172 protein-coding genes and 4 pseudogenes are annotated in these 183,602 nt (G+C 71.2%); 84 read left to right on the forward strand and 92 right to left on the reverse strand.

Annotated features, from left to right (window positions below):
- Positions 1-94: 94 nt before the first annotated feature.
- Together CG740_RS17505 and CG740_RS17510 are read right to left on the reverse strand one after the other, a co-directional pair.
- Positions 95-2,158, reverse strand: a complete 2,064-nt coding sequence (locus CG740_RS17505) for a SpoIIE family protein phosphatase (protein ID WP_100576099.1) — start codon at positions 2,156-2,158, stop codon at positions 95-97.
- Positions 2,159-2,329: 171 nt separating this feature from the next.
- Positions 2,330-3,106: an isocitrate lyase/PEP mutase family protein gene (locus tag CG740_RS17510; protein ID WP_100576100.1), complete on the reverse strand. Its 777-nt coding sequence runs from the start codon at positions 3,104-3,106 to the stop codon at positions 2,330-2,332.
- Between the two features lie 267 nt (positions 3,107-3,373).
- Between CG740_RS17510 and CG740_RS17515 the strand changes: the two genes are divergently transcribed.
- Positions 3,374-4,627 carry a serine hydrolase domain-containing protein gene (locus CG740_RS17515; RefSeq protein WP_100576101.1) on the forward strand — a complete coding sequence of 418 codons (1,254 nt, stop codon included), beginning with the start codon at positions 3,374-3,376 and terminating at the stop codon, positions 4,625-4,627.
- Between the two features lie 74 nt (positions 4,628-4,701).
- Here the strand turns inward: CG740_RS17515 and CG740_RS17520 are convergent, their stop codons facing one another.
- A complete protein-coding gene (locus CG740_RS17520; RefSeq protein WP_159030316.1) occupies positions 4,702-5,211 on the reverse strand; it encodes a hypothetical protein in 510 nt (169 codons plus the stop codon).
- 231 nt (positions 5,212-5,442) lie between these two features.
- Between CG740_RS17520 and CG740_RS17525 the strand changes: the two genes are divergently transcribed.
- From CG740_RS17525 to CG740_RS17560, 8 genes are all read left to right on the forward strand, one after another.
- Positions 5,443-6,381 carry a ribosome-inactivating family protein gene (locus CG740_RS17525; RefSeq protein ID WP_159030317.1) on the forward strand — a complete coding sequence of 313 codons (939 nt, stop codon included), beginning with the start codon at positions 5,443-5,445 and terminating at the stop codon, positions 6,379-6,381.
- A gap of 100 nt (positions 6,382-6,481) precedes the next feature.
- Positions 6,482-7,183, forward strand: a complete 702-nt coding sequence (locus tag CG740_RS17530; RefSeq protein ID WP_100576104.1) for an alpha/beta fold hydrolase — start codon at positions 6,482-6,484, stop codon at positions 7,181-7,183.
- A 333-nt stretch (positions 7,184-7,516) separates the two neighbouring features.
- The gene (locus CG740_RS17535) at positions 7,517-8,491 is read left to right on the forward strand and encodes an RNA polymerase sigma factor (RefSeq protein WP_100576105.1); all 975 of its coding nucleotides are present in this window, start codon (positions 7,517-7,519) and stop codon (positions 8,489-8,491) included.
- A 233-nt stretch (positions 8,492-8,724) separates the two neighbouring features.
- On the forward strand, positions 8,725-10,017 hold the full coding sequence (locus CG740_RS17540) for a serine hydrolase domain-containing protein (protein ID WP_100576106.1): 1,293 nt from the start codon (positions 8,725-8,727) through the stop codon (positions 10,015-10,017).
- A 6-nt stretch (positions 10,018-10,023) separates the two neighbouring features.
- Entirely contained in the window at positions 10,024-10,251 is a 228-nt protein-coding gene (locus CG740_RS17545) for a hypothetical protein (RefSeq protein ID WP_100576107.1), read from the forward strand.
- A gap of 140 nt (positions 10,252-10,391) precedes the next feature.
- The gene (locus CG740_RS17550; RefSeq protein WP_100576108.1) at positions 10,392-10,859 is read left to right on the forward strand and encodes a GNAT family N-acetyltransferase; all 468 of its coding nucleotides are present in this window, start codon (positions 10,392-10,394) and stop codon (positions 10,857-10,859) included.
- 299 nt (positions 10,860-11,158) lie between these two features.
- Positions 11,159-12,634, forward strand: a complete 1,476-nt coding sequence (locus CG740_RS17555) for a radical SAM protein (protein ID WP_100576109.1) — start codon at positions 11,159-11,161, stop codon at positions 12,632-12,634.
- Positions 12,635-12,796: 162 nt separating this feature from the next.
- A complete protein-coding gene (locus CG740_RS17560) occupies positions 12,797-13,510 on the forward strand; it encodes a glycoside hydrolase family 16 protein (protein ID WP_234376322.1) in 714 nt (237 codons plus the stop codon).
- 18 nt (positions 13,511-13,528) lie between these two features.
- On the opposite strand, the gene CG740_RS17565 is transcribed toward CG740_RS17560, so the two are convergent.
- Both CG740_RS17565 and CG740_RS17570 read right to left on the reverse strand, forming a co-directional pair.
- On the reverse strand, positions 13,529-14,965 hold the full coding sequence (locus CG740_RS17565; protein WP_100576111.1) for a carboxylesterase/lipase family protein: 1,437 nt from the start codon (positions 14,963-14,965) through the stop codon (positions 13,529-13,531).
- 145 nt (positions 14,966-15,110) lie between these two features.
- A complete protein-coding gene (locus CG740_RS17570; RefSeq protein WP_100576112.1) occupies positions 15,111-16,013 on the reverse strand; it encodes an MBL fold metallo-hydrolase in 903 nt (300 codons plus the stop codon).
- A 190-nt stretch (positions 16,014-16,203) separates the two neighbouring features.
- Between CG740_RS17570 and CG740_RS17575 the strand changes: the two genes are divergently transcribed.
- Together CG740_RS17575 and CG740_RS17580 are read left to right on the forward strand one after the other, a co-directional pair.
- Complete coding sequence (locus CG740_RS17575) at positions 16,204-17,049, forward strand: helix-turn-helix transcriptional regulator (RefSeq protein ID WP_100576113.1); 846 nt, start codon at positions 16,204-16,206, stop codon at positions 17,047-17,049.
- 281 nt (positions 17,050-17,330) lie between these two features.
- Positions 17,331-18,320 carry a phospholipase gene (locus CG740_RS17580; RefSeq protein ID WP_100576114.1) on the forward strand — a complete coding sequence of 330 codons (990 nt, stop codon included), beginning with the start codon at positions 17,331-17,333 and terminating at the stop codon, positions 18,318-18,320.
- Positions 18,321-18,426: 106 nt separating this feature from the next.
- On the opposite strand, the gene CG740_RS39685 is transcribed toward CG740_RS17580, so the two are convergent.
- A complete protein-coding gene (locus CG740_RS39685) occupies positions 18,427-18,618 on the reverse strand; it encodes a thiomuracin/GE37468 family thiazolyl RiPP peptide (RefSeq protein ID WP_159030318.1) in 192 nt (63 codons plus the stop codon).
- 262 nt (positions 18,619-18,880) lie between these two features.
- Here CG740_RS39685 and CG740_RS17590 point away from each other — a divergent pair, with 262 nt between their 5' ends.
- The 10 genes from CG740_RS17590 to CG740_RS17635 all read left to right on the forward strand — a co-directional run bounded on the left by CG740_RS17590 (position 18,881) and on the right by CG740_RS17635 (position 33,338).
- A complete protein-coding gene (locus CG740_RS17590; protein WP_100576116.1) occupies positions 18,881-19,909 on the forward strand; it encodes a hypothetical protein in 1,029 nt (342 codons plus the stop codon).
- Positions 19,906-21,294 carry a hypothetical protein gene (locus CG740_RS17595; RefSeq protein WP_100576117.1) on the forward strand — a complete coding sequence of 463 codons (1,389 nt, stop codon included), beginning with the start codon at positions 19,906-19,908 and terminating at the stop codon, positions 21,292-21,294. Before CG740_RS17590 ends, CG740_RS17595 begins: the two co-directional genes overlap by 4 nt.
- Positions 21,294-23,981 carry a lantibiotic dehydratase gene (locus CG740_RS17600; protein ID WP_100576118.1) on the forward strand — a complete coding sequence of 896 codons (2,688 nt, stop codon included), beginning with the start codon at positions 21,294-21,296 and terminating at the stop codon, positions 23,979-23,981. The genes CG740_RS17595 and CG740_RS17600 overlap by 1 nt, the downstream gene beginning before the upstream one ends.
- Before the next feature lie 17 nt (positions 23,982-23,998).
- Entirely contained in the window at positions 23,999-24,976 is a 978-nt protein-coding gene (locus CG740_RS17605) for a lantibiotic dehydratase C-terminal domain-containing protein (protein ID WP_159030319.1), read from the forward strand.
- Positions 24,973-26,355 (forward strand): thiopeptide maturation pyridine synthase, encoded by a 1,383-nt coding sequence (locus CG740_RS17610; protein ID WP_159030320.1) that lies wholly within the window; start codon positions 24,973-24,975, stop codon positions 26,353-26,355. The genes CG740_RS17605 and CG740_RS17610 overlap by 4 nt, the downstream gene beginning before the upstream one ends.
- Positions 26,352-27,665 carry a nitroreductase family protein gene (locus tag CG740_RS17615; protein WP_107488368.1) on the forward strand — a complete coding sequence of 438 codons (1,314 nt, stop codon included), beginning with the start codon at positions 26,352-26,354 and terminating at the stop codon, positions 27,663-27,665. The genes CG740_RS17610 and CG740_RS17615 overlap by 4 nt, the downstream gene beginning before the upstream one ends.
- Before the next feature lie 49 nt (positions 27,666-27,714).
- Positions 27,715-29,136, forward strand: a complete 1,422-nt coding sequence (locus CG740_RS17620; RefSeq protein ID WP_100576122.1) for a hypothetical protein — start codon at positions 27,715-27,717, stop codon at positions 29,134-29,136.
- Positions 29,129-31,108 (forward strand): TOMM precursor leader peptide-binding protein, encoded by a 1,980-nt coding sequence (locus tag CG740_RS17625; protein WP_100576123.1) that lies wholly within the window; start codon positions 29,129-29,131, stop codon positions 31,106-31,108. The genes CG740_RS17620 and CG740_RS17625 overlap by 8 nt, the downstream gene beginning before the upstream one ends.
- Positions 31,109-31,260: 152 nt before the next feature.
- Positions 31,261-31,632 (forward strand): WhiB family transcriptional regulator, encoded by a 372-nt coding sequence (locus CG740_RS41740; RefSeq protein WP_100576124.1) that lies wholly within the window; start codon positions 31,261-31,263, stop codon positions 31,630-31,632.
- A gap of 119 nt (positions 31,633-31,751) precedes the next feature.
- A complete protein-coding gene (locus CG740_RS17635; protein WP_100576125.1) occupies positions 31,752-33,338 on the forward strand; it encodes a purple acid phosphatase family protein in 1,587 nt (528 codons plus the stop codon).
- Positions 33,339-33,365: 27 nt separating this feature from the next.
- Here CG740_RS17635 and CG740_RS17640 read toward each other — a convergent pair.
- Positions 33,366-34,027, reverse strand: a pseudogene (locus tag CG740_RS17640) (response regulator transcription factor).
- 118 nt (positions 34,028-34,145) lie between these two features.
- Here CG740_RS17640 and CG740_RS17645 point away from each other — a divergent pair.
- Together CG740_RS17645 and CG740_RS17650 are read left to right on the forward strand one after the other, a co-directional pair.
- Positions 34,146-34,682, forward strand: coding sequence for a MarR family winged helix-turn-helix transcriptional regulator (locus tag CG740_RS17645; RefSeq protein WP_234376323.1), 537 nt, complete (start codon positions 34,146-34,148; stop codon positions 34,680-34,682).
- Positions 34,673-35,938, forward strand: a complete 1,266-nt coding sequence (locus tag CG740_RS17650; protein WP_100576126.1) for an MFS transporter — start codon at positions 34,673-34,675, stop codon at positions 35,936-35,938. Before CG740_RS17645 ends, CG740_RS17650 begins: the two co-directional genes overlap by 10 nt.
- 84 nt (positions 35,939-36,022) lie before the next feature.
- On the opposite strand, the gene CG740_RS17655 is transcribed toward CG740_RS17650, so the two are convergent.
- The 16 genes from CG740_RS17655 to CG740_RS17730 all read right to left on the reverse strand — a co-directional run bounded on the left by CG740_RS17655 (position 36,023) and on the right by CG740_RS17730 (position 50,124).
- Positions 36,023-36,421 (reverse strand): peptidase inhibitor family I36 protein, encoded by a 399-nt coding sequence (locus tag CG740_RS17655; RefSeq protein WP_234376324.1) that lies wholly within the window; start codon positions 36,419-36,421, stop codon positions 36,023-36,025.
- Between the two features lie 285 nt (positions 36,422-36,706).
- Entirely contained in the window at positions 36,707-36,976 is a 270-nt protein-coding gene (locus tag CG740_RS17660; protein ID WP_100576128.1) for a hypothetical protein, read from the reverse strand.
- A 184-nt stretch (positions 36,977-37,160) separates the two neighbouring features.
- Positions 37,161-38,765: a fused response regulator/phosphatase gene (locus CG740_RS17665; protein WP_100576129.1), complete on the reverse strand. Its 1,605-nt coding sequence runs from the start codon at positions 38,763-38,765 to the stop codon at positions 37,161-37,163.
- A complete protein-coding gene (locus CG740_RS17670; protein WP_100576130.1) occupies positions 38,762-40,150 on the reverse strand; it encodes a sensor histidine kinase in 1,389 nt (462 codons plus the stop codon). The genes CG740_RS17665 and CG740_RS17670 overlap by 4 nt, the downstream gene beginning before the upstream one ends.
- Positions 40,151-40,228: 78 nt before the next feature.
- On the reverse strand, positions 40,229-41,293 hold the full coding sequence (locus CG740_RS17675) for an ATP-binding protein (RefSeq protein WP_100576131.1): 1,065 nt from the start codon (positions 41,291-41,293) through the stop codon (positions 40,229-40,231).
- Positions 41,281-41,703: an anti-sigma regulatory factor gene (locus CG740_RS17680; RefSeq protein ID WP_199846490.1), complete on the reverse strand. Its 423-nt coding sequence runs from the start codon at positions 41,701-41,703 to the stop codon at positions 41,281-41,283. Before CG740_RS17680 ends, CG740_RS17675 begins: the two co-directional genes overlap by 13 nt.
- The gene (locus tag CG740_RS17685; protein ID WP_100576132.1) at positions 41,700-42,071 is read right to left on the reverse strand and encodes an STAS domain-containing protein; all 372 of its coding nucleotides are present in this window, start codon (positions 42,069-42,071) and stop codon (positions 41,700-41,702) included. Before CG740_RS17685 ends, CG740_RS17680 begins: the two co-directional genes overlap by 4 nt.
- Entirely contained in the window at positions 42,068-42,919 is an 852-nt protein-coding gene (locus CG740_RS17690) for an STAS domain-containing protein (protein WP_100576133.1), read from the reverse strand. Before CG740_RS17690 ends, CG740_RS17685 begins: the two co-directional genes overlap by 4 nt.
- A gap of 167 nt (positions 42,920-43,086) precedes the next feature.
- Positions 43,087-43,560 (reverse strand): ATP-binding protein, encoded by a 474-nt coding sequence (locus tag CG740_RS17695; protein WP_100576385.1) that lies wholly within the window; start codon positions 43,558-43,560, stop codon positions 43,087-43,089.
- A 146-nt stretch (positions 43,561-43,706) separates the two neighbouring features.
- Positions 43,707-45,095 carry a class-II fumarase/aspartase family protein gene (locus CG740_RS17700; RefSeq protein WP_234376325.1) on the reverse strand — a complete coding sequence of 463 codons (1,389 nt, stop codon included), beginning with the start codon at positions 45,093-45,095 and terminating at the stop codon, positions 43,707-43,709.
- Positions 45,096-45,369: 274 nt separating this feature from the next.
- Positions 45,370-46,860, reverse strand: a complete 1,491-nt coding sequence (locus CG740_RS17705) for a UDP-N-acetylmuramoyl-L-alanyl-D-glutamate--2,6-diaminopimelate ligase (protein ID WP_100576135.1) — start codon at positions 46,858-46,860, stop codon at positions 45,370-45,372.
- Between the two features lie 568 nt (positions 46,861-47,428).
- Positions 47,429-48,622, reverse strand: a complete 1,194-nt coding sequence (locus CG740_RS17710) for a DSD1 family PLP-dependent enzyme (protein ID WP_100576136.1) — start codon at positions 48,620-48,622, stop codon at positions 47,429-47,431.
- Positions 48,619-48,753 carry a hypothetical protein gene (locus CG740_RS41525; protein WP_267895408.1) on the reverse strand — a complete coding sequence of 45 codons (135 nt, stop codon included), beginning with the start codon at positions 48,751-48,753 and terminating at the stop codon, positions 48,619-48,621. Before CG740_RS41525 ends, CG740_RS17710 begins: the two co-directional genes overlap by 4 nt.
- Positions 48,750-49,382, reverse strand: a complete 633-nt coding sequence (locus CG740_RS17720) for a helix-turn-helix transcriptional regulator (RefSeq protein WP_100576386.1) — start codon at positions 49,380-49,382, stop codon at positions 48,750-48,752. Before CG740_RS17720 ends, CG740_RS41525 begins: the two co-directional genes overlap by 4 nt.
- A 149-nt stretch (positions 49,383-49,531) precedes the next feature.
- A complete protein-coding gene (locus tag CG740_RS17725; RefSeq protein WP_100576137.1) occupies positions 49,532-49,726 on the reverse strand; it encodes a hypothetical protein in 195 nt (64 codons plus the stop codon).
- A gap of 224 nt (positions 49,727-49,950) precedes the next feature.
- On the reverse strand, positions 49,951-50,124 hold the full coding sequence (locus tag CG740_RS17730; RefSeq protein ID WP_100576138.1) for a CsbD family protein: 174 nt from the start codon (positions 50,122-50,124) through the stop codon (positions 49,951-49,953).
- Between the two features lie 252 nt (positions 50,125-50,376).
- Between CG740_RS17730 and CG740_RS17735 the strand changes: the two genes are divergently transcribed.
- The 3 genes from CG740_RS17735 (at position 50,377) to CG740_RS17745 (ending at position 51,782) form a co-directional block, all read left to right on the forward strand.
- Positions 50,377-50,538 (forward strand): hydrophobic protein, encoded by a 162-nt coding sequence (locus tag CG740_RS17735; RefSeq protein WP_100575597.1) that lies wholly within the window; start codon positions 50,377-50,379, stop codon positions 50,536-50,538.
- A 313-nt stretch (positions 50,539-50,851) separates the two neighbouring features.
- Positions 50,852-51,199, forward strand: a complete 348-nt coding sequence (locus tag CG740_RS17740; protein WP_234376326.1) for an STAS domain-containing protein — start codon at positions 50,852-50,854, stop codon at positions 51,197-51,199.
- 133 nt (positions 51,200-51,332) lie between these two features.
- Positions 51,333-51,782: an ATP-binding protein gene (locus CG740_RS17745; protein WP_100576139.1), complete on the forward strand. Its 450-nt coding sequence runs from the start codon at positions 51,333-51,335 to the stop codon at positions 51,780-51,782.
- A gap of 116 nt (positions 51,783-51,898) precedes the next feature.
- On the opposite strand, the gene CG740_RS17750 is transcribed toward CG740_RS17745, so the two are convergent.
- The 4 genes from CG740_RS17750 to CG740_RS17765 all read right to left on the reverse strand — a co-directional run bounded on the left by CG740_RS17750 (position 51,899) and on the right by CG740_RS17765 (position 55,227).
- A complete protein-coding gene (locus CG740_RS17750) occupies positions 51,899-52,768 on the reverse strand; it encodes an RNA polymerase sigma factor SigF (protein ID WP_100576140.1) in 870 nt (289 codons plus the stop codon).
- 147 nt (positions 52,769-52,915) lie between these two features.
- Positions 52,916-53,740, reverse strand: a complete 825-nt coding sequence (locus tag CG740_RS17755; RefSeq protein WP_100576141.1) for a MerR family transcriptional regulator — start codon at positions 53,738-53,740, stop codon at positions 52,916-52,918.
- Positions 53,741-53,815: 75 nt separating this feature from the next.
- The gene (locus CG740_RS17760; RefSeq protein ID WP_385022240.1) at positions 53,816-54,706 is read right to left on the reverse strand and encodes a YihY/virulence factor BrkB family protein; all 891 of its coding nucleotides are present in this window, start codon (positions 54,704-54,706) and stop codon (positions 53,816-53,818) included.
- A gap of 80 nt (positions 54,707-54,786) precedes the next feature.
- On the reverse strand, positions 54,787-55,227 hold the full coding sequence (locus tag CG740_RS17765) for a MarR family winged helix-turn-helix transcriptional regulator (RefSeq protein ID WP_100576143.1): 441 nt from the start codon (positions 55,225-55,227) through the stop codon (positions 54,787-54,789).
- A gap of 179 nt (positions 55,228-55,406) precedes the next feature.
- On the opposite strand from CG740_RS17765, the gene CG740_RS17770 reads away from it, so the two are divergent.
- Positions 55,407-55,964: a quercetin 2,3-dioxygenase gene (locus tag CG740_RS17770; protein WP_100576144.1), complete on the forward strand. Its 558-nt coding sequence runs from the start codon at positions 55,407-55,409 to the stop codon at positions 55,962-55,964.
- Positions 55,965-55,988: 24 nt separating this feature from the next.
- Here the strand turns inward: CG740_RS17770 and CG740_RS17775 are convergent, their stop codons facing one another.
- Entirely contained in the window at positions 55,989-56,789 is an 801-nt protein-coding gene (locus tag CG740_RS17775; RefSeq protein ID WP_100576145.1) for an inositol monophosphatase family protein, read from the reverse strand.
- A 172-nt stretch (positions 56,790-56,961) separates the two neighbouring features.
- Between CG740_RS17775 and CG740_RS17780 the strand changes: the two genes are divergently transcribed.
- Together CG740_RS17780 and CG740_RS17785 are read left to right on the forward strand one after the other, a co-directional pair.
- Positions 56,962-57,633: a DUF998 domain-containing protein gene (locus tag CG740_RS17780; RefSeq protein ID WP_100576146.1), complete on the forward strand. Its 672-nt coding sequence runs from the start codon at positions 56,962-56,964 to the stop codon at positions 57,631-57,633.
- Positions 57,630-58,319 carry a TetR/AcrR family transcriptional regulator gene (locus CG740_RS17785; RefSeq protein ID WP_234376327.1) on the forward strand — a complete coding sequence of 230 codons (690 nt, stop codon included), beginning with the start codon at positions 57,630-57,632 and terminating at the stop codon, positions 58,317-58,319. Before CG740_RS17780 ends, CG740_RS17785 begins: the two co-directional genes overlap by 4 nt.
- 189 nt (positions 58,320-58,508) lie before the next feature.
- Here CG740_RS17785 and CG740_RS17790 read toward each other — a convergent pair whose 3' ends face one another.
- Both CG740_RS17790 and CG740_RS17795 read right to left on the reverse strand, forming a co-directional pair.
- Positions 58,509-59,513: a M56 family metallopeptidase gene (locus CG740_RS17790; protein WP_100576148.1), complete on the reverse strand. Its 1,005-nt coding sequence runs from the start codon at positions 59,511-59,513 to the stop codon at positions 58,509-58,511.
- A 4-nt stretch (positions 59,514-59,517) separates the two neighbouring features.
- Positions 59,518-59,952, reverse strand: coding sequence for a BlaI/MecI/CopY family transcriptional regulator (locus tag CG740_RS17795; protein WP_100576388.1), 435 nt, complete (start codon positions 59,950-59,952; stop codon positions 59,518-59,520).
- 176 nt (positions 59,953-60,128) lie between these two features.
- Here CG740_RS17795 and CG740_RS17800 point away from each other — a divergent pair, with 176 nt between their 5' ends.
- The 3 genes from CG740_RS17800 to CG740_RS17810 are packed head-to-tail and all read left to right on the forward strand — an operon-like array spanning position 60,129 to position 62,812.
- Positions 60,129-61,523: a glycosyltransferase gene (locus CG740_RS17800; protein ID WP_100576149.1), complete on the forward strand. Its 1,395-nt coding sequence runs from the start codon at positions 60,129-60,131 to the stop codon at positions 61,521-61,523.
- Positions 61,524-61,543: 20 nt separating this feature from the next.
- Positions 61,544-62,281 (forward strand): polysaccharide deacetylase family protein, encoded by a 738-nt coding sequence (locus CG740_RS17805; protein ID WP_100576389.1) that lies wholly within the window; start codon positions 61,544-61,546, stop codon positions 62,279-62,281.
- 60 nt (positions 62,282-62,341) lie between these two features.
- Positions 62,342-62,812: a hypothetical protein gene (locus CG740_RS17810; RefSeq protein WP_234376329.1), complete on the forward strand. Its 471-nt coding sequence runs from the start codon at positions 62,342-62,344 to the stop codon at positions 62,810-62,812.
- 203 nt (positions 62,813-63,015) lie between these two features.
- Here CG740_RS17810 and CG740_RS17815 read toward each other — a convergent pair whose 3' ends face one another.
- Entirely contained in the window at positions 63,016-63,906 is an 891-nt protein-coding gene (locus CG740_RS17815; RefSeq protein ID WP_376211753.1) for a SigB/SigF/SigG family RNA polymerase sigma factor, read from the reverse strand.
- Positions 63,907-64,195: 289 nt separating this feature from the next.
- Between CG740_RS17815 and CG740_RS17820 the strand changes: the two genes are divergently transcribed.
- Positions 64,196-64,609 carry a hypothetical protein gene (locus CG740_RS17820; protein ID WP_100576151.1) on the forward strand — a complete coding sequence of 138 codons (414 nt, stop codon included), beginning with the start codon at positions 64,196-64,198 and terminating at the stop codon, positions 64,607-64,609.
- 80 nt (positions 64,610-64,689) lie between these two features.
- Here CG740_RS17820 and CG740_RS17825 read toward each other — a convergent pair whose 3' ends face one another.
- Positions 64,690-65,376 (reverse strand): DUF5701 family protein, encoded by a 687-nt coding sequence (locus CG740_RS17825; RefSeq protein WP_100576152.1) that lies wholly within the window; start codon positions 65,374-65,376, stop codon positions 64,690-64,692.
- A gap of 210 nt (positions 65,377-65,586) precedes the next feature.
- On the opposite strand from CG740_RS17825, the gene CG740_RS17830 reads away from it, so the two are divergent.
- On the forward strand, positions 65,587-65,994 hold the full coding sequence (locus CG740_RS17830) for a hypothetical protein (protein WP_159030321.1): 408 nt from the start codon (positions 65,587-65,589) through the stop codon (positions 65,992-65,994).
- A gap of 56 nt (positions 65,995-66,050) precedes the next feature.
- Here CG740_RS17830 and CG740_RS17835 read toward each other — a convergent pair whose 3' ends face one another.
- Positions 66,051-66,392: a cyclic-phosphate processing receiver domain-containing protein gene (locus tag CG740_RS17835; protein ID WP_100576154.1), complete on the reverse strand. Its 342-nt coding sequence runs from the start codon at positions 66,390-66,392 to the stop codon at positions 66,051-66,053.
- A gap of 250 nt (positions 66,393-66,642) precedes the next feature.
- Here CG740_RS17835 and CG740_RS17840 point away from each other — a divergent pair, with 250 nt between their 5' ends.
- The gene (locus CG740_RS17840; protein WP_100576391.1) at positions 66,643-67,389 is read left to right on the forward strand and encodes an endonuclease/exonuclease/phosphatase family protein; all 747 of its coding nucleotides are present in this window, start codon (positions 66,643-66,645) and stop codon (positions 67,387-67,389) included.
- A gap of 92 nt (positions 67,390-67,481) precedes the next feature.
- On the opposite strand, the gene CG740_RS17845 is transcribed toward CG740_RS17840, so the two are convergent.
- On the reverse strand, positions 67,482-68,255 hold the full coding sequence (locus CG740_RS17845) for a response regulator (protein ID WP_199846491.1): 774 nt from the start codon (positions 68,253-68,255) through the stop codon (positions 67,482-67,484).
- Positions 68,256-68,368: 113 nt separating this feature from the next.
- Here CG740_RS17845 and CG740_RS17850 point away from each other — a divergent pair, with 113 nt between their 5' ends.
- The 5 genes from CG740_RS17850 to CG740_RS17870 all read left to right on the forward strand — a co-directional run bounded on the left by CG740_RS17850 (position 68,369) and on the right by CG740_RS17870 (position 75,018).
- Complete coding sequence (locus tag CG740_RS17850; RefSeq protein WP_100576155.1) at positions 68,369-69,976, forward strand: sensor histidine kinase; 1,608 nt, start codon at positions 68,369-68,371, stop codon at positions 69,974-69,976.
- Positions 69,973-71,208, forward strand: a complete 1,236-nt coding sequence (locus tag CG740_RS17855; protein WP_100576156.1) for a PP2C family protein-serine/threonine phosphatase — start codon at positions 69,973-69,975, stop codon at positions 71,206-71,208. Before CG740_RS17850 ends, CG740_RS17855 begins: the two co-directional genes overlap by 4 nt.
- A gap of 95 nt (positions 71,209-71,303) precedes the next feature.
- On the forward strand, positions 71,304-71,741 hold the full coding sequence (locus tag CG740_RS17860) for an ATP-binding protein (protein ID WP_100576157.1): 438 nt from the start codon (positions 71,304-71,306) through the stop codon (positions 71,739-71,741).
- Positions 71,742-71,931: 190 nt separating this feature from the next.
- The gene (locus CG740_RS17865; protein WP_100576158.1) at positions 71,932-74,586 is read left to right on the forward strand and encodes a hypothetical protein; all 2,655 of its coding nucleotides are present in this window, start codon (positions 71,932-71,934) and stop codon (positions 74,584-74,586) included.
- A 192-nt stretch (positions 74,587-74,778) separates the two neighbouring features.
- Entirely contained in the window at positions 74,779-75,018 is a 240-nt protein-coding gene (locus CG740_RS17870) for a hypothetical protein (RefSeq protein ID WP_159030322.1), read from the forward strand.
- Between the two features lie 73 nt (positions 75,019-75,091).
- Here CG740_RS17870 and CG740_RS17875 read toward each other — a convergent pair whose 3' ends face one another.
- Positions 75,092-75,613, reverse strand: a complete 522-nt coding sequence (locus tag CG740_RS17875; RefSeq protein WP_100576160.1) for a GNAT family N-acetyltransferase — start codon at positions 75,611-75,613, stop codon at positions 75,092-75,094.
- A gap of 315 nt (positions 75,614-75,928) precedes the next feature.
- Between CG740_RS17875 and CG740_RS17885 the strand changes: the two genes are divergently transcribed.
- A complete protein-coding gene (locus CG740_RS17885; RefSeq protein WP_100576162.1) occupies positions 75,929-77,161 on the forward strand; it encodes an aromatic acid exporter family protein in 1,233 nt (410 codons plus the stop codon).
- A gap of 35 nt (positions 77,162-77,196) precedes the next feature.
- Here the strand turns inward: CG740_RS17885 and CG740_RS17890 are convergent, their stop codons facing one another.
- Positions 77,197-79,935, reverse strand: a complete 2,739-nt coding sequence (locus tag CG740_RS17890) for a type 2 lanthipeptide synthetase LanM family protein (protein ID WP_199846492.1) — start codon at positions 79,933-79,935, stop codon at positions 77,197-77,199.
- Positions 79,936-80,179: 244 nt separating this feature from the next.
- Entirely contained in the window at positions 80,180-80,380 is a 201-nt protein-coding gene (locus CG740_RS17895; RefSeq protein ID WP_100576164.1) for a DUF6229 family protein, read from the reverse strand.
- 329 nt (positions 80,381-80,709) lie between these two features.
- Here CG740_RS17895 and CG740_RS17900 point away from each other — a divergent pair, with 329 nt between their 5' ends.
- The 3 genes from CG740_RS17900 to CG740_RS17910 all read left to right on the forward strand — a co-directional run bounded on the left by CG740_RS17900 (position 80,710) and on the right by CG740_RS17910 (position 83,503).
- Positions 80,710-82,011, forward strand: a complete 1,302-nt coding sequence (locus CG740_RS17900) for a phosphatase PAP2 family protein (RefSeq protein ID WP_234376364.1) — start codon at positions 80,710-80,712, stop codon at positions 82,009-82,011.
- Between the two features lie 368 nt (positions 82,012-82,379).
- The gene (locus CG740_RS17905; protein ID WP_100576166.1) at positions 82,380-82,937 is read left to right on the forward strand and encodes a hypothetical protein; all 558 of its coding nucleotides are present in this window, start codon (positions 82,380-82,382) and stop codon (positions 82,935-82,937) included.
- 80 nt (positions 82,938-83,017) lie between these two features.
- A complete protein-coding gene (locus tag CG740_RS17910) occupies positions 83,018-83,503 on the forward strand; it encodes a hypothetical protein (protein WP_100576167.1) in 486 nt (161 codons plus the stop codon).
- A 15-nt stretch (positions 83,504-83,518) separates the two neighbouring features.
- Here the strand turns inward: CG740_RS17910 and CG740_RS17915 are convergent, their stop codons facing one another.
- From CG740_RS17915 to CG740_RS17935, 5 genes are all read right to left on the reverse strand, one after another.
- The gene (locus CG740_RS17915; RefSeq protein ID WP_100576168.1) at positions 83,519-84,016 is read right to left on the reverse strand and encodes a hypothetical protein; all 498 of its coding nucleotides are present in this window, start codon (positions 84,014-84,016) and stop codon (positions 83,519-83,521) included.
- 19 nt (positions 84,017-84,035) lie between these two features.
- Complete coding sequence (locus CG740_RS17920; protein WP_100576169.1) at positions 84,036-85,226, reverse strand: molybdopterin-dependent oxidoreductase; 1,191 nt, start codon at positions 85,224-85,226, stop codon at positions 84,036-84,038.
- Between the two features lie 636 nt (positions 85,227-85,862).
- The gene (locus CG740_RS17925) at positions 85,863-86,690 is read right to left on the reverse strand and encodes an aldo/keto reductase (protein ID WP_100576170.1); all 828 of its coding nucleotides are present in this window, start codon (positions 86,688-86,690) and stop codon (positions 85,863-85,865) included.
- Positions 86,691-86,873: 183 nt separating this feature from the next.
- The gene (locus tag CG740_RS17930) at positions 86,874-88,289 is read right to left on the reverse strand and encodes an NAD-dependent succinate-semialdehyde dehydrogenase (protein ID WP_100576171.1); all 1,416 of its coding nucleotides are present in this window, start codon (positions 88,287-88,289) and stop codon (positions 86,874-86,876) included.
- Between the two features lie 237 nt (positions 88,290-88,526).
- Entirely contained in the window at positions 88,527-88,763 is a 237-nt protein-coding gene (locus CG740_RS17935) for a chaplin (RefSeq protein WP_376211688.1), read from the reverse strand.
- 177 nt (positions 88,764-88,940) lie between these two features.
- Here CG740_RS17935 and CG740_RS17940 point away from each other — a divergent pair, with 177 nt between their 5' ends.
- The 5 genes from CG740_RS17940 (at position 88,941) to CG740_RS17960 (ending at position 92,672) form a co-directional block, all read left to right on the forward strand.
- Complete coding sequence (locus CG740_RS17940) at positions 88,941-89,558, forward strand: DNA polymerase ligase N-terminal domain-containing protein (protein ID WP_100576173.1); 618 nt, start codon at positions 88,941-88,943, stop codon at positions 89,556-89,558.
- 232 nt (positions 89,559-89,790) lie between these two features.
- The gene (locus CG740_RS17945; RefSeq protein WP_100576174.1) at positions 89,791-90,318 is read left to right on the forward strand and encodes a hypothetical protein; all 528 of its coding nucleotides are present in this window, start codon (positions 89,791-89,793) and stop codon (positions 90,316-90,318) included.
- Positions 90,319-90,320: 2 nt separating this feature from the next.
- Positions 90,321-91,532, forward strand: coding sequence for a histidine kinase (locus tag CG740_RS17950; RefSeq protein ID WP_100576175.1), 1,212 nt, complete (start codon positions 90,321-90,323; stop codon positions 91,530-91,532).
- Positions 91,529-92,206 (forward strand): response regulator transcription factor, encoded by a 678-nt coding sequence (locus tag CG740_RS17955; protein ID WP_100576176.1) that lies wholly within the window; start codon positions 91,529-91,531, stop codon positions 92,204-92,206. The genes CG740_RS17950 and CG740_RS17955 overlap by 4 nt, the downstream gene beginning before the upstream one ends.
- A 109-nt stretch (positions 92,207-92,315) precedes the next feature.
- Positions 92,316-92,672, forward strand: a complete 357-nt coding sequence (locus tag CG740_RS17960) for a hypothetical protein (protein ID WP_100576177.1) — start codon at positions 92,316-92,318, stop codon at positions 92,670-92,672.
- Between the two features lie 143 nt (positions 92,673-92,815).
- Here the strand turns inward: CG740_RS17960 and CG740_RS17965 are convergent, their stop codons facing one another.
- The 4 genes from CG740_RS17965 to CG740_RS17980 form a co-directional block, all read right to left on the reverse strand.
- The gene (locus CG740_RS17965; RefSeq protein ID WP_100576178.1) at positions 92,816-93,271 is read right to left on the reverse strand and encodes a PRC-barrel domain-containing protein; all 456 of its coding nucleotides are present in this window, start codon (positions 93,269-93,271) and stop codon (positions 92,816-92,818) included.
- Positions 93,271-93,855: a PRC-barrel domain-containing protein gene (locus tag CG740_RS17970; protein ID WP_100576179.1), complete on the reverse strand. Its 585-nt coding sequence runs from the start codon at positions 93,853-93,855 to the stop codon at positions 93,271-93,273. The genes CG740_RS17965 and CG740_RS17970 overlap by 1 nt, the downstream gene beginning before the upstream one ends.
- 299 nt (positions 93,856-94,154) lie before the next feature.
- Positions 94,155-94,871 (reverse strand): restriction endonuclease, encoded by a 717-nt coding sequence (locus tag CG740_RS17975; protein WP_100576180.1) that lies wholly within the window; start codon positions 94,869-94,871, stop codon positions 94,155-94,157.
- Between the two features lie 154 nt (positions 94,872-95,025).
- Positions 95,026-96,276 carry an MFS transporter gene (locus CG740_RS17980; RefSeq protein WP_100576393.1) on the reverse strand — a complete coding sequence of 417 codons (1,251 nt, stop codon included), beginning with the start codon at positions 96,274-96,276 and terminating at the stop codon, positions 95,026-95,028.
- A gap of 237 nt (positions 96,277-96,513) precedes the next feature.
- Between CG740_RS17980 and CG740_RS17985 the strand changes: the two genes are divergently transcribed.
- The 4 genes and pseudogenes from CG740_RS17985 to CG740_RS18000 form a co-directional block, all read left to right on the forward strand.
- On the forward strand, positions 96,514-97,524 hold the full coding sequence (locus tag CG740_RS17985; RefSeq protein WP_100576181.1) for a Rieske (2Fe-2S) protein: 1,011 nt from the start codon (positions 96,514-96,516) through the stop codon (positions 97,522-97,524).
- A 168-nt stretch (positions 97,525-97,692) separates the two neighbouring features.
- A pseudogene (locus tag CG740_RS17990) lies at positions 97,693-97,977 on the forward strand (TM2 domain-containing protein); the annotation flags it as partial.
- Positions 97,970-98,410 (forward strand): DUF2752 domain-containing protein, encoded by a 441-nt coding sequence (locus CG740_RS17995; RefSeq protein WP_234376330.1) that lies wholly within the window; start codon positions 97,970-97,972, stop codon positions 98,408-98,410. The pseudogene CG740_RS17990 and the gene CG740_RS17995, both read left to right, overlap by 8 nt.
- A 66-nt stretch (positions 98,411-98,476) precedes the next feature.
- Positions 98,477-98,671, forward strand: a pseudogene (locus CG740_RS18000) (SAM-dependent methyltransferase); the annotation flags it as partial.
- Between the two features lie 257 nt (positions 98,672-98,928).
- Here CG740_RS18000 and CG740_RS18005 read toward each other — a convergent pair.
- On the reverse strand, positions 98,929-99,438 hold the full coding sequence (locus tag CG740_RS18005) for a mycothiol transferase (protein ID WP_100576183.1): 510 nt from the start codon (positions 99,436-99,438) through the stop codon (positions 98,929-98,931).
- A gap of 150 nt (positions 99,439-99,588) precedes the next feature.
- Here CG740_RS18005 and CG740_RS18010 point away from each other — a divergent pair, with 150 nt between their 5' ends.
- The gene (locus CG740_RS18010; protein ID WP_100576184.1) at positions 99,589-100,824 is read left to right on the forward strand and encodes a glycosyltransferase; all 1,236 of its coding nucleotides are present in this window, start codon (positions 99,589-99,591) and stop codon (positions 100,822-100,824) included.
- Here CG740_RS18010 and CG740_RS18015 read toward each other — a convergent pair.
- Both CG740_RS18015 and CG740_RS18020 read right to left on the reverse strand, forming a co-directional pair.
- Positions 100,802-101,020: a WD40 repeat domain-containing protein gene (locus tag CG740_RS18015; protein ID WP_100576185.1), complete on the reverse strand. Its 219-nt coding sequence runs from the start codon at positions 101,018-101,020 to the stop codon at positions 100,802-100,804. The genes CG740_RS18010 and CG740_RS18015 overlap by 23 nt on opposite strands.
- Positions 101,021-101,219: 199 nt before the next feature.
- A complete protein-coding gene (locus tag CG740_RS18020; protein ID WP_100576395.1) occupies positions 101,220-102,074 on the reverse strand; it encodes an NAD-dependent epimerase/dehydratase family protein in 855 nt (284 codons plus the stop codon).
- Between the two features lie 127 nt (positions 102,075-102,201).
- Here CG740_RS18020 and CG740_RS18025 point away from each other — a divergent pair, with 127 nt between their 5' ends.
- The 7 genes from CG740_RS18025 to otnC all read left to right on the forward strand — a co-directional run bounded on the left by CG740_RS18025 (position 102,202) and on the right by otnC (position 110,095).
- The gene (locus tag CG740_RS18025; RefSeq protein WP_100576186.1) at positions 102,202-103,032 is read left to right on the forward strand and encodes a helix-turn-helix transcriptional regulator; all 831 of its coding nucleotides are present in this window, start codon (positions 102,202-102,204) and stop codon (positions 103,030-103,032) included.
- Between the two features lie 230 nt (positions 103,033-103,262).
- Positions 103,263-104,255, forward strand: coding sequence for a phosphoglycerate dehydrogenase (locus CG740_RS18030; protein ID WP_234376331.1), 993 nt, complete (start codon positions 103,263-103,265; stop codon positions 104,253-104,255).
- Positions 104,252-105,049, forward strand: coding sequence for a hydroxypyruvate isomerase family protein (locus CG740_RS18035; protein WP_100576188.1), 798 nt, complete (start codon positions 104,252-104,254; stop codon positions 105,047-105,049). Before CG740_RS18030 ends, CG740_RS18035 begins: the two co-directional genes overlap by 4 nt.
- Entirely contained in the window at positions 105,046-105,720 is a 675-nt protein-coding gene (locus CG740_RS18040) for a hypothetical protein (protein WP_100576189.1), read from the forward strand. Before CG740_RS18035 ends, CG740_RS18040 begins: the two co-directional genes overlap by 4 nt.
- Positions 105,721-105,902: 182 nt before the next feature.
- On the forward strand, positions 105,903-107,303 hold the full coding sequence (locus tag CG740_RS18045; RefSeq protein ID WP_100576190.1) for a GntT/GntP/DsdX family permease: 1,401 nt from the start codon (positions 105,903-105,905) through the stop codon (positions 107,301-107,303).
- Positions 107,304-107,363: 60 nt separating this feature from the next.
- Complete coding sequence (otnK, locus tag CG740_RS18050) at positions 107,364-108,641, forward strand: 3-oxo-tetronate kinase (protein WP_100576191.1); 1,278 nt, start codon at positions 107,364-107,366, stop codon at positions 108,639-108,641.
- Positions 108,638-110,095: a 3-oxo-tetronate 4-phosphate decarboxylase gene (gene otnC, locus CG740_RS41745; RefSeq protein WP_324901121.1), complete on the forward strand. Its 1,458-nt coding sequence runs from the start codon at positions 108,638-108,640 to the stop codon at positions 110,093-110,095. Before otnK ends, otnC begins: the two co-directional genes overlap by 4 nt.
- Before the next feature lie 83 nt (positions 110,096-110,178).
- Here the strand turns inward: otnC and CG740_RS18060 are convergent, their stop codons facing one another.
- From CG740_RS18060 to CG740_RS18070, 3 genes are all read right to left on the reverse strand, one after another.
- Complete coding sequence (locus CG740_RS18060) at positions 110,179-110,862, reverse strand: GntR family transcriptional regulator (protein ID WP_234376332.1); 684 nt, start codon at positions 110,860-110,862, stop codon at positions 110,179-110,181.
- Between the two features lie 122 nt (positions 110,863-110,984).
- The gene (locus CG740_RS18065) at positions 110,985-112,694 is read right to left on the reverse strand and encodes an L-lactate permease (protein WP_100576192.1); all 1,710 of its coding nucleotides are present in this window, start codon (positions 112,692-112,694) and stop codon (positions 110,985-110,987) included.
- A 162-nt stretch (positions 112,695-112,856) separates the two neighbouring features.
- Positions 112,857-113,627 (reverse strand): IclR family transcriptional regulator, encoded by a 771-nt coding sequence (locus CG740_RS18070; RefSeq protein ID WP_100576193.1) that lies wholly within the window; start codon positions 113,625-113,627, stop codon positions 112,857-112,859.
- Positions 113,628-113,723: 96 nt separating this feature from the next.
- On the opposite strand from CG740_RS18070, the gene CG740_RS18075 reads away from it, so the two are divergent.
- The 6 genes from CG740_RS18075 (at position 113,724) to CG740_RS18100 (ending at position 121,769) form a co-directional block, all read left to right on the forward strand.
- A complete protein-coding gene (locus CG740_RS18075; protein WP_100576194.1) occupies positions 113,724-114,890 on the forward strand; it encodes a pyridoxal-phosphate-dependent aminotransferase family protein in 1,167 nt (388 codons plus the stop codon).
- Positions 114,891-114,932: 42 nt separating this feature from the next.
- Entirely contained in the window at positions 114,933-117,917 is a 2,985-nt protein-coding gene (locus CG740_RS18080) for an FAD-binding and (Fe-S)-binding domain-containing protein (RefSeq protein ID WP_100576195.1), read from the forward strand.
- 89 nt (positions 117,918-118,006) lie between these two features.
- Positions 118,007-118,627, forward strand: coding sequence for a TetR family transcriptional regulator (locus CG740_RS18085; protein ID WP_100576196.1), 621 nt, complete (start codon positions 118,007-118,009; stop codon positions 118,625-118,627).
- Positions 118,628-118,641: 14 nt separating this feature from the next.
- The gene (locus CG740_RS18090; RefSeq protein ID WP_100576197.1) at positions 118,642-119,427 is read left to right on the forward strand and encodes an SDR family NAD(P)-dependent oxidoreductase; all 786 of its coding nucleotides are present in this window, start codon (positions 118,642-118,644) and stop codon (positions 119,425-119,427) included.
- Between the two features lie 92 nt (positions 119,428-119,519).
- Positions 119,520-120,560 carry an NAD(P)-dependent alcohol dehydrogenase gene (locus CG740_RS18095; protein ID WP_100576198.1) on the forward strand — a complete coding sequence of 347 codons (1,041 nt, stop codon included), beginning with the start codon at positions 119,520-119,522 and terminating at the stop codon, positions 120,558-120,560.
- A gap of 228 nt (positions 120,561-120,788) precedes the next feature.
- Positions 120,789-121,769, forward strand: a complete 981-nt coding sequence (locus CG740_RS18100) for an esterase/lipase family protein (protein ID WP_100576199.1) — start codon at positions 120,789-120,791, stop codon at positions 121,767-121,769.
- A gap of 26 nt (positions 121,770-121,795) precedes the next feature.
- On the opposite strand, the gene CG740_RS18105 is transcribed toward CG740_RS18100, so the two are convergent.
- The 6 genes from CG740_RS18105 to CG740_RS18130 all read right to left on the reverse strand — a co-directional run bounded on the left by CG740_RS18105 (position 121,796) and on the right by CG740_RS18130 (position 129,142).
- The gene (locus tag CG740_RS18105; RefSeq protein ID WP_100576200.1) at positions 121,796-123,370 is read right to left on the reverse strand and encodes a diacylglycerol/lipid kinase family protein; all 1,575 of its coding nucleotides are present in this window, start codon (positions 123,368-123,370) and stop codon (positions 121,796-121,798) included.
- A 58-nt stretch (positions 123,371-123,428) separates the two neighbouring features.
- Positions 123,429-123,902 carry a MarR family transcriptional regulator gene (locus CG740_RS18110; RefSeq protein WP_100576201.1) on the reverse strand — a complete coding sequence of 158 codons (474 nt, stop codon included), beginning with the start codon at positions 123,900-123,902 and terminating at the stop codon, positions 123,429-123,431.
- Positions 123,903-123,968: 66 nt separating this feature from the next.
- Entirely contained in the window at positions 123,969-124,400 is a 432-nt protein-coding gene (locus CG740_RS18115) for an STAS domain-containing protein (protein WP_100576202.1), read from the reverse strand.
- The gene (locus tag CG740_RS18120) at positions 124,397-125,497 is read right to left on the reverse strand and encodes a cobalamin B12-binding domain-containing protein (RefSeq protein ID WP_100576203.1); all 1,101 of its coding nucleotides are present in this window, start codon (positions 125,495-125,497) and stop codon (positions 124,397-124,399) included. The genes CG740_RS18115 and CG740_RS18120 overlap by 4 nt, the downstream gene beginning before the upstream one ends.
- Positions 125,494-127,068: a PP2C family protein-serine/threonine phosphatase gene (locus tag CG740_RS18125; RefSeq protein ID WP_442802833.1), complete on the reverse strand. Its 1,575-nt coding sequence runs from the start codon at positions 127,066-127,068 to the stop codon at positions 125,494-125,496. The genes CG740_RS18120 and CG740_RS18125 overlap by 4 nt, the downstream gene beginning before the upstream one ends.
- Positions 127,069-127,456: 388 nt before the next feature.
- A complete protein-coding gene (locus tag CG740_RS18130; RefSeq protein ID WP_159030323.1) occupies positions 127,457-129,142 on the reverse strand; it encodes a hypothetical protein in 1,686 nt (561 codons plus the stop codon).
- 514 nt (positions 129,143-129,656) lie between these two features.
- On the opposite strand from CG740_RS18130, the gene CG740_RS18135 reads away from it, so the two are divergent.
- Complete coding sequence (locus CG740_RS18135) at positions 129,657-129,932, forward strand: hypothetical protein (RefSeq protein ID WP_159030324.1); 276 nt, start codon at positions 129,657-129,659, stop codon at positions 129,930-129,932.
- A gap of 309 nt (positions 129,933-130,241) precedes the next feature.
- Here the strand turns inward: CG740_RS18135 and CG740_RS18140 are convergent, their stop codons facing one another.
- The gene (locus CG740_RS18140; RefSeq protein WP_100576206.1) at positions 130,242-131,297 is read right to left on the reverse strand and encodes an alpha/beta hydrolase; all 1,056 of its coding nucleotides are present in this window, start codon (positions 131,295-131,297) and stop codon (positions 130,242-130,244) included.
- A 393-nt stretch (positions 131,298-131,690) separates the two neighbouring features.
- Between CG740_RS18140 and CG740_RS18145 the strand changes: the two genes are divergently transcribed.
- Positions 131,691-133,520 carry an RICIN domain-containing protein gene (locus CG740_RS18145; RefSeq protein ID WP_234376333.1) on the forward strand — a complete coding sequence of 610 codons (1,830 nt, stop codon included), beginning with the start codon at positions 131,691-131,693 and terminating at the stop codon, positions 133,518-133,520.
- A gap of 158 nt (positions 133,521-133,678) precedes the next feature.
- On the opposite strand, the gene CG740_RS18150 is transcribed toward CG740_RS18145, so the two are convergent.
- The 9 genes and pseudogenes from CG740_RS18150 to CG740_RS18195 form a co-directional block, all read right to left on the reverse strand.
- Positions 133,679-134,485 carry a VOC family protein gene (locus CG740_RS18150; RefSeq protein WP_100576207.1) on the reverse strand — a complete coding sequence of 269 codons (807 nt, stop codon included), beginning with the start codon at positions 134,483-134,485 and terminating at the stop codon, positions 133,679-133,681.
- 634 nt (positions 134,486-135,119) lie between these two features.
- The gene (locus CG740_RS18155) at positions 135,120-136,439 is read right to left on the reverse strand and encodes an MFS transporter (protein WP_100576208.1); all 1,320 of its coding nucleotides are present in this window, start codon (positions 136,437-136,439) and stop codon (positions 135,120-135,122) included.
- On the reverse strand, positions 136,436-137,398 hold the full coding sequence (locus CG740_RS18160; RefSeq protein WP_234376334.1) for a RimK family alpha-L-glutamate ligase: 963 nt from the start codon (positions 137,396-137,398) through the stop codon (positions 136,436-136,438). The genes CG740_RS18155 and CG740_RS18160 overlap by 4 nt, the downstream gene beginning before the upstream one ends.
- Before the next feature lie 172 nt (positions 137,399-137,570).
- On the reverse strand, positions 137,571-138,020 hold the full coding sequence (locus CG740_RS18165) for an acyl-CoA thioesterase (RefSeq protein ID WP_100576209.1): 450 nt from the start codon (positions 138,018-138,020) through the stop codon (positions 137,571-137,573).
- Between the two features lie 321 nt (positions 138,021-138,341).
- Positions 138,342-138,821 (reverse strand): hemerythrin domain-containing protein, encoded by a 480-nt coding sequence (locus CG740_RS18170; protein WP_100576210.1) that lies wholly within the window; start codon positions 138,819-138,821, stop codon positions 138,342-138,344.
- A 225-nt stretch (positions 138,822-139,046) separates the two neighbouring features.
- On the reverse strand, positions 139,047-139,736 hold the full coding sequence (locus CG740_RS18175; RefSeq protein ID WP_100576211.1) for an alpha/beta hydrolase: 690 nt from the start codon (positions 139,734-139,736) through the stop codon (positions 139,047-139,049).
- 181 nt (positions 139,737-139,917) lie between these two features.
- A complete protein-coding gene (locus tag CG740_RS40995) occupies positions 139,918-141,594 on the reverse strand; it encodes an ABC transporter permease (protein ID WP_159030325.1) in 1,677 nt (558 codons plus the stop codon).
- 16 nt (positions 141,595-141,610) lie between these two features.
- Positions 141,611-141,868, reverse strand: a pseudogene (locus CG740_RS41000) (ATP-binding cassette domain-containing protein); the annotation flags it as partial.
- 370 nt (positions 141,869-142,238) lie between these two features.
- Positions 142,239-142,751, reverse strand: coding sequence for a DUF4232 domain-containing protein (locus CG740_RS18195; RefSeq protein ID WP_199846493.1), 513 nt, complete (start codon positions 142,749-142,751; stop codon positions 142,239-142,241).
- Positions 142,752-143,209: 458 nt separating this feature from the next.
- Between CG740_RS18195 and CG740_RS18200 the strand changes: the two genes are divergently transcribed.
- On the forward strand, positions 143,210-144,706 hold the full coding sequence (locus CG740_RS18200) for an IMP dehydrogenase (protein ID WP_100576214.1): 1,497 nt from the start codon (positions 143,210-143,212) through the stop codon (positions 144,704-144,706).
- A 57-nt stretch (positions 144,707-144,763) separates the two neighbouring features.
- Positions 144,764-145,435: a peptide deformylase gene (gene def, locus CG740_RS18205; RefSeq protein WP_100576215.1), complete on the forward strand. Its 672-nt coding sequence runs from the start codon at positions 144,764-144,766 to the stop codon at positions 145,433-145,435.
- A gap of 3 nt (positions 145,436-145,438) precedes the next feature.
- On the opposite strand, the gene CG740_RS18210 is transcribed toward def, so the two are convergent.
- Both CG740_RS18210 and CG740_RS18215 read right to left on the reverse strand, forming a co-directional pair.
- Positions 145,439-146,320: a class I SAM-dependent methyltransferase gene (locus tag CG740_RS18210; RefSeq protein WP_234376335.1), complete on the reverse strand. Its 882-nt coding sequence runs from the start codon at positions 146,318-146,320 to the stop codon at positions 145,439-145,441.
- Positions 146,321-146,411: 91 nt separating this feature from the next.
- Positions 146,412-147,242, reverse strand: coding sequence for an SDR family oxidoreductase (locus CG740_RS18215; RefSeq protein WP_100576217.1), 831 nt, complete (start codon positions 147,240-147,242; stop codon positions 146,412-146,414).
- A 994-nt stretch (positions 147,243-148,236) separates the two neighbouring features.
- On the opposite strand from CG740_RS18215, the gene CG740_RS18220 reads away from it, so the two are divergent.
- Both CG740_RS18220 and CG740_RS18225 read left to right on the forward strand, forming a co-directional pair.
- Positions 148,237-149,535: a hypothetical protein gene (locus CG740_RS18220; protein WP_100576218.1), complete on the forward strand. Its 1,299-nt coding sequence runs from the start codon at positions 148,237-148,239 to the stop codon at positions 149,533-149,535.
- 150 nt (positions 149,536-149,685) lie between these two features.
- Complete coding sequence (locus CG740_RS18225) at positions 149,686-150,639, forward strand: DUF4232 domain-containing protein (RefSeq protein WP_100576219.1); 954 nt, start codon at positions 149,686-149,688, stop codon at positions 150,637-150,639.
- On the opposite strand, the gene CG740_RS18230 is transcribed toward CG740_RS18225, so the two are convergent.
- Positions 150,636-150,776, reverse strand: a complete 141-nt coding sequence (locus CG740_RS18230; RefSeq protein ID WP_199846494.1) for a hypothetical protein — start codon at positions 150,774-150,776, stop codon at positions 150,636-150,638. The genes CG740_RS18225 and CG740_RS18230 overlap by 4 nt on opposite strands.
- Positions 150,777-150,866: 90 nt before the next feature.
- Here CG740_RS18230 and CG740_RS18235 point away from each other — a divergent pair, with 90 nt between their 5' ends.
- Positions 150,867-151,580 carry a nucleotidyltransferase domain-containing protein gene (locus CG740_RS18235; RefSeq protein WP_100576220.1) on the forward strand — a complete coding sequence of 238 codons (714 nt, stop codon included), beginning with the start codon at positions 150,867-150,869 and terminating at the stop codon, positions 151,578-151,580.
- Positions 151,581-151,776: 196 nt separating this feature from the next.
- Positions 151,777-151,998, forward strand: coding sequence for a hypothetical protein (locus CG740_RS18240; RefSeq protein WP_199846495.1), 222 nt, complete (start codon positions 151,777-151,779; stop codon positions 151,996-151,998).
- Positions 151,999-152,081: 83 nt separating this feature from the next.
- Here the strand turns inward: CG740_RS18240 and CG740_RS18245 are convergent, their stop codons facing one another.
- The 5 genes from CG740_RS18245 to CG740_RS18265 form a co-directional block, all read right to left on the reverse strand.
- Positions 152,082-154,034 carry a glycosyl hydrolase family 32 gene (locus CG740_RS18245; protein WP_199846496.1) on the reverse strand — a complete coding sequence of 651 codons (1,953 nt, stop codon included), beginning with the start codon at positions 154,032-154,034 and terminating at the stop codon, positions 152,082-152,084.
- Positions 154,035-154,163: 129 nt separating this feature from the next.
- The gene (locus CG740_RS41005; RefSeq protein ID WP_234376338.1) at positions 154,164-155,717 is read right to left on the reverse strand and encodes a M23 family peptidase; all 1,554 of its coding nucleotides are present in this window, start codon (positions 155,715-155,717) and stop codon (positions 154,164-154,166) included.
- A gap of 136 nt (positions 155,718-155,853) precedes the next feature.
- On the reverse strand, positions 155,854-156,120 hold the full coding sequence (locus tag CG740_RS18255; protein ID WP_100576221.1) for a DUF4235 domain-containing protein: 267 nt from the start codon (positions 156,118-156,120) through the stop codon (positions 155,854-155,856).
- Positions 156,120-156,494: a DUF3618 domain-containing protein gene (locus CG740_RS18260; protein ID WP_100576222.1), complete on the reverse strand. Its 375-nt coding sequence runs from the start codon at positions 156,492-156,494 to the stop codon at positions 156,120-156,122. Before CG740_RS18260 ends, CG740_RS18255 begins: the two co-directional genes overlap by 1 nt.
- Positions 156,491-156,910 (reverse strand): phage holin family protein, encoded by a 420-nt coding sequence (locus CG740_RS18265; RefSeq protein ID WP_100576223.1) that lies wholly within the window; start codon positions 156,908-156,910, stop codon positions 156,491-156,493. Before CG740_RS18265 ends, CG740_RS18260 begins: the two co-directional genes overlap by 4 nt.
- Positions 156,911-157,085: 175 nt before the next feature.
- Here CG740_RS18265 and CG740_RS18270 point away from each other — a divergent pair, with 175 nt between their 5' ends.
- Positions 157,086-157,544, forward strand: coding sequence for an SRPBCC family protein (locus tag CG740_RS18270; RefSeq protein ID WP_100576224.1), 459 nt, complete (start codon positions 157,086-157,088; stop codon positions 157,542-157,544).
- Positions 157,545-157,636: 92 nt separating this feature from the next.
- Here CG740_RS18270 and CG740_RS18275 read toward each other — a convergent pair whose 3' ends face one another.
- A complete protein-coding gene (locus tag CG740_RS18275) occupies positions 157,637-158,497 on the reverse strand; it encodes an ANTAR domain-containing protein (RefSeq protein WP_100576225.1) in 861 nt (286 codons plus the stop codon).
- Between the two features lie 422 nt (positions 158,498-158,919).
- Here CG740_RS18275 and CG740_RS18280 point away from each other — a divergent pair, with 422 nt between their 5' ends.
- Together CG740_RS18280 and CG740_RS41530 are read left to right on the forward strand one after the other, a co-directional pair.
- Positions 158,920-161,088 carry a M4 family metallopeptidase gene (locus CG740_RS18280; protein WP_100576226.1) on the forward strand — a complete coding sequence of 723 codons (2,169 nt, stop codon included), beginning with the start codon at positions 158,920-158,922 and terminating at the stop codon, positions 161,086-161,088.
- Between the two features lie 247 nt (positions 161,089-161,335).
- Positions 161,336-164,227 (forward strand): AAA family ATPase, encoded by a 2,892-nt coding sequence (locus CG740_RS41530; RefSeq protein WP_267895409.1) that lies wholly within the window; start codon positions 161,336-161,338, stop codon positions 164,225-164,227.
- A 58-nt stretch (positions 164,228-164,285) separates the two neighbouring features.
- On the opposite strand, the gene CG740_RS18290 is transcribed toward CG740_RS41530, so the two are convergent.
- Positions 164,286-165,476 carry an enoyl-[acyl-carrier-protein] reductase FabV gene (locus CG740_RS18290; RefSeq protein WP_100576227.1) on the reverse strand — a complete coding sequence of 397 codons (1,191 nt, stop codon included), beginning with the start codon at positions 165,474-165,476 and terminating at the stop codon, positions 164,286-164,288.
- 284 nt (positions 165,477-165,760) lie between these two features.
- On the opposite strand from CG740_RS18290, the gene CG740_RS18295 reads away from it, so the two are divergent.
- A complete protein-coding gene (locus tag CG740_RS18295; protein WP_199846497.1) occupies positions 165,761-166,855 on the forward strand; it encodes a DUF5954 family protein in 1,095 nt (364 codons plus the stop codon).
- 97 nt (positions 166,856-166,952) lie between these two features.
- Here the strand turns inward: CG740_RS18295 and CG740_RS18300 are convergent, their stop codons facing one another.
- On the reverse strand, positions 166,953-167,669 hold the full coding sequence (locus CG740_RS18300; protein ID WP_234376340.1) for an LmeA family phospholipid-binding protein: 717 nt from the start codon (positions 167,667-167,669) through the stop codon (positions 166,953-166,955).
- A 178-nt stretch (positions 167,670-167,847) separates the two neighbouring features.
- Between CG740_RS18300 and CG740_RS18305 the strand changes: the two genes are divergently transcribed.
- Together CG740_RS18305 and CG740_RS18310 are read left to right on the forward strand one after the other, a co-directional pair.
- Positions 167,848-168,363 (forward strand): hypothetical protein, encoded by a 516-nt coding sequence (locus CG740_RS18305; protein WP_100576229.1) that lies wholly within the window; start codon positions 167,848-167,850, stop codon positions 168,361-168,363.
- A 237-nt stretch (positions 168,364-168,600) separates the two neighbouring features.
- Positions 168,601-169,188, forward strand: a complete 588-nt coding sequence (locus tag CG740_RS18310) for a hypothetical protein (protein ID WP_199846498.1) — start codon at positions 168,601-168,603, stop codon at positions 169,186-169,188.
- 19 nt (positions 169,189-169,207) lie between these two features.
- Here the strand turns inward: CG740_RS18310 and CG740_RS18315 are convergent, their stop codons facing one another.
- From CG740_RS18315 to CG740_RS18355, 9 genes are all read right to left on the reverse strand, one after another.
- Positions 169,208-169,672, reverse strand: a complete 465-nt coding sequence (locus CG740_RS18315) for an SRPBCC domain-containing protein (RefSeq protein WP_100576231.1) — start codon at positions 169,670-169,672, stop codon at positions 169,208-169,210.
- 37 nt (positions 169,673-169,709) lie between these two features.
- A complete protein-coding gene (locus CG740_RS18320) occupies positions 169,710-170,294 on the reverse strand; it encodes a cysteine hydrolase family protein (RefSeq protein WP_100576232.1) in 585 nt (194 codons plus the stop codon).
- Between the two features lie 107 nt (positions 170,295-170,401).
- Positions 170,402-172,006: an MFS transporter gene (locus CG740_RS18325; protein ID WP_100576406.1), complete on the reverse strand. Its 1,605-nt coding sequence runs from the start codon at positions 172,004-172,006 to the stop codon at positions 170,402-170,404.
- A gap of 179 nt (positions 172,007-172,185) precedes the next feature.
- Positions 172,186-172,647 carry a MarR family winged helix-turn-helix transcriptional regulator gene (locus tag CG740_RS18330; protein ID WP_100576233.1) on the reverse strand — a complete coding sequence of 154 codons (462 nt, stop codon included), beginning with the start codon at positions 172,645-172,647 and terminating at the stop codon, positions 172,186-172,188.
- A gap of 154 nt (positions 172,648-172,801) precedes the next feature.
- On the reverse strand, positions 172,802-173,173 hold the full coding sequence (locus CG740_RS18335) for a darcynin family protein (RefSeq protein ID WP_100576234.1): 372 nt from the start codon (positions 173,171-173,173) through the stop codon (positions 172,802-172,804).
- A gap of 86 nt (positions 173,174-173,259) precedes the next feature.
- The gene (locus CG740_RS18340) at positions 173,260-174,153 is read right to left on the reverse strand and encodes an NAD(P)H-binding protein (RefSeq protein ID WP_100576235.1); all 894 of its coding nucleotides are present in this window, start codon (positions 174,151-174,153) and stop codon (positions 173,260-173,262) included.
- Between the two features lie 451 nt (positions 174,154-174,604).
- The gene (locus tag CG740_RS18345) at positions 174,605-174,853 is read right to left on the reverse strand and encodes a hypothetical protein (protein WP_234376341.1); all 249 of its coding nucleotides are present in this window, start codon (positions 174,851-174,853) and stop codon (positions 174,605-174,607) included.
- Positions 174,854-175,142: 289 nt separating this feature from the next.
- Positions 175,143-175,316 carry a hypothetical protein gene (locus CG740_RS18350; RefSeq protein WP_100576237.1) on the reverse strand — a complete coding sequence of 58 codons (174 nt, stop codon included), beginning with the start codon at positions 175,314-175,316 and terminating at the stop codon, positions 175,143-175,145.
- A 98-nt stretch (positions 175,317-175,414) separates the two neighbouring features.
- Positions 175,415-176,194, reverse strand: coding sequence for an SDR family oxidoreductase (locus CG740_RS18355; protein WP_100576238.1), 780 nt, complete (start codon positions 176,192-176,194; stop codon positions 175,415-175,417).
- 410 nt (positions 176,195-176,604) lie between these two features.
- On the opposite strand from CG740_RS18355, the gene CG740_RS18360 reads away from it, so the two are divergent.
- Positions 176,605-177,219 carry a class I SAM-dependent methyltransferase gene (locus CG740_RS18360; RefSeq protein ID WP_100576239.1) on the forward strand — a complete coding sequence of 205 codons (615 nt, stop codon included), beginning with the start codon at positions 176,605-176,607 and terminating at the stop codon, positions 177,217-177,219.
- Between the two features lie 69 nt (positions 177,220-177,288).
- On the opposite strand, the gene CG740_RS18365 is transcribed toward CG740_RS18360, so the two are convergent.
- The gene (locus tag CG740_RS18365; protein ID WP_100576240.1) at positions 177,289-177,714 is read right to left on the reverse strand and encodes a hypothetical protein; all 426 of its coding nucleotides are present in this window, start codon (positions 177,712-177,714) and stop codon (positions 177,289-177,291) included.
- Between the two features lie 134 nt (positions 177,715-177,848).
- On the opposite strand from CG740_RS18365, the gene CG740_RS18370 reads away from it, so the two are divergent.
- A complete protein-coding gene (locus CG740_RS18370; protein ID WP_100576407.1) occupies positions 177,849-178,760 on the forward strand; it encodes an NADP-dependent oxidoreductase in 912 nt (303 codons plus the stop codon).
- A 215-nt stretch (positions 178,761-178,975) separates the two neighbouring features.
- Here CG740_RS18370 and CG740_RS18375 read toward each other — a convergent pair whose 3' ends face one another.
- The 3 genes from CG740_RS18375 to CG740_RS18385 form a co-directional block, all read right to left on the reverse strand.
- Complete coding sequence (locus CG740_RS18375) at positions 178,976-180,256, reverse strand: phosphatase PAP2 family protein (RefSeq protein ID WP_100576241.1); 1,281 nt, start codon at positions 180,254-180,256, stop codon at positions 178,976-178,978.
- 262 nt (positions 180,257-180,518) lie between these two features.
- On the reverse strand, positions 180,519-181,400 hold the full coding sequence (locus CG740_RS18380; protein WP_100576242.1) for an NmrA family NAD(P)-binding protein: 882 nt from the start codon (positions 181,398-181,400) through the stop codon (positions 180,519-180,521).
- Positions 181,401-181,531: 131 nt separating this feature from the next.
- Entirely contained in the window at positions 181,532-182,677 is a 1,146-nt protein-coding gene (locus tag CG740_RS18385) for a winged helix DNA-binding domain-containing protein (protein WP_100576408.1), read from the reverse strand.
- A 263-nt stretch (positions 182,678-182,940) separates the two neighbouring features.
- Here CG740_RS18385 and CG740_RS41020 point away from each other — a divergent pair.
- A partial coding sequence (locus CG740_RS41020) for an MFS transporter (protein ID WP_234376342.1) occupies positions 182,941-183,602 on the forward strand: 662 nt, incomplete at its 3' end.

Consider the following 183,602-nt stretch of genomic DNA (forward strand, 5'->3'; position numbering starts at 1 on the left):
GGACTTCACATCGCGGGCATCTTCCTCTGGTCCGCCCGCTGATCCAAACGAAACCGCCTAGGCGTCCCCTGCCCTCCAGTGCCGCCCTCTGTCCTCAACCAGCCGTCCCAGCAGGGTTGTTGGAGTCCGCCCAGGCATGACGGAGCCCCGGGCCGGCCTCCTCGCGCCGCCCCCGGCGGACCACGAGCACCGCCCTGTCGTCGACGTGTCCGGTCAGCGAATCGCCCTGTGCCATGACGGCGTTCGCGACCTCCGCGAGCGGCGCGGTACGCCGCCGGTCGGTGACCTCACAGATCCCGGCCAGTCCGGCGTCGATCGGCAGCTGGGGCCCCTCCACCAGCCCGTCCGTGACCAGGGCGAGCAGGTCGCCGGGGGCCAGGTCCAGCACATGGACGGGAAAGCTGCTCCCCGCCAGCACCCCCAGCGGCGGACCGCCCGGGTACTCGCGAACCCGGGCCCCGCCCTCGGCCGCATGCACCAGCGGGACGTGTCCGGCCCGCGCCGTCATGACCCGGCCGCCGGGTGTGAGCAGCGCGTACAGACACGTCGCGAAGACGGGCAGCCGCATCTGCAACATGAGGTCGTTGGTGCGCGCCAGCACCCGGTCCGGAGCCGGATCCTGCCAGGCGTACGCGTGCATCGCGGTACGCACCTGCCCCATCAGCGCCGCGGCCTGCACACTGTGCCCCTGTACGTCTCCGATGATGCAGGCGGTGCTGCCGTCGGGCAGGGCGATGACGTCGTACCAGTCCCCGCCGACGTCCAGGCCGTCGTGAGCGGGGCTGTACCGGGCCTCGATCTCGAAGCCCGGGGCGACCGGCAGCAGGGCGGGCAGCAGACCGCGCTGTACGGTGCTGGCCAGTTCGGCCCGGGCGGACTGGAGCCGAATGCGCTCCCACGCCTGGCCCGCGAGATCCGCCATGACCCCGGCGAGCGTCTGCTCGTGGTTGGAGAGGTTGTGCGGCCGGTCGAAGGTCACCACCCAGCCGCCCAGCGGGGACGCGCCCTGACCCCGCAGGGGGATCATGATGAAGGACTCGGCGGCGGTGGCGTCCAGCAGACCGTGGGCGAGCGGCCAGGACCGCCGGTAGTCGTCCCGGGTGGCGATGAACAACGGCGTGCCCGTGCGGATCGCCTCGGTCAGCGGCTTCGGCGCCTCCAGCGGCAGACCGTGCAGCGAGCGGGCGAGTGCGGGATCGATGCCCGCGCCGAACGTCACCCGCAGCCTGCCCTCCTCCACGAAGGCCAGCAGCGTTCCGTTGCCGCCGAAGGCGGGAGCCACCCGGTCCAGGATCGCCGTGGTCAGCTCGTCCTCCGTGGCGGCGGACACGAACGCCGCGGCGAGCTGTTGGACCAGGTCACCGCGCCGCCGGGCATCGGCATGCGCCTTGAGGAGCGACTGGTGGCGCTCTACGGCCGCGGTGGTGTTGATCGTCGTCCCCACGACGCGCCGCTTGCCGTCGAACCCGAACCGGACCAGGCGGGCCAGGGTGCGCAGCCAGTGCGGACGGCCGTGGTCGTCCGCCATCCGGAAGTCGACGTCCACCTGCCGGGCCTCCCCTTTGCGCAGCGCCCAGAACGCCTCCTCGACGTGCCCCACGTCATCGGCGTACACCAGCCCCAGCAGTTCGGCCAGCGGCATCCGGTCGCCAGGGCCCACGCCGTTGTACAGGCGCTCACCGTCGAGCCAGCTGAATTCGTCCGCGTCCTCGTCGTAGACCCACAGGGAGTGGTCCGCCAGTACGGTCATGGAGCGCAGGGCCTCCCAGTGCAGCCACTTCCCCTCTTCCTCCTCCTCGATCTCCACCAGGAGCGCGTGTCCGCCGTCGCACCGGTCGAAGCGACGAGCCGACGTCATGCAGATGACCGCGCCCTCCGCGTGGGCGTATTCGAGCGGCTGACGACAGACGCGGCCACCGCCCGCAAGCGCGTCGAGGAGCAGTTGGCGGGAGATGGCCACGCTGGTCGGGGCGAGTAGATCGGCGAAGCTTCGATGCGGGGTCCCGCCGTCGAGCAGAGCAGCCTGGACCCGGGGGCTGGCCCGGATCAGCTCCCCCGCCCCGGCGGGCTCACGCGCGGGGGCGAGCAGCATCCACATGCCGTCGACGCCGAGCGTCTCGCAACCGGGGCGGGCAGGGGCGCTGGCGTCTACACACATGACATCGACCTCAAAAGCGTAAGGGCGCGGCAAGCCTCCCTGCGGGCGGGTCTTCCATCCCAGCCGACTTCTGCGCAGGTCGCCGCCCGCGAAAGTCATGTCCTGGGGGACGAAGGTCCCCTACGACCCGTCAGCGTTCGGCGGCGCCGCGCCGTGCGGTCGCCCGCCCCCTCACCCCTTCTCCTGGAGCCGCTGGTGACGCAGGAGCCGCTCCTGCATCACGGGGTAGGGCGTAGCGGTGGGAGGGGTGCCGCCGTCGCGGACGTCCGTGGCGGCGCGTACCGCCGCGTCCATCGCGGCGCGGTAGGGCAGCGATCCGGTGCTGATGCGCCGCACGCCGAGCCGGGCCAGCTCCGCCACGGTGAGCGTGGGGTGGACCAGGGTGTTCACGGGTGCCGCGATGTTGTTGACCAGGTCACGCAGCGCGGAGGGATCGGTCGCGCCGGGAACGAAGATGCCGTCGGCGCCCGCGGCCACATAGGCGGTGGCCCGGGTCAGGGTCTCCTCGACGGTGGCCTTCTGGTCGAGCCAGTACGTGTCGATGCGGGCGTTCACGAAGAGTTCGGGCGAGACGTGCTTGATGGCCGCGACCTTGGCGGCGTGCAGCGCGGGGTCGATCAGCCGCTCATCGGTGCTGTCCTCGATGTTGATGCCGTCGACGCCGAGGCCGGCGGCGTACTCCGCCACCCGCTCGGGGTCGTCGTCGTAGCCGTCCTCGATGTCGGCGGACAGGTGGAACGGGGCGTTGCTCAGCTTCCGGGCCAGCACCTGCGTGGCCTGCCTGCTGGCCCGGCCGCCGTCGGGGCTCCCGCCGGCTGCGGCGACGCCGAAGCTCGTGGTGCCGACGGCGGGGAAACCGGCCTCCGCGAAGGCGAGTGCCGAGGCCACGTCCCAGGCGTTGGGCAGCAGCAGCGGGGTGGCTCGGTGGTGCAGGGCTTTGAACGTCATGTCCGTGGCGCCTTTCGGAGGTGGCCGCGCGGGGAGAGCCCCGGGCGCCCTCAGGATCACCCGTCGGCATCGCACTGATCAACGAGGCGGGCCCTCGACGAACTCGGCACGCAGCACCGGATGCCCCAACTCCCCTCGTGTGCGGGAAGGTTGTTCGGGGCGAGCGGTTGGTCCGGGCAGGCGGAGCCCGACGGGGCCGGGCGGGGCGGGCTGCGCTGCGTGGGTCACCTCGGGCCGCCGAGCGTTTCGGCCCGCCGCCGAGAGGTGATGCATGGCGTGCCGGAGCATCCAGAGCAACAGCCCCGCTCCCGCCACCTCATCAATCGGAGGCTCGTAGTGTCACGTCGCTCTCGCCGTTCACCGCTGCCCCGCCGGGGCGGCCGCACGCTGATCGGGTTGCTCGCCGCGTCGCTGGCGCTGGCGGCCCCGGCCGGAGCGTCTCCCCGCGGCAACGGAGACGAGGCGCTCCGAAACCGCCTCCAGGAACTGGTCGACCGTCCGGACGGCCCGCCCGGCGCCATCGCGGTACTCCGGGACGGCGGCCGGGTGCGCGTGGTCCGGGCCGGGGTCGCCGAGGTCGGCACCCGGCGTGCCCCCAGCACCACCGACCACATGCGGTTGGCCAGTGCCTCCAAGGCGTACAGCGGAGCCGTCGCGCTGCGTCTCGTCGACCGCGGGCTGCTCGGCCTGGACGACACCATCGCCCACAGGCTGCCCCAACTGCCGCAATCCTGGGGCCATGTGACCCTACGTCAACTGCTCAACCACACCAGCGGCCTGCCGGACTACAGTGCGGCGCCGGACTTCATCGAACTGATCCAGGCCGAACCGCACCGGGTCTTCGACTCCCGGCGCCTGCTCGACTTCGTCACGGACGACGACCTGGAATTCGCCCCCGGCTCCCGCTACCACTACTCGAACTCCGACAACATCGCCGTTGCCCTGATGACCGAGGCCGCGACCGGACAGCGTTACGAGGACCTGCTGGTCTCGCAGGTCTACCAGCCCCTGGGGCTCACCCGGACCAGTCTCCCCGTCGGCTATCAGCTGCCCAGCCCTCGTCTGCACGGCTACGACGTGGAACCGGGCAGCCGGCCGCAGGATGTCACCACACTGTTCGGCGCCTCCGGGTCCTGGGCCTCGGGCGGCATGGTCGCCACTCCCGCGGACTTCAACACCTTCATGGCCGGGTACGCGGGCGGCAAGCTGATCAGCACCGCGACCCGCGAGCAACAGCGGTCCTTCGTCGAAGGCGCCTCCGAGCCGGCCGGCCCCGGCAGCAACCGGGCCGGGTTGGGGATCTTCGCGTACACCACCCGGTGCGGCGTGGTGTACGGGCACACCGGCAACACCGCGGGCTACACCCAGTTCGGCGCGGGCACAAGGGACGGCCGCCGCAGCCTCACGCTCTCCATCACGTCACAGGTGAACCAGAAGAACACCCCCGACCTGCTGGCGCACCTGCGTGACGTCGAGGAGGACTTCGTCTGCGCCTTGCTCGGCTCGCCCCACAAGCCGTGAACCCGCCCGCTCCGTCTCCGTAGGCCCCAGTCGCAGTCGCAGCCTCCGTCCCACTCGCAAGCGTGGCCGAGGAGCTACTCCAGCCCGGATCGCTGTGCCCACCGGATCAGGTCCCCGCACGTCGGGCCGGACCGGCGGGCACGCCCGGAGAGCGTGATCAGCGAGTGGCGGACCTCGGTCCGGAGACGGGGAAGCCACAGGCCGGTGCGGCCGCCCTGATAGGAGAGCAGGCGAAAGTAGTCGAGGGAGGCCCTCTCCTCCTCGTCCGCGTACTCGGTCGGCATGGCGGCCAGGATTTCGTGGCTCTGCTTGGCGGCGGTCGCCTCGATCACCGCGGTCAGGGGAATGCCGTTCAGCGTCCCGTCGGTCCGCGGGAGGCCGGCGGCGGTGGCATCGACCACGACGGAATGGATCGCCAGGCCCGCGAACGTCGCGATGAGGCTCTCGCCCCGCTTCACGTCGATGCCCCAATCACCCAGTCGCTCCCGCCGTTTGGCCGCCCGCCACGGCTCCTGATCGACCAGGGGCAGCACACTGCGCCCCAGGCGGACGCACTGCCGCCACACGACATCGCGATCCGACACCAAAGCCGCCTCCTGTACCGAGGGAGACCGAGGCGATACCCCCGCCCTTCAGCCTCGGGAAGCAATGTGATGGACGTCACACCCCGTGTTGCGAACTTCGGCGCCGACCGTGCATCCAGTACGAGTCAAGCGACCGCGCGACGGCTTGTCTTCCTCTCGACGTGGCGGACGGGTCGGCGCTGGACTACTGAACAAGTGGCAACATGCTTATCTCGAAAGGAAGTTGGGGTCATGGAGCACCACGGAACCACCGCATCGCGCCCGGGGATCTTACGCCGCGCCGTGCTGGCCATAGCCATGTCCCTGGCCATCGTGCCGGGACTGCTCTCCTCCGCCCAGCCGGCCTCCGCCCACACCGGCGAAGGGTCCATCAACCACGTCTGGCTGGATCTGGGCGACGCGCCCAGCAGCCAGCAGACCATCGCCTACTCCACGTTCCTCGCCAGCCTGCGCGCCGCCGTCTCGGACACCTGGCGCGACGGCACCCAGTACACGCAGGACCCCTCCCAGACCGAGGGGATCGTTCGCGTCTCGCTGTCGGCCAATGACGACAGCGGCCGCAGACGAGCCGTCGACCTGTGGGTCCAGCCCGACAACCTCTACGTCGTCGGCTACTCCCCGCAGGGCAGCGGAGTCTCGTACACCTTCAACGACGCCAGCTTCAACCGTGGCCCCATCGACACCTCGATCACCAACCTGCCGTTCGGAGGCAACTACCAGGCGCTCGTCCAGGCCGCCGGACGTGACCGTTCCAGCATGCCGATCTGGTGGCAGGACATCCGGGCTTCCATCCTCCAGCTCGCCAACCAGACCTCGGCCAACACCAACACCCAGAACACCGCCCGCTCCCTGATGCTCCTCATCCAGATGACATCGGAGGCCGCCCGCTTCAACGACCTGGAGGGAGTCTTCCGCGCCGCGGTCGGCGACTGGAGCTGGGGCCGGACCGGCCTGGAGGGCTGGCAACAGAACCTGGAGAACAACTGGGGCGTGGTCTCCAACTTCTACTGGAACCTCGTGGGAGCCGGGAACACCTCCACCCCCACCGTCCCATACATCCCTGGTCTCGGGACCATCGAGAACACCGACCAGGTCCGCCGCTACCTGCGCGTTCTGCACACCTTCAACGCAGGCTGGAACTACCCCAACCCCGGCCACGACGAACTGTGACCGGCTCGCCCGCCAACTCGCCGCGCACCGTGTGGAGTTCGACCCCCACCGCGTCGCAGGCACCCGCACCTCGTACGTCAAGCAGAGGAGAACTCGCCACATGAGCACCGCACCCCAAGCAAGAAACGTCGTTCTGGTCCACGGCGGATTCGTCGACGGCTCGGGCTGGAAGGGCGTCTACGACCGGCTGCGCGAGGACGGCTATCGCGTCACCGTGGTGCAGAACCCGACGATGTCGCTCGAAGGTGACGCCGCCGCGACCAAGCGGATCCTGGACGCGCAGGACGGCCCGACCGTACTGGTCGGCCACTCGTACGGCGGCGCCGTCATCTCCGAGGCCGGCAACCACGAGACAGTGTCCGCGCTCGTTTACATCGCGGCCTTCGCCCCGGACAAGGGCGAATCCGTGAACACCCTCATCGCCGATCCCCCGCCCGGGGCTCCGGTTCCGCCGATCCTGCCGCCCGTCGACGGCTACCTCCTCCTGGACCGGGAGAAGTTCGCCCACTCCTTCGCCGGAGACCTGCCGCAGGACGAGGCCCGGTTCCTGGCCGACTCCCAAGTGCCGTGGGGCCTCGAAGCCTTGGGCGGCGCCGTGTCGCACCCGGCCTGGCGCAGCAAGCGGAGCTTCTACCTCGTCACGACCGAGGACCGGATGATTCCGCCCCCGGCGCAGCGCACCATGGCCGAGCGGGCCGGTGCGACGGTCGCAGAGACCGGCGGCAGCCATGCCGTGTATGTGTCCAAGCCCGATGTGGTCGCCGAATTCATCAAGAGGGCGGCGAAGGGCGCCGAGGAGTAGGGCCCTTCCCCACACCCCTGACCGACCGCGGCCGCAGTGAGCACCGTCCCGGTTCACTGCGGCCCGCCTGTACCCACGCCGGGCAGACGCCGCCGCATCTTTTGCCGCCCGACACAACGGTGGTGGGGCACACCGCCGGTCGCAGGCGAGACGTCCTACGCTCCCGACCGCACCCATCCGAGGGCGCCCGGCGTATCCGCCCCGGACACCGCCTCACCTCGCACCGGCCTGGCCTAGAATGCCGCACGCACCAAGCGTGGATGCGCCCAGCAATCACAACGGCGTTGCATGGCAAGACCTTTGATGGATCGTCACTAAGGCGGGCGTACGGGCATGGTGGCACTCGACTCGCCCACGGATGCGGAACTCACCCGACGGGCCCAGTCCGGGGACACGGCGGCCCTCGGCCTGCTCCTGGCCCGCCATCAGGCGCCCATGCGCGCGGTGGCGCTGAGTCTCCTCGGCCATGGGCCCGACGCGGAGGACGCGGTGCAGGACGCCGCACTCACCGCGCTGCTCCGCATCGGCGACGTGCGCGACCCCGCCTCCGGGGGAGCCTGGCTGCGGGCCGTCGTACGCAATGCCTGCCGTATGCGGCTGCGGGCGGCCCGCGAGACGCCGGGCCTCGACGCCCTGGCTCCCTGGCTCGTACGCAGCCCGGATCCGTCGTCGCACCCCGAGCGGCTCATCGAGCGGCATGCGATGCGCGACTGGATCTGGGGCGCGGTGGAGGAACTTCCGGAGCAGTACAGGCTGGTGCTGATGTTGCGGCACTTCAGCGGCATTTCCTCCTACCAGGAGATCGCGGCCGCCTGCGAGATTCCCGTCGGCACCGTCCGCAGCCGCCTGCATCAGGCAAGAGCGCGGATGGCCCGGACCCTTACGGCGACCGCCGTGCAGGCGCACGTCGATGCGTCCACTTTTGAAAGGGAAAGCAGACACGAGGGCCTGGCGACTCTGGAGGCATGGGAGCGCGGGGATCTGCCTCCGGACATCTCCGAACTGTGGCCGCCGGAAGCCGAGATGACCGGGCAGCTGGGCCGTCCCGGCGAACACGTCCATCCGGTGCCGGTCATGCGCCGGACGCTGGAGGCCGGCGTACGTCAGCATCTGCGGCACGTGGTGGCCGGCCGCGACCTCGCGATCTGGGAAATGGACGTCACCCATCCCGGCGCCGTTCACGTCTGCCCGCCCAGCCTCGTCTGGCTCATCTCCCGCCGCGACGGGCGAGTCCGGAAACTGCGAGTCGTCTTCCCGCCGGCCACCGCCCTAGACGTCCTGCGGACAGCTGCGCCGGCCCAGTCGTAGGCGAGCCCCCGAGTTCAACTCGGCCTCACTGCACGGCATATAGGACTCCGGGGTCCCGGCGATGTGGCAGGAGGGGGCTGGCGACTCTGCAGCCAGCACCAGTGGAGACACGCCATCCAGCCCCCACCCACAGGGGGGCCGGCACCCGTGGCTTCCGGGGCGGGCGTATGGAGACTTGGCTGCGTCCGCATACGTGGCGGACGACGGACAACACCCGGAAGAGGATCATCGCGATGGCTCCCTGCACCGTTTCTCCGTTCCGCCGGCGCCTCCCGGGGGTCGCGCTGGCGCTGACCCTGGCTGCCACCCTGACCGGGACGGCCGGGGCACCCGCGGGGGCCGCCGCCGCTCCCCCGGCCGCGCCGGCACCAAGTCGAGTCACGGCGGCCGCGCCGGGCTCGGTCCGGTTGGCCGAGTTGGCCGAGCAGGCGGTGGCGGCCGGAGCGCCCGGCGTGGTCGTGCGGGTCGACGACGGGCGCGGGCGCCCGGTCGAGATCGCCCGGCAGGCCCGATGGACCGTGCCCGACGGGGAGTTGACGGCGAGTGACAGGGTTCGCATGGGTTCCAACTCCAAAACAATGGTGGCCACTTTGGTGCTGCAACTGGTCGCCGAACACCGACTCGCGCTGGGCGACCCGGTCGAGAAATGGCTGCCCGGCCTGGTCCCACACGGCCGGTCCCTCACCCTGCGGATGCTCCTCCAGCACACCAGCGGTCTGTTCAACTACCTCGACGATCCAAGCGTTTTGAGGTCGTTCACCGGACAGGACAGCCACCGCTGGACACCGGTCGAGTTGCTCACCGCCGGCGTGCGGCACAGTCCGCTGTTCGCACCAGGTGAACGGTTCTCCTACAGCAACACCAACTACGTCGCGCTCGGCCTCGTCCTGGAGAGGGCGACCGGGAAGCGCCTGGGCGACCTGATCCAGCAGCGGATCGCCCGGCCGCTGGGCCTCTCCCGCACCTACCTCGATGACGGTCGGCGCCCGGAACGCCTCGCCCACGGCTACGAGCCCGACGCGGCGCACCTGGGCCCGCTCCTGCCGCCCGGCATCCCGGCCGGCACGGCGTTCGTGGGACCGGCCCGGGGCGACTGGGTGGACACGACCCACGTCAACACGAGCACGCTGTGGGCCGCGGGCGGCGTGGTCTCCACCGCCTCCGACTGGGCCCGCTTCGATGCGGCGCTGATGTCCGGAAAGCTGCTGCCATCCGCCCAGTTGGAGCAGATGCGCACCACCGTCCCGGAGGATCCGAAGGCCCCGGAGGGCAACGGCTACGGCCTTGGGCTGCGCAAGGTCGTCTTCCCGTGCGGCACGGTGTGGGGTCACGACGGACAGGCCGCCGGATACTCCAGCGAGACCTACACCGACGCCTCGGGGCGGCGTACCCTCTCCGTCCTCACCACGAGCGTCTTCGGGCTCGCCGCACCCGCGTCGGCCGCCGCTCACCAGGCCCTGGTGAACGACGCGGTATGCGCGATGCTCGGCAAGCCGGGTGCCGCCGCGCCGCCTTCGAACGACTGAACTCGCTTGCGTACAAGCCGCGTTCTGCTCCAGGCGGCACGCCGGCACATGCTGAAGATCACCGCGCTCCCGAACGTCCCGCGCTGGACCGCGCTGACCACTCTGACCGCTCTGACCGCTCTGACCGCCCACGCCGTGCTCGCGGCGGTGACGCCCGCACTGGCCGGGGCTGCGGCGCCGCGTACGACTGAGGACGACTCAGGCGGCCGGTCCGCGGACGCCCCCGGCGAGTAGCCCCGTCCGCAGGTCCCGGATACACTCCTCCGCCCGGCGAGCACCCGCGTCACCGCGGAACGCTCCCCGTTCGCTCGATCAGCGACCGACCACGGCCGCTGCCGAGCCCCCTGCCGACGAACCCCAGGAGCCACCGCCAGATGATCTCCCTCCGCGAAATGCGCGACACCGATCTGCCCACGTTGTGGGAGCACCTGTCCGACCCCGCCGCACAGCACGTGGCCGCCGTCACCCGGGACTACCACTACGACCGTGAGGAGTGCGACAGCCACTGGGCGAGGATCCGCGGCAACCCCGACATTCTGATGCGCACCGTGCTCGCCGACGGCGAGGTGGTCGGCCACGTCGCGGCCTACGGCCCGCCGGACGACCGCGAGGTCACGTACTGGATCGACCGGGCACACTGGGGACGCGGAATCGCCACGGAGGCGCTCGCCGCACTCATCGAACTCGACACGGTACGGCCGCTGCACGCCCATGCCGCAGCCGACAACGCGGGCTCGATCCGCGTACTGGAGAAGTGCGGTTTCGTCGTCACCGGGCGTTCGCGAGGCTTCGCGCAGGCTCGCGACGGTGAGATCGACGAGGTGTCTCTCACGCTGAACTGAGCGCGAGGGCAGGGCCGGCAGCCGGCACGCCGCTCCTGTCCCTCCCCCGGCACCGCTCCGTGGCCGCCGTACTTCCCGCGGACCCCGCCGGCACGTCCCGGAGGACAACGCTCCGGCCGAGCCGAACTCCGCTTCCAGTGGCACGAGTTGGCAGGCGCCAAGTGGTCGGCGCAAAGGACAGCCAGGTGGACTGGTGACCCCGGCTCCCTCCTGCCTAACGTCAGCCCTGGTCGACGCCGGGCCGCACATCGTGCCGCGCGGACGTCTGGCCTTCGCCAGGTAACCGGGGGGTATGTCACATGTCTGCGGTCGGCAATTCGGGGCTCTTGGGGAGCCGGTTCGACGCACTCGCGAGCAACACCATCGACTACTGGATGCTGCCGGACGACCCGTCGCTGACCAACCACGGCGTGCTCGACGCCGTATCGGCGGCACCCGTTCTGCCCGACGCTTCCCTACAGCTCTACATCCACGTACCGATCTGCGCGCAGAACTGCACCTTCTGCGCCTTCACCGGCGCGAACAGCATCAGCTACAAGATGGCGGAACGCTATTCCAAGCTGGTGATGTGGCAGCTGACGGACCTCATGGACCGCGTCCAGGTGAAGGGCCGTCACATCAGCTCCGTGCACATCGGCGGAGGCAGTCCGGACCTGCTCGGGTCCCATGTCGGCAGGATCCTGGAAGGCGTCAGAGGGCTGCCGGGCTGCACCGACACCACCGAGTTCTCCGTCGAGATGACGCTGAGCACCACTCGCCCCGAGTTCATCGAGGAACTCGTCCGCCACGACGTGACGAAGGCGTCCTTCGGAATCCAGACACTCGATCCGGACCTGCGGACGCACATGCGCCAGCCGCGCTCGCTCACGCACCTGGCGAAGGTGCTCGACATGATCGGCGGCCGTATTCCCGTCGTCAACGCCGACCTCATCACGTGCCTGCCGGGCCAGTCGCTCACCATGGCCCTCGACGATCTGCAAGCCCTCATCGAGCACCCCTCGATCAACGCGATCAGTTCCTACCTCCTGACGTCGGGTGCCTCGCCGTCCCTGATCGGAGGGCTGCTCTCCGGCGCCCTGCCGCAGCAGGCATCCCCGCACGACCGTGCGCTCATGCGCCTCAACACCTACGGCACGCTGTTGCGCGAGGGGTGGGTGCGGCGCGGTACCAACACGTACATCGACCCCTCCGCCGTGCCCGCGCCCACGCTCGACAAGATCAGTGGCAACGAGTGCCTGGGCCAGAGCCACCATGCGGCGTTCCTGCTGGGCGTCGGCGCCAGCGCGATCTCCAGCATGCCGGGCGTGCGCCTTGAGCAAGTGAGCTCCCTGGGGCAGTGGATGGCCGCCGCGGAGCGCAAGGAGCACCCGCTGCACCTGCCCAAGTGCGCCACCGTCCCGCAGACCGATGCCGCGCTGTGGGTCTTCCCCCTGCGGCACGAGGGACTGCCGCAGCATCGATACGACTGGATGCTGGCGAACGGTGCGCTCGACGACGAACAGGTCCGCACCCTCCGGAGCCTCTGCGACGAGGGCCTCGTGCGGCACACGGCCCTCGGGTACGAACTCACCGTCCTGGGCGAGGTGTTCATGGGCCATCTGGTACGCCTGCTGAAGAAGGAGGCCAACCGCAAGGCCGTCGACGACTACATCAGCGAAGGCCTCGCCCTGGGGAACGCGATCGCGGCCGGCGCGCTTGAGGACCGCCGCAACGTGAACAACCGCCAGGTGGCCGACCTCCATCTGAGCGAGATCCGCGTCGCGTCGACATCCTGACCGTTCACAACCCGCAGCCATCAGTCGCCCATCGACGGGGGTCTTGTCAGGTTTCGAACAAACTCCTACAGTCCGTGGCACGACCGACCATGGAACCGCTCCCACGGTTCTGGTCCTGGTCCCGGTCATCCGAGCAAGGGAGCCGCGATGTTCTCTGCACGTGTGAGATTCCCCCGTTGGGCCGGCGTGGTACTCGCCGCCCTTTCGATGTTCCTGGTGGGGCAGCCGCCCGCGCACGCCTCCTCCTGGGGCACTCCGCAGACGGTCAACTCGTGGAATGTCATCAACGGACGGTGGACCGCCAACCACGAACTGGAGACGTACACGCCGGACTGTGTCTGGTACGAAGGCAGCACCCTGATCATCAAGACGTACAACGCGGGTGGCGGTCAGTACCGCTCCGGGCGCGTGGAGTCCAAGTCGTCCTATGGATACGGCACTTACAGCTTCACCGCGAGCATGCCGAACGGGCAGGGGCTGCTCCCGGCGGTCTGGGGTGCCTATCTCCATCCCTGGCTGCCCGAGATGGACGCGGCCGAAATCGTCGGACAGAACCCCACGGCCGTCTACCAGACCTTCCACGACACCAACAACGGCCAGACCCAGTGGGCCAGGAACAACGCCTCCGCGTGGACGAACAGCTTCCACACCTACTCGTTCTCCTGGTGGCCCGACCACATCGACTTCTGGGTGGACGGCGGCTTCAGCGGCACGAAGTGGTACACCACACCGCCCGGGACCGGAATGCACTTCATCGTCAACACCGCCGTGGGGGGCGACTGGCCCGGCAATCCCAACGCTTCCACCTGGGCCACCGCCGACGGGGCCCGGTACCTGAAGGTTTCCTCGATCACCTACACGCCCTACTACCCCTGACGACGCCGGCTCCATCGGTCATGACGCACCTGCCGCCCCCGTCCCCACCCCGTCGAACCGCCGGACCCTGCCGCCCTCGGTGAACACCGGCCAGCCGGGGTCACCGGTCCGGGCGAAGGCGACCCAGGCGGCGTGCATCTCCTCGGCCAGCGCGGCGGGTGGTTCGGGTTGACCCAGCAACCCTCGCTCGCCACGTAGGGCCGGAAGGCCGAGGCGGTCGAACACGAAGGGCAGTTCCACCGTGTGGGCGGCGCCGAGGGTGCCGCCCACGGCGGGTGACCGCCAGGCGAACTCGTAGACGTGGGCGCGGCCATGGGCCTCGGCCAGTCGTCGGCTGCCGGCACCGAACAGCGCGTCGCCGAGCAGTGCCGAGCGCAGCTCCGCGTGACCCGCGTCCGGATGCCGGTCACGGTGCGCCGCGACGAACGCCTCGGCGGCGCCGTGGGCGGCGGCCGTCGTGCGGACGTCCTCTTCGGTGGAGGTCGCCAGGGCGCCCTGTGGCGCCAGGTAGAGGTTCCCCTCCTCGGCATTGGTGCCGATCAGCAGATCCACCTCCGCCAAGGGGCTGTCGGCCGGCTGTCGCCCCAGTACGAGACTGAAGGGGCTGAGCCCCACGAGGGGGTCCGGCCGGTCGGCAGTGCGCAGGTCGAGGCCACCCAGCTCGGGTACGGCCTGGACGAGACGTTCGTCGGGGACGTCGGCGAAGGCGGCGGCCGTCGGCGCGATGCCCAGAACCGCCGCGGCCCTGCCCGTCACCCGTGACGCCTGCTCGGGAGAGAACGCCCCCAGCCCGCTTCCGCTCTGCACGATCGCCCGCTGCACGAGACCCGCCGCGGCGGGCGTCGCGAGCACGGCACCCACGATCGTGGCCCCCGCGGACTGGCCGAACAGGGTGATGTTGCCAGGATCGCCGCCGAAGGCCGCGATGTTGTCGCGGACCCAGCGCAGCGCCGCGATCACGTCAAGGAGTCCACGGTTGGCGGGCGCGCCGGGAAGGTCCAGGAAGCCCGCGATACCGAGGCGGTAGTTGAGCGTGACCAGCACCACCCCGTCACGGGCGAACGCGGTGCCGTCGTAGAGGTCCGCGCCGGCCGAGCCCGCCACGAAGCCGCCGCCGTGCACGAACACCATCACCGGGCTGCGGTTCGCCGCCCGCGGAGCCCACACGTTGACCGTGAGGTGGTCGTCGCCCCGGATCCAGCCCGGCCCGAAGTACGGCGACATGTCGAGGGCGCCGAACGCGTCCCGGCGCGGCTGCGGGGCGGTGGGCCCGGGGGCCGAGGCGTCACGCACCTCCGTCCAGCGCCGGTGGGGGCGGGGCGGCGCGAAGCGGCCGGCGCCACGCGGTGCGGCGGCATAGGGAATGGCGTGGAAACGCCACACCTCGCTGCCGCCGGAGTCGGTGGTGCCACCTCGTACGCGTCCGGTGGTGGTCGTCACGATCGGTTCGGGCATGGGTCTCCTGCTCTCCTTCACATGGGTCGGGCACGAGGGTTCATATGGGTCGGGCACGGGGAATCGGGTGCGGGCTTCGGGTGTGGTGTCGGGCACGGGGTCCCCGTGCGGCTGATGTGCGATCAGCGCCCGGTGCGAGGAGGTGTCACAGCCGGGCGAAGGGAGCCCACGCCGCGATGTCGAAGGTGTCCCCGTTCCGGGTGACCTCGGCCCCGCCCGATCCGCCCCAATGCGCAGGGAAGACAAGCGAGTTGGTGTCGTCGGCCCGGCCGAGCAGCCGTCGCCGTGTCGCTCTGGTCTCCGCCGGATCCTCACAGAAGCAGCTGTTGACGTCGGGCGCGACGGCCTGCAACGGCGAATGCAGCAGATCGCCGACGAACAGCGCGCGGTCACCGCCCGATTCCAGCGCTAGCACCGAGGAACCCGGTGTGTGACCCGGGGCGAGTTCGAGCCGGAGATTGCCGTCGATGACGTGGGTGCCGTCCCACAGCAGTGCCTGCCCCGCCTCGTGCACCGGCGCCACGCTGTCCTCGAACACGTTCTGGTTTCCGCGCCCGGACTTGGAGGCATGGCCGTTCGCGGGGTTCCAGAAGTCGAAGTCGCGCGCCGGCATCAGATACGTCGCGTTCGGGAAGGTCGGGACCCAACTGCGGCCCTCCAGAGTGGTGTTCCAGCCGACGTGGTCGACGTGCAGATGCGTGTTGACCACCAGATCGACATCTCCCGGATGTACGCCCGCCCTGGCGAGCTCACCGAGGAAATCGCTCTGCCGTCGGCTCCAGATCGGGGCGTAGGGGCGTTCCTTGTCGTTACCGACACCGGTGTCGACCAGGATGGTCTTCCCCTCACTGCGCAGCAGCCAGGTCTGGATCGCGCTGAGGCACTCGCCCGAGGCGAGGTCGACGAAATCCGGCTCCAGCCAGGTCGCGTGTTCACGCCATGCCTGCTCCGGCGCATCGGGGAAGAAGGTGGCCGGGGCCAGCTCGACCGATCCGTAGAACTCGACGACCCGTGTGATCGAAACGTCGCCGAGGACGATTTCCCGCATGACTGGTCCTGTCCGTTGGGGGGAAACTGGGGAGGTGCTGCCAACCTTTCCCCGGAGCGCGCTCGGCACCAGTCCCGGCCCGTGCCTATGCATGGCTAGGCTGGCCCGTGCCTATGCATGGCTAGGCCGGCCCGTGCCTATGCATGGCAGGGGCAGGCTGTCCGCCGGCGACGCGGGCATACTCGGAGCCATGGCGGTTTCCCAGCAGCTCAGCGAGTTCCTACGGGCCCGAAGGGCTCGGGTGCGGCCCTCGGACGTGGGCCTGCCCGAACTGCCGGGCAGGCGGCGGGTGTCGGGGCTGCGACGCGAGGAGCTGTCCCAGCTCGCGGGCGTCAGCGTCTCCTACTACACCCGCCTCGAACAGGGCCAGTCGGTCAACGCCTCCGACGGCGTCCTGAACGCGCTGGCCACCGCCCTGCGGCTGGACGAGCACGAGCGGGCGCATCTACGCGAACTCGCCTCACGGCCGCGCCGGCCCCTCAGGCAGCCTGCGGCGGAAAGCGTGGACCGGCTCACCCGTGACCTGCTGCGTTCGGTGGGAGACACCCCGGCGCTCGTCCTCGGGCGCCGCTCCGACGTGCTGGCCTGGAACCCCCTGGCGCACGCCCTGCTGGCCGGGCACCTCTCCCCCGCCGCGCCCGAGCACCCCGAGGACCGGCCCAATCTCTCCCGCATGCTGTTCCTCGACCCGCACACCAGAGGGCTCTACGTGGACTGGGAACGCAAGGCGCGGGCGGTCGTGGGCAGCCTGCGGCAGGTGGCCGGGCGCCACCCCGACGATGCGCTGCTCGCGTCGCTGATCGGTGAACTGTCCATGGTGTCACCGGACTTCGCCGAGCTGTGGGGGGATCACCGGGTGCGGCCGTGCGAGGCGGACAGCTACCGGCTGCGGCACCCCCTGGTGGGTGAGCTGACCGTCACTCAGCAGATCCTGCTCCCCGCCCGATCGCCCGACCAGTCCCTCGTGGTGGTCACCACTGAGGAGGATTCCGGCTCTCAGGACGCCCTCACGCTTCTGCGCGCGTACGCGTTCTGAGCCGTCGGCTCACCACCGAAGGCCGTTGTGTCACAGCCCCGCAGAGACACGCCCCAGCGCGAGTGCGACCACTCACTTGTGATGGATATGTGAAGGCGCGGGGCGGGGCGCAACGCGTGGGGCGGCCGACTCATCTGGCTGGTCGGCAGCGAGCGTCCACTGAACCCGCGGGGCAGCGCGCGCGCAACGCCCGTCGTCCTGTTCGACGGCAACTTCCGCTCCTGACAGGCGACTTCACATCCCGGCATGACTTGTCATCTCCACATGAAGGAGCAGTCTCCTTGACCACTGACTTACGACGAGGCACTCGCCCTCGCGCTCTACTGGCCGTGCTGGCGGCGCTGTGCGGCATCATCGGCGCCACCACGCTGGGCACGACACCGGCGTCGGCGGCCGACCAACGCCACGCGATCTACGCCATCGCGCACCGCGTCGACACACTGGAGGGCGTGGACGCGGCGCTCAAGCACGGCGCCAACGGCATCGAGATCGACGTCTGCTCCTGGTGGAACCCCAACGAATGGCGGGCGTACCACGACTGCTCATCGGCCGGTGACACCCGGCACGGTCCCAGTTTCGACAGCATGATCGACCGCATCGTCTCCAACGCCGCTGCGGGCCGCCGACTGGCGCTGGTCTGGCTGGACATCAAGGACCCCAACTACTGTGGAGAAGCGCCGAACCGCACGTGCAGCGTCGCCGGACTGCGCGACAAGGCACAGCGGCTGACCGCCGCCGGGATCCAGGTGCTCTACGGGTTCTTCGAGTACCACGGCGGCAGCACCCCCGATGTCGGCGGCCGGGGCTGGCAGAGCCTGGAAGGGAAACTCGGCCCCCTGGAGGGCATCACGACGACCGGGACCCGGGACCAGGTCACGGGTGCCTTCAACCGGTCCGGCTCGGGGTTCCCCAACGGGCGTCGGGCGATGGACTACGGCGACACGGACATCACCAATGGCTTCGGGAACTGCACGGAGGCCACCTGGAACACGTGCGCCGAACTCAAGAAGGGCGCCGCGGACCGCTCCGCCGGGCGACTCGCGGCAACGTTGTCGTGGACGACCACGTACAACGATCCGTGGTACGTGGACAAGCTGCTCGGTGACGCACACGTGGACGGCATCATCGCGGGCTACGGCGCCTTCACCGGCGTTCGCGAGTACGACGACAGCTGGCAGTGCGCCAACGCGATCAACCTCGTCCGCGACTGGGTGAACAAGCACGGTTCCACCCACCGCATGGCCAACAGTTCCGACCGCCTCTTCAGGTAGAGACGGATTCGGCCCGAAGCCGAACCATCCGGTAGCCGTTGGTGACTTGTGGCGGTCGGCCGGATGCGCGTGCCGGGCAGGCGCCTGCCCGGCACGTGCTACCCACTCAGGAACAGCTGCAGTTACAGCAGTTCGGCGGCGGAGCGCAGCAGAAGGAAGCGCTCACCTCCGTCATGCCGTGCCCTGCGGTGAGCGACTGGCTGTGCTCGTCCCCGGCCAGCGAGTCCAGGTCGAGGTCCAGCGCGAGGTCGGCCACCGCCGCAGCGAGCGAGGGTGAGCCATTGCTGTTGTCGTTCATCAAAGCCCTCCTTTCGATCAGAATGGAGCATCAACAGGCTTATTTGGACGCCCAGTTGGGACACTAGCGTGACAATTGTGAACTGTGAAGGGGGTGGACTAGACCATTCGCCTCCGCTAGTGTCGGCCGCCCGGAGGCCGCCAACGCACCCCTGTCCGTCGCTTTCACACCTACCGGCGCGGTCCCAGAGAGCTCCTACGCAAGGCGCGCCGTCGGGCGTTCCGTCGGGGCGATGTCGTCCAGGTATCCCGAGGAGGTGCGGATGAGACCGAGACTGCTTCCCGACACACATCTGCTGCCCTCCGACCGGGGCGTAGTGATCAGTGGGCCGCGCGGAAACTCCGCCTTCGCGTTACCGGGAATCCACCCTTGGCTGGAAAGGCTCCGACCGTTCCTCGACGGGAGCAACAGCCTCGACCAGCTGACCGCCGGCCTCGCACCACAGGCCGCACACCATGTCCGCACCCTGGTCGAGCTGCTTGCCCGGGAGGGTTTCGTGCACGACGCCACGGCGGATCTTCCCCACACGCTGAGCCCGGCCGACCGTACCCGCCATGCCGCGCTGATCGACTTCGTCGCCGCACGCGCCGACTCGCCCGAGTACCGCTTCGAGCGCTACCGCGAATGCGCCCCGTTGGTGATCGGTTCCGGACGCCTGGCCAGTGCGCTGGTCCTCGCCCTGCTCGCCTCGGGAGTGGCACATGTCCGCCTCCGGCTGAGCGGGGCCGAGGGGAGTTCGGGCACCATGACGGATGTGGCCCGGCTCAACGAATGCGTCGAGCTGCTCCACGCCGAGGGTGGCTCGTTCGATTACGAGCAACTGAGCGACGACCCGCTTTCCCAACTGCCCCCGGGCGTAGGCGTGGTGCTCGTCGGCTCGGACCTGGACGATCCCGAGGCCACGGAGCCCGCCCGCGCTCTGGCCTCGGGCGGCGGGCTCCGGTACGGGCAGGTGGTGGGCCGGGGCCGGCACGTGGTGATCAGCGACGTGGCCGCCACGCATGCGTCACAGAGTCCGATTCCCCTTGTCGTCCATGCTGTTGGGGTGGATCGACCAGGGGCGGATGCGGCGAATCCGGCTGCCGTGCACGAGCCGAGCCCCTATCTCGGCGGCCCCGTCGCGGCACTCGCGGCGAACCAGTTGTGCCTGCACCTCCTGCGCCGGGTGGCGGGTCTCGACCAGGCCGACCAGGCCGACGGAGCCGACGGGGCCGCCGAACGGACATCGACGGCCGAGCCCGTGCTGCTCGACCTGGCCACCGGCCGCTTCCTGGGCGCGGAGTCGGGATGACCGGCCGGCGACTTCCCGGTCCGCACCCAGGCGCCGAACCGATCCAGGAGATTCCCCGGAGCGCCGCGGGCGATGTCCCGTTTCCCCCGGAGCTGTGGGCCGAGGCCGTCTACTCACGCCGAGCCATCCCGACCACGCTCGCCGCAGGACATCCGGCCCCGGGGCGGAACGCGGCGGAGGTGGACCCGCTCCCCCAGGGACCGCGCCTGCCGCTGGTGCCACCCCCGCTCCACCTGGCACCCGCCCCCGGGTCTCCGGCCGATCCGTCCGATCCCGCCGTCGTGTCCGCGCTGCTGCACTATTCCTACGGACTGCTCCAGCACGATCTGACCCCCGGCGGCTGGCCCCTTCACCGCGCGGTGGCCTCGGCCCGGTGCCGGTACCCGAGCGAACTCACCCTGATCACACCCACCGGAGCCCTCCGCTTCGATCCGCTGCATCATCAACTCACCTTGCTGTGCGCTGCGGTGACGGGTGCTCAGTACCCCGAGCACGAGTCGACATCCCGTTTCATAGTGATCACCAGCCGCTTCGCCCGCACGGCACGGCTCTACGGCGACTACGCTCCCCGGCTCTGCGCCCAGGAGGCGGGCATGCTGCTGGGGGCGGTGCACCTGGTCGCCTCGGCGCTCGGCCTGCGCACCCGGCCGGGCCAGGACCAGAAGACACTCAACGACCTCTGCGCGCCGTGGCTGCCCAGCGCCGGGGAGCATCCGATGGGCTACCTGGAGCTGGCACGGCCCCCGCGGCCACCGAAAACGGGCTCGCCCGTCGACGCCGGCCCTCAGCGGCCCGGCGATCGGGCCTGGCACCCGCCCGACCTGGCGTCGGTGCTGCGTGTCCGGCACTCCGGCGCGGCGATCTTCGATCCCGAACCAGCCCCGGTCACAAGGGAGTTGATCGACGATCTCGAAGCGGCCCTCGCCACGGCTCCGCTCGGCGACTTCTCCTGCCATCTCCTGGCACGGAGCGTCACGGATCTCGCGCCGGGGCACTACGTCCACGTCGAGGGCCGTCTCCGGCAGGTCAGCGAGGGCGATCCGCTGGCATTGCTCGAACAGATCGGGCAGAGCGAGGGCCGGGTGTCGATGAACTTCCGCTCGACCGCCTGTGTCGCCTACCTCGCCGTCCGGCGCGGCGCCGCGGTCGCACGGTACGGCGACGACGCGTTCCGCAGAGTGCACCTCGGCGCGGGGGCGGCGGCACACCTGGTCTGTGTGGTCGCGGCTCGTCATGGGCTGACCGCCCGTGTCCACAACGGTTATGACGCGGCCACCGCGGAACGGCTGCTCGGGCTGATGCCCGACGAGGAGACGGTGATCTTCCAAGTGGCGATCGGTGCGGCGCGGCCACCGGCGTCCTTCCGACTCCCGGTGGTGTTCTGATGAGCCGGCACACTCCGCATTCGGGCCCGGTCGCCGTTCCCTGGTCCACGTCACCCAGCGGCCCGGTGGGCGTAAGGATCGCCGGTCTTTCCAGCACCGCACTCGACGCCTCGCTGATCCCCCTCAGCACCGAACTCGCGCTGCGCGTCGCCGGGTTGGACCACAAGCTGACCGCCGATGCCGCACGACTGAGCGACGCGTTGTACGCCCTGATCGGCACCGAGCCGGCCCGCCCCTTCAAGGCAAGGCTGGTGGGACTGCGCCGCGCCGTGCACCAGGGCGCTCGCCTCGGCCCGCTCATCGGCACGGCCGCGCCGCCGGACGTGCTCGGGGCCGACCTCATCGAGCATCTCCACCAGCATGTGGCTCTGCGCCGCTCCCGCGCCGGCTTGTTCGCCGAACTGGAGGACGCCCTGCCGGCCGAGACCCGATCGGCGGCGACGGCCCTGGCCGCGCTCATCCAGGATCCGGCCTTCGCGGCGGGGCTCGGCTATGCGAGCCCGGACCTGTACGAGGACCTGCTGCGCTGGAGCAAGGCCGACGTACCCGCACGGAAACCGCTGGACGGGGCGGCCGTCCGGCTGGCCAAGTACGCGAGCCGCGCGATGGCCAAGCCCAGCCCGTTGACCACCTTCGCCGCCAGCGGTTTCGGCCACTGGGTGCCGGGCATCGGCGTCGACGTACGCCTGGAGGATTCGGGCCGGGCCGAGGTGGCCGAGGTGGGTCTGCCGCCCCTGGCCCGGATCGCCGCCGCGCTCGCCCATGCGCCCGAGCTGGCCGCGGCGGTCCAGCTCCGAGTGAACCCGTCGGCCACGGCGCTGTCCTCCCCCGGGGGCGATCGATGGCTGTTCACCGCGCCCGGGCCGTCCGGCGAGGTGCGAACGCTGCCCGCCACACCGGCACTGGCCGCGATCCTGTCGGCGGTCGCCGAGGCGGGCAGCCCGGAGCGGCTGCGCACTCTGCTCGGTGCGACCACTCCCGGAAGCGGCGCCGACGCCGTCCTCGGCCGGCTCGTTCGGCTGGGGCTCCTGGAGGTCCGCCTCGGGCTGCCCGACCAGAGACTCGACGCGGCAACGCTCTGCGACTGGCTCGGCCGGCACCTGCCCTCGCACAGCGAAGCCCTGCACCCCCTGCTCGCCGGCCTCCGCGCCATCCGCGACGAGATCGGCACCGCCCGCGACGCCGCTCCCGGCTCGCACCGGCGCATCGGGAGCAGCCTGCGGCAACGCCTCACGGACGCGTACATACACCTCCAACTGCACACCGATAGTCGCGAGTTGGGCTTCGGCCCGCCGTACTTCCACCACAGTCTCGTCACCGGCTCCGCCGCCTCGCTCGACCCCGCTGTCTGGCGTCCAACCCTGAAGGACCTCGCACTCGTACCGGCGCTGCTCGCACCGTTCGACACCCTCGCATCGGCGCGGGACGGCCTTCGCCGGTGCGCGGTGACCGCTTGTGGCCCGGGATTCCGACGGCCGTTCACCCACTTCCTCCAGGATTTCGGCGGCTGGTGGGCCAATGCCGGGTCAGGTGCTTTCACCGACCGCGACACGCGGCGGCAGGACGAACTGCGGCAGCTGATCGCCGCCACCCGGCCCGCGCGGGACGGCGCCGTCCGCCTCGATCCGTCCGCCGTCCGCGACCTCTGCGGCGGCTGGCCCGGCCCCGAGACCTCCGGCGACAGCCACACCTGTTACGTCCAGACGCTTCCCGATCCGAGCACCGGGCCCAGGCTGGTGCTCAACACGGTCACCGGCGGCCACGGCACCGGCCGGACCCGGATCGCCCGGCTGCTGGACGGCTCGGGCGATGTCGACGCGGCCGGGGACGAGTGGGCCGGCGCCCCGGATCCAGGGCACGGCCCCCTCTACACGGAACTCGACGGCGTCTTCGGGAGCGCCCTCAACCAACGTGCGGCCAGGACCCGTTATGCGATCGACCTGGACGGAGCAACCTCCCACCGACCGCCCGAGCGCCTGATCGGGCCGGCCGAGCTGGACGTGGTGCATGACCCTCGCCTTGAGCGCCTTCAGCTCGTCCACCGTCCAACTGGCCGTGTCGTCCGCCCGGTCCACGCCGGCCTTCTCGCCACACCCCTGCTTCCGCTCCAGGCACGGCTGCTGGTGGGTGCCTTCGGTCAGACCTCGTACGCCTTCTGGTCGGACTGGCCGCAGTTGTGGCAGCTGCTCCCTTCGGAGCGGATCGACCAGTCCCGTGCGGGCCCCGGCACGGGGGCGAGCAGCGGGGGATGGACGAAGCTGCCCCGCCTCGCCCTGGGATCCGTGGTGCTGCGCCGCGCCACCTGGTTCATCGACGCCGGCCGGGCGCCCGCTCGTGACACCGGCGAGTCGGACGCCGCCCACTTGGTCCGGGTGCACACCTGGCGGGTGGCGCTCGGCCTCCCCCGGCGCTGCTTCCTGCGCGTCCTCACCGCACGTCCGGCCGGCGGTTTCACCGGGCCCGCTCTGCATGACAAGGACCGTAAGCCGGTCTTCGTCGACTTCGCCCACGCCCATCTCCTGCGCGTGTTCGAGCGCGCGGCGGCCACGGGCAGACCACTGCTGCTCACCGAGGCGCTCCCCGACCCGTACGACGCACCGGCTCGCCCGGACGGCCACCGCTACGCGACGGAGTTCGTGATCGAGCTTCCGAGCGCCCCGGCAGACCGAGGGCGGCACACATGCTGAGGGGAGCGTCGGCAGGTGTGCCGTCCTCCGAACCGGTGGATCGCTGGGTCAGCGCCCATGTGTTCACCGGCCATCCGTTGGACCTGGTGCTGTGCAGGCTGGTCTCCGCAGCCGTCGCGGAACTGCGCCAACGCGGGCTTGCCGACCGGTACTTCTTTCTCCGCCACTGGCAGGGCGGCCCGCACCTGCGATTGCGGGTCCGCCTCACCACCCCCGCGGCCGAGACGGACGTGCGGTCCGCCCTGAACGCACACGCCGGGGCGCTGTTCCGCGAGCTGCCTGCCTCACCGAGCATGTCGGCCCATCAATACCAGCTCCTGGCAAGGGAGTTGTCCGCTCAGGAACCGGGAAGCGAACCCGGCGTCCTGGCGCCCCATGACAGCCTCGTGTTCCACGACTACCGCCCGGAACACGGCAAGTACGGGTACGGCACCGCCTTGCGCGCCGTCGAGGACGCGTTCGCCACGTGCAGCGAACTGGCCCTCGCCGCGGTGCTTGCCGGGTGGAGTCCGGCCCGGCGGACGGCACACTGCTTCGCCCTGCTCGCCGGCACCCTGGACGCCACCGCGCCGCCGGTACGGCCCACCCCTGACGTACTGATGCAGTACGGGAGCCGGCGTGCCGCCCTGCTCGGCGTTGCCCGTGCGGCACGCCAGGCATCGACGGCGGACCCCCTTACGGATCCCGTGAGCCGGTGGCTCGCGGCTTGCCTCGGCGCCCAGCGACAGGCCGGACTCCCTGCCTCGCCGGTCGGCCATCTGACGCATCTGGCCTGCAACCGGCTCGGCATACGGCTGGGCCAAGAGGCGACCCTGCGCGGGCTGGCCCTTTTGGCCGTACGGGAGTTGGCCGCAGATGAGCGCGGGCGTCAACCCGGTACGGGCGGTGTGGAGAGGGCCGCACCGGGCACTGCGGCGACGCCGGGCCTTCGTGATCCGGACCCCACATCGAGTAGTCCCGACCAGCACAGATCCACCAAGGAGCGATTTCGGTGACAGCCATCCCGCAGCGGGAAGAGCCACAGTGGCGCGCGGCCCACATCGCGTACTTCGGTGACGACACCGACCACCTGATCCTGCACGCCGTACGGCCGGTGATCGAGCGCTGCGCCGGTCAGGTGGAATCGGCCTATGTGCTGCGGCACTGGCGTCGTGGCCCCCATCTGCGCCTGGTGGTCCGGGCGAGCGCCGCCGTCTTCGACGATCTCGTGGTGCCCGCGGTGTCCGAACTCATCGGGGGGCATCTCAAGGAGCGGCCGTCCTCCGCGCCACCGCTGGACGAGGCCGCCCTCCTTCCGCTGCACCGCCGTCTCGCCGCGGCGGAACGGGAGCCCGGGCCGTTGACTCCCTTCTATCCGGACAACTCGATCAGCTGGGAGGAACACGACCGGCGGGTCGACGTCCTGGGCTGTCCTGTCGGCGCCGACGAGCTGGCCCTCTTCTACGAGCGGACCAACGGCCTGCTGTTCGAGCACCTGGAGTCCGTCGCGGCGGGACTGCCGCGCGAGACGCTGGCCCTGCGTCTGATGCTGGCCACCGCCCACACGCTCTGCCGGCACCCGTCGGATCCGTCGATCCGTCGCGGGTTCGTCTCCTTCCGTTCGCACGCCGAGGGCTACTTGAGCACCGTCGGCCCCCAGGTGCGGAGCGCCTTCGAGGCGCGGTACACGGCCAACCGCGCCGTCCTCACCGCTCAGGTGCGCGATGTGGTCGCGGCCTTCGACTCGGCTTCGACGGGGCACGGGCCGGGTCGTGGAGCCAAGGACGCGTCCGGGCCGGACTGGGCCGCCTCGCTCCATGACTGGGTGGCCACGATCGACCCGTTGGGCGGCCGCTGGACCGCTCTGTACGAGGCCGGCGAGATTCCCGAGGCGGAGATCCCGAGCGACGAGGAGAACGGCATCGGCGGACTGGTCACGTCCAGCCCGCTGCACCGGGCGATCAGCGGGAGCGCCACGTACAAGGAGATGATGTACCGGGATCCGCGGTTCCTGCGCTACCGCCTGATGCTCAACTACACCTACCTGCATCTCTCACGTCTCGGCCTGCCGGGCCTGACCCGCTATCTGCTCTGCCATCTCGCGGCCAACGCGGTGGAGGAGGTCTACGGGGTCAGCGCACTCGAACTGGTGCTGGCCACCGCGGCGAACGGGTCCGGTTCGGTGGAAGATGCCTCCGCGGCCAACGGGTCCGGTTCGGTGGAAGATGCCTCCGCGGCCAACGGGTCCGGTTCGGCGGAAGATGCCTCCGCGGCCAACGGCCCCCGTTCGGCGGAAGATGCCACCGCGGCCAACGGCCCCCGTTCGGCGGCCTCATCAGCGAGGGCTGCCCGTGGCCCCGGCGGCCCCACCGCCCCGGCACGGGCGCACTCATGAGGACCACCCCCGCCGTTCCCGTGCCCGACGCCTACCCCCCACCCGTCGAGACCGGAGGGGCGGCCGCGCGGCGCTACCACGCACGGCACGGCAGTGTGCTGCCCGCCATCGACCCGGCCGCCGGCAGTGCCGCGCCCAAACACCATCCGGGCACGCCCGTACTCCCCCTGCCGTTCCCGCCCGCCTTCCCAGCTGCCCCGGGCGACGAGGAGCCGACCGCCGCGGTGGAAGGTCTGGGCGGCCTCCTCGCCCTGCTCAACGGAGTCACCCGGGTCGACTGGACCGGCGCGGCCGTCGCGGCCGGCCGGCCGGTGCCGTCCGGTGGCGGCAGCTACCCGGGCGAGGTGTATCTGGCCACCGCAGCCGGGCTCTGCCACTACCTGCCGTCGGCCCACGCCCTCGAACTCCTCTCCCCTGCCGATCTGCGCGCCGACCTCGTCCGCACGCTGGACCGGCCGCCGCTCGACCATCCCGAATCGATCCTCCTGATCACCAGTCGACTGGACGCGAACCTGGCCCGCTACGGGCCCTTCGGACACCGGCTTCAGGCACTCGACACCGGCGTACTGACCGGGCAGGCGCTCAGCCTCCTGGAGTCGGCCGGTGCCGCGCCGGTCGCGCACGCGCTCTTCCCGGACGAGGAACTGGGCCGCCTGCTCGGCCTGGACCCCGCGGCGGAACGCGTTCACGCGGTGGTCACCGCCCAAACTCCGGGTGCGTTCACGCCCAGCGCTCCCCTGCTGCGCCGCCGCACGGCCCGCTCCGGATTCGAGCCGGTGCCCATGGCCCTGCCCGTCCTGCTCTCCGTCCTGGAGGGGGCCGCCGCACCGATCCCCATGGACCATGCCGCCCCCGTCGACTGCGCCCTGTACGTCGTCGCCCATCGGGTCACCGGACTGGAACCCGGGTGTCACCGGCGCGACGGGCGCACGGGGCAGCTCATACCGGTCACCGGCGATGCCACTCCCCGCGGCCTGTTCCCGCCCAACGGGCCGGGAGAACTGGCCGGGTTCGAGGCCGCTTGCGCGGTCCTGGTGACCGGTGATTACGAGTCCGGCTACCCGGGGCACGGCGACCGCTGGTACCGGAGGCTCAACCTGCGGGCCGGCGTCATCGGCCAGCGGATCGGCCTGGCCGCGGCGGCCGCCGGGCTCGGCGCCGGGCTGCGCTGCGACGTCGACACCCCGGCCGCCGATGCCGTCCTGGGCACGCACCCCCACCGCACCACGCTGCTCGCCGTCCTGCTCGGTCAGGAACGCGGCAGCGGCACACCGTCCTTCCCGCTGCTCGGCGCACCGGGCCCGCCGTGAACCTGTCCGCCAACCCGACCGCACCGCCCCCTCCCCGGCCGAGGACACCGTGATCACCTCCGACTCCGCCCCGCTCCTGCGCCCCGACGTCTTCCTCACTCCCAGCGGCAACGGCACCGTCTATGTACGCTCCAGCCAGGGCACCGACCTGATCGCCGCCCCCGGCATCGCCGGCTGGCTCGACCGGCTCACCCCCTTCCTGGACGGCACCCGAACCGTGGGGCGGCTGGTCGACGGGCTCGACGGAGCCCGACGTGACATGGTGCTACGGGTCCTCCAGCTACTGGACGGACACGGCCTGTTGACGGATCGGGCGGACCCGTCCCCCGGCGCGCGCGCAACCGCCTACCCCCAGCTCAGAGCGCTGACCGTGGGCACCCCGGTCGGCACGACCGCCCTGGCGAACGCCCTGCGCCTGACCGGCCTGGCGGCCGTGACGGCGGTGGCCGACGCCGCGGCGGCCCGGACCGCGATGACGGCCGGCGGCCACGACGCGGTGCTCGTGCTCGCCGGAGGTGACGACGCGGAGTCCGTCGCTCGGCTCGACGACGCCTGCCGCACCCACGGGCTGTGGTTCGCCGCCGCCGTGAGCGATGCGGAGTCCTGGTGGCTGAGTCCCGCATGCGCCCCCGGCCCGGACCGGACCACCGGCGGCTGGCTCGGCGCGTGGCTGCGCGTACACGGCACGGGAGCCAGGCCGGCTCGGCCGCAACTTGCGCCATTCGCGACCGAGTTGGTGGCAAAGCTGCTCGCGCACGGATTTCAGCAGAGCTTCCTGAGCCCGCCCACACCTGCGCCGGGGCAACCTGATCCACTCATCCGCCTGGACGCCTCGACCCTGACCACCACACGTCACTCCTACCGGCCCCACCCGGCCGCACTGGCCGCGGCACCGGAATCCGAGGCGGAGTTCCTCGCCAAGGTCGCCGCCCTCCGCGAGGGACCGGCCATCGGCGCCGAGGCGTTCTCCCGCCGCGCGGCAACCTGCATCGACCAGCGCGCCGGGCTCCTCGCGGAACTGGACGAGGCCGCACTGCCGCAGTTCCCCCGGCACGCCTCCAGGGCCCTGGTCCGCGACCCGTACACGGGTCGGGCAGAGCGCCAAGTACACGCCACCGGACCGGACTTCACCACGGCCCGACTCCGTACCGCGCAACGCGCTCTCGCGCTCTACGCGCTGCTCGCCCTCGACCCCCGCCGGTTCGTCCCGGCGCCCGGCGGACCCGCGCTGTGGGCATGGTCGCCCGCGCGCGGTACCGCACACCTCGTTCCGGCAGCCTCGGTACAGGCGCGGGGTGCGCATGCGCAGAGAGGGCTCGGTTCGGGCGGGACCTTCGACGAGGCGGTGGCAGCGGCGCTCCGCGACCGGCGCGGGCCCGCGCCCGACCACCTCATCGTGCCGCTCGATCACGACCCGGCCGCCGCCGAGATCCTGCCCTACCTGCTGAGAGCGGTGCGCTTCGATGACTGAAGACCTTCTGTCGGCCCCCGTCCGCGTGTACCACGACGGCGGTTTGCTGGGCGAGGCACTCGTCCGCCGCCGCACCGCCCCATCCCGGCTCCCCACCGGGGTCGCGCTGATTGCGGCCGACACACCTGATGCAGCGTCAAAATTGCTGTTGCGCAGCCTTGTTGAGGGCGAGCGGTTTCTGTTGGTGGTCGGCGAGCTGGACCGGGTGGTCATCGGTCCGCTGGTCCGCCCCGGCGAGCCGGGCTGTCACCGCTGTCTCGCAGCCCGCCGAGCCGGAGCCCGAGCCGACGCGGCCGAGGAGGCGGCCCTGCACACCACCTACGGCAGCCGCCTCACCGACACCGTCTCCCCGCTGCTCACCCCGATCGCCGCCGACCTCGCAGCCGTCCTCGCCCTGACCCGGCTGACCACCCGGGACGCCGTCGAGCACGAGGTCACCATGGTCCGCCTCACCGATCTGGCGATCACCCGGCACCGCTTCCTGCCCGACCCGCACTGCCCCGACTGCGGCAGCCGGCCCGACGATTCAGCGGCCCGGGCCACGATCCCGCGCGTCCCCCGGCCCAAGCCGGACTCCGCTGTCCTGCGAGTCCGGGATCTGCGAGCCGAGCGGGCGGAGCTGGAGTCCCTCTACGCGGACGACGAGACCGGAGTGCTCAAGGGTTTGCGCGCCCGCGGACTGCACACACTGCCCTTCGCCGAGGCCAAGGTCGGGCCGCCCGAGTCCGTCGACGGCGGCTACGGCCGCGCCCTGGACTTCCGCAGCGCCAGGGTCACCGCGATCGCCGAAGCCCTGGAACGGCTCGGCGGAGGGCGCCCGGGCGGGCGGCGCACGGTGGTCCACGGCAGTCATGACGAACTCACGGGCCGCCATCCCGGCGCCGTACTGGACCCGGCCCGCACCGGCAGCCACGAGCCCCACCGCTACCAGGATTCCGGTTTCCCCTTCCAGCCGTACCACCCCGGCCTCGTCATGCCCTGGGTGTGGGGTTACTCCCTGACGCGCGAACAGCCGGTCCTGGTTCCCGAAAGCCTGGCGTACTACCGGCTCGGCCGGCACCGGCCGGGGGCTGCCCGCCCGTTCGTCTCCGAGATCTCCAACGGCTGTGCTCTCGGCGGCTGCGTCGAGGAGGCGGCCCTGTACGGCCTCCTCGAACTCGCCGAGCGCGACGCGTTCCTGCTCACCTGGTACGCGCGGCTGCCCGCGCCCGCGATCGACCTGCACACCGCGCGCGACCGGCGGATCGGTCTGCTCGCCGATCGGATCCGGGAGCGCACCGGCTACCGCGTCGAGGTCTTCGACGTGACCGGCGCCGAGGGCATCCCGTGCTTCTGGGCCGCCGCCGTGGACGAAGGCCCGCGTTCCGCTTCCGGTGCCGAGCCTCCCGTTCCCCGACCCCGTGCGCTGTGCGCGGGCGGCTCGGGACTCGACCCCGAACGCGGTGTCTTCGGCGCCCTGCACGAACTGGTCACCGCCATCGAGGCGTACCGGTTGATCTACCCGCAGCGGACGGACGATGCCGTCCGGATGTGCGAGGACCCCGAACAGGTCCGTCTGATGGACGACCACGCACTGCTCTACTGCGACCCGGTCGCCGCCCGCCGACTCGACTTCCTGCTCGCTCCCGGCGGCCGGCCGCCGCGGGAGCGGCGGGACCTGCGGGAGCTCGCCGCCGACTACGCGTGGCCCCGTCATTCGGATCTGCGCGCGGATCTGGACGAGTTGGTGGGCCGTTTCGCCGCGACCGGGCTCGAAGCGATCGTCGTGGACCAGACCACCCCGGTCCACGCCGCCTCCGGGCTCTCCTGCGTCAAGACCATCGTCCCGGGCCTGCTCCCGATGACCTTCGGGCACCAGCTGCGCCGCGTCACCGGCCTGGACCGGGTACTGACAGCCCCTCACGTCCTCGGCCACAGCGCACGCCCCCTCCTCCCCGCGGAGGTCAACCCACATCCCCATCCCTTTCCCTGACCGCCGCGCACTTGACCGTGCGAGATCACCGATCGGGGGTAGGAGTCCGCCCGAAACGGTCCATATGCCGACGACCGCCGCCGAGCACTCCCCCGCACTGCGGGCCGGGTGCGCGGGGCGCCGGCGCTCGGGCGGCGGAGAAGTGGAAGGGCGTGGTGGTCGTGCTGGCTTGGAGTGAGCGGGCTGCGTGTGGGCAAGGTGACGCGGACGCGCTGTTCGCCGAGGGGACGCGGCAGCATGACGCCGCCACCCTCTGCACGAGGTGCCCGGTACGGACGGAGTGCCTGGCCCACGCCTTGGACCAGCGGATCGAATTCGGGGTCTGGGGTGGCATGACGGAGCGGGAGCGGCGCGCCCTGCTGCGGCGGCGGCCCGATGTCGCCTCCTGGCGCCGCCTCCTCGAAACCGCCCGCGCCGAACACACCCACCCCGCGCGGGGCCGTGCACCTCTCCCCCGGCGCGAAGCCGGCCCGCAAGCCGGACCGGCCCACCAGGACATGGGCAGAACGGCGACGTCGGTGTAATTGCCCCGTCCTCCAGGCCCGTTCACCCGCTGTTCGCCGTACGGCCCACCCCCACTGGCCGCTACGTCGGCCCTCGCTGTCAGTCTCCGGACGATTTCCGGGACTTCAGGAGGCCGCACGTGACACATCCCTCGCGCAGGACCGTTCTCAGGAGCACGGCGGCCGCCGGCGCCCTCGCCACGGTGCCCGCATCCGCACTCCTGTGGAGTCAGCCCGCCGTCGCCGGCACCGCGGGCCCCGAGCAGGTTCATCTGCAGTACGGCAACGAGCCCTCGCGCGAGATGACGGTCTCCTGGGCGAGCGGCGCCTCGGTGCGCAGGCCCCGGCTCCGCCTCGGCGCCGCGCACGGCGGATTCGGCCACACCTTCCCGGCGGAGACGCGGACCTACGTGGACGGCCTGAACAAGGTCGAGACGTATACGCACCACACCAGGCTGCACGGCCTGCGCCCCGACACCTCGTACGTCTATGAAATCGTGCACGACGGCGCCGCCCCGGTCCGCGGTTCGTTCCGTACCGCTCCCGGCCGTGAGCGCGCGGCGTTCCGGTTCACCAGCTTCGGCGACCTCGGCACCGGGTCGGCCTCCTGGAGCAAGTCCGCGCTCCATGGAGCGGCCGCGGTGCGCCAGGTCGAGCAGTTCAACCCGCTGTTCCACCTCCTCAACGGCGACCTGGCGTACGCCAACAACAACCAGGACCGGCAGCCGCAGTGCTGGGACGCCTTCATGAACAACATGTCGGTCTCGGCCCGCAACCGGCCCTGGATGCCGGCGCCCGGCAACCACGAAGTCGAGGCGGGGGGTGGGGAGTTGGGCTACGCCTCGTACCACGCGCGGTTCGACCTGCCGGACAACCACACCCGGGACCACTGCGGAAACTGGTACAGCTTCCAGGTCGGTTCGGTGCTGTTCCTCTCGGTCGACGGCAATGACATCGCCATCGAGGACGACGCCAGTGTCGATCCCGCCACCGGCCGGTCCGTCTACATCAGCGGATACAGCGAGGGCGCCCAACTGCGCTGGCTGGAGCGGACTTTGGCGCGCGCTCGGGCGGGCCGGGAGGTGGACTGGATCGTGGTGTCGATGCACCAGTTCGCGATGTCGTCCTCGGCGGCCAGCCACGGCGGCGACATCGGCATCCGCGAACAGCTGCTTCCGCTGTTCGACCGGTACGCGGTCGACCTGGTCCTGTGCGGCCATGACCACGACTACGAGCGGACCCACCCGGTGCGCGGCACCGACCCCGGCAGTCTGCTGCGCCCCAGCGTCGTCGACGACGGGCTCAAGGAGATCGACACCTCCAAGGGCACGGTCCACCTGATCCTCGGCGGCGGCGGAACGGCCTCGCACGACGACACCTACCTGGGCGACTCGGACGGCAGTGGCGTCCCGGACGCCTTCGTGCGCACGAAGCGGCTGCCGTTCAAGGCCGATCCGGACGCCAAGGAGAAGGCCACCTGGTCGGCGGTCCGCGACCCCGACACCGCCCACCCCTACGGCATGGCCGTCTTCGATGTCGACCCCGGCCGGCTCCCCGGGGGCCGTACCAGCATCACCGTCAGCTACTACCACTCCCAGGAAGCGACCACGGCCAACCCGTTCCCCACGCCCGTGCTCTTCGACCGCTTCACCGTCCACCGCAACCGGCGCGACGGGTGGAGCACCCACGGCCACCAGTCGGACACGGGGGTCGCGGCCGTGCGCTGATGCAGGCGCCGGGCCGTGGGGCGGCCCTCATGACAGCCGGTGGCCGACCCCCCGGGCGGTGCTGATCGACAGATCGCTGCCGGCATCGCGCAGCTTGCGCCGCAGCCGGCTCAGGTACTGGTCGAGGGTGTTGTCGCTGACCTGCGCGCCCTGCGGCCAGCCGGCCCGCACGAGCGCGCGCCGCCCCACGATCCCACCGTCCGCGGCCATGAGCGGAGCCAGCAGCCGGAACTCGGTCGGCGTCAGATCGACCTGTAGGCCGTGGACGGTGAAGCTGTGCCGTACCGCGTCGAGCGCCAGGCCCCCGGCGGCCATGCCTTTGTGCGGCGCGGCCCGGTTGAGGACCGCCCGTAACCGGGCCGCGAGTTCCGCGAGGTGGAACGGCTTGGGCAGGTAGTCGTCACCGCCCGCGGAGAATCCGCCCAGGCGGTCGGTGAGCCGGTGGTGCGCGGTGAGGAAGATGACGGTGCGCGGAAGCCGTTGGCCCGCAGGGCCTGGCAGACGTCGCGGCCGTCCGCGTCCGGCAGCCCGACGTCCAGGACGACGGCGTCGACGGCCCCGCCGGCCAGGCGCAACGCCCCCGCGCCGTCCTGTGCGACAAGGGTGTCGAAGCCCTCGGCGCACAGCGCGCGGCGCAGGACATCGCGCAGGGCCTGATCGTCTTCCACGACGAGAATCCGCTGGCGCATCCGTGCCGTCCTTCTTTCCCACCCCGACCGACAGCCTACTGACTACAGCACTGTAGACACACGGTGGCGGGCGAACCGAACCAACAGTACTTATATAAGTACTGTTACGATGCGCCCCATGCCTCACACCAATTCCGCCGGCACGGACCCGCTCGACGACCCGCTCGACTCACCCGACCCGACTCGGCAGAGCGCCTGGCGGCCTCTTCGACTGCTACAGGCGTCCATGGACGCCGACATCGCCCGGATCTACTCCGAGCGGCTGACCGAGGGGCCCAAGTCCAGCTTCGTGATGGAGTTGCTCCGGCTTCACGCCGCGGGACCCATGACCATCGCGGAACTCGCCGAGTCGGTTCAGCGCACGCATTCGGCGCTCAGCCAGAAGGTCGCGGCGATGCGCACGGCGGGCTGGGTCGAGACCGTCGTGGGCGACGACGCGCGCACCAGGCGGGTGACACTCACCGACAAGGCCCGCCGGGTAGTCGAAAGCCTGGCAGCGGAGTGGCGGGCCACCGAGGCGGCCATCGCCGACCTGGAGGCCGAGATCCCCTACCCGCTCTCCCGGGTCGTCAGCGACATCGAGCAGGCCCTGGACCGCAAGAGCTTCCACGACCGGATCGCCGAGAAGCTGGCCGAGGATCCCGCATGGGGCTGAGACGCACGCTCATCGATGTGACTCCCTTACCCGCGTCACCGCCCTTCAGGCGGTTGTGGATCGGCCAGGGGCTGTCCGGTTTCGGCAGCCAGATGACGCTCGTCGCCGTCATGTTCCAGATCTGGCAGCTGACGAGGAGCCCCGCGTGGACGGGCGCGGTCGGGCTGGCCCAGGCGGTCCCGCTCATCACACTCGGTCTCTTCGCCGGATCGGTCGTCGACCGCGTGGACCGCAGGAAGTTCTACCTGCTCACCACCAGCGGGCAAGCGGTGTGTTCCCTTCTCCTCGCCCTCCAGGGCCTCTTCGGACACGTCCCGGCCGTCGGCGTCCTGGGGCTCGTGGCGCTCCAGTCGTGCTTCGTCGCCGGTGGCGGGCCGGCCTCGCGCACCTTCATTCCGCACCTGCTGCCCCGGCAACAGCTTTCTGCGGGGCTGGCGTTGGGGCGTATCGCCTTCCAGGGCGCCATGCTGCTCGGTCCCGCGCTCGGCGGATTGATCGTGGGTGCTCTGGGAGTCGGCGCCTGCTACCTGATCGACGCCTTGACGTTCCTCGCCGCCTTCTACGGCGCGTTCGGACTGCCGAAGATGCAGCCCGGCGACGAGCCCGCACGGCCCGGACTCCGCGGTGTGCTGGACGGCCTCGCCCTCCTTGGCCGCACCCCCGTCATTCGTGGGGCGCTCCTCACCGATCTGGCTGCCACCGTGTTGTCGATGCCCGTCAGCCTGTTCCCCGTGGTCAACGCCGAACGGTTCGGCGGCAACCCTCGCACGCTCGGACTGTTCCTCACGGTCGTCGCCGTGGGTGGGGTCACGGCGTCCCTCTTCTCCGGCACCTTCACCCGGTCACGCCGCCCCGGTCTGCTGATGCTCGCCGGTTCCGCCGCCTGGGGCACGGCTTTGGCGCTGTTCGGCATGTCGTCCAACCGATGGGGCGGTCTGGCCTTCCTCGCCGTGGCCGGGGCCGCGGACACCGTCTCCGTCGTCTCCCGGAGCACCGTCGTGCAGCTGCACACGCCCCCCGGACTCCTCGGCCGGGTCAGTGCGGCGGAACAGATCGTCGGGCAGGCCGGCCCCGACATCGGCAATGTCCGCGGCGGCCTCGTGGCCGGTGCCACCTCGGGAACGGCGGCACTCGTGAGCGGCGGCCTCCTGTGTCTCGGCGCGGTAGCTGTAGTGGGAGCCGCGACAGCAGAATTACGAGGCCCGGTGACGCCACGCCCCGAAGGGCCGGCATCCGGCCTTTCGGTACACCCCTAGTCGCTCAACTCGCCTACCAGGGAGTCCAGTTGGCAACCGGCTCGTCAGCCGGATCGGATCGGCGCGGGTCGGATTGGATCGGGATCAGCAGGAGCTGCGGATGCCCACCGCGTCGATCCTGCGGCCGAAGTTGGTGTCGTACGCCTTGGCGTAGTCACCGATGTTGACCGCACGGAATTCGCGCGGCTTGTAGTCGATGAAACACGCGCGGACGTTGGCGTAGAACGAGTACACGTGGTCGTGGAGGTTGGGCGGCATGTCCCGGTAGCCGTTGGACGGCATCCACCTCCACGGCGTGCCCGAGAAGTTCCGGTCGTGCCAGAAACACACCTCCCCCGCCCCGCACTGCTCGGCCGCACGCTGCACATCAGCGGCGCCGGGGGCCTGGGCGGACGCAGCCGTACTGCTCTGGATCGCCTGGGACGGACTCGCCGCACCGGACAGCGCAAGGCAGACCCCCGCCACGACGGCGGCCAGACTCATGCGAACACGCATACAGAACGTTCCCTTCGATCGGCTCACTTCGACGACCCGGGCGCATCGCGCCCGGCCCGGTTAGTCCACCACCTACACACCCCAACATGCCGGAATCCACCACATAAACACCCCGTACAGGGGGGCGCCGGACCCTCTTGAGGGGCATGCGGGTCTCTTGCGTACGCCCCCGAAGCGCGGGTACGCGCCGGCGCCGGACACGGCTCACGGGATGCTCTTCCCGGAGAGGCGGCCGCCCCCTGGAGGAGGCCGAGCGCTCGCGTGAGTAGACCGCTACCCCGCCTTTTCAGCCGCCTTCCGCACCCGCGCCTCCATCTCCTGCCAGTCCGCCCCCTGGTCCTTCGCGTACGCGGTGATCGCCGCGTGTACGTCCCGGGCCAGATCCCGCCATGCCCGCCACGCCGTCTCGTAGGTCTGGGACTGCTGCCCGGACCAGGGACGGGTGCCCGGGGGCCCGTACTGTTCCCGCAGCTGCTCCGTCTGGGCGCGCGCCGCATCGGCCGTACGCTGCATCGCGACAAGCTCTTCGAAAGTGTGTGCCACGGCCGCCGATCATAGGGCGGCCGGAGTGCGCCCCGGCAGCGACGCGCACGGCTGCCTGACAACTCGCGTACTCAGCCCGGCGGACGCGCCCAACGGACCGGGCAGGCGAATGAGCCGAATGGGCCGGGCAGGTCGGCGTGCCGGACACACCGGGCCGACGGGTGTGGCTCGGAGCCGGGAGGGCTCAGGTGAACAGCGCCGTGATCAGGGCGATGTCGTCGTCCTTGTTCTGACCGAAGCGGGCGAGCAGCACATCGCACATCTCCTCCAGGTCCTCGGGCCCGTTCGCCACCGCGTCACGGAACTCGGCGAGGGTGACGTCGAGGTCGGTGTTGCGTACCTCCACCAGACCGTCGGTCACCATCAGCAGGCGCGTCCCGGGCGTGACCCGTACCTCGGTGGGCGAGGGATGGCTGAGGCCCAGGCCGAGGAGCGGGCCGTGCGGGGTGTGGTAGCGCGGTCCCGTGCGGGGGCCGATCACCAGCGGGGGAATGTGGCCCGCGTTGGCGATGTGCAGGCGGCGTTCGTCGGGGGTGACCAGGACCAGGCACAGGGTCACGGTGATCCCGGGCTGGGAATGGCCGAGCAGTATCTCCAGACGCTCCAGGATGTGGTGCGGGGAGTGGCCCTCGATGGCATAGGCGCGCAGCGCGTGACGTACCTCGCCCATGACGGTCGCGGCGGTCACCGAGTGTCCGACCACGTCGCCGATGGCGAGCAGCAGACCGTTGACGGTCTGGACCGCTTCGTAGAAGTCGCCCCCGATTTCGGCGTGTTCGGAGGCGGGGAGGTAGCGGAAGGCGAGGTCGATGCCCGGAACCGTCGGCAGTTCCTTGGGCAGGAAAGAGCGCTGGAGGGCGAGGCCCAGGGCGTGTTCCTCGTTGTAGGTGCGCAGGGCTTCGAGGGCCAGGGCGCCGGCATTGGCCAGTTGCTGGAAGAGCTGCTCGTCGTCGGCGCTGCGCAGGGCTTCGGCGGGGACGGCGAGACAGATGGGCGGCCGGCCGCGCTTGGTGCGGGACATCGCGAGGGCGACATCACCGGCGAGGTGGTCGCCGGGCAGCAGGGCGCGCCACTGCCCTTGCGGAATCCGGGCGATGGTGACGCCGGTGCCCTGGTGCAGTCCGTGGGCCGACAACTGGTCGAGCAGGTCCGGGTGGGCGGGCTGCACGCGCAGCGGGCTCCCGGGGGCGGCGATCATGCTGTGGACGGCCTGCGCCTGGGGCGAGAGGAAGACCGCACTCGCGGCGCACGACAGGACGGTGGCCGCGCCGCCGGTGGCCGCCGAGGCCAGCGAGTGGAAGCCGACGGCGCTGTAGACGTCCAGGGTGGCCCTGTTGAGCGCGATGAGGCGTTGCGCGAGCAGCTCGGCGCGCTGGCGGGCGCGGGCGTAGCGCAGGGTCGCGGTTACGGTGGCGAGGAGCTCGCCGGGGTCGATGGGCTGGTCGAGATAGGCGTCGGCACCCCTGCGCAGCCCCTCCGCGTGATCGTCGGGGCTGATGGCGGCCGCGGATATCTGGATCACCGGCACATGGGCCGTCAGGGGATCGGTCTTGACGCGTTCGCTGACCTCGAAGCCGCTCATGTCCGGGAGCCGGACGTCGACGATCGCGATGTCGGGGAGCTCGGCGGACGCGGCGTCGAGCAGGGCGAGCCCCTGTTCACCCGTGGCGGCCGTGAGCACGGTGTGGCCGGCGCGCTGCAACCAGCGGCTGAGGATGTAGCGGTTGGTCTCGTTGTCGTCGACGACCAGAACGGTGGCGGGTCGAAGGTCCGGGGCCCTGTCGGTCATTGGCCTGCCCCTTTGTCTTCCGGGTGCGGGGGGTTGGTGCGGCTGAGGTCCGGCAGGCGCAGGCGCACTTCGGTGCCGACGCCGACGGTACTGATGAGTGTGAGGGAGCCGCCGAGCAGTTCGGCGAGGGTGCGGGCATAGGGCAGGCCGAGGCCGGTGCCGGGACGGCCGCTCTGGTGCGGGCCCCTGACTTGGTAGAACGCCTCGAAGACCCGGTCGAGTTCATCGGCGGGGATGCCGACTCCCGTGTCCGTGATCGTGAACAGCACTGAGGGTACGGACGGTTCGGGGTCCTCGGCTATGTCGAGACGCACTTCGCCGCGCTCGGTGAACTTCAGGGCGTTGGTCAGGAGGTTGCGCAGGATCCGGACCAGGAGCGTCTCGTCCGTCACCAGAGCCGGCAGCCGTTCGAGGTCGGGCAGGACGAGCGCGACCTCGTCGTGGCCGTGGCTGCTCAGGATCAGGCTGCTGAGGTGAGCGACGAGCAGCCGCAGGTCCACGGGTTCCGGGTGGATCTCCAGATGGCCGGCCTCGGCCTTCGCCACGTCCAGCAGATCGCTGACGAGCGAGAGCAGGATGTGGCCGCTGGACGCGATGAGTTCGACCTGCTCGTGCTGCTCGCCGGTGAGCGGGGGTGAACTGGGGGCCAGCAACAGCGTCGAGAGGGCCACGACCGAGTTGACGGGGGTGCGCAGTTCGTGGCTGATGTTCGTCCAGAACCGCGTCTTGGCCTCGCTGGCCTCCTGCAACTGGTGGCGTTTGTCCTCCAGTTCCGAATGCAGCGCCAGTACCCCGCTGTTGGTGTCTTCGAGCTCCTGGGTCAGCTCGGAGTAGAGGGCGAGGACACCTCGGTTGGTCTCCTCCAGCTCTTCGTTGAGCCGGTGCAGTTCCTCACGCTGGGCGCGGGTCTCCTCCAGGGTGGCGATCAGGTCCCGGGTCTGGGCACGCAGGTCGTCGGCCTCGGTGGAGCGGACGCCGGTCCGCAGCACCCGGGTCAGACGACTGCGCTGCTCGGCGCCGCTCGCGCCGTCCGCGGGGAGCGGCTGGGTGATGACGATGCGCCTTGGCGCGGCCTCGGCGTCGTGGTCGACGCGTACGAGCTTCCCGGCCAGGGCCAGTGTGTCCTGGCCGGGCGGCGGCCCTTCGACCCAGGTGAACGTGACGACGAGGAAGGCCTGTTGGGCCGACTGGTCCAGTGCGAAGGAGACCCCGAGGTCGGTGCAGGCGAGGCGGTCGCGTCCCAGTTCGCTCAGCGCGGTGGCGAGCCGGACCTGGTCCTGGCCGTCCAACCCCAGTGCCGCCGCGGCCTGTTGAGCGCTGCGGCGCAGGCCGAAGACGTCCTGGGTCGAGGCCAGGGCGAAGGACGCCAACGGCGCCCCGGGCATACCGCCGCCGTGGAGCACTCCGGTGCGACGGCCCTGTTCAAACGCGTCGGCTGCCATGTCCGCCCTGCTTTTCGCCGGTCACCAGGCCCCCTTGACGACTACCACGCCGGCATCGTCGCGCCGTACCGCCGCTTCGCGCAGCAGTTGACCCGCCATGACGAGCGGGGAGTGGTGCAGAAGACCGGGCATCATCGTGGTGTCCCAGCGCTCGGTCAGACCGTCGGAGTGCATGACCAGGGCGCCGCGTGCGGGCAGGCGCTCCTCGAAGGTGCGCAGGCGGCGCATGTGCGCGCCGACGATTCCGGGAGCCGAGATCAGGGCCCTGCGCCCGTCCTCCCCCACGAGGAAGCCGCTCACATTGCCGATGCCGCAGTACAGCAGCCGGCCCGCGTCGGGCTCGATCCGGGCCACGGCGACGGCGCCGCCGCGGCTGCCCTGGAGAGCCCGGTGCACGGCGCCGAGCACGCCTTCCGGGCTGGACGCCGAGGTGGTCTCGAACGCCCGGACCGCGGCCGCGCTCGCACGCGCGGCGAGCGGCCCGTGGCCCAGGCCGTCACAGAGCATGACCAGCAGCACGGGCCGGTGCCCGGCACCCTCGTCGATGCTGCGCACCGCCCAGGCGTCCCCGCACACGCTCTCCCCGCTGATGGGCCGGGTGACGCCGGCGCTGAGGGAGGAACCGGGCGAGGCGACGACCGCCCTGCCGTCCAGTGAGCGCGGCCAGAACTGGGCGGCCATGACCGTGCCGCGCCCCGGGACGGAGTGCAGATCGAAGTGGTCGGCGAGCCGGGAGACCGCGCCCAGGCCGATGCCCAGGGTGCCCGCGCTGGACTCTCCGTCGGCGAGGGCGGCGGGCACGTTCGTCATGCCGGGCCCCGAGTCGACGGTGAGGAACTCGACCCCGGCCTCGCCGGCCTCGCGCACGACCCGCAGCAGCAGCGCGCCGTCCACGGCGTGCCGGTGCACATGGGTGGCCGCCTCGGTGACGGCGAGCGCGACTTCCGCGGCGCGGTGACTGTTCAGCCCGATGCGACGGGCCAGCGCGGCGGCCGCGCCACGTGCGGCGGCGGCGAGGGATTCGCCGTCACGGAACCAGGCCACGTCCTCGGCCGCCAGGAACGTGGTCGTAGTCACCGGACCCACTTGATGATGGTCACGACCGTGCCCTCGCCGGGCGCGGTGTTCAGGTCGAAGTCGTCGACGAGCCGGCGGGCGCCGGACAGACCGAGCCCGAGGCCGCCGCCCGATGTCCAGCCGTCCGTCATGGCCTGCTCGACGTCGGGGATGCCGGGACCGGAGTCCTCGAACATGGCGGCGACGCCGCGCTTGCCACCCTTGTCGACGGTGCCGGCCCTGACCGTGCCCCCGCCGCCGTAGGTGAGGGTGTTGCGTGCGAGCTCGCTCGCCGCGGTGATCATCTTCGTCTGGTCGACGAGGGACAGACGGCACTCCTGGGACAGCGTCCGGATGGCCTGGCGGATGTGTACGAGATCGCCACTGCGCTCGATCGGGTAGACCCGCGGCTCCTCCCCCGCCGTCCAGGGCGCTGTCACTGCAAGCCCGAACTGGCGGTCCGGTTCAGCTTGGCCAGCCCCTTCTCCAGGTCGAGGGCCGTGCTGACCCCACCGAGTGAGAGGCCGAGTTCGACGAGGGTGATGGCCACGGCCGGGCGCATGCCGACGACCACGGTCCGGGCGTCGAGCACCCGCGAGATGGAGGCCATCGTGGCCAGCATCCGGCCCACGAACGAGTCGACGATCTCCAGCGCGCCGATGTCGATGATGACGCCCGTGGCCGACCGCGCGACGATCTGGTCGGCCAGGTCCTCCTGGAGGTTCAGAACCGTCTGGTCCTCCAGGTCGAACTGCACGGACACGATCAGCGTGTCGCCGATCCGGAGGATCGGGATGCGCTCACTCATCGTTGGCCGCCCTGGTGGGCGATCATGTCGACTCCGGACCGGCGCAGGGCCAGCTTCAGGGCGTCCGCCAGGCTGGCCTTCGTCACGATGCCGTCGAACTCGATGCCGAGGGCGACGATGGTCTGCGCGATCTGCGGGCTGATGCCGGACACCGTGCACTCGGCGCCCATCAGACGGGCGGCGACGATGGTCTTGAGGAGGTGCTGGGCGACCTGGGTGTCCACGGCGGGCACACCCGTGATGTCGATGATCGCCTGCTCGGAGCCGGTGTCCACGAGGGCCTGGAGGAGCTTCTCCATGACCACCTGGGTACGCGCCGAGTCCAGCGTGCCGACCAGCGGCACGGCGATGACGCCGTCCCACAGCCGGACCACCGGGGTGGACAGTTCCAGGAGCTGCTCCGCCTGCGCGGAGATCAGCTCGTCACGCGTCTGCGTGTAGGTCTCGATGGTGAACAGGCCCAGGCCGTCCAGAATGCGTCCGAGCTGAAGATAGGCGCGCACCACTTCGGCGCTGCCGTCCTCCAGGAGCGGTTCGAGCACGCGCTTGAGCGCGAAGACGCTGATGGCCGTCTCGCTCGGCGAAAAACCCTGACGCGCTCTGTTGCGCGAGAGTTCCGTCAGCAGTGCGCGGACTTCCGACATCTGCTCGGAGTGAACGTCGGTCGCACCCTGTCGCAATGCCTCCACGAGCGCCTCGTACAGCTCCCGCAGCTCACGGTCGAGCTCGGCCTTGCCCACGCGACTGCCCAGCGTCCCCGACACCTCGCGAATCCACGAGGAGGCCAGGTCCCCGCTCTCTACCGACAGGATTCCCACCAGGTCCACAGCGCTGTCTCGCTTCACCATTCAGGCGCTCCTTCGGTATTCATATATTCGCGTCAGAGCTGACCCATGCAGCGTACGGCACACATGACGCGAGGAGTCACGGTCCGCCTGAGCGCTCCCCCGCAGGAGTTGCGAATTCCGTTCGCCGCCCGGCGGAGCAGATACGGGGGCGGACTTCGCGGCCCGGTTCAGATGAGGCGGTCGGCGCCGGCCGGGTGGCCTCCGGGATCGTCGGACAGGGCGATCCTGGTCGTGACGCGCTTGCCCACGGGCTCGCGGCTGACCTCGAAACTGCGGCATACGCCCATCACGATCTCCAGACCGTGCTGGCCGACCCGGCCCGGGTCGGCCGGGCGGGCCATCGGCAGCGTGGACTCGCTGTCCCAGACGCTGACCTCTACGGTCCCGTCGCTCACCTGGAGGTCGAGCAGACAGGGACCCGGCGCGTACTTGTAGGCGTTCGTCACCAGCTCGCTCACCACCAGCTGGACGGTGCCCATGACACGGGACGACACCGGGATCCCATGGACCGCCTGCACCTCGGCCAGGAAGCGACGTGCCACATCACGGGCCTCCGCGATGGACTCATCGCCACCGAATGTGGCCGCCGACCATATCGGCCGGTCGGCCGTCACGCGCCGGACCGCGTCGTTGCACACCATCTGATCCACACCGCCATCCCCGTTCCACACATACCCAGGTTTGGCCAGCTACCCCGATATATGTCTTCCACACACTCCGAACCCCACCTTCTGTCGGCAGACCCCGCGCTCCCGTCGGCGGGCCCCGCACCCGGGACAGTCGCGGGTCAGGCGTCGACGGCCCGGTCGACGAGCGCGCCCGCCATGCCGGTGTACGCCGTCGGGTCGCAGAGGGCGACGAGTTCCTTCGCCCCGATCAGGCCGGCCAGCTCGGGGGTCTCGGCAAGGACGTCGGCCAGCGGTCGGCCGGTCTGGCCCGCGAGCGCCGAGGCGTCGCCGAGGAGCCGCTTGGCGACCCCCTTGCCGAGCTTGGGGGCGAGTACGGCCACGATGCGCTCCGAGACGATCTGACTGCCCGTCAGCCCGAGGTTGGCCAGCATCCGCTCCGGACGCACCTCAAGCCCCTCGGCCAGCTCGACCGCCGTGTGCGCGGCGCCGCCGGTGAGCCTGAGGCACTCGCGGAGCAGCTGCCATTCCGCGTGCCAGGCCCCGCCCGAGCGCTCGTCCTCCGACAGCATGCACTGCGTCAACGCCGAAGCCATCGCGGGCACTTGGAGCGCGGCCGAGCGGATCAGGGTGGCGAGCACCGGGTTGCGCTTGTGCGGCATCGCCGAGGAGCCGCCGCGACCGGCCACGAACGGCTCGGCCACTTCGGCGACTTCGGTCCTGGCCAGCGACTGCACATCGACCGCGATCTTGCCCAGCGCCCCCGACGTGAACGCCAGCACGGCCGCCAGGTCGGCCATCGGGGTGCGCAGGGTGTGCCAGGGCAGCACGGGCCGGGCCAGACCCGTCTCCGCCGCGAAGGCCTCGACCAGCCGGTCGAGATGGTCTCCGGGGTCGACGGACTCCGCACCGTCGAGCCGGGCGTACTCAAGGTATCCGGCGAGCGTCCCGGCCGCGCCGCCCAGCGAGACGGGCAACCCGGCGTCGAGGACATGGCCGACCCTGCGCTCCGCGTCGAGGACCAGCCGGCGCCAGCCCGCGGCCTTCAGGCCGAAGGTGGTGGGCACGGCCTGGAGCGCGAGGGTGCGCCCGGGCATCACGGTGTCGCGATACCGGACGGCGGCGTCGGCGAGCGCAGCGGCCGTCCGGGCCAGGTCGCCCCGGATGACGCGCAACGCCCGCTGGGCCACCAGCATCGCTCCGGTGTCGAAGATGTCCTGGCTGGTGGAGCCGCGGTGGACGTATTCGGCCGCGGCCGGCTCGTCCGCCGCTACCGCCCGGGTGAGTGCCGCGACCAGGCCGACCACCGGATTGGCCGTCTCCCGCGATGCCAGGGCGATCTCCCGGACGTCGAAGCGCTCGGCCCTGGCGGCGCGGGTGATCGCCTCGGCGGCCGGCCCGGGGAGCGTGCCGATGCGGGCCTGGGCCCGGGCGAGGGCCGCCTCCGCGTCGAGCATGGCCTGGAGCCAGGCGCCGTCCTCCACGGCCGCCTCCACCGGAGTCCCGGCCCGAACCGGGGAGAGCAGTCCGGAGTCGATGTGCGTGGTCATGGGATCACCTCTGTCAGACGGGTCGTCGCCGACCGCTCGGAAGCCGGCGAGTGCCATCGGGTTCGCCCCGGGTCGAGTACCGGCCGCGGTCACCCGGCGCACCGCCTCGGTGGGGACACCGTAGCGAACAGGCCCAACAGTCCTATGCGATCCGTGCCCCCGCCAAGTCCTCGGCCGCGAAGGTGATCAGCATCATGTCGTGGTGGCCGCTGCGGCGGAAAGCGCCCGTGGCCGGCGGCTTCGGCCGCGGTGTCACGCACGCGTACTCCATCAACTAAGCCTGCGCTGAAGCGAGTTCGCGCACCGTCGCCATGTCGCTGAACGGCAGCAGCTCTTCGCCGACGATCTGGTACGGCTCGCTCCCCTTGCCCGCGATCAGGACGATGTCGTCCGGCCCGGCGACGGACAGGGCGAGAGCGATGGCCCGACCCCGGTCGGCGCACCGCTCGAAGCGGGTGCCGCTCGCCACCAGGCCCGGCGTGATCTGGTCCAGAATCGCCTCGGGGTCCTCGTGCCGGGGGTTGTCCGAGGTGAGGACGACCCGGTCGGAGTGGGTGCCGGCGATCCGGCCCATCTGGGCGCGCTTGGTGGTGTCCCGGTCGCCGCCGCAGCCGAAGACGGTGATGACCTGGTGGGTGGCGAATTCCCGGATGGCGGTGAGCACCTTGTCCAGAGAGTCGGGCGAGTGCGCGTAGTCCACGATCACCGACGTGCCGCGCGGAGTCTGGAAGCGCTCGAAGCGTCCCGGCACCGGAGGCATCCGCTCCAGCGCGGCGACAAGACCGGCCAGGTCGTGTCCCAGGAGATGACAAGCCGCCACGGTGGCAAGGGCGTTGGCGACCGAGAAGCGTCCCGGTACGGGAATCGCGGCGGGGTACTTGCGCCCGCCGTGGTGCAGCGTGAAGCGCGTACCGAAGGCGTCCATGGTCAGCTCGGTCGCCCGGAAGTCAGCCTCCGTGTCCAGGGCGTACGTGGTGACCTCACCGGGCATCAACGCCCCGATCCCCGCGCCCACCGCGTCGTCGGCGTTGACCACAGCGCGGCGGCACAGCCCCTGGAACAGGCGCAGTTTCGCGTCCCGGTAGTTCTCCATCGTGCCGTGGTCGTCCAGGTGGTCCTGGGTGAGGTTGGTGAAGATGCCGACATCGATGAAGGCGTGGTCCACACGGTGGTGCAGCAGGCCCATCGAGGTGGCCTCAAGGACCACGGTGCTCACCTCGCGGTCGCGCATCTGGCCCAGCAGGTACTGGAAGTCCGGTGACTCCGGAGTGGTCAGCACCGAACGCGGCATGGGGATCAGCGCGTCGCCGATCCGGTTGCCGGCCGTCCCGATCACCCCCACCCGCGCGCCTTCGGCGAGCCGCAGCACGGACTCGACCATGTACGAGACCGAGGTCTTCCCGTTGGTTCCCGTGACGGCCACCATGTCCATGTCCCGCCCCGGCTCCCCGTAGTAGCGGGAGGTGACGAACGCGGCCGCGGTCCGGGCGTCGGGCACCCGCACGACACACACCGCGGCTTCCGTCGCCCACACCGAGGCCGGCAGGTCCGGGGTCGCGCTGTCGACGAGCACGGCGACGGCACCGCGCGCGAGGGCCGGACCCACCGCTTCGGGGCCGCCCTCGCGGTGTCCCGGCACCGCGATGAACAGCGCCCCCGGCGAGACGCGGTGCGCGTCGAAGCACGTACCGGCGGTGATGTGTGTCTCCGGATCCCCCAGGAGGACCTCGTGGTCGTGCCCGGCCAGCAATTCGGTCAACTTCATGGAGGTCCTCTCGATGGTGCGGGCCGGTCGGACGTCCGGCCGTCACCAACAGCGGTGACGGCACGCGCCGAGGGGCCGCGGAAACGGTGCGGAAGCGTGCGGGAGGTGCGCGACGGACGGCTCGATGGTGTGAGCGACCGGGGAAAGCACGCGAACAACCGGAGAAGGGAAACGCGTACGGGAGCGGGGGCTCGGAAGGGCCGACAGCGCTCTGCGTACGGAAAGGAGGACCGGAATCGGGTCCGTGGGGGAACGGCTGCCGCAAGCTAGCCAAAGCCGTGCAGCGCGCGGCAGCGGATGCGCGGCGCGGTGGGACACAGCGCACGCGGGGCGCCACTCAGGCACTCCCTCACCACGCATGTGCAACCCATGAGTGGAGTGTACGTCCCAGGGGACGGCGCGGCTCCCACCCCTGGAGCCGCGCCGGCGCACCCGGACCGGTGCGGCGCCCGCGCGCGATGGTGCCCCGCGTGCGGCACGGGCCCTCCGCATCGGGCCGGGAACGCATCGTGCCGGGATCGGGAAACGCCCGTGCGCCCTCGGCCGGGGACGCACGGGCGGTCGCGGTTCACCAACCGGTCACGCGCGTCCAGAAGTCCTCGATCTGCGGCGCGGTTTCCGCGGTCCGGGTGCTGTCGACGACGTGGTAGCCGCGGTGCTGGGCGGCGGTGGCGCAGGCGTGATTGGGCAGGATCCGCAGCCGGGTGCCGATGGGCAGCTCGGGCAGGGGTGCGCCGTCGCGGGCGGTGAGGGTGCCGTGCTCCTGGCTGGCGGCCGTCATCACGATGTCCGGGATCAGGTGGCCGTCGAGGTCGGTGACCAGGCCGTAGCCCTGGTCCTGCGGCTGGACCGAGGTGCCGCGGTCGCGGGACATGGCCATCCAGCCGCCGTCGGTGACCAGCCATCCGTATTCGGGGCGGTGGCCGATGACGGTGACGACGACCGACAGGGCGAGGTCGTCGACACGGCAGACGCCGAGCCCGGCCATCACCAGGTCGAAGAAGACGTAGTTGCCCGCGCGCAGTTCGGTGACACCGGTGAGATCGTCGGCCGCGTGTGCGGTCGGAGTGGAGCCCACGCTGACGGTGGCCACGGGCAGACCGGCCGCCCGCAGCCGCTCTGCCGCGCGGACGGCGGTGTCGCGTTCGTTCTTCGCCGCCAGGCGCTGCTCCTCGGGGGTGTAGGCGAAGTACGACTCCCCCGCATGGGTCAACACCCCGTCCAGACAACCCGCTTCGTGCAGAACGTGCCCGATCTCGACCAGTTCGGGCGCGTCGGGCTTCAGGCCACCGCGATGGCCGTCGCAGTCGACCTCGATCTGGGTAGGGACCGCCACGCCGGCCTCGCGCGAGGCCCGGGCCACGGACTCCGCCTGCTCCACACTGTCCAGCAGGATGCGCAGGGTGACTCCGCGGCCCAACAGCGCCAGAACGCGCGGGAGTTTGTGGGGGTCGATGCCTACGGCGTACGTGATGTCGGTATGGCCGCCGTCGGCGAACGCCTCGGCCTCGGCGAGCGTGGAGACGGTGACGGGGCCGGGCTTGCCGTGGTGCAGGAAGGCGGCCACACCGAGGGACTTGGCCGTCTTGACATGAGGGCGCAGGCCAACTCCCAAGCCTTCGGCCCGAGTTGCGAGCCGGTCGATGTTGCGACGCATCTTGTGCACGTCGACGACGGCGAAGGGGGTGTCGGGATCGGCCAGGGTCCTGGCGGCTTCGGGGCCGGCAGCTTCGGAACGGGCCGTGTGCGCGGGGTTGTTCACAGGCAGATGTCCATCTTCTTCAGGAGGGCGGGGCCCACGTACAGGTCCTGGACGCCGATTCCGGAGCTGTCGAAGACCGTGATGCCACTGCCCTCCGAACGTCCCGGGGCGGTCGCGAAGTGCCGCTTCACTTGGCGTAGTTGTAGACGGTCGCCCTGGATACGCCCAGCAGGTCCGCGATGGCCTGCGCGGCATCCCGCGAGTCGAAATAGCCGTCCTGGTGCAGCTGCCGCACCAGCGCCTTCTTGTCCTCGCGCCCCAGCGAACGGGGCGTCGCACCGCGCTCGGCGGCCAGTTCCTCCACCGCCCGGCGCAAGGCGCGGGCGTTGCGGTCCCGCAGGGACTCCAGGGGCTGTTCGCGGTACTGGGTGTCCGTGGCCACGAGGTTCGACAGCGCGAGCGTGACGGGTGACAGCACCGAGACATCGAGATTGAGGCAGAGCGCCGCGATGTACTGCCCGGCGGCGTTCTTGATCCCGATGGACGTGCTCTTGGCCGGGCGGCCGTCGGGAAAGCGGTTGGGGTAGTTCTGGATCACGCTGGGGTAGTCGGGGTCCTCGATACGCGCGAGACCCAGTTCCGTGGCGGAGTCGCCGATCTCGCGGCCCGAGAGGTTGTTCTCGATCACCCGGATCGCGTGCTGCGGATCGCGCAGGTCATGCAGCACCACCTCGCACAGGCCCGGGAACATCCGGCCCAGCGCGACGGCGATCCCCTCCGCCTCGCGGATGAGGTGCTCGTCCTCGCCCGTGGACGGCACCGGGACGGCACTCTCGCGCTCGCCCGACCCCGGGCTCCCGTCCACCCTGCGTGCCACCAGAACTCCGTCCGTCGAATCTACCTTCTAGATTTATACGACAACTCTAGATTATCAGTCCAGCAAGCACCTCGCCCCTCCCTCTGTCGCCCCTAGTCGCCCTCGCCGGACGTTCCCTTCCAGCCCCGGCGGCGGTTCTTCTGCGAGTGGCGTACGAGTTCACCCGCGGCGAGCGTCACCGCCGACACTCCACGCACCCACCGGGGCCCGCCGCGCTCCGCCCACACCACGCAGACGCACCCACCGACGACGAGCACCAGCAGGACGACCAGTACCAGACCGACCATGTTCTCCACCTCATCCGAACTCGTCCGCAGTCTTCACTCACCCGCAGTCTTTCACCGGAGTACAAGCCAACTGCATTTGTCCCGCCGTCCTGTTGCCGTCTCGTCACAACTTGACATGACTCGGTGGCAATCCGCGGAATTGACAGAACATGTATGTGGCCGGGCCGCGTCGATTGACGCGGCCCGGCCACATGCATGTTTTTCGGAGCGGTATCCGTCGGGCGTCAGTCCTTCAGGACGTCCTTGATCTTTTCCTTGGCGCCCCGGGCGTCGCCCTTCACCTGCTCGCCCCGACCTTCGGCTTCCAGGCGCTCGTTGCCGACCGCGCTGCCGGCCTTTTCCTTGACCTTGCCCTTGGCCTGCTCGACCTTGGACTTCGCCTTCTCGTCGCCTGCCACAACAATCAACTCCCTTGAACCACGGTGGGGGGGTTTTCCGCTCAAGGAGCCGGATGTCCCCGATCCGCCGCCGCAAACGGGCCGCATCCCCATCCCTTCGCGGGCGTCCCCGCCACCCCCGCGATCCGCGCCATCAGTCACTCCGCTTGAAGAGGGAAAAGGCGGTTCCAGGCCAGGAACTTTCCGAAAGGCGCGCTGGACCCGCGTGGAGTTGCCGCACCGGGGCATTCGGTGGCTCGGAGGTTGATAACTATGGTTCCCCTGCTTCTCGTTCTTCTACTGGCTCTGATCCTCTTCGGTGCGGGCTTCGCCCTTAAGGCCCTGTGGTGGATCGCGATCATCGTGCTCGTCGTCTGGCTGGTCGGCTTCGTCGCCCGCCCCAAGGGAGGAAGCGGCCGCTGGTACCGCTGGTAGGCGCAAGCCGCCCGGTGCACGAACCCGATACACGGCACATGTGGGCTCCCCGCCCGATCGAAAGGCGGGGAGCCCACATCCATGTCGAGCTCACACCCATGTCGAGCTCACACCCATCTCGGACCCACACCCATGTCGCCCTTCTCCGACCATGTCGAGTCCTCGACGCATCGCGGAGCGATCACATGCGGTCACCCGCAGTCACCTCGCCCCGGAGGAGGAATAGGCCGTCCATTCCCGGGCACTCCGAGGCAGAAACTGGCTGGCGAGAGGGGTTTGGTCCGATGTCTGGCCCTGATGTGAGGATGGCACCATGCATGCGGCCTTCGAGGAGAAAGTGCACGTCGCGCAGCATGGGCAGGTCTGCCTGATCACCGTGCGCGGCGAGATGGACTACGACGACGCGGAGGCGTTCCAGGCCGCCTGGGACGCGGCCGACCGCGCGGCACTGCCCACGACGGCGGTGGATCTGACCCAGGTCACCTTCGGTGACAGCATGCTTCTGGGGGCGCTGCTCAACGCCAGGCGTCGGCACGAGGCGGACGGCCGCGACCTCATCCTGGTCGGCCCGCTCCAGCCTGCCGTCACCCGGCTGCTCGCCGTCACGGGCATGCACGACTACTTCACCATCGCCGACACCGGCCCCGCTCCGATCAGCTAGCACCTCGGCCTCATGGATGGGACGACAGTGGGTAAGCGAACTTGCGCGAAGGACAACCACTAGTGACGACAGCCAGTAGTGAAGTCCCGTAATGGAAGACCGAGGACCGACGACGACCCGTAAGAGGAGCTCTATGGTCACCCCGCTGAGGAATCGCGCATCGGGCACGGAGGACTCCACGGCGTCTCTGCGTTACAGCGCGGCCTGGAAGACGACAGAGCTGTCGATCGCCGACACCCGGGCGGCCGTACGCACCCTGCTGGTCCGGGCGGGGCACGAGCCCGACGGACGGTCGGCACAGGACGCCCAGCTCGTCGTGAGCGAGCTGGTGACGAACGCGCTGCGCCATGCGCCGGGCCCGGGGCAGCTCGTTCTGGAGGTGCTGCCGGACGCCGCTCTGCTGCGCATCACCGTGCGCGACGGCTGTCCCGACCCGCCCGAACCGCGGACTCCGAACCCCCGGCGCATCGGCGGGCACGGCCTCATCCTGGTCACCCGCCTGTGCGAGCGGCTGCACACCGTTCCCCTGGACGACGGCAAGCAGATCATCGCCCACCTCCGCCTCGGCGCGGCTTCCGCCTAACCTCTGCGCCACCTTGGAGTCGGCCGCCCTGTCGAAGCCGTCAACTGGGTCGAAGCCGTCAACTGGCTTGCGCCGCCTGCCCGTTCCGATACCGGGCGGCCGCCGGTTCCGGTTCGTCAGTGCTGGGCGAGCATGCCGTCGCGGAGCCGGGCGAGAGTGCGCGAGAGCAGTCGGGAGACCTGCATCTGCGAGATGCCGAGACGCTCACCGATCTGCCCCTGGGTGAGCTCTTCGACGAACCTCAGGTGGATGATCTGCCGGTCCCGCTCGTCGAGTTCGGCGAGCAGCGGAGCCAGCGAGTGGAAGTCCTCGACCAGTTCCAGCGCCTGGTCGTCGGCTCCGATGAAGTCCCGCAGGACCGCTTCACCGGATTCGCTGCCGCCGATGGTGGCGTCCAACGAGGCGGAGTTGTAGCCGTTGGAGGCGATGCGCGCCTCGCGCACCTCTTCCTCGGGAAGGCTCATCAGGTCCGACAGTTCCTGCACCGTCGGAGTGCGGCCGAGCCTGCTGTGCAGTTCCTCCGTGGCCCGCGCGAGCTGCACACGGGCTTCCTGTAGCCGCCGCGGTACGTGCACGGCCCAGGTGGTGTCGCGGAAGAACCGCTTGATCTCGCCCGTGATGTAGGGAACGGCGATCGAGGTGAACTCGGCCTCGCGGGACAGGTCGAAGCGGTCGATCGCCTTGATCAGGCCGATCATGCCGACCTGAACGATGTCCTCCATGTCCTGGTCGCCGCGGCTGCGGAAACGGCCGGCCGCGAAGCGGACCAGGGACATGTTCATCTCGATCAGCGTGTTCCGCGCGTACTGGTACTCGGGCGTCCCCTCCTCCAGGAGCGCGAGCCGGTCGAAGAACAGCCGGGACATCTCCCGGGCATCCTTCGGCGCCAGGCGGGAGGCGTCGGCCACACGCGGCAGCCCGGCCGACTCGCACGCCCGCGTGTCCGTACCGGATCCTGCCGTCGCCGTCGCGCCGCTGAGCGCCATGACCACCCCTCCCGCCTTACGAAGCCGACTGCCGTCGCCGAGCCTACGCCGCCGTCGACGCGGCCCGATTACCCCCGTATTTTGCATCCATGCCTGCGTTCACTCCAACGAGCGAAGAGATCGCCGTCGGTGCGCGGCGGCGCTGGCTCAATCAGCGGTGATGGGTGCCTGGAGTTCGGTCACCCAGTCGTCGCGGTTGTCCGGGCACTCCAGGTTGACCTCGCGGGGAAGCCCGGTCGCCCGGTATCCGCTGCCGTCGATCCAGCGGGCCAGCGCCTGGGCGGCGGGCAGCACCGTGTCCATGGAGCCGCGGTGCACGATGGTCGCCGCCCGGTCCACGGCCGGCAGGTCGAGCACCCGGAAGGCACCGTCGTCCCGGAGGGGCGCCGAGACGTGGACCGCGGCGTGGACGATGATCCGGCCGTCGCTCTCCGGAGCGTCCTCGTAGTGGGCGACCCCCGGTCCGGCGGGTGCGATGCCGGCGGCGTCCAGGCGTCGGAACAACTCGTCGTAGAGCGGTCCGATCACCGGGCCGATGTCCTCGGGCTCGAAGCTCTCGGCGGTCGCGGTCAGCTCCGCGACCCTCATCGCGGGGATGCTCTTGATGACGACGTCATGGGTGGCCATGCGGCCCTCGCTCTCGATGGACCGGAGCCTCGCCTCGACCTGGACCAGCCGTCCCGTCGCCGCGGCCACCGCCTCCTCCAACTCGGCCCGCCGCAGCCGCAGCATGCCGCGCAGTTCCTCGGTGGTGACCGCCTCCTCCAGGATCGCCCGGACCTGGAGGAGGGTGAAGCCGAGTTCCTTGAGCGCGATGACGCGGTTGAGGCGGGCCAGCTGGTGGGCCGTGTAGTAGCGGTAGCCGGTGGCCGGGTCGACGTGGGCGGGGCGCAGCAGACCGGTCGCGTCGTAGTGACGCAGCATCCGGACCGATACGCGGCCGTGCCGGGCGAAGTCTCCGATGGTGAACATGATGTCTCCGAGTTGAGCGCCTGACACGGTGTGAGGGTCAACAGCCGCCACCCGCAGGCTCGATGCCCGACCGGTTCAGGACGCTGCGCGGCCCACCCGGGGCAGTCGGCTGCGGCTCGCGTTGAACTGGGCGCCGACCAGGAGGGCGAGGTTGGTGAACCAGAGCCAGATGAGGAACACGACCACACCGGCCAGCGAACCGTACAGCCGGGTGTACGAGGCGATGTGGCTCGCGTAGAGGGTGAAGAGCGCGGATGCCGTGTACCAGAGGACCACGGCCAGCACTCCCCCGGGCAGTCCGCGACGAACGCCCCTCGCCTCGGCGGGGCCGGTCCGGAAGAGCATGAGCACCAGGACCGCCACGACGCACAGCAGCACCGGCCAGCGCAGGGCGGACCATGCGCCGTTCCCGTGCACTCCCACCAGCGAGGCGGCCCGGCGGGCGACCGGACCCGAGAGCACGATCACCGCCGAGCCGGTCAGCAGCAGGGCGAGCAGGAGGAGCGCGGTGGCGACGATCGTGTGGGCCCTGCGCAGGGTGGGCCGGGTGTCGGGCATCTGGTGCATCGCGTGCAGCGCCCGGCGGAACACCGCGAGGTAGCTGGAGGCCGACCACAGGGCGCTCACCGCGCCGGTGACCACCAGGACCCACACGGTGGACTGGGTGGCGGTCATCTGCCGGAGCGCGTCGCGCAGCGCGCTTGCCGACTGGGCCGGTGCGTAGGCGGTGAGGTCGTCGATGAGCCGGCCGGTCGCCTGCGGGGCGGCCAGGCCGATCGCCGACACCGTGACCAGGAGCGCGGGCACCAGGGCGAGGAGCGCGTAGTAGGTGAGCGACGCGGCCCAGTCGGACAGGTTGTCGTTCCAGACGGCCACGGCGGTGTCGCGCAGCGCGGTACGCAGCCGCCTGGCCGTGGCGGCGAGGCGAGGGCGACCGAGGGCGGCTGAACGGGACGGTGAAGGCACGTGCCTGTTTCTCTTTTCATGCATGGGAGCGTGGCTCTTCGAGTAGCCCCCACAGTCTGTTCCATGCGCTGTTCGACGCGTCAACGCGCCGAAGCGGGCGGCTCGCCCCAGGGCGCCTCAAGTGCCGCGCGCAGCGCGTCGGCCGCGCCCTTGCCGATCCGCTCGGCGAGTTGGCCTTCGAGCCGGTCGAGGATGGCGGTCGCCTGTCGGTGTGCCCGCTCGCCTTCGGCGGTGCGCCGGATCAGCCGCCGCCGGGCGGAGCTCGGATCGGGCAGCTGGACGAGGAGCCCGGCGTTCACCAGGCCGTGCACGGCCTGGTGTGCGGTCTGGCGGGTCACCCCGGTGCGCCGCGCCAGTTCGGAGACGGTGGTGCCGTGGTCGTCGAGGACGGCGAAGAGTTGCGCCTGGGTCGGCGACACCGGTGTGGCGCCCGTTGCCTCCATGGCGCTGAGCAGTCCGTCCTCGAACCAGCGCCTGGCGTCGGTCAGCAGCTGGGGCAGGCTCCGGCGGGTGGATTCCATGGGGTCCTCACGGTTTCGGCGACACGGGCAGGGCTGAAGGAAGGCCGGGTCGGCTCAGCCGCGGGCCCGCCCGTCCGGGTTCCACACCCAGCCGCCCGACCGCGGTCCCGCTTGCCCGCGCACCCATTCTAATGTCAGGCTGCCTGACATTCCTGTCGGCAGTCGATCGAGGAGACGGCATGACCATCGAGTACGCCACCCGCTACCGGAGCGCATCGCGGATACCCGACGATCCGACCAAGCCGTACTTCATCGAGAAGGGCGAGGGCGACCGGGCCCACCTCTTCGGCGATCTGATCACCGTCTACGCGGGTGGGGAGCAGACCGGGAACGCCTTCAACTTCTTCACCGTCGAAGGCCCCAGGGGTGATCTGATCCCGGCCCATCTGCACCCCGATACGCACGAGGTCTTCTACGTCACGCAGGGCGCGGTCCGGCTGTTCGTCGAGGACACCGAGGGCCATCAGCAGGAGAAGCTGCTCACTCCGGGCGACTTCGGCTTCGTACCGCAGAACTGCGCCCACGCCTACCGCATGGAGCGCCATCACAGCCAGGTCGTCGGTGTCGCGGCGGGACCGGGCGGCACGTTCGAGCGGTTCTTCGAGAACCTCGGCGCCCCGACCACCCAGCACGGCCTCCCGCCGGAGCCGGTCATTCCGGGTCCCGAGAAGTTCGCCACGGTGCCGGAGCGGTACGACGTACGGTTCCTGCCGGACCATCAGTGGCTGACGCACTGACCGGAGCACGTCGGGGCCACCCCGTCAGGTTCGGCCGCGCATCATCGACATCAGCAGCGCGTGGGTTTCCCCGTCGGCAGCGGCCAGCAACCCACGCGCCGACGCGCCGAGCGGCGCGCCGTCGATCCCGGTGACGACGCACCCGGCCGCCCGGCACAGCGCCACCCCGGCCGCGAAGTGCACGCTTCCGGAGAGATCGCCGCCATCGGTCACGTACGCCGCGCGCCTTCCGGCCGCGACCCAGGCGAGCGCCAGGGTCGTGGAGACGACCCGCGGGCGGAAGCGCTCAATGAATGCGGGGTGGGCGAGCAGGTCAACTGCACGGAATCCGGGCGCACTTGGGAACGGCGGATCGAGATTGACGTCCACGAGGCGCGTCGCGGACGAGGGCGTCAAAGGGGTGTCGTCGACTCCGTCCTGACGCATCCACGCGCCCGCCCCGTCGGTGAAGAGGGTCTCGCCGCCGAACGGGTCCGCCACCGCCGCCGCGCCGCCGCGCAGCGCCACGTTGACCGCCACCAGCATGTTGCCCGCGGCGTAGTTGAGCGTGCCGCACAGAGGGTCCACCAACCACTGGCGCACGGCGCCGTCGGCGCCCTGCTGCCCGCCTTCCTCGCCGAGCACCGCGTCACCGGGGCGCGCGGCACGGATGACGGCGAGGATCGCCCGCTCGGCCTCCACGTCGGCGGCGGTGGCGAAGTCTCCCGCGCCCTTGTCGATGCGGTCGAGCCGTCGGCCGTACAGCCCGCGGACCACATCCGCGCCGGCCCGTGCCCCGGCTATCGCGACCGCGGCGTCGTCAGCGTTCCCGTATGTATTGATCACGCCGCGCAGACTACCGAGGCGGCCCGCCCGGGCCCGGGGCCAGTGGATCGCTCGCGGTCCTGCCGCGACGGGGCCCTGCCCGCCGCGAATCCTAAGCGGATGGATCTATCCACTTAGTGCTACAGTCTTCACAGTTCGCCGACCGATCCCCGACGACCCAAGTGGAGCGCCCATGCCGCGCAGAGTCCGGCTTCCCCTGGCAGCGGCCGTCGTTGTGGTGAATGCCGTGCAGTGGGTGGTCAGCGAAGCCGTCGCCGCGGCGGCCTGGAGCCATCCCCCTTACAGCTACGCGGCCAACTACATCAGCGACCTCGGCGTACCCGACTGCGGCACACAGTTCCAGGGCCGCGACATCTGCTCGCCGGACCATGCGCTGATGAACGCGTCCTTCATCGCCGAAGGAATCCTGTTCGCTTTCGGCATCGTCCTGCTCGCCCGGCTGGTCGCCGGGCGCACCCGGCGCGTCGTCGTCGCCCTCGCCCTCGCGCACGGGGTGGGCATGGTGCTGGTCGGGCTGTTCCACGGGTCGCGCGGCGGGGTGAGCGTCGGCCTGGCCATCCACGGTGGAGGCGCCGCGGTCGGCATCCTGTGCGCCAACGCGCTGGCGATCATTGCCGGATCCCTGCGCTCCCTCGGCCTCCCGGTGGCCTACCGCGTCTTCAGCATCGTGGTCGGCGCGTCGGGACTGCTCAGCGAGGCGTTCGTGGGGGCCTCGGCCGGAACGGCCGGGGTGTTCGAGCGCGGCGGTGTCTACTCGTGGCTGCTGTGGAGTTCCGTGACGGGGGTCCTGCTCCTGGCCGGGCAGCTGCGCCGGCCCGGCGTGGTGGAGAATGTCGCGGTGTGACCCCCGAGCCCCACGAGCCGCAGCGCCCGCTACGAGCGGACGCGGAACGAAACCGCCGACTGATCATGCGGACGGCGGAGCGTCTGATCGCGCGACGGGGGTCACTCGTCACCCTCAACGAGATCGCGCGCGAGGCCGGCGTCGGAGTCGGCACGGTGTACCGGCGCTTCCCGGACCTCCAGGCCCTGATCGACGCGCTGTTCACGGAACGGTTCACGACGTTCCTGCGACTCGCGGCGGCGGCCGGGCAGCACGCCGATCCAGGACAGGCACTGCGCCACTACTTGCTGGAAGCGGCCCAATGGCGGGCCGAAGACCGTGCGTTGGAGACCGTCCTCGCGCACGCGGGCACCGACGCGGAGCCGATCGCCCGCATGCGGGACGAGCTCGGCCGGCAGGTGGACGCCCTGGTACGGGACGCGGTCACGGCCGGCGCGGTGCGCGAGGACTTCGCGAGCGCCGATGTGTACGCCTTCCTGTACATGATCGGCGCCGTCGCCGACCGCACCCACGGCATCGCCCCCGACGCCTGGCGGCGCTACGCCGAAGTCCTGCTGCTCGGCTTCGGCCTGCGCCAGGGCCCCGCCGCACACACCTCGGCGATGACCGACGCCCAGATCCGACGGACCTGGCCCGAGCCCACCACCCGGCCGGCGGAGGACACCGGCCGAAGCGGCCGGGCGTAGCCGGCTCGGATCCCCCCGACGGCACCGGGGCCGCGGAGGAGGCGTCACAACGGGCGCCGGGCCGCGGCGGCCGGTCGGCAGCCGGGAACGGCGGATCGCGGCGGCCAGTCGGCAGCCGGGAAGGGCGCGGCGCGGCGGCCGGTCACCAGCCAGGAGCAGTGGGCCGCGGCAGCCGGGAGCGGTGGAGCGCTAGGAGCGGTGTTCGCCGTGGTGGGGGCCGCAGTGGAAGGCGGACGCGGGCCGGGGTGCAGCTGTGGGCTGCGCGGCCGTCGCCCCCAGCAGTTCCGCGCACCGCACCCGCTTCGCGCTGTCGACGAGTTCGTCGCTGTCCGAGGCGGCGTTGGCCAGGCTCGCACAGCACACGGCCAGCAGCAGGGCGCCCGCCGCGAAGGGCAGGCTGCGGCGGGCGGGGGGCGGCGCGAGCAACGCCCTTACCCGCTGCGGCACTTCACCGCCGGTGGCCGCGAGGACTCCGGGGCTCCCCGCACCGGCGGACGCGAGGGCGGCCCGCCCGACGGCTCGGGCCACGACCGCCCGGTCCCCGACCCGTACCGCGGCCTCCTCGTCGGCCCAGCGTTCCAGGGCGAAGGCGCCGGCCTTGGCCAGCGGGCGCAGCAAGGGGTTGAGCGCGGCCGTGAGCTGCCACAGGCCGAGGAAGAGGTAGTGCCTGCCGCGCAGATGTGCCCGCTCGTGTGCCAGCAGGGCCGCGCGTTCCTCATTGCCGAGCCGGCGTAGCATCCCTCGGGACACGACGATCCGGCCGGGCGCGCCGGGCAGGGCGAAGGCCAGCGGGGCGTCGTCGTCGAGCACGCTCAGCTCGGTGTCGCCGGGCAGTTCGGCGCACTCCTTGCGGAACCGTACGATCTGGCGGACCTGGCGGAAGGCGGCCACGCTCAAGTTGCCTACGCCGACTGCCAGAACGAGCGCCCCGGCGACCGCGACGGTGACGTACACGGGATCCTGCGCGCGCACCGCGGCCGCCGACCAGTGGCCCTCGGCCGCGACTTGGGGGATCTGCGCGATGCCGGTGAACGCCAGAAGGGCGAGCGAGCCCGCCCAGCCGGCCGCCGTGACGAGTGCGGCGCAGGCCAGGGCCCATGCGGCGGGCCGCGGGGTGAGCCTGCGCGCCATCCGCGGCGCGAGCACGGTGAGCACGGTCGTGACGACGAACGGTATGTAGACGCTGATCAGCACGGGCTCACCGTCCGCCGTCGAAGCGTTCGCCCCCGGCGTCCCCGACGTCCCCGACGTCGTGCCCGGACAGCAGCTGCTGTAGCAACTCCTCGTCCTGGGCGGAGAGTTCGGACACGAAGCGTGCCAGTACCGCCTCGCGGTCGGAGCCTTCCTCAAGGACGGACCGCATACGGCGGGCGGTGTGCGACGCCTCGTCCCGGACGGGTGCGTAGGCGTAGCCGCGCCCCTCCCGCTGCCGTACGAGCATGGCCTTGTCGTGGAGACGGGACAGGATGGTGAGGACGGTCGTGTAGGCCAGCTCGCCCGGCAGCCGTTCCATCACCTGGCGGGCCGTCAGCGGGCCGTCGGCCGCCCACAGTGCGGCCAGCACATCGCTCTCCAGCGCGCCGCGTGCCCGCCTGCCGGACCCGGCAGGCTCTTCCCTCTTCGGGCCGTTCACCGCCACCGCCTCCCGTCACCCTTCGCCGTCCCTGTCCGATCGCGCGTCTCCGATCGAGCCGTCAGGCTACCCCGAGCATCTCCTACTAGCTGTAGGAGGTATGCTCCGGGCTTCGACCTGCGAACTACTACATCTTGTAGAGTTGGCGCGCTCTCCCGATGGGCGGAGGACCACCCATGCCCCAAGCCGGACGCACTCTCACCCGGCCCGCGCCCGCGGGCCCCCCGCCGCGCCCGCGTGGCGAGGCGGCCCCCTCCGGCCGGATCGCGATCGTCTCCGCGAGCATCGGCGCGGGGCACGACGGAGCGGCCGCCGAGCTGGCCCGCCGCCTCATGGCCGACGGCTTCACCGTCGACCGTTACGACCTCCTGGACCTGCTGCCCGCTCGCTTCGGCCGGGCAGTCCAGGAGGGCTACCACCGTTTGCTCGTCCGGGCGCCGTGGGCCTACCAGCGCATCTACGCCGGCACCGAGCGCGCCGGAGGCGGCGGTCCGGTGGCGCGCGCACTGCTGCGCACCGCGGAGAGCCGCGTGCTGGGCGCTCTCCGCCCCGGCACGGGTGCGGTCGTGTCCACCTATCCCGGAGCCAGCCGAGTGCTCGGCAATCTGCGCCGGTCCGGGCGGCTGACCGTCCCGGTCCTCACCTACCTCACCGACTTCTCGGTGCATCCCCTGTGGGTGGCGGACGGCGTGGACGTCCACCTCGCGGCCCACGCCGTGCCCGCCCGCCAGGCGCGGTCCGCCGGCGCCCTGGACGTGAGGGTGAGCGGCCCCGTCGCCGACCCGCGCTTCCGGCCGTGCGACCGCCGGGAACGCCTTCGGGCGCGGGCCCGTTTCGGACTCCCGCCGCACAGCCCGCTCGCCCTCCTGGTCGCGGGATCCTGGGGCGTCGGCCCGGTCCGGCAGGTGGCGCGGGAGGTGCACGACTGCGGCGCCGCGGTACCGGTCGTGGTCTGCGGCCGGAACGAGACGCTCGCCGCCCAGTTGCGGGCCGACGGCATCGAGCACGTCTACGGCTGGGTGGACGACATGCCCGGCCTGATGCACGCCGCCGACGTCCTCGTCCAGAACGCGGGCGGCCTCACCTCCCTGGAGGCGTTCGCCGCGGGGCTGCCCGTCGCGAGCTACCGCTGCATACCCGGCCACGGACTCACCAACGCCGCGGCCCTGGACGAGGCGGGTGCGGCGGTGTGGATCGAGAATCCCGCCGACCTCAAGTCCGTACTGAACGATCTGATCGACGGGCCGCTCGGGCCCGATCGGCGAGCGGCGGGCCTCGGGCTGTTCGCCCAGTCGGCGGACGAAGGTCCGGCGGCCGAGATAGCCCGCGTGTACCGGGCCGGCCTGCACCAAGCCGCCGTGCCGCCCGCCGCTCCACGCCGCCGGCGCCGCGCGTCCCGTCAGCTCGCCGTGACCGGCGTGGTCGCGTGCGCCGTGTGGGCCGGCGCCGTCGGCACCGCGGTCGCCACCTCGTACGGGGAACCCGTCCTCGCTCGCACCATCGGCCACGGCCTCGATCTGGACGACTTCGCCGGGCACCAGGGTGCCCACCCGGAAGGTGGTCACTCGTGAGCCTCGCCCGCTCCCTGCGTATGGCCGCCCTGGCCACGCTGCCCGCCCTCGCCGCCGTTCACACGGCGCCGGTCATCTCGACGTTCGGGCCACTGCGCAACCGCGTGCTGCCCCGGCTCGCGGGGGTGGGCCGCCCGGACCATGTCGCCCTGACCTTCGACGACGGGCCGGACTTCCTCTCAACTCCCCTGTTCCTCAAGCTACTTGCCCGGCGCGACACACTCGCCACCTTCTTCCTGCTCGGCACCCAGGTGCACCGCTCGCCCGGCCTGGTCAGCGAGATCGCAGCCGCGGGTCACGAGATCGGCATCCACGGCTGGCGGCACCGCCCCCTGCTCCTGCGCGGCCCGCGCGCCACGTACGACGACTTCGCCCGCGCCCGCGACACGGTGGCGACGATCACCGGGCAGCGGCCCAGGCTCTTCCGGCCTCCGTACGGAGTCATGTCCGGTTCGGCTCACCTCGCCGCCCATCGGCTCGGCCTCACACCGGTGCTGTGGACGTGCTGGGGCGAGGACTGGACGGCTCGCGCCACCCCGGAGTCCGTCCACCGCACCGTCACCCGCGACCTGACGGGCGGCGGCACCATCCTCCTCCACGACTCCGACTGCACCTCGGCCCCCGGCGCCTGGCGCTCGGCCCTGGGCGCGCTGCCCCGCATCCTCGACACCTGCCAGGAGCGCGGCTTTCAGGTGGGAAGGCTGAGCGACCACGGCATGCCGGCGGGGGGTACCGCTCCGGCACAGCCGCATCGCTGAACACACCCGCCGACGACGGCGGCCCCGAGTCAGGCTCCGTCCGCTGGGTACCCGGGTTCCATGTCCGGACTACACGCACGTCCTACGAGCGTCCTCCACCGGCCTGCCCCCGTGGTGGAGGAGGCGTCCTCTCAGGCAGGGCGGCACCGGCGCCGCAGGGTGCTGGGCCGGCGATTTCGCCGCAGGCTCTTCGCCTACCGCGACATCGAGTTCCTCTCCACCCATGTCCCGGGCGCCCCGGGCCCCGGTGAGGAACGGCTGCTCCTGGTCCACATTCGCCGGGTCGTCGGCCAGATCCACTACCGCACCTGCGGCCAGTGCGCCGAGGGCATGATCACCGGCATCGACATCGACGAGGCCCTCCACCGCACCGGCCTCGACACCCGCGCACTGTCCCACCTGCGCTCCCGCCACCCCGGCATCACCTGGCGCAGCAGCACCCGGACCCTGCGCAGCCGACGCGACCTCCTGCGACGCATGCGCATCCCGGCCGGCCGTACCGGCCCTGCCTGTACACATGGTGAGCGGTGACGCCGGCGTCCATCCCGCAGCCGCCCTGTTCCTGTTCAGGATCCCGTGCGCGCCGAGGGTGATGGACGACGCGGGCGCGGACGCAAAAACGCGCTGACCGCCATACGGCACGCACGGTGCGTACGTACGGGCGGACAGCGCGAGGACGAAGATCCTGCCGGAGTGGGCCGGCGGACAGCGCATGCCGGGCCAAGCGGCTCGGACTACGCGGTGGCGGGGTCGTCCACCAGGCCCGTGCGGAGCTTCGCAAGGATCTTGCTGAGCAGCCGGGAGACCTGCATCTGGGAGACGCCGAGTTCGGTCCCGATCTGAGCCTGCGTCAGTTCCTGGCCGAACCGCATGCTCACTATGCGGCGTTCGCGGTCGCTGAGTTCCTCCATGAGCGGCCCCAGCGCGTTCAGGTCCTCGACCCGTTCCATGCCAGGATCCTCGGCGCCGATGAAGTCCGAGAGCGTACGGGCCTTGCCGCTCGCCGACTGCCCGCCCTCCTGGCTCTCGGCTGACGTGTCGAGGGAGCCGGCGGTGTATCCGTTGGCCGCGACGATGCCGTCGATGATCTCTTCCTCGTCCCGGCCGAGGTGCACGGCGAGTTCCCGCGGCGTCGGGTCGCGGTCCAGCTCGACGGCCAGGTACTCCTTGGCCTTGGCCAGCTCCGACCGGAGCTCCTGGAGCCGGCGCGGCACATGCACGGACCAGGTCGTGTCGCGGAAGAACCGCTTGATCTCGCCCACGATGTAGGGAATCGCGAACGAGGTGAACTCGACCTCGCGCGCCAGGTCGAAGCGGTCGATCGCCTTGATCAGGCCGACCGTTCCGACCTGCACCACGTCCTCCATCTCGCCACTGCCCCGGTTGCGGAACCGGCCGGCCGCGAACCGTACGAGGGACAGGTTCATCTCAATCAACGTGTTGCGCGCGTACTGGTACTCGCGCGTGCCTTCTTCGAGCACCTGGAGCCGGTCCAGGAAAAGCCTGGAAAGCACTCGGGCGTCCTTGGGAGCGACAGCGGAGCCGTCCTCGATCCACGGCAGTTCATCCTGGCCCCCGGGCGTCCCCCGGCGGGTGGAATCGGTCGCAGCGGTGCTCACGGACAGGGTCACGGTGCCGCCTTTGATGGAAAGCAATGTGTGCACCTCCTGCCCGCTCGGCCGACATCCATGTGCCCGCGGCCCGCTTTCCCCGAGACGGGGACGGGAGACGCGGAGGGGGAATCAGGCGGGTTGAGAGCCCGCCGGCACTGCTGTTACGAGACAGTGACAGAGCGCCGACAACGCATTCGGGCAACGGCCCGTCATTCCTGGTGAGACCGCGCCAAGAGCACTTAGATCGCATAGCTCGCCTTCGGCGCGAAACCGGATGCTCCATGTCGAGAGGGACACAACCATGAACGTCACCAAGCGGCACTCCCTTCGCATCGCCACCGTCGGGGCCCTCAGCGCCGCCTGCGTCGCCCTCGCGGGCACCGCCATGGCGGCCTCCGCTCCCGCCGCGTCCACCCCCGCCGTTCAGCAGGCCGCTGCCGTCAAGGCGGGCATCACCGCCAAGCCGTCGGCCACGTCGGTCGGCGCCTGGCAGCTGTTCCGCGTGACCGGCACCACCACCGGACTGAAGGCGGGCAGCAAGGTGACGCTCCAGCAGAAGCAGAACGGCAAGTGGGTCACGCTGCCCGCGTCCGCGCCCATCGCCCACAACGGCTCCTACTCCCTCGGCGTCAAGCTGGGTCTCAAGGGCAAGAACGAGCTGCGCATCGTCAGTGGCAGCACGGCCTCCGCGGTCTTCAGCGTCACCGTGCGCTGACACGCGGCCGGGAGGGGTGGCCCGGGGCCCTGGTGTTCAGGGCCCCGGGCCGACGTCACAGCAGGGCCCGTCAGCGAGGGCTACTGGCCTCCGCGCCCCACGGCGGACGCGAAGCCCAGCCAGGTGTGGCGGTTGCCCCACCAGCACCAGCCGATCTTCGGGGCATCGCGCCGGTCCCGGCCGTCCCGCCCCGTGCCGTTGCTGATCCAGATCGCCGGCGTGCGGCTGTCCAGGACGCCGTTCGCCTTGCGCAGCCGGGAGCCGATGGTCATGAAGCAGCGGTTCCGCTCCAGCATCTCCGGCTGCTGGAGCAGCCAGTGGATGCCTTCGGAGAGCAGCAGCGGGGTTCGGCCATCGCCGGTGAGGGCGGGCAGCGCCTCCTCGGGGCTCCAATTGGCCAGGCGGTCACCGCGATCGAGGCCGGTGACGAGATAGAGCGGTGAGTCGGGCACCTCGACGCCGCAAGGGGCGAACCGGTCGACGTCGGCCATGTCGACGACCACGAACCCGGGCTTGCCCTCGCGGCGGAGCAGCGGCGCGAGGGCCGAGGCGGGGACGCGGTCCGGGTGGACGGCGAGCAGCACGTCGGAGCTTTCGAGTCCGCCGCCCGCCGAGGATCCGCGAAGAGCGGCTTCGGCGAAGCCCCGAAGGTCGGCGGCGGGAATCCCGGCGAGCTCGTGCACCCCGAGTTCGATCAGACGGTCCGCCTGGGTCGCGAGCGGCGGCAGCGGGGGCGCGGTGACGGCGGTGGGAGAGGTATCGGGCACGGTACTCCTCGGTTCGGGGCAGCGGGCCTGAGGACAAACGAGACGGCCCACCAAAGTGTTCCCGGCAGACGGAGTTCGCGGGTCATGGGGCAGGGCGTACGGGCCGGGCCGTGGACCGGGGGGCGCCCCCCGCTGGCCGGTACCGCTCCCGCTCAGGTGGCTGCGCGTGGCGCGCGCCGCCCGGCCGGGGTCGCCGATATTTTGCGTCCCATGACGTCAGAACCGGAACGCGGCACGGATGAATCGAACGACATCCGCGAGGCACGCCTTGCGATCGCGGAGTACTTGGGGCGTAGGGGAACGACGCCCACACGGCCGGACGGTTCGACGAGTCCCGACAGCGAACTCGGCACCGCGGCGCGCCCGGAAGCCGCGCAGGACAGCGACCGCATCGACGACAGGACGGCGGCGGATGTCGCGCGGGCGGCTTGGGACGCCGTGCAGGACGCCACTCCGCCTCCACCCGACCCCGGGGCGGGCCCGGCCGAGAAGACGGATCAGTCTCCGGAACTCGCGGAACGCCACCGCCGGGCGGTCGCCATCGCGCGCGGACTACAGCAACTCGGCTACCACTTGGACGAGACGCTCCTGCCCGGCCCGGACATGGCCGCGGGATAGCGCTCAGGCCCCCCGGTCACCGTCACCGGCCGTCGGCCGGCGGCCGCCGGCCGGAATCAGGCCGCTGCCCGCCGGACTTGGTAGTTCCAGCGGCTGAGCGAGCGAACGACGGTCTCGGCGCCGATCGGGTTGGCGCTGTGCACGAGGACCGTCCCGATACGGAAGGGCCGGCTGTGGAACGCGGCTTCTTCCAGCACGGTCACCACGGGCAGGATGCTGTCGTCGCCGCCGAGATCGTGGTCGAGCCAGAGTTCGTCGACGAAGCAGTCGCGGTGCTCGTGCAGGAGCTGAACGCCTTCGCGGCTGGTACGGGCGATCCGCGTGGCCCAGGGCAGCGCCCGGAGGTCGTCGATGCCGAGGATGATGGGTGTCCGTCGCTCGGTGGAGTCGTGAGTCACCCGATCATCATCGCAGCGGGGCGGCCGCGAGAACCACGGGTTTCGGCGCTCCGGACCAGCCCTGACGCACGAGCCGGTGCCACGGCACGGGGCGACCGGACCCGCGCAGGTGAGGCCGCCGGGAATCCACTACGGTGCCTTCCGGCGGTGTCCGGCCTGCTTGTTGGGGCTGGGTTCCGCAGAACGCGCCGGGTCGCGTCGTGGCGTCGCGGCGGCAAGGTGAAGCAGGGAGAGGGGCAGCGTGCCGGACTTGCAGGACCTACCCGAATCGACGACGGAAGCCGATGGCTCCGTGATCGTTCGCGTGCTCAGCTACAACATCCGCTCCATGCGTGACGACACCGCGGCGCTCGCCCGGGTGATCGCGGCCTGTCGGCCCGATGTCGTCTGCGTGCAAGAAGCGCCGCGGTTCTTCCGCTGGCGCAAGGCCGCCGCCCGGCTCGCCCGGACGTCCGGGCTCGTCTACGTCGCGGGCGGCGCCACCGCCTCCGGCCCCATGATCCTGTGCTCGCTCCGCGCCCACGTCGAGCGTACCGAGGACGTCCTGCTGCCTCGCACCCCCGGCCTGCACCAACGCGGCTTCGCCACCGCCGTCCTGCGGTTCGGCCGGGCCCGACTCGGCGTGCTCAGCTGCCACTTGAGCGTGGAGGACTGGGAGCGTTACGAGCAGGGGCGGCTGCTCCTCGACCAGTTGTCGGCCATGGACGTGCCGTACGCGGTCGCCGCGGGCGACCTCAACGACCGGCCCGACGGCCGTACCTTCGGCCTGCTCGCGGACGCCCTCCAGGACGGCTGGGCCACCAAGCCCTGGGGGCGCGAGCACACCACTCGGCTCGGCGATCCGCTTCAGCGCATCGACGTGGTCTTCGCGACCGAGGGCGTGGAAGTGCTGGGCTGCGGGGTGCCGATGGGACTCCCCCACGTCGAGGAACGCGACCTCCGCGCGGCCACGGATCACCTGCCCGTGCTGGCCGCACTGCGGGTTCCCGCCCCGTAGGACGGGGCCCGCTCGCCGTAACCCGAGGGGCCCGAGCCGCGAGCAGCCGGACACCCGGGCGGCCGGTACCCGGATCCACCGGCCCGGGGCCCTCAGGCGCGCGGCGGCTGCGTCGCGGTGTCGAGGTAGAAGGAGTCGATGTTCTGCACCGCCTGCTCGAAGTCCTCCAGGTTCACCGGCTTGGTGACGTAGGCGTTGGCGTGGCTGTCGTACGCACCGGAGACGTCGTCGGGGGCCGAGGACGTGGTGAGGATCACCACGGGGATGGTGTGCAGGTCCTTGTCGGACTTGAGCACCTTCAGCAGGTCGCGCCCGTTCATGCGCGGCATGTTGAGGTCGAGCACGATGAGGTCCGGGCGCACGCTCCCCGGGGCCCGCAGGTATTCCAGGGCGGCCACTCCGTCCGTGACCTGGACGAGATTGCGGGCCCCGCGTTCGGAGAGGGCTTCCTCGATGAGCAGGGCGTCGGCGACGTCGTCCTCGACGAGCAGGACGTCGAAGGCGCGGGCGGGGGTGGTCATGGTCGGTTGCTCCGTAGGTGCTTCGGTGGAGTGGTGGAAGAGCCCCGGCCAACGGCGGCGGGCTCCTTGGCGGGTCATTCCGCACGCCTCGCCGATCTGCGGGTAACCGGCGCCCGCGCGGGCGGCGGCCGTGGCGGCGGCCCGCTGAAGTCGCTCGGCCGAGCTTCGCAGTTGGTCCAGCACATGCAGGAGCGCCAGTGCCTCTTCCGGGTCGGCCGGGGCCGGGCATGATGGGGCGTCGAGCAGTTGAGCTGTGAGGCGCCGCGCAAGGGCACCGATCGCGGCGTCCGTGACGGCGGCCGTCTCCAGCGGTGTGGTCCGCAGTGCGAAGTTCTTGCCAGCCATACCCGGAACCTTAGGCCCCAGTACGGCAGTCGACAACAACCGTTGTCGATCGGCCTTTAGAGTATGCGGGCCGCGACCTTTCCATGCGGTCGTCGCAGCGAGGAGTTCAGGGGATGGCTGGTAACGAGCAGCGGGCGGGCAGACGGGGCGTCTCGGCGTGGACGACCCGGCAGTGGCTCCGTATCGGAATGGCCGGGGCGCTGGCCGTCCTCGCCCTGCTCGGTGTCGCGGGAGCATGGATGCTGGGCCGGACGGCGTCGATCAGCCAGGACCTGGTGGACGTCAAGTCTCCCGCGGTGACGACCGCGATCCGGCTGGAGTCGGCCCTCCTGAACCAGGAGACCGGCGTCCGCGGTTACGGGCTCACCGGCACCGCGGACTTCCTGGCCCCCTACCGGCAGGGCCGTGCCGAGCAGGCGGCGGACATCGCGCAGTTGGCGAAGCTGCTGCACGACGACAGCGCCGGCCTCCGGGACGTCGAGGCCGTGCGGGACGCCATGGAGGCCTGGCGGGCCCGGATCGGGGGGCCGGTCGCCGCGTCCCCGCCGGGGGCGCCCTCCGCGCTCGCTTCCGAACGTGCCACGGAGGGCAAGCGGGCCTTCGACAGGGTGCGGTCGGCCGTGAGCGACCAGCAGGACCACCTGCGCGCCGAACAGACCCGGGCACGGGCCGATCTGGCGGACATGATGCGCCGGCGGAACTGGGTGTTCGCGACGATCGCCCTGTTCATCCTGATCCTGGCCGGGCTGGTCTTCGAGGGGCTGCGCCGCGGCATCAACGAGCCGCTGGAACGACTCGGTACCCAGGCGCGCATCATCACCGGCGGCGACTTCACGCACCCCATCACGGCCACCGGCCCGGCCGACCTGAAGCGGCTGAGCGACGAGATCGACCTGATGCGCCGACGGCTCGTGCACGAGCTAGCGTTCAGCGAGGAGGCGCGCAGGCGCCTGGATGCCCAGTCGGCGGACCTCCAGCGGTCCAACACCGAGTTGGAGCAGTTCGCGTACGTGGCCTCGCACGACCTGCAGGAGCCGCTGCGCAAGGTGTCCAGCTTCACCCAGCTCCTCAAGCGGCGCTACGGCGGTCAGCTCGACGAACGGGCCGACCAGTACATCGATTTCGCCGTCGACGGCGCGAACCGCATGCAGACCCTGATCAACGATCTGCTGGAGTTCTCCCGGGTGGGCCGGGTCCACAACACCCATCAGGCCGTCGACCTGGGCCGGGCGCTCGACCGGGCCCTGTCCTCCCTGAGCCTCAGCATCGAGGAGGCGGCGGCGGAGATCACGCACGATCCGCTGCCGACCCTAGTCGCCGACGCCACCCAGATGGGCATGCTGTGGCAGAACCTGATCGGGAACGCCGTCAAGTTCCGCCGCCCCGGCATCACACCGCGCATCCATGTGTCGGCCGTACGCGAAGACGCGCTGTGGCGGTTCACCGTCACCGACAACGGCATCGGCATCGCCCCCGAGTACGCCGACAAGGTCTTCGTCATCTTCCAGCGGCTGCACACCAAGGACGCCTACAGCGGCAGCGGCATCGGGCTCGCGATGTGCAAGAAGATCGTCGAGTTCCACGGCGGCACGATCGCCGTCGACCCCGCCCACGCGGACGGCACCCGCATCACGTTCACCCTCGCCCCCGAGCCACCGGAACGCCCCGGGCCGGCCGAACTCGCCGGCTCCGGCTCCCCGCAGGTGGTGCCGGTTTCATGACCATCTTCGTGGCGGACCCGGCCGGCGCGGCACCGGAGCAGCAGACCTATCGCGTCGTCCTCATCGAGGACGATCTGGCGGACGCCGTTCTGGTGGAGGAACTGCTCCTCGACACCGGGCTGCGGTTCGAGCTCACCACGTGCGCGAGCCTCGCCGACGCCCGCACCGAGCCGGCCCTGCGCACGGCCGACTGCATCCTGCTCGACCTGCACCTGCCGGATGTCTCCGGCACCAAGGCGGTCGCGGCGGTCCGGGCGGCCGCGCCGCACACCGCGGTCATCGTCCTGACCGGTTTGTCCGAGGCCCGGGCGGGCAGTGACGCCATGGCCGCCGGGGCGCAGGACTACCTGGTCAAGGGCAAGGTGGACGCGGACCTGCTGCACCGGGCGGTCCGCTACGCCGTCTACCGCAGCCAGACCGAACGCGCGAACGCCCAGACCCAAGCGGCCACCCTGCGAGCCGAGGAGAACTCCCGTCTTGAGCGCGGGCTGCTGCCCCAGCCGCTCCTGTCGACGTCGACCGTGACGGTGACCACCCGCTATCTGCCAGGCACCGAACTGGCCCTGCTCGGCGGGGACTTCCTCGATGTCGTGGAGGGCGACGACGGGCTGCTGCACGCCGTCGTCGGCGATGTCAGCGGGCATGGGCCCGACGCCGCCGCGCTCGGTGTGTGCCTGCGGATCGCCTGGCGTTCACTGATCCTCGGCGGCCACCGCGGCAGGGAGCTCCTCCAGCTGATGGAACGGATCCTGATGGCCGAACGCGGCGACCGTCCGCTCTTCGCGACCTGCGCCCTCCTCACCCTCGACCACGGTGCCGCCACCGCCGAGCTGCATCTGGCCGGGCACCACGGGCCCCTGCTCACCACGGCCGGGGAAACCCGCGAAGTCACCGCCCGGCACGGCATCGCGCTCGGCATCGACCCCCGGGTGAGCAACTGGCCGGCGACCGTCGTCCCGCTCCCGGCCGCCGGGGCACTGACCCTGTACACCGACGGCCTGACCGAAGGGCACAACGGCTCGTCGCGGGGCCGGCTCGGTGTGGACGGCCTGGTCGGCCTCATCGACCGGCTTCCGCAACCGGATCCCGCCGCCCACCTCGACTTCCTCATCAAGGAGACCTCCGCGCTGAACGCGGGCCGCCACTCCGACGACGTCGCCGTACTGCGCCTCGACTGGAACAAGTCCGCACTCCCGGCCACCCGGAGCCCGTCGGGAGGCATCCCGGGCTGACCGGCCGGGCGGTCCGTCCGCCTGCTCCGCCCACGTGCTCTTCGGTTTTCGGGGCAGACGGGACAGGAAGCCGTCCGTCGAACCGAGGAGAGACCGTGGCGAAGGACTCGTCGTTGAAGGCCGTGGGATGGGCGCGCTCCCTTCCGCTGAGCAGCAGCGTCAAGGAGGCCAGGGACTGGACGCGTGAGCATCTGGCGACGCTGGACTGGTCGCGGACGTCACCGGACGTGGTCGACTCGGTGCTGCTCGCCGTCTCCGAGCTGGTCACCAATGCCCATGTCCATGCCCGCAGCACGGCACAGCTGATCCTCACCTGGGACGAGGAGTGCCTGCACGTCACCGTGCACGACGCCTCACCGCGCCTGCCCGAGCAGCGCGACCCCGAGGCCGACGCCCTGGGAGGGCGCGGCCTGCTCCTGATCGACGTCCTGGCCGACGACTGGTACGCCTATCCATGCCCCCGGGGCAAGAACGTCACCGCCTGCTTCCAGCCGCCCACGCCCGCTCACCCCGAGGCGGTCGGCGGCGGTTAGGGCCGAGCGGGTGCGCATCGCCTGTCCATCACCGACCGTTCTTGAACAGATGGGCGTGGAATGAGCAACTCACCGTAGATGCAGGTGAATTGACACCTATAGTGCTCACCGATTCGACGTCGTCCGACAACAGCGACGGCCGCTGCCGAGTGCACGGCCAACGCCAGGACCACGGCAACGGGGAGCAAGGGTGCGACTGGACGCGGTCATTGGGCAACTCACGTTCAGGGAGAGGTTCGCCCGCAAGAGGGTGCGCTTCGAACGGGGCGCCGGGGCACTGGTGTTGCAGATCGAGGGCGGGAGCGATCCCTTACGGCAGTGGCTCGCCCAACTGCTCACGGACTGTCGCGGCATCGTGCCGGTGAACCATCCGAGCGATGTCGATCCGGAGCACGCATCGGAGCGACAGGTCCTCGATCAGTTGCAGGCCATCGTCGAGGGCTGCGGCTTCGGCGGCATCGTGGCCCGCGGGCTGCCGATCGTCTTCCCCCGCTTCGCGGCCGCCCGCACCGCGCTGTACGACTGGGAACCGACGCCCGACCATTCCCGCGCCCGGCGGATGGGCGCACTGAAGCGCCAGATCGAGGAAGCGATCGCGCAGGAGCGCCGGCACACCATGCCGCAGGCCCGCGCCCGGCTCGATCCGCTGGTCCAGGACCCGTACGTCACCCAGCAACTGGGCGGTCTGCTGGGCCTGTTGCTGAAGATCGCCCACGCTCTGAGGTTCCCGTGGCTCCGAACCAAGCGCTGGTTCCGCACGGTGATGTTCCCGGGCCTGCGCACCTTCGAAGCGGTCTGCGAGGAACTGGACGGCCGGCGTGCCGGGCCCGCGCACGAGAAGCAACGGCTGCTCGTCGAGGCGCTGCTGGCCGATGTGGCCGCACACTACGGCGTGCTGCGGCGCCTCAACCGGACCCGCCGGCCCATCATTCTCCTGCCGGACGTGGACACCGTACGGGCGCGGCGGATCATCCGCGACAGGATCCTGGAGGCGTACGGCGGCGCGGCCCGGGACCTGCGGGTGCACCCGGTGGTCGTCACCACGTCGCGGCCGAGCGGGGCGGACCCGGTGATGGGCGGACGGCCCGCGGTGCCGGCGGACTGCCTCGCCGAGGAGATCCCGCGCCGGTTCCGGGAGGGCAGGGAGGTGGCGGAGTCGCGAGCGCGCGGCGGGAACGAACCGCTGCCGAGCCTGCTCGTCCAAGTCGTCCTGGACGAAGCCGCCGCGCCCGGTCCCCGGCCGGCCCTGCGGCTCCTGGGCCCGGCGACCGCTACGGTCACGGCGGTGGCGCTCCTCGCCGCGGGACTCGGTGCTTATGTCTCGTTCTTCCGCGAACCGGCCGGCTGCGGCAAGGGACTGGAGATCCACGGGGGCGAATGCGTGGGCGTCTCCGACGGGACCGGAGTGTTCATGCCCGATGTCAAAGGAATGCCGGAGGTGTTCGCGCGCATCGCCGAGCAGAACAAGGCGGTCGAGGGCCGCAAGCACGCGACCGTGGCCCTGCTGATCCCGATGCAGTCCGCCAGCCCCGCCGTGCGGCGGCAGATCCTCAGCGAGGTACAGGGCGCGTATCTCGCGCAGATGGCGGCGAACGGCGCCGATTCGGTGAAACCCGCCATCCGGCTCGTTCTCGCCAACCCGGGCGAGGGGTACGACCGCTGGCGCGGAACGGTCGATCAACTCACCTCGCGGGAACCGGACTTGAGGGTGGTGGTGGGCTTCAATCTGAGCCTGGACAAGACCAAGGAAGCCCTCACGTACGTGACCAACACGCTGCACCTCCCGGCGGTGGCCAGCGTCGTGACCGCCGACGACTTCGCCAACCCCGAGGGCACGGACACCGTTCCGTACCCGGGGCTCGCCCGTGTGGTGTCGACCTCCCGTGAACAGGCGCGGGCACTGCTCGCGTTCGATCCCCAACTGGCCGGATCGGAGACCGCTTTGGTCGCCGACGAACGGCCGGGCGACGACTACGACCGGTCGCTGCGGGACGCGTTCGCGGAGGCGAGGAAGAAGGAAGGCGGCGGCGGAGTGCAGGACATGCGCTTCGAGTCCCCCGGCGTCGAGGAGGCGGGTGTCACGCCGAACGAGTTCGAGGACTTCGCGGGGAACATCTGCCGCTCCAACACCCACGTCGTCTACTTCGCCGGGCGCGCCTTCCACCTCAAGCTCTTCGTGGAGAAGCTGGCCACCACGTACTGCCGTGAGAAGCCGTCGTACACCGTGATCACCGGGTCCGATGCCACCACCCTCGACGAGCGCCTGGACGACCACGACCGGGCCCTGTTGCGGGGCGACCCGGGCTCGGGCAAGCCGTCCGTCAGCATCCGCTACGCCGCCCCGGCGCACCCCGACGCCTGGCGCACCGAGCTGGCCAAGTGGCAGAGCGACCCGAAGACGCGGGGGCAGGACCCTCCGCTGTACCTGCGGGAGGCGCAGGACTCGATGAACGCCCTGCGCCGGGGCATCGCGGACCAGTCGGGGCCCATCGGGCCGGTGGACCTCGACGACGGGCGGACCGTCGTCACCTACGACGTCGTCCTGACGGCGAGCCGCGCGCTGGCGCGTGCGGTCCACACCAGTGGCCTTGAGGTACCGACGGCCGACCGCGTGGTCAGGGACCTGGGCAAGCTCAACTCCGACCTGCGGGTGCGGGGCGCCGGCGGCTGGATCTGCCTGACGAACGCGGGAAACCCGTACAACAAGGCGCTGTCGGTGGTGCGCCTGGATCCGGGCTCGCGAAAGCTGGTGTTCGAGGGCGTGGCCTGGCCGACCGGGCACGCGCCGGGCCACGACGACAACTGCGTCGTGCCGGCCCACCCCGAACAGCCTCCGGGCAGCTGACGCCCAGGTCCGTCGGCAGGAGGCGACCGGCGCCCCTCACGTGCGCGACCGGGCGGTGTGTGCGTGCGTCAGGGGCCGGCGCCGGCCCGGGGTCAGCTCGTGTCGGCGGTCGGGTGACACAGGTTTCGCGACCTGCGGGCACCGGGGACTGATCACCCCGTTCCCCTCCCCATCGCCCAGACAGGAGCAGACATGCGTATGCGCACCACCCTCGCCGCCGGCGCTCTCGCCATCGCCGCGGTCCTCGGCAGCACCGGCACCGCCCTGGCCCACGACCGGGACGACCACCACTCCCGCGGCGAGAACAGCGCCTGCGGCTCGTTCGCCGGCGCGGGCGGCGGCCACGCCGCCTGGGGCTCCGGCTGCATGCACTCCCAGTGGGAGGGCATGTACCCCGGCCGTGGCTTCCACCACCGGCTGAACGGGTTCTAACCGCTCCTGGCGGGCCCGCTGTCGGGCCGGTGCGGCCGACACCGCTGTCGGCCGCACCGGCCCACGGGCCGTCCTACCACCCGTGCCGGTAGCGGAGTTCGGCGACGGCAAGGCCGTCGTACACCTCGGTCTGCGTGGGCCCGTCCGCCCGGTAGCCGGCCCGCTCGTAGAAGCGCCGGGCGCCCCGGTTGCCGTCGAGCACCCACAGGACCGCGGCCCGGTACTCCTGGCTGCGCAACCGCGCGTGTGCCTCGCCGAGCAGCGCTCGGCCGATCCCCCGGCCGGTGAGGTCCGGGCGGACGTACAACGCGTTGATCTCCCCGGTCCGGACACCGGGCTCGCCGGACTCCCCGCTCCGGAACGGCCCGTAGTTGATCCACCCCACCGGGACACCCGCGTCGACCGCGACGAGGTCGACCGACTGCCGATGCGGCAGCGAGAACCACTGCCGCCGCTGGTCGGCGTCGCTCTCGACCGTCATCGCCTCCAGGTAGGACCCGGGAAGGATCCCGGCGTACGCGGTCTGCCAGCCGCGCACCCGGATCGCCGAGACGGCCTCGACATCGGCCTCACTCATCTTCCGCACGTGCACCATCACGCCCCCTTGGCCCGCGGCCGGACAGCCCTGACGTTTCGGGACGGGATCCGAAACGACGGACGCCAGGATGCCGTGAGGTGCTCACGCGCGGCGACGCCGCCTTGCCCGGCGGCTCCGCGGGGAGCGGGAAGACGGAGGGGGTGCCGGACGACCAGGGGTTCGAGAGGGCGGACCATCACGGCATGGTCCCAGAGCCCCGTGAACCGGCGCACTCCGGTTTCCGCGCACTCTGCCACCCGCGGGCGAGGGGCCGGGCGCCCAGGTGCCGTACGCCGCTGCGTGTGAATTCCACTGAGGGGGAAGGGGTGGGAGGTGTGGGAGTTCACTGATCCTCTGTTTGATTTCGCGCGCCGCCGTCGTGAGCCCGCGGTGGTGCAGACCCTGCGATCCACCGCCGCGGCGGTCATCTCCTACGTCGTGGCCCTGCACTTGAGCAGCGAGCCCGCGCCCCTCACCGCCCCCCTGACCGCCTTGCTCGTCGTGCAGGTCACCCTCTACACCACGCTCGTGACCGCCGTGCGCAGGGTGAACTCCGTCGTGGTCGGCGTGCTGCTCGCCGTCGGGTTCAGCTCGCTCGTGGGCCTCACCTGGTGGAGCCTCGGGCTGATCATCCTGGCGGCCCTGGTGGTCGGACGGTTCGTCAAGGTCGGTGAGTTCGTTCCCGAAGTGGCCATCAGCGCGATGCTCGTCCTCGGTGTGACCCGGGTCTCGGCGACCGCCTGGGACCGCGTTCTGGAGACACTGATCGGCGCGGGCGTCGGGATGTTGTTCAACATGCTGCTCGCGCCTCCGGTGTGGGTGGATTCCGCGGGAGGTGCCATCGAGGAGCTGGCCGCGCGCATGCGGCGGCTGCTGGTGGACCTCGGGGACGAGGTCGGTGGGCACACCCCCGTGGCACAGGCGGCCGCCCGGCTGCACGAGGCCCGACGGCTCGACCATGACATCGCCCAGGTGGACGCCTCCCTGCGGCAGGCCGAGGACAGTCTCAGGCTCAACCCGCGCGTCAAGGAGGGGCTGCTGTCGCGCGTAGTGCTGCGCACCGGTCTCGACACCCTGGAGATCTCGGCGGTGGTGCTGCGGGTGGTGTGCCGCTCGCTCACGGACCTCGCCAAGGAGCGCACCCAGGAGCATCTCTTCGACCCGGACGTGGGGCTCGCGCTGCGGGACGTCTTCGAGCATCTCGCCCGCGCCATCGAGAGCTTCGCGGTCCTCATCACCACCCAGGTCAGCGCCAACGCCGAGGAGGCGGAGCGGCGGCTGACGGACGAGTTGACGGCGGGCCGGGCCAGCCGGGACCGGGTCGCCGACCTGCTGCTCGCCGAGGTGCAGCGGCACCCCCGGCAGTGGCAGCTGCACGGGGCGCTGCTCGCCGAGGTCGACCGGATCCTCGACGAACTCGACGTGGAGAAGCGGTCCCAGCGCCTGGTCGAGGAGCTGGACCGGCTGTCGCGGGAACAGCGGCAGCGGTGGCACGTCCTGCGCCGGATCCGCGGCCGGGCCCAGCAGGCCCTGCGCCTTGCGGGACCCGAGGACCGGCGGCCCTGACGCGCGACGGCCGGCGCGGCCTTCGGATCCCCCCTTCAATCGAGCAGCAGCGGGTTGGGCAGGTCGGCGTCGGGATGCATGCGGAGCAGGGTGTGGAGGACGCCGGCCAGACCGGACATCAGGCTCGGCGAGAACGCCTCACGGGCGAGACCACCGACCGGGCCGCGCTGTTCGAGGCCGGTGAGGATCTCGGCGTCGAGGTCCTCGGGGGCTCCCGATCCGATGGACGTGAGGAACTCCCACAGGCCCAGGTCGCCGTGGCACAGGGTGTGGCTCCACCCGAAGCCCTCCGCGGCGCACGCACCCGCGGCCCGCCGGGCCATGTCGAGATGGGCCGGGTCGCCGGTGCGGCGGTGGAGGTCCAGCATGCCGATGCCGATGCCCGCGCTGCCGTGGCACCAGCTGGTGAAGAAGTCCTCCTCGGCGCCGATGCGCACATCGAGCCAGTTGCCTTCGACGGGACGGTAGAGGGACTCCTGGAACGCGAAGGCGCGCTCGCCGAGGCGGCTCCAGTCGGCGCGTTCGGCCGCCGAGCCCGCCTGCGAGAGCGCGAGCCGGGTCAGGGCCCAGCCGATGCCGGTGGCGCCGTGGGCGAAGCCGCCTATGCCCTCCGGATTGAGCCGGGTCGGCCACCGCACTCCCCCGGCGTCGGACACTCCCGACTTGGCGAGGCGGCGGCCGATGTGCGCCGCGGCGTCCAGCCAGCGGGCCCGCCCGGTCACGGTGGCGAGGTCGAGCAGCGGGACGATCGCGCCTGCGGCGCCGTTGAGGAGGTCCACCTCCACGTCCTCGTCGACCAGTGGCCCAGCGGTGAGCAGCAGGGCCCGCTCGGCGGCCCGCCTCAGCAACCAGTCCTCGCCGCGTACCCGGTGCAGCGCCAGCCACGTCCATACCTGTGAGGCCGCGCCGCTGAAGGCTCCGGCCGACGGCGTGGGCGTACGGTCCTCGGTGCCGATCAGTACGCGCAGGGCGCCCTCGAACGTCTCGCGTACGCCCGGGACTTGCTCGGCCCGCCCGGCCCGCACCTCGCGGTCGTACTCGGCCAGGGTGAGCGCCACTCCGCCCTGCCCGGTGTAGAGGTCGGCGGGCAGCACCCGGATCGACCAGCCGGCCGGGGTGAAGACGGGGCTGATCCAGGTGACCGTGCCGTCCTCGCCGCGCACCGCGCCGTCGCACAGCCTGCGCACCATCTGCGCGGCCAGCGCACGGCGCCGGCGCTCCCGGTCACGGGCATGTGGATCGTGGGCCGCCGCCTGCACTCGGGCGGGCAGCGAGCGTTCGTTCAGGTACGCCCCGACCAGCGCGTCCTGGATCACCGACTCCTCGAAGGCGAGGTCCGCGCCGCGCCAGTCCGCCACGGTGGCGCGCACGGCCGGGGCGTCGACCGTGAAGCCGAACATCGGCACATCGCCCACCAGCAGGTCGGCTATCTCGCCGTCGATGGTCACGCGGTCGGTCGGCGCGCCGGGCAGCGCGTCGGCGTTGCGCCGCAGGATGTCCCGGGCGCGCTCGATGGCCGCCGGCTCGTCGTGCAGCGAGGCCGGGTGCCACAGCATGCGGCCGATGTCGACGTAGGCCTGGGTGGGGCGCAGGATCCGCCGGGCCCGGGTCCCTTCGAAGCGGGCGAGGAGACGGTGCGGGTCGAGACCGGGCCGCCGCAGGTGCGCGGTCATCTCGCGGAAGCCGGCGAGCACCCGGTCCCAGTAGGTGCTCAGGACCGGAGTGGCGGCGGGGTGGTTGCCCGCGACGGGCATGGCCACCAGGTCGACCTCGAAGCGGGCCGCGGCGGTCCCTCCGTCGGCGATCACCGGGTGCGGGATCAGCGGCTGCTGCCCGGGGAGCGCGCCGATCCCGGAGATGTCGACGCCGCCGAGCGCGAAGCCGGTGCCGCGCACGGGAAGGAGGCCGGTGCGCAGTACGGTGCGGCGGATGGCCGCCGCGGCCGCGTCCACCGCGTCGCCCCGGCCGCTGGGCGGGAAGGGGGCGGGGGCGTCGAAGAGCGTCTCGGCGTCCACGATCACCGGCACCGGCCCTGCCGCGATCATGTTCTCGGCGTGCATGTCGGTGCCGCCGGTGAACCGGAGGACGGCGAGCCAGTGCCCGAGGTTGCGGTAGAACGCGGCCAGTTCGGCCTCGTCCGCGCAGTAGCGGTGGCGGATGAACTCGGCCCAGCCGTAGCCGTCGCGAGCCAGTGTTCCGGGTACCCGGATCCGGCGGTCCGGCGCCGGGGCCCCGGGGAGGTCCTGGAACAGGTCCTCCAGGAGCGCGCCCAGCGCCACATCGGCCTCGGACGGGCGGGGCTTGTACATCACGGTGCCGCCGGCGAAGTCGACCCGGCTCACCGTCAGACCTCCCTGGTGGGAGTCGCCCGCCCCGAACTCGACGGCCCGTACCTCCCCCGCGGGCGCCCCGAGGAGCGGTTCGAGCAGGGCGCGGTCCGCGGCGAGCCGCCCGGCGAGGTCCGCGGTGCCCGCCACCGCGAGCCGTCCCACGGCCGTGATGCGGGCGTCGAGGTTCGGGTACCGGCCGCTCAGCCCGGCGAGGTAGCCGTCCGCGCAGGCCTGCTCGATGAAGGCGTCCCAGGTCGCCCTGCCCGCCCCGGCACCGGATGCAGAAACGGCGCCGGACCCGGTATCCGCGCCCGGGCCGGAGAGGCGCAGCGCATGCAGTTCGATCAGGAACAGCCGGGAGAGCTTCGCGTGCAGGGACCGCAGCAGGGCCGTGTGGCCCGCTTCGAGCAGGACGTCTCGTTCCGTCGCACTTAAGGAGGTCAACTCGGCCAATCTGCTTGCCAGTTGGTCCCGCCAGGGACGGGCGATACTCCTTACGGGCCGAGCGAAGTGTTGCGTCCCGTCCGCTGTTGCCGGCTCCGCCGCGCTCACCATCAACCGTCCCCGTCCCACCACGAGTTCGCGCGCCCCGGGGCGCCTGAAGGGCCCGCGAGGCGGGCGGTCGGTGAAGCGGCGGGCCCCTCGCGGGACGTAGCTCCACGAAGGGCCCGCCACCGGTCATCCACGATCAGCAACACCAACTCCCGTGCGAACCGCTCGGGCTGGAGCAGAAGCCGTAGAGGGAGTCACTGGAGTCGGTGAGCCCCGCCTCGGCGGCAGCGCCGCCGACATAGAGCGGACCGGCCGGGTTGAGCTGGCCGTACGCGCTTTCGGCGCCCGAGAGCCAGGCGTTGAGCACGGTGCTTGCGGGAACACTGGTCTGCGGCATCAGCGGCCTCCGGACAGAGGGATCGGGACGGATCGCCCAGCCCCGAGTATGGCCATCTTCGGACACCCGTCAGACGACGAATCCAGCCAAAGTCGGAGGGTCGGAGATGCGCGGCGCACCTGGCGGCCGGGACGGCGGCGCAGCGGATCCCGATCCCCGCGAAGTCACCCGTATCGGGCGGTGGCATGATCGATGCTCGACATGCGCCCGCCCCAGCCTGCCCTCCGGCAACCAACACATCGGCAAAACAATTGATACCTGGACTTTCACCGAGCAACGCGCGAATACGCCGCATCATCGAGTCCGCCCCCTGGCGCCGGCCACGGGTGGTGCTGTGGACGGCGGCGGGCGTGGTGGCGATCGCGTTCCTCATCGGCCTGGAGATCGTCTCGCGCCGCTCCGCCGGTGTACCGGGGCCGCTCACCACCCAGGTGCGCGAGGTGGTGTTCGCGCCAAAACCGGGGCCCCTGTACGGCGGTCTCGCCCTGATGATGGTGGTGCTCAGCCGGCGGCAGAGGTTCATCGCGGCCGGTGTCGCGATCGGTGTCGACGCCCTCTTCGTGCTCGGCCGGTGGGCGTGCGGCGTCCGGGTGGAGGAGGGGCACCTCTTCGGCAACGGCGCGCTGTGGGCGATGCTGGGCTGTGCGGTCTTCGCGCTCACCCGCCGCACCGGCCCGGAACGGGCACTGCTCCTGAAGGGCGTCGGCCTGGGGCTGCTCCTGGTGACCGGCCGCAAGATCGGTGACAGCTGGCTGCTCATCACCTCGAAGACCCGCCCCACCGTGCTCGACCCGTACGTGGCGACCGCCGACCACGCCCTGGGCAACCCGTCATGGCTGGCGGGGCGCGCACTCGACGCCGTCGGACCGGTCGCCTCCCACCTCCTCGGCCTCATCTACGCCCAGCTCGCGGTGGCCGCGATCGTGGTCGCCCTGTACCAGCTGCGCAAGGTGGCGGCCGAGCGCCGCTTCCCGCGCCACCACCTGGTGCGCACCTTCCTGCTGATCGGCCTTCTCGGGCCGGCCGTCTACATGGTCTTCCCGGTGGTCGGCCCGGTCTTCGCGTACGGGCCCGGCGCGTCCGGCACCGGCGGTGTGGAGTGGGCGGTGGCCAACCTGTGGCCGCACACGCCGCCGTCGATACTGCCGCCCCATCCGGTGCCGTACGACGGCATCACCCCGCGCAACTGCATGCCCAGCCTGCACACCGCCTGGGCGACCGCGATCTTCATCCACACCCGCACGGGACCCCGACTCCTGCGCTACGCGGGGACGTTCTGGCTGGTCGCCACGTTGAGCGCGACGCTGGGGTTCGGCTACCACTATGGCGTGGACCTGGTCGCCGGCGTGGTGTTCTCGCTCACCGTCGAGGCGGCCCTGCGCACCTTCGACCGCGGCTGGGACCGCTCGGGGGTGCGACTGGTGGCCCATGGCACGGCGGTCTTCGCCGCGCTCCTGGTGTCGTACCGCTGGCTCCCGGTGGACATGGCCACCCACCCCTGGCTGTTCGGACCCCTGGTCCTCCTGGCGATGGGCTCGGTCATCCACGGCTACCTGCGCACCACCAGGGCCTGGGCGGCGCCGAGCACCGCCCCGGCACTCCGGCCGGAACCGCAGCCCGAGCCGGTCTGAGCCGTTCCGATCCGGTCGGGCGCGGCTGAGGTGGGCCGAGGCGGGCCGGGCCGGTCGGGCGCGGCTGAGGTGGGCCGAGGCGGGCCGGGCCGCGGGCCACTGAGGCCCTTGTCGCCGGGAGCGTCAGGGCGCACGATGGAGGCAGAACGGAAGCAGAACTTCCGCATCGCCGGAGGCCACTGCCGCACAGCCATCGCGGTCGCGCACCACCACGACTGCCATGACCGCGTCCACCATCGTCCGCACGCGGACGGCGGGATCATCCCGCCGGTGGGCACGGCCCCTCCCTGCCGGGCACGGCAGCCCATGTCGCGGGCCCGTGCCCCTACCGGCCCTTGCACGGGCTCGGCCAACGAGCGGAGGACTCGATGTCCCTCACCGTCCTCGTCATCATCATCGCCGTCGTGGTGGTTCTCATCGCGTGTGCGGTGGCAGCAAGCATGGTCTCGATGCGCCGCCGCAAGCTGCAGGAGCGGTTCGGCCCGGAGTACGAGCGCACCGTGGCGGAACAGGACGGCCACCGGGCCGCCGAACAGGAGCTGCGTGATCGCCAGGAGCGTCATGACGCCCTGGACATCAAGCCGCTGCCCGCCGCCGCACGCGACCGCTACGCCCAGGACTGGGGCCGGGTGCAGGAGCAGTTCGTCGACCGCCCCGACGACGCCGTCCACGATGCCGACCGGCTGGTGACCACGCTCATGAGCGAGCGCGGCTACCCGACGGAAGGGTATGAACAGCAGCTCAAGGACCTGTCCGTCGAGCACGGAGAAACCCTGGAGCACTACCGCGCGGCCCACGACATCAACGAACGCAGCAGCCGCCATCAGGCGACCACCGAGGAGTTGCGGGGCGCGATGGTGCACTATCGCGCGCTGTTCGAGGAGTTGCTCCACAACGGAGACCGGCCGGGCAGAAGCGCGGCATGAACGCGCGGCCCGTGGCAGCCGAGCGCCCGACCGGCCCGGCCGTCGCCGACCGCAAGGGATGACGGACGGGAAGTGAAGCGATGCGCTACGAGGAGACGCCCCGACCCGACGAGGGCGCGCTGTCCACGGAGGATCTGGCCGCGACCAGGCAGCAGAACGCCGAGGACGAGGCTCCGGGATTCGCCCGGGCCGCGCCGACGTACCCCGGAGAGGCCACCGCCGACCGGGCGGACCGGCCGGACGACAACGGCGGCCGGGATCCCGGCCACGGCCGCGTGCAAGCGGAGCCGGTCGAGGAGGACGAACCGCTCCTCGGCGCGGAGCAGGAGGAGTTCCGGGCGAGGTGGCAGCGGATCCAGAGCCAATTCGTCGACGACCCCAGGGACTCCGTCAACGCGGCCGATCAGTTGGTCGCCGAGACGATGCAGGCGCTCGCCACGACCTTCTCGGCCCACAAGCGCGACCTGGAAGGCCAGTGGCACCGCGGCGAGGAGGTGGCCACCGAGGATCTGCGCGTCGCCCTCCAGCAGTACCGCTCCTTCTTCAACCGCCTGCTGAGCACCTGACCGCCGGCCGACGGATCACTCGGCCCCGTCCCGGAGCCGACGCTCGTGGACGGAGTGGCGCACCACGCGTGCGAGCGCGCACAGAACGGATGCGGCGAAGAGTCCCGCCGTCACCAGCAGCCAGCGACCGAGGAACACGTCGCTCGGCAGCCCGGTGGCAGCGGTGAACCCGTCGACGTGCCCGAGCACGAGCGGCCACCACACCAGGAGCAGCACTCCGGACACGAACGCCGGGACCCTGACGTGGTTGACACCCACCACCGGGTTCCGCGCCTCGTGCGCTCCGCGTCGGCCAGTCGCCGGCAGTAGGCGTTGGAGAGCGCGGTCGGCCGTCGAGTAGAGCGGTAGCAGCACCAGGTCGTGCAGCAGCGCCGCGCCGACGAACCAGACGATGACGCCCAGGGTGTCGCCGTGCAGAAGACGCACCCCGGCGTACGCGGCGAGCGCGAAGGAACACAGGACCAGGGCCAGATGCAGCGGGGAGGCGCCGTAGCGGGCACGGAAACCGTTCACGTCAGCTCTCCGAACCGGTTCACGTCGGCTCTCCGAAGGTGAGGCGCGTGACCCACTTGGTGTTGTGGACCCCGGGGGCGTTCGGGACGATGACCCGCGCGGGGTAGCCGTGATCGGGGGAGAGCGCGGCCCCGTTGACCTCAAGGGCGAGGAGCGAGCGGCTGTCACGCACCTGGTTGGCGGCCAGGACCACGGAGCTGAACGATCCGCCGCGCTGCACCGACTCGACGAGCAGCCGCGGCACGTCGTGGGTCAGGCCCACCAGTGCCGCCAGATCGACGAGACGTACGCCCTCCCACTGTTGGTCGGGAGTGGACCAGCCCTCCACGCAGGCGATGGGCAGCCGGGCCGTCCGCCTCGGCAGCGCGTACAGCTCGTCCCGGGTCAGTACGGTCTGTCGCCCGGCTGCGCGGACGGTCAGGCGCCAGGCGGGGCCGATGTCGCTGGGCCGGATCCCGACCGAGGCCGCGGTCTTGTTGATCTGGAAGCCGTTCGGCCCGGTACCGGGGTCCTGCCCGTGCGGGGCGAGCAGCGCGGTCCCGCGCAGCCATCCGCCGATGCTCTGGCCCACGGTCACCACGAGCAGTGCGGCCGACCCCGCGCCCACCAGCAGCACAGCGCCACGCCGGGACATCGTGGGTGCGGCCGGACGCGGCGTGACGAGGCCCGAACCGTCCGCGCCGAGCGGCCGTGCCGGGTGCCCCTCTTCGGCACGCGGGCCTTTGACGACCGCGATCACCGCCCGCCTGAGGCGGAAGACGACGTGCACGACGAACGCGCCGATGAACACCCAGGCCCCGTAGAAGTGCAGGACGTAGAAGGAGCCCGGGAAGACGTAGTGCAGCTGCACGTTGAGCACGCCGGTGGCGAACTCGAAGCCGGCCCCGCCCACGAGCAGGAGCAGGGACAGGCGCTCCACGGCGTGGCTGACCGAGCGCACGGGCGGCCACTCGAAGAGCTTGGGGATCACCGACCACAGCTTGCCCAGGAGCACGGGGATCAGCACGATCCCGAGCGTGACGTGTACACCTTGACTGAGCCGGTAGCCCCAGTGCGGGGACGTGGGCCAGGTGAAGAGATAGAAGCCCAGGAGGCCCTTGTCCGGGGTCTGGTCGTTGATCCGCGCCAGATCGGGGTCGTACGCGGCGTACGAGAGCAGCCCGGTCACGAACAGGACGCTCACCCCGCACAGCAGGGCCAGACCGAACATGGCGGTCAGCCACGGCCCGCGGATGGGACTGCGCCAGAACTCCGGCCGCGTCGGGCCCGGGGGCGGCCCCGACGCGACGGCCGTACGCAGCCGTCGCCATCCACGGTCGTCAACTCGCCCGGAATCGCCAGGAGTTGGCGCGTCGACACTTTGCGGGGCGGCTTCCGGCGGTGTGCCGCCCTGCGCGGAGGCGCCTGGAGCCGATGCCCGGGGGCCGAAATCCTGGGAGTCAGGGTCCCGCGGACCGGAACCCGTCACACCGGAACCCGTCGCACCGAAGCCCCGCGGACCGGAGTCCCGCGGGCCGGAGCCCCGCGGGCCGGAGCCCCGCGGGCCGGAGCCCTCCGGCCCGGGGTGGGGATCCGCAGGGAGGGGCTGCTCGCTCTGGCCGCCGTCCATAGGAGTCCCCTGTTCCACCGGGCGTCGGCCGAGCGCCGCACGCTCCGGGTGAAACTTCCGCCCCCGGCTCCCCCAGCCGCGCTGACACTCCGCAGCGCGCCGGAGAGACAGCCGAACGGCCCAACCGGCGGAGGGGGCGCGGACACTCGCACCGACCGGCGCCGGGCCCCCCGGTGGGACCCGGCGGGGTCCATACCTGCCGACTCAACCTGCCCTGGCGGAAGGGGTGTTGATGCTTCAGCCGTTGAAGCGGTCCGGGTCGGGGCCGGTCCGCTCGTCGCGGTTGAGGGCGGAGATCTCGCCGAGGTCGCCTTCGGTCAGTTCGAAGCCGAAGAGGTCGAAGTTCTCCTCGATGCGCTTCCGCGTCACCGACTTGGGGAAGACGATGTCGCCGCGCTGGATGTGCCAGCGCAGCGTGACCTGCGCCGGGGACTTGCCCACGCGCTCGGCGATGCGGTTGATGGCCGGGTCGTCGAGCACCTTGCCCTGGGCGATGGGCGACCAGGCCTCCGTCGCGATGTCGTGCTCGGCGCCGAACGCCCGGACGTCGTCCTGGGTGAGGTAGGGGTGCACCTCGATCTGGTTGACCGCGGGCACGACCACGCCAGTCTCCATGAGCCGACGCAGGTGGTGGGGCTGGAAGTTGGAGACGCCGATGGCCTTGGCGCGCCCGGAGCCGTAGATCTCCTCCATGGCCTTCCACGTCTGGGTGAAGTCGCCCTTGCCGGGCAGCGGCCAGTGGATGAGGAAGAGGTCGAGGTGGTCGAGGCCCAGCTCCTCCATGGTGCGGTCGAACGCGGCGAGCGCGTCGTCGTGCGCGTGGGCGTCGTTGTTGAGCTTGCTGGTCACGAAGACGTCATCGCGGTCGAGCCCGGAGTCCCGGACCGCCTGGCCGACCTCCTTCTCGTTCCCGTACATCTGCGCCGTGTCGATGTGCCGGTAGCCGGCCTCCAGCGCGGCGAGCGTGGTCTCCCGGGTCTCGTCCTTCGGGATCTGGAAGGTCCCGAAGCCGAGCTGCGGGATCCGCACGCCGTTGTTGAGGGTGATCGTGGGTACTGCCGTCATGCTGCTCTCCTGATCTCGTCGATCGTTGTGCCCGATCGGTGGTGTCTCGTGGGTGCGCCGCTCGGGCGTCTTCGCTGATGGGTGCCGCTCGGACGGCTCGGCTGTAGGGCAGCAGGGCTTTAGGGCAGTACGAGCTGCACTAGCTGTAAGAGCTGCACACGTCGCCGATGTCGCTCCGACCGGTCAGCCGGCGATTCCGCGCAGTTCGGCGTCGGGCGGCAGGACGCGGACCAGCTTCCGGTTCACGAACTCCCGCATGCCGAGCTTCGAGAGCTCGCGGCCGTAGCCGGATCGCTTGATGCCGCCGAAGGGGAGGTCGGGCTGGGTCGATGTCGGGTGGTTGACCCAGACCATGCCGGTCTCCACCCGCTCGGCCACCTTGCGGCCGCGCTCCACGTCGGCGCAGAAAACGGTCCCGCCGAGGCCGTACTGGCTGTCGTTGGCCAGCGCGACGGCCTCGTCCTCGTCGGCGACGCGGTAGACCACCGCGGCCGGGCCGAAGAGTTCCTCGGCGTAGGCACGCATCCCCGGCTTGACGCCGGTGAGGATGGTGGGCTCGACGAAGGCGCCCGGACGGTCGATCCGGTGACCCCCGGTGAGGAGTTCCGCGCCCTGCTCCACCGTCTCGCGGATCTGGTCGACCAGATCCGCGGCCGCCCGCTCGGAGGAGAGCGGGCCCAGGGTGGTCGACTCGTCGGCGGGGTCGCCCGGTCGCAGGGCCTCGAACTCGCGGCGCAGGCCCGCCACGAAGTCCTCGTAGACGTCCGCGAGGACGATGAAGCGCTTCGCGGCCACACAGCTCTGCCCGGTGTTGGCCATCCGGCCGGCCACCGCGGCGCCGACGGTCCGCTCCAGGCGCTCCCCGTCGAGAACGATGAACACATCACTGCCGCCCAGCTCCAGAAGGCTGGGCTTCATGTTCCGCCCAGCCCGCTCGGCGACCTGCGCACCCGCCTTCTCGCTGCCGGTCAGCGAGGCGCCGCGGACCACCGGGCTGTCGATGATGCGCGAGATCTCCTCGTGGCCCACGAACAGGTTCGTGTAGACGCCTTCGGGAGCGCCCGCGTCGAAGAACAACGACTCCAGGGCGAGCGCCGACTGCGGGCAGATGCCCGCGTGCTTGACCAGCACGGTGTTGCCGAGCACCAGGTTGGGGCCCCCGAAGCGGACCACCTGGTAGAGCGGGAAGTTCCACGGCATGACACCCAGCAGGACGCCGAGGGGTTCGCTGAGGAGGTACGCCTCGCCCTCGTCGACGTCGAGCGGCTCGGCGGCCGCGAAGGCCGGGCCGTTCTCCGCGTAGTACTCCAGGATCGACGCGGCGAGGTCCACCTCCCCGCGCGCCTCCGCGATGAGCTTGCCCATCTCCAGCGTGATGAGCTGGGCCAGCTCCTCCTTGCGTTCCCGCATCAGGGCGCCGGCCCGGCCGACGACGGCGGCCCGCTCTTCGATCGGCCGCTGCCGCCATGCGTCGAACGCACGGTTGGCCACGTCGAGCCGGGCGTCGACTTCTTCGCCCTCGATGGCGTCGAATTCCGCGACGGTCTCCCCGGTGGCCGGGCTCACGGTCGCGAACGAGCTCTTGCGCTGGTCTGACATGCAATCTCCAGAACGGTGAAAGGGGGGAGGAAGTGCGGCGGAATGGCACGTTCCGTCCCTCTCCCGGGTAACCGCGTCGCGCAGGCGCAAACGGTCCCGGATCGCCGTGGAGCAAAGCCGGTGGAACGAGCGCCCGGGACCGCGCCCCGGCGCCGACGAGGCGGTCGGCACCGGAGCGGGGTCGAGGGCTACGGGCTCAGCGGGGTCCCACGCGCGGAACCCGGCCAGAGGCTCGCGTCAGGAGTTGACGCAGGTGGTGCCGGCGGCCGGGTTGAGGGCGCCGGCCACGCTGAGGGTGTTGCCGCAGATGTTGATCGGCACGTGCACCGGGATCTGGATGAGGTTGCCGGAGGCGACGCCAGGAGAGTGAGCGGCGACGCCCTGGGCACCGGCGTCGGCGACGGCACTGGCACTGCCGGCCAGGACACCGGCCACGGCGAGGGCGGCGGCGGCAATCGCGGTTCGCATACGCATGTCTGTCTCCCACATGATCGAAAGAACGTTGAGCCGATATGAGACCCCGGCACATGATCGAAAAAGCCGCATTCACCACACCGGTCGCGTGTCGCCCTCGGAGCGGGAGAGGCGGTTCCGGAACCGGCTGGCGGGTAGGCGCAAACCGGTATGAAATGGTCCGCGGAGGGTCCCACCATGGCGAAGCAGGGCGAGCCGAAGGACGGGCTCAGCGAGTACCGCCGCAAGCGCGACTTCTCGAAGACCGCGGAGCCTCGGGCGGAGGCCGCCCACGGCAAGGGCCGGCAGCCGGCCTTCGTGGTGCAGATCCATGACGCGAGCACCCTGCACTTCGACTTGCGCCTGGAGGTGGACGGGGTCCTGAAGTCCTGGGCGGTTCCGAAGGGGCCCTCCAGCGACCCGCGTGACAAGCGGCTCGCGATGCCGACCGAGGACCACCCGATGGCGTACGCCGACTTCGAGGGCGTGATCGGCGAGGGATACGGCGCGGGAACCGTGATCGTCTGGGACTCGGGCACCTACCGAAGCCTGACCACCGATCGCCACCACCACGAGGTGCCCTTCGCCGAGGCACTGGGGCAGGGCCATGTTTCGTTCTGGGTGGACGGTACGAAGCTGCGCGGCGGCTATGCGCTGACCAGGATCCGCGGCTCGGCGGAGGGGGACCGCGAGGCCTGGCTGCTGGTCAAGGAGGACGACCGGCACGCATCGGCGCGCAGCAGCACCGAGCCCACCCGCGCCCGGTCCGCGCTCAGCGGGCGCACCCTCGGACAGGTCGCGCACGACGGGCGGTGAACCCCGCACCGGGTTCGCCCACGCGACGGCGGGCCTCCTCGCTTGCCGCCCGGCGCCCCGCACCCCCGAAACCCGGCGTTCGAGTGCCCCGCGCGACCGGCCCCGGCCGTCGTCCGGCCCTCTCGTGAGGACCGGCCCGGGTGGGTGGAGAAGGCTGGGACGGTCGATCTCCACCCCCGATCTCCACCCATGGGTCCAGGTGCCACAGGCCTTCTCGCAGCAGTCTTGAGGCATGACAACGACCGAGTGGATCACCGACATCGCTCTCATCCTCGTCGTCTTCCGGCAGCTGCGGGAAGGCCGACTCGACGCCAAGACCTTCTTGATCCCGCTGGGCATCGTGGGCTTCGTGGCGTACTCGTACCTCGGCACCATCCCCACCGCGGGGAACGACCTGGTGCTCATCGCGACCCTGATGGCCGTGGGCGCCGCGCTCGGCGTCGCCGGCGGCGTCTACACCAGGATCCGGGCCCTCGACGGGCACCTCATGATCAAGGCGGGCGCGGTCTCGGCGATCCTGTGGGTGGTGGGCATGGGAGCGCGCATGGGCTTCCAGCTGTGGGTCGAGCATGGCGGCGGCGCCGACGACGTGGCCCGTTTCAGCCTCGCGCACCACATCACCAGCGACCAGGCCTGGGTGGCCGCCTTCGTACTGATGGCGCTCACCGAGGTGGTCACCCGGGTGGGCACGATCTACCTCCGCAGCCGCACCCGTACGGCAGTCCCGCTCCCCGCCCCCGTCCTCGACCGCGTGGCCTGACCGTGCGCTATGTTCGGCCCGTGTCCGGCACCGACAGCACCCCGCCCCCTGAGCAGACCGACGTCCAGGGGGCGGGCCATCGGCCCGTTCCCGGACAGGATCCGCGTACGCAGTGGGCACTCACCCTCGCGGTCATCGTCGTCGGAGTCCTGACGATCCGGCCGATGGGCCTCAGCGGCCAGGGACTGGCCGTCGCCGTCCTCTTCGTGGTCAACTGCGCGGCGCTGTTGGGCCGGGGCCTGCCCGAACACCGGGTGTCCCGGCGCTTCGCCCTCGTCTGGCTGACGCTCGGCGTCATCGCGGCCGCCGCCCTGATCGGCGTCAGCAGCAGCGGTACGAGTTACCTCTTCGCCTTCTTCGTGGCGGGTCACCTCGGATACCGGCTCGACACCAGGGCGGCGCTCACGCTCGCCGGGTTCTGCAGTCTGCTCTGCGGCGGCGTCCTGTACTTCCACCTCGGGCCCGGGCACCTCGTACTGCCGTGGGTGCTCGGTCTCGCGACCGGCACCCCGGTCGTCGTCGGCATCGTCAACCGCAGTCAGCGCCAGGCCGTGAAAGCGGCCCTCGCCGCCGCCGAGTCCGCCGAACGCGCCGCCCGTGCGGAGGCGCAGACGGCCGTGCTGACCGAGCGCGGCCGGATCGCCCGGGACGTGCACGACGTTCTCGCACACTCGCTGGCCGGCATCAACATGCAGCTGGAACTGGCCGACGCGCTGCTCGACACCGGAGACCTGGAACGGGTCCGGGAGGCCAACAACAAGGCCCACAGCCTCGTCAAGGAGAGCCTCAAACAGGCGCAGTGGACCGTGCACGCGCTCCGCGAGGACTCGCTGCCGCTCCTGGAGAGCCTGGCCGCGATGGTCGAATCGTCGGGCCACCGGGATGTCCTCACCGTCAGCGGGACCGTCCGTGAGCTGCCGGCCCAGGTGACCCAGAACCTGCTCAGGATCGCGCAGGAGGCACTGACCAATGCCACGCGGCACGCCCCGGGCGCAGGGGTGGGCATGGAGCTGGCGTTCGGCCCCTCGGCGACCACACTGAGGATCCGCAACGGCCCCGCCCCCCATAAGGTGACCCCGAGTGCCGGCAGCGGGATGGGGCTGATCGGAATGCGTGAGCGGGTGGCCCTGCTGGGCGGAAGCGTGACCGCGGGGCCCATCACGGAGGGGCCGGATCAAGGTGGGTGGCAGGTGGAGGCAGTGATCCCGGTATGAGTGAACAGAGCGCCGAATCAAAGCAGTTGAGGGTCGTCGTCGCCGACGACCAGGCCGCGGTGCGCGAGCCGCTGGCCGCCGTGCTCGGTCTGGCCGACGACATCGAGGTCGTCGCGGCCGCCTCGGACGGCAGTGAGGTGCTCGCCGCCGTCGCGGCCGGGCCGGTGGACGTGGTCCTGATGGATCTGCGGATGCCGGTGATGGACGGGATCGAGGCGACCCGCCGGCTGGGCGAGGAGTTCCCCGATGTGGCGGTGGTCGTCCTGACGACCTTCGCCGACGACGACTCGATCCTGGGCGCGCTCGGCGCCGGGGCGCGTGGCTACCTCACCAAGAACGCGGGGCGCCAGGACATCACCCGGGCGATCCGGGCCGCCGCCGCCGGTCAGTCCGTGCTCGACCGCGAGGTCCAGGACCGGCTGCTCGCCACCGCCAGGACCAAGGCGCCCGCGCAGGGGCCGCAGCAGGGCCAGTCCCTGCCGGCGGACCTCACCCGCCGCGAACGCGAGGTGCTGGCGCTGATCGGCCAGGGCCTGCCGAACCGGGGCATCGCCGAGCGGCTCTTCATCAGCGAGGCCACGGTCAAGACCCACATCAACAACCTGTTCGCCAAGGCGGACATCCGCGACCGGGCCGACGCCGTCCGCCGCGCCATAGAGGCCGGACTGGCCTGAGACGGACGGACCCACCGGGCGCTTGCCGGGGGGGGCGCGGGCGGCCCCCGGCCACCGGTCGGTGCGACCGCACGGAAGGGCCGCCCCACCGGTGAATAGAATCTGCCTCATGTCGAAGCCTGACGAACTGCTCGTGAACGTCGCCGCCCTGGTCGAATCCGCGCAAAGCAATCAGATGTCCCTGACCGTGGTCACCGGCGGGACTGTCATCACCGGACGGCTGGCACCCGAGGCCGTGTGGCGCCAGAGGGTGTCGGACGTGCTCAAGGACTCGGACCAGTTGGGCGAGTTCTCCTCCGTCTTCGAGGCCGCCACGCAGGACGGCCCGCCCACCCATCTGCACTTCCACGTCGCCCGGATCCTTCAGGGGACGGTGGGAATCCCGGAGACGGGCGGCATGTACCGGGTGGCGATCGAGGACGTCAGTTCCTGGACCGTGGGGGACTTCAGCTACTCCGACCACTGAACCGACCCGGACCCTGGCGTCCGGTGCACAGCGCCGGGGCCAGGACCGCTACGCCGGTCCTGGCCCCTCCTGTGCTTCTGTGCCGAGCCGTGTCGAGCCGAGCAGAGGGCGCCCGCGCAAGCGGGCGCACAACGATCCCCGGCTCAGTCGGCGACCGGGCCGGACGGCGGAGCGGCCTGGACGCGGACCACCAGCGCATACGCACCCACGCCGAGCATCGAGTGCCCCGGGATCGGGCCGCGCGCCGTTTGCAGGGCCTCCACTCGGCCGTCGACCGGGTCGAAGGCGACATCGGTCAACTTGCCGATCTCCTCGCCGTGTTCGGTCAGCACGCGCTTGCCCACGAGGCCCCGCTGCGCCTCGGCGTCGACCGGGCCGAGCCGTGCGGTGCGGGCCGTATGGACCATGACGGCGTCCGGCCCGACCGCCTGGATGTCCTGCCACGCGACGGTTCCGCCGCCGCCGTCCCGGGCACCCCGCAGCCGGATCGCGACGATCTGGGCAGCGGCCGGGTCGATCACCAACTCCTCGACCGTACCGACCTGTTGGGCGTCCTCGACGTTGATCACCGAGCGGCCGAGTGTCTGACTGAGCAGCATCACAGCGTCTTCCCCTCCCCCGGCGCCGAGCCCGCGGTGGGTCCGCGCAGGAGTTCCTCGGCCAGGGCGCCGAGGTCCTCCGTGAACCGTCCGGCGGTGTGACCCGGCACGACGAGCGTGTCGCCGGTCATGGAGAGCCGGCCCTGTGCCGGCAGGTACACCTTGCGGCCCTTCTTGCCGAGCGCATCGGTGGTGGTGAGGTGGACGCCGACGACCCGCCCGTCCGCGCCGCCCTCGATCACCACGTCCAGGACCGTGCCGACTTCCAGTCCGCCGTCGGTGAGTACCCGCGCGCCCCGGACCTGACCGTGCCCGGCCTCGCTCCTGGCCACCACGGCGGCCCGGTCCTCCAGTACGTCGGTCGAGGGGATCATCACGGCGTCCGGCCCCAGGAAGTGCACCCCCGACCAGGGGAGGCTCTGCTTCAGGGGACCGGCGAGCAGACCGCGTCCGGCCAGTGTGAAGCCGGTGATCCGAGCGCCCGCCGCATCGAAGACGGTGTCCTTGACCTGGCCCACGGCCTCACCGCCGAGCGTGACCACAGGGCGTTTCGCCAGCTCGCCGGCCAGCATCAGTACGTTCATCGACCCCTCCTGGACCCGGAACGCCGGCCCCGGCGCACCACGATCACCCCGCCGCGCCGGCGCCGGGCCTGCGTGCCCAGTACCAGCCCGCCCAGCGCGAGCACCACGACCAGCGCGGCGATCAACCATGCCCACCAGACCACAACCCGCCACCTCCCCGAACTCCTCGTCATCTCATGCCTGTCGGATACCCCGTACCGGGCCGGCGAAGAGCGCGGGGACGTTGCAGATCATCGGCCACCGCGTGGGGGGACAGGTCGGCCGCCGCGAGGTGGGGCGCCCGGGGAGGATCGGGCGGCTCAGGTGTGCCAGAGTTCCCAGGGAGCGGGGCCCGTGCCGTCGTTCCAGGCGCGCAGGAGGTCGCCGTCGAAGCAGAGGATGGCGCACTGGGCGGCGTACTCCAGGGCCGGATCCGTGAATTCGCTGGTGGTGACCACGACGGCGAGTTCGGCGTCGTGCACCGCGTAGCAGGTGCCGCCGAAGCGCTGGAGATCCTGCGAGCCCACCTTGTGACCCGCCGAGTAGCACTTGCACTGGATGACGAGCCGGCGCCCGTCCGGGGCCGTGGCCACCACGTCCGCGCCGAGGTCACCCGCGCCGCCCACCACCTGGACGTCCGTGCAGCCGTCGCGGCGGCACAGGTCGGACACGGCGTCCTCGAAGGCCAGCGGGTCGATGCCGGCGGAGTCCACGGCTTCCGGGGCGCCGACCTCGGGCGGCAGAACGGGGTCCGCGACCACCGGGCCCGACGGCACGGCGGCTTCGAGCGTTGCTCTACGAGCCGCCCGCCGCAGCCACTTGCTGCGCACCGCGGCGGCCACCAGGAACATGAAGGCGAGCATGGCCAGCACGGTGCCGACCGGATGCGAGTGCGGGCGTACCGCCGACTTGAACGTCACGGCGACGCCCCAGATCACGAGCGCCACCAGACCAAAACCCAGCGCCGTGCTCCGCAGGCTGAACTTCTGGTGGCGCCGCCGTATGACGGCCGTTTCACGGCGGATGGGCATCGTCATCGGTGGTCTCCTTATGACATGGCGCCGGCCCTGAGGCTCGGGTCGCGCGGGTCGGTGATCTTGCCCGGAGCAAGATCACTCCCACATCTGCCCCACCCCGTCCGATCCACGCGGCGGGCCCGCTGCCGGCCTCGACTCCGCCTCGCGGCACGCTTCATGACGCCGCGTCCACCACCGCGAACGGCTGCGGCCGGGTCCGCGTGCCCCAGCGGGCGAGGGCGGGACCGGCCGCGCCCAGCGCCGCGAAGAACAGCGCGAGCAGCAGCCAGCCCGTCGCGCCGAGGCCGAGCACCACCGTGGTGAGGATGGCCGGGGCAAGGGCCTGGCCCGCGCTGAAACCGAGGCCGAGGAGCCCCTGGTACTGACCCTGCGCATGGTCGGGGGCAAGGCCGAAGCCCAGGGCGAAACCGGCCGAGGACTCCCAGACCTCCCCCAGGCTGTGGACGAAGACCGCCGCCAGGACCAGGCCCGCGGTGGCCCAGACCGGGGTGTAGGCGGCGAGCGCCATCATCGGGCAGCTGACCAGGAAGAGCAGCCCGGCGACGCGGAACGCCCTGCCGCCGTCGTGCGGGGTCTCGATGCGGGAGCCGATCCTGGTCTGGAGCAGCACGCAGAAGGCCGAGTTCACGGCGAACAGCGCGGCCACCGTCCAGCGCGGCGCCTCGGTGTGTTCGGCGATCCAGATCGGCAGGAGCAGGGAGACGACGGGGTATTGCAGCCCCATGGCCCCGTAGAGAGCGGTGAAGACGAGGTACGGGCGGTCGGTGAAGGCGAGCCGGCGGCGCTCCCGCGGCGGGGCGGGCAGTACCGGATAGCGGGGCAGCAGGAGAAGCAGCATCCCGCACAGGGCGAAGCTCGCCGCATTGCCGAGGATCAGGGCGACATAGGCCTCACGGGTGCCCGCGGCCAGCGCCAGGCCCGCACCCACCGTGCCGAGCACGACTCCGAGGTTGACGAAGGTGCGCAGCTTCGCGCGGAAATGGGCCGGCCGTTCACCCCCGACCCGGGCCACCAGGGCGCCCCAGGCCGCTCCGCCGACCGCCGCGGCGATCTGGTCGACCGTCGCGATGACCGTCAGCAGGGTCCAGCTCTCGACGAGGACCAGGGTCGCCATCGACACCGCTTGGACCAGGAGGGCCAGCATCATGTTCGTTCGCGCACCGCGCCGGTCGGCGAAGTGCCCTCCGGGTATCCCCGCGCACAGGCCGATCACTCCGGCGACGGTGAGCGCGGCGCCCACCTGTACGGCCGGCAGGCCCACGATCAAGGTGAAGTAGAGCGCCGACGCGGCGTTGAAGAGACCGTTGCCGACCCGGTTGACGAAACTGGCGGCGATCAGCACGCGCTCCGGCCCGCTGTCCCCCACCATGCTGCCGATCCGGCCCGCGAAGCTCCCCTTGATCATGGCCCGTACGCTAACAGCGGCCGCGGAAGCCGCCGCGTCCGCATCGAGCACGGGGTGCGGCGTCAGGCGGCCCGCGCCGAACACGAGGGTGTGCGAGGCGCCTGTCAGCACCTTCGCTTATCAGCACCTCGCCGACCCCACCACCCGACGGGGCCCGGTGCGCCGATGATGCTCGTGTACGGGTACAACCGGGCGGTCGGCCGTTTGGCTGCGCGGCGCGGGGGTTAACCGGATGCCATGGGATTCCTGTCAGCGAAGCGGGTGTCAGCCGGGGTGGACCCCTCGGGCCGAGACGACGGAGCCGGGCGCGGCGCTCCGGCAGCCGCCCTGCTCGACGCGCTGGACGCGCTCGGCGGGGCGAAGCAGCTGGACAGGATCGCGCGCCCGCTGCGCAAGGCGATTCGCGCGCTGCCGCTCGGCCCGTACCGGGCCGTCCTCCAGGGGCGGCCCATCGGCCATCCGCTGCACCCCGTCCTCGTGCAGGTGCCGATCGGCGCGTGGACGTCCGCGGCGGTACTCGACCTTGTGCCCGGCGGGGGCCGCAACGCCCGGCTCCTGGTGGGCCTGGGCGTCGTCTCCGCCGTGCCGGCCGCATGGGCGGGTTGGGTGGACTGGGCGGAGCAGCCCGAGCGGCAACTGCGTACGGGCCTCGTGCACGCCGCGTCGAACGGCGTGGCCATCGGCCTGTACGCCGGTTCCTGGGTCGTTCGGGGCCGGGGCAAGCCGGTGGTGGGGCGGCTTCTCGCATTCGCCGGCCTCGGCGTGGCCGGCGTCGGCGGAATGATCGGAGGCCATCTCGCCTTCCGGCAGGCGGCCGGCTCCAACAAGACCGAACCGGTCGACCACCTGGTGGCGCCGGGATGGCACCCCGTGGGCAGCGCCTCGGAGTTCACCGAGGGGCAGGGGGTGCGGCGCATGCTGGGGGAGGTCCCGCTGCTCGTGGTGCGGGAGCCGCACGGAGAGTTCCACGTCCTGGTCGACCGGTGCAGCCATATGGCGGGCCCGCTCTCGCAGGGCAAGGTGGCCGACGGATGTGTCGAGTGCCCGTGGCACGGCAGCGCCTTCCGCCTGACGGACGGTCAGAACATCGCAGGCCCCGCGACCGCGCCCCAACCCGTCTTCGAAACCCGGCTCACGGAGACCGGCACGCTGGAAGTACGACTCCCCGACGCCGTCCGAGCCCGCACGTCCGGACCCGGAACACCTGGAGCAGTGGCGTCGATGCCACCGCGGATCGAAGGCGATTGAAGGGGGTTGAAGGGGGTTGAAGGGGGTTGGGGCATCCAGGTCCAGCTCAGGTCAGTTTTAAGCAAGGCGCAGGTAAAGGATATGATCTTTTGGTAACGGCCCCGGTCCCCCGGGGTCGTCTCCCATTTTCGAGAGCGAATACATTTCATGAGCGACCAGTCCCCCAACGCGTACGGAACTCCGCAGCCCGGCGGGATGCCGCCTGCGCCGACTCCGTACGGCTACGACCCCTACGGCCGTCCGTACTCGGACAAGTCGAAGATCGTGGCGGGCGTCCTCCAGCTGTTCCTGGGCACCTTCGGCATCGGCCGCTTCTACACCAAGCACTTCGGCATGGCCATCGCCCAACTGCTCACCTGCGGCGGCCTGGGTGTCTGGGCGCTGATCGACGGGATCCTGCTCCTCGTCAGCGACGGCAAGACGGACGCGGACGGCCGCGTGCTGCGTGGCTGAACTCCCGCACCACCAGGCGGCGCCCGGGGAGATCCTCCCCGGGCGCCGCCCGCGTCTGCCCTCCGCCGTGCCGCCCATCGCGGCCGGCCTCGCCGCGGCCGCGGGCCTGTTCTACCTCTACGGGCACAGCCCCTTCGACGCAGCGCAGCTCCTCCCCCGCTGCCCCTTCCACTGGGCGACCGGCCTCAACTGCCCTGCGTGCGGCGGTAGTCGGATGACGTACGCCCTGCTGCACGGCGATCTGCCGACCGCTCTGCGCGCCAACCCCGCGCTGTGCGCGGCCGCCCCCCTCGCGGCCTGCCTCTACGGCCGTTGGGCCGTCGCGGGCGTGCGGGGCCGGCGGTACCGGCTGTCGCTCGGCCGCCGCGGCGTCGCCCTCATTCTCGGCACGGCGCTCGGCTGGACGGTCGTCCGCAACATCGTGGGCTGCTGAATCCCTTTCCCCGCGCGGGACTTGGCCCTTGACCCTCACGTGGCGTCAGGCCATGACCGACGCCCTCGGCGGCCGGATGCCTATCTGGAGGACCATGTGCGCCGTGCGATGTCGGTGTGGACGAAGGTCGGCACGGCGGCCGAGGGGCGAGCCGTGCGGAGCCTCGGCGAGGACCTGGATTCGGGCCGTTGGGCCGAGCGCAACAGCGATCTCGTCGATCTCGACGCGGCGGATCTCGGCCTCCGCCTGCTCACGGCGTGAGCGCGGGCAGGATGGGTGCCGCGCCTGCATGCGTCAGGGCGTGACCGCGGCGCGCTTCGAGAGGTCGAGGGTGAAGGCCACACGGTCGAGGCCGGGGCCGCCGTGGTCCGGCCTCGTCCCGCACGGCGAGCACACGGGGATGATCTTCCTCGGCAGGGCGCCGGGCGGTCAGGCCGATGGGCAGATCATTGATCATCCAGCCAGTACTCGGTTCCGCGGATCGCTGCCGCGCTGTGCCCGATCGACCACGCCGATCGTCAGCGGCGCTCCAACAGGCCCCGTACGTAAGCCGCTTGGCCGGTGTGCTGGAGGCAGTCGGAGATGACGCTGATCAGTCGGACGCCCAGGGTGACATGCGGCGTCCACCGCTCGTCGACGACGCGGTCGAGCGCCGCGTCGTCGATGTCGCGGACGAATGCCAGAGTCTGCTCGTGCACGGCGTCGTAGTACCCGGCCAGCCGGTCGGCGGAGATGCCGCGGACCGACGCCACCTGTTTGGCCGAGTGCCCGTACCCGGTCTCCTCCTCGGCCAGGGGCAGATCGAACCGCTCCGCCCAGCCGCCGGTGGTCCACACCTGGTCCCGGCCCGCCGCGTCGGCCACATGGTCGTCCTGGACACGGGTGAGGTGCCAGATCAGCCAGACGATCGAATTCGCCCCGTCGTCCGGCCGGAACGCCAGGTCCTCCGGCGTGAGCCCCTCGACGACGGAGTGCACTTGCTCCTGGACGCGCCCGAAGGCGTCCGTCAAAACCTCGGCAGTGTTCATGCGACCATAGTCGCCCATACGTCCCGCGCCCCGCGTGATACATACCGCCGCACGGCCGGAACGGCGGGCCCGCCCGGCCGTACGCCATCGAGCGGCCACTGCCGCTCCGCTGCGCTGGACGGCATACTGAGGGCCGTGCGAGTAGCGATCATGACGGTCGGTTCACGAGGCGATGTCGCTCCCTACACCGGACTCGCGGACGGGCTGGTCCGGGCGGGACACGATGTCACGCTGGTGACCCACGCCCGGTTCGAGCCACTGCTCGCGCGGTCGGCCGTCCGGTTCCACCCGATCCCCATCGATCCGCACGCCGAACTGCACGGTGCGCGAGGCCGTTCGCTGCACCGCAGCAGGACGGGGCCCGGCAAGCTCGTCCGGGTGCTGGGAATGGCGAGATCGCTGGCCGACGAGATGGCGGACGACCTGCTGCGGGCGGCGCAGGCCAGCGACATCCTGCTCCTCGCCGGTTCCGTGGCCCCGCTGGGCTTTGCCATCGCCGACGGCCTCGGTCTGCCCAGCATCGGGCTCAACCTTCAGCCCCTCCATCCGACCGGGGCCTTCGTCCCGCCGATGGCCGGTGTCGGATCATGGGGCGCACCGGCCAACAGGGCGGCCGGACACGGCATGCACCTCGCCCTGGCGCATGTGTACGCGCCGGCCGCACAGCGAGTACGGCGCCGGCTCGGCGGCACCTCGCACGGGCCCTGGGCGCAGCATCGGGAACGTGAACGCGGCCACTGGCCCGTGCTGCACGGCTACAGCCCGCTCGTCGTACCGCGCCCCAGCGACTGGCGCACGGGCCTGGAGGTGACGGGCTACTGGTGGCCCCGCGTCCCGGATCCTCAACTACCGGACAGATTGCGCGACTTCATCGCAGCCGGGCCCGCCCCGGTGTTCATCGGGCTGGGCAGCGCCACCGTGCCCGACCCGGCCCGGGTGTCGGGCCAGATCGTCCGCGCGCTGCGGGCGGCCGGACTGCGGGGCATCCTCCAAGAAGGCTGGGCCGGACTGCGCGGACACGGCGACGACATCATCACCGTCGCAGACGTTCCGCACAGCGTGCTGTTCCCCCACCTGGCGGCGGTCGTCCACCACGCGGGGGCCGGGACCACCGGCGCGGGGCTGCGCGCGGGGATCCCGGCGGTGCCGGTGCCGGTCCAGTTCGACGCCGGGTTCTGGGCCGACCGCCTGGTCCGCCTCGGCGTGGCGCCCCGCGCCGTTCCGCTGCGCCGGCTGACGGCCGACAGCCTGGCGACGGCGCTCCAGGAGGCCACCGCCGAGCCGCGCTACCGCCGGCACGCCCGGGCCCTGGCGGCGCGCCTGGCCGCGGAAGACGGCGTCCCGCCGGTCCTGGATGCCATCACTAGGAGTCGTTGCCGCCGGTGACCAGGACGAGGCCGTCCGGGCTGAACGCCACCGTCGGGACGGGGCCGGAGTGGGCGGTGAGGACGGTGGGCAGCTGATCGCCGTGCAGGTCCCACAGCAGGACCTTCCCGTCCGCGGCACCCGCCGCCGGTCGGCGGCCGTCCGCGGCGAAGGCGAGCGTGTAGAGCCGTGAGCCGGGCCCCGGCAGGCGCTTCACCCTGCCCGGGCGGGATCGCTCAAGTACCATATCCCGAAGGACCGTTGGGCCAGAACTACAGCAGATGGCCGCCGGGTCCGAAGCGGGTGCCGCCCGCTTCCTCGGCCCGGGGGGGGAACCCGGAATCAACCGTGCCGGGCCCGGCACCCCGGGTGCCGGGCCGGGCGCGATCAGACGTGGTCGCCCTGCCCTGCGGCCGCTACAGCACGCCCGCGTCCCGAGCCACCCACAGCGAGGGGATGAACGGGCGGTAGCCCAGTTCGTGCCGGATCCTGGTCGTGGACATCACTCCGCTCCAGGGGTCCGGGGCCTCCTTGTCGTAGACCTCGGGCGGCACGGGCAGACCGTGGAACTGGAAGAGGTCCACCGTGGTGACCGGTGCGTCGTCGGCGATGTTGTAGACGCCGTGCGCGCCGGGTGCGTACAGCAGCCGCCGCAGGCCCTGGGCCACGTCGATGTGGTGGCCCATGTGCAGGCGCTGCATGGCCGGCCAGTCGGGTGCCCAGCGCAGCGCCACGGACAGGTGGGGGTCGCCGTCGCCGTAGACGAAGGGCAGTCGTGCGATCCGGAGGTCGTCGAGCCCGTCCAGTGCGCCGAGCGCTCGCTCCGCCTCTTCCTTCGACTCGGGGTAGGCACCCCAGAAGTGGCCGCCCGGCTCGGTCTCATCGCTCTCGACCAGCGCCCTGCCGCGCCCCCTGCCGTAGACGAGCCCGGTGCTGACCTGCACGAACCGGCGTACGCCCGCGGCGACGGCGGCCCGGCCGAGTTCGACGGCCGCGTCCCGGTTGACCGCGCGGGCCTCCTCGTCCGGCACTCCGCGGAACGCGGCGGCCGCGTTCACCACCGCGTCCACGCCGTCCGTGGCCTTGCCGAGCGCGTCCGTGTCCCGCAGATCGCCGACGACCACTTGGGCGCCGAGTTCCGCGAACCGCTCGCCGCGCGCGCTGTCCCGCACCAGCACCCGCACCTCGTCACCGGGTGCCGCGTTCGCCAGCAGCCGCGGCACGAACCGGCTCCCGACCTGGCCCGTAGCGCCTGTCACCAAGGTCAGCATGGCCGCCTCCTCGTTGTCGTAACCATGGCCCCAGCGTGCGGGCAGATCGGACACGGCGGGAGAGACGCGCCGGTCCAGGGACCGGCGCTCCCTGGATACGAGCCGGGATCCGAGGGACCCTGACGGGGTGGACCGAATGGAACTGGCCGACTTCCTGCGGCGCTCCCGCACCCGGCTGACCCCCTCCGACGTGGGTCTGAGCGCGGGCCCACGGCGGCGCACCCCGGGGCTGCGCCGCGAGGAGGTGGCGCAGCTCGCCGGGATGTCGACGGACTACTACACCCGGCTCGAACAGCGCCGCGGCTCCCACCCGTCGCGGCAGATGCTCACCGCGCTCGCCCGCGCCCTGCGGCTCACGGATGTCGAGCGCGACCACCTGTTCCACCTGGCGGGCGAGGAGCCGCCGCGCCCCTGCGGTTCCTCGGGGCACGTGCGCCCCGGTCTCCTGCTGATCCTCGACCGGCTGACCGATCTGCCCGCGTCGGTGCTGAGCGACTGGGGCGAGGTGCTCGCGCAGAACACGATGGCGGTGGCCCTCAGCGGAGACAACACGGGGAGCAATCTGATCCGGCGCTGGTTCACGGACCCGGGCACCCGTGCCCTGTTTCCGCCCGAGAACCACGAGCAGCATGCCCGCTCGCACGTGGCGAGCCTGCGTGCGGTCACCGCCGCGCGCCCCGACGATCCGGGCCCCGCCGCGCTCGTCGATGAACTGCGGGCCACCTCGTGCGAGTTCGAGGCCTACTGGCAGTCGCACGATGTCGTCGTGCGTCGCCCGTCGCCGAAGCGGTTCCTCCATCCCGTGGTGGGCACCCTCGATCTCGACTGCGAGGTACTGCTCAGCGATGGCCACAGCCAGCAGCTCGTCGTGCACTCGGCACGGCCGGGCACGGACAGCCGTCAGCGCCTCGAACTGCTGCGGGTGGTAGGACTCCAGGATCTCACCTCCAGCTCATAGTTGACGTTGCGTCAGATCACCGAGGTGCGGCGTTCGGCCCCTCGGTTTTACCACCACACTCCCAACCGGCAACGGTCTAGTATCAGCCTCATCGCTATAGTATTTTATTTGCATCCACACGATAGCGACTCTTGAGCGGCGGCTGCGGCAGCCGGATGGGCGGGGCGACGTTGGCTGATCAACTGACGCATCGGGACGGGCCATTGACCCCGACGCGGGGACGGGTCCTGGTGACCACCGGGTGGTTGGGGCCCGGGGACGAGGTGGACCGCTACCTGACCGGGGCGGGGCTCCAGGTCGTGCACGGTTCCATCCGCGAGCGGGAGCGCCGGGGGCGGACCCTGTCGGACGTGGTGGGCTCCGTGGACGCGATCGTCGCGGGGACCGAGCACATCGGCAGGGAGGTCTTCGAGGCGGCGCCGCGGCTTCGGGTGATAGGCCGCACGGGCGTCGGCCACGACAACGTCGACGTGGTGGCGGCCACCGCGCACGGTGTGGCGGTGTGCCCGACCCCCGGCGTCAACCGGCAGTCCGTCGCCGAGCACACCATGGGGCTGCTCCTCGGCCTGGCCCGCGGGATTCCACAGAACGTCGCGTCCGTTCGCGCGGGCCGCTGGGAGCAGCCCAGCGGGCGGGAGTTGGCGGGCGCGACGCTCGGCGTCGTCGGCCTCGGCGCGATAGGGCGCCTCGTGGCCGGCCTCGCGCAGGCCTTCGGCATGCGGGTCGTCGCACACGACCCCGCCATCGACCGCGCGTACGCGGCCGAGCACGACATCGGCGTACGCGAACTGCCGCGCCTGCTCAACGAGTCCGACTTCGTCAGCCTGCATCTGTTCCTCAGTCCCGGAACCCGTCACCTGCTGGACGCAAACGCGTTCGCCCTGATGAAGCCAGGCGCCTTCGTCATCAACACGGCGCGCGGAGGCATCGTCGACGAGGACGCCCTGGCCGACGCGCTCGCCTCCGGTCGGCTCGGGGGCGCCGCCATGGACACCGTGGGGACCGAACCCCTGCCACCGGACAGCCCGTTGCGCTCCTTCGACAACGTCCTGGTGACCGCGCACATCGGCGCCGCCACCGAGGAGTCACGGGCCCGTTCGGGCCTGATGGCCGCTCGCTCGGTGCTGACCGTGCTGCGGGGCGGCCGTGCCGAGCACACCGTCAATCCCGAGTACGCCATGCTCCGGGACCGGGCCCGCCCGCACGGGGCGGCGCGGCGATGACGACGTGGCGCTGGGCCGCGAACCTCAAGTGGCTCTTCACCGAGCTGGACTTCGACGCCCGCTTCGAGGCGGCCGCGGCGGCCGGTTTCGCGGGGGTGGAGTTCCCGTCCCCCTACGGCCGCTCCCCCGGTGTACTGCGCCGGCGGCTACGCGACGCGGGACTGACCCAGGTGCTGATCAACACACCCATGGGTGAGCCCGGCACACCGACCCGTTCGGGACTCGCCTGCATCCCGGGTCGCGAGGGCGAGTTCCGGACCGGGATCGAGCGCGGCCTGGAGTACGCGACCGGGCTGGACTGCGGCCTGTTGCACGTCGTCGGCGGCATCGTGCCCGACGAGGTGAGTCGTGACCGGGCGTTCGCGCGGTATGTCACCAATATCGGCTGGGCCGCGGAGCGGGCGCGCGGGACGGGGGTCCGGCTCGTCCTTGAAGCGCAGAACAAGCGCGACTGCCCCGGGTTCGTCCTGGAGTCCCAGGAGCAGGCGGCCGCGGTCGCGGAGGCGGTCGGCGACGAACAGGTCGGCCTGCTGCTCGACTTCTACCATCTCCAGATCGACCAGGGCGATCTCATCAGCACCTACCGGCGCCTCCAGAGCCGGGTGCGACACCTCCAACTCGCGGACGCCCCAGGGCGCCACGAACCCGGGACGGGTGAGATCGGCTGGCGCGCCCTGCTGCGGGCCGTCGCCGACTCCGGTTACCGGGGCTGGATCGGCTGCGAGTACGCCCCGGCCGGCGAGACCGTGGCGGGCCTGGACTGGATGCGGCGCGTCGAGGAGGTGGCAGCGTGACGGGTCCCCGGATCGCCCTGATCAGCGCCGTGCCCGCGGCGATGGCACCTGCCGCCGACGCACTGCGCACGGGCTTCCCCGAGGCACAGGTGTGGCACCTGCTGGACGACCGGCTGCTGTCCGACGCGGCGGACGCCGGTGGTCCGACCGCGCCGCTGCGGGCCCGGATGCGGCGCCTCATCGAGCACGCGGTGGCGGGGGGCGCCGATGCCGTACTCCTGACCTGCTCGCTCTACGGGGTCGTGGCGCAGGAGCTGGACGAGGAGGGTGCCGAGGCGGTTCCGGTACTGGCTCCGGACGCGGCGGCCTTCGAGCGGCTGGCGGCGGGCGGGTACCAACGCGTCCTGGTGATCGCCTCGTTGGACGCGGCACTGCGGGATTCCAGTGACCGGCTTCGCACCGCTCTGGCTCAGCACGGACCGGCGGCGGGCGGCGTCGAGGTGTCGGGGGTCGTCGTGCCCGGAGCCCTCGCGGCGGCGGGGGACGCGCTGGTAGCAGTGCTGGCCGGGGCAGCGTGCGAGCCGGCCGCCCCGGTGGACGCGGTCTTCCTGGCCCAGTATTCGCTGGCTCCGGCGGCCTCAGGGCTCGCGATGGCGTTGGGGGTGCCGGTGGTGTCCGGGCCGACGAGTGCCGCCCACGCATTGCGCGCCGCACTCCTGAAGGACGCCTGAAGCGACCGCACGCCGCGAAGGCGCCTGAGCGACCCGTACGCGGGCCACGCCGCACCACGTCACACACCCGGCACACCTCCGTGCCCCGACTGCTCCCCGGCACGCCCGCGCCCCCGTCTTTGGGCGGTCCCGCCCCGCGAGCCGCTCGCTGGTCAACTCCCTTGCAAACAGAGAGGTTTGGCGTGGCTCCCTCATCCGACGTCGGTCTACTGGTCACCGGCTTCGCCGGCATCGTCATCGTGGTTCTGCTCATCACGACACCGCTGAAGGTCCATCCCTTCCTGGCACTGGTGATCGGCGCCCTGGGCATCGGTCTCGTCGCCGGCGAGGCGCCGTTGGCCGTCGTCAAGTCCGTCACCACGGGGGCCGGCGGCACCCTGGGACAGACGGGCCTGATCCTGGTCCTCGGCACCGTGCTCGGCACCGTACTCGCCGAGTCGGGAGCCATTGGGCGGCTGGCCACCGTGCTGACCCGGGGCCGCTCGCTGCGCACCATCCCGTGGATGGTGAGCCTGCTCGCCCTGATCGTGGCGCTCCCCCTCTTCTTCGAGGTCGCCCTGGCGGTGCTGCTTCCCCTCCTGTTCAGCATCGCGAGGGAGGTCGAGACCTCGCTCCTGGACAGTGCGGGCCGCGACGCCAAGGGCAGGAGGACCTCGCCCTATCTGCTCGTGGGCGTTCCGGCCCTCGGCACCGTCGCCTCGGTGCACGCACTGGTGCCGCCCCATCCGGGCCCGACCGCCGCGGCGACGGCCGTCCACGCCGATGTGGGAACCGTCATCGCGTACGGACTGCCCATCGCCGTCATCACGATGGTGGTCTCCGGACAGTTCCTCGCCGGTCCGATCGCCCGCCGGATGTTTCCGGTGCCACCGCCCAGACTGGTGGAGCAGTTCGCGCTCAAGGCGGCCGACGACCGAACACCCCCGGGCATCACCCTGTCGGTCGTGCCCGTAGTGCTGCCGCTGGTCCTGGTGGTGGGCCAGTCGGTGGTCACGGTCCGCGGCTGGCACGGGAGTTGGGCCGCCGTCCTCGGATTCGTCGGCCAGCCGGTGGTCGCCCTGCTGATCGCCGTGCTCCTCGCCGTCGTGGGGCTCGGCCGGGCCCGGGGGGTACACGGGCAGCGGCTGAAGGGCCAGGTCGACGACAGCATCGCGGCGATCGCCCCGATCCTGCTCATCATCGGCGGGGGCGGCGCCCTGAGCGGCGTCATGGTGGATTCCGGGATCGGCAAGGCGATCGCCCATCTCACCCACGGCCTGGGCATCTCGCCGCTGATCCTGGCCTGGGTGATCGCGGCCCTGATCCGGCTCTCGGTCGGCTCGGCGACGGTCGCCATCATCACCGCGTCCGGCATCGTCGCGCCCATCATGGCCGACAGCCCGGGACTCCACCCGGCACTCGTCGTCCTCGCCCTCGGCTGCGGCTCGATCATCTTCCCGCACATCAACAACGCGGCGTCCTGGCAGGTCAAGGAGAGCTTCGGCATGTCTCTGAGAGACATGTTCCAGAGCTTCACGGTGATCGAGACGACGGTGTCCGTGCTCGGCCTCGGCTGCGTACTGGCCGCGTCCGCCCTCATCTAGGGCCTGTCCGACCCGATCCAGGGCCTGTCCGGCCCGACCCGACGGAAGGAACGAATCAACATGATCGGCGTGATCGCCGACGACGTCACCGGCGGCACCGACGTCGCGGCCGCCCTGCGACGTCAGGGCCTGCGCACCCAGCTCTGCTTCGGCCTGCCCGCCGGGCTCCCGGCGCACTACCCCGCCGACGCCACGGTGGTCGCGCTCAAGACGCGAACTGCACCTGTGGCGGCGGCGGTTGAAGAGAGCCGGGCCGCCGCCCAGTGGCTCACCCGTTCCGGAGCCGGGCAGCTGTACTTCAAGTACTGTTCCACCTTCGACTCCACCGACCGGGGCAACATCGGCCCGGTCCTGGACGCGCTCGGCGAGGTGGCCGATGGCCACCCCGTCGTCACCACGCCGAGCTCCCCCGAACACGGGCGCACCCAGTACCAGGGGTACCTCTTCGTCGACGGCACCCTGCTGTCCGAGTCCCCCATGCGGCACCATCCCCTCACGCCGATGCGGGACTCCTATCTCCCCCGGCTCCTCGATGCCCAGTCGGCACACCCCGGCTGCGCGGTTCTCGACCACTCCATCGTCTCGGGCGGGGCCGGCCGCATCACGGCCGCTCTTCGCCAACACGCGGGCCGGACAAGGTACTTGCTCGCGGACGCGCTCACCGGAGCCGACCTGTACGCAATCGCCCGGGCCGGCGCCGGACTGCCGCTGCTCGCGGGGGCGGCCGGCCTTGCCGGAGCGCTCGCCAGGGTGCACGCCGAGCGGAGCCCCTCCGTCCGGGACGGCCTGGCGGCTCTGCCGCCCCTCCCGGGCGGGCCCGCGGTCGCTCTGGCCGGCAGCTGCTCCCGACGCACTCTGGAGCAGATCGACGCCATGCGCTCGGCCGGCCGCCCCGTCCACCCGCTCGACCCCCTGGCCGACCAGGACCCCGGCCGACTCGCCGAGCGCGCGCTTGCCTGGTACGACGGGCTCGGCGCCGCCAAGTCGGCCGCGGGAGCGCTGATCCACTCCTCGATGCCACCCCCGGCACTGCGTACCGTCCAGGACGCGCTCGGCGCGGACCGGGCCGCTTCGATCCTGGAGACCGCGCTCGGCCGCATCGCCACGGGGCTGGCCGCACGTGGGGTGACCCGGCTCGTCGTCGCCGGAGGGGAGACGTCCGGCGCGGTCGTCACAGCACTCGGCATCGAGGGCGGCCAGGTCGGCGCGGAGGCGGCCCGAGGGGTCCCGTGGATCCACACCCCGGCCGGCCTGGACGTCCTCCTGAAGTCGGGAAACTTCGGCGCACCGGACTTGCTGCTCACCGCCACGGCCACCGCTGCGAGGAGCCCGGCATGACCTCCCCCGAGCGGATCGCCGCGGGCGAGGACATCGTGCGGACCGCACGTTCGCTGTTCTCCCGCCGCCTCACCCACGGCCGCACCGGCAATCTGTCCGTACGCGTCCGGCAGGGCATCCTGGTGACCCCCACCGGATCGAGCCTCGGCACGGTCACCGTGGAGCAACTCTCCCTGGTCGACGCCCGGGGCCGGCATCTCGACGGCCCGCCGCCCTCCAAGGAGGCCGCGCTGCACGCCGCGGTGCTGCGCGCCCGTCCCCGCGCACGGGCCGTCGTGCACACCCACTCCACCCACGCGGCAGCCGTCTCCTGTCTCGCCGGGCTCGACCCCGACAACGCGCTGCCGCCCCTGACCGCTTACTTCGCCATGCGCGTCGGACGTCTTCCGCTGCTGCCGTACTACGCACCGGGCGACCGGCGCCTGGCCCGGGCGGCGGAGGAGGCGGCCAGGCTCGGGCCTGCCGTCCTGCTGCGCAATCACGGACCCCTCGTCGCGGGAACCTCCCTGGCCACCGCCCTCGACGCGCTGGAGGAACTGGAGGAGACGGCCCGCCTCTTCCTGCTGTTGAAAGGCATGCCGACCCGGCCGCTCACCGACGCCGAACAGGCCGCCCTGACGCCCCCCGCACAGCGCGCGGCTCGACGCTCAGCACCGCCCCCGAGAGAAGGAAGCGAACTCACCGTGCTCGACAGGAACAGTGAAAACCACCCCGGCTCCGCGACAGCGCAGGCGCCTGCGGAGGACGACCCCGCTCAGCACTCCGTCACGCTCTTCAGCGCCCTGGCCGTACGCAAGGCCCTGGACGAGGTCGTGCTGCCCGCCTTCACCCGCAGCACCGGGGTGGCCGTCAACGCCGTGTTCGACCCCACGGCCCAGCTCGTACGCCGGATCGACGCGGGCCAGCCCTTCGACGTGCTGATCGGCGTCACCGACTCCTTCCACCCGCTCGTGCGACGAAGGCTGGTGGCTCCCGATACGCTGACTGCCCTTGCTCGCACGGGAGTTGGGCTCGCCGTGGCGCCCGGAGCGCCGCGCCCGGACATCAGCACGCGGTCCGCACTCGTCGCCACCCTGCGGGCCGCCCGCAGCGTCGCGTACTCGCGGACCGGCGCGAGCGGCCGGTACTTCGCCGGGCTCCTGGACGACCTCGGCATCGCCGATGAGATCAACGCCAGGGCGACCGTCATCGAGAAGGGCTTCGTCGCCGAGGCCGTGGTCGACGGGCGGGCCGACATCGCCGTCCAGCAGCTCAGTGAGCTGCTCTTCGTCCCCCAGGCGGACATCGCGGGACCGCTTCCCGAAGAAGTGCAGCACTACAGCCACCTCTCGGCGATCCTCAACACCGGATCCACCCGCTCCCCCGCCGCACGGGCCCTGCTGGCCCACCTGCGCGGGCCGCTCGCCGCCGAGGCCTACACGGACACCCTGCTCGAACCGACGGCAGAGGGCTGAGCACCCGGCTCCGGCGCTCCCCGGCGCCCCGCCGCCCCGTCCGCGACGGTCTCAGTGGGCGACGGTCTCAGTGGGGTCCGGTCTCAGTGGGCTCCGGATGCCAGGATGCGGTCCTTCGCCTCGGCGAGGTGACGGCGCATCAGCTCCGCCGCGCCTTCCGCGTCCCGGCGCTCCAGGGCGCGGTGGATCAGGCGGTGCTCCTCCGCGGCGTGCGAGGCGCCGGTCCTGCCTCGCTTGCTGAACATCCGGAAGCGCTGCACATGGCCGCCGAGCGCGAGCAGGGCCTGCTCCAGGAAGGGATTGCCGCTCTGCGCCGCGATCAGCCGGTGGAAGGCGTCGTCGGCCCGCCAGTAGTGCTGGAACCCGTCCGTGCGGGTGTCCGCGCTGGACGCCGAGTGGTCCAGCTCATCCACCGCGGCACCCAGCGTTTCCAGGAACTCCGGCGTGGTCCGCAGCCCGGCCTCCAGCGTGAGGGCGGGTTCGAGCACCGCTCGGGCCTCGAAGAGCTTGCCGATCTCACGGTCGCTCAGCGCGTCGGCCACCCGGTAGCCCTTGAGGGCCTCGCGCCGTACCAGACCGGTGTGTTCGAGGCGCGCCAGCGCTTCGCGCAACGGGGTCTGGCTGACGTCGAGTTCACGCGAGAGCGCGCCGATGTTCAACGGCGAGCCCGCGACCCTCTCCCCCGCGATGAACTGTTCGAGCAGCACCTTGTACATGCGGTCTGCGATGGGCTCACGTACCGGACCGGACTTCGTCGACACCATCATCCTCGCGGGCTTCGTACAGGATCGATCTCATTGATGTGGAAAGGACGTGAATCATATACCCGAGATCCTTTCCGCATCGCGGCACGTCGTGGGGTCGGCCGGCGAACACCGCGCGGGCGCCGTCACGGCACCATCCAGCCCAGTACCGAGGTGGATTGGAGCCAGGCGAGGACGCACAGGGCGGTGAGGACGGCCAGGCTCCAGCCGATCACCTTGCGCAGGATGTCTCCCTCGCGGCCGGTCAGCCCCACGGCTCCGGCGGCGATGACGAGGTTCTGCATCGCGGCGGCCTTGCCCTGCACCCCGCCGGTGCTGTTGGTGGCCGCCGCCAGTAGCGGGGAGATGCCGACGTGCTGGGCCGCGGTCACCTGCATCGCGCCGAACAGCGCGTTGGACGAGGTGTCGGAGCCGGTGAGGGCCACCCCGAACCAGCCGAGCAGGCCGGACAGGAGCGCGAAGAGACGGCCCGCCCCGGCCAGCCACACGCCGAGCGACACGGCCATCCCGGACAGGTTCATGACGTAGGAGAGGGCGAGGACGCAGCTGACGGTGAGGGCGGCCCAGCGGATCTGCCGGAGGGCTTCGCCGTAGCAGCGCACCGCGCGGCGCGCGGACACCCGCAGCACGCAGGCGCTGACGACTCCCGTGCAGAGCAGCAGGGTTCCGGCGGCGCCGAGCCAGCCGAAGTCGAAGGTGGCGACCGCGAGCGGGCGACCGCTCGCGCTCACCACACGCAGTCCCGGCCAGGTGAAGGACACGTCCCGGGCGTCGACGAACCGGGCGACGGGGCCGTCGTAGGAGACCAGGGAGAAGAGGAACGTGAGCAGCGCGTACGGAAAGTAGGCGCGGAGCACCTCGCGGCGCGGATCGGCGGGCGGAGCCGGGACGCCGGGCCCGGACGGGGCCGGAGGGGTCATCAGAGGTGCCGCGCCGGCCGGGGCGAGGGCGGGCTCCGGTTCGGCGGGGAGACGGGTCGCGACCGGCACGCGCCCGCGGGCGCCGGGGCCGGCGTCCGCAGGGCGGGCCGGGCGCCGGACGCGCAGCACCACGAGGACCGCGCCGGCCGAGACGAGCGCGGCCACGAGGTCGGTGAGCTGGTAGGCCAGATGGTTGGAGCACAGGTACTGCCCCGCGCCGAAGCCCGCTCCGGCCGCTAGGGCGACCGGCCACAACTCCCGCAGCCCACGGCTGCCGTCGAGGATGAACAGGAGGACGAACGGCACCAGGAACGCGATCACGGCGGACTGCCGGCCCACCATCGCGCCCAGTTCGGTGGCGGGGAACGAGGTCACTTTGGCGAGTGCCTGGATGGGGTTGCCCACCGAACCGAAGGCGGCGGGCGCGGTGTTGGCGAAGGTGGCGATCGCCGCGGCCTTCAGCGGCGGCTGGCCCAGGCCCACCAGGATGACCGAGGTGACGGCGATGGGGGTGCCGAATCCGGAGAGCGACTCGACCATCGCGCCGAAGCAGAAGGCGATGAGGATCGCCTGGACACGAGGGTCGTCGGAGAGCCGGGCGAAGCTCCGGCTGATGACGGCGTCATGCCCGGAGGCGCGCTGGAGGCGGTTGATCCACACGGCGCCGAGCACGATCCACACGATCGGGAAGAGACCAAAGGCGGCGCCCTCGGTCGCGCCGAGGGCGACCTGTCCGGCCGGCATGCCGTAGACGACGACGGCAAGCACGGCGGCGGTGGCGAGCCCGGCGAGGGCCGCCCGGTGCGCCTTGACCCGCAGAACGCCGAGCAGCACGAGCAGCACGATGAGCGGGGTCGCGGCGAGGAGTGCGGTGAGGGCAGGGTGGCCCAAGGGGTCGGTGATCTGGCGGTACACGGAGCTCTCGCTTTCTGCGGCCGGGAAGGAGGTGGCGGCAAGAACGCTCGATCCGTCTGCGGGAGGACACACAGACACGGGCATTGATTCCGTATCGCGGAATAATGCTTCCGATTGGTGTCACAGCTTGAGAGCACCGCGGGGCTCCGTCAAGGGGTCACGTCAACAACTTCCGTCATGAGAGCGGGACTTGTTGTTTCCCAGTGCCCGACCGAGGCGCTCTGCCGCGACCACCACCATGGCCGCGAACCGCTCGCCCGAGGCCGCCGTCATACGGCTGGTCGGCACGTTCACACTCAGGCTCGCCACCGGCAGGCCGTCCATCCCGATCACCGCAGCCGCGACGGCCGACACATCCGCCCGCCACTCACCGCCGTTGGTGGCGTAGCCACGGCGCCGGACCTCGGCGAGTTCAACACGCAGCCGGCGGGGGTCGGTGATCGTGGCGGGCGTGAACCCGGCCAGGTCGTGCGTGAGCCGGCGCTCCCATGCCTCCATCGGGCCGGCCGCGAGGATCGCCTTGCCGTTGGCCGAGGCGTGTACGGGCAGGTCCTGGCCGAGCGGGAGCACGATGCGGACCGGCTGGCTGGTCTCCAGGCGCTCGATGAGGACGACCCGGTCGCCCTCCGGTACGGCGAGGTGGACGGTCTCGCCGCACTCCCGGCGCAGCTCCTCCATCACCGGCACCGCGGCATCCCGCAGCCCCAGTTCACCGGTGGCCCGGCGGCCCACGTAGAGCGCTTTGGCGGTGACCGTCCAACGGGTCGGGGCACCCGCGGCCGGACGGATCCAGCCCGCCTCGTGCAGGGTGAGCAGGCTGCGCTGCACCGAACTCTTGGGCAGTTCCATGGCGCGGGCCAGCTCGGCCACACCGATCGGCTGGCGCTCGGCGATCTCCTCCAGCGCCCGGAGCGCGTTGAGAACGTTCTGCATCCTTGACTCCCCTGGGACGGCGACCCTACCCTCTTGCGTGCCATAGAACGGTACGCTGTGCCGCTGAACGGCACAATCCTGAAAGGGAGTTGGCCGATGCCATCCCGAACAGGCCGTCATTTCCTCCAGATTCCCGGTCCCACCGACATCCCCGACCGTGTGCGGCGCGCCATCGCGGCACCCACCATCGACCACCGCGGACCCGACTTCGCCGAGCTGACGCTGCGTCTGCTGCCAGCCCTTGAAGCGGTGTTCGCCACCAGTGGCCCCGTCGTCATCTACCCCTCATCGGGTACGGGCGCCTGGGAGGCGGCACTGGTCAACACGCTCAGCCCGGGCGACCGCGTGCTCTGCTTCGAGACCGGGCACTTCGCGACGCTCTGGCACCGCATGGCGCGCTCGCTGGGCCTCGACGTCGATCTCGTACCGGGCGACTGGAGACACGGCGCCGACCCCGAGACACTGCGCCTGCGCCTGGCCGCCGACCCGCGGCACACCATCAAGGCCGTCTGTGTCGTGCACAACGAGACGTCCACCGGCGTGACCAGCCGCGTCAAGGAGCTGCGGCACGCCCTCGACGAGGCGGAACATCCCGCCCTGCTCATCGTCGACACCGTCTCCTCGCTCGCCTGCATCGACTACCGGCACGACGAGTGGGGTGTCGACGTCACGGTGGCCGGATCGCAGAAGGGCCTGATGCTGCCCCCGGGCCTCGGATTCAACGCGATCGGTGAACGGGCCCTCGCCGCGGCGAGAACGGCCCGACTGCCGAAGTCCTACTGGGACTGGCAGCCGATGCTCGACGCCAACGAGCACGGCTTCTTCCCCCACACCCCGGCCACCAACCTGCTGTACGGCCTCGACGAAGCCCTGCGCATGCTCCGCGAGGAGGGCCTGCCCGAGGTGTTCGCCCGGCACGCCCGGCATGCCGAGGCCACCCGAACCGCCGTGCGGGGCTGGGGACTTGAAGTGCTGTGCCGGGACGCCCGGGAGTACTCGGGTTCCCTCACCGCCGTACTGCTGCCCGAGGCCCACGACGCCGACAAGGTCCGTGAGGTCGTCCTCGACCGCTTCGACATGTCACTGGGCGCGGGGCTCGGCCGCCTGGCCGGACGGGTCCTGCGCATCGGGCATCTGGGCCACCTCAACGACCTCACGCTGGCCGGCGCCCTGGCCGGCGTGCAGATGGGCCTCCAGCTCTCAGGTGTCCCCGTCTCGACCGCCGGGCTCGACGCCGCACTGGACGTGCTGCGTACGGGCTGACCCGCCCGCACGCGCCCCAAGACCCGAGGAGCACACCCCACCATGCCGGCAGCCGGAGACCGCACACCGCCCCCTTCGCCCCACAGCCCGCCCGACCCCGCGCTCGGCCCCGAACTGGAGGACCGGCTGCGCCGAGTGCTCGACGGCGAGGTCCGATTCGACCACTACACGCGCCGGCTCTTCTCGCGCGACGCCAGCATGTACGCCATCACACCGCTCGGAGTCGCCTTCCCGCGAAACGCGGACGAGGTGCAGGCGGCCGTCCAGGTCGCCGGGGAGCTCGGCGTACCGATCGTGCCGCGCGGGGCCGGCACCAGCCTCGCGGGACAGACCGTCGGGGCCGGCCTGGTGCTCGATCTGTCCCGGCACCTCGACTCGATCGTGGAGATCGACCCCGAGGCGCGCACCGCCGTCGTCGAACCCGGCGTCGTCCAGGACCAGTTGAACCGGGCAGCCGCGCCGCACGGGCTCATGTTCGGCCCCGACACCTCCACCAGCGACCGCGCCACCATCGGCGGCATGATCGGCAACAACTCGGCGGGCAGCGGATCCCTGCGGCACGGCATGACCATCGACCATGTACGCGGCCTCGACGTGGTGCTCTCCGATGCCAGCCGGACCCACTTCGCCCCGCTCGACGAGTCCGAGCGCCTGCGCCGGGCCGCGTCACCCACCCTCGACGGGCTGATACACCGTCAATTACCGCTGCTGATGCAGGAGTACGAGGAGTCCATCCGCGAGAACACGCCGGACTTCTGGCGGCGGGCCTGCGGCTACCGGCTCGAACGGCTCCTGGACCCGGCCACCCGGTTCGACCTCGCCCGGTTCGTGGTCGGCTCCGAGGGCACCCTGGCCATCGTCACCGGCGCACGGGTCGACCTCGTGCCGCGACCGGCCCATACGGTCATCGCCGTGGGCCACTTCAGCTCGGTGGCCCACGCCGTGGCCGCCACCGAGGACGCGCTGGCGTGCGACCCGGCCGCGGTGGAGCTCCTGGACCGCACGATTCTCGATCTGTCGCTCCGGCGGATCGAGTACGCGGCACTCGGGTCGCTGCTCACCGGCGAACCCGGGGCCCTGCTCTTCGTCACGTTCAGCGGTGACGACCGGGACCGGCTGTCCGGCAGCCTCCAGCACCTCACCGCACTGTGGCGGGCCCATCAGCACGGCTATCACACGCTGACCGCCGAGACGCCCCGGGAGCAGCGCGCCCTGCTCACCGTCCGCAAGGCGGGTCTGGGGCTGTTGATGGCCGCGAGCGAGGGCAGTCGGCGCCCCCTCGCCTTCGTCGAGGACACCGCCGTCGATCCCGTGCATCTGGCGGACTACACCCGACGCTTCCAAGCGGTCCTCGACCGGCACGGCCTGACGGCCGGGTTCTACGGGCACTGCTCGGTCGGCTGTCTGCACATCCGCCCCTTCGTGGACCTCACCCAGCCGGCGCAGGTGGCCACCATGCGCGAAGTGGCCGAGGAAGTACGGGACTTGGTGACCGAGTACGGCGGAGTCAACTCCAGCGAGCACGGTGACGGCCTCGCCCGCAGCGAGTTCAACCCCCTGGTCTTCGGGGCGGAGCTGTACGAGGCGATGCGGCGCACCAAGCAGCTCTTCGATCCCCACGGCCTGCTGAACCCCGGGAAGATCGTGGACGCGCCGCCGATGACCGAGCATCTGCGGGACGTTTCCCTGCCGCCCGCCGTGCCGGTGCGCACCCGCCTGGACTTCGAGGTCGTCGGCGGGATGCGCGGCGCGGCGGACCGGTGCATGAACATCGGCCAGTGCCGCAAGAGCGGCACCGGAGCCATGTGCCCCTCCTACATGGCCACCCACGAGGAGGAGCACTCCACCAGGGGCCGGGCGAACGCGCTGGTCACCGCACTGTCCGAGCCGGATCCGCGCCGGGCGCTCGGTGACGAGCGACTGCACGGGATCCTCGACCTGTGTCTGATGTGCAAGGCGTGCAAGAGTGAGTGCCCGCTCGGCGTCGACATGGCCGCCCTCAAGGCCGAGACCCTCTCCCACCACCACGACCTGCACGGCACCCCGTTCCGGAGCCGCCTGTTCGGCGCGATCCGGCTGCTCCAGCGCATCGGTTCGGCGACGGCCCCGCTCTCCAACCTCCCCGGGCGCAGCCGCCCGCTGCGGCGCCTGCTCGAACGCTGGCCCGGCATCACGGCCGCCCGCCCGCTGCCCACGTTCGCCCGCGAGAACCTGGTCCGCTGGTATCGGCGCCGCACCCCTCACCGACACCTTCGTCGCGTCGTCCCCCCGTCCGCCCCCGCCGCTGCCCCGATGGGTGAACTCACCTTCCTGGCGGACTCGTTCACCACGTACACCGAGCCCGGCATCGGCCGGTCCGCCATCGAGCTCCTGGAGTACAGCGGCTGGCGCGTCCGACTCGTACACCAGGGATGCTGCGGCCGCGCGAGCCTGTCCAAGGGCCTCCTCGACGACGCGAAGCGCGCCTCCGCCCGGCTGTCCGAGGCACTCGCCGCGAGCGGCGCACCGGATGCGCCGATCACCGGCTGCGAGCCGTCCTGTCTGATGACCCTGCGGGACGAACACCTCTCCCTCCATCCCGGGTCCGCACGGGCGCGGGCCGTGGCGGGCCGGGTGCGACAGCTCGAAGAGCTTCTCTGCGAGGCCGTCGACAGCGGCCGGCTCCGGCTGCGCGACACGGGCAGGCCCGTCGGGCGACGGCTGCTCTACCAGGGCCACTGCCATCAGAAGGCCGAAGTCGGAACGGCAGCGACGCTGGCGCTGCTGCGCCGGATCCCGGGCGCGGAGGTCGTCGAGCTCGACGCCGGGTGCTGCGGAATGGCGGGCTCCTTCGGCTTCGAGACGGAGCACTACGAGCTGTCCATGAAGGTCGGCGAGGACCGCCTGCTCCCCGCCGTACGGGCCGAGCCCACCGAGACCCTGATCGTCGCGAGCGGCGTCTCCTGCCGCCAGCAGATCCAGCACGGCACCGGCCGCCGGGCCTGGCACCCGGTGGAGCTGATCAGGGCGGTGGCCGAGCCGTCCTGACCGCCGGACGGCACGGACTGCCCCTCCGGGTAATCTGTCTCTCCAGGACAAGTGTCCCACTGAGACATTTCAGGAGTACAGTCGAGGACATGAGCAGCACGGAGGGCCGACGGGTCCGCAAGGTCAAGCAGAGCCGCGAGGCCATGGCGGAAGCCGCCGTGGACCTGGTGCTTGAGCACGGGCTCGACCACGTCACCGTCGAGGCCATCAGTGAACGGGTGGACGTCTCCCGGCGCACGTTCTCGCGCTACTTCTCCGGCAAGGAGGACGCCGTGGTCGATGCGCTGCGCGCCGACTTCGCGCGGATCAACGCGGCCCTCGCCGCGCGCCCCGCCCGGGAGAATCCGCTCACGGCCTACCACCGGGCCCTGCACGACTGGCTCGACGACGAGCAGGCCGCCTGGCACCGCAGGCCCCGCTCGGGCGAGCTGCTGCGACTCCTCCACCAGGAGCCGACCCTGCTCGCCGCCTACGGCCACGTACGGGACGAGGCCGAGGACACCTCGGTGCGGATCATCGCACGACGCCTCGGCCTCGACCCCGGCCAAGAGCTGCGTCCCGCCCTCGCGGTATCGCTCGCGGTCGGCGCGTTCGGCACGGCCGTACGGTTCTGGATCGCGCCGGGCGCCACCGCGCCCCTCCCCCAGCTGATCGACGCGGCGTTCGCGGCCCTCGCCGCCGAGCCCGCACCCCGCCCCACCCGCAAGTGAAACCAGGTACCACCATGTCCACCAGCACCACAAGCACCGCAGGCACCACCGCCACCGGCGAGTTCGCCGGAAAGACCGCCCTGGTCACCGGCGCCGCCTCCGGCATCGGCCTCGAAGTGGCCCGCCGTCTCGCCGGCGGCGGCGCGGCCGTCGTCGTCGCCGACTACAACGAGCGGGGCGCGAAGGAGGCCGCCGAAGCCATCACCGCGGCCGGTGGCCGGGCCACCGCCGTCGCCATGGACGTCACGGACCCGGAGTCGGTGCGCCGCGCGGTCGAATTCGGTGTCGACGCGTTCGGCGGACTGCACCTGGCGGTCAACAACGCCGGGATCGCCGGCACTTCCGCGCCGACCGGCGACTACCCCGTACAGGACTGGCAGCGGGTGATCGACACGAACCTCAACGGCGTCTTCTACTCGCTTCGTTACGAACTTCCCCAGCTCCTCGCCTCGGGCGGCGGCGCCGTGGTCAACATGTCCTCGATCCTCGGCAGCAACGGCTTCGCCGGTTCGGGTGCCTACTCAGCCGCCAAGCACGCGGTCGTCGGCCTGACCAAGTCCGCCGCCGTCGAGTACGCGGCCCAGGGCATCCGGGTCAACGCCGTGGCTCCCGGCTTCATCGACACCCCGCTGCTCCAGGGCGCGGACGAGGCGCGCGAGCACCTGGTCTCGCTGCACCCGCAGGGGCGGCTCGGCACCGCGGAAGAGGTCGCCGAGCTCACCCTGTTCCTGCTCTCGGACCGGGCCTCGTTCATCAACGGCAGCTACCACCTCGTCGACGGCGGCTACGCGGCCCGCTGACCGGCCGCGCCCGGCAGGCCCGCACCGCGACGGCAGAACAACCAGAAGTGAGCGCAGGAAGAGAGGCACCGAAGATGTCAACTCAGGCCCGAATGAAGGCCGTTCAGTACCGCAGTGTCGGCGCGGCCCCCGAGGTCGTCACCGTCGCACGCCCCGAGCCCGGACCCGGCCAGGTGCTCCTGAAGGTGACCGCCGCCGGCGTGTGCCACTCCGACATCGCCCTGATGAGCCGGCCCGCCGAGGCCCTCGCCTTCCCGCTACCGCTCACGCTCGGGCACGAGGGCGCGGGAACCGTCGCCGCCCTGGGCGACGGCGTCACCGGGTTCGAGGTGGGCGAATCCGTAGCCGTGTACGGGCCGTGGGGCTGCGGGAACTGCCTGATGTGCGCCCAGGGCAAGGAGAACCTCTGCCTGCGCGCCGCCGAGCTGGGTATCCGTCCGCCCGGTCTGGGGGCACCCGGTGCGATCGCCGAGTACCTCCTCGTGGACGACGCCCGCCATCTCGTACCGCTCGGCGACCTCGACCCCGTCACCGCCGTTCCACTGACCGACGCGGGCCTGACGCCGTACCACGCCATCAAGACCTCCCAGCCGAAGCTCACCCCCGGCAGCACCGCGGTGGTCATCGGCACCGGTGGTCTGGGGCATGTGGCCATCCAGCTGCTGCGCGCCCTGACCCCGGCGCGGGTCATCGCCCTGGATGTGAGCGAGGACAAGCTGGCCCTCGCCCGCGAGGTCGGCGCGCACGAGACCGTCCTGTCGGACCAGCACGCCGCCTCCACGGTGCGTGAACTGACCGGCGGCCTGGGCGCGCAGGCCGTATTCGACTTCGTGGGCGCGCCGCCGACCGTCACCACCGCCACGGCGTGCGCCGCCGTGGCGGCCGACGTCACCATCGTCGGCATCGGCGGCGGCGCCGCCCCGGTCGGCTTCGGCACCACGCCGTACGACGCGGCGGTCCGCGCACCCTACTGGGGATCGCGCGCCGAACTGATCGAGGTACTGGACCTGGCGCGGTCCGGCGCGGTCGATGTCCATGTGGAGACGTACTCCCTGGACGAAGCGCCCCAGGCATACGAGCGGCTGCACCAGGGCCTGGTCAAGGGCCGGGCCGTCATCCTGCCCAACGGCTGACGGGCCGCCCCGGCCCGCACCGGCGGGCAGTGCGGGGGTCCTCGCGACAGGTCCCGCGCACGGGTACTCGCGAGCGGCCCCACGCAGGGGTTCTCGCGGCCCGGGGCGAACATCCGGGTGAGGGTGCGTGACCCGGCCCCGCTCACGGCGTTCCTTGTGCGGTGCCCCGGCCGCGTTTCGCGCGGTTGGGGGCCCGTCCCGGCCCGTCCAGCCCGTGAGGTTCCCGTGATGCCCCAGCGATTCGGTGCGCCGGCCGTCGCCGCCGCCCTCTGCTCCCTCGCCCTCCTCGCCGCCGTCGCGCCCGCCTCGGCGGCGCAGGGCGGCGAGCACCGGCCCGACCAGCACACCGTCGTGGGAGCGCTGGCGGCCACCGCGGTGTCCCCGGCCACCGCCAACTCCCGCCCCCCGGGCGCCCATACGGATCCCACCCGACCCTGTCCGCCCGGGGCCGACCGGCAGGCGCACCCCCGGCCCGTGGTGCTCGTCCACGGCACCGCCGAGAACGCGTACGACAACTGGAACGTCATGGCTCCCGCCCTCGCCAACGCCGGCTACTGCGTCTACGCCATCAACTACGGCGCCACCGGCCCGCTCACCGCACTCGGTGCGAAGGCGACCGGTCCGATCGAGGACTCGGCGAAGGAACTGGCAGCCTACGTCGACCGCGTACTGCGGACGACCGGAGCCCGCAAGGTCGATCTCGTCGGCCACTCCCAGGGGGCCGGCCCCATGCCACGGCAGTATCTGAAGTTCGAGGGCGGCGCCGCGAAGGTGCACCGGCTGGTCGGGCTCGCTCCGGACAACCACGGCACGACCGTGAGCGGGCTCGGCGCCGTGCTCAGGGCGGTCGCCCCGGTGACCGACGTGGTTCTGGGCCCGGCCGCGCTGGAACAGGTGGCCGGGTCACGGTTCCTGGCCCGCCTCAACGAGGGCGGCGACACCCGGCCCGGAGTGAAGTACACCGTCGTGGCCACCACCTACGACAAGGTGGTGACCCCGTACACCTCGGGCTTCCTCACCGCCCCCGCCGACGACCCGGCAGCGGTCACCAACCTCACCCTCCAGGACGTGTGCCCCGGCGACTCATCGGGGCACGTGGCCCTCTCCTACTCCCCCAACGCCGTCAACCTGACCCTGGACGCCCTCGACCCGGCCCATCGTGCCACCTGGACCTGCGAGAACGTCCTGGCCGTTCCCCCGCTGCCCTGAGCCGGAGCGCCGCGGTCACCCGGCGGTCAGCGCAGCCACTGCTCCTGGTCGGCGGGGCGGTAGAGCGTGACCGCACCGGGAAGCTTGTCGAGGACGAGATGCCGGTAGGTCGCCTCGGTCACTTCGCCGTCGTACGCGAAGTGCGGCTCGCCCTCGATGATTTCGAGGTCGAGCCGGCGGACCTGGGCGGTCGTCAGCACCCGGGAGCTGTGCAGGGTGCCGGTCAGCACGGCGAGCAGCAGCCGGGTCCGGGCCAGCGGGGTGCCGGCCTCCACCGCGCGCACGTCGAGCAGCCCGTCGTCGAGCTGGGTGCGGTAGGTCGGGGCGAAGCCGGCCGGATGGTAGATGCCGTTCCCGGCGAAAAGGAGCCAGATGCGGCGGGGGCGTCCGTTGATGACGACCGAGAGCGGACTGCCCGTGGCGAGGACCTTGGCCAGGCCCACGGCGAGCGCGGGCCACTTGCCGATGCGCTTCTCCAGCCGCTCCCTGGCGTGTACCAGCTCCGAGTACACGCCGATGCTGAACGTGTTGAGGAAGAGCTGCTGGTCGTCGCCGCTCGGGAACTCCTGGGGTGCGTCGCCGGGCTCGTCCGCAGCCGGGTGCGTGCCAGGGCGGACGGGGGACGAGGCGCGGCCCACGTCGGCGGTGACCGCGTCGCCCGCCCGCAGCGCGCGGGCGACATCCTCCATGGTCTGGTTGCCGAGGTCCGCGGCGAAGTGGTTGAAGGTGCCACCGGGGAAGACAGCGAGTGGCACACGGTGGCGGGCGGCCGTCGCGCTGCCCGCGTTCACGGTGCCGTCGCCCCCGCACACACCGAGCGCCCCGCCGTCCGCCGCGGCCCGTGACGCCGCCTGGTCGAGCAGGGCCAACAGGTCGTCGCCGGGTTCGAAGACCGTGATCGCCGCCTCGGGGAGCAGGGCACGCAGGGTCTCGGCGGTGTCCTTGGACCAGGCGACGCCGGAGGACGGATTGACCACCAGCTGAAGGCCCTTGCCCTCCTTGAGCGCGGGCGCCGGCCTGCGCGGCGGGGCCGCGGCAGCCGCGGCCTCCGGCTTCACCGGCCACCAGCGGCAGGTGAGCAGCGCGGCGCCCACCCCGACGATCGCCCCGGCGGCCGCGCGGCGGCGGTGGTCGAGCTCACCTCCCGCGCGTACATAGGCGAGGCCCGCGGCGAACGGCAGCACGGCAAGGCCGTACCGGGGCGACTCCACGACCACGCCCGCGACGAAGGCGGCGGCCGACGCCATCGGGCTTGAGGGCAGGGAAGCGGTGCTCGGGCGCGGGAAGATGCCGGGGAGCGCGTCCAGGACGGGCCGGGAACTGCGGGCGGCCGGCTTGGCCAGTGTGTGGTTGACGGCGGCGACGATCGCCACCGAGCCGATGCCGCGCAGTGCCGCGCGGCGGGCACTCCTGCCGCCGGACAGGCCCAGGGCCGCTGCCGCGCCCAGCCAGACGGCGTCGTGATCGGCGGCCTTGCGCAGCAGCCGGCTCGCGGAACTACCGCCTGCGGAAGGCGACTTGGTGAAGGAGGCCAGACGTTCGGCCAGTACCGCTGCTGTGCGCAGCCCGTGTGCTGTCTGCGGCCGTCCAGGTCGCTTCATGCGCTCGCCACACCCCTGAACCTCAAGAATCCGCTGCGTACGGCCGGGTCCGGCCGTATCAAAGCCCCAGCCTACCGGGGGCGGCGATGGCGCTCTGCAGCGCGGCGAGCCCGGTGGCCAGTGCGAGCCGGTCGGCCTGTGCCATGGCCTCGATGGCCAGCGTCAGGGTCGCCGCGCGTTCGCTGCGGATCCGCTCCAGGTGGTCGCGGCCGCCGGCGGTCAGACGCAGGCTGACCTCGCGCCGGCTGTCGGGGCAGGGCAGCCGCTCCAGGAACCCGGCGGCCTGCAACCGGTCGCAGAGCCGGCTGACGGAGGGCGGGGCGGTACGCAGCAGTTTCCCCAGGGCGCGCATGCGTATGCCGTCGTTGCGGTCCACGAGGTACATCAGGCGCAGCTGGGGGGTGGAGACCGAGGTGGTGGTGACCGTGTCGCGGGCCTGTTGCCAGAGCAGGTCGAGCAGATCGACGACATCACTCGCCGCGGGGCCCTGTGCGTGATCGATCAGTTGGGGGTCGAGGTCTCGGTGAGGCATGGGCTCGGGCTCCCCCGTCGGCGTGCCCGTCCCCGCTCGCCGCGGGAGCCGGGCGGTCGGACCAGGTCAGGCACTGCTGTCCGGTCCGGTGGGGCGGGCCGGTATGGCTTCCTCCGCGTCCGCCCGGGATTCTCCCGGGCCGGAGGTCTCGTGTACGGCGCCGGTGGAGAGCGCCGTCAGATACTCCAGGCTACCCGTGATCCTCAGGAGCCGGTCGAGAGCCGGGGTGCGGTCCTCCAGGTGCAGCGAGACCTCCGCCGCGTCGGTGCGCCGCCGGATCATCAGCAGTATGGACAGTCCGGTCGAGTCGATGGACCCCAGCTCCGCGCACCCCAGGTGCAGGTCCCGCAGCCGCGGGTGGGCGGCCAATTTGGCGGTGGCCGCTTCCAGAAGCAGGTCGGCGTTGTCGTAGTCGAGGTCTCCGCGCAGCTCTATGCGCACGGTGGTCTCGGTGTCAACGGCCGTCAGTCTCAGGTGACTTGGGGAATACGAACTCAAGGCTGGTTCCTGGCGGATGCGGAAGGGGCGGAAGGGGTGGAGGGGCCGGCGAGCCGGTCGGAGCCGAGCAGCAGGAGGCGCGTGGCGCGCGGGAAGTCCTTGAGTTCACCCGCCAGCAGCCCCAGGGCGGGCGGCAGGCTGTACGCGGGCACGCCGCGCGCGGCGAGGATGCCCGCGGTCCAGGCGATGAACCCGGTGAACAGGTCGGCGTCGTCGAGGTAGAGGGCGGTGGCGAGGAAGTCCACGATGTGCGCGACGTCCTCGGCGGTCCGCTCGCGCTGCAAGTCGTTGTACTGCCGCATGGCGGGGAAGGCATCGTCGAGTCCGTGCATCACGGCGCGGACCAGGCTGGTCCTGCTGCGCGTGACCATGGTGTATTCCTGGTCGTCCAGGTGCGGCAGATCGTCGATCGGCTGGTGGCCCGGCTCGGGGCGGGCCAGCGGGGCCCGCTGGATGCGGTCCGCGGCGGAGCGCGCGTCCGCCGCCCACGCGTCCGCGCCGAGAAGCTCGGCGTAGCGTCCGCCGGGCCCGAAGGCGGCCCCACCGACCACGACGGGGACGCCCACGGCCTGGCAGGCGGTGATGGTGGCATGGGCGGTGGGCAGCCGGGTCGCGATGGAACTGGAGAGTGCGACGAGTTCGGGCCCGGTGCGATGCAGGTGCGCGATGAGATGCGGTACGGGAACCTGCGCACCCAGATAGTCGACGTGCCAGCCGCGCAGTCTGAGCACTTCGGCCAGGAGCCGGGCGGGCAACGCGTGCCATTCGCCGTCCACGCAGGCGACCGTGATCCGCCCGCGTTCGGCGGCGGTCCGGGCGGCCGGGTGCAGCGAAAGGGCCGCCACGGCACGGTCGTTGATGGCGGTCGCCGCGTGCTCCTGGGCCACGGTCATCCGGTTGGCGGCCCACTCCTCGCCGACCTTGAACTGGACGGGGGCGATCACGTCGAGCAGCACGCTCTCCGGGTCGACCCCGTCGTCCAGGGCCCGCTGCACGAGGCTCGTGGCCGCGTACTCGTCGCCCGCGAAGACGGCTTCCCACAGGGCGGTCTCCAGTTCCGCCGGACGTCTGGGAGCCGTACGGAGTTCGGTACTCATGCGGTGAACCTGCCCCGTGTGTGGCCGTTCACCGCGCTCAGGTGGTGGCTGCGCGGCGCGGAGACCACGACGACGGCCATGTCGTCGTGCCGCCCGTTGCCGACCCACTGCGCGGCGACCATCTGGACGCGCTCGACGATGCTCTCGGCAGGCATGCCGGCGCACTCGGCCAGGACGCGCCGCAGCCGCTCCTCGCCGAACATGGCGTCACCCATGGGGCCGCCGCGCGCCTCGGTGAACCCGTCCGTGTACAGGACGCAGGTCTCCCCCGGCGCCAGGAACAGATCGGCGCTGTCCGCCCGCACCTCGGGAATCGCGCCGATCAGGGTGCCCCGGGTGTCGGCCTCCTCGACCTCGCCGGTGGCGCGCACGACCAGCGGGGGCGGGTGGCCCGCGCTGGTGACCCGCATCCGCACCGAGCGGCCCTCCCGTACCGCGGACGCCAGGACGAGGGTGGCGAAGCGGGTGTGGTGGGAGTTGAGCAGGGCCATGTTGAGCAGGCCGAGCATCCGCTGGTGGTCGTCGGCGAGCGGCAGCAGGGCGTGCAGCGTGTTCCGGATCTTCCCGGTCAGTACCGCGGCTTCCAGGCCCTTGCCGCACACGTCCCCGAGCACGACGAGCGAGGGGTTGCCCTCGGCCGCCGCCGGGTGGACGTCGTAGAAGTCGCCGCCGATGCGCTCGTGGTCCTCGGAGGGACGGTAGCCGCCCGCGAAGTCGACGCCGGACACCTGGTGCAAGGACGGCGGCAGCAGCTCGCGCATCAGGACCTCGGTGATCGCCGACTGGTCCGCGTACAGCCGGGCGGCCGACATGGCCGCTCCCGCCCGGGCCGCGAAGAGCCGGGCGAAGACCTCTTCCTCGGGCGTGAACCCGGGGCCGTCCGCGCGCCGCAGCAGGATCAGGGCACCGGCCGGGACGCCGTGTCCGGGCAGCGGGGTGACCACTATCGAGCCGGGCGCGCCGAACCCCTCGGGCACCACCCATTCCGGCACCGTGCGGGGGTCGACCCAGCGGGTGGGCACCGGGGGGAATCCCTGGAGCGCCTCCACCAGGCCCGGCACGGAAGCCGGATCGGCGACCGCGGACGCCACGACCGGACTGCCGTCGCGCAGGCAGGTGACGATCGGCAGCCGGTTCCCCCGGACGGGGGAGACGACGACCGCCGCGTCCGCCAGGTGCTCCGCGGCCATCTGCGCGGTGACGTTGGTGCAGCGGTCCAGGTTCAGTGAGGAAAGCAACAAATTGGATGCCCGGCCCAGGAACGCCGTCCGCTCGCGTTCCCTGCGCAGCGCTTCCTCGGCCAGCCGGTGATCGGTGGTGTCGACGAGCCACCACAGCACGGTGCCGCTGTCCTCGACCGTGGGATGCGCCTCGTAGACCCGGTCGCCCACGTGGCCCGACCACACGGCGGGCTCTTCCACCCTGCCCTGCCGGGGAATACGCAGTGCCGCGTGCGCGGACGACAGCCAGTCCGGGACCGCGTCCGCCATCTGCGCACCGGGGCGCGCGGCCGGCAGCAGAGCGCCCGCCGCCTCGTTGACCAGAACGACCGCGCCCTGAAGATCAGCTATCAGAACGGGATAGGGAGCCCTGCTCCACAGGGAGCCCTGTACGTCGACGTCAGTTGCCGGGTTGGTGGAAGTCACCAAATGTCGAGGATCCGCTGCGCGAACCCCTCACCTCACACCCTCATAGGAAACATTGCCGTTCGGCAACCATCCCCCATCCCCTCCCTCCTGGCAACCACGCCCCCTCGAAGCGGGCCGGACGCCGGGGCGGGGAGGCCGCAACACCCCTGCACGGGACCGGATTTGCTCTCGTCGGGCGTGAGCACCGGCGGCGGCGCGGTGGGACGGCTCACACCAACGCCCCCCCTTCCGTCCACGCGAGTTCCGTCCACGCGAGTGGACGCCACGTCAACTCCGCGTCGCATCAAACAATCCTGGCAGGGGACCGGCATCACCGAGGGCCGGACCGGGATGGGTGGGCCGCCGGCGACGGCCCGCGCCCGCCGCCCCGGTGCCCGTGCCGGTAACCCGGCGAGGGGGCCGGGGTGTGGTCGACCGGCGGCTCGGAGGCGCTGGGGCTCGCGCTCGGAGTACCGACGGGCTCGGCGGTCGGCGGAGGTGTCACGCCCGCGGATCGGCGCGGGCTCGCGCTCGGGGTCGCCTTGGCCGAGGCGGGCGCGGGCTGGACGCCGCGCGGTACGACGGTCGGGGTGGCGCGGGGGCAGGGCGGTTTACGGCCGGCGCACAGGCCGGGGCCGGGGCGCGAGGGGGCCGGGGTGGGACGGGTCACACGATGGGCCGCGCTTCTCGTCGCGGGTGCCGGGTGCGGCGGCGCGGGAACGGCGAGGTGGGTGAAGGGCAGCACGGAGGAGCGGCTCGGCGGCAGCGGCTCGGGGGTGACGCCCGCCGCCCAGGCGCTGGCCGTCGACATGACGGCGGCGAGGGCCACCGAAGCCAGGGCGGCCCGGGTCCGGGGGCGCCCGGCGGTCGCCGTGTACGCGGTCCGGACGAGCCGTCGTACGAGGCGCGCGAGCAGACAGCCGATGCCGATGAGGGGGAAGGCGAGCAGGGCCAGGCCGACGAAGGCGACGGCACCGCCGGAGACGTCCCCGTTGGCCGCCGCGTCATAGGCACCCTGCGCCTGCGCCACGACCGAACGCGCGGCGGTGGCGGAGATGCGCGGCAGGTTCCACAGGGTGTAGCCGAGGTCGGTGATCATGAGCGGCAGCACCACCAGCATCCAAACGGCGATGGTGGTGCGGGCTTTGCGCGTCAAGGTGCCGGCGATCGCCGGCTTGGGGCGCCGCCCTGGAAGGACGCTGCGCAGGATCGGGCCGATCTGGCCGTACAGATCGGGTACGCCGGCGATGTCGGCCAGGATGTAGTAGCCGTCGAGCCGGGCGGCGGGCACGAGCTGCTCGAAGATCTCGAAGTGCCCCAGGTAGATCGCGGCGAGCAGGAACGACCAGCCGGTGCCCGCGTAGCAGGCGGCCAGCGCGAGCATGAAGATGACGTTGAAGTAGACCCCGCCGAGGTCGGTGCGCAGCCGGCCGGCCCGGCTGATCCGGTACACATCGGTGACGTCGGTGTAGAGGGAGGGCCACAGCAGGTAGATGCCGCAGCCGATGCGGCCGGGTCTCGCGCCGCCGTAGTGACAGGCGGACGCGTGGCCGAACTCGTGGAACACCAGTGAGGCCACGACCAGACCGAACACGGCGAGCAGCAGGAGCGGCTCGTCCAGGGCGCCGAGCAGGGCCGGGACCGCGCCGTGCACGAGGAAGAGCCAGCCGTCCAGGGCGGCGAGGCTCAGCAGGACCAGTACGACGGCCGGGGGCCGGTGGAGCCAGGCCAGCAGCCTGGCGGCGACCGCGACGGCACGCGGCGGAACCAGGGTGCGGCGGCCGACCAGACCGAGCAGCAGATCGGAACGCGGTACGTCCTTCGCCAGGGCCGTGCCCGCGCCCGGCGCCGCGGTGATGCCCATCGGTTCCAGTTTGTTCGTGACCAGGTACGCGACGTTGTCGGCGCTCACTTCCTGCCCGAAGGACACCGTGACTTCCCGGGCGATTTCCTCGACATCGCGCCTGCCGTCGACCGCCACGGCGACGAGATGCAGCAGTTCCGAGATGTGTACCACCTGGCCATCGCCCCTGCGGGCGATGAATACCGGTTCCGCGTATCCGGATCCCTGATATTTTCCGTGCAGTTCCAGACCGTCGGTCCGGCACGGAATCATACGCGCCGCGACCACGGCGGAATTACCGTCCTGATAAATGACTCAACCTTTCCGACGCGGCATGGCGCGAAAAAACACCGGGCAGCTGCACAGAAAGTGCGGCCTATCGAATGCCCTGGTGTCTTCCGTGCCGACTGGACCGCGCTCCCCCCTCAACCGGATGCGGAAAGGGACCGAATGGGAGAAGCGTGCCGCCGGCCGGCCGTCGAGGGCAGCTGACCAAGCCCCGCACGACGACCGGCCGGCGACTCACTCACTGCTCACTCAGCCCGTGGACCCCCCACGCACTGTGTCAGCAGTGCTTCTGCACAGGGGGGCAGTGGGACGGCGCGTGGTGCGCGGGCGGAGCCTCGTGGTGCGCCGGCGCGTGGTGCGCGGGAGGACAGTGGGACGGGGTGTGGTGGGCCGGCGGCGCGTGGTGGACCGGCACGTGGTGCTCGGGTGCGTGGTGGACCGGCGGCGCGTGGTGGACCGGCACGTGGTGCACGGGCTCGTGGTGGACCGGAGCGTGGTGCACGGGCACGTGATGGGTCGGCGCGTGGTGGACCGGCGGGCACGGCGCGGGCACGTGATGGGCCGGCGCGCAGTTGAACTTCAGCACCCCCAGGGCTTCGCGGTTCGGCAGCAGGCCGACGGTCTGACCCTCAAGATCGGATACGCTGAGCATTTCGGCTCTCTTTCAGTCGAGTGACCGCACGACCTCATGCAGGATTCCCCACCCAGGCCGTCCGGCGCCTTACGAAGAGAACGCTATGGCCGCGCCAATCAATACGACAAGCACTCCAGGAATTCACACCTTCAAATAAAGGCAAAGAGGTCGAATCCCTGAGCGAATAAAGCACCGCTAAGATCGCAAGCGCTTACCGCGGAGCGAATATGAGAAACTCCTCAACTTTGCGGAGTAATACCTGACCAGGGCACAGGTAAACGATTCGCCGATTTGGAATCCGGGCTGCCGTACCGCACGCCCGGGAGAGCGGCTCCGCGCACCGGCGGCCTCCTAGCGAGGGGCGTCGAGCCGGTCGCTCAGCCACGGCATGGCCTGCGGGAAGAAGGCGACCCACGTGTTCCAGTTGTGTCCGCCGCCCGACGCGATCCGGGTCGTGACCTTCACGTCCGTCCCGGCCGCGGCCTTCACGAACTCCTCGATGTAGGCGGGCGGGCTGTCGGGGTCCTGGTTCGACGTGCCGAGGAACAGCGAGGTGGGCGGGGGACGGTGGGCCACGAGCCACATCGGGCTGGTGCGTTCGCGGAGTCCGGCGTCGCTCAGCACACTGGCGTCGCCGGTGAGTGGATCCGGGTCGAGGGCCACGCCCGCTCCGAACACCTTCGGGTAGCGCAGGGGCAGTGCGGCCGCGCAGAAGCCCCCGGTGGAGATGCCCATGACACCCATCCCCTTGGGGCCGGGCAGGGTACGGAAGTGCTGGGCGATGAGCCTGGGCACGTCGTCGGACAGCCAGCGCGCCACCTTGCGGTGCGGGGTGTCGGTGCAGTCCGTGTCCTCGCCGCCCGGGTCGATGACGGGCATGACCAGAATCGCCGGACGGGCCGTGCCCTGCCGCACGTACTGCGCGAACGTGCCGGGCATGCCGCCTTGTTCGACCCAGGACTCCGGTGCTCCCGGCACGCCGTGCAGCAGCATCATGACGGGGAAACGGGTGCCCCGGTGGGCCCGCTCGTCGTACTCGGGTGGCGTCCACACGAGGACACGCCCCGCCAAGTGGGAGTGCGGACCGCGGAAGTAGGTGGTGCGCACGCCGTTGGCGGCGACGGTGAACTTGGCCCGCTTGGGCGGGGGCCCGGTCATGGCGGTGGCGTTCGCGTCGACGGTGCCGAGCAGGTCTTCCCACGAGGCGTACAGGCCGTAGCTGTTGTTGATGTCGGTGGCGACGGTGGCGATGGCCGTCACCTGGCACAGCACGATCATGAGGGTGCGGACCGGCCAGCGCAGCCATGCCGGACCCGGCAAGCGCCCCCACAGCAGGAGCGTCACGGCCATGGCGACGAAAGTGAGAACGATCAGGAGGACGAGGAACGACGTGCTGGTCAACCCCATGTCAGCCGGCTCTCCTCACTGCTCGCCCGACGCCTCCGACGCCCGAGACGTCTCCGACGTGCACTGTGGCATCGCGATGGGCCCCCGCTACGACGACAGGCCGCAGCATCCCCCGACTGACGCCGGCACTCCCCACCACCTCGTCGCCATGGCCACGGACACCCCGGCCCGCCGAGGACCACGAGAGGCACTGATCTACGCCGATCGACGCCGATCGACGCCGGATGCCTTGACAGGCCCCCTATTAGTTCGGATTCTATTCAAATTAATCCGCGGCCGCCGTGAACAAGTGAACACCCCCTACCGCACGCACAGTTCAGCCCTTACGTCGATCCGGACGCCCGCCCCACCGGGCCGCCGCCGTGCGGACGGCCCGCTCCGAGAGGAGTATTCGTGTCCGCCCGCATCAGAACGAAAGTCGCCGGCGCGCTCGTCGCCGCGACCGCACTGCTGACCGGCAGCCTGCTGGTCGCGCCGGCGTCCGCCCAGGACCCCTCGTACACCGTCGCCATTGGCGCGAAGGGCCCCTGGGGCAATCCCGACGACACCCCGGCCGCGCCGTACATCGACAAGGACGGCACGTTCTACTACCAGTCGGCGCACTCGCTCTACGCCGCCCATGACGACCGGGCCTGGTCGTTCTACACCGGCAAGGACTTCGACTCCGCGACCCGGTCGAGCGCCCTCAGCGACGCGGTGAATCCGAAGAACTCCCAGGACCGGAACAACGACACCACGTGGCGCTGCAACAACAGCCCCACCGGCCGCGAGGCGACGAAGGCGCCCGCCGGTTCGAGCTACGCGCAGCCCAACTACTGTGACCTGATAGGGGTTTGGGTCGATCCGGACACCGGCGACTGGTACGGCCTGGTGCACAACGAGTTCACCCCCACCCCCTTCGGCGACGGTCTCCACTACGACGCCATCGACTACGCCGTCTCCAAGGACCAGGGTCACACCTGGAGCATCCAGAGCCACGTCCTCACCTCGCCCTACAGCACCAAGCGCGGCGACACCACGGCGTTCCCGCACGAGACGTACGACTACGGCAACGGTGACCCCCGGCTGTTCGTGGACACCGCCTCGGGCTACTTCTACGTCTACTACAACTCGCGGATCATCCCGAAGGGCGGTGTGTCCGGCGGCTGGACGGACGGCTCCCGGGCCCATGTGGCCCGCGCCCCGATGTCGGGCAAGATGGCGCCCGGCTCCTGGCAGAAGTGGTACGACGGCGCCTGGTCGCAGCCCGGACTCGGCGGACTGGAAAGCAACATGGAGCCGGTCGACGCCACCCACACCACGGGTTACACACCGGTCGCGCACGACTACAACCCGGCCAACGCGGGAACCGTGGCCCAGCAGACGGCGGCCGGCACACTGCCCGCCAAGTCCGATCTGCTCACCATGAACATCGCCTACGACGCCCACCTCGGCCTCTACATCGGCGAGCCGGAGACGATCAAGCAGGACGGCACGGAGAAGCAGCGGTTCTACGTCACCGACAACCTCGCGACACAGAAGTGGCGGCTGATCGGGGACTCCGGTGACTACCGCTCCGGCTCCTGGTACCGCTGGCTGCTGGACCCGGTGAGCCGCACCACCAACACGATCGTCGGCAAGACGTTCCGTTCGTACTGCTCGTTCTTCTGCTCCAACGGTTCGGACGGCGAGTACTACGACACGACGGTGACCAGCAGCGCCGCCGCCCCCGCGCCGGTCGACCCGGCGAAGGCGTACACCATCGCGAGCGGGACCGGACGCTATCTGGCGCAGGTGTCCGGCGGATCGGCGACCACCTCGCGGGCCTCGGCGGGCGGTTCGGCGCTCGCCAAGTGGGTGTTCAGCCCCAACGGTGACGGCTCGTACCGGATCGCGAACGCGTCCACCGGGCAGCTCCTCGGCGTCGACTCGTCCTCCACGGCGGGGCGGGCCTGGGCGGCCAAGCCCACGGCGACCAAGGCTCCCGCCAACGGGCCGACCGCAGGTCAGCAGTGGTTCGTCGTCGCCAACACCGACACCTCCGGTGCGCCCACCGGTACGTTCCGGCTCGTCAACCGATACAGCGGCCTGGTGATCGCGCTTTCCGCCGCGAACAGCCGGCCTGCGGAGACGACCCCGGTCCGGGCCTGGACCGACACCACCGGCAGCAAGGTCGGCGGCGCACGGTCCGCGTCCGAACAGACCCTCACGTTCACCGCGGTGGCAAAGCCCCCTATGCACTGATCATGCACTGATCAGCCACTGCTGCGGGGCCGTTCCCGGGCGGTCGGTGACTCCAAGTCCCCGACCGCCTGGGCCTGTTGGGGCCACTCCTCGCTCCCCCGTCCGGATCGGTCCTGACCACCGATCCGGACGGGCAGAAGCGACTGGATCGAAAGGGCTCAGCCGGACTCGGGCCCCTTCGCGTTGATGACCGCGAAGATGCCGCCCTGCGGGTCCTGCACGACGGACATCCGGCCGGCCATCATGTCGAACGGCGGCTTCATGACGTTGCCACCGGCCCTGACCAGCGCGTCCACCGTGGAATCGGTGTCGTCGACCGCGAAGTAGGTCAGCCAGTGCGAGGGCGTTCCCGGCGGGAGCCCGTCGATGGCGGAGAGGGCCTGCATGCCGCCGACCGTCCGGCCACCCGCGTTGATCGCGAGGTAGCCGTCGGCGCCCTCCATGGTGCTGGTGGTGATGTCCAGCGCGTTGGAGTAGAAGGCCGAAGCGGCGTCCGTGTCACTGGTGTTGAGCTCGCTCCAGATGAACGCGCCCGGCTCGTTGACGATGCCCGCACCGGGGAAGTCCTTGGCCTCCCACAGGCCGAACACGGCACCCGTCGGGTCGCTCGTGACGGCCATCCGGCCGAGGGTCATGACGTCCATGCCGGGCACCATCGCCTGGCCACCGGCGCTCGCGATCTTCTTCTCCGCGGCGGCGAGGTCCGCCGTGGCGATGTAGGTCGTCCACACGGCCGGCGGCATCGGGTCGGGCTTGGTTCCGTCCGGGTTCATCGCCGCCATGATCCCGGCGACCGGTTGGCCCTTCAGGGAGCACACGGCGTACCCGCCGGTCTCCGGCGGTCCCACCTCGCCCTGCCAGCCGAACAGGTCGCAGTAGAAGTCGATCGCCGCCTGCTGGTCGGGGACCATCAGATCGATCCAACAGGGCGTGCCGGGTGCGTACGGACCACTGACTGTAGGCATAAGAGCCTCCGTGAACTGGCTGGGCGGCTCCCGGAGCGGCGCACGCAGAGAAAACCAACCCGCGATGTATGGATTTGTCTGCTGGTTTCAGCTCAAATCCAGTCAAGCACTGGTCCGCGCGCGGTGCACGACCACGAGGTGTCCCGCTGAGCCGCGTCGCCCCGCGCGACGGGAACCCCCGGGGCTCTTCTGCTGCCGCGGCTGCGCTTCAGCCATGACGCTTCGGAGGCCCGCGATCTGCTGGACGAGCCGTTCCGCCCCGACTGGGCGCTGATCAGCGCCGGCCATCTGCGCCTGCCGCTGCCCGGACCCGCCGTCGGGGCCACTCGTCGACCACCCCGCGTGCCCTGCGGCCACGGTATTCCTGCTGGTGCACGGTCGCCCGATCCGGCCGGACGAGGGGCCCGGTGGGCCGAAGGCCCGGTGGGCCGAACGGCATCGTGCCCGCCGTGCCGCTCCCTCCCGGCCCGCCTCGTACACTCCGCCGCGGACCGCCCCGCCCGACTGGGGCACCGGCCCGCTCGGGCCGACGTCCGGGGCCACGCGGCGGGTGCTGCGGGCGGCGGACCGACGGGCCGGTCGGGTGAGGACGCCCGTGGACGACACGATGTCGCCATCCGTGGCGAGTCACGGTTCAGCCGGTGGCGTGGACAGGACGGCCGTTGCTGAGGGCCGCGGCCGGACGCCGGTAGAGCACGCCCACGGTGACGGCCGCGAGAACGGAGACGGCTCCGCCCAGGGCGAGCGCCGCCCGGGGGCCCGCCGTGTGGGCGACCCACCCGATGCAGGGGGCGGCCAGCGGGGTGGTGCCGAGCGAGGCAAGCATGTAGAGGCTCATCACCCGGCCCCGCATATCCTCGCTGACCCCCAGCTGGAGCCGGGCCTTGGCCGCCGTGAGGAACACGAGCAGCGCGACCCCGGTCGGCACGAGCATGACGAGGAAGGCGAGGTGACCCGGCATCAGACTGCTGGCCGTCTCCAGTGCCCCGAACGCCAGCGCCGCCCCGGCGAGTTGATGGGCCGTCATGCGTTGATGGCGCGCGGCGATCATCGAGCCGATCACGGAGCCGGCGGCAAGCGCGGTGTTGCCGAGGCCGAAGGTCGCGGCCGAGGCCCCGTAGACCTGGGTGGACATCAGCGCCGTGGTGATCTGGAAGTTCATGCCGAAAGCGGCGACGACAGCGACGAGCCCGAGTGTGAGCGCGAGGTCCGGCCGCTCGGCGACATGGCGCAGCCCGTCCCGTACTTGCCGCTTCGCGCGGGCGACCGGTGGGGCCGGATTGAGCGTGCGGGGATCCGTGCGCAGCAGACAGAAGAGCACGACACCGTAGGACAGCGCGTTGGCGAGGAAGGCGGGGGCGGGCCCGACGAGGACGATGAGCGGAGCGGCGAGTGCGGGGCCCGCCATCCTGGCGAGGTTGAGCACCGCGCTGTTGAATGCGAGGGCCCCGACCAGCTGGGCCGGTTCGACGGACTCCGCGATGAAGGCCTGGAGCGCGGGCTTCTCCACGACCATGGTGAGCCCGAGCGCCAGGGCCAGCGCGTAGAGGGCGGTGAGGGACACCGTGCCGGTCAGCACCAGCGCGGCGGGCAGCAGCGCGAGTACGGCCATGACCGCCTCGGTCACCAGGAGCGTCCGCCGCCTGGAGTGCCGGTCGACGAGGACACCGCCGTACGGCCCCAGGAGCAGCAGGGGCAGGAACTGAAGGGCCGTGGTGATGCCCAGGACCGTGCCGTTCCCGTGCGACAGCTCCAGGGCCAGCCAGTCCTGCGCGATCTTCTGTATCCAGGTGCCGGTGTTGGAGGTCGTCTGCCCCAGCGCGAAGAGCCGGAAGTTGGGGCTCCGCAGCAGGGGCCAGCGTCGGAACACTCCGTGCCGGGCGTCCCCGCCCCGCCCCCGGCCTCCGTCCCGGGCCTGCCCCGGGTCTCCGTCCCGCACCTCGGAGTTGATCACCGAGCGGCCGGCACGGACCGGCCTTTGGCAGCGAGGCGGCTGCGCAGTGCGGCCACCACGGCAGGGGTCACATCCGTCATCTGCTCGCGCCACCCCACGTTGGCGTTGACCTCACAGATGGTGAAACCGCCGTCCGGTGTGAAGAGCAGGTCGACGCCCGCGACACCGAGCCCCAGCACTTCGGCGGCCCGTACCGCGAGCGCCTCGCCCTCCGGATACGATCCGGTGCACAAGGTCGCCGTCCCGCCCATCGCCAGGTTGGAGCGGAAGTCCCCATGCGGGGAGGTACGCACCTGCGAGGCGACCGGACGTCCGTCGACCACCACCACACGCAGGTCCCGCCCGTGGGAGTGGGCGACGTACTCCTGGAAGAGATACGGGGCGTCCTGGCCGAGGCTCCCGTGGATGCCCTGGAGCATGACCGCGTCCGGCGCGAGGAACACCTGCTCGCCGCGGTGCCCCCGCACCGCCTTCACCACGCACGGCTGCGGCACCCCGGCACCGATCGCCTCCCCCAGCGGCGCGTTCGCGTAGGAGAGCGTGTCGGGCACGGGAAGCCCCGCGACGGCGAGCTGCTGAAGGTGCCAGAACTTGTTCAGACATGCCAGCACCGCGTCGACCGGGTTCAGCAATGCCGTTCCCATGGCCTCCAAGTGCCGCAGCAACGTGATCTCCCGGTCCGTGCTCGCCACGGGAGTCCACACCCTGCCGTACGCGGTGGCCGGCGCGGCCACCTCGCACCCGTGCAGGTCGTGCAGGGTCAATCGGCCGCCCCGCACGCCCAGGAGGAGTTCGTCGGTGCCCACCACCGCGCAGCGCTCTCCGAACTCCGCCGCGAAGGAGTCGATGAGACGGCCCGTCAGCTTTCGTCTGCGCAACCCTGCGCCGAGTACCAACCAGACGTCCGCGGAGAGACTCCCGAAGCACTCACGCTCTCCCCCGTCCTCTGACACAGACACGCGTTTTCCCCTCGGTCGCCGGCCCACGGACTCGCGCCCGAGCCCCCACGACCTCTCCCCACTTGACCCTCGACGGCAGGGCCCCATCGGCACCCCACCACTCGATCGGCCCCCGTCGGCCACCCGACCGCCCCATCCCTCGCGGAGCCGTACGCGGTCCACCCACCGGCTGTCACGGACGTGCCGACGGCCGGGGGCGCTGGAGTCCGAACACCGCCGTGTCCGAAGCGAGGGCGAGGAAGACATCACGCGGATCGGGAACCAGTTTGCGCTCGGCGAGATCGAGGATCCCGCAGACAGCGGTGACCTCGGCCGCCAGAGTCCCGTCGTCGACGCGCCGGATGGTCTGCTCGATACGGAACGACTTGCCCTCGCCCCAAGCGAACGCACAGCTCACATCCACCTCGTCACCGGCACGCAGCTCGCGTCGATAGCGGATGGTGGTCTCCATGGTGACCGGGCCGACCCCCTTGGCCAGCAGATCGCTCTGCCGGATTCCGCCGTGCTCCAGAGCACACCAGCGCCCGTGCTCCGCGTACTGGAGGTACACGCTCTGGTTCAGATGACCCTGCGCGTCCGTCTCGTACCCGCGCACGACGATGCGTACGGTGAACGGCTCCATGCTGATCACTCCCCTGCCACAACCGCTTCGGTCGGCCCGACGGCCCGTCCCGTACTCCACCATGAGGGGACCATGAAGGGGCAGCGTTGTTCAGCGGTGAACCGCCCCTGTCGATCAGGGGAACGCGGGGACGGACGCGGGCTCCCCGAGGCCCAACCGGGTGTCCGGAAAGGGGAATTGGCGCTCTCCGGGACGAACCCGGCAAGAAGAGAAAACAGGGGACCGAGTCAGCCACCGAGCACCGAGCACCGAGCACCGAGCACCGAGCACCGACCACCAGGATGCCGCGACGTGGCCCTCGACCCACCGGGCCGGAAGCCGCTACGCGGCTACCGCGTCCCAGGCGTCCTGTGCGGTGCGGCGGGGTGGCCGCCTCGGGGCTCGTTCGACGAGCCGGGCCATCCAGGCGCCGATCTCCTGGAGCTCCCTGCGCCCGACGGTGGCGCGAACGTGCGGGAACCACATCTGTTCCTCGGAATCCATGTGGCGCTCGACGATGCTCATCAGGAAGCGGGCCTTGATGGCATAGGCGATGCCATCGGCCGGCATCTCCTGAAGCTCGCCGGCCAGCACCTCGGCGATGTGGTGCTCCTCGCGGAACTCCATGATCGTCAGCTCGGTCTCCGGAGCCAGGGCGGATACCCGCGGGTACATACCCTCCCGCTCGATGTAGGTGTACACGGTCAGTGCGCGCAGAAACTGATCGACCACACCGGGATTCCGATCGGCGCCGTAGGCCCGGATCAGGCGCCTCAGCTCCTTGTGGCCTTCCCTGAGCATCACGATCGCGTCGGTGGACATGGCGGCTCCTTGTGGCACAGGATTCACTTCCGTGACATACCCGGCAGGCCCGGCGATCATGCGCCCCGCTACAGACCGTGGTTTTCCGTTGCCCATGGCCTACGGAACGTGATCGCGGAGCCGGGCCGACGGGTGCGCAACGGGACGCCACCGTTGCTGACGGCCCAGTTAAGAGGCTGACGGCCCAGTTAAGAGACTGGCCGCGTATACATCTGCGCGGCCCCGTCACCAGACGGGGTCGGTCGGCCCCAACCGGGCTGCTGCGGCGAGCAGTTCCCGTATCAGCTCGACGACGAGCCGAGGCCGTCCCACGAACGGTGAGTGGCCCGTCGGCCACTCACGCACGTCGGAACAGCGCGCGGCCATCTTCCGCTGCAAGCCGGGGTCGATGGCCATGTCCCGCGCACACACGACGTAGGTGGACGGGGTGCTCTTCCAGCCGTGATGCTCGGGCACGCCTCTCCCGCACCCGGCCGCCTGCACCCGCAGCAACCCGACCGCCCAGGCCGCGAGAGGCCCGGGGCAGTCGTCGTACAGGGCGTCGGCGGCCCGGTCGGGGTGGAGGCTGGTCGAGCCGTCGGGCTCAGCGAGGATCGCCTCCCCGAGCTGTCGGGACGCCCCGCCCATACCGGCCGCGCTCTCCCCGGCGTCCAGGACGAAGGCCGCCAGATAGACCAGCCGTGCCGCTCCCCTGACCCCCGTGATCACCGATCCGCCGTAGGAGTGCCCGAGCACGATCGGAGGCTCCGACAGCGAGTCGATGGCCGCCTGGACAGCGTGGGTGTCGGCGGACAGCGAACCTCTGTGCAGCTCGGGAACGAGGACTGCGACTCCCTCAGTCCGCAGGTGCTCCGCCACCGGGGCGAAGTGTTCGGGACGGTGATACAGACCATGGACGAGCACGACTGCCGCCAAAACTCCCCCTCCTGAGATCGCCACCGGGTCGCCATCTGGGTCGCCATCTGGGTCGCCATCCGGGTCGCCATCCGGGTCGCCATCTGGATCGCCATCGAACCGTTGATCCTAGTCACAGGACGTGAGTTTGCGGCGCGGAGTGCCCCCCGTTCGCCAGGGCCGGACGCGGGCGATCACTGCGTCAGTCTCCGCGGGGCCGCCATTCCGCGGCTTGGCGGGCTGCGACATGGGCGCCCCAGCCCCAGGCAAGGAGCCCCATCACCGAGACGGCCAGGACGCAGAGGAGGAGGAACGACCCGGAGATGTACGAGGCACCGTCGGCCGTCTTCGGGTACGCCAACCACGTGCCGACCACGCATCCGACGACACCGGCCAGGACGAACGGGACGAGGAGGCTCCAGGCGGCGGTACTCCAGTGGATGCGGCGGTTGCCCGACAGGACGCTGATGGGGGCGAGTGCGCGCCCGTTGCGCAGGAATTCGGCGGTCCCGCTGATCACCGAGACTCCCGCCAGGACGAGGATGCCGACGAAGCCGAAGCAGGTGATCCAGAGCCCTTGGCCGCGCTTGATCTGACCTGTCGTCAGCCATTCGCCTCCGGCTGTGTCAATGGCGAGTCCCCGCGGTAGCACCCGGTAGGCCAGCTGTTTCAGCGCGGGCACGGAGAGTTCGCGTCCGTCCACGGAGACCAGAACGGTGAGCGGCACTTCTCCTGGTGTCGATGCGGCCGCATCGGCGGGCTCAGCCGACTCCCGCGCGGTCACCGAGTCGGCGCCGGAAGCGCTCCACTCGACGATCTCGCGCGCCCGTTGGTCCTTGAGCTCTCCACCGACACGAACAGGCTGGTCACGACAGGGCAGTTGGAGCGCCGTGAGGCCCCGGCAGGTGCCTTCCAACGTGACGGCGAACCTCTCCGGGGCATTGATCATCCGCACCGCCTCGACCGTCGGTGGCAGCTCTCGCACGAAGGCCGCCATCTGCCGGGGTGTGGTGGTCGTACGCGGCCGCACGACGAGGGCGCTGCTGCCGATGCGCTCGACCGTGGCCTGCGCGGCCCTTGCCTCCGCTCCGAACAGGCCCTGCCAGGCGACGATTTGGACGAGCAGGCCGAGCGCGATCACCAGGCCGGCCGTCATGCGCGCCAAGGGGCCCGGGTGGGTGGCCATGCGCTGTCCGGCCACCAGGAGACCGGGGCGGCCGAATCGGCGTCCTGCCCGGCTCATGCGCCGCCCGAGCAGAGCACCGAGTACGGCGATGGCGGCGGGCAGCGTCGCCAACGTACCTGCCGCACCGGCCCAGTTGGTGAGGACGTTGCCTGGTGTTCCCGCGGCCCACAGGCGAGGACCGAGCACGGCGATCAGCAGGAGCACCGGGCACAGGGCAGCCCAGCGCATGGGTGGCCGGCGTGCCCCCGTCGGCCGATTGCTTCCGGCCGTGGGGGTGAACCGCGCGGCGACGACGCAAGTTGCGACGACCACCATCGCGGCCGTGACCACCGCGAGCGCCAGCTCCCGTCCATGGGCGCGGACGTCCTGTGCGGACACGACGAATCCGGTGACGGGCAGCCGGACATCGCAGGCCCAGAACGCACCCACTACCCCGGTCGCGATCACCGCGCCGGCCAGGACCGGCATCCCGGCTTCGCCCAGCACGATCAGAGCGCGTGCGCGTGACGTGCCGCCCAGGGCGTCCACCAGCGCGGTACGACGGTCCCGGTTGCGGGAACCGGTCCGGGCGGCCACGGCCAGAAGGACCGCCACGGGCAGGAGCACCAACAGGCCCGGCATGGTCTGGAAGGCCCATTCGGGCCGGGCGTCGTCCAGCTGCCCCAACCGGACGACCTCCGCGTGCGGAGCCATGCCCGAACTGGAAGACCATGCCGATGTACCGACTGCGGTGGCGGGCCAGGGTCGAACCGCGCAAGGCCGTCAGCTCGACTCCGGCGACTTCGACTGTTCCGTGATCGGGACGGATCAGGCCGAGAAGGCAGGAGAGCAACGTACTCTTGCCCGACCCGCTGGGTCCCGTGATCGCGACCGACTCGCCCGCGTCCACCGTGAGACCCAGCGAGTCGAAGAGCCGCCGCCCACCCACCGTGTGGCTGAGCCCGCCGACACACAGCCACAGGTCCATTCATGTTCCCCCGCAACCCCCATCGCAGGCCTGCCCCCGGACAGTGCACGGCGGTGTGTGCGCAGCCGGGGAACTGTCGCGCCCTGTCCCGCGCGGCTGCATGGAGGTGATCGTTGCGCGTCGCCCCGCATGCGGCAAGCCGATGACTGCCTTTGGCCAAAACCGGCTCAGCCGCTCACTTCATGCGGTTCATGCGGTTCATGCGCTTCGTGCCCGACCGTCGGATCCACATGGTCCGTGATCTCGTCATACCGATGGCCCACGTCCGCGTCCCGGCGGGCCGAACACCTCCGGCAAGCCTGCGCGCGACGGCCGGCGCGTCGGATTTCCGACGCGCCGGCCGTGACTTCGCCCGTCCAATGACGATTCGTCAGGATCCCGACTGCACCGGCCCGATGAGGGTGCCGGCGGCGACCTTGAGCGAGCCGCGAGCAGTGGACTCGCCCGGGATCACGCCTCCGGGCGCCCGGAGGACGAAGGACGTCTCGTCGGCCTGTGCGCCGGCCCTGCCGTTGGGCACCTGGATGTCGAAGTGGACCGGGTGGCCCGGGCCGAACTTCACCACTTGGTGCTGCGAGCCGTAGTGCCCGGTGGTGACCCGGTTCGGTGAGCCGTGGTGGGAGAAGCGCACCTGGGTCGGCGATCCGGCCAGCTCACACGATGCGTACCCCCGCGCCGCGGTCAGGGTGACGCGGTAGTGGCGGTGACCGGAGGAGGCCGGGGCCGCCACGATCTTCGCGCTGTGGTTCGCCGGGCGACATGAGGAGGGAGCTTCCCGGCCGCCCGATCCGGCCTTCGGCGCCGCCTGCGCCACTCCCCCTCCCACCGCGCCCACCAGTACGGCGACGACAGCGGTAGCGGCGATCTTCCGGACGATACGCATCACGCATACTCCGATCCTGATGGCGGCCCCGCAAGGGTCCCGCCGGAACATTGGTCGACTGCATCCCTCCCCCGCAGCCGCCCGCGCCAATGTCATAAATGCGTTACGACTACGCCAAACGCGCGTTCCCCCAGAACAGCGCCCCGCGCCCGAGAGGCGCGCGCGTGCACCGCACGGCTGCAACTCCGTTGCCGTGCCCAGGCGTTGGTCACGCCGATGCCCGTGTTCGCACGTGCCGGTTCCACTGTCCTGTGCTCACGATTCGTACGATGGGCAGGCAGTCGATAGGGTGCCTCGTCACGACCGCCCCCGTTCGATCCACGGGCCGGTCAGGGTCCTGCGCCGCTCGTGGCACCGCCACGAGCGCGCCTGCCGACCCTGCCTGCCCAGGACTTGGGAGACGGGGGCGTCCTCACGGCGGGGCCACACGGCCCCGGCCGACCGGTCAGGAGGAACGAGTGGCACGGATCATCGCCGAGGTATCGCGGACGTTCAACGAGTTTCTGCTCCTGCCGAACCAGACCCGCAGGGACTGCTCTCCCGCGACGGTCGACCTGCGCACCCCACTGGTGCGGCACGTCGTGGGCGAGCGGTCGACGATCGAACTCGGATCCCCCGTCACCTCCGCGATCATGCAGGCTGTCAGTACGCCACAACTCGCCATCGCCCTCGCACGCAACGGCGGCCTGAGCTTCCTGCACCACAACCAGTCCGTCCAGGATCAGGCCGCCGCCGTGCGTCAAGTGAAGAACTTCAAGGCCGGGTTCGTCACCAGCGACACCAATGTCCGCCCCGACGACAGCCTGAGCCACCTGAGCGCAGTCATGCGGCGCACCGGCCACAGCACCGCAGCGGTCACCCATGACGGCAGCGCCACCGGCCGCCTCCTCGGCCTGGTGACCTCCCGCGACTTCCATCCCCAGCGCCACGATCTGGCGGGGTCGGTGTCCGCCCGAATGAGGTCTATCGCCGAACTCCCCAGCGCCGAGGCCGACATCACGCTCTCCGATGCCAACGCCCGGTTGTGGGACGAGCGCCTCGACTGCATCCCCGTGCTGGATGACCAGGGCCACTTGCGGTACTTGGTGTTCCGCTCCGACTACGCCGACAACAAGCGCTTCCCCAACCAGACCGTGGACAGTGCCAAGCGCCTCCGCGTGGGTGCCGGCATCAACACCCACGACTACCAGGAGCGGGTGCCGGCCCTTCTCGACGCGGGTGCGGACGCGTTGTGCTTCGACTCGTCCGACGGCTACAGCGACTGGCAGGCAGAGGCGCTGACCTGGGTGAAGAAGCATTACCCGGAAATCCCGGTCGGCGGAGGCAACGTCGTCGACGGGGAAGCGTTCACCTTCCTCGCCGAGGCCGGCGCCGATTTCGTCAAGGTCGGTGTCGGCGGCGGTTCCATCTGCATCACCCGCGACCAGAAGGGCATCGGACGCGGCCAGGCCAGCGCCGTCCTCGACGTCGCCGCGGCCAGGGACGGCTTCCGGGACCGCACCGGCCAGTACGTGCCGATTTGCTCGGACGGCGGTCTGATGCACGACTACCACGTTGCTCTGGCGCTGGCGATGGGTGCAGACTTCGTCATGATGGGGCGCTACTTCGCCCGCTTCGACCAGGCGGCCGGTGCGAAGATCCCCACCCAGGACGGCTTCGTGAAGGAGTACTGGGGCGAAGGGTCGAACCGGGCCCGCAACTGGCAGCGCTACGGCCAGGGAAGCCAGGGGCTCATCTTCGAGGAGGGTGTGGACGGGTACGTCCCCTATGCGGGCGACCTCAGCGAGGGGCTCGCCCTGACGATCGCCAAACTCAGGACGACGATGGTCTCCTGCGGCTCCGCCTCCCTGCGGGAGTTCCAGTCGACGGCCCGGCTGACCCTGGTGTCCGACCAGAGCTTCCAGGAGAGCCACGCCAACGTCATGCTCCGGGACGCACCCGCCGCCATGGGCTGAGCCGGCCGGGCAACCCACGGCCACCCGAATCATCTGTATCGAAGGGCTGACGCGATCATGAACACAAGGCCTGTCACCGACCGCCGGGTCCGCGTGCAGGGCGTCCCTGTGGAGGGGGTCTACCCGGTTCGGGCGCCCGAGTCCGCGCGCGGGCAGGTGCTGCGCATCACCGTGGCCGGCGAGGACATCCTGCACCGTCCCTGCAAACCGGCCGACGCGGAGTTCGGCACTCCCTGGCTTTCCCAGTTGATCGACGACATGTTCATCACCATGTACGTAGCCGATGGGGCGGGCCTGGCGGCCAATCAGGTCGACGTGGATCTGCGCCTGTTCGTCTACGACTGCTACGACGACGATGACGTGCGGCACGTCGGCCATGTGCTCAATCCGGTCGTCGATCCGGTGGCCCCGGAGGAGCGCCGTCTCCTGGAGGCGGGCGAGGGGTGCCTCTCCGTGCCCGGCCCGGTCTTCGACGTCCCGCGCGCGGAGCGGGCCGTGGTGCGCGGCTTGGACAAGGAGGGGAAGGAGGTCGTGATCGAGGGCACCGGCTACTTCGCGCGCTGCCTCCTCCATGAGACCGATCATCTCAACGGGCTGGTCTATGTGGACCGGCTGACGAAGCGTCAGCGCCGCTCCGTGCTCCAGGAGATGGACGATGTGAAGGAGAGCGTATTCGCTCGGCGTGTCGAGCGGGCCAAGGCGCTGGGAGCCTCGCCGAAGGTGCAGTAGCGCTCAAGTCGGCTGGCTGGATTGTTGGTTGTCGCTCGGATCACCGTTGCCGGCGGGGCGGTGGGCGGTGATCGTGTAGTAGTCAAGGCTGCCCTCGTCGAAGGCGCGCAGGAAGTTGCGGGGCCAGGTGCCGGGCTCCCACATCGTGGCCAGCCAGCGGTCCCAGCCGGGCCATACCGAGGCGCCGATCGATGTCGCCCGCACCGAGGTCAGGCCGGCGTCCCGCAGGCTGTCGACCAGGTCCGGCACGGTGTGCGCGACGTCGAGGCCGGTGGCGAACGTGTCCAGGAGCTCGGCCAGCCGGTCGGGCCGGGCAGGATCGGCATCGGGGACGAAGAAGCTCGCGACGGCGGCGCGCCCGCCGGGCCGCAACACCCTGGCCGCCTCGCGGGCGAACGCGCCGAGGTCGCGGAAGTGCTGGGCGGCTTCGATGCTGTAGAGCCGGTCGAACGAGCCGTCGTCGAACGGCATGGACTCGGCGGCACCCCGCACGAACCGCAGCCGCTCCGAACTCCCTTTCAACAATGGCGAGTTGCGCCGTTCGGCCCGCGCGAGCTGCTCGGGGTGGATGTCCATGCCGGTGACGTGAGCGAATCCGTACTCCTCAAGCGCCACCGCGGCACCGGCACCGAGCCCGCACCCCACTTCCAGCGTGCGCAGACCCTCGGTGGGCGCCAGGGTGGCCAGCACATGGCGGTACATCTCCCGCTGGCTCCTGACCCGGTCGGCATCGTTCGGGGGCCGGTCCGGGTCGGCGCCCTCCCAGTGCCCGAAGTTGATGAACCCTCCGCCGAACAGCGGCTTCGAGCCGAGATCGGCCGGGCCGTACGCCTCCCGCACCGCGCGGAACATCGCGGGCTGCCCCGCTCCGGAACCTTGTGCCATCCGTCCCACCTCCGAGCCGGGATGCCCGCCGGCCACTGCGGCCGGGCACGCCGTCGGCGCTCAACTCGCCGACCGCGTAAGGCTATCGGCATCAGGCCGCCGGCCCCCGCGCGACGAGCCGGGCCGCGGCGAACTCCTCCCGGGACGCCTGTGCGTCCATTTCCAGGTAGCCGTACGCGTCGTCACCGATCGGTATGCGCAGGGGCGTCGGTGTCTCGGCGTCGACGATGTCGAGCACCCGCGCCGCGAAGTCCTCGGGACGGCCGGTCTCTGGGTTGTCCACCAGGCCGCGGGCGCCCTGGAGCATTTCGAGGTTGGTTCCGTCGTACGCGGGGATGCGCCGGTGCGCCTCGATCATGGACGTGCCGTACCGGGTGGCGAACATGCCCGGTTCGAGAACGGTGACCCGGATGTTGTGCGGGGCGGCCTCGATGGCCAGGGCCTGGCTCATTCCTTCGAGCGCGTGCTTCCCCGCGACGTACGCGCCAAGGCCCGGCAGGGCCATGCGGCCGACCACCGAGGAGATGTTGAGGATGTGGCCGTGCCCCTGGGCCCGCATCAGCGGCAGGACGCGCCGGATGAGCCTCCAGGGGCCGAGGAGCAGGGTCTCCAACTGGTCGCGCAGTTCGGCGTCCGATACTTCCTCGACCGCGCCGAAAAGTCCGACGGCGGCGTTGTTCACCAGGACGTCGATGCCGCCGAGCCGGTCGACGGCGGCGCTGACGGCCTCGTCGCAGGACGTGGCGTCCCGCAATTCCAGCCGCAGCGGGACGATGCGGCCCGGCCAGGCCGCGGCCAGCTCCTTGAGATCGGTCGTCTTGCGCGCTGTCACCGCCAGCTCGTCGCCAGCAGCTGCCGCGGCAGTCGCCATGGCTCGTCCCAGGCCTGAAGAACATCCGGTGATCAGCCAGCGTCGTCCCATGGTGCGTTCCCCCGTGACATGTATGTCGCTACACGTGTTTCGCTCATGCCGGCCGTGGTGCCCGCGGTGCCCGTACCGGCTGTGGCAGGCGCATCCGCCGTGGTGGCCGTCCGGCACTGGGTGGGTGTGGTGACCGTCGTGGCCGCGGCGCACGAGTCGGACCGGTACCGCAGGGCGGGGGCGACGCGGCACCGTTCCCCCCGCCGCGCAGCGCCCTTCCGCGCCGTGCCGAGCGGTGCCGGACGTGACGCGGTTCCGGGCGATGGCACGGCATCACGGTCGACGCGCGCTCGGCGGCGTCGTCGCGCTGGTCCTGTGCGCGCGGGTTCGTACCGGCGCGTGCCCGGAACGTGCCCGGAACGTGTCGTGGCGGCGGTGGGCGTACTCGCGTGATCTCGGTCGCCGGGTGTCGCGGCCGATCGGGTGGTGGCGGCAATCCATCGTCGCCGCGCTGCCGGGCCGCCGTCACCCCTTCTGCGGGGGCACACGCGGGCGCGCGGACGCACGTCCCGGCGCGTGCCCGTACGGCCGCGCGGCGGGCCGTCCGGATACCGGTCGCGGGACCGCACGGCGAGCGGTTCGGGTATCCGCCGGCGAGACCGCGCGGCGGACGGTTCCGGCACCGGCCGGCGCGGTGGCAAGGGGGCCGTTCGGGTATGGGTCGGCGCGCTAGTCGTCGCCGGGCCCTTCCCCACCCATTCGGCCGAGCAACGGCCACGGCTCTCGGTTCCTTCCAGGGCGGGGCGAACGAGCGCCGACGGACGGCGGGGCCTCGGCGAAAACCCCAAGTCGGCTCTGTACCGGAGGGGATCGCACCAGGGCCAAGGGGCCTCCTCGCGAGCCGTCGGGGCCGGTCCGCGCCCCACGCCGCCCGGCACGTCGGATTGGCGGGCGTGGCATATGTCGGCTGTCCTGGAACCAGATGTGTGCAGAAGACAGCACACAGTGACTGCCGCAGTGATCTTCATAGGAGCCTCGGCAAAGGAAGCGTTCCATGGCATCTGACCAAACCCCCATACCGGACGAAGAAGTTCCGACGAGTCCGGACGACAAGGCCCGCCTCACCCTGCTCCGCGCAGTGGCCCTGTCCCGGCCCCTGGACGAGGTGGCCTCCCTGGCCCATCTCCTCAACCAGACCGGCGAACAACCACGACCGGGTGACGAGGCTCTGCACTTGGCTGCCGTGTCTCGCCCCCTGGACGACGTCCGTCAGCTGATCTCCCTCCTCAAGAAGCCTCCGCACACGGACGACGAGGCCGACACGACGCTGCGCGTGGTCGCGGCGGAGCGGTCCATCGAGGACGTGGCCGCCCTCATCGCCGACTGCCACCCGGTCGCGAACGCGCCAAGGGAAGAGCCCGTGGCGTCTCAGGAGACGACCCTCGCGCCCTTCGAGCCGGTGGCCGCGAGCTTCGAGTCGCCGCAGGCTCCCGCGCCGTCGGCCCCGGACCCGGCACCTGCGGTGCCCGTGGTCCCGGTCTCAGCGTCGCTGCCGGTACCGATGGCGATGGCGATGGCCGCCCCGGCCGCCATGCCGCCCGACGCTGCCCCGGTCAACGGCGACCAGGACAACGGCGGACGGGTGCCGGTTCCTGACGGCCAGTTCGGCAGGGCGCCGGACGCCGACACCGCACGGGCGACCGACAACGCGTCAGCCGCCCACAGCGCACCCGCGGTCGGCCACACCACGGCCGTCGACCACGCGCCCTCGGCCGACAACGTCCCGGCTGACCACAGCGCCCCGGCCGTCGACAGCGCGCCGGTACCCGACAGCGCCCTGGCGGCCCACAGCGCGGCGGCCAACGGTCCGGCCGAGAGCGGGCAGCCCGTCGAGAGTGGACCGGCGACTCCCGAAGCGGGCGCGGCGACGGCGGGAACGGGAGCGGCCAGAGCACCGGCGCTCCGGTCCGTGCTCCGCTGGCCGGCGGCTGCCGCGCTGCTCCTGATCGGCGTTCTCCACCTGCCGAACGACATCATGGCCGTACACGCCGGCAACAGGACCGCGGCGGCGTCCATGGTCATCGCAGCCATCTGCCTGACCCTGGCGTGTCTGCTCCCCCTGTACGACACGGTCTGGGCGTGGGCACTCGGTGCCGGCGCCGCCGTCGCCACCGCGGCGGTCCATTCCGTGGGCGCCAGGTTCAAGTCCGTGCACCTGCTCAGGGACAGCCTGGGCAGCACGTTCAGCGGCGCGACCACGCTCGCGGTGCTCTGTGCCGTGGTCGCCGCCGTCCTGGCGGGGACGGTGCTGCTGCGCAAGCCCGCACAGCAGCGGGCGGCGGACAAGGCCTGACCGACGCGCCACCGCTGTCTCAAGGGGCCCGGATTCCTCAGAGGTATTCGGGCCCCTTCAGCATGCCTTCCGGCCATGTGTGACATGTCCGTGACCGGAATTATGGCCTCCACCACACGTGCGCGCCGCACGCCCTGATGAGGTGATCGCATGCGAAGACCAGCTTCACTCATGGCCATGTCGGTGCTCGTCACGACCGCCCTGCTGCTCACGGCCTGCGGAGCGGAGCGCGCGGGCTACGACAGCAGCGGCACCGGCGCGTCCGGGGCGTCCTCGTCTCCCGCGCGGGTGGACGACCCGGGCAAGGACGGCGTACGGATCACGTCGCTGACCCTTCCGCCGGCCTCCGCCTCGCCCACGCACGGCACTTCGGTCTCTGCCGACGACCTCACGGCGCGCCCGGATTCCGGAATCGTCGCGACCTTCGAGGTCACGAACAGCACCACCAGAGCCCTGACCTACTCGGTCGTCTTCACCTTCCTCAGCGGTGACGGCGGAGCCATGGCCAACCAGACGGCGACCGTGCGCGACGTGGGCCCCGGCAAGACGGTGCGGGGCTCGGTCCGGGCCGGTGAACTGGCGCCCGGCGCCCGGCGGGTGAGCCGGGCCAAGGTCCTCGTGGTGAACAAGGTGCCGGCCGGCGAGGCGGTCACCCCGGCGGGCACGTGTCCCCCGTCCGGCATCCGGGTCAGCGCCGACGACGGCGACGCGGCGATGGGCCTGCGTGTCGTGGGCCTGCACCTCGACAACTGCGGCAAGCGCGACTACGCCATCGAGGGCTACCCGCGGGTGGAGCTCCTGGACGACGACCTCAACCCCGTCACCGGCATCGCGATCCTCCGCGGCAGCGGTGACATCACCACCGGCGCCGGCCCCGACGAACAGCCCCGCCCCCTCACCCTCAAGCCCGGCGAATCGGCGCAGGCGAGCCTGGTGTGGCGCAACACCACGGAGTCCGGCACCGCGGCGAACATCCCCTACGTACGGGTACGCGCGAAGGCGGGCTCCGCGCCCGTGACGGTGGCCCCCCACCTGGACCTCGGAACCACCGGTCGGCTGGGTGTCCGCCCCTGGACGAAAGCGAAGACGGGGACCAGGAGCTAGGCCGGGTGCCGGGCGGTGACGACCCGGCGCTCGTGGTCCCGCCAGGCGCCGGGACAGCGGTTCAGCATCTCCGTGCTCTCCTCGGCCAGGGCCGTCAGCTCGTCGTGGTCCTGGCGCCGAACACGCCGTACGGCCACCCGCGGGCCGTACGGAAGGAAACCGGTGTCCGACCCGGGGATCCTGCGGGCGGCGTCCAGAGCCCCCGGCCGGAAGGGCACACTGTGCCCATGGATCCTCTGAAGACCGCCGATGACCTGGTACGCAGCCGGTTTCCCGAAGCTCGGGCCGCCTTTCTGGCCGGGAGCGTACTCACTCGACGGCGTACCGCCACCTCGGACCTGGACATCGTGGTACTGCTCGACGGGCCGCCCGCGCCTTTCCGGAAGAGCCTGGTCCACGACGGCTGGCCGGTGGAACTGTTCGTCCAGACCGAGGCGGTCTGGCGGGCGTTCGCCGAGCAGGAGACGGCCGCCCGGCAGTCTCCGCTCCTCGCCATGTGCGCGGAGGGCGTGCTGCTGGCCGACCGGGACGGGCTCGGCGCCGCGCTCCAGGCGGAGTCCCGACGACGGCTCGAAGCAGGCCCCCCGCCGATGACCGCCACCGAGTGCGAGGACCTGCGGTACGCCCTCACGGACACCCTGGACGACTTCCGCGGCTGCACCGACCCACTGGAGCGCACCTACTTGGTGACCGCCCTGCTCCAGCGCGCCTCCGAACTGGCCCTGCTCGCCGGCGGACACTGGCTGGGCGGCGCCAAATGGCTTTCCCGGCGCCTCGCCACGGCCGACCCGGATGTGCACCGGCGGCTCACCGAAGCCGCGGCCGCCGCCATCGCCGGTCGGCGCAACGGGGCAGCCGAGTTCGAGGATGCTGTGCAGGGCGTCCTCCAGCAGGTCGGTGGACCTCTCTGGGCCGGTTACCGCCGGGGAAAGGCGAGTTGAGGAGAGGCGAGGCGAGTTGAGCCGTCCGTTCGCGCGGGGGTGCGCGAGACGCTGGCGCTGCCTGCCTCCTGGCTCCTGCCTCCTGTCTCCTGGCCGGGGCATCCGCTCCCGCCGATCCGTCCTCGACGGCCGACGGGGTGACCCCTGGTCATCGTCCCGGCATGCGGAGGCCGGGTCCGCAGGCCAGGGTGGAGGCATGACCGAGCCGCCCATCATCGTCCACCGGCCCCTCGGGCGGGGTGGCCGCCATGTCACCGCACTCGGCCAGGACATCGGCGTCGCGTACTCCGACCTGGACGTCATCGAGTTCCTCCGGCAGTCGGGGATCGACGAGACCGACGCCGAGGCCATGGTCGACGGGGACTCCCCCGAGATCGAGTGGCAGGGCGCCCCCGCTCACCAGTACGGAGCGGCCTGACGCCGGGCGGTGCGGAGCAGCGCGGCCTGACGTACGGCGTTCGCCGTCGGTGGAGGGGCGGGGGCGAGTGCAGGGATGGTCCCTCAGGTCAGGGGCGGGCCCCCGATCGGCGACCAGGGTGACCAGTTGCCGCTCGGTGCCAGCTGATAGCGGCCGCTCAGCGGACCGTTGGGGGTGCCGGCGACGATCTCGGTACGGCCGTCGGCATTGGTGCCGTAACCGGTGCCGGTCGTCCCGGGGCCGAAGCTCTCCCATGCCGACCAGCCGGAGCCGTTCTCCCAGCGGTGTGCCATGCCCGTACGGCCGCCGGCGAAGACCTCCATCCGGCCGTCGGCGTTGCGTCCCAGGTGGACCCGCGCGCTCGGCGGCCCGCCGAAGGCCGCCCATCCGGACCAGGCACCCGAAGGTCCTGCCTGGACTTTCCGCCACAGGCCCGTAGAGCCGCCGGCCACCAGGTCGAGCGCGCCGTCCGGCCGTCTGTTGAGCGCCAGATGGGTGAGGCCCGGTACGGTGCCGAACTCCTCGAATCCGGCGTTCCAGCCGCCGCTCGGCGCGGTCTGCGCGCGTCGGAACACCGTGCTGCCGGCGGCCGCGAGGACCTCGATCCGGCCGCTCGCGTCACGTCCGGTGGCGACCACCGCGTCGGCCGGGCCGCCGAAGGGCTCCCACCCGGCCCAGTCGCCGCCCGGCGCGGTCTGCCAGCGGTGGTAGAGGCCCTGGGATCCGCTCGCGAAGAGTTCGAGGCGGCCGTCGGCGTTCTGCGCCAGGGTCAGATCGTGGGCGGCGGTGCCGAAGTTCTCCCAGCCCTGCCACACGTTCGGCGCCGATTGTGTCCGGCGGTCCACCCGCCCCTCGCCCGACGCGAACACTTCGAGCCGCCCGTCCAGGTCCCGTGCCACGGCCAGACTCGCCGATCTCGGTCCCCCGAACGGATACCAGTCGGACCAGGCCCCGTCACGTACGGTCTGGTACCGCCCCCACACCTGGTCCGCGCCGCCCGCGAACGCCTCCTGCCGCCCGTCGGCGCCCGACACGATCACCACCCGCTCGCCGGGGTCCGAGCCGGCCTCGACCGCGTACTGCCCGCTGCCCCCGGTGAAGTCGAGCCCGGCCAGCCACACCCCGCGCTGGCCCCAGCCGGCATGGCTGATCCACCACCGCCCCTCGGCGTGGACCACCTCGGCGGCGTGGCTGAACACATGGCCGCAGAGCTGGTCCACGGAGAAGTGGAGCGGGTCGGATCCGCAGAACACATCGGTGCCGGTGTAGCCGCCGCGTGGCCCGAGGAACAGGTGCCAGGTCCCTTCCGCGAACACGACGAACGGCGACTCGGTGTTGCCCGCGCCCTGTCCGCCGGTGGGGTCGGTGAACGCGATCGACCGGTTGCTCCAGTGCACGAGGTCGGTACTGGTGCGATAGGCCACCACATGGTTGCCGCCGCCAGGGTCGGCGGTCGCGGTGTAGTACATGACCCACTGGTCCCCGACCCGGGCCACCATCGGGTCGCGCGCCTCGTAGCCGTCGCGGAACAGCGGGCCTCCCGAGTGCCGGGTCCAGGTGTACAGATCGGTCGAAGTGGCCATGCTGATCGCGGAGTTGGCGGGGTCCGCGCCACCTCCGGCGTAGAACATGTAGTACGTCGAGCCGTCCTTGATGACATGCGGTGCCCAGAGGTGGGTCTCGCCCAGGGCCGGGTCGGCGGTCAGGACGGGTGGCCGTTTCGTCCAGGGTCCGTGCGGGCTCGGTGCGGTGGCGTGCGCGAAGGTGGTCTCGTCCCGGTCGTCGGCCGGTTCGGCGTGCGTGATGCCGAACAGGTGCCAGAGGCCTTGGTCGTCCTGTACGAAGGTGTGGTCGTTGAGGTACCAGGGGCCGGCCTCCCCCGCGCTCGGGTCGTAGACCTGCACGAAGGGCGTGGCCCCCACCCGCCCGGGGGCGGCCGCGGCGAGCGCCGGTCCGGTGGCGGCGGGCAGCACCGCGGCCATCAGCAGGAGGAGGGTGAACAGGGCCCACCACACTCGGGATCGGGAACTACGCACGAGGCGTCCGCTTCCCTTCGACGGGACGGGTCGACGGGACGGGACCGGTCGACGGGCGGGACGGGGACCTTCACCGGCACGTCGGCCGGGCCGGCGGCTTCGCCGCACGGAAGGTCCCCGTCGGAACGGCTAGTTGATCGCGGGGCCCGAGTCGTTCAGGTATCCCCATTCCGACCAGGACGAGAACCCGGTCTGCCACCGGTGGTAGACGCCGGCGTGGCTGGTGCCGAACAGCTCGATGCGGCCGTCGGCATTGTTGGCCGCGCCGATCTCGGTGCCGCCGGTGCCGAAGTTCTCCCAGGCCGCGTACGGCGCGTTCGGGCCGGTCTGCCAGGCGTGGCTCGCGCTGTCGGCGTTGATGGCGAACACCTCGACCCGGCCGTCGACCGAACGCGATGTGGTCAGTTCGGCGTTGGCGAGCCCGCCGGTGCCCGCCCACTCCGACCACGCGGTCGGGCTGGTCTGCCACCGGTGGAAGACCCCCTTCGCGTTGGACGCGAAGACCTCAAGTCGGCCGTCGGTGTTGTGGTCGACGGCCAGATCGTGGCCTCCGGTGCCGAAGTTCTCCCACGCCGACCAGCCACCACTGACCGCGGTCTGCCACAGGTGCCCGAACGTGCTGTCCGAGAGCGCGAACACCTCAAGCCGCCCGTCGGGGGCGTTCTCCATCGCGAGCCGGGAGTTCGCCGGGCCGCCGGCCATGCCCTCCCAGGTTCCCCAGTCCCCGCTGGGCGCCGACTGCCAGCGGTGGAACACCCCGTTCGCGTTCGAGGCGAACACCTCGATGCGCCCGTCGGCATTGCTGCCCGCCGCCAGTCGGTAGCCGCCCGTGCCGAAGTTCGCCCAGCCCGACCAACTCGCGCTCGGGCCCGTCTGCCACATGTGGTCGAGGGTGCTGTCCGAGAGCGCGAACAGCTCCAGACGGCCGTCCGCGTTCGGGGCCAGGGCCAGCTGCGCGTTGCGCGGGCCGCCCTCGAACCGCCAGGTGGACCAGCCGCCGTTCACGGCGGTCTGCCAGGAGTGCCACACTCCGTCGGCGCCGGCCGCGAAGCTCTCAAGCCGCCCGTCCGAGGAGCGGCCCGACACCACGCGGCCCGACGCGTACGGGTGCGGGCGCGTCGCGGACTCGTCCATGATGTTGAGGTACCTCAGCGCCTTGTAGTCGCCGTTGGGGTGGCCGTCGAGCGTGGCGTTGTTGATGTTGGCGTAGAGGTGCCCGGGCGGCGCGACGCCGCTGCTGCCGCCGCCGAAGCTGTAGTAGGAGAAACCGCCGTGGTCGTCCGTCCACTCGTGGAAGATCAGGACGTGGTCGTAGTACGAGTTGAGCACGTCCCCCGCACGCAGTTCGTCCCGGCCGATCTCACGGGAGAACCCGGGCAGGCCCCGAGTGCTCGGATTGGCATCGAGGTGCCAGGCCATGGAGACATAACCCGAGCAGTCCGTGCGGTAGTTGTAGTCGCCGCCGGGCCCGGGGTAGGACCCGCCCTGGCTGTATGGAGGCGCCTGGTCCACCCAGTACTGGGCCCGCCAGATCACCTCGCTGCGGGTGATCTGTCCCCCTCGGTCGGACGCGGCGGCCGCCTTCGCGGGTGTCGCGGCGGCGGGCGTGGTCACGCTCAGCGCGACCACGCCCGCCATGAGCAGCAGAAGCAGTCTGCCGAGCCATGATCTGAAAGACCTCATCGGAACCCTCCCCGTTCGTCGGCGACCGACGCTAGGGAGGACCGATGAAATACGGATGGAACCGGTACTCAAGTGCCTTTCGGTGCGGCCCGGTTGGCCCGCCGCGGCGAGTCCGGCGGCGTCGGCCCGGCGGCCGTCAGCCCGGCCAGGTGCCCGTCACACGGCGGGTCGCGGTGGCGCCCGCGCGGTCGACGGCGGCCCTGACCCCCGCGAGGATCGCGCCCTGCAGCGCCGCGGCGAGCAGCACCGCCTGCCAGGTGCGGTCCTCGTCGGTGGCGTCGGGGGTCTCCCCGCTGTCGTCGATCAGACGCCAGGCGCGCCGGAACAAGCGCTCGGCGAGTACGCCGCTGAGGATGCCGAGCGTGAGGCCCACCGGCTTGTATGCGATCTTCACCGCTTTCATCAGCGCCTCCGATCGCGGCGGCGCAACAGCAGCCAGCCGGCCACCCCCGCCCCCGCCGCGGCGAAGAGCAGCGTCGAGTGCTCCCGGGCGGACCGGGCGCCCCGCCCGGCGATGTCGCGGACCGGGGCGGGCGGCGCGGGCAGCTTCTCCTGCACCACGTGCGCGGCGGCCCTGACTTCGTCGGACAGCTCGGACACCCGGGTGCCGACCTGCTCCTTGAGTTCGCTCGCCCGGTCGTGTGCGCGGGCCTTGACATCGGCCTTGGCGGCCAACGCCTCGACGGTGCGGCCCAGTTCATGGCGGGCCTGCTCCACCTCCTGGCCGAGCTGTTCACGGTCGGAGGCGTTGGAACCCGATGCGGGGGACTGGGTCATCGCCGTGCACTCTCCTTTATCTCCGCCACGTCCGACTTGACGCTCTCGACGGTCTGCCGGGGCGCGGGCGGACCGCCCCGGTTGACCTCCTTCTTGCCGCTCAGGGCGAGGGCGGCGGTGATCAGACCCAGTGCCACGGTCACGATCAGCGCCGCGCTCCATGCGGGCAGGGGGACGGCGAGGGCGCAGATGGCCGTGATGACCAGCGCCTGGAGGGTCAGGAATCCGGTCAGGCCGGCCCCTCCGAACAGGCCGCCGCCCTTGCCGTACCGTTTGCCCTTCTCCTTCAACTCGGCCTGTGCCAGGCGCATTTCGGCCCGTACCAGCTCGGTGAGCTGATGCGAGGCGCGCTGGACCAGTTCCTGTACCGGCTCGGACGAGCCGTCCACACTGTGCCGGGACGGTGGGGTGGTCATGGGGTATCGCCTCCTGATTCCTCGGCCCTGCGACGCGTACCCGGCTGCGGCCAGGCCATCCGGACGGCGTACGACAAGCCGGGGCCGGGCCGGACCGCACGGCCCACGTGTACACATCCGTCCCTCGGGTACGCGGCCGAAACCGCAGACGAACACGGCGAAAGGAGTCGCATCCATGTCGAAGGTCGCAACGGTCGAGGAGTCGATCGAGGTCGCCGTCCCGGTCGGCGTCGCGTACAACCAGTGGACCCAGTTCGAGGAGTTCCCGCTGTTCATGCAGGGGGTGGAACGGATCGAGCAGCGCACGCCGACGCTCACCCACTGGGTGACGAAGGTCGACGGTGTGTCAAAGGAGTTCGATGCGAAGATCGTCGAGCAGATCCCGGACGAGCGGGTGGCCTGGACCACGGTCGACGGCGAGGTCCGGCAGGCGGGTGTGGTGACCTTCCACCGCCTGGACGACCGCAACACCAAGGTGATGCTGCAACTGGAGCACCGGCCTCAGGGCGCTGTCGAGAGCGCGGCCGACAAGCTGGGTCTGATCAAGCACCAGATCACACATGACCTGAAGCGGTTCAAGACCTACATCGAGAGTCGTGGTGTGGAGACCGGCGCCTGGCGCGGCCAGGTGTGAGGCGTCGCACGCCTGGGCCAGGTCCGAGGCGTCGCACGCGTGGGGGCGGCGGACATTTCCGCCGCCCCCACCGCGCGCGTCCGGCCGGCGCGCTACGAACTGCCGCCCAGGCTCTGGCGCCCCAGGAGGTGGAGGTGCTCCAACGCCTCGCGCAGCACGCCGCGTTCCTGCCACCCGAGCCAGCGCCCCACCTCGCGTCCGACGGCGCCGAGCGCCTCGACCTGGGCGGGGTGCAGATCGGCGGTGGGGTGTGCGAGGTGGGCGGACACCACGCCGACGCAGCTGCCGTCCTCGTCCAGGAGCGGGACGCTGTGACAGGCCCGGCTGCCGGCCAGCAGGATGACCCGGCGGTCCCGCTCGCCGAAGACGGGGTCGGTGGCGACGTCGCGGACGGTGGTGAGTTCGGCTGCCTCGGCCGCTCGGGCGCACGAGGTGGTGCCGGCGCCGACCACGGCGAAGTGCTGGACGAACGGGGCGTGCAGACCGGTGTGCTGCACGATGCGCAGTGCCTCGGCGGCCGGGTCCATGATCTGGACGTTGCCCATGCCCGCGCCGAGGACGGCCAGCGTCTGGGAGAGCACGTCACGCAGCACTGTGGCCCGGTCGACCTCGTCGGTGGCGGCGATCCCGATGGATTCGAGCGGCGGGGGCGTCTGGGGCGAGGGACCGGGAAACCAGAGGGCTCCACGGCCCTCGGGTCTTGGGCTTCGGGTGACCGCCTCGGCCAGCACGCGCAGTTTGACGTTGTGGTGTTGCGAGGCGATCCGCAGCAGTGCGAAGGCGGCCTCCGCGTCCGGTAGTCGATAGCGCTCCTCCAGGATGCCCTGGGCGTGCGAGATCAACGGCCGGCTGCGGACCTGCGCCCGCAGATGGTGAGCCTCCTCGCGCAGCCGCGCGAGTTCCTCCCGTAGGACGGCCACTTCCCGGAGTTCGGGGGCGGGATTGTCCGTCATGCAGGGTCCTTCCGAATGATGGCCGGCGCGGGCCGGCTGCGCCCCAACTGTCGTATCGAAGCCCTGCGGGGTGGGCCATCAGCATGAGGAAGGGCCTCCCGGTCGGGCGCGGTCTGGACACGATTTCTGCTGCCCCCGGTCACGATTCCTACACCCCCCGCCCGCATCGGCGGGCCCGGCCCGGCAAGCCCGCGGGGCCCCGTGCGGGAGCGTCGCGCGAGCCGGGCGCCGCCATAGGGAAACCCCTCTCCCCCGGTGCAGTGCCTGGCTGCCGGATCCGCCGACGCGGACACTCATGCGTCGGCGCGGTTCCTGCCACGAGCGGCGTCGACAGCACCCCCGTACCTGTCCGCCACTTCCCCAACCGCCCCCGCGGCAACGGCGGACACCCCCTGCCCGTAGTGAAAGGAACCCCCACTCCTATGGAGATACCAAGAGCCGCGAGACTCCTGACGGTCGCGCTGGCCTGTGTGTCCGCCTCCGCCATCGCCCTGCCCGCAGCCACGGCCGCGCCGGCCCCGCACCCCGTACCGACCGCCGGCCCCGGCGCCTTCTCGGCTGCCCCGTACACCGCCGACCCGGCGCCCGCCGTGCGCGGCCGGGTCGTGGACGCAGCCCAGAAGGCGCTCACCGCGCACGCCGACGTCGCCCACAGGGCGGACGGGGACGCCTTCACGGTCCGCAACCTCGTGGTCGACCGGGACGGCTCCGCCGCCGTCCGCTTCGACCGCACGTACAAGGGCCTTCCGACGTACGGCGGTGACGTCGTCGTGCACCTGAAGAAGGACGGCACCTACCAGTCGCTCGCCACCGGTTCGGCGACCTCGGGGGCGGTGTCCACCCAGCCCCGACTGGCCGCCGCAGAAGCCGTGAAGGCGTCGAAGGGTGCCTTCAAGGGGCACATCGACTCGGTCTCCGCATCGCACCTCGCGGTGCAGATGGCGGGCACCGACGCCACGCTGGTCTGGGAGACGGTGGTCAACGGCACCCGCCCCGACCAGACCCCCAGCCGTCTGCACGTCCTGGTCGACGCCCGTACCGGCAAGGTCGTACGGACCAATGACGAGGTGAGCACGTTCGCGGCCGAGGGGGCCGCGGACGCCGGCACCTCGAAGGTCGGTGCGGCGGCACAGGCCGCCGCACCGACGGTCGCCGGAACGGGTCAGACGATCTACAGCGGCAGGGTCGCCCTCGATGTCACCCAGAGCGGCAGCGGGTACTCGATGACGGATCCCTCACACGGCAACGGCTACACCACCAACCTCAACCACGCGACCAGCGGCACCGGTTCGGTCTTCACCAGCTCGACCGGCACCTTCGGCAACGGCTCCACCAGCGACCCCGCGTCCGCCGGTGCCGACGCCCACTACGGCGCGGCGGAGACGTTCGACTACTACAAGAACGTCCAGGGCCGCAACGGCATCTTCGGCGACGGCCGGGGCGTGCCGTCGCGGACGCACTACGGCAACGCCTATGTGAACGCCTTCTGGGACGGCACCCAGATGACCTACGGCGACGGCCAGTCCAACGCGCGCCCGCTGGTCGAACTCGACGTCGCCGGGCACGAGATGAGCCACGGCGTCAGCGGTGCGCTCACCGGCTGGGACGAGACCGGTGAGACCGGCGGCATGAACGAGGGCACGAGTGACATCTTCGGGACGATGGTGGAGTTCTACGCCAACAACCCCGTCGACAAGCCCGACTACACCATGGGCGAGCTCATCAACATCAACGGCGACAACAAGCCGCTGCGTTACATGTACAACCCGTCGCTCGACGGCCAGTCCCCCAACTGCTGGGACAGCGGCAACGGCAGCCTGGACCCGCACTACTCGATGGGCCCGCTGAACCACTGGTTCTTCCTCGCGGCCGTCGGCAGCGGCGACCACGGCTACGGCAACAGCCCCACCTGCAACAACTCCACGGTCACCGGACTGGGCAACGACAAGGCCGCCAAGATCTGGTACAAGGCGCTGGCCTCCTACGCCAACAGCAGTGAGAACTACCACCAGGCCCGCACCGACTCGCTGAAGGCAGCGGCCGACCTGTACGGCGCGCACTGCACCGAGTACAACACCATCGACGCGGCCTGGGCCGCGGTCAGCGTCACCGGCACCGACCCGGTCCCCGGCAGTTGCAACAGCCAGCCGGGTGCTCCCTCGGTGACCAGCCCGGGCAACCAGACCGGCACGGTCGGGACCGCCGCATCCGTGCAGATCCAGGCGAGCGACCCCGGTGGCAAGACGCTCACCTACAGCGCGACCGGTCTGCCCGCGGGCCTGACGATCAACTCCTCGACCGGTCTCGTGTCCGGTACGCCGACCACGGCCGGCACCTACAGCGTGACCGTCACGGCGAAGAACACCGACAACGCCACCGGCTCGGCCTCCTTCACCTGGACCATCAGCGGCGGCGGCAACCCGCCGCAGGGCTGTGGGAACATCCCGGCCTGGAGCGCGTCGACCAGCTACGTGCCGGGCGACCAGGTCGCGTACAACGGGCACAAGTGGTCCTCGCAGTGGTACTCGACCGGCGCCGAACCGGGCGCACCCGGCTCCTGGGCGGTCTGGAAGGACGGCGGCGCCTGCTGAGCCAGCTCACCGAGCGATAGCAACTCGGCTGCCCGAGCGGGCCGTTGGTCTCCCCACCGACGGCCCGGTCGGCATGCCCGCAGGCCGGCGGCCGGGCTCCGGACAGGCAGCCACCCCCTCCCCGATTGGTCTTGACCTTTGGTCTTGACCTTTCGCCGAGGGCGGTCCTACATTCGGCGCGGCACCACCAATGGCGAGTTCATGATCGACGCCCGAGGCGTGAACGAGGCTGTGTCCGGGAGGGCTTGTGACGATCGAGCCGGCCACCCTGCCGACGGACATCCGGCCGCTCGCCGTCGAGCGCGGCGCCCTTCGGGACAGCGCACGGGCCCATCTGTCGCACGGCGGCGGCGTCCTCCTCACCGGCCCCTCCGGCATCGGCAGAACGACGGTGCTGACCCAACTGGCCGCCGCATCGGGTGAGTTCGGCCACAGGGTGTTGCGCTGCTCGCCGTCTCCCACCGAGCGGGAGAGCCCCTTCCTCGGCCTCATCGACCTGCTGACCGGGGTGGCCGACGACACGTTCGGCGCGCTGGCCGATCACGAGCGGGCCGTACTCGAACGGACCCTGCTGCGCAGCGGCTCCCCCGCGGGGCCCGAACCGGGCACCGACACCGCTTCGGCCGGTGAGCGCGACGCACTCCTCCTGCGGATCGCCGTCCGCAAGGTGTTCGCGGTGCTCGCGGACGCGGGGCCAGTCCTGCTGGTCATCGACGACGCGCAGTGGCTCGACCGGCCGACGACCCAGGTGCTCGACTACCTTGCCCGGCGCGCCGATCCGGGCGTCTCGGTACTCGCCGCCCTCTGTACGGGGCCTGAGACCGCGCCCCCCGCGCACCGCCCGGGCGGGTGCGCCGACGCTTTCGACCTGTGCCCGCCGCCGGTGCGCACGATCGCGGTTCCGCCCATGACCGCCCATGAGCTCGCCGAGCTTCTGGAACGGCACGATCACCCCAGTTGGCCCCGCCCGGTGATCGCGCGGCTGCACCGGGCGAGCGGTGGCAGGCCCCGCACGGCCCTCGAACTCAGCTCGGCCCTCGCCGAGCACGTCCGTGTCGAAGGCGCCGGGTCACCCGGCCCCGACGATCCGCTCCCCGTCCCGGACTCGCTGCGCCGGCCCGTCCTCGACCGGCTCGGCGCGCTGCCCGCGAGCGCCCGGGACACCCTGGTCATGGCCGGTGCGGCCGTGCGGCCCACGGTGGAACTGCTGCGACGTGCGGGGCGCCCGAGCGCCGCGGCCGATCTGGATCTCTGTGTGCGGCACGGCGTCGTCCGCGCGCTGACCGCATCGGACCACGGGACCGTCAGGTTCCTCGACCCGCTCACCCCGATGGTGCTGCGGGCCGAGACACCGTACGAACGCCTGGTGGACGCCCATCGGGCGCTCGCCGAGGCGTCCGACGACACGGTCGAACGCGCCCACCACCTGGCCCAGTTGACGGCGGGACCCGATCCGGCCGTGGCGACCCGGCTCGCCGCCGCGGCTTCGGCGGCCCGCCGCAGGGGCGCCCCCAAAACGGCGGCCAGGCTCGGCCGGCTGGCCGCCGAGTACACCCCGGCGGGGCAGGCTGACGTCGACATCGACCGCAGGCTCACGGCCGCCGAGGACGGCATCGAGGCCGGAGATCTGGACTTCGCGCGGCGGCTCGCGCACGAGGTGCTCGGCGACGCCGAGCGGCCGGCCGACCGGGTACGCGCGTGGAACGTGGTCATCGACTCCTGCGGCCAGGCGATGGCCGAGATCTCCGATGTCTTCCCGGAGGCGGTACGCGACGCGGCGGGCGACCCCGAACTGCTGGCTCAGCTGCACTACCGGATGAGCTGGCGCGCCTGGATGGTGGGCGGCTCCGCGGCGCGCGCCCACGACCACGCCGTTCGTGCGGCAGGGCTCGCCGCGCGTACGGGCGACCGCAGGACCGAGCTGATGGCGCTGACCCAACAGGCCGCCCTGGAGCTCTTCTTGGGGCTGCCGGAGGCCGAGACGACCCTGACCGCCGCCCTCGCCGCGCCCCATGACGTACACGCCATGACCCACCACAACGGACCCGTCTACCTCAAGTACCGGTTCCATCTGGTGCGCGACGAACTCGACGAGGCGCGCGCCGAGTTGCGCACGCTCGTCTACCGGCTGCGGCAGCGGGGTTCGGCCGACAGTCTCAGCCACTGCCTGATCGGCCTCGCCCAGGTCGAGATCGAACGCGGGCGGTGCCGGCCGGCCCTGACCATCGCCCGCCAGAGTCTGCGGATCGTGGAAGAGGCGGGTCTGAGCCAGGGCCCTGCCTGGTACGCGCTCTCGCTCGCCGAGACGGCCGGAGGCAGCCTCGCGCAGGCGCTCACCGCCGCGGAGAAGGCGCGGCGGCACAGCGAGGACGACGACGACCGGCTCTTTCTGCCGCGGGCCCTGCACGCCGAGGGCAGGATCAGACTGTTCAGCGGGCAGCATGCCCAGGCGGTCGAACTCCTGCGCCGGGCGGGCGAGTTGGAGTCGGCGCAGGGCCAACGCGACCCGGCGACCCGCCGCTGGCACGCCGATCTCGCGGAGGCCCTCGCCGCCGCGGGTGCGCCCGACGAGGCGACGGCGGTCATAGCGGCGGCCCGCCACCAGGCCGAACGCCTCGGCCGGCGGGGCGTCCTCGCCACGCTGGACCGTGCGACGGCGGCGGTCGATGCGACGCGCGGTGAACTGGTGCCTGCGGCACGGAGGTTGGAGCGTGCGGCCACGCGCCTGCGCGCCACCGGCTATCCGCTGGAGGAGGCGCGCACCCGAGCGGCGCTCGGCCGGGTCCGGCGGCTGCTCCAGGACGAGACCGGCGCCCGCACCGCCTACGCGGGCGCCCTGCGCATCTTCACCAAGGCCGATGCCCGCCCCTGGATCACGCTGACCCGCACCGAACGCGACCGCGCCCAGGACTTTCCCGTCCCGCCGGCCGAGACCGGCTCGTGGTCGGACCGCCTCACGTCGACCGAACGCAGCGTCGTCGCGCGCGTGGCCCAGGGCGCCACCAACCGCGAGATCGCGGCCGGCCTCGTGGTCAGCGTGAAAACGGTGGAAGCCGCCCTCACCCGCGCCTACCGCAAGCTGGGCGCCAAATCGAGAGTGGAGATCGCACGCATGGTGATGACCCGTCCTACGGCGTAGCCGCGGACACGCCCTGCGGCACGACCGGCCCTGGCGCCGAGGCGCCGCGGGTGACCGCTCAGGCCTCCGGCCAGGCGATCGAGGTTTCGACGGCCCTGTCGTAGTCGACGCCGTCGAGGCCCCATCCGTAGAGCTCGCGGATCTGCCCCATGAACCATTCGGCTCCGGCCGCCGATCGGTCGAGCCCCGCCTGCGGGTCGGCCCACAGTGCACGGACCTGGTCCTGGACTCGTGCGTCGAGTTCCCAGCCGTCGAGACGGACGCGGCCTTCGGCGTCCGTCACGAGGGGGGTGTTGCCGAGGAGCTGGTCCCACAGCTCCGCGGCCTGCTGGTCGGTGGTCCGAAAGTCCTCGCCGAGGACCGTCCGCAGGAACGTGGTGTACAGGGCGATGGACGGGATCGCGCTGGAGGCCTGGGTGACGGCGGCTCCGGTGACGACGGCCCTCGCCCGGCCCCGCCCGGCGAGGACACCCGCGTTCAACTGCCCTGCCGTGCCCTCCAGATGCTCCTTGGCGGCGCCGATGGTGCCCTGCCGGTAGATGGGGGACGTCAGCTCCGAGCCGATGTAGGTGAGTGCGACGGTGCTGAACCCGGCTGCGAGCAGGCCGCGTTCGGCGAGCGCCTGGACCCACAGCCGCCAGTCCCCGCCGCCCATCACCTGCTCGGTGGCGTGCTTCTCGTCCTCCGTTCCCGCCTCCAGACGGACGCTCGTGACCTTGGGCCTGCCGTCGGAGAAGTCCAGGGCCGGTGCCTCGTAGGGCGCGCCGAGCGGTTTGATCACCGAGTGGTGGACGGTGCCGGTCTCCGGGTCGGTGCGCCGGGGCGCGGCCAGGCTGTAGATGAGGTGGTCGACCTTCCCGAACCGTCGCTCCACCAGGGCGAGGACCTCGTCCTTGCCCTTTGCGGAAAAGGCGTCGGTGTTGACGAAGGCGAAGTCGCAACCGGCCTCGGCGGCGAGGCGTGCCGCCTCAGCGGTGCGATACCAGCCCGCTGAGGCGGTGCGCCGCTCGGTCTCGGCACCTTCGTAGGCGACGCCGACGCCTCGGATGCCGTGCCTGCGCAGCCCGGTGAGGAGCGCCGCGAGGCCGTAGCCCGCGCTGTGGCCGAGGAGGAGCACCACGGGAGCGCTGCCGTCGGCGCGCGGCGGGATCCGGTCCCACATCCGGCTGACTGCCGCGGCGGCGCCGGCCGGATGGGAGTTGACGATCAGGAATCCGCGCTGCTTCGGGTCGATGTGCCGCAGGCTCACGTCTGGGTCCGTTCCGGTAGGGGGGTACTGACGGCGGACCTCGGCCGTGGCCTCGCCTTCGAAGAGCGTAGGCACGCCCGTCGCCGCCGTCCGCGCCAGTGGGGAACGGAGAATCCGTCGCGCGGTTGTCGTATCCGATATTGACGGACGTCGTGGTCCGATACCGACGGACGTCGTGGGCGGCCTCGGGACGGCGAAGGGCGCAGCGTAATCCCCGCGCGGGGATGATGGGGCCGATCCGCTGATCCAGGGACAGCGTGTTCCCTGGTCGGCAGGATGGCGGTATGGAGCATGGGGATGCAGCACGGGGCGGGGCTCGGCCGTTGGTGGTGCGGGTGCCGGTGGAGCCGGTCGAGGCGGCGGTCGAGGCGGATGCCCTGGACGCCGTGGCGCGCACGGGCAATCTGGTCGTGCGCGGCCCGTTGTTCGGAGTGGCGGCGCAGGAGGACGGCGACGGGCACGTGTGGCGGGTCATCGTCGCCGTGACGCTCGGCTGCCCGCAGCAGGCGCGCGACAGCCTGAACTCGCGCCTGTGGTTCCGCGCGAAGGACGATGCCGAGGACACGGCCGAGCGGCGCGCCCTGCTGGCGGCGGTCGCCAGGCTGGAGACCGAGTACGTCGACGACCTCGGCGTCGCCGGGACGCGGTACCGGATCGTGCGCGCCGAGGAGTACGCCGCCGTGGGGGCCCTGGGTGAAATGGAGGGGCCGCGCCCCACCGACGCGGAGCCTCTGGTTCCGGACTGGTCGCGTGGAGCCAGGGGGCCGGCCGTCGATGACGGTCTGGTTCTGGACCCGTCGGCTCCGGTCACCCCGACCCAGGTCGCCGAACGGCTCGCGCTGCGGGACCTGTGCTACTCGGGCGACCGGTTCCCCCAGGACGTACTCGCCGATTCGCGTGGGGCCGTGACCACGCACCCGGACATCTTGTTGCTGCCCCCGACGTTCACGGTCGTGGAGCGGACGGCGAACGCCTGGGCGCCGATCAGCGGTCCGCATGCCACCGCGCACACGGCCCGCCGGTCGCTCGACTTCTCGCTGACCTGGGCGTGGCCGCGGATGCGCGGCCTGATCCCGGTGGACGGCCCCATGGAGGCGGACGCCCGCACCGAGACCGAGGGCAGGGCCGATGGCGACGGGACCGCCCGGACGCCCGGCCCGCTGGCCGCGTACGCCGAGGCGGCGGCCGCGCTCCGGGTCGGCCGCGTCAACCGGCTGGAGTTCCAGGACACCGTCTACCAGATCGCGCGCACCCGCCGCCTGCTGCGGTGGGGCCCGGACGGGCCCGAGGGCCCGCGTCCGTCCGACGTCAACACCCAGGAGCCCACCCGCATCCACCCACTGCTCGACGAGGACGGGCACATCGTCTCCGGCGATTGAGCAGCTCCGCACGCACGGCGAGGCGGCTGCGGGCCGGCAGGCGCGGGCGGGTCAGCCACGATGAGTTCGGCGCCGTGCGCGTCCGGCGCCCCGGGTCCTAGCGGCTGAAGCGTGAGGCGCCGAGTGGGACCAGGTGACCGACCAGACCGATCTCCACGCCGTCCTTGGTGGCGCGCGCCTCGGTGAAGCCGACGTTCTCGGGCAGGCTCACCCGCCAGTTCGCGGTGGCCCGTTCGGCACCGGGGACGGTGAGGGTGAGCTCGTCGCCCTGTGCCAGTACGGTTCCGGTGGTGTTCAGCGCGGTCCCGCCGACCGTCCCCGCAACCTTGATGCGGGCCGCCTGACCGTCCGATCCGGGGGCCGCTGAGGCTTGGAGCCTGCCGCCGTTGCCCGCGAGGCGCGTCAGGAGGTCGGACAGGTCCCGGTAGCTGAGGACCAGGGTGCCGGAGGCGCGGTTGGCCTCGGCGCTGCGGGCCGTCAGGGACGTCACCGTCACGTCGTACAGGTCGAGTTGGAGGCGGTCGACGTCGAGGTTGCCGTTCTGCCGGTTGGCCGTGGTGCTCAGGTAGTACTTGTTCGCGGACATCGAGACGTGTCCGAAGGTGCCGTCGACCGCCTGGGTCAAAAAGGGGAAGCCGTCGATCGCCACGTCCATCGACCCTCCGGTGCCGCTGCCGGAACCGCCGTAACGGGTCTCCACGAGTCGGGCCGCCTCCTTCTCCGCGTAGTGCACGGCTATGCGGTCGGCCGCCGTGAACAACACGGCGAGCACCGCTGCCGTGATCACCAGGACCTTCACCCATCGACGTCTCACGTCGAACTCCCCCTCACGAAGCCGCCGTTGTCGCGGCGTCGCTGTTGATGTGATGCTGCTGTCGATATGAGGCCGCCGCGCCTGTGTCATGCCGCCGTCACGCCTGACCGGCGCATCCTCCCACAGCTTTTTGAACGCGTTCAAGCAACGCGGCGCCGGGTCGCGATATGGTCCGCGCATGTCAGACGCGTTGGCCACCGCCATCACCGCGGCGGCGGGACTAGGCGGGGCGCTCCTCGGTGCGGTGCTCCCCCAGCGGTTCAACGCCCGTGAGCGTGCCGCGGAGGCCGAACTCGCCGACCGCAGAAGGTCGTTCGAAGAGCGCCGCGAGGCGTACACGGCGATGAACCGTGCCTCGGAGCAGTTTCACACGCTCCTCAAGGACGCCCTTCACCGCATGCGCGACAGCGTGTACACCGAGGAGGACCGCACGCGCCTCGAAGAGTCCCGCCGGGAGTACCGCGACCGGTACGCGTCGGCACAGATGATCGTCCCGCTGCGCATCATGGAGGCCTCGCGCGAACTCAACAGGGTTCTCGCGGAGGTCGACGCCGCGGCCAAGCGCATAGACCGGGGCCTCGCACGCGAAGGGGAGAGTGCCGAGCAGCTGCTCCTCAGGGTCAGGCAGGCCGAGCCCCGGCTGGTGACCATGCGCACCCTGATGCGGGCGGACCTCGGGATCCGAGACCGCTGAGGTGGTGAGGCCGGTCCCGCCCGGCCGACTCGGCTGCCTCCGGCCGTGGCCGTTGCCTCCGGGCGAGGCCGTTGCCTCCGCGCGACGCGGCTACTGCCGACCGGCGCGGTCACTGCCGGGCCAACTGCCCGCACATGTACCGGGCTCGAAACCGTTCGCACCCGGCGCGCGTCTCCGCTGACGCGATCTCCGCGCCCGAGCGGGGGACGCGGATTCCGTGCCAGAGCGGAGGCAGACGTGAGATGGCTTGCCCCAGTGGTTCCCGTGCTCGCCGCGACGGCCGCGTACGCCTGGGCCCGATGGTGTTTCGCGAGCGCCTCTCCGCCGTCGCAGACCGTGGCGGTGGTGGGTGGAGCGGTACTGATCGTCCTCGCCGCCGGCCTCTACTTCGCGCTCGCCGCCGGAAGCGGCGCGTTCTTCGGTGCGCTCCTGATGGCCCTCGGGCTGTTCCTGACCATGCAGACGGCCGAGGAGGCGACGGCCCGCAGCCGGACGGTGACCTGCGCTGTGCGCGACGTCCAGAGCAGGGAGCTGGAGTCCTCCGGCGACGGCAGCATCTCCAAGACCGTGTACCGGTTCACGCTGGACTGCCCCGGCGGCTACCCGTCCGAGATCACCGAGGGGCGACAACTCGCCAAGAAAGGTGCGGAGTTGAGGATCTCCTACGACCCCGCGCACCGGGTCTCCCCCAGCGTCGAGGGCGACAGCTCTCCGTGGGGATCCGCCGCGGGCGCCGTCTTCCTCCTGGCCGTCGCGACGGCACTCGCGGCGAGGAGGGGAACCGACGACCAGGAGGCGTTCGAGAGGAGAGGCACCCGCGCCTGAGCGAGTGCTGAGCCGATCGCTAGCCGGCTTCCAGATACGCGGCGAGGTGGGCCAGCGAGGAGGCGATGCCCGCTTCGTGGGCGGTCTGGTCGATGCCGGGCGGAACACCGGTGGCGGTCACCGTCACATCGGTGGCCTCGCCCGTGGTGACGAGGTCCCAGGTCATCGTCATGGTGCCCGCGTACGCCGGGTCGTCCGACTCGAACACCGCCCGCTGCACCACACGCACCCCTGGCACGAGTTCGGCGAACCCGACATCGACGACGTCCGTCGCCGCAGATGTCTTGCCGGGGCTCTCGGCGGGATCGAGATAGGTGAGCACCATCCGGAATCCGCCGCCCGCGTGTGGCTCCCATCGCTCGATACGGCCCCGCATCCCGTCCGGCGGCAGCCACGCCTCCAGGGCGTCGCGGTCCAGGAGCGCGCCGTAGACCGAACGCGCGGAGGCCACGATCCTCCGGCCTGCGTGGTCTGTCCTGCTCATGGCCCCGAGTCTAGGCGCGAGGCCACCGCCACGCGGCTCAGCCGATCCGCTGCCGGCCGATCGCCTTGACCCACTCGTCGACGCCGACGACGTCGGCCTGCCGCGGGAAGACCTTCTCCGTGAGCACCCGGTGCACCTCCGCGTCGCCGTCCAGACAGCCGTCGGACAGCACGGTCAGGCCGAAGTCCAGGTCGGCGGCCTGGCGCAGGGTGGAAAGGACGACACCGCTGGTGGCGATGCCGGCCAGGACGAGACGGGTGGCACCGGCGCCGCGCAGGACCATGTCGAGGTCGCTGCCCGCGAAGGCGCTGACCCGCTTCTTGGTGACGACCACGTCGCCGGGCTGCGGCGCGAGGGCGGGGTGGATCTCGGCGCTGGGGTCGCCTTCGACGAATGCCGCCGAACCGGCGACCGCGCCGAACGCCTTGTTGCGGGTGCTGACTTCGGGGTGGCCGGCCCGGAAGCCGATGACGACGTGGACGACCGGTGTCCCTGCCGCGCGGGCCGCGTCGATCGCCGTACCGATGCGGGTCAGGTAGTCGGCGGTGACGCTCTCGGGGAAGCGGTCCACGATGCCCCGCTGGATGTCCATCACGAGGAGGGCGCTGTCGCTGTTCGTCATGCGTAGGATCCTTCGCGTTTCGTTCTGGGGATGTCTGCTGGTCGTGGTCTGGATGCCGCCGGTGGTGGTCCGGATGCCTGCCGGTGGGGCGGCTCGGCGGTGGGCCGCTACGAGGTCGGGCGTCGGCCGCGCAGGAGCGAGGCGAGCGCGGCGACCAGGGACATGGCCGTGGCCACGCCGAACACGGTGACGAGACCGTCGTGGAAGGGACCCGAGACCAGTTCGGGGAAGAAGCTGTGCCCGGTGAGCACCGCGACGTTGTGCGCGGGCAGGGTGTCCAACACCCCACTGGGGGCGAGCAGATGACTGATCGGGTTGTTGCCGAGGAACGTGGCGAACAGGGTACTGACCGGTGGCAGCCCCGCCACTTGCGCGGCCGTATCCGCGGGCACGCCCTGCGCCTGGAGGCCGCTGCTCAGGGCGTGCGGCAGCGATCCGGCGAGGCCGACGATCATCAGGGAGAAGGAGAGACCCATCGACAGGGCGGTGCCCGAGTTCTGGAACGTAGAGCGCATCCCCGACGCCACTCCGCGCTGCTCCGGCGCGACGCTGCCCATGATCGCGGAGGTGTTGGGCGCCGAGAACATGCCCTGGCCCACCCCGCTGAGCAGCAGCAGCGCCGCGAACATGGGGTACGAGAAGTCGACCGGCAGGGCCAGCAGCCCGAGGAAGGAGCAGGCGACCAGGACGAGCCCGCTGGTGGAGAAGAGCCGCGCCCCGAAACGGTCCGACAGATAGCCCGAGACCGGCCCGGCTATCAGGAAGCCCAGCGTCAACGGAAGCATGAAGATGCCCGCCCACAGCGGGGTGCGCTCGAAGTCGTAGCCGTGCAGGGGCAGCCAGATGCCCTGGAGCCAGATGATCAGCATGAATTGCAGCCCGCCCCGGGCGATCGAGGTGAGCAGCGCCGCCATGTTCCCCGCCGCGAACGCCCGGTTGCGGAACAGGCTCAGTCGGAACATCGGCTCGGGTATGCGCGTCTCGACCACGCAGAAGATCACCAGGAGCAGTACGCCCGTGCTGAGGCCGCCGAGGACGAGGGGGTTGGTCCAGCCCGTCGAGTGGCCTCCGTAGGGCTGGATCCCGTACGTGATCGACGCGAGCAGCGCGCCGGCGCCCGCCGTGAACGTCAGGTTGCCGACCCAGTCGATCCGCCCCGGCCTGCGGCTGCCGGTCTCGCGCAGACTGCGGTACGACCAGATCGTGCCGACTATGCCGATCGGCACGCTGACCCAGAACACCGCCCGCCAGTCCACGGTGGCGAGGAGACCGCCGACGATCAGGCCGAGGAACTGGCCTGCCAGAGCGGTGATTTGGTTGACGCCGAGGGCCATGCCGCGTTGTCGCGTCGGGAAGGCGTCGGTGAGGATGGCCGCCGAGTTCGCCGTGAGCATCGAGCCGCCGACGGCCTGCACGACCCGGAAGCCGATCAGCCACAGGGCTCCGCTACCGCCCTTGAACGGATCGAGGGACAGCGCGAGCGAGGCGCAGGCGAACACCGCGAAGCCCATGTTGTACATGCGGACCCGGCCGAACATGTCGCCGAGGCGCCCGAGCGAGACGACCAGCACGGCGGACACCAGCAGATAGCCGAGGATCATCCAGAGCAGATAACCGATGTTGCCCGGGGCCAGCGGATCGAGCCCGATGCCGCGGAAGATCGCGGGCAGGGAGATGATCACGATCGAACCGTCGATCGTGGCGATCAGCACGCCGAGGGTGGTGTTGGAGAGGGCGACCCACTTGTAGCGGTCGTCCTTGTGTCGGTCGTCCCGCGCGTCTTGGGCGCCGGAGCCGTGGGCGCCGCCCTTGCCGGAAGCCTCGGTGGAGCCGGCCCGACCTGCGGCGGTCGCGCCGGAAGTGGCCTTGCGGGATCGGGGGCCGTCGGTGGTCACAGCCGCTCCGCGAGTCGCTCGATCAGGGACAGCGCCGTGACGAGCTCGTGGCGTTCGGCGAGTGTGAACTCCGCCTCGATCGCGTTGGCGAGCCCCTGCACGGACTCCGACCGCCGGTCCCGGATCACCGTGCGTCCCGCGTCGGTCACCGTCATCACCACCCGGCGCCGGTCCGAGGGATCCGGCTCTCGGCTGACCAGTCCGCGCTGCTCAAGGGCGGCCAGGGTGGTGGCCATGGCCTGCGGCCGGACGCGCTCCAGTTCCGCGAGTGCCCCCGGCGAGTCCGGTCCGTCCCGTTCGAGCCGGGCGAGCACGGACACCTCGGAGAGTGTCGTGTCGCCCACGGCGTGCGCCTGCCGCAGCTTCCGGGCTATCCGACCGACGGCCAGCTTGAGGGTCGCCGCCAGTTCTTCGGCGGCTTCTGGTTCGGCTTCGGCTGGAGGTATGACGTCTTCCATGGATAGTTACAATAGGCTTATTAACCTGTCGTAACAACAGGAGGCATCACGAGCCCGATCCGGCCCGGTACCGCGGCCCCGGTATCGCATGTCCGGTATCGCATGCCCGGTCCCCGCCCCACCCGGCCCGGTACGGTCGGCCGCGCTCGCGGGGTCAGGTGGCGATCGTGGTGACCGCCTCCACCCCATACGTCCGGGCGTAGCCGTTCTCGGTGCCGACGAGGAGGTCGACGACCTCGAAGTACCGGTCCCAGAAAGGCGTTTCGCGCAGCGCGTCGATCAGGAGCTGATAGGCATGGTGGTCCTCCGCCTCCCACACCCAGACGTCGGTGACGCGTGCGGAGTAGAACTCCGTGTCGTAGAACCGCGATCGAACGCCGGTGGTCTTCGCCTTGACGGCGGGGACGACCTGGGTGGCGAAGGCTGCCACGCGCTCCTCGACGGTCAGCGCGAGCCACTCGGGTGTGGTCTTGACGAGCATGAACGCGGTGACGGGTGGCTTGGTCCCGGCTTCCTCAACGGACATCGTTGTTCCTCCAAAAGGGTTTACTGGATTGCCAGTTGAAGTCAGTTGATGCCAGTTGGCACCAACCGGCGGCTGACAGCCGGTCCTCAGGAGAGGACGGCGGGCTTGAGCGTCTCGGCGCACCACTGCTCGAAGCTGGTGGGCGACGCGGTGGCCGGGGTTCGGCGGACGCCGGCGTCGAGGCCCTCGTCCTTGGCCCGCTTCATGTCGACGATGCCCTGGACGAAGGAGTCGTTGAGGCCGTAGCCGATGAGAGTGGTGTACAGCTCGTCGAGCGGCTGGCGCTCGTAGCGGACGGGTCGGCCGAGTTGCTCGGTCATGACACGCGCCAGGTCGTTGGGGGACATGTCCTGCGGCCCGAGGACCGGAACACTGTCGACGCCGGTCCAGGAACGGTCGAGGAGCAGTTTCGCGGCAGCCGCCGCGATGTCGGCCACGGCCACGAGCGGGGCCTTGCGGTCCGCTTCTACGTTGTCGATGAAGACACCCTTGTCGCGGATCGACTCCGCCTCCTCCAGAAGGTTCTCGAAGAAGGACGGATTGGCCAGGGCTCGGTAGGCGACCCCGCTGTCGGCGATGAGGTCGTCCATGGCCAGTGAGGCGGTGACAAGGCCGGCGCGGTCGGCAAGCGCCGTGCCCCGGCCGAGCGCGGAGACGCCGACGACGTGGCCGACCCGGTGGGCTGCGAGCGCCTTCGCGGCAGGGAGCGTGAAACCGCTGTAGCCGTCGGCCGGCGTGAGCGAGGAGTCCGGCGGGACCAGCCAGAAGACGGCGTCCGCACCCTCGAAGGCACGGTCGACGACCTCGGCGTCGCCGTGCGAGCCGGTGACCACCTCGACGCGTCCGCGCACCTCGTCCGGCAGCCGGGCGGGATCGCGCACGATGACGCGCAGTTCCTCGCCCGACGCGGGTGCGGCCTCAAGGAGTCGAGTGAGCAGGTGGCGCCCGATGTTCCCGGTGGGAGCGGTAATGACGATCATGAGAACCCCATGGGTTGTGCCGTTCGGTACGCCCTCATCCTGCGAAGGCCGGGGACGTTGCCACAAGGGGAACTTCGGCATTGAATCATTGTCTGAAGTGGAATGACCCTGGTGAACAGCACGAACGTCCTCCAACAGCCCTGGGCGAGCGTGATCCTCAACTCGCAGGGTCGGTCCGGGGCATTCGACGCTGGACGGAGCCACAGACAACGCAGCTCCCTTGGGCGAGGACCGCTCGGGTCAACGCCGCACACAGTGCAACGGACCACCGCAGGTGAACAGTTATGCAAATACCTCACCCCCGCCCCCTCCCGCACAGGGAATTCACAGAAGTCGACAGTAAATAAAACGGCGTGGCGCCTTCTGCCGAATTTTCGGCAGAAGGCGCCACGCCGTTTTTTATGACCTCTTTAGAGAGGGCTCGCACACTCTTTGCGCAAGCCCGCCCGCTTTAACGGTGGCAGACCTTGTGGGCCTTGTGCCAGGTCTTGGTCCAGTACCCCGGGTGGACCTTGCCGTGCCGGTCGCGGGTCGGCTTGTGCCAGGTCTTCGTCCAGTAGCCCTTGACCACGTGGCACTTCTCCTTGCCGCCGTGAGCCGCTGCCGTGACCGTGTGCTGCGGGGCCGCCTCCGCGGCACCGACCGAGGAGAAAGCCACCCCCGCGGTGAGCGCGGCCGTGGCCGCTCCGAGAGCGATCACACGCTTGACGCCTTGAATCATGACGCCGCCTTTCTGTTTTGTAACACCGTCCGACGAGCTGGACAACGACAGTTTTATCACCGATGCCCGGACGGAATACGCGTGTCACTCGGGCGCGCGGGAGCATTAAGCAGTTGCGAGTTAAACCATGCACGCCCCCGTAAAAGCGACCCACTCTTTCACGTTTACCTGGTCACTCCGTCCAATTCCGGAGCGGCTACGGGGACCGCGGCGGAGCGGCGACGCGGACCGCACGACAGGCGCCCGCCGCACCCCGGCCCCACCCCGCTCAGCGCCGCCTGCGCCCCGACCAGCCGTTGCCGATGCCCGCGACGTGCAGGGCCAGCAGAGCGAGGCCGATCAGCATGACGTTGGTGGAGGTGAACACGTGATTGGTCGATATGTCCGCTGCATTGATCAGAAACGCGATGATGAACAGAACCGCGGCGCCTATGGCCAGCATGGCTTCTCCCCTATCCGGTTGATGCCCGCCGGGTACCCCGCCTCACCAGCAGGAACCCCGTAGCGCGAACACCGGCCCACTTCAGGGGACTTGGGCCGTCACTGGGCGCTTGCCGCCGGGCGGACGACGATCTCGTTGACGTCGACCTGCGGAGGCTGGGCCACGGCATAGGCGATGGCGTCCGCGATGGCGGAGGCGGGAAGGGCCACCGCACGGTAGGTCCTCATGGCCGCTCGGGCGGCGGGATCGGTGATGTGGTCGGCGAGTTCGGACTTCGTCACGCCCGGCGAGACGAGGGTGACCCGGATGTCCCCGGTGGACTCCTGGCGCAGCCCCTCGGAGATCGCGCGGACGGCGAACTTGGTGGCGCAGTAGACGGCCGCGGTGGGCGAGACCTCGTACGCGCCGACGGAGGCGATGTTCACGAAGTGTCCGCCGCCGTGCTTCCGCATGACCGGCAGGGCGGCGGCGATACCGTGCAGGACCCCGCGCACGTTCACGTCGATCATGCGGTCCCACTCATCGGTCCTGAGTTCGTCCAGGGGCGAGAGCGGCATCACTCCGGCGTTGTTGACCAGCACGTCCAGCCGGCCGAAGCGCTCTTCCGCGGCGTGGACGAAGGCGCGTACATCGGCCGCGTCCGTGACATCGAGGTGCTGGAACTGTGCGGTGCCGCCGCCGGCGTCGAGCTCCTTGGCCAGTCCCTCCAGGCGGTCGCTGCGGCGGGCTCCGAGGAGCAGGCGGTGGCCGTCGGCCGCGAGCCGTCGGGCGGTCGCCTCGCCGATCCCGCTGCTGGCGCCGGTGATGGCCACGACCTTGGCGGGCCCGGGCGAGGCGGGCTCGTACGTGGTGGACTCGTACGTGGTGGACTCGGTCATGCGGGGTCTCCCTCTCTGGGCAGCACGAGGTGCTCGTGACGAGGTACGTCGACGACTCCGGAGCACCGCGATGCCCGACCGAGTCTCGTCAGGTGGCGGGCGACCCACCAGGACGGCTGCTGCCCGGGTGCGCCACACCCCGGCTGAGGACTGCCGCCGAGGGCTGCCACTGCACCCCGGGCCGACGTGCGGGCTGGCTACTCGGCCACCCCGCCGTGGAGACTTGCCGGGCCAGCAGCGAGAAATGCCGTCAACTCACTGGCCACACAAGGCAGTTGATGATCTGGGCGCTTCTTCGGAATTCACCCATGGGGCAGGCCAGGGCCCAGCGGCGCGAGTGCCGCCGGTCAGCCGCACTCGTGGTAGCACTGGACGCCGCCGCGTCCTCGACCGCGCCCTAGGGTGGGCCGATGCGCCGATCAGACCCTCAGCCGTACTGGAACACCAACGTCGCCCGGCACCCCGGCATTCTCCGCGCCGTTCCCGAGGGGTGCGGCGGCGCGTTGGACGTGGGCTGCGGGGACGGGCTGCTCGCCCGCAAGCTCGCCGGGCAGGCGAAGACCGTCACGGGAATCGACAAGTCGCCGGAGATGATCGCCCGCGCCCGCCAACTCGCCGACGCCCACCGCGATCTCACGTTCATCGAGGGGGACTTCCTCACGGCCGAACTGCCCACCACGGGCTACGACTTCATCTGCTCGGTCACCACGATCCACCACATGGATTTCGAGGGAGCCCTGCTCCGCATGCGTCAACTCCTCCGCCCTGGAGGAACGTTGGTGGTGGTCGGCCTGGGGCGCGAGGCGGGCGCGAAGGAATGGGCGACCATGATCGCGACCGCGCCGATCGTCCGGGGCGCCAAGCTGATCCGCCGCGCGCGAGGACCGGAAGGCATGCCCGTCGCCATCCCGGAGATGAGCTACGGCCAGGTGCGAGAGCGTGCGGAACGGCTGCTGCCCGGCGTGCGGTACCGCCGACATGTGCTGCGGCGCTACTCACTGACCTGGCAGAAGCCCGGCGGCTGACGCGGCGTCAGCATGCGGTTCGCCCGCTGGGAACGGGCCGCCGCCGCAGCGTGACTCGCGACTTTCCGCTCAGCGGCGCCGGGAACTGCATGCACGCACGAGCCTGCCCGCTTCACCGGCGACCGAGGCATCAGCGTCCGACACCAGAGCCGAGGCCAGGGCTTCCAGTCGCGTGAAACCCTCCTCGGACTGACAGCAGATGTTGTTGATGGCAACGTCGAGGTGATCGCCGGTCTCATCGTCCGCTGAGGAGAACGCCGCGAGAACCATGCGCAGGCCGCGGACGTCCCAGCGTTCGAGCAGCGCCTCCGCCGTCTCTTGGGTGACCGCGGTGTCCTGGCCGTCCAGGAGCAGACGCTGGAGGACCCTGGCGATCTCGGCGTCCTCCGCCGCGCCCGCCAGCCGCCGGCCGGCCGCCGCTCGGACGGACCACGACGGTGAGCGGGCGGCCTCTACGGCCGGGCTCAACTCGCTGCCGGCATCCGGGAGATCCATGCTGCCATCCTGCACGACGCGGCGCACACCTCAGGCCGCCGGGGCACCAGGGGGCGGAGGCGTTGCCACGGCCAGTACCTTTCAGGTGGTCCGCGCGGCGGGCGCGGCACCGTGCGTGATGATCGGAGCTCGTGGTGAAGGCAGTACGTTTCAGCCGGTTCGGTGGACCCGAAGTGCTCGAACTCGTGGATCTTCCCGATCCGCAGCCGGGCCCCGGCGAGGTCCGGATCGCGGTGCGCGCCGCCGGGGTCAACGCGAGCGACTGGAAGAAGCGCCAGGGGTTGATGGACCCGGAGCTTCCGCAGACTCTGGGCTACGAGGCGGCAGGTGTCGTCGACGCCCTCGGCGAGGGCGTCACGGACGTGGCCGTGGGCGATCGGATGTTCGGCTTCTCGGGCGCAGGGGCGGCGCAGGCCGAGCTGGCGGTGCTGTCCTTCTACGCGCCGGTCCCCCGGCCTCTCGACTTTGCCCGTGCCGCCGCGCTGCCCGCCGCCCTGGAGACGGCAAGGCGTGCCCTCGACCAGCTCGGCGTCGTGGGCGGCGGCACTCTGCTGATCAACGGCGCCTCGGGCACCATCGGCAGCGCGGCGGTTCAGTTCGCCGTGGCGCGGGGCGCGCGCGTGATCGGCACCGCCGGTGCGGGGAACCACGCCTACCTGCGCTCGCTGGGCGCCGAGCCGGTCGCGTACGGCGAGGGCCTGGCCGATCGGGTCCGGGCGCTGGCGCCGGAGGGAGTGGACCTCGCACTCGACGTGGCCGGGAGCGGCGTCCTGCCCGAGCTCATCCAGCTCACGGGGCGACCGGAACGCGTCATCACGATCGCCGATTTCGAGGGGGCGCGGAAGTACGGCGTCGTGTTCAGCCGGGGCGACTCCGGACGCGCGCTCCATGTGCTCGCCGAGATCGGCGAACTGATCGAGTCCGGGCGCTTCTCGCCGCCGGCGGTGACGACCTACCCACTCGCCGAGGTCGCGGAGGCACAGCGCGCCGTCGAGACCGGTCACGTACGCGGGAAGATCGTGCTGGTGGTCGGCCCCGGCGAGTAGCGGCACCTCGCCTCGGCGTGGGGCGACCCGAGTCCCGCCCCGCCGGCGGCCGCGTCCTCATCCCCGCAGGGAATCGGATGCGGCGCGGCCGGGGCGGACCTCGCGCTTGCCGACCGGACCCGTGAGCGCGCCGCGCGGACCGCTGGGAGTGGTCAAGGCTCTCGGAGCGGTCGGGGCAATCGAAGCACGGGGAGCACCCAGAGCATTCGGAACGCTCAGACGAGTTCGGGCTGCGGTCCGGCCTGGGGTTCCAATTTCCGTACGGGGACGGGCTGCGGCTCCCACTGCTTCGTGGTCCTGATGAAGTAGTGGATCACCGAGAACGTCGCCAGCATGAGAAGAGGACCGAATATCCAGGGGTGCTGGGCCATCGTCATCGAGAGATAGCGATAGGAGAGCAGGAATGCGGTGAAGATCGCCGCACCGTACGCGACAAGGAGCGCTCCCGAACGGTCCCAGCCACGGGCGAGCGACCGGAGGGCTGCCTCGATGGTGAGCGCGAAAACGACTCCGGCAATGATGTCGGTGCCGTAGTGGTAGCCGAATCCCAGCGTCGCGCCGAGCGTCGCGATCCACCAGAAAGCACCCGCTATCCGGAGCGCCTTCGGCCCCTTGCGGGAATGGATGAAAATGGTGGTTGCCCAGGCCGTGTGCAGACTCGGCATGCAATTGCGCGGGGTTATCTCATTGAACGGCATATGGTGAGGCACACTGATCGAAGCCGAATTGGGCCACACATTGGCCACCGCCCAGTGCCCGCCGTCCGCGCCGTAGGCGAAGATGGGGCCGACCACCGGGAAAATCATGTAGAAGGCGGGCCCGAGCAGGCCGATGACCAGGAAGGTTCGTACCAGATGATGGGCCGGGAAGCGGCGCTCGGTCGATACGTTGCGCAGCTGATAAAGCGCGACGATGACCGCTGCCACCGCAAGCTGGATGTATACGTAATCAAGAATGTGGGCGCCGATCGGTCCGGTCGACTTCACGAACCGGCCCACCAGCCAAGAGGGGTTGCCCAGTGCGTGATCGGCGGTCGCCACATACTGGTCGAGTACCGTCGGGCGAGTCTTCGATGTAATGAGGAGCCAGGCATCGCCCGTCTTTCGGCCCGCCACCAGGAGCAGTCCGAGACCGACGCCCTTCAGGAGCAGGACACGTTCCTGACCGGTGCGGCGCGTGAAAGCGATGACGACACAGGCCAGAATCACCCATAGCGCACCATTGCCGAACATCATTTTGGCGTCGACGGCCCAGCGAATCAGGAAGAAGGCTATGTCGATACCGACGGCAGCCGCTATGGCGATGGCCCGCTGCCGCCAGGTCAGCACCACCATCATCAGCGCCATACTGGCGTACAGCAGGGGCCCGGATTTCGGCGCGAATATGACTTCTTTCGCCTGATTTGTGATCGGGCCCGGCTGGCCGTAATGACGCGCCGCGACCTCCAGCACGACGAGGAACCCGAGGGCCACCACGACCACCGCAGCCCACATCATCGCCCGCGGAGTACGCCACGTCGACGGAATTTTGTTGTTTATTCGGGAAAATACCCGCGGTGATATCGTTGTCAATTGTTTGGCCGATTTGCTAGATGTTGGTTAACAGGTCACTCTTCGTACTGGATGAGTTCGTCATTGTGATGTAGTGCACCGAGGACAGGATCATCAGCGCCGATCATGTTATCCGAGTGGTGTGGGTGGGTTTCGCTGGTCATGGGTGACCTCGTGCACTCGCATCCCGGGACGAGTCGCGCCGCACTTACGACGCGTCCTCGATCCGCCCCCTCAAGTGGTCATATGCCCAGGCCGCCAGGGTGGTCGGGGTCGTGGTGCGGACCGTGCGGCCCTGTTCGGGGACGAAGTCCTCCCGGAGGCCGGTCGACATGCCGAGAACGGACTCGACCATTCCGTCCGGCATTCCGGCTCGGTGCAGCTGGGCACGCATGGCGTCGTCGGTGATGCGTTCCACATCGATCCGCCGACCGGTGGCCGCGGTGAGGATCTCCGCGACCTGCTGCCAGGTGAGATCGGCCGCTCCGTGTACCGCCTGCACGCAGCGCCCGGACCACGCGGACGACAGGAGGCGGGTGACGGCCACCTCCGCGATGTCGCGCGGGGCCACCCAGGCCATGGGCTGGTCGAGCGGCAGGACGACCTGGAGGAGGCCCGCCCGCACGGCGTCGAGCTGAAGTTCCAGGTTGGTGAAGAAGTAGCCGCATCGCAGATGGGTGACGTCGACGCCGGTGCCGTCCAGGGCGGTCTCCGTAAGGGCCAGCCCGTCGATCTCTCCGGCACCGTGGCGCTTCTCGGCGCCCACGCTGCTCTGGAAGACGACCCTGCCGATCCCGTTCTCGGTGACGGCCCGCACCACGCTGGTGGTCGCACGGGCGTAGTCGGCGAGGGGATCACCGCTCGCCGTACTCGGGTCGACCCAGAACAGGGCGTCGACATCGCGGGTGGCGGCGACCACCGTCTCGGCGTCGTACTGGTCGACCCGCACCGCGTCCACGTGGTCGCGGACCTCGGGGGCGAGGCGGGCGGGATCACGGAGCAGGACGCGCGGGCAGACACCGGCCCGGATCAGCGCGGTGACGACATGACGGCCGACGTTGCCGGTCGGCGTGGTGACGGCGATCCGCATGGCTGCCTTCCTTTCGATGCGTTCTGTGGCTGTTGTGGCTTCTGCGTCTTTCAGTGGCGGAACAACATCGGTGACTCGGCCAGGCTAGAAGGAGAGTCGGTCGGCACCTGTCCTATTTCGGTCGAAGTCAGTCACCGAGCCATGGGGAGCAGCCGCACCTCGCCCTCGGGCAGCTTGGCCCACCAGTGGTGATGACGGCTGTAGGGCGCAGCCTCACGGCCGGCGAGGAGTTCGGCCAGGGACCGGGCCTCCTCCGCGAGCCCTTCCCAGACGGCCCGCGTCAGCGGGTGGAAGGCCGTCACCTCGACGCCTTCGGCCATGGGCCGCCACACCCCGGCGACATATCCGTCCACCAGCACGGCGGGCAGGACATCGCCGTTGTTCCGGATCACCAGGGGCCGGTACGCCGGCGGAATCAGTCGGCCACGGTCGGCATGGGACAGCAGGGCGCTGTCCCACATGGCCAGGAACCGGGGCGGCGCCGGGGTGTCCGCGGGTGGCCGAGGAGCGTCCGGCAGGTCGAACAGGGTGAGCCCGTCCGGCCCTTGGAGCTGTTCGACGACGGTCTCCGGAGCGCTCAGGGCTCGACGCACGTCCGAGCGCCGCATCATCAGGAACTGGGCCACGTCCGCGACCGAGGCCGGCCCGAAGCCGGCCAAGTACCGCAGGACCAGGGCCCGCAGCGCCTCCGGGTCCGGCTCCCGTCCGCGGTACGCGCGCGGCGTCCCGGCCGCCACGAACGACGGCCGGTAGCCGAACGACCAGGGCGCCTTCGTCGGGGCGTGCTGTAGCGGTGCGTACGCCCTCAGCCCCCACCAGCCCCCGTCCCCGCGCTCGGCGCCGACCCGCTCCTCCACCCAGGCCCGCATCTCGGCCATGGTGCGCGGCCGGTCGGCGAACGCGAGCAGCTCCGGCGTCAGCTCGTCGGCGTCCGCCGGCGTGAGGCCTGTCGCGGCGAAGCGGTGGCCGAGGCGGGTCGCGTACAGCGTCGGCTGCATCGCCGCACGGAAGACCGGATAGTCCTCGGCGCGCACCGCGTGCAGCGTGACGCGCATCAGGGTCGCCTTGACCACCAGGCGGCGCGTGAAGGCCTCGTCCAGCTCGGCCGGATCGAAGCCGGAGAGCCGGTTCCATAGCGCGATGTACGGGGATGCCGGGTGCTGGGCCTGGAGCGCGACGAGTTGCTTCAAGCCGTCAAGGACGCCCAACTGTGCCCGTTCCAGTAGGAGTTGACGGCTCAGAGTGGCTCGGTTGAGTGCGCGCCCGGTGAGCTTCATGCCCGGATTCTGCCGCACCGGCCCCACCCGTTTCCCGCGCCGCACCAGAACCGCAGGTCGGGCCGCGAGGGTTCTGCACGGCTTCCGGAGGCCGGACCCGAAGGCAATGAACAGGTCAAGCGTTTCCCATCCAGGTCAAGATTGGGAGAGATGTGGAATTCATAAGAGCCCGCCGGAATAGTCGCCTGGGGAAACGGGTTCAAGCCACACGTACCCCGCTCAGGGGCCGCCGCCGACCTCACTCAGCCTCCGGAGGCTCCTCTATGTCCCCACCGACGACCGACCAGCAGGCCGCGCCGCGCGGCATACGTGGTGTCGTCCCCGTCCTGGCGTTCGCCGGCATCACGGTCGCGGTGATGCAGACCCTGCTCGTGCCGGTCATCAAGGACCTGCCGGAGCTGCTCAGCACCTCGCCGTCCAACGCCACCTGGGTCATGACCTCGACGCTGCTCGCCGGCGCCGTGGCCACCCCGATCATGGGCCGGCTCGGGGATCTGAACGGCAAGCGCCGCATGCTCCTGTTCAGCCTCGCCATCATGGTGATCGGCTCGCTCATCGCCGGTTTCACCGACCAGCTCATCGTGATGATCGTCGGCCGTGCGCTCCAGGGCTTCGCGATGGGCGCCATCCCGCTCGGCATCGGCCTGATGCGGGACGAACTGCCCCGCGAGAAGCTCGGCTCGGCGATGGCCCTGATGAGCTCCTCCATCGGCGTCGGCGGCGGACTCGCGCTGCCGGCCGCCGCCCTGATCGCCCAGCACGCCGACTGGCACGCCCTGTTCTTCAGCTCGGCGGGCCTGGGTGTGGTGGCCATCGTGCTCACCCTGGTCTTCGTACCGGAGAGCCGGGTCAAGGCGGAGGGCACGTTCGACGTGTTCGGCGCCCTCGGCCTCTCCGCGGGTCTGGTCCTGCTGCTGCTTCCGAT

Source organism: Streptomyces sp. CB01201, from assembly GCF_002803085.1.
In the GTDB taxonomy this organism is placed as follows: domain Bacteria; phylum Actinomycetota; class Actinomycetes; order Streptomycetales; family Streptomycetaceae; genus Streptomyces; species Streptomyces hundungensis.

Coding starts and splice junctions, on each gene's coding strand:
- CG740_RS17770 (WP_100576144.1), top strand. CDS start 55,407: ATGACCATCGAGTACGCCACCCGCTACCGGAGCGCATCGCGGATACCC.
- CG740_RS18385 (WP_100576408.1), bottom strand. CDS start 182,677: ATGAAGCTCACCGGGCGCGCACTCAACCGAGCCACTCTGAGCCGTCAA.
- CG740_RS17705 (WP_100576135.1), bottom strand. CDS start 46,860: ATGAAGTTGACCGAATTGCTGGCCGGGCACGACCACGAGGTCCTCCTG.
- CG740_RS17850 (WP_100576155.1), top strand. CDS start 68,369: ATGGCTGGTAACGAGCAGCGGGCGGGCAGACGGGGCGTCTCGGCGTGG.
- CG740_RS18260 (WP_100576222.1), bottom strand. CDS start 156,494: ATGACCCAGTCCCCCGCATCGGGTTCCAACGCCTCCGACCGTGAACAG.
- CG740_RS18240 (WP_199846495.1), top strand. CDS start 151,777: ATGACCGAGCCGCCCATCATCGTCCACCGGCCCCTCGGGCGGGGTGGC.
- CG740_RS18060 (WP_234376332.1), bottom strand. CDS start 110,862: ATGATGGTGTCGACGAAGTCCGGTCCGGTACGTGAGCCCATCGCAGAC.
- CG740_RS17700 (WP_234376325.1), bottom strand. CDS start 45,095: ATGACCACGCACATCGACTCCGGACTGCTCTCCCCGGTTCGGGCCGGG.
- CG740_RS18320 (WP_100576232.1), bottom strand. CDS start 170,294: ATGACGAACAGCGACAGCGCCCTCCTCGTGATGGACATCCAGCGGGGC.
- otnK (WP_100576191.1), top strand. CDS start 107,364: ATGATCGGCGTGATCGCCGACGACGTCACCGGCGGCACCGACGTCGCG.
- CG740_RS18010 (WP_100576184.1), top strand. CDS start 99,589: ATGACGGTCGGTTCACGAGGCGATGTCGCTCCCTACACCGGACTCGCG.
- CG740_RS17600 (WP_100576118.1), top strand. CDS start 21,294: ATGAGCCGGCACACTCCGCATTCGGGCCCGGTCGCCGTTCCCTGGTCC.
- CG740_RS17740 (WP_234376326.1), top strand. CDS start 50,852: ATGCATGCGGCCTTCGAGGAGAAAGTGCACGTCGCGCAGCATGGGCAG.
- CG740_RS17645 (WP_234376323.1), top strand. CDS start 34,146: ATGCCTCACACCAATTCCGCCGGCACGGACCCGCTCGACGACCCGCTC.
- CG740_RS18340 (WP_100576235.1), bottom strand. CDS start 174,153: ATGATCGTCATTACCGCTCCCACCGGGAACATCGGGCGCCACCTGCTC.
- CG740_RS17920 (WP_100576169.1), bottom strand. CDS start 85,226: ATGTTCGGTCTGGCCCTGCTGTGCGGGGTGAGCGTCCTGTTCGTGACC.
- CG740_RS18110 (WP_100576201.1), bottom strand. CDS start 123,902: ATGCCTCACCGAGACCTCGACCCCCAACTGATCGATCACGCACAGGGC.
- CG740_RS18330 (WP_100576233.1), bottom strand. CDS start 172,647: ATGGAAGACGTCATACCTCCAGCCGAAGCCGAACCAGAAGCCGCCGAA.
- CG740_RS18085 (WP_100576196.1), top strand. CDS start 118,007: ATGAGCAGCACGGAGGGCCGACGGGTCCGCAAGGTCAAGCAGAGCCGC.
- CG740_RS17550 (WP_100576108.1), top strand. CDS start 10,392: ATGATCTCCCTCCGCGAAATGCGCGACACCGATCTGCCCACGTTGTGG.
- CG740_RS18150 (WP_100576207.1), bottom strand. CDS start 134,485: ATGCCTACAGTCAGTGGTCCGTACGCACCCGGCACGCCCTGTTGGATC.
- CG740_RS18170 (WP_100576210.1), bottom strand. CDS start 138,821: ATGTCCACCGACGCGATCGTGATGCTCAGGGAAGGCCACAAGGAGCTG.
- CG740_RS17955 (WP_100576176.1), top strand. CDS start 91,529: ATGAGTGAACAGAGCGCCGAATCAAAGCAGTTGAGGGTCGTCGTCGCC.
- CG740_RS17925 (WP_100576170.1), bottom strand. CDS start 86,690: ATGACGGCAGTACCCACGATCACCCTCAACAACGGCGTGCGGATCCCG.
- CG740_RS18080 (WP_100576195.1), top strand. CDS start 114,933: ATGCCGGCAGCCGGAGACCGCACACCGCCCCCTTCGCCCCACAGCCCG.
- CG740_RS17765 (WP_100576143.1), bottom strand. CDS start 55,227: ATGGAATCCACCCGCCGGAGCCTGCCCCAGCTGCTGACCGACGCCAGG.
- CG740_RS18070 (WP_100576193.1), bottom strand. CDS start 113,627: ATGCAGAACGTTCTCAACGCGCTCCGGGCGCTGGAGGAGATCGCCGAG.
- CG740_RS18220 (WP_100576218.1), top strand. CDS start 148,237: ATGGCATCTGACCAAACCCCCATACCGGACGAAGAAGTTCCGACGAGT.
- CG740_RS18210 (WP_234376335.1), bottom strand. CDS start 146,320: ATGGCACAAGGTTCCGGAGCGGGGCAGCCCGCGATGTTCCGCGCGGTG.
- CG740_RS17855 (WP_100576156.1), top strand. CDS start 69,973: ATGACCATCTTCGTGGCGGACCCGGCCGGCGCGGCACCGGAGCAGCAG.
- CG740_RS17655 (WP_234376324.1), bottom strand. CDS start 36,421: ATGAGTCTGGCCGCCGTCGTGGCGGGGGTCTGCCTTGCGCTGTCCGGT.
- CG740_RS17870 (WP_159030322.1), top strand. CDS start 74,779: ATGCGTATGCGCACCACCCTCGCCGCCGGCGCTCTCGCCATCGCCGCG.
- CG740_RS18005 (WP_100576183.1), bottom strand. CDS start 99,438: ATGAACACTGCCGAGGTTTTGACGGACGCCTTCGGGCGCGTCCAGGAG.
- CG740_RS18265 (WP_100576223.1), bottom strand. CDS start 156,910: ATGACCACCCCACCGTCCCGGCACAGTGTGGACGGCTCGTCCGAGCCG.
- CG740_RS17530 (WP_100576104.1), top strand. CDS start 6,482: ATGAGCACCGCACCCCAAGCAAGAAACGTCGTTCTGGTCCACGGCGGA.
- CG740_RS17575 (WP_100576113.1), top strand. CDS start 16,204: ATGGCGGTTTCCCAGCAGCTCAGCGAGTTCCTACGGGCCCGAAGGGCT.
- CG740_RS17930 (WP_100576171.1), bottom strand. CDS start 88,289: ATGTCAGACCAGCGCAAGAGCTCGTTCGCGACCGTGAGCCCGGCCACC.
- CG740_RS17690 (WP_100576133.1), bottom strand. CDS start 42,919: ATGGTGAAGCGAGACAGCGCTGTGGACCTGGTGGGAATCCTGTCGGTA.
- CG740_RS17750 (WP_100576140.1), bottom strand. CDS start 52,768: ATGGCGCTCAGCGGCGCGACGGCGACGGCAGGATCCGGTACGGACACG.
- CG740_RS18075 (WP_100576194.1), top strand. CDS start 113,724: ATGCCATCCCGAACAGGCCGTCATTTCCTCCAGATTCCCGGTCCCACC.
- CG740_RS17725 (WP_100576137.1), bottom strand. CDS start 49,726: ATGGTCGGTCTGGTACTGGTCGTCCTGCTGGTGCTCGTCGTCGGTGGG.
- CG740_RS17820 (WP_100576151.1), top strand. CDS start 64,196: ATGAACGTCACCAAGCGGCACTCCCTTCGCATCGCCACCGTCGGGGCC.
- CG740_RS18375 (WP_100576241.1), bottom strand. CDS start 180,256: ATGATGTGGGCTGCGGTGGTCGTGGTGGCCCTCGGGTTCCTCGTCGTG.
- CG740_RS18140 (WP_100576206.1), bottom strand. CDS start 131,297: ATGGGGTTGACCAGCACGTCGTTCCTCGTCCTCCTGATCGTTCTCACT.
- CG740_RS17540 (WP_100576106.1), top strand. CDS start 8,725: ATGGCTCCCTGCACCGTTTCTCCGTTCCGCCGGCGCCTCCCGGGGGTC.
- CG740_RS17685 (WP_100576132.1), bottom strand. CDS start 42,071: ATGAGTGAGCGCATCCCGATCCTCCGGATCGGCGACACGCTGATCGTG.
- CG740_RS18280 (WP_100576226.1), top strand. CDS start 158,920: ATGGAGATACCAAGAGCCGCGAGACTCCTGACGGTCGCGCTGGCCTGT.
- CG740_RS18360 (WP_100576239.1), top strand. CDS start 176,605: ATGCGCCGATCAGACCCTCAGCCGTACTGGAACACCAACGTCGCCCGG.
- CG740_RS17800 (WP_100576149.1), top strand. CDS start 60,129: ATGCCCCAAGCCGGACGCACTCTCACCCGGCCCGCGCCCGCGGGCCCC.
- CG740_RS17985 (WP_100576181.1), top strand. CDS start 96,514: ATGGGATTCCTGTCAGCGAAGCGGGTGTCAGCCGGGGTGGACCCCTCG.
- CG740_RS17535 (WP_100576105.1), top strand. CDS start 7,517: ATGGTGGCACTCGACTCGCCCACGGATGCGGAACTCACCCGACGGGCC.
- CG740_RS18270 (WP_100576224.1), top strand. CDS start 157,086: ATGTCGAAGGTCGCAACGGTCGAGGAGTCGATCGAGGTCGCCGTCCCG.
- CG740_RS17695 (WP_100576385.1), bottom strand. CDS start 43,560: ATGGTGTGCAACGACGCGGTCCGGCGCGTGACGGCCGACCGGCCGATA.
- CG740_RS18215 (WP_100576217.1), bottom strand. CDS start 147,242: ATGGGACGACGCTGGCTGATCACCGGATGTTCTTCAGGCCTGGGACGA.
- CG740_RS17975 (WP_100576180.1), bottom strand. CDS start 94,871: ATGACGATGCCCATCCGCCGTGAAACGGCCGTCATACGGCGGCGCCAC.
- CG740_RS17830 (WP_159030321.1), top strand. CDS start 65,587: ATGACGTCAGAACCGGAACGCGGCACGGATGAATCGAACGACATCCGC.
- CG740_RS17935 (WP_376211688.1), bottom strand. CDS start 88,763: ATGCGTATGCGAACCGCGATTGCCGCCGCCGCCCTCGCCGTGGCCGGT.
- CG740_RS17670 (WP_100576130.1), bottom strand. CDS start 40,150: ATGCCCGGGGCGCCGTTGGCGTCCTTCGCCCTGGCCTCGACCCAGGAC.
- CG740_RS40995 (WP_159030325.1), bottom strand. CDS start 141,594: ATGGCTCCGCACGCGGAGGTCGTCCGGTTGGGGCAGCTGGACGACGCC.
- CG740_RS17845 (WP_199846491.1), bottom strand. CDS start 68,255: ATGGCTGGCAAGAACTTCGCACTGCGGACCACACCGCTGGAGACGGCC.
- CG740_RS17625 (WP_100576123.1), top strand. CDS start 29,129: ATGACTGAAGACCTTCTGTCGGCCCCCGTCCGCGTGTACCACGACGGC.
- CG740_RS17650 (WP_100576126.1), top strand. CDS start 34,673: ATGGGGCTGAGACGCACGCTCATCGATGTGACTCCCTTACCCGCGTCA.
- CG740_RS17665 (WP_100576129.1), bottom strand. CDS start 38,765: ATGACCGACAGGGCCCCGGACCTTCGACCCGCCACCGTTCTGGTCGTC.
- CG740_RS17780 (WP_100576146.1), top strand. CDS start 56,962: ATGCCGCGCAGAGTCCGGCTTCCCCTGGCAGCGGCCGTCGTTGTGGTG.
- CG740_RS18165 (WP_100576209.1), bottom strand. CDS start 138,020: ATGGAGCCGTTCACCGTACGCATCGTCGTGCGCGGGTACGAGACGGAC.
- CG740_RS18225 (WP_100576219.1), top strand. CDS start 149,686: ATGCGAAGACCAGCTTCACTCATGGCCATGTCGGTGCTCGTCACGACC.
- CG740_RS17565 (WP_100576111.1), bottom strand. CDS start 14,965: ATGCCCGAACCGATCGTGACGACCACCACCGGACGCGTACGAGGTGGC.
- CG740_RS17745 (WP_100576139.1), top strand. CDS start 51,333: ATGGTCACCCCGCTGAGGAATCGCGCATCGGGCACGGAGGACTCCACG.
- CG740_RS17525 (WP_159030317.1), top strand. CDS start 5,443: ATGGAGCACCACGGAACCACCGCATCGCGCCCGGGGATCTTACGCCGC.
- CG740_RS17895 (WP_100576164.1), bottom strand. CDS start 80,380: ATGCCGCAGACCAGTGTTCCCGCAAGCACCGTGCTCAACGCCTGGCTC.
- CG740_RS18035 (WP_100576188.1), top strand. CDS start 104,252: ATGACGACGTGGCGCTGGGCCGCGAACCTCAAGTGGCTCTTCACCGAG.
- CG740_RS18235 (WP_100576220.1), top strand. CDS start 150,867: ATGGATCCTCTGAAGACCGCCGATGACCTGGTACGCAGCCGGTTTCCC.
- CG740_RS18295 (WP_199846497.1), top strand. CDS start 165,761: ATGGAGCATGGGGATGCAGCACGGGGCGGGGCTCGGCCGTTGGTGGTG.
- def (WP_100576215.1), top strand. CDS start 144,764: ATGAACACAAGGCCTGTCACCGACCGCCGGGTCCGCGTGCAGGGCGTC.
- CG740_RS18380 (WP_100576242.1), bottom strand. CDS start 181,400: ATGCGGATCGCCGTCACCACGCCGACCGGCAACGTCGGCCGTCATGTC.
- CG740_RS17905 (WP_100576166.1), top strand. CDS start 82,380: ATGTCCCTCACCGTCCTCGTCATCATCATCGCCGTCGTGGTGGTTCTC.
- CG740_RS18105 (WP_100576200.1), bottom strand. CDS start 123,370: ATGAAGCGACCTGGACGGCCGCAGACAGCACACGGGCTGCGCACAGCA.
- CG740_RS17755 (WP_100576141.1), bottom strand. CDS start 53,740: ATGTTCACCATCGGAGACTTCGCCCGGCACGGCCGCGTATCGGTCCGG.
- CG740_RS18350 (WP_100576237.1), bottom strand. CDS start 175,316: ATGCTGGCCATAGGCGCCGCGGTTCTGTTCATCATCGCGTTTCTGATC.
- CG740_RS17615 (WP_107488368.1), top strand. CDS start 26,352: ATGAGGACCACCCCCGCCGTTCCCGTGCCCGACGCCTACCCCCCACCC.
- CG740_RS18355 (WP_100576238.1), bottom strand. CDS start 176,194: ATGACCGAGTCCACCACGTACGAGTCCACCACGTACGAGCCCGCCTCG.
- CG740_RS17910 (WP_100576167.1), top strand. CDS start 83,018: ATGCGCTACGAGGAGACGCCCCGACCCGACGAGGGCGCGCTGTCCACG.
- CG740_RS17980 (WP_100576393.1), bottom strand. CDS start 96,276: ATGATCAAGGGGAGCTTCGCGGGCCGGATCGGCAGCATGGTGGGGGAC.
- CG740_RS17515 (WP_100576101.1), top strand. CDS start 3,374: ATGCATGGCGTGCCGGAGCATCCAGAGCAACAGCCCCGCTCCCGCCAC.
- CG740_RS17735 (WP_100575597.1), top strand. CDS start 50,377: ATGGTTCCCCTGCTTCTCGTTCTTCTACTGGCTCTGATCCTCTTCGGT.
- CG740_RS18090 (WP_100576197.1), top strand. CDS start 118,642: ATGTCCACCAGCACCACAAGCACCGCAGGCACCACCGCCACCGGCGAG.
- CG740_RS18315 (WP_100576231.1), bottom strand. CDS start 169,672: ATGAGCAGGACAGACCACGCAGGCCGGAGGATCGTGGCCTCCGCGCGT.
- CG740_RS18020 (WP_100576395.1), bottom strand. CDS start 102,074: ATGCTGACCTTGGTGACAGGCGCTACGGGCCAGGTCGGGAGCCGGTTC.
- CG740_RS17945 (WP_100576174.1), top strand. CDS start 89,791: ATGACAACGACCGAGTGGATCACCGACATCGCTCTCATCCTCGTCGTC.
- CG740_RS17875 (WP_100576160.1), bottom strand. CDS start 75,613: ATGGTGCACGTGCGGAAGATGAGTGAGGCCGATGTCGAGGCCGTCTCG.
- CG740_RS17570 (WP_100576112.1), bottom strand. CDS start 16,013: ATGCGGGAAATCGTCCTCGGCGACGTTTCGATCACACGGGTCGTCGAG.
- CG740_RS39685 (WP_159030318.1), bottom strand. CDS start 18,618: ATGAACGACAACAGCAATGGCTCACCCTCGCTCGCTGCGGCGGTGGCC.
- CG740_RS18195 (WP_199846493.1), bottom strand. CDS start 142,751: ATGCGTATCGTCCGGAAGATCGCCGCTACCGCTGTCGTCGCCGTACTG.
- CG740_RS18335 (WP_100576234.1), bottom strand. CDS start 173,173: ATGTCCGTTGAGGAAGCCGGGACCAAGCCACCCGTCACCGCGTTCATG.
- CG740_RS18100 (WP_100576199.1), top strand. CDS start 120,789: ATGCCCCAGCGATTCGGTGCGCCGGCCGTCGCCGCCGCCCTCTGCTCC.
- otnC (WP_324901121.1), top strand. CDS start 108,638: ATGACCTCCCCCGAGCGGATCGCCGCGGGCGAGGACATCGTGCGGACC.
- CG740_RS17965 (WP_100576178.1), bottom strand. CDS start 93,271: ATGCTGCTCAGTCAGACACTCGGCCGCTCGGTGATCAACGTCGAGGAC.
- CG740_RS18305 (WP_100576229.1), top strand. CDS start 167,848: ATGTCAGACGCGTTGGCCACCGCCATCACCGCGGCGGCGGGACTAGGC.
- CG740_RS17940 (WP_100576173.1), top strand. CDS start 88,941: ATGGCGAAGCAGGGCGAGCCGAAGGACGGGCTCAGCGAGTACCGCCGC.
- CG740_RS17970 (WP_100576179.1), bottom strand. CDS start 93,855: ATGAACGTACTGATGCTGGCCGGCGAGCTGGCGAAACGCCCTGTGGTC.
- CG740_RS17505 (WP_100576099.1), bottom strand. CDS start 2,158: ATGTGTGTAGACGCCAGCGCCCCTGCCCGCCCCGGTTGCGAGACGCTC.
- CG740_RS17805 (WP_100576389.1), top strand. CDS start 61,544: ATGGCCGCCCTGGCCACGCTGCCCGCCCTCGCCGCCGTTCACACGGCG.
- CG740_RS18095 (WP_100576198.1), top strand. CDS start 119,520: ATGAAGGCCGTTCAGTACCGCAGTGTCGGCGCGGCCCCCGAGGTCGTC.
- CG740_RS17510 (WP_100576100.1), bottom strand. CDS start 3,106: ATGACGTTCAAAGCCCTGCACCACCGAGCCACCCCGCTGCTGCTGCCC.
- CG740_RS18275 (WP_100576225.1), bottom strand. CDS start 158,497: ATGACGGACAATCCCGCCCCCGAACTCCGGGAAGTGGCCGTCCTACGG.
- CG740_RS17555 (WP_100576109.1), top strand. CDS start 11,159: ATGTCTGCGGTCGGCAATTCGGGGCTCTTGGGGAGCCGGTTCGACGCA.
- CG740_RS41005 (WP_234376338.1), bottom strand. CDS start 155,717: ATGAGGTCTTTCAGATCATGGCTCGGCAGACTGCTTCTGCTGCTCATG.
- CG740_RS18255 (WP_100576221.1), bottom strand. CDS start 156,120: ATGAAAGCGGTGAAGATCGCATACAAGCCGGTGGGCCTCACGCTCGGC.
- CG740_RS17960 (WP_100576177.1), top strand. CDS start 92,316: ATGTCGAAGCCTGACGAACTGCTCGTGAACGTCGCCGCCCTGGTCGAA.
- CG740_RS18120 (WP_100576203.1), bottom strand. CDS start 125,497: ATGAGTACCGAACTCCGTACGGCTCCCAGACGTCCGGCGGAACTGGAG.
- CG740_RS17590 (WP_100576116.1), top strand. CDS start 18,881: ATGAGACCGAGACTGCTTCCCGACACACATCTGCTGCCCTCCGACCGG.
- CG740_RS18365 (WP_100576240.1), bottom strand. CDS start 177,714: ATGGATCTCCCGGATGCCGGCAGCGAGTTGAGCCCGGCCGTAGAGGCC.
- CG740_RS17595 (WP_100576117.1), top strand. CDS start 19,906: ATGACCGGCCGGCGACTTCCCGGTCCGCACCCAGGCGCCGAACCGATC.
- CG740_RS17810 (WP_234376329.1), top strand. CDS start 62,342: ATGTCCGGACTACACGCACGTCCTACGAGCGTCCTCCACCGGCCTGCC.